Annotated in this window: 210 protein-coding genes and 1 riboswitch (2 of these 211 cut by a window edge); of the genes, 109 read left to right on the forward strand and 101 right to left on the reverse strand. The window is 60.6% G+C overall.

What is annotated here, in order from left to right:
• A protein-coding gene (locus tag IB245_RS10600) for a DUF2059 domain-containing protein (RefSeq protein ID WP_192227517.1) crosses the window boundary here: on the reverse strand, window positions 1-289 show its 5' portion. Its footprint begins 464 nt before the window's first position; the window shows 289 of its 753 coding nt (coding positions 1-289); the start codon lies at window positions 287-289; the stop codon falls past the left edge of the window.
• A gap of 108 nt (window positions 290-397) precedes the next feature.
• Here IB245_RS10600 and IB245_RS10605 point away from each other — a divergent pair, with 108 nt between their 5' ends.
• Both IB245_RS10605 and IB245_RS10610 read left to right on the forward strand, forming a co-directional pair.
• Window positions 398-1,030, forward strand: coding sequence for a 2OG-Fe(II) oxygenase (locus tag IB245_RS10605; RefSeq protein WP_192227518.1), 633 nt, complete (start codon window positions 398-400; stop codon window positions 1,028-1,030).
• Between the two features lie 2 nt (window positions 1,031-1,032).
• Complete coding sequence (locus tag IB245_RS10610; RefSeq protein ID WP_192227519.1) at window positions 1,033-1,512, forward strand: DUF523 domain-containing protein; 480 nt, start codon at window positions 1,033-1,035, stop codon at window positions 1,510-1,512.
• A 138-nt stretch (window positions 1,513-1,650) separates the two neighbouring features.
• On the opposite strand, the gene IB245_RS10615 is transcribed toward IB245_RS10610, so the two are convergent.
• Window positions 1,651-2,235, reverse strand: a complete 585-nt coding sequence (locus IB245_RS10615; protein WP_008040763.1) for a transporter substrate-binding domain-containing protein — start codon at window positions 2,233-2,235, stop codon at window positions 1,651-1,653.
• Window positions 2,236-2,371: 136 nt separating this feature from the next.
• Here IB245_RS10615 and IB245_RS10620 point away from each other — a divergent pair, with 136 nt between their 5' ends.
• Window positions 2,372-2,797: a DUF4399 domain-containing protein gene (locus tag IB245_RS10620; protein ID WP_192227520.1), complete on the forward strand. Its 426-nt coding sequence runs from the start codon at window positions 2,372-2,374 to the stop codon at window positions 2,795-2,797.
• A gap of 62 nt (window positions 2,798-2,859) precedes the next feature.
• Here IB245_RS10620 and serA read toward each other — a convergent pair whose 3' ends face one another.
• Window positions 2,860-4,089 (reverse strand): phosphoglycerate dehydrogenase, encoded by a 1,230-nt coding sequence (serA, locus tag IB245_RS10625; RefSeq protein ID WP_008040764.1) that lies wholly within the window; start codon window positions 4,087-4,089, stop codon window positions 2,860-2,862.
• 203 nt (window positions 4,090-4,292) lie between these two features.
• Between serA and IB245_RS10630 the strand changes: the two genes are divergently transcribed.
• The 4 genes from IB245_RS10630 to IB245_RS10645 all read left to right on the forward strand — a co-directional run bounded on the left by IB245_RS10630 (window position 4,293) and on the right by IB245_RS10645 (window position 8,636).
• Window positions 4,293-5,687: an FAD-binding oxidoreductase gene (locus IB245_RS10630; protein WP_032828611.1), complete on the forward strand. Its 1,395-nt coding sequence runs from the start codon at window positions 4,293-4,295 to the stop codon at window positions 5,685-5,687.
• 37 nt (window positions 5,688-5,724) lie between these two features.
• A complete protein-coding gene (locus IB245_RS10635) occupies window positions 5,725-6,390 on the forward strand; it encodes a fumarylacetoacetate hydrolase family protein (protein ID WP_008026071.1) in 666 nt (221 codons plus the stop codon).
• A gap of 268 nt (window positions 6,391-6,658) precedes the next feature.
• Window positions 6,659-7,588, forward strand: a complete 930-nt coding sequence (locus IB245_RS10640; protein WP_192227521.1) for an SdiA-regulated domain-containing protein — start codon at window positions 6,659-6,661, stop codon at window positions 7,586-7,588.
• 130 nt (window positions 7,589-7,718) lie between these two features.
• Window positions 7,719-8,636, forward strand: a complete 918-nt coding sequence (locus tag IB245_RS10645; RefSeq protein ID WP_192227522.1) for an SdiA-regulated domain-containing protein — start codon at window positions 7,719-7,721, stop codon at window positions 8,634-8,636.
• 127 nt (window positions 8,637-8,763) lie between these two features.
• Here IB245_RS10645 and rpiA read toward each other — a convergent pair whose 3' ends face one another.
• The gene (rpiA, locus tag IB245_RS10650; protein WP_008026076.1) at window positions 8,764-9,438 is read right to left on the reverse strand and encodes a ribose-5-phosphate isomerase RpiA; all 675 of its coding nucleotides are present in this window, start codon (window positions 9,436-9,438) and stop codon (window positions 8,764-8,766) included.
• A 302-nt stretch (window positions 9,439-9,740) separates the two neighbouring features.
• On the opposite strand from rpiA, the gene ilvA reads away from it, so the two are divergent.
• On the forward strand, window positions 9,741-11,255 hold the full coding sequence (gene ilvA / locus IB245_RS10655; protein ID WP_008026079.1) for a threonine ammonia-lyase, biosynthetic: 1,515 nt from the start codon (window positions 9,741-9,743) through the stop codon (window positions 11,253-11,255).
• Window positions 11,256-11,294: 39 nt separating this feature from the next.
• Window positions 11,295-11,720, forward strand: coding sequence for a DUF2269 domain-containing protein (locus IB245_RS10660; protein ID WP_192227523.1), 426 nt, complete (start codon window positions 11,295-11,297; stop codon window positions 11,718-11,720).
• 112 nt (window positions 11,721-11,832) lie between these two features.
• Here IB245_RS10660 and IB245_RS10665 read toward each other — a convergent pair whose 3' ends face one another.
• Entirely contained in the window at window positions 11,833-12,489 is a 657-nt protein-coding gene (locus IB245_RS10665; RefSeq protein WP_008026084.1) for an HAD family hydrolase, read from the reverse strand.
• A gap of 143 nt (window positions 12,490-12,632) precedes the next feature.
• Here IB245_RS10665 and IB245_RS10670 point away from each other — a divergent pair, with 143 nt between their 5' ends.
• On the forward strand, window positions 12,633-13,112 hold the full coding sequence (locus IB245_RS10670; RefSeq protein WP_007897732.1) for an RNA pyrophosphohydrolase: 480 nt from the start codon (window positions 12,633-12,635) through the stop codon (window positions 13,110-13,112).
• Window positions 13,113-13,134: 22 nt separating this feature from the next.
• The gene (gene ptsP / locus IB245_RS10675; protein WP_008026086.1) at window positions 13,135-15,414 is read left to right on the forward strand and encodes a phosphoenolpyruvate--protein phosphotransferase; all 2,280 of its coding nucleotides are present in this window, start codon (window positions 13,135-13,137) and stop codon (window positions 15,412-15,414) included.
• 104 nt (window positions 15,415-15,518) lie between these two features.
• On the opposite strand, the gene IB245_RS10680 is transcribed toward ptsP, so the two are convergent.
• Window positions 15,519-16,265, reverse strand: coding sequence for an NRDE family protein (locus tag IB245_RS10680; RefSeq protein WP_192227524.1), 747 nt, complete (start codon window positions 16,263-16,265; stop codon window positions 15,519-15,521).
• Window positions 16,266-16,385: 120 nt separating this feature from the next.
• On the opposite strand from IB245_RS10680, the gene IB245_RS10685 reads away from it, so the two are divergent.
• From IB245_RS10685 to IB245_RS10695, 3 genes are all read left to right on the forward strand, one after another.
• Window positions 16,386-17,168: a sulfite exporter TauE/SafE family protein gene (locus tag IB245_RS10685; RefSeq protein WP_008026089.1), complete on the forward strand. Its 783-nt coding sequence runs from the start codon at window positions 16,386-16,388 to the stop codon at window positions 17,166-17,168.
• An 83-nt stretch (window positions 17,169-17,251) separates the two neighbouring features.
• Window positions 17,252-18,064 carry a prolipoprotein diacylglyceryl transferase gene (gene lgt, locus IB245_RS10690; protein WP_008026090.1) on the forward strand — a complete coding sequence of 271 codons (813 nt, stop codon included), beginning with the start codon at window positions 17,252-17,254 and terminating at the stop codon, window positions 18,062-18,064.
• Window positions 18,065-18,112: 48 nt separating this feature from the next.
• Window positions 18,113-19,084: a thymidylate synthase gene (locus IB245_RS10695; protein WP_008026091.1), complete on the forward strand. Its 972-nt coding sequence runs from the start codon at window positions 18,113-18,115 to the stop codon at window positions 19,082-19,084.
• A gap of 92 nt (window positions 19,085-19,176) precedes the next feature.
• On the opposite strand, the gene cadR is transcribed toward IB245_RS10695, so the two are convergent.
• The gene (gene cadR, locus IB245_RS10700; protein ID WP_008040770.1) at window positions 19,177-19,626 is read right to left on the reverse strand and encodes a Cd(II)/Pb(II)-responsive transcriptional regulator; all 450 of its coding nucleotides are present in this window, start codon (window positions 19,624-19,626) and stop codon (window positions 19,177-19,179) included.
• Window positions 19,627-19,710: 84 nt separating this feature from the next.
• On the opposite strand from cadR, the gene IB245_RS10705 reads away from it, so the two are divergent.
• Together IB245_RS10705 and IB245_RS10710 are read left to right on the forward strand one after the other, a co-directional pair.
• A complete protein-coding gene (locus IB245_RS10705; protein WP_192227525.1) occupies window positions 19,711-21,966 on the forward strand; it encodes a heavy metal translocating P-type ATPase in 2,256 nt (751 codons plus the stop codon).
• A gap of 16 nt (window positions 21,967-21,982) precedes the next feature.
• Entirely contained in the window at window positions 21,983-22,846 is an 864-nt protein-coding gene (locus IB245_RS10710) for a LysR family transcriptional regulator (protein ID WP_192227526.1), read from the forward strand.
• A gap of 19 nt (window positions 22,847-22,865) precedes the next feature.
• Here IB245_RS10710 and IB245_RS10715 read toward each other — a convergent pair whose 3' ends face one another.
• Complete coding sequence (locus tag IB245_RS10715) at window positions 22,866-23,408, reverse strand: hypothetical protein (protein ID WP_192227527.1); 543 nt, start codon at window positions 23,406-23,408, stop codon at window positions 22,866-22,868.
• A 314-nt stretch (window positions 23,409-23,722) separates the two neighbouring features.
• On the opposite strand from IB245_RS10715, the gene IB245_RS10720 reads away from it, so the two are divergent.
• From IB245_RS10720 to IB245_RS10745, 6 genes are all read left to right on the forward strand, one after another.
• A complete protein-coding gene (locus tag IB245_RS10720) occupies window positions 23,723-24,799 on the forward strand; it encodes a putative 2-aminoethylphosphonate ABC transporter ATP-binding protein (RefSeq protein ID WP_008026095.1) in 1,077 nt (358 codons plus the stop codon).
• Entirely contained in the window at window positions 24,799-26,523 is a 1,725-nt protein-coding gene (locus IB245_RS10725) for a putative 2-aminoethylphosphonate ABC transporter permease subunit (RefSeq protein WP_192227528.1), read from the forward strand. Before IB245_RS10720 ends, IB245_RS10725 begins: the two co-directional genes overlap by 1 nt.
• A gap of 40 nt (window positions 26,524-26,563) precedes the next feature.
• Window positions 26,564-27,589, forward strand: a complete 1,026-nt coding sequence (locus IB245_RS10730; protein WP_008040773.1) for a putative 2-aminoethylphosphonate ABC transporter substrate-binding protein — start codon at window positions 26,564-26,566, stop codon at window positions 27,587-27,589.
• 118 nt (window positions 27,590-27,707) lie between these two features.
• The gene (locus IB245_RS10735; RefSeq protein WP_192227529.1) at window positions 27,708-28,841 is read left to right on the forward strand and encodes a TIGR03364 family FAD-dependent oxidoreductase; all 1,134 of its coding nucleotides are present in this window, start codon (window positions 27,708-27,710) and stop codon (window positions 28,839-28,841) included.
• Entirely contained in the window at window positions 28,841-29,404 is a 564-nt protein-coding gene (locus IB245_RS10740) for a phosphonate degradation HD-domain oxygenase (protein WP_192227530.1), read from the forward strand. The genes IB245_RS10735 and IB245_RS10740 overlap by 1 nt, the downstream gene beginning before the upstream one ends.
• A 108-nt stretch (window positions 29,405-29,512) precedes the next feature.
• Window positions 29,513-30,040, forward strand: coding sequence for a hypothetical protein (locus IB245_RS10745; protein ID WP_192227531.1), 528 nt, complete (start codon window positions 29,513-29,515; stop codon window positions 30,038-30,040).
• A gap of 9 nt (window positions 30,041-30,049) precedes the next feature.
• Here IB245_RS10745 and IB245_RS10750 read toward each other — a convergent pair whose 3' ends face one another.
• A complete protein-coding gene (locus IB245_RS10750) occupies window positions 30,050-31,426 on the reverse strand; it encodes a GTPase/DUF3482 domain-containing protein (protein ID WP_192227532.1) in 1,377 nt (458 codons plus the stop codon).
• Window positions 31,419-32,789 carry a DUF2868 domain-containing protein gene (locus IB245_RS10755; RefSeq protein ID WP_192227533.1) on the reverse strand — a complete coding sequence of 457 codons (1,371 nt, stop codon included), beginning with the start codon at window positions 32,787-32,789 and terminating at the stop codon, window positions 31,419-31,421. The genes IB245_RS10750 and IB245_RS10755 overlap by 8 nt, the downstream gene beginning before the upstream one ends.
• 99 nt (window positions 32,790-32,888) lie before the next feature.
• On the opposite strand from IB245_RS10755, the gene IB245_RS10760 reads away from it, so the two are divergent.
• Window positions 32,889-33,401 (forward strand): dihydrofolate reductase, encoded by a 513-nt coding sequence (locus tag IB245_RS10760; protein WP_192227534.1) that lies wholly within the window; start codon window positions 32,889-32,891, stop codon window positions 33,399-33,401.
• 95 nt (window positions 33,402-33,496) lie between these two features.
• On the opposite strand, the gene IB245_RS10765 is transcribed toward IB245_RS10760, so the two are convergent.
• Entirely contained in the window at window positions 33,497-34,888 is a 1,392-nt protein-coding gene (locus IB245_RS10765; RefSeq protein WP_008040781.1) for an L-cystine transporter, read from the reverse strand.
• Between the two features lie 240 nt (window positions 34,889-35,128).
• Between IB245_RS10765 and IB245_RS10770 the strand changes: the two genes are divergently transcribed.
• Entirely contained in the window at window positions 35,129-36,184 is a 1,056-nt protein-coding gene (locus IB245_RS10770; protein ID WP_008026105.1) for a hypothetical protein, read from the forward strand.
• 172 nt (window positions 36,185-36,356) lie between these two features.
• Here IB245_RS10770 and ilvD read toward each other — a convergent pair whose 3' ends face one another.
• The 3 genes from ilvD to IB245_RS10785 all read right to left on the reverse strand — a co-directional run bounded on the left by ilvD (window position 36,357) and on the right by IB245_RS10785 (window position 41,060).
• Window positions 36,357-38,198, reverse strand: a complete 1,842-nt coding sequence (gene ilvD, locus IB245_RS10775) for a dihydroxy-acid dehydratase (RefSeq protein ID WP_008040782.1) — start codon at window positions 38,196-38,198, stop codon at window positions 36,357-36,359.
• A 258-nt stretch (window positions 38,199-38,456) separates the two neighbouring features.
• Window positions 38,457-39,656 (reverse strand): MFS transporter, encoded by a 1,200-nt coding sequence (locus IB245_RS10780; RefSeq protein ID WP_192227535.1) that lies wholly within the window; start codon window positions 39,654-39,656, stop codon window positions 38,457-38,459.
• A gap of 207 nt (window positions 39,657-39,863) precedes the next feature.
• Window positions 39,864-41,060: a class I SAM-dependent rRNA methyltransferase gene (locus IB245_RS10785; protein ID WP_008026111.1), complete on the reverse strand. Its 1,197-nt coding sequence runs from the start codon at window positions 41,058-41,060 to the stop codon at window positions 39,864-39,866.
• 316 nt (window positions 41,061-41,376) lie between these two features.
• On the opposite strand from IB245_RS10785, the gene IB245_RS10790 reads away from it, so the two are divergent.
• From IB245_RS10790 to IB245_RS10800, 3 genes are read left to right on the forward strand one after another with little or no spacing between them, the layout of a single operon-like run.
• Entirely contained in the window at window positions 41,377-42,192 is an 816-nt protein-coding gene (locus IB245_RS10790; protein ID WP_192227639.1) for an HDOD domain-containing protein, read from the forward strand.
• Window positions 42,193-42,221: 29 nt separating this feature from the next.
• The gene (mutM, locus tag IB245_RS10795; protein WP_008026119.1) at window positions 42,222-43,034 is read left to right on the forward strand and encodes a bifunctional DNA-formamidopyrimidine glycosylase/DNA-(apurinic or apyrimidinic site) lyase; all 813 of its coding nucleotides are present in this window, start codon (window positions 42,222-42,224) and stop codon (window positions 43,032-43,034) included.
• 53 nt (window positions 43,035-43,087) lie between these two features.
• A complete protein-coding gene (locus IB245_RS10800) occupies window positions 43,088-43,411 on the forward strand; it encodes a multidrug transporter (RefSeq protein WP_192227536.1) in 324 nt (107 codons plus the stop codon).
• A gap of 102 nt (window positions 43,412-43,513) precedes the next feature.
• On the opposite strand, the gene IB245_RS10805 is transcribed toward IB245_RS10800, so the two are convergent.
• The 5 genes from IB245_RS10805 to IB245_RS10825 form a co-directional block, all read right to left on the reverse strand.
• On the reverse strand, window positions 43,514-43,765 hold the full coding sequence (locus IB245_RS10805; protein WP_003195146.1) for a YfhL family 4Fe-4S dicluster ferredoxin: 252 nt from the start codon (window positions 43,763-43,765) through the stop codon (window positions 43,514-43,516).
• Between the two features lie 187 nt (window positions 43,766-43,952).
• A complete protein-coding gene (gene coaD / locus IB245_RS10810) occupies window positions 43,953-44,432 on the reverse strand; it encodes a pantetheine-phosphate adenylyltransferase (protein ID WP_003177462.1) in 480 nt (159 codons plus the stop codon).
• Window positions 44,433-44,547: 115 nt separating this feature from the next.
• The gene (locus IB245_RS10815) at window positions 44,548-46,143 is read right to left on the reverse strand and encodes a GMC family oxidoreductase (RefSeq protein ID WP_192227537.1); all 1,596 of its coding nucleotides are present in this window, start codon (window positions 46,141-46,143) and stop codon (window positions 44,548-44,550) included.
• A 133-nt stretch (window positions 46,144-46,276) separates the two neighbouring features.
• On the reverse strand, window positions 46,277-46,822 hold the full coding sequence (locus IB245_RS10820) for a twin-arginine translocation pathway signal protein (protein WP_192227538.1): 546 nt from the start codon (window positions 46,820-46,822) through the stop codon (window positions 46,277-46,279).
• A 28-nt stretch (window positions 46,823-46,850) separates the two neighbouring features.
• Window positions 46,851-48,281, reverse strand: coding sequence for a coniferyl aldehyde dehydrogenase (locus tag IB245_RS10825; RefSeq protein WP_008040788.1), 1,431 nt, complete (start codon window positions 48,279-48,281; stop codon window positions 46,851-46,853).
• A 146-nt stretch (window positions 48,282-48,427) separates the two neighbouring features.
• Here IB245_RS10825 and IB245_RS10830 point away from each other — a divergent pair, with 146 nt between their 5' ends.
• Window positions 48,428-49,099 (forward strand): TetR/AcrR family transcriptional regulator, encoded by a 672-nt coding sequence (locus tag IB245_RS10830; RefSeq protein ID WP_008026133.1) that lies wholly within the window; start codon window positions 48,428-48,430, stop codon window positions 49,097-49,099.
• Between the two features lie 33 nt (window positions 49,100-49,132).
• Window positions 49,133-49,987, forward strand: a complete 855-nt coding sequence (locus IB245_RS10835; protein ID WP_192227539.1) for a sulfurtransferase — start codon at window positions 49,133-49,135, stop codon at window positions 49,985-49,987.
• Window positions 49,988-50,082: 95 nt separating this feature from the next.
• Here IB245_RS10835 and IB245_RS10840 read toward each other — a convergent pair whose 3' ends face one another.
• The 5 genes from IB245_RS10840 to IB245_RS10860 are packed head-to-tail and all read right to left on the reverse strand — an operon-like array spanning window position 50,083 to window position 55,421.
• A complete protein-coding gene (locus IB245_RS10840) occupies window positions 50,083-50,910 on the reverse strand; it encodes an AraC family transcriptional regulator (protein WP_192227540.1) in 828 nt (275 codons plus the stop codon).
• A 4-nt stretch (window positions 50,911-50,914) separates the two neighbouring features.
• Window positions 50,915-51,913, reverse strand: coding sequence for a hydrolase (locus tag IB245_RS10845; RefSeq protein ID WP_008026140.1), 999 nt, complete (start codon window positions 51,911-51,913; stop codon window positions 50,915-50,917).
• Between the two features lie 55 nt (window positions 51,914-51,968).
• On the reverse strand, window positions 51,969-52,583 hold the full coding sequence (gene rsmD, locus IB245_RS10850; protein ID WP_008026142.1) for a 16S rRNA (guanine(966)-N(2))-methyltransferase RsmD: 615 nt from the start codon (window positions 52,581-52,583) through the stop codon (window positions 51,969-51,971).
• Window positions 52,583-54,073, reverse strand: a complete 1,491-nt coding sequence (locus IB245_RS10855; protein ID WP_192227541.1) for a M16 family metallopeptidase — start codon at window positions 54,071-54,073, stop codon at window positions 52,583-52,585. The genes rsmD and IB245_RS10855 overlap by 1 nt, the downstream gene beginning before the upstream one ends.
• A complete protein-coding gene (locus IB245_RS10860) occupies window positions 54,066-55,421 on the reverse strand; it encodes a M16 family metallopeptidase (protein WP_192227542.1) in 1,356 nt (451 codons plus the stop codon). The genes IB245_RS10855 and IB245_RS10860 overlap by 8 nt, the downstream gene beginning before the upstream one ends.
• Window positions 55,422-55,764: 343 nt before the next feature.
• Here IB245_RS10860 and ftsY point away from each other — a divergent pair, with 343 nt between their 5' ends.
• From ftsY to rpoH, 4 genes are all read left to right on the forward strand, one after another.
• Window positions 55,765-57,261, forward strand: a complete 1,497-nt coding sequence (ftsY, locus tag IB245_RS10865; protein WP_192227543.1) for a signal recognition particle-docking protein FtsY — start codon at window positions 55,765-55,767, stop codon at window positions 57,259-57,261.
• Complete coding sequence (gene ftsE / locus IB245_RS10870; protein ID WP_192227544.1) at window positions 57,258-57,929, forward strand: cell division ATP-binding protein FtsE; 672 nt, start codon at window positions 57,258-57,260, stop codon at window positions 57,927-57,929. Before ftsY ends, ftsE begins: the two co-directional genes overlap by 4 nt.
• Window positions 57,926-58,948, forward strand: coding sequence for a permease-like cell division protein FtsX (gene ftsX, locus IB245_RS10875; protein ID WP_008026150.1), 1,023 nt, complete (start codon window positions 57,926-57,928; stop codon window positions 58,946-58,948). Before ftsE ends, ftsX begins: the two co-directional genes overlap by 4 nt.
• A gap of 112 nt (window positions 58,949-59,060) precedes the next feature.
• Window positions 59,061-59,915, forward strand: a complete 855-nt coding sequence (rpoH, locus tag IB245_RS10880) for an RNA polymerase sigma factor RpoH (RefSeq protein WP_007897890.1) — start codon at window positions 59,061-59,063, stop codon at window positions 59,913-59,915.
• A gap of 204 nt (window positions 59,916-60,119) precedes the next feature.
• On the opposite strand, the gene mtgA is transcribed toward rpoH, so the two are convergent.
• Window positions 60,120-60,842: a monofunctional biosynthetic peptidoglycan transglycosylase gene (gene mtgA / locus IB245_RS10885; RefSeq protein WP_008026152.1), complete on the reverse strand. Its 723-nt coding sequence runs from the start codon at window positions 60,840-60,842 to the stop codon at window positions 60,120-60,122.
• 74 nt (window positions 60,843-60,916) lie between these two features.
• On the opposite strand from mtgA, the gene IB245_RS10890 reads away from it, so the two are divergent.
• From IB245_RS10890 to trmB, 4 genes are all read left to right on the forward strand, one after another.
• The gene (locus tag IB245_RS10890) at window positions 60,917-61,285 is read left to right on the forward strand and encodes a DUF423 domain-containing protein (protein ID WP_192227545.1); all 369 of its coding nucleotides are present in this window, start codon (window positions 60,917-60,919) and stop codon (window positions 61,283-61,285) included.
• 172 nt (window positions 61,286-61,457) lie between these two features.
• On the forward strand, window positions 61,458-61,658 hold the full coding sequence (gene thiS, locus IB245_RS10895; protein ID WP_008026157.1) for a sulfur carrier protein ThiS: 201 nt from the start codon (window positions 61,458-61,460) through the stop codon (window positions 61,656-61,658).
• Between the two features lie 60 nt (window positions 61,659-61,718).
• Window positions 61,719-62,513 carry a thiazole synthase gene (locus IB245_RS10900; RefSeq protein WP_008036703.1) on the forward strand — a complete coding sequence of 265 codons (795 nt, stop codon included), beginning with the start codon at window positions 61,719-61,721 and terminating at the stop codon, window positions 62,511-62,513.
• Between the two features lie 9 nt (window positions 62,514-62,522).
• On the forward strand, window positions 62,523-63,248 hold the full coding sequence (gene trmB, locus IB245_RS10905; protein WP_008026161.1) for a tRNA (guanosine(46)-N7)-methyltransferase TrmB: 726 nt from the start codon (window positions 62,523-62,525) through the stop codon (window positions 63,246-63,248).
• A 65-nt stretch (window positions 63,249-63,313) separates the two neighbouring features.
• Here trmB and IB245_RS10910 read toward each other — a convergent pair whose 3' ends face one another.
• From IB245_RS10910 to IB245_RS10950, 9 genes are all read right to left on the reverse strand, one after another.
• Window positions 63,314-63,637: a DUF3392 domain-containing protein gene (locus IB245_RS10910; RefSeq protein ID WP_008026163.1), complete on the reverse strand. Its 324-nt coding sequence runs from the start codon at window positions 63,635-63,637 to the stop codon at window positions 63,314-63,316.
• 22 nt (window positions 63,638-63,659) lie between these two features.
• Window positions 63,660-64,865 carry a radical SAM family heme chaperone HemW gene (hemW, locus tag IB245_RS10915; RefSeq protein ID WP_225609854.1) on the reverse strand — a complete coding sequence of 402 codons (1,206 nt, stop codon included), beginning with the start codon at window positions 64,863-64,865 and terminating at the stop codon, window positions 63,660-63,662.
• Window positions 64,862-65,458, reverse strand: a complete 597-nt coding sequence (gene rdgB, locus IB245_RS10920; RefSeq protein WP_008036695.1) for an RdgB/HAM1 family non-canonical purine NTP pyrophosphatase — start codon at window positions 65,456-65,458, stop codon at window positions 64,862-64,864. Before rdgB ends, hemW begins: the two co-directional genes overlap by 4 nt.
• Window positions 65,455-65,889, reverse strand: coding sequence for a DUF4426 domain-containing protein (locus tag IB245_RS10925; protein WP_192227546.1), 435 nt, complete (start codon window positions 65,887-65,889; stop codon window positions 65,455-65,457). The genes rdgB and IB245_RS10925 overlap by 4 nt, the downstream gene beginning before the upstream one ends.
• A 26-nt stretch (window positions 65,890-65,915) precedes the next feature.
• Window positions 65,916-66,536, reverse strand: a complete 621-nt coding sequence (gene metW / locus IB245_RS10930) for a methionine biosynthesis protein MetW (protein ID WP_008026169.1) — start codon at window positions 66,534-66,536, stop codon at window positions 65,916-65,918.
• A gap of 7 nt (window positions 66,537-66,543) precedes the next feature.
• Window positions 66,544-67,683 carry a homoserine O-succinyltransferase MetX gene (metX, locus tag IB245_RS10935; RefSeq protein WP_008026171.1) on the reverse strand — a complete coding sequence of 380 codons (1,140 nt, stop codon included), beginning with the start codon at window positions 67,681-67,683 and terminating at the stop codon, window positions 66,544-66,546.
• A 210-nt stretch (window positions 67,684-67,893) separates the two neighbouring features.
• Window positions 67,894-68,481 carry a YggT family protein gene (locus tag IB245_RS10940; RefSeq protein WP_192227547.1) on the reverse strand — a complete coding sequence of 196 codons (588 nt, stop codon included), beginning with the start codon at window positions 68,479-68,481 and terminating at the stop codon, window positions 67,894-67,896.
• Between the two features lie 24 nt (window positions 68,482-68,505).
• The gene (gene proC, locus IB245_RS10945; protein WP_192227548.1) at window positions 68,506-69,324 is read right to left on the reverse strand and encodes a pyrroline-5-carboxylate reductase; all 819 of its coding nucleotides are present in this window, start codon (window positions 69,322-69,324) and stop codon (window positions 68,506-68,508) included.
• A gap of 36 nt (window positions 69,325-69,360) precedes the next feature.
• Window positions 69,361-70,047 carry a YggS family pyridoxal phosphate-dependent enzyme gene (locus tag IB245_RS10950; RefSeq protein ID WP_192227549.1) on the reverse strand — a complete coding sequence of 229 codons (687 nt, stop codon included), beginning with the start codon at window positions 70,045-70,047 and terminating at the stop codon, window positions 69,361-69,363.
• 196 nt (window positions 70,048-70,243) lie between these two features.
• Here IB245_RS10950 and IB245_RS10955 point away from each other — a divergent pair, with 196 nt between their 5' ends.
• The gene (locus IB245_RS10955) at window positions 70,244-71,278 is read left to right on the forward strand and encodes a type IV pilus twitching motility protein PilT (RefSeq protein ID WP_192227550.1); all 1,035 of its coding nucleotides are present in this window, start codon (window positions 70,244-70,246) and stop codon (window positions 71,276-71,278) included.
• Window positions 71,279-71,421: 143 nt separating this feature from the next.
• Here IB245_RS10955 and IB245_RS10960 read toward each other — a convergent pair whose 3' ends face one another.
• On the reverse strand, window positions 71,422-72,042 hold the full coding sequence (locus tag IB245_RS10960; RefSeq protein WP_008036675.1) for a C40 family peptidase: 621 nt from the start codon (window positions 72,040-72,042) through the stop codon (window positions 71,422-71,424).
• Window positions 72,043-72,292: 250 nt separating this feature from the next.
• Between IB245_RS10960 and IB245_RS10965 the strand changes: the two genes are divergently transcribed.
• Window positions 72,293-72,724, forward strand: coding sequence for an NINE protein (locus IB245_RS10965; protein ID WP_008026184.1), 432 nt, complete (start codon window positions 72,293-72,295; stop codon window positions 72,722-72,724).
• Between the two features lie 94 nt (window positions 72,725-72,818).
• Here IB245_RS10965 and IB245_RS10970 read toward each other — a convergent pair whose 3' ends face one another.
• The 8 genes from IB245_RS10970 to IB245_RS11005 all read right to left on the reverse strand — a co-directional run bounded on the left by IB245_RS10970 (window position 72,819) and on the right by IB245_RS11005 (window position 79,221).
• The gene (locus tag IB245_RS10970; protein WP_008026186.1) at window positions 72,819-74,090 is read right to left on the reverse strand and encodes a dihydroorotase; all 1,272 of its coding nucleotides are present in this window, start codon (window positions 74,088-74,090) and stop codon (window positions 72,819-72,821) included.
• Window positions 74,087-75,091 carry an aspartate carbamoyltransferase catalytic subunit gene (locus IB245_RS10975; RefSeq protein WP_008026189.1) on the reverse strand — a complete coding sequence of 335 codons (1,005 nt, stop codon included), beginning with the start codon at window positions 75,089-75,091 and terminating at the stop codon, window positions 74,087-74,089. Before IB245_RS10975 ends, IB245_RS10970 begins: the two co-directional genes overlap by 4 nt.
• A 27-nt stretch (window positions 75,092-75,118) precedes the next feature.
• Complete coding sequence (gene pyrR, locus IB245_RS10980; RefSeq protein ID WP_008026190.1) at window positions 75,119-75,622, reverse strand: bifunctional pyr operon transcriptional regulator/uracil phosphoribosyltransferase PyrR; 504 nt, start codon at window positions 75,620-75,622, stop codon at window positions 75,119-75,121.
• A gap of 82 nt (window positions 75,623-75,704) precedes the next feature.
• Window positions 75,705-76,142 carry a Holliday junction resolvase RuvX gene (gene ruvX, locus IB245_RS10985; protein WP_007945492.1) on the reverse strand — a complete coding sequence of 146 codons (438 nt, stop codon included), beginning with the start codon at window positions 76,140-76,142 and terminating at the stop codon, window positions 75,705-75,707.
• Window positions 76,142-76,714, reverse strand: a complete 573-nt coding sequence (locus IB245_RS10990; protein WP_032832312.1) for a YqgE/AlgH family protein — start codon at window positions 76,712-76,714, stop codon at window positions 76,142-76,144. The genes ruvX and IB245_RS10990 overlap by 1 nt, the downstream gene beginning before the upstream one ends.
• A gap of 203 nt (window positions 76,715-76,917) precedes the next feature.
• Entirely contained in the window at window positions 76,918-77,817 is a 900-nt protein-coding gene (locus tag IB245_RS10995; protein WP_008026197.1) for an energy transducer TonB, read from the reverse strand.
• 77 nt (window positions 77,818-77,894) lie between these two features.
• Window positions 77,895-78,848, reverse strand: a complete 954-nt coding sequence (gshB, locus tag IB245_RS11000) for a glutathione synthase (RefSeq protein WP_008026199.1) — start codon at window positions 78,846-78,848, stop codon at window positions 77,895-77,897.
• Between the two features lie 202 nt (window positions 78,849-79,050).
• Entirely contained in the window at window positions 79,051-79,221 is a 171-nt protein-coding gene (locus IB245_RS11005) for a hypothetical protein (protein ID WP_157214348.1), read from the reverse strand.
• On the opposite strand from IB245_RS11005, the gene pilG reads away from it, so the two are divergent.
• The 15 genes from pilG to madM all read left to right on the forward strand — a co-directional run bounded on the left by pilG (window position 79,210) and on the right by madM (window position 96,753).
• A complete protein-coding gene (gene pilG / locus IB245_RS11010; RefSeq protein ID WP_008026200.1) occupies window positions 79,210-79,614 on the forward strand; it encodes a twitching motility response regulator PilG in 405 nt (134 codons plus the stop codon). The two genes, IB245_RS11005 and pilG, sit on opposite strands and share 12 nt — an antisense overlap.
• Before the next feature lie 57 nt (window positions 79,615-79,671).
• Window positions 79,672-80,037 (forward strand): twitching motility response regulator PilH, encoded by a 366-nt coding sequence (pilH, locus tag IB245_RS11015; protein WP_007897961.1) that lies wholly within the window; start codon window positions 79,672-79,674, stop codon window positions 80,035-80,037.
• A gap of 10 nt (window positions 80,038-80,047) precedes the next feature.
• Window positions 80,048-80,581 (forward strand): chemotaxis protein CheW, encoded by a 534-nt coding sequence (locus IB245_RS11020; protein WP_008026202.1) that lies wholly within the window; start codon window positions 80,048-80,050, stop codon window positions 80,579-80,581.
• A gap of 145 nt (window positions 80,582-80,726) precedes the next feature.
• On the forward strand, window positions 80,727-82,784 hold the full coding sequence (locus IB245_RS11025) for a methyl-accepting chemotaxis protein (RefSeq protein ID WP_008026203.1): 2,058 nt from the start codon (window positions 80,727-80,729) through the stop codon (window positions 82,782-82,784).
• 37 nt (window positions 82,785-82,821) lie between these two features.
• Window positions 82,822-88,833 (forward strand): Hpt domain-containing protein, encoded by a 6,012-nt coding sequence (locus IB245_RS11030; protein ID WP_192227551.1) that lies wholly within the window; start codon window positions 82,822-82,824, stop codon window positions 88,831-88,833.
• The gene (locus tag IB245_RS11035; protein WP_008045056.1) at window positions 88,826-89,281 is read left to right on the forward strand and encodes a chemotaxis protein CheW; all 456 of its coding nucleotides are present in this window, start codon (window positions 88,826-88,828) and stop codon (window positions 89,279-89,281) included. Before IB245_RS11030 ends, IB245_RS11035 begins: the two co-directional genes overlap by 8 nt.
• Before the next feature lie 201 nt (window positions 89,282-89,482).
• A complete protein-coding gene (gene mdcA, locus IB245_RS11040; protein ID WP_008026213.1) occupies window positions 89,483-91,153 on the forward strand; it encodes a malonate decarboxylase subunit alpha in 1,671 nt (556 codons plus the stop codon).
• Window positions 91,153-92,028 (forward strand): triphosphoribosyl-dephospho-CoA synthase, encoded by an 876-nt coding sequence (locus tag IB245_RS11045; RefSeq protein WP_192227552.1) that lies wholly within the window; start codon window positions 91,153-91,155, stop codon window positions 92,026-92,028. Before mdcA ends, IB245_RS11045 begins: the two co-directional genes overlap by 1 nt.
• A complete protein-coding gene (locus tag IB245_RS11050) occupies window positions 92,028-92,327 on the forward strand; it encodes a malonate decarboxylase subunit delta (protein WP_154912939.1) in 300 nt (99 codons plus the stop codon). The genes IB245_RS11045 and IB245_RS11050 overlap by 1 nt, the downstream gene beginning before the upstream one ends.
• Window positions 92,320-93,183 carry a biotin-independent malonate decarboxylase subunit beta gene (locus tag IB245_RS11055; RefSeq protein WP_192227553.1) on the forward strand — a complete coding sequence of 288 codons (864 nt, stop codon included), beginning with the start codon at window positions 92,320-92,322 and terminating at the stop codon, window positions 93,181-93,183. The genes IB245_RS11050 and IB245_RS11055 overlap by 8 nt, the downstream gene beginning before the upstream one ends.
• A complete protein-coding gene (gene mdcE / locus IB245_RS11060; protein WP_192227554.1) occupies window positions 93,180-93,983 on the forward strand; it encodes a biotin-independent malonate decarboxylase subunit gamma in 804 nt (267 codons plus the stop codon). Before IB245_RS11055 ends, mdcE begins: the two co-directional genes overlap by 4 nt.
• Entirely contained in the window at window positions 93,977-94,597 is a 621-nt protein-coding gene (locus IB245_RS11065) for a malonate decarboxylase holo-ACP synthase (RefSeq protein ID WP_192227555.1), read from the forward strand. The genes mdcE and IB245_RS11065 overlap by 7 nt, the downstream gene beginning before the upstream one ends.
• Window positions 94,594-95,505, forward strand: coding sequence for a malonate decarboxylase subunit epsilon (mdcH, locus tag IB245_RS11070; protein ID WP_192227556.1), 912 nt, complete (start codon window positions 94,594-94,596; stop codon window positions 95,503-95,505). Before IB245_RS11065 ends, mdcH begins: the two co-directional genes overlap by 4 nt.
• 65 nt (window positions 95,506-95,570) lie before the next feature.
• Window positions 95,571-95,987 (forward strand): malonate transporter subunit MadL, encoded by a 417-nt coding sequence (gene madL, locus IB245_RS11075; RefSeq protein ID WP_192227557.1) that lies wholly within the window; start codon window positions 95,571-95,573, stop codon window positions 95,985-95,987.
• Between the two features lies 1 nt (window position 95,988).
• A complete protein-coding gene (madM, locus tag IB245_RS11080) occupies window positions 95,989-96,753 on the forward strand; it encodes a malonate transporter subunit MadM (protein WP_192227558.1) in 765 nt (254 codons plus the stop codon).
• 112 nt (window positions 96,754-96,865) lie between these two features.
• Here madM and IB245_RS11085 read toward each other — a convergent pair whose 3' ends face one another.
• Window positions 96,866-97,780: a LysR substrate-binding domain-containing protein gene (locus IB245_RS11085; RefSeq protein WP_008033325.1), complete on the reverse strand. Its 915-nt coding sequence runs from the start codon at window positions 97,778-97,780 to the stop codon at window positions 96,866-96,868.
• A 232-nt stretch (window positions 97,781-98,012) separates the two neighbouring features.
• Between IB245_RS11085 and trhA the strand changes: the two genes are divergently transcribed.
• Entirely contained in the window at window positions 98,013-98,630 is a 618-nt protein-coding gene (trhA, locus tag IB245_RS11090; protein ID WP_192227559.1) for a PAQR family membrane homeostasis protein TrhA, read from the forward strand.
• A 113-nt stretch (window positions 98,631-98,743) separates the two neighbouring features.
• On the opposite strand, the gene IB245_RS11095 is transcribed toward trhA, so the two are convergent.
• Window positions 98,744-99,463, reverse strand: a complete 720-nt coding sequence (locus tag IB245_RS11095; protein WP_192227560.1) for a 16S rRNA (uracil(1498)-N(3))-methyltransferase — start codon at window positions 99,461-99,463, stop codon at window positions 98,744-98,746.
• A gap of 151 nt (window positions 99,464-99,614) precedes the next feature.
• Window positions 99,615-101,021, reverse strand: coding sequence for an adenosylmethionine--8-amino-7-oxononanoate transaminase (locus IB245_RS11100; protein ID WP_008045039.1), 1,407 nt, complete (start codon window positions 101,019-101,021; stop codon window positions 99,615-99,617).
• A gap of 223 nt (window positions 101,022-101,244) precedes the next feature.
• Here IB245_RS11100 and IB245_RS11105 point away from each other — a divergent pair, with 223 nt between their 5' ends.
• From IB245_RS11105 to IB245_RS11115, 3 genes are all read left to right on the forward strand, one after another.
• Complete coding sequence (locus IB245_RS11105) at window positions 101,245-103,011, forward strand: flavin monoamine oxidase family protein (protein ID WP_192227561.1); 1,767 nt, start codon at window positions 101,245-101,247, stop codon at window positions 103,009-103,011.
• Between the two features lie 252 nt (window positions 103,012-103,263).
• A complete protein-coding gene (locus IB245_RS11110) occupies window positions 103,264-103,815 on the forward strand; it encodes a cytochrome b (RefSeq protein WP_008033319.1) in 552 nt (183 codons plus the stop codon).
• Between the two features lie 32 nt (window positions 103,816-103,847).
• Window positions 103,848-104,444, forward strand: a complete 597-nt coding sequence (locus tag IB245_RS11115; protein ID WP_008033318.1) for a YceI family protein — start codon at window positions 103,848-103,850, stop codon at window positions 104,442-104,444.
• A gap of 238 nt (window positions 104,445-104,682) precedes the next feature.
• On the opposite strand, the gene IB245_RS11120 is transcribed toward IB245_RS11115, so the two are convergent.
• The 4 genes from IB245_RS11120 to ahcY all read right to left on the reverse strand — a co-directional run bounded on the left by IB245_RS11120 (window position 104,683) and on the right by ahcY (window position 110,238).
• Complete coding sequence (locus tag IB245_RS11120; RefSeq protein ID WP_192227562.1) at window positions 104,683-106,557, reverse strand: DEAD/DEAH box helicase; 1,875 nt, start codon at window positions 106,555-106,557, stop codon at window positions 104,683-104,685.
• A 222-nt stretch (window positions 106,558-106,779) separates the two neighbouring features.
• Complete coding sequence (locus IB245_RS11125; protein ID WP_192227563.1) at window positions 106,780-107,595, reverse strand: substrate-binding periplasmic protein; 816 nt, start codon at window positions 107,593-107,595, stop codon at window positions 106,780-106,782.
• Window positions 107,596-107,791: 196 nt separating this feature from the next.
• On the reverse strand, window positions 107,792-108,637 hold the full coding sequence (metF, locus tag IB245_RS11130; RefSeq protein WP_008045026.1) for a methylenetetrahydrofolate reductase [NAD(P)H]: 846 nt from the start codon (window positions 108,635-108,637) through the stop codon (window positions 107,792-107,794).
• Between the two features lie 191 nt (window positions 108,638-108,828).
• Window positions 108,829-110,238, reverse strand: coding sequence for an adenosylhomocysteinase (gene ahcY / locus IB245_RS11135; protein ID WP_008045025.1), 1,410 nt, complete (start codon window positions 110,236-110,238; stop codon window positions 108,829-108,831).
• Window positions 110,239-110,261: 23 nt separating this feature from the next.
• Window positions 110,262-110,360: riboswitch (S-adenosyl-L-homocysteine riboswitch) on the reverse strand.
• 198 nt (window positions 110,361-110,558) lie between these two features.
• Between ahcY and IB245_RS11140 the strand changes: the two genes are divergently transcribed.
• Together IB245_RS11140 and IB245_RS11145 are read left to right on the forward strand one after the other, a co-directional pair.
• Window positions 110,559-110,951, forward strand: coding sequence for an acyl-CoA thioesterase (locus IB245_RS11140; protein WP_008033312.1), 393 nt, complete (start codon window positions 110,559-110,561; stop codon window positions 110,949-110,951).
• Between the two features lie 182 nt (window positions 110,952-111,133).
• On the forward strand, window positions 111,134-112,012 hold the full coding sequence (locus tag IB245_RS11145) for a formate/nitrite transporter family protein (RefSeq protein ID WP_192227564.1): 879 nt from the start codon (window positions 111,134-111,136) through the stop codon (window positions 112,010-112,012).
• A gap of 57 nt (window positions 112,013-112,069) precedes the next feature.
• On the opposite strand, the gene IB245_RS11150 is transcribed toward IB245_RS11145, so the two are convergent.
• The gene (locus tag IB245_RS11150; protein ID WP_192227565.1) at window positions 112,070-112,789 is read right to left on the reverse strand and encodes a hypothetical protein; all 720 of its coding nucleotides are present in this window, start codon (window positions 112,787-112,789) and stop codon (window positions 112,070-112,072) included.
• Between the two features lie 285 nt (window positions 112,790-113,074).
• Entirely contained in the window at window positions 113,075-114,244 is a 1,170-nt protein-coding gene (locus tag IB245_RS11155) for an MFS transporter (protein ID WP_192227566.1), read from the reverse strand.
• Between the two features lie 283 nt (window positions 114,245-114,527).
• Between IB245_RS11155 and IB245_RS11160 the strand changes: the two genes are divergently transcribed.
• Together IB245_RS11160 and IB245_RS11165 are read left to right on the forward strand one after the other, a co-directional pair.
• Window positions 114,528-115,361, forward strand: coding sequence for an EamA family transporter (locus IB245_RS11160; RefSeq protein ID WP_008033307.1), 834 nt, complete (start codon window positions 114,528-114,530; stop codon window positions 115,359-115,361).
• Window positions 115,362-115,402: 41 nt separating this feature from the next.
• The gene (locus IB245_RS11165) at window positions 115,403-115,786 is read left to right on the forward strand and encodes an MAPEG family protein (RefSeq protein WP_008045013.1); all 384 of its coding nucleotides are present in this window, start codon (window positions 115,403-115,405) and stop codon (window positions 115,784-115,786) included.
• Window positions 115,787-115,959: 173 nt separating this feature from the next.
• Here IB245_RS11165 and IB245_RS11170 read toward each other — a convergent pair whose 3' ends face one another.
• Window positions 115,960-117,144, reverse strand: a complete 1,185-nt coding sequence (locus IB245_RS11170; RefSeq protein WP_192227567.1) for a murein transglycosylase A — start codon at window positions 117,142-117,144, stop codon at window positions 115,960-115,962.
• Window positions 117,145-117,272: 128 nt separating this feature from the next.
• On the opposite strand from IB245_RS11170, the gene IB245_RS11175 reads away from it, so the two are divergent.
• Window positions 117,273-117,722, forward strand: coding sequence for a c-type cytochrome (locus IB245_RS11175; RefSeq protein ID WP_008033302.1), 450 nt, complete (start codon window positions 117,273-117,275; stop codon window positions 117,720-117,722).
• A 128-nt stretch (window positions 117,723-117,850) separates the two neighbouring features.
• Here the strand turns inward: IB245_RS11175 and IB245_RS11180 are convergent, their stop codons facing one another.
• The 4 genes from IB245_RS11180 to IB245_RS11195 form a co-directional block, all read right to left on the reverse strand.
• Window positions 117,851-118,246, reverse strand: a complete 396-nt coding sequence (locus IB245_RS11180) for a DUF1090 domain-containing protein (protein ID WP_008045011.1) — start codon at window positions 118,244-118,246, stop codon at window positions 117,851-117,853.
• A 98-nt stretch (window positions 118,247-118,344) separates the two neighbouring features.
• Window positions 118,345-120,018 (reverse strand): NAD-dependent DNA ligase LigB, encoded by a 1,674-nt coding sequence (gene ligB, locus IB245_RS11185; protein WP_192227568.1) that lies wholly within the window; start codon window positions 120,016-120,018, stop codon window positions 118,345-118,347.
• Between the two features lie 256 nt (window positions 120,019-120,274).
• On the reverse strand, window positions 120,275-121,465 hold the full coding sequence (gene metK / locus IB245_RS11190; protein ID WP_008033298.1) for a methionine adenosyltransferase: 1,191 nt from the start codon (window positions 121,463-121,465) through the stop codon (window positions 120,275-120,277).
• Between the two features lie 18 nt (window positions 121,466-121,483).
• Complete coding sequence (locus tag IB245_RS11195) at window positions 121,484-122,479, reverse strand: ArsR/SmtB family transcription factor (protein WP_008033297.1); 996 nt, start codon at window positions 122,477-122,479, stop codon at window positions 121,484-121,486.
• Between the two features lie 260 nt (window positions 122,480-122,739).
• Between IB245_RS11195 and tkt the strand changes: the two genes are divergently transcribed.
• The 6 genes from tkt (at window position 122,740) to fba (ending at window position 129,094) form a co-directional block, all read left to right on the forward strand.
• On the forward strand, window positions 122,740-124,737 hold the full coding sequence (gene tkt, locus IB245_RS11200) for a transketolase (RefSeq protein ID WP_008033295.1): 1,998 nt from the start codon (window positions 122,740-122,742) through the stop codon (window positions 124,735-124,737).
• 183 nt (window positions 124,738-124,920) lie between these two features.
• Window positions 124,921-125,973, forward strand: coding sequence for an erythrose-4-phosphate dehydrogenase (gene epd, locus IB245_RS11205; RefSeq protein WP_008033294.1), 1,053 nt, complete (start codon window positions 124,921-124,923; stop codon window positions 125,971-125,973).
• Window positions 125,974-125,985: 12 nt separating this feature from the next.
• Window positions 125,986-127,149 carry a phosphoglycerate kinase gene (locus IB245_RS11210; protein WP_008033293.1) on the forward strand — a complete coding sequence of 388 codons (1,164 nt, stop codon included), beginning with the start codon at window positions 125,986-125,988 and terminating at the stop codon, window positions 127,147-127,149.
• A gap of 34 nt (window positions 127,150-127,183) precedes the next feature.
• The gene (locus IB245_RS11215; RefSeq protein WP_008033291.1) at window positions 127,184-127,405 is read left to right on the forward strand and encodes a hypothetical protein; all 222 of its coding nucleotides are present in this window, start codon (window positions 127,184-127,186) and stop codon (window positions 127,403-127,405) included.
• Between the two features lie 56 nt (window positions 127,406-127,461).
• Entirely contained in the window at window positions 127,462-127,794 is a 333-nt protein-coding gene (locus IB245_RS11220; protein ID WP_008045002.1) for an MliC family protein, read from the forward strand.
• A gap of 235 nt (window positions 127,795-128,029) precedes the next feature.
• Window positions 128,030-129,094: a class II fructose-bisphosphate aldolase gene (gene fba, locus IB245_RS11225; protein ID WP_007981624.1), complete on the forward strand. Its 1,065-nt coding sequence runs from the start codon at window positions 128,030-128,032 to the stop codon at window positions 129,092-129,094.
• 193 nt (window positions 129,095-129,287) lie between these two features.
• Here the strand turns inward: fba and IB245_RS11230 are convergent, their stop codons facing one another.
• Window positions 129,288-129,956, reverse strand: a complete 669-nt coding sequence (locus IB245_RS11230) for a polysaccharide lyase family 7 protein (RefSeq protein ID WP_192227569.1) — start codon at window positions 129,954-129,956, stop codon at window positions 129,288-129,290.
• A 321-nt stretch (window positions 129,957-130,277) separates the two neighbouring features.
• Between IB245_RS11230 and IB245_RS11235 the strand changes: the two genes are divergently transcribed.
• From IB245_RS11235 to IB245_RS11245, 3 genes are read left to right on the forward strand one after another with little or no spacing between them, the layout of a single operon-like run.
• The gene (locus IB245_RS11235) at window positions 130,278-132,401 is read left to right on the forward strand and encodes a putative bifunctional diguanylate cyclase/phosphodiesterase (RefSeq protein WP_192227570.1); all 2,124 of its coding nucleotides are present in this window, start codon (window positions 130,278-130,280) and stop codon (window positions 132,399-132,401) included.
• A gap of 46 nt (window positions 132,402-132,447) precedes the next feature.
• On the forward strand, window positions 132,448-132,939 hold the full coding sequence (locus IB245_RS11240; RefSeq protein ID WP_032832888.1) for a YgjP-like metallopeptidase domain-containing protein: 492 nt from the start codon (window positions 132,448-132,450) through the stop codon (window positions 132,937-132,939).
• 15 nt (window positions 132,940-132,954) lie between these two features.
• Window positions 132,955-133,251, forward strand: a complete 297-nt coding sequence (locus IB245_RS11245) for a winged helix-turn-helix domain-containing protein (RefSeq protein ID WP_008033286.1) — start codon at window positions 132,955-132,957, stop codon at window positions 133,249-133,251.
• A 98-nt stretch (window positions 133,252-133,349) separates the two neighbouring features.
• On the opposite strand, the gene IB245_RS11250 is transcribed toward IB245_RS11245, so the two are convergent.
• Window positions 133,350-133,802, reverse strand: a complete 453-nt coding sequence (locus IB245_RS11250; protein WP_192227571.1) for a GNAT family N-acetyltransferase — start codon at window positions 133,800-133,802, stop codon at window positions 133,350-133,352.
• A 256-nt stretch (window positions 133,803-134,058) separates the two neighbouring features.
• Between IB245_RS11250 and IB245_RS11255 the strand changes: the two genes are divergently transcribed.
• Window positions 134,059-134,796: a substrate-binding periplasmic protein gene (locus IB245_RS11255; protein ID WP_192227572.1), complete on the forward strand. Its 738-nt coding sequence runs from the start codon at window positions 134,059-134,061 to the stop codon at window positions 134,794-134,796.
• A 114-nt stretch (window positions 134,797-134,910) separates the two neighbouring features.
• Here the strand turns inward: IB245_RS11255 and yccS are convergent, their stop codons facing one another.
• The 12 genes from yccS to betI form a co-directional block, all read right to left on the reverse strand.
• On the reverse strand, window positions 134,911-137,094 hold the full coding sequence (gene yccS / locus IB245_RS11260; protein WP_192227573.1) for a YccS family putative transporter: 2,184 nt from the start codon (window positions 137,092-137,094) through the stop codon (window positions 134,911-134,913).
• A 226-nt stretch (window positions 137,095-137,320) separates the two neighbouring features.
• A complete protein-coding gene (locus tag IB245_RS11265; RefSeq protein WP_192227574.1) occupies window positions 137,321-138,499 on the reverse strand; it encodes an NAD(P)/FAD-dependent oxidoreductase in 1,179 nt (392 codons plus the stop codon).
• Window positions 138,500-138,658: 159 nt separating this feature from the next.
• Window positions 138,659-139,996 (reverse strand): ATP-dependent RNA helicase DbpA, encoded by a 1,338-nt coding sequence (gene dbpA, locus IB245_RS11270; protein ID WP_263864900.1) that lies wholly within the window; start codon window positions 139,994-139,996, stop codon window positions 138,659-138,661.
• Between the two features lie 105 nt (window positions 139,997-140,101).
• Window positions 140,102-141,529 (reverse strand): multidrug transporter subunit MdtD, encoded by a 1,428-nt coding sequence (gene mdtD / locus IB245_RS11275; RefSeq protein ID WP_008033279.1) that lies wholly within the window; start codon window positions 141,527-141,529, stop codon window positions 140,102-140,104.
• A gap of 112 nt (window positions 141,530-141,641) precedes the next feature.
• Window positions 141,642-142,979 (reverse strand): TldD/PmbA family protein, encoded by a 1,338-nt coding sequence (locus tag IB245_RS11280; protein WP_192227576.1) that lies wholly within the window; start codon window positions 142,977-142,979, stop codon window positions 141,642-141,644.
• Window positions 142,979-144,421, reverse strand: coding sequence for a TldD/PmbA family protein (locus IB245_RS11285; protein ID WP_192227577.1), 1,443 nt, complete (start codon window positions 144,419-144,421; stop codon window positions 142,979-142,981). Before IB245_RS11285 ends, IB245_RS11280 begins: the two co-directional genes overlap by 1 nt.
• A 215-nt stretch (window positions 144,422-144,636) precedes the next feature.
• Entirely contained in the window at window positions 144,637-144,987 is a 351-nt protein-coding gene (locus IB245_RS11290; RefSeq protein WP_192227578.1) for an AzlD domain-containing protein, read from the reverse strand.
• Entirely contained in the window at window positions 144,984-145,706 is a 723-nt protein-coding gene (locus IB245_RS11295; protein WP_192227579.1) for an AzlC family ABC transporter permease, read from the reverse strand. Before IB245_RS11295 ends, IB245_RS11290 begins: the two co-directional genes overlap by 4 nt.
• The gene (locus IB245_RS11300; RefSeq protein WP_192227580.1) at window positions 145,706-146,707 is read right to left on the reverse strand and encodes a hypothetical protein; all 1,002 of its coding nucleotides are present in this window, start codon (window positions 146,705-146,707) and stop codon (window positions 145,706-145,708) included. The genes IB245_RS11295 and IB245_RS11300 overlap by 1 nt, the downstream gene beginning before the upstream one ends.
• A 181-nt stretch (window positions 146,708-146,888) precedes the next feature.
• The gene (betA, locus tag IB245_RS11305; protein WP_192227581.1) at window positions 146,889-148,592 is read right to left on the reverse strand and encodes a choline dehydrogenase; all 1,704 of its coding nucleotides are present in this window, start codon (window positions 148,590-148,592) and stop codon (window positions 146,889-146,891) included.
• 182 nt (window positions 148,593-148,774) lie between these two features.
• Complete coding sequence (gene betB, locus IB245_RS11310; RefSeq protein WP_008033273.1) at window positions 148,775-150,247, reverse strand: betaine-aldehyde dehydrogenase; 1,473 nt, start codon at window positions 150,245-150,247, stop codon at window positions 148,775-148,777.
• A gap of 107 nt (window positions 150,248-150,354) precedes the next feature.
• Complete coding sequence (gene betI / locus IB245_RS11315; protein WP_008033272.1) at window positions 150,355-150,948, reverse strand: transcriptional regulator BetI; 594 nt, start codon at window positions 150,946-150,948, stop codon at window positions 150,355-150,357.
• Window positions 150,949-151,327: 379 nt separating this feature from the next.
• Between betI and IB245_RS11320 the strand changes: the two genes are divergently transcribed.
• Window positions 151,328-153,277 carry a BCCT family transporter gene (locus tag IB245_RS11320; RefSeq protein ID WP_223413660.1) on the forward strand — a complete coding sequence of 650 codons (1,950 nt, stop codon included), beginning with the start codon at window positions 151,328-151,330 and terminating at the stop codon, window positions 153,275-153,277.
• Between the two features lie 202 nt (window positions 153,278-153,479).
• Here IB245_RS11320 and choV read toward each other — a convergent pair whose 3' ends face one another.
• From choV to IB245_RS11335, 3 genes are all read right to left on the reverse strand, one after another.
• A complete protein-coding gene (gene choV / locus IB245_RS11325) occupies window positions 153,480-154,658 on the reverse strand; it encodes a choline ABC transporter ATP-binding protein (protein WP_008044794.1) in 1,179 nt (392 codons plus the stop codon).
• Window positions 154,655-155,500, reverse strand: a complete 846-nt coding sequence (choW, locus tag IB245_RS11330; protein WP_008033268.1) for a choline ABC transporter permease subunit — start codon at window positions 155,498-155,500, stop codon at window positions 154,655-154,657. The genes choV and choW overlap by 4 nt, the downstream gene beginning before the upstream one ends.
• 66 nt (window positions 155,501-155,566) lie before the next feature.
• On the reverse strand, window positions 155,567-156,514 hold the full coding sequence (locus IB245_RS11335) for a choline ABC transporter substrate-binding protein (RefSeq protein WP_008033267.1): 948 nt from the start codon (window positions 156,512-156,514) through the stop codon (window positions 155,567-155,569).
• Between the two features lie 437 nt (window positions 156,515-156,951).
• Here IB245_RS11335 and IB245_RS11340 point away from each other — a divergent pair, with 437 nt between their 5' ends.
• Both IB245_RS11340 and IB245_RS11345 read left to right on the forward strand, forming a co-directional pair.
• Entirely contained in the window at window positions 156,952-158,328 is a 1,377-nt protein-coding gene (locus IB245_RS11340) for an L-serine ammonia-lyase (protein WP_192227582.1), read from the forward strand.
• A gap of 516 nt (window positions 158,329-158,844) precedes the next feature.
• Window positions 158,845-159,948, forward strand: coding sequence for a GlxA family transcriptional regulator (locus IB245_RS11345; RefSeq protein WP_008033265.1), 1,104 nt, complete (start codon window positions 158,845-158,847; stop codon window positions 159,946-159,948).
• On the opposite strand, the gene aac(6') is transcribed toward IB245_RS11345, so the two are convergent.
• The 7 genes from aac(6') to IB245_RS11380 all read right to left on the reverse strand — a co-directional run bounded on the left by aac(6') (window position 159,949) and on the right by IB245_RS11380 (window position 165,894).
• A complete protein-coding gene (aac(6'), locus tag IB245_RS11350; RefSeq protein WP_192227583.1) occupies window positions 159,949-160,395 on the reverse strand; it encodes an aminoglycoside 6'-N-acetyltransferase in 447 nt (148 codons plus the stop codon).
• A gap of 54 nt (window positions 160,396-160,449) precedes the next feature.
• Window positions 160,450-160,713 carry a hypothetical protein gene (locus IB245_RS11355; protein WP_008033263.1) on the reverse strand — a complete coding sequence of 88 codons (264 nt, stop codon included), beginning with the start codon at window positions 160,711-160,713 and terminating at the stop codon, window positions 160,450-160,452.
• A gap of 372 nt (window positions 160,714-161,085) precedes the next feature.
• Entirely contained in the window at window positions 161,086-162,249 is a 1,164-nt protein-coding gene (locus IB245_RS11360; RefSeq protein WP_192227584.1) for a gamma-butyrobetaine dioxygenase, read from the reverse strand.
• Window positions 162,250-162,262: 13 nt separating this feature from the next.
• On the reverse strand, window positions 162,263-162,739 hold the full coding sequence (locus IB245_RS11365) for a thioesterase family protein (RefSeq protein ID WP_192227585.1): 477 nt from the start codon (window positions 162,737-162,739) through the stop codon (window positions 162,263-162,265).
• 137 nt (window positions 162,740-162,876) lie between these two features.
• A complete protein-coding gene (locus IB245_RS11370; RefSeq protein WP_192227586.1) occupies window positions 162,877-163,842 on the reverse strand; it encodes an L-carnitine dehydrogenase in 966 nt (321 codons plus the stop codon).
• A 135-nt stretch (window positions 163,843-163,977) separates the two neighbouring features.
• On the reverse strand, window positions 163,978-164,865 hold the full coding sequence (locus IB245_RS11375; protein WP_008033258.1) for a 3-keto-5-aminohexanoate cleavage protein: 888 nt from the start codon (window positions 164,863-164,865) through the stop codon (window positions 163,978-163,980).
• 84 nt (window positions 164,866-164,949) lie between these two features.
• Window positions 164,950-165,894 carry a choline ABC transporter substrate-binding protein gene (locus IB245_RS11380; RefSeq protein ID WP_008033257.1) on the reverse strand — a complete coding sequence of 315 codons (945 nt, stop codon included), beginning with the start codon at window positions 165,892-165,894 and terminating at the stop codon, window positions 164,950-164,952.
• Window positions 165,895-166,088: 194 nt separating this feature from the next.
• Here IB245_RS11380 and IB245_RS11385 point away from each other — a divergent pair, with 194 nt between their 5' ends.
• On the forward strand, window positions 166,089-167,036 hold the full coding sequence (locus IB245_RS11385; RefSeq protein WP_008033255.1) for a GlxA family transcriptional regulator: 948 nt from the start codon (window positions 166,089-166,091) through the stop codon (window positions 167,034-167,036).
• A gap of 131 nt (window positions 167,037-167,167) precedes the next feature.
• Here IB245_RS11385 and IB245_RS11390 read toward each other — a convergent pair whose 3' ends face one another.
• Both IB245_RS11390 and IB245_RS11395 read right to left on the reverse strand, forming a co-directional pair.
• The gene (locus tag IB245_RS11390; RefSeq protein ID WP_008033254.1) at window positions 167,168-167,584 is read right to left on the reverse strand and encodes a DUF3010 family protein; all 417 of its coding nucleotides are present in this window, start codon (window positions 167,582-167,584) and stop codon (window positions 167,168-167,170) included.
• An 80-nt stretch (window positions 167,585-167,664) separates the two neighbouring features.
• Complete coding sequence (locus tag IB245_RS11395; protein ID WP_192227587.1) at window positions 167,665-168,066, reverse strand: lysozyme inhibitor LprI family protein; 402 nt, start codon at window positions 168,064-168,066, stop codon at window positions 167,665-167,667.
• A gap of 234 nt (window positions 168,067-168,300) precedes the next feature.
• Between IB245_RS11395 and IB245_RS11400 the strand changes: the two genes are divergently transcribed.
• From IB245_RS11400 to IB245_RS11435, 8 genes are all read left to right on the forward strand, one after another.
• Window positions 168,301-169,278: a dipeptidase gene (locus IB245_RS11400; RefSeq protein WP_008033250.1), complete on the forward strand. Its 978-nt coding sequence runs from the start codon at window positions 168,301-168,303 to the stop codon at window positions 169,276-169,278.
• A gap of 78 nt (window positions 169,279-169,356) precedes the next feature.
• Window positions 169,357-169,887 (forward strand): DUF5943 domain-containing protein, encoded by a 531-nt coding sequence (locus IB245_RS11405; protein WP_192227588.1) that lies wholly within the window; start codon window positions 169,357-169,359, stop codon window positions 169,885-169,887.
• 15 nt (window positions 169,888-169,902) lie between these two features.
• Window positions 169,903-171,963, forward strand: coding sequence for a dimethylglycine demethylation protein DgcA (gene dgcA / locus IB245_RS11410; RefSeq protein WP_008033247.1), 2,061 nt, complete (start codon window positions 169,903-169,905; stop codon window positions 171,961-171,963).
• Window positions 171,964-172,136: 173 nt separating this feature from the next.
• On the forward strand, window positions 172,137-174,086 hold the full coding sequence (gene dgcB / locus IB245_RS11415) for a dimethylglycine demethylation protein DgcB (RefSeq protein WP_192227589.1): 1,950 nt from the start codon (window positions 172,137-172,139) through the stop codon (window positions 174,084-174,086).
• On the forward strand, window positions 174,086-175,306 hold the full coding sequence (locus IB245_RS11420; protein ID WP_192227590.1) for an electron transfer flavoprotein subunit alpha/FixB family protein: 1,221 nt from the start codon (window positions 174,086-174,088) through the stop codon (window positions 175,304-175,306). Before dgcB ends, IB245_RS11420 begins: the two co-directional genes overlap by 1 nt.
• Window positions 175,307-175,321: 15 nt before the next feature.
• Window positions 175,322-176,092, forward strand: coding sequence for an electron transfer flavoprotein subunit beta (locus IB245_RS11425; protein WP_192227591.1), 771 nt, complete (start codon window positions 175,322-175,324; stop codon window positions 176,090-176,092).
• A gap of 132 nt (window positions 176,093-176,224) precedes the next feature.
• Window positions 176,225-176,791, forward strand: a complete 567-nt coding sequence (locus IB245_RS11430) for a GNAT family N-acetyltransferase (protein WP_192227592.1) — start codon at window positions 176,225-176,227, stop codon at window positions 176,789-176,791.
• A gap of 79 nt (window positions 176,792-176,870) precedes the next feature.
• A complete protein-coding gene (locus IB245_RS11435; RefSeq protein ID WP_192227593.1) occupies window positions 176,871-178,034 on the forward strand; it encodes a retropepsin-like aspartic protease in 1,164 nt (387 codons plus the stop codon).
• 810 nt (window positions 178,035-178,844) lie between these two features.
• Here the strand turns inward: IB245_RS11435 and gbcA are convergent.
• Complete coding sequence (gene gbcA / locus IB245_RS11440) at window positions 178,845-180,140, reverse strand: glycine-betaine demethylase subunit GbcA (protein ID WP_031319164.1); 1,296 nt, start codon at window positions 180,138-180,140, stop codon at window positions 178,845-178,847.
• 282 nt (window positions 180,141-180,422) lie between these two features.
• Here gbcA and gbcB point away from each other — a divergent pair, with 282 nt between their 5' ends.
• A complete protein-coding gene (gbcB, locus tag IB245_RS11445) occupies window positions 180,423-181,523 on the forward strand; it encodes a glycine-betaine demethylase subunit GbcB (protein ID WP_192227594.1) in 1,101 nt (366 codons plus the stop codon).
• A gap of 126 nt (window positions 181,524-181,649) precedes the next feature.
• On the opposite strand, the gene IB245_RS11450 is transcribed toward gbcB, so the two are convergent.
• Both IB245_RS11450 and IB245_RS11455 read right to left on the reverse strand, forming a co-directional pair.
• Window positions 181,650-182,474 (reverse strand): SDR family oxidoreductase, encoded by an 825-nt coding sequence (locus IB245_RS11450; protein WP_192227595.1) that lies wholly within the window; start codon window positions 182,472-182,474, stop codon window positions 181,650-181,652.
• Between the two features lie 380 nt (window positions 182,475-182,854).
• Window positions 182,855-183,895: a low specificity L-threonine aldolase gene (locus IB245_RS11455; protein WP_008035042.1), complete on the reverse strand. Its 1,041-nt coding sequence runs from the start codon at window positions 183,893-183,895 to the stop codon at window positions 182,855-182,857.
• Window positions 183,896-184,028: 133 nt separating this feature from the next.
• On the opposite strand from IB245_RS11455, the gene IB245_RS11460 reads away from it, so the two are divergent.
• The 9 genes from IB245_RS11460 (at window position 184,029) to IB245_RS11500 (ending at window position 194,783) form a co-directional block, all read left to right on the forward strand.
• Window positions 184,029-184,739, forward strand: a complete 711-nt coding sequence (locus IB245_RS11460; RefSeq protein ID WP_192227641.1) for a TraX family protein — start codon at window positions 184,029-184,031, stop codon at window positions 184,737-184,739.
• 284 nt (window positions 184,740-185,023) lie between these two features.
• Entirely contained in the window at window positions 185,024-186,277 is a 1,254-nt protein-coding gene (gene glyA / locus IB245_RS11465) for a serine hydroxymethyltransferase (protein ID WP_192227596.1), read from the forward strand.
• A gap of 23 nt (window positions 186,278-186,300) precedes the next feature.
• On the forward strand, window positions 186,301-187,551 hold the full coding sequence (locus tag IB245_RS11470; protein ID WP_007947735.1) for a sarcosine oxidase subunit beta: 1,251 nt from the start codon (window positions 186,301-186,303) through the stop codon (window positions 187,549-187,551).
• 14 nt (window positions 187,552-187,565) lie between these two features.
• Window positions 187,566-187,895, forward strand: a complete 330-nt coding sequence (locus tag IB245_RS11475) for a sarcosine oxidase subunit delta (RefSeq protein WP_008035036.1) — start codon at window positions 187,566-187,568, stop codon at window positions 187,893-187,895.
• The gene (locus tag IB245_RS11480; protein ID WP_192227597.1) at window positions 187,892-190,909 is read left to right on the forward strand and encodes a sarcosine oxidase subunit alpha; all 3,018 of its coding nucleotides are present in this window, start codon (window positions 187,892-187,894) and stop codon (window positions 190,907-190,909) included. The genes IB245_RS11475 and IB245_RS11480 overlap by 4 nt, the downstream gene beginning before the upstream one ends.
• Before the next feature lie 136 nt (window positions 190,910-191,045).
• Complete coding sequence (locus IB245_RS11485) at window positions 191,046-191,678, forward strand: sarcosine oxidase subunit gamma (RefSeq protein ID WP_008035033.1); 633 nt, start codon at window positions 191,046-191,048, stop codon at window positions 191,676-191,678.
• 116 nt (window positions 191,679-191,794) lie between these two features.
• Window positions 191,795-192,652 (forward strand): formyltetrahydrofolate deformylase, encoded by an 858-nt coding sequence (gene purU, locus IB245_RS11490; protein ID WP_008035031.1) that lies wholly within the window; start codon window positions 191,795-191,797, stop codon window positions 192,650-192,652.
• 197 nt (window positions 192,653-192,849) lie between these two features.
• On the forward strand, window positions 192,850-194,049 hold the full coding sequence (fdhA, locus tag IB245_RS11495) for a formaldehyde dehydrogenase, glutathione-independent (protein WP_192227598.1): 1,200 nt from the start codon (window positions 192,850-192,852) through the stop codon (window positions 194,047-194,049).
• A 185-nt stretch (window positions 194,050-194,234) separates the two neighbouring features.
• The gene (locus IB245_RS11500; protein ID WP_192227599.1) at window positions 194,235-194,783 is read left to right on the forward strand and encodes a DUF2780 domain-containing protein; all 549 of its coding nucleotides are present in this window, start codon (window positions 194,235-194,237) and stop codon (window positions 194,781-194,783) included.
• Between the two features lies 1 nt (window position 194,784).
• Here the strand turns inward: IB245_RS11500 and IB245_RS11505 are convergent, their stop codons facing one another.
• The gene (locus IB245_RS11505) at window positions 194,785-195,672 is read right to left on the reverse strand and encodes an acyltransferase (RefSeq protein ID WP_192227600.1); all 888 of its coding nucleotides are present in this window, start codon (window positions 195,670-195,672) and stop codon (window positions 194,785-194,787) included.
• 267 nt (window positions 195,673-195,939) lie between these two features.
• Between IB245_RS11505 and IB245_RS11510 the strand changes: the two genes are divergently transcribed.
• From IB245_RS11510 to creD, 4 genes are all read left to right on the forward strand, one after another.
• On the forward strand, window positions 195,940-196,443 hold the full coding sequence (locus IB245_RS11510; protein WP_008045158.1) for an ATP-dependent zinc protease: 504 nt from the start codon (window positions 195,940-195,942) through the stop codon (window positions 196,441-196,443).
• Between the two features lie 74 nt (window positions 196,444-196,517).
• A complete protein-coding gene (gene creB, locus IB245_RS11515) occupies window positions 196,518-197,198 on the forward strand; it encodes a two-component system response regulator CreB (protein WP_192227601.1) in 681 nt (226 codons plus the stop codon).
• Window positions 197,198-198,616 carry a two-component system sensor histidine kinase CreC gene (gene creC, locus IB245_RS11520; protein WP_192227602.1) on the forward strand — a complete coding sequence of 473 codons (1,419 nt, stop codon included), beginning with the start codon at window positions 197,198-197,200 and terminating at the stop codon, window positions 198,614-198,616. Before creB ends, creC begins: the two co-directional genes overlap by 1 nt.
• A 186-nt stretch (window positions 198,617-198,802) precedes the next feature.
• Window positions 198,803-200,173 (forward strand): cell envelope integrity protein CreD, encoded by a 1,371-nt coding sequence (gene creD, locus IB245_RS11525; RefSeq protein ID WP_192227603.1) that lies wholly within the window; start codon window positions 198,803-198,805, stop codon window positions 200,171-200,173.
• 211 nt (window positions 200,174-200,384) lie between these two features.
• Here the strand turns inward: creD and IB245_RS11530 are convergent, their stop codons facing one another.
• The 8 genes from IB245_RS11530 to IB245_RS11565 all read right to left on the reverse strand — a co-directional run bounded on the left by IB245_RS11530 (window position 200,385) and on the right by IB245_RS11565 (window position 209,580).
• Entirely contained in the window at window positions 200,385-201,014 is a 630-nt protein-coding gene (locus IB245_RS11530) for a glutathione S-transferase (RefSeq protein ID WP_008045154.1), read from the reverse strand.
• A gap of 157 nt (window positions 201,015-201,171) precedes the next feature.
• Window positions 201,172-201,351: a hypothetical protein gene (locus IB245_RS11535; protein ID WP_192227604.1), complete on the reverse strand. Its 180-nt coding sequence runs from the start codon at window positions 201,349-201,351 to the stop codon at window positions 201,172-201,174.
• The gene (locus tag IB245_RS11540; protein ID WP_192227605.1) at window positions 201,348-202,478 is read right to left on the reverse strand and encodes a PepSY-associated TM helix domain-containing protein; all 1,131 of its coding nucleotides are present in this window, start codon (window positions 202,476-202,478) and stop codon (window positions 201,348-201,350) included. Before IB245_RS11540 ends, IB245_RS11535 begins: the two co-directional genes overlap by 4 nt.
• Before the next feature lie 69 nt (window positions 202,479-202,547).
• On the reverse strand, window positions 202,548-204,956 hold the full coding sequence (locus tag IB245_RS11545) for a TonB-dependent siderophore receptor (RefSeq protein ID WP_192227606.1): 2,409 nt from the start codon (window positions 204,954-204,956) through the stop codon (window positions 202,548-202,550).
• Between the two features lie 237 nt (window positions 204,957-205,193).
• Window positions 205,194-206,165, reverse strand: a complete 972-nt coding sequence (locus tag IB245_RS11550; RefSeq protein WP_192227607.1) for a FecR domain-containing protein — start codon at window positions 206,163-206,165, stop codon at window positions 205,194-205,196.
• Window positions 206,162-206,680 (reverse strand): RNA polymerase sigma factor, encoded by a 519-nt coding sequence (locus IB245_RS11555; RefSeq protein ID WP_032829214.1) that lies wholly within the window; start codon window positions 206,678-206,680, stop codon window positions 206,162-206,164. Before IB245_RS11555 ends, IB245_RS11550 begins: the two co-directional genes overlap by 4 nt.
• Window positions 206,681-206,917: 237 nt before the next feature.
• On the reverse strand, window positions 206,918-207,643 hold the full coding sequence (locus IB245_RS11560) for a PolC-type DNA polymerase III (protein WP_192227608.1): 726 nt from the start codon (window positions 207,641-207,643) through the stop codon (window positions 206,918-206,920).
• The gene (locus tag IB245_RS11565; RefSeq protein WP_192227609.1) at window positions 207,640-209,580 is read right to left on the reverse strand and encodes a putative nucleotidyltransferase substrate binding domain-containing protein; all 1,941 of its coding nucleotides are present in this window, start codon (window positions 209,578-209,580) and stop codon (window positions 207,640-207,642) included. Before IB245_RS11565 ends, IB245_RS11560 begins: the two co-directional genes overlap by 4 nt.
• Window positions 209,581-209,833: 253 nt before the next feature.
• On the opposite strand from IB245_RS11565, the gene IB245_RS11570 reads away from it, so the two are divergent.
• On the forward strand, window positions 209,834-210,280 hold the full coding sequence (locus IB245_RS11570) for a response regulator (RefSeq protein WP_192227610.1): 447 nt from the start codon (window positions 209,834-209,836) through the stop codon (window positions 210,278-210,280).
• Between the two features lie 195 nt (window positions 210,281-210,475).
• Here IB245_RS11570 and IB245_RS11575 read toward each other — a convergent pair whose 3' ends face one another.
• Window positions 210,476-212,653, reverse strand: coding sequence for a malate synthase G (locus IB245_RS11575; RefSeq protein WP_192227611.1), 2,178 nt, complete (start codon window positions 212,651-212,653; stop codon window positions 210,476-210,478).
• A 539-nt stretch (window positions 212,654-213,192) separates the two neighbouring features.
• Between IB245_RS11575 and IB245_RS11580 the strand changes: the two genes are divergently transcribed.
• A complete protein-coding gene (locus IB245_RS11580) occupies window positions 213,193-213,711 on the forward strand; it encodes a glycine cleavage system protein R (protein ID WP_008045141.1) in 519 nt (172 codons plus the stop codon).
• 215 nt (window positions 213,712-213,926) lie between these two features.
• Here the strand turns inward: IB245_RS11580 and rarD are convergent, their stop codons facing one another.
• From rarD to IB245_RS11605, 5 genes are all read right to left on the reverse strand, one after another.
• A complete protein-coding gene (gene rarD / locus IB245_RS11585; RefSeq protein ID WP_192227612.1) occupies window positions 213,927-214,814 on the reverse strand; it encodes an EamA family transporter RarD in 888 nt (295 codons plus the stop codon).
• Between the two features lie 154 nt (window positions 214,815-214,968).
• Window positions 214,969-215,943 carry a serine/threonine protein kinase gene (locus IB245_RS11590; protein ID WP_008034976.1) on the reverse strand — a complete coding sequence of 325 codons (975 nt, stop codon included), beginning with the start codon at window positions 215,941-215,943 and terminating at the stop codon, window positions 214,969-214,971.
• Window positions 215,944-216,125: 182 nt separating this feature from the next.
• Entirely contained in the window at window positions 216,126-218,027 is a 1,902-nt protein-coding gene (locus tag IB245_RS11595; protein WP_192227613.1) for a PhoX family protein, read from the reverse strand.
• 58 nt (window positions 218,028-218,085) lie between these two features.
• Window positions 218,086-218,850, reverse strand: coding sequence for a TOBE domain-containing protein (locus IB245_RS11600; protein WP_192227614.1), 765 nt, complete (start codon window positions 218,848-218,850; stop codon window positions 218,086-218,088).
• A gap of 171 nt (window positions 218,851-219,021) precedes the next feature.
• On the reverse strand, window positions 219,022-219,762 hold the full coding sequence (locus IB245_RS11605) for a ComF family protein (RefSeq protein WP_192227615.1): 741 nt from the start codon (window positions 219,760-219,762) through the stop codon (window positions 219,022-219,024).
• 92 nt (window positions 219,763-219,854) lie between these two features.
• Here IB245_RS11605 and bioB point away from each other — a divergent pair, with 92 nt between their 5' ends.
• The 8 genes from bioB to IB245_RS11645 all read left to right on the forward strand — a co-directional run.
• Window positions 219,855-220,910, forward strand: a complete 1,056-nt coding sequence (gene bioB / locus IB245_RS11610) for a biotin synthase BioB (protein WP_008024223.1) — start codon at window positions 219,855-219,857, stop codon at window positions 220,908-220,910.
• A gap of 137 nt (window positions 220,911-221,047) precedes the next feature.
• Window positions 221,048-222,226 carry an 8-amino-7-oxononanoate synthase gene (bioF, locus tag IB245_RS11615; RefSeq protein ID WP_192227616.1) on the forward strand — a complete coding sequence of 393 codons (1,179 nt, stop codon included), beginning with the start codon at window positions 221,048-221,050 and terminating at the stop codon, window positions 222,224-222,226.
• Window positions 222,219-222,950, forward strand: coding sequence for an alpha/beta fold hydrolase (locus IB245_RS11620; RefSeq protein ID WP_008035901.1), 732 nt, complete (start codon window positions 222,219-222,221; stop codon window positions 222,948-222,950). The genes bioF and IB245_RS11620 overlap by 8 nt, the downstream gene beginning before the upstream one ends.
• Window positions 222,943-223,755 carry a malonyl-ACP O-methyltransferase BioC gene (bioC, locus tag IB245_RS11625; RefSeq protein ID WP_008024217.1) on the forward strand — a complete coding sequence of 271 codons (813 nt, stop codon included), beginning with the start codon at window positions 222,943-222,945 and terminating at the stop codon, window positions 223,753-223,755. Before IB245_RS11620 ends, bioC begins: the two co-directional genes overlap by 8 nt.
• Window positions 223,752-224,432 (forward strand): dethiobiotin synthase, encoded by a 681-nt coding sequence (bioD, locus tag IB245_RS11630; RefSeq protein ID WP_192227617.1) that lies wholly within the window; start codon window positions 223,752-223,754, stop codon window positions 224,430-224,432. Before bioC ends, bioD begins: the two co-directional genes overlap by 4 nt.
• A 120-nt stretch (window positions 224,433-224,552) precedes the next feature.
• Complete coding sequence (locus IB245_RS11635) at window positions 224,553-224,849, forward strand: hypothetical protein (RefSeq protein WP_008024213.1); 297 nt, start codon at window positions 224,553-224,555, stop codon at window positions 224,847-224,849.
• A 278-nt stretch (window positions 224,850-225,127) separates the two neighbouring features.
• Complete coding sequence (locus tag IB245_RS11640; RefSeq protein ID WP_008024212.1) at window positions 225,128-226,933, forward strand: phenylacyl-CoA dehydrogenase; 1,806 nt, start codon at window positions 225,128-225,130, stop codon at window positions 226,931-226,933.
• 275 nt (window positions 226,934-227,208) lie between these two features.
• Window positions 227,209-228,357 carry the 5' portion of a GGDEF domain-containing protein gene (locus IB245_RS11645; RefSeq protein WP_008035909.1) on the forward strand. The gene runs 138 nt beyond the window's last position, so the window shows 1,149 of its 1,287 coding nt (coding positions 1-1,149); its start codon is at window positions 227,209-227,211; its stop codon lies off the right edge, out of view.

The raw sequence follows: 228,357 nt of genomic DNA on the forward strand, positions 1-228,357 counted from the left end.
ACTGGAAAAAAGCCAGTGCAGGTTTAGGATCGGCCAGGGTTTTGCGCAATTGCGCTTCGGCGCGCTGGTCTACGGCCTGCGGGGCAAAGCGCTGATTGCTGTTGTTCACCAGCGCCTGAAACACGGCGGGCGGCAGGCTGTTCTGGTAACGCTGCTGAGCGGCTGAAAGGGCATCACTGAAATGCGCGCGTTGTTCTGGCCAGCCGGCGACCTTGTACAACTGGTCGTGGCCGTCTGCCCAAGCGGGCAAAACGCAGAACATCATCAGTGAGAAAAGCAAACGGCGCATAGGGACTCCTGTCAGCAGGCGACTATTCTCCGTGTGGCATAGGGACTTGTCGAGAATTCGTATCAAGCCGCCGCGCGGCTCTGTCGGATTTTCCGGCACAGGAATACTATGCGCGCCATGCGAATACCCTCTGATCACCCGCTGCTGTTACGTATCGTCGACGACCTGGCCGAGCGCGGCTGGTCGCAGCAGAATATTTTCCTGCCCTTGGGTCTGACCCAAGAACTGGCGGCTGAGTGCCGTAAACGTGCTGCCGAGGGTGAATTGGCCCCGGCCGCCGTAGGCCGCGGGCCGACATCGGAGATTCGCGAGGGAATTCGCGGCGACCGAATCCAGTGGATCGAGCCGGGTCAGGCGCTGGCTTGCGAGAGTTACCTGCAATTGATGGACAGCCTGCGCGAGGCATTGAATCGCGGGTTGTATCTGGGCCTCGAAGACTTTGAAAGCCATTTCGCGATGTACCCGCCCGGCGCTTTCTACCTCAAGCATGTCGACCGCTTCCGCGACGATGATCGGCGCATGGTCTCGGCAGTGGTCTACCTCAACGACGCCTGGCTGCCGGAGCACGGCGGTCAGTTGCGCATGTACCTCAAGGAAGGCGTCGAATACGATGTGGTGCCCACCGGCGGATGCCTGGTGGTGTTCCTGTCGGGCGAAGTGCCCCACGAAGTCCTGCCCGCGACCCGCGATCGCCTGTCGTTGACCGGCTGGTTCCGGCGTCGTGGCAACGAGCCGTTCTGATCATGCAGAAAATTCTGGTAAGTCGCTGTCTGCTTGGCCACCGCGTGCGTTACGACGGCGGTGCCAGCGGGCCGTTCGATCAGCTTCAACAGTGGGTCGACGAAGGTCGCGTCGTGCCGTTGTGTCCGGAAGTTGCCGGTGGCTTGCCGACGCCACGGGCGGCGGCGGAGATTCCGGGCGGGCAGGGCAGTGAAGTGCTGGAGGGGCAGGCGGCGGTGATTACCACCGAGGGCGAGGATGTCAGCGCGCAGTTTCTGAGCGGTGCTTACCAGGCGCTGGAGCTGGTACAGAAACACAACATCCGCATCGCTGTGCTCAAGGCCAACAGCCCGTCGTGCGGCAACCTGTTGACCTATGACGGCACGTTCAGCGGCGTGAAAGTCAGCGGCGAAGGCGTGACGGCGGCGTTGCTCAAGCGCCATGGCGTGCAGGTCTTCAGCGAACTGGAACTGGCTGAAGCCGCCGCTGCACTGCAACTCTAAACCCAAATCCCTTGTAGGAGCCGGCTTGCTGGCGATAGCGGTGTAACAGTCAGCGCAATTGTTGAATGTTAAACCGCTATCGCCAGCAAGCCGGCTCCTACAGGGGGATCGCGGTGATCAATATGATCGTCCGTGGCCTTAGGGTTTCGGTATCTCGGCGGCATCCGCCCCAAACCATTTCTTCTCCAGTGCCTCCAGTCGCCCATCCGCCTTTATCCGCTGCAACGCGTTCTCCAGGCTGGCATGAAACGCCGGGTTCCCTTTCTGAAACGGAATGGCCAGGTTCTCGGCCGGGGCCGCTTTCGGCTTTTCTTGCGTTAGCGACTGCACCAACAGGATTGAACGCGGCTCTTCTTTCTGCGCGATCAGATGCGCATCGGTGTGAATGTAAGGCTCGCTGAAGTCGAAACGATCCTTGAGCGCTGGAGTCTCTGTTATGTGATTGATGGCGATGTCGTACTTGCCGCTTTCAACACCGGTCAACAGATCGCTGGAATCGGTGACGACGAAGTCAGCCCTTACATCCAGTTCATTGGCCAGCAGTTGGCCCAGTTCGACTTCGAAGCCCGAGAGTTGGCCATCGTCCTTGAAATTGAAAGGTGGTGTATTAGCCTCAAGGGCAATACGCAATTCACCGCGGTCGTTTACATCGTCAATCAGTTCGGCATGAGCCAAAGGGCTCAAAAGGGGTAGCAGGCAGATCAGGCCAGGCAAAAAGCGCATGGTCACTCCTTTGAATACATTTATCGCGATGCGCTGGTTCAGGCTCGCTTTGCTATGGTTGTCGAGTGCCTTCGACAACGAATGGCCATGAAGTTGTCATGGTCACATGGATTTTACGAAAAAACTGGAGAAGAGAATGAAAACCTTTATGTCACGTGCTGCGCTGGCTGGCCTGCTGATGGGTGTTTCGGTGCTGGCCAGTGCGGCTACGCCGGCACCCAAGGGTGCTGAAGTGTCCATCGTTTCTCCTGAAGACGGTGCGACGGTCCCGCAGACTGTCGTCGTGAAGTTCGCTGTCGAGAACGTTGCGCTGGCCCCGGCGGGTGATCCCACCAAGAACACTGGCCATCACCACTTGTTGATTGATGTCGATGAGTTGCCAGCCGCCGGTGCGCCGATCCCCAAAGATGCCAACCACCAGCATTTCGGCAACGCGCAGACTCAGGCTGAAGTAACGCTGACGCCCGGCAAGCACACCTTGCAACTCGAACTTGGCGATAGCAACCACATGCCGTTCGATCCGCCGATCCTCTCCGAGAAAATCACCGTCAACGTTAAGTAACGTTAGTCGCGCCCAAAAAAAAGGAGACCCGGAGGTCTCCTTTTTTGTCGCTCAAGTCGCTATCAGAACAACACGCGGCTACGGATGGTGCCGTTGACGTGTTGCAGCTTCTGTTGCGCCAGGTCCGAGTACTCGGCGTCTACGTCGATCACCACGTAGCCGACTTTCTCGTTGGTCTGCAGGAACTGACCGGAGATGTTGATGCCGTTTTCGGCGAAGACCTTGTTGATCTCGCTCATCACACCCGGAATGTTCTCGTGGATGTGCAGCAGACGGTGCTTGCCAGGGTGAGCCGGCAGGGCCACTTCCGGGAAGTTCACGGACGATACCGACGTACCGTTGTCGCTGTACTTGACCAGTTTCTCGGCCACTTCCAGACCGATGTTGGCTTGCGCTTCAGCGGTGGAACCGCCGATGTGCGGGGTCAGGATCACGTTGTCCAGGCCACGCAGCGGGCTTTCGAACTCTTCGTCGTTGGAGCGTGGCTCCACCGGGAATACGTCGATGGCCGCGCCGATCAGGTGCTTGTCCTTGATCGCGTCCGCCAGGGCTTGCAGTTCGACTACGGTGCCGCGAGCGGCGTTGATCAGGATGCCGCCCTTCTTGATGGCGCGGATTTCCTGCTCGCCGATCATCCACTGGGTCGCAGCGGTTTCCGGAACGTGCAGGGTCACGATATCGGACATGCCCAGCAGCTCGTGCAGGTTGCCGACCTGGGTCGCGTTACCCAGAGGCAGCTTGGTCACGGTGTCGTAGAAGTAAACCTGCATGCCCAGGCCTTCAGCCAGGACCGACAGTTGCGTACCGATCGAGCCATAACCGACGATGCCGAGCTTCTTGCCGCGGATTTCGAAGGAGTTGGCCGCGCTTTTGATCCAGCCGCCACGGTGGCAGGAAGCGTTCTTCTCAGGGATGCCGCGCAGCAACAGGATCGCTTCGGCCAGCACCAGCTCGGCAACGGAGCGAGTGTTGGAGTACGGAGCGTTGAACACTGCGATGCCGCGTTCGCGGGCAGCGTTCAGGTCAACCTGGTTGGTGCCGATGCAGAAACAACCTACAGCGACGAGCTTCTTCGCGTGATCGAAGATCTCTTCGGTCAGTTGAGTGCGGGAGCGAATGCCGATGAAGTGAGCATCAGCGATCTTTTCCTTCAGCTGGGCTTCCGGCAGAGAACCCGTGAGGTACTCGATGCTGGTGTAGCCCGCCGACTTGAGAACGTCGACAGCCGATTGGTGGACGCCTTCGAGAAGAAGGAACTTGATCTTGCTCTTATCGAGAGAAGTCTTGCTCATCTGCGTAAACCTGTATCCCGGAGAAAAATGGCAGGAAATGGTCAACAGACGCTGACCCCGACGGCACGACAGCCGTCGCCGCAGAACAGCCGTTGGGCACTATCCTGCGGGGTCGGTATGCTAGCATAAGCGCCCCGCAAACACTCATTCCTGCGACGTGAAGCGTTCTCAGGATGACCATGAATTGTTCGAGAGTTCTGTCGATGACCAATCCTGCCCTGATTGATGAACTGAAGACCCTGGTCGAGCCTGGCAAGGTACTGACCGATGCCGACTCCCTGAACGCTTATGGCAAGGATTGGACCAAGCATTTCGCCCCGGCCCCGACCGCCATCGTGTTCCCGAAGACCACCGAGCAGGTCCAGGCCATCGTTTTGTGGGCCAATAAACACAAGGTGGCGCTGGTGCCGTCCGGCGGGCGCACCGGGCTTTCTGCCGCTGCGGTGGCCGCCAATGGCGAAGTGGTCGTGTCCTTCGACTATATGAACCAGATCCTCGACGTGAACCTCACCGACCGCACCGCCGTGTGCCAGCCGGGCGTCGTGACCGAGCATTTGCAGAACGTCGCTGAGGAAAAAGGCCTGTACTACCCGGTGGACTTCGCTTCCGCAGGATCGAGCCAGATTGGCGGCAATATCGGCACCAATGCCGGCGGGATCAAGGTGATTCGCTACGGCATGACCCGCAACTGGGTTGCCGGCATGAAAGTGGTCACCGGCAAGGGTGACGTGCTGGAACTGAACCGCGACCTGATCAAGAACGCCACCGGCTACGACATGCGTCAGCTGTTCATCGGCGCTGAAGGCACCCTCGGGTTTGTGGTCGAAGCGACCATGCGTCTGGACCGGGCGCCGAAAAACCTCACCGCGATGGTGCTTGGCACTGCCGATTTCGACTCGATCATGCCGGTATTGCACGCGTTCCAGAGCAAACTTGACCTGACCGCGTTCGAATTCTTCTCCGACAAAGCCCTGGCCAAGGTCATGGGGCGCGGTGACGTGCCGGCGCCGTTTGAAACCGACTGCCCGTTCTACGCGCTGCTGGAATTCGAAGCGACCACTGAAGAAGTGGCCAACCATGCGCTGGAAACCTTCGAGCATTGCGTGGAGCAGGGCTGGGTGCTGGATGGCGTGATGAGCCAGAGCGAAACCCAGCTGCAAAACCTTTGGAAACTGCGCGAATACATTTCCGAAACCATCTCCCACTGGACGCCGTACAAGAACGACATTTCGGTCACTGTGTCGAAAGTCCCGGCGTTCCTGAAGGAAATCGATGCGATCGTCGGCGAACACTACCCGGACTTCGAAATCGTCTGGTTCGGCCACATCGGCGACGGCAACCTGCACTTGAACATCCTCAAGCCGGATGACCTGAGCAAGGACGAGTTTTTCGCCAAGTGCGCGACCGTGAACAAGTGGGTGTTCGAAACCGTCGAGAAGTACAACGGCTCGATTTCCGCCGAACACGGCGTGGGCATGACCAAGCGTGACTACTTGACCTACAGCCGCTCCCCGGTTGAGATCGAGTACATGAAAGCGGTCAAGGCGGTGTTCGATCCGAACGGCATCATGAACCCGGGCAAGATTTTCGCTGTTTGATTTTCGAACTTAAGCGCTACGAACCAGGAGTCGGTCAATGAGCTATCAGCACCAGTATGTCGACGGTACACGCATCCACTTCCCATTGGGCAAAGTGGTTTGCATCGGCCGCAACTATGCCGAACACGCCAAGGAACTGGACAACCCGGTGCCAACGGAGCCCCTGCTGTTTATCAAGCCAGGCAGCTGTGTCGTGCCGCTGGAAGGCGGTTTCAGCATTCCGACCGAGCGCGGTTCAGTGCACTACGAGGCCGAAATCGCGGTGTTGATCGGCAAGCCTTTGTCGACCAAACCAAGCCGTGAAGAAGTCCTTGATGCTATTTCCGGTTTTGCTCCAGCGCTGGACCTGACCCTGCGTGACAAGCAGGCAGAGCTGAAGTCCAAAGGCCTGCCGTGGGAAATCGCCAAGTCCTTCGACGGTGCGGCAGTGATTGCCCCGTTCGTATCCGGCAGCACATTTGCCGACCTGACCGACATCGGCATCCGCCTGACCATCAACGGCGAAGTGCGCCAGGATGGCAACAGCAGCGCGATGCTCAACCCGATCGTGCCAATGATCCAGCACATGGCCGGCTGCTTTTCGCTGCAGGCTGGCGACGTGATCCTGACTGGCACGCCGGTCGGTGTCGGCCCGCTGAATGTGGGTGACGAAATCGTTCTGGAACTGCCAGGCGCAAGCAGCTTCACCAGCAGCGTCCGCTGACACACCGCAAAACCTTGTAGGAGCCGGCTTGCTGGCGATAGCGGTGTAACATTCGATAGAGATGTTGAATGTTAGGCCGCCATCGCCAGCAAGCCGGCTCCTACAGGGGATTGTGTTCCGATCTGAAGAAAGCGGCGCTCATGCAGGGCAATCCCGCCATTTCCCGTTTTTTTCACATCTTGTCTGGATAATTCCCGGGCTTCTGGCGTCTGAGCCGGTCCCAATTGTGCTATTACCCTTAGCCTGAATTTCTGGAACGCATCCCCTGATGGCCATCCAATCGCTGCCCACGCTTAAAACTGCCCGTCGCCCGCGCTTTTTCATGCGTTGGTATGCCTGGCTTTTGCTGGTCGCGGCCGCCGCGTATGGCCTCGCCTTTGCCATGCATTGGGATGACCGCGGTGTGCTCTGGGTGCTGGAGCGTTTCGAAAGCCCGGCTGAACGCCAGGAAAGTATCTGGCTCCCGGATTACCGGGCGGTGATCGATGCCAAGTTGCTGCCAGGGATGGAAAAGGACGAAGCGTCCGACCTGGCCTACAACCCGCAAACCAAAACCCTGTTCTCGGTGATGGGCAAAAACCCGTTTCTGGTCGAGCTGGACCTGCAGGGTGAAGTGCTGCGCAAAATGCCACTGGTGGGCTGGAGCAACCCGGAAGGCGTGACGGTCATGGGCAACGGTCTGCTGGCCATTGTCGATGAGCGTGAGCATTTGCTGAGCATCGTCAAGGTCGACGCCGATACCCGCGAGCTGAACATCGCCAACTTCCCCAAGTACGACCTCGGTCCGTCGAAAGACCAGAACAAAGCGTTCGAAGCGGTCGTCTGGGATGCGCACAATCAACACATGCTGCTGGGTGAGGAGCGTCCACCAGCGCTGTTCACCTGGAAAAGCGCCGACGGCCTGACACTCACCGGCGACAAGCAGAAGCTGGCCAGTGACGCGCTGGACATCCGCAACCTGTCGGCCTTGGCCATCGACCCGCGTACTGGCCATACGCTGGTGTTGTCCGCCGATTCCCACTTGCTGCTGGAGCTGGACGAGAAGGGCGAGCAGGTCAGTTTCATGACCTTGCTGGGTGGTTTCAATGGCCTGAAGAAGACCATTCCCCGCGCCGAAGGCGTGACCATGGACGAGGCGGGCACGCTGTATATGGTGAGCGAGCCGAACCTGTTCTACCGATTCGAAAAGCAGCGCTGATTCGCGACCTTGATCTGCGAATGTGTAGGAAACACGACGCTCAGTTGTAGGGCCAACCCAACGGCCTTTAAGCTTCAATTCAGACTGCCGTGGTATTTCATCCGCCCGTCCTGATTCCGAGCTTGCCTGAATGCGCCGACTTGCCCGCCCCAAACCCCTGATCCTGATTCTCTCGGTGATCGCGCTGACCGTGCTGGTTGCGTTCGGCCAACACCTGCGTCTGTTTGAGCGGGCCTGGTTCAATCTGCATACGCTTTGGCAGGCAGAAAGCGCCCAGTCGATCGGACTGGATCACTATCAGGTTGTCATTGAGGGCCGGGTCATCGAAGGCCTGGACGACGATGTGTCAGCGCTGACCTTCGATCCGGTCCGCAAAAGCCTGTTCACCGTCACCAATAAAAACTCCGAGCTGATCGAGCTGTCGCTGGAAGGCCAGATCCTTCAGCGCATCGCGCTGGTCGGCTTCGGTGATCCGGAAGCGGTGGAATTCATCAGCGCCGACACTTACGTCATCACCGACGAGCGTCAGCAGCGGCTGATCAAGATTCATCTGGAGAAGGACACGACGTTCCTCGACGCGGCGGATGCCGAGCAGATAACCCTCGGCGTGCACATGAGCAGCAACAAGGGTTTTGAAGGCCTGGCCTACGATTCGGTGGGTAAGCGGCTGTTTGTCGCCAAGGAGCGCGACCCGATGCTGATCTATGAAGTGCAGGGCTTTCCGCATTACAACCCGGAAAAATCCTATGCGGTGCACGTGGTCAACAACCCCAAGCGCGATGCCGGGATGTTTGTGCGAGACCTGTCGAGCCTGCAATACGACGAGCGCAGCGGTCACCTGTTGGCGCTGTCCGACGAGTCGCGACTGATTCTGGAACTGGATGTGGACGGGCGTCCGCTGAGCACCATGTCACTGAACAAGGGGCGTCAGGGGTTGCAGAAGACGGTGCCGCAAGCGGAAGGGATCGCCATGGATGACGACGGCACGATGTACCTGGTGAGCGAGCCGAACCTGTTCTACGTCTTCAAGAAACCAGTGCAACCCTAACTAACACCCCGGAACCAATGTGGGAGCGAGCCTGCTCGCGATGAGGTCGTGTCAGTCGATAGAGATGTTGACTGAAAGACCGCTATCGCGAGCAGGCTCGCTCCCACAGGTTTATCGGCGTGTCTGATTATTGGGCGCGCAGGGTTTTGACGCCTTCGCTGGTGCCCAGCAACAGCAGATCCGCAGGACGCGCCGCGAACAAACCGTTGGTCACCACGCCGACGATCGCATTGATCTGCGTCTCCAGCTCGACCGGGTTGGTGATCTGCATGTTGAACACATCCAGAATGATGTTGCCGTTGTCAGTCAACACGCCTTCACGGTAAACCGGGTCGCCGCCCAGCTTCACCAGTTCGCGGGCCACGTGGCTGCGGGCCATCGGGATCACTTCGACCGGCAGCGGGAACGCGCCGAGCACCGGCACCAGTTTGCTGCCATCGGCGATGCAGATGAAGGTCTTGGCCACGGCCGCAACGATCTTCTCGCGGGTCAGGGCTGCGCCGCCGCCCTTGATCAGGTTCAGGTGTTCGTCGCTTTCGTCGGCGCCGTCGACGTAGAACTCCAGGTCGCTGACGGTATTCAGCTCATACACTGGAATACCGTGGCCCTTGAGGCGTGCGGCGGTGGCTTCGGAACTGGCGACTGCGCCGTCGAAGGCGCCTTTGTGTTGCGCCAGTGCATCGATGAAGCAGTTGGCGGTGGAGCCGGTGCCGACCCCGACGATGCTCTTGTCGTCGAGTTTCGGGAGGATGAAGTCGACGGCGGCCTGGGCTACTGCCTGTTTGAGTTGATCCTGGGTCATGCGGGCTCCGAAGTGCCGAAGAGGGGGAACGAAAGCCCGGCATTATAGGCCCCGAGACGGGGAAGGTCATTGCCCGATTGGCAGACCGCCACCTATCTCTGTAGGAGCGAGGCTTGCCCGCGAAGAGGCCGGCACATCCAAAATAAATGTTGGCTGTAAAAGCGCTTTCGCGGGCAAGCCTCGCTCCTACAGGATCATGATCCCTTCCGGGGAGGGTAAAACCACCTGTTTAGTGTGGTCGCACGCCCGAAAGCCGGGTTAGACTCCTTGGCCCTGCCCAACCCGCTCAGTGATGCTTTCCGATGCTCGAACAGTACGTCAAAAAGATCCTCACCTCGCGCGTTTATGACGTTGCCGTAGAAACCCCATTGCAGACTGCCCGCCAGCTCTCCGAGCGGCTGGGCAACAGTATTTTGCTCAAGCGTGAAGACTTGCAGCCGGTGTTCTCGTTCAAGATTCGCGGGGCCTACAACAAGCTCACGCAGTTGAGCGATGAAGAGCGCGCGCGCGGCGTCGTGACGGCTTCGGCCGGTAATCACGCGCAGGGCCTGGCCCTGGCGGCGAAAGTGCTCGGCGTGAAAGCCACCATCGTCATGCCCAAGACCACCCCGGAAATCAAAGTCGAAGGCGTGCGTTCCCGTGGTGGCAAAGTGGTGCTGCACGGGGATTCGTTCCCGGAAGCCCTGGCTTACTCGCTGAAACTGGTCGACGAAAAAGGCTACGTCTACATTCACCCGTACGATGATCCCCACACCATTGCCGGGCAGGGCACGGTGGCCATGGAGATTCTGCGCCAGCACCCTGGGCGTCTGGATGCGATCTTCGTTCCGGTGGGCGGCGGCGGTCTGATCGCCGGTATCGCGGCGTACGTGAAATACCTGCGCCCGGAAATCAAGATCATCGGCGTCGAGCCGGACGACTCCAATTGCCTGCAAGCCGCCATGGCCGCCGGCGAGCGCGTGGTGCTGCCGACCGTGGGCCTTTTCGCTGACGGCGTCGCGGTCGCTCAGATTGGTCAGTACACGTTCGACATCTGCAAAGACTATGTCGATGAAGTGATCACGGTCAGCACCGACGAGATCTGCGCGGCGATCAAGGATATCTACGACGATACCCGCTCGATCACTGAACCTGCCGGCGCCCTGGGCGTGGCCGGGATCAAGAAATACGTCGAGCAGCACGCTGTCACCGGGCACACCTTTGTGGCCATCGATTCCGGCGCCAACGTCAACTTTGATCGCCTGCGCCACGTCGCCGAACGCGCCGAGCTGGGCGAGGGCCGCGAAGCCATCATCGCCGTGACCATCCCCGAGAAGCCGGGCAGCTTCAAGGCGTTCTGCGAAGCCATCGGCAAGCGCCAGATCACCGAATTCAACTACCGCTACAACACCGGCAGCGAAGCGCACATCTTCGTTGGCGTGCAGACGCACCCGGAAAACGATCCGCGCAGTGCGCTGCTTGCCAGTCTGACCGAGCAGGGTTTTCCGGTGCTGGACCTGACCGACAACGAACTGGCCAAGTTGCACATCCGGCACATGGTCGGTGGCCGCGCGGCCCAGGTGGTGGATGAAGTGGTGCTGCGCTTCGAATTTCCGGAGCGACCGGGCGCGCTGTTCAACTTCCTCAGCAAGCTCGGCGGGCGCTGGAACATCTCGATGTTCCACTACCGCAACCACGGCGCGGCGGACGGTCGTGTGGTCGCAGGGCTGCAAGTGCCTCACGAAGAGCGTCATCTGGTGCCGGCGGCGCTGGAAGAAATCGGCTACCCGTACTGGGACGAAAGCGACAATCCGGCCTATCAGCTGTTTCTTGGCTGAGCGGCTACGCTGATGGGCAGGTCATAAGGAAGTCGAACAATGGAAACGTTAACCGCCCTGAAAGTGGCGCACATGGTGGCGACGGTTGTGCTGCTGGTCTGTGCGTTGGGCCTGGGGATCTGGGTCTGGCGAACTCGGCGTAATGGCGACGCGACGGCGGGCAGCCGAACCTTGCAGAGGCCTCGGGTGTTCATCTGGCTGTTGATGGGGCTGGCACTGCTGAGCATGCCGTTTACCGGCTGGTGGATGGTGCATCTGGTGGGCTGGCCGTTGGGGCAGACGTGGTTGCTGGCGTCGAGTGTGCTTTACACCGTTGCGGCGTGGGCGTGGTTCTGGTTGTTGGTGCGACTTAACAAGTTGCGCAAGGCGCCGGCGGGGAACGGCAAGTTTACCTTCGCCCTGGCGTTGTTCAGCTTCGTCTGCTTTATCGCCATTGCCGGGTTGATGGGTGCCAAGCCTGTTTAACGCGTGACACCGAGTTGACCCCTTCGCGGGCGAGCCTCGCTCCTACGGGATTTGCGTCATTTTCATAATTGACGCATGCCTGTAGGAGCGAGGCTTGCCCGCGAAGGCGATTTCAGTCACGCAACGAAATCACCGGCCAGCCACGTTTCTCGGCCTCGGCACGCAAATTCGGGTCCGGATCAACCGCCACCGGATTCGCCACCTGTTCCAGCAACGGAAAATCATTCATCGAGTCGCTGTAGAAGTAACTGTCTTCCAGCGAATGCCCGCTTTCTTCCAGCCAACGATTAAGCCGCGTCACCTTGCCTTCGCGGAAGCACGGCACGTCGGTGCTGCGCCCGGTGTAGCGGCCATCGACCATCTCGCACTCGGTGGCGATCAGGGTTTCAACGCCCAGGCGCTCGGCAATCGGACCTGTGACGAAGCGGTTGGTCGCCGTGATGATCACCAGTTTGTCGCCGGCATCGCGGTGCTTCTTCAGCAACTCAAGTCCCTTGGGCAGCACGATCGGTTCGATGCAGTCGCGCATGTAATCGCTGTGCCACTGGTCCAGCGTGGCCATTTCGGTGCGGCCGAGCACTTCCAGGCAAAAGTTCAGGTAGGCGGCGTTATCCAGCTTGCCGGCCAGGTAATCCTGATAGAACTCGTCGTTGCGTGTCTTGTAGGCGACGGCGTCGAGGAAGCCGCGTTCGCACAGGTAATCACCCCAGGCGTGGTCACTGTCGCCGCCCAAAAGGGTGTTGTCCAAGTCGAATAAAGCCAGGCGCATTGCAGTTACTCGCTGAAAAGTCTGTAGAAAGGCGCCCAGAATACGGACTTTTCACAAGAGTGCACATAAGGTTGGCCGGCTCGTTGCTGCCTTCACAACCTTTGTGGAACAATGCGGCGACATGCGTTTGCGAGGTTGTTGCCGTGATCGACCCCGATGGTTTCCGCCCCAATGTCGGGATCATTCTCACGAATGATGCCGGACAGGTGCTATGGGCTCGCCGTATCAATCAAGATGCCTGGCAGTTTCCACAGGGTGGTATCAACCCCCAGGAGACGCCGGAAGACGCCTTGTACCGCGAGTTGAACGAAGAAGTGGGTCTGGAGCGTGAAGATGTTGAAATTCTCGCCTGCACCCGGGGCTGGTTGCGCTATCGTTTGCCGCAACGTCTGGTCCGTACCCACAGCCAACCGCTGTGCATCGGCCAGAAACAGAAATGGTTTCTCCTGCGCCTGATCTCCAACGAGCAGCGGGTGCGGATGGATTTGACCGGTAAACCGGAATTCGATGGCTGGCGCTGGGTCAGTTATTGGTATCCGTTGGGCCAGGTGGTGACATTCAAGCGCGAGGTGTATCGACGCGCTCTCAAAGAGCTTGCCCCGCGCCTTTTAGCGCGCGACTGACGACGGAGTTCGACCCCGAGCCATGCTCAATACGCTGCGCAAGATCGTCCAGGAAGTTAACTCCGCCAAGGATCTCAAGGCGGCGTTGGGGATTATTGTGTTGCGCGTCAAAGAGGCCATGGGCAGCCAGGTCTGCTCGGTCTACCTGCTTGACCCCGAGACCAACCGCTTCGTGCTGATGGCGACCGAGGGCTTGAACAAGCGCTCGATCGGCAAAGTCAGCATGGCACCCAACGAAGGTCTGGTCGGCCTGGTCGGCACGCGTGAAGAACCCCTGAACCTCGAAAACGCCGCGGATCACCCGCGCTACCGCTACTTCGCCGAGACCGGTGAAGAGCGCTACGCCTCATTCCTCGGGGCACCGATCATCCACCACCGCCGCGTTGTCGGCGTGTTGGTCATTCAGCAGAAAGAACGCCGCCAGTTCGATGAAGGTGAAGAAGCCTTCCTCGTGACCATGAGCGCGCAACTTGCCGGGGTTATCGCCCACGCCGAGGCCACCGGTTCGATCCGAGGCCTGGGCCGTCAGGGCAAAGGCATCCAGGAAGCCAAGTTCATCGGCGTGCCGGGTTCGCCGGGCGCGGCGGTCGGTACGGCGGTGGTCATGCTGCCACCGGCCGATCTGGACGTGGTGCCGGACAAGACCATCAGCGACATCGACGCCGAACTGGCGTTGTTCAAGACCGCCATCGAAGGCGTGCGCGCCGACATGCGTGCGTTGTCGGCCAAACTGGCCTCGCAGTTGCGCCCCGAAGAGCGCGCCCTGTTCGACGTCTACCTGATGATGCTCGCCGACGAGGCGCTCGGCAGCGAAGTGACCACGGTGATCAAGACCGGTCAGTGGGCCCAGGGCGCGCTGCGCCAGGTGGTCACTGAGCACGTCAACCGTTTCGAATTGATGGACGATGCCTACCTGCGTGAGCGCGCATCGGACGTCAAGGACCTTGGTCGCCGTCTGCTCGCCTACTTGCAGGAAGAGCGTCAGCAGAACCTGGTCTACCCGGAAAAAACCATTCTGGTCAGCGAAGAACTGACGCCGGCGATGCTCGGCGAGGTGCCGGAAGGCACGCTGGTCGGTCTGGTTTCGGTCCTCGGTTCAGGTAACTCTCACGTCGCGATCCTCGCCCGGGCGATGGGCATCCCGACGGTGATGGGCCTGGTCGACCTGCCTTATGCCAAGGTCGACGGCATCGAATTGATCGTCGACGGCAACCGCGGCGAGGTCTACACCAACCCCAGCGATGTGCTGCGCAAGCAGTTCGCCGAGGTGGTGGAAGAAGAGAAACAACTGGCGCTCGGTCTCGATTCCCTGCGCGACCTGCCGTGCGTGACCCTCGACGGTCACCGCATGCCGCTGTGGGTCAACACCGGCCTGCTGGCGGACGTGGCGCGGGCGCAAAAGCGCGGCGCCGAAGGTGTCGGTCTGTACCGCACCGAAGTGCCGTTCATGATCAACCAGCGCTTCCCGAGCGAAAAGGAACAACTGGCGATCTATCGCGAACAGCTCGCCGCGTTCCACCCGCAACCGGTGACCATGCGCAGCCTGGACATCGGCGGCGACAAGTCGCTGTCGTACTTCCCGATCAAGGAAGACAACCCGTTCCTCGGCTGGCGCGGCATTCGCGTCACCCTCGACCACCCGGAAATCTTCCTGGTGCAGACCCGCGCCATGCTCAAGGCCAGCGAAGGCTTGAACAACCTGCGGATTCTGCTGCCAATGATCTCCGGCACCCATGAACTGGAAGAAGCCTTGCACCTGATTCACCGGGCGTGGGGCGAAGTCCGCGACGAAGGCACCGACGTACCGATGCCGCCGATTGGCGTGATGATCGAGATTCCGGCGGCTGTTTATCAGACCAAGGAACTGGCGCGGCAAGTGGACTTCCTGTCGGTCGGTTCCAACGACCTGACCCAGTACCTGCTGGCCGTTGACCGCAACAACCCGCGAGTGGCCGACCTCTACGACTACCTGCACCCGGCGGTGCTTCAGGCGTTGCAGACCGTGGTGCGTGACGCCCATGCCGAAGGCAAGCCGGTGAGCATCTGCGGCGAGATGGCGGGTGATCCGGCGGCGGCGGTGCTGCTGATGGCGATGGGCTTCGACAGTTTGTCGATGAACGCCACCAACCTGCCGAAGGTGAAGTGGATGCTGCGTCAGATCAACCTGAGCAAGGCCAAGGAATTGCTCGCAGAGCTGATGACCATCGACAACCCGCAAGTCATCCACAGCTCGCTGCAACTGGCGCTGAAGAACCTTGGGTTGGCGAAGATGGTCAGTCCGGCAGCGGTCAAAGCTCTCTAAAGGCTGCTGGCCTCTTCGCGGGCAAGCCTCGCTCCTACATGGAACGCGTAAATCCTGTAGGAGCGAGGCTTGCCCGCGAAGGCGTCCCCTAGTACGCCGAAAATCTAAACCCTGACCTCAACTTCCCCCAAATGCCCGCCATACGGCCCGAAACTCCGTTCGACCATCAGCCGCGTCCCATCCGCCTGCACAATCAACGCCGTACTCGCCCGCGTCCCATAACTCTGGCTGGCAATAAACACACTCGACAACAACGACTCGGTCGCCAGACCCACCCCGGTATCCGGCAGCTCTGCAAAAGGCGCTGTCTGCGAATCACTGAGCAACGCCAATAACGCCTCAGGCTGCGGATCCTCCAGAACAGCCTCCAGCGCCGCTCGCGCCTTGAGCAACTTCGGCCACGGCGTATCCAGGCCAGCATTCGATAACCCATATACCCCGGCCGGCAGCAGCACGGCTTCAGACTCCCGGGCATTGAAGTGCCACAGTTCATTGGCATTGCCGATCAGCAGGTTAAAACCGGCATATTCGAGCGAACGTCCGACAACGTCGTCCAAATAATCATCTATCGGCATGTCGCCGCTGAGAAATCGCGCAACCAGTTCACCTCGGGATTTTCGAGCGGCCGGTTGATGGGGATCGCGAATATTGGTCAGCGCCGCAAAGCGCCCGTTGGCGCCGACACCGAGCCAGGTGCCGCCGGCTTCCAGATCGCGACCGGCGTAGACGTGCGGTGTTTCGGGCCATTGCGCCAGGGGCAGGCTGGGCCGGGCATAGAATTCGTCGCGGTTGGCGGCGACGATCAGCGGTTGGGCGTGGCCCGGGCGCCAGGCAAAGACAATCAGGCACATAAGGTGGTCCTTGTGTGTTTTTGCCCACTCTACGCAGTCATTGTGCGGGTATCCATCGCCATCCAGTGGAGCCGAAGGCCATGCATCCGTTACCATGCCGCTCTTCTTTGGGGGTCGTACATGGAATTTCTGCTCTATCTGGCGCTCGGCGCCTGTGCAGGCGTGCTGGCCGGCCTGTTTGGCGTCGGCGGCGGAATTATCATCGTGCCGGTGCTGGTGTTCAGTTTCACCTTGCAGGGTTTCGACGCCTCGATCCTGACGCATCTGGCGGTCGGCACATCCCTGGCTACGATCATCTTTACCTCGGTCAATGCTGTGCGCGAGCATCATCGCCGCGGCGCCGTGCGTTGGCCGATTTTTGCCTGGATGACCGTCGGCATCCTGCTCGGCGCCGGGTTCGGCGCGCTGACAGCCGAAGCGATCTCCGGGCCAAACCTGCAGAAAATCATCGGCGTATTTGCCCTGGTCATCGCCGTGCAGTTGATGCTGGACGTCAAACCCAAGGCCAGCCGAACGGTGCCGGGTAAAGTCGGCCTGACCGTGGCCGGCAGTGTGATTGGCTGGGCGTCGGCGATTTTCGGGATTGGCGGCGGTTCGCTGACCGTGCCGTTCCTGACCTGGCGCAGCGTGCCGATGCAGCAAGCGGTGGCCACGTCCTCGGCGTGCGGTCTGCCCATCGCGCTGGCCAGTGCATTAAGTTTCATGATTCTGGGCTGGCACGATCCGTTGCTGCCGGCACATAGTCTCGGTTTTATTTATTTGCCGGCGCTGCTGGGGATCGCCCTGACCAGCATGGTCTTCGCCCGCCTCGGTGCGCGATTGGCCCACAGCCTGTCGCCGAAGTTGCTGAAAAGACTGTTCGCCGCTTTGCTGTTCTGCGTGGGTTTGAATTTTCTGATCTGACGCACCGCACAATCCTGGCTTAATCCTGAGGTGGCAGCGTCGCCCGGGAATTTTGAAGCTTTCAACTCTAACGAGGAGTCGCAATGCTGCCTTACCCGCAGATCGACCCGGTGGCCCTGGCCATCGGTCCGCTGAAAATCCACTGGTACGGCTTGATGTACCTGATCGGCATCGGCGGTGCGTGGCTGCTGGCGTCGCGCCGGCTCAACCGTTTCGACCCGACCTGGACCAAGGAGAAGCTCTCCGACATGGTCTTCTGGATGTCGATGGGCGTTATCGTCGGCGGTCGCCTGGGCTATGTGCTGTTCTACGATCTGCACGCTTACCTGGCCAACCCGACGCTGATTTTCGAAGTGTGGAAGGGTGGCATGTCGTTCCACGGCGGCTTCATCGGCGTGATGCTGGCGGCGTTGTGGTTCGGTAAAAAGAACAACAAGTCGTTCTTCCAGCTGATGGACTTCGTCGCGCCGATGGTGCCGATCGGCCTGGGCGCCGGGCGTATCGGCAACTTCATCAACGCCGAATTGTGGGGCAAGGCGACCGACGTGCCGTGGGCGATGATCTTCCCGCCGTTCAGCGATCCGGCGCAGTTGCCGCGTCACCCGTCGCAGCTGTATCAGTTCGCGCTGGAAGGCGTAGCGCTGTTCCTGATCCTGTGGCTGTTCTCGCGCAAGCCACGGCCGACCATGGCGGTGTCCGGGATGTTCGCGCTGTTCTATGGCATCTTCCGTTTCATCGTCGAATTCGTCCGCGTACCGGACGCGCAACTGGGCTATCTGGCCTGGAACTGGCTGACCATGGGCCAGGTGCTCTGCGTGCCGATGATCGTCGGCGGACTGTTCCTGATCTGGCTGGCGTATCACCGCGCCCCGGCGACTCCAGCGGCAGCCGTATAAATTCGAACCCCGGGGCTTTGGTCCCGGGTTCAAGGACACAGGTAACTCATGAAGCAATATCTCGAACTGGTCGCCCACGTCATCAAGAACGGCACCAAACAGGCCAACCGCACCGGCGTGAACACCATCAGCTTTCCGGGCGCGATGCTGCGTTACGACCTGCAAGAAGGTTTCCCGGCGATCACCACGCGCAAGATGGCCTTCAAATCGGCCATCGGCGAGATGTGCGGTTTTCTGCGTGGGGTGAACAACGCCGCCGAATTCCGTGCGCTGGGCTGCAAGGTCTGGGACCAGAACGCCAACGAAAACGCGCAATGGCTGGCCAACCCGTTCCGCCAGGGCGAAGACGACCTCGGCGAGATCTACGGCGTGCAATGGCGCAAATGGCCGGCGTACAAGCAGATCCCGGTCAGCAATCAGGCCGCCATCGAGCAGACCCTGAAGCAAGGCTACCGCCAGATCGCTGAAGGCGAAGAAGACGGTCAGGCCTACGTGGTGCTGTACAAGGCGATCGACCAGATCCGCCAGTGCGTCGACACCATCATCAAGGACCCGGGCAGCCGCCGCATCCTGTTCCACGGCTGGAACGTCGCGCAGCTTGATGAAATGGCCCTGCCGCCGTGCCACCTGCTGTACCAGTTTCACCCGAATGTCGAGACCAAGGAAATTTCCCTGACCCTCTACATCCGCTCCAACGACCTGGGCCTGGGCACGCCGTTCAACCTCACCGAAGGCGCCGCGCTGCTGAGCCTGATCGGTCGACTGACCGGTTACACGCCGCGCTGGTTCACCTATTTCATCGGTGACGCGCACGTTTACGAAAACCATCTGGACATGCTGAACGAACAGCTCAAGCGCGAGCCGTTCCCGATGCCGAAACTGGTGATCAGTGATCGTGTTCCGGAATTTGCCAAGACGGGCGTGTATCAGCCGGAGTGGCTGGAGTTGATCGAGCCGGGTGATTTCTCGCTTGAGGGTTATCAGCACCATGCGCCGATGACCGCGCCGATGGCTGTCTGAGACGGGCACCGCTTCGCGGTGTTCGCGGGCAAGCCTCGCTCCTACAGGTCAGTGTAAATCTGTAGGAGCGAGGCTTGCCCGCGAAGAGGCCCTCAATGCCCATGACTGCGGCCCACATGCGAATGCTCAACCTCCGTCGCCACAACCCCGCCGCTCACTTCCAACCGCTGCAAAATCCCGCATTGATCGATATCCGGCCCTTCGCCACAGCGTTGGCGCAGGTCGAGCAGTTGTGCCTGTAACGCCAGCAACCCGTCGATCCGCGCTTTCACGTGATGAATGTGCTCGTCGATCAGCGCATTCACGCTTTCACACTGATCTTGCGGACTGTCGCGCAAGGCCAGCAGGCTGCGGATTTCCTCGAGCGTCATGTCGAGGGTACGGCAGTTGCGGATGAAGGTCAGGCGCTCGGCGTGGGCCTGGGTGTAGACGCGGTAGTTGCCGTCGCTGCGGGCCGGTTCCGGCAGCAGGTTTTCGCGCTCGTAGTAGCGAATGGTTTCCACGGCGCAGTCCGTGAGCCTGGCCAGTTCTCCGATCTTCATGACGGCAATCTCCAAAAGGGTGCTTGACCCTATAGTGGCTACAGGGTCTTTACTTGGCAACAGGCACCTTATGGACGCGACCTGATGAGCGATTCCCGACACGATCACACACACGAGGCTGGTCACAGCCACAAACTGCAGCCTGTACAGAAACATGACCATGGCGGTCAGGGGGATTCCTGCTGTTCTTCCAAAGCAGCGGCGCCGTCGCTGATCAAGCTCAGCGAAACGTCCACCGCCAACGCGCGGCTGAGCAGTTTCCGCATCGACGCGATGGACTGCCCGACCGAGCAGACGCTGATCCAGAACAAACTGGGCAAGCTCGCCGGTGTGCAGCAGCTGGAGTTCAACCTGATCAACCGCGTGTTGGGCGTCACTCATGACTTGCCGAGCACCGCGCCGATCATCGACGCGATCAAGTCGCTGGGCATGGTTGCCGAGCCGTTGGAGCAGGGCGTCGAAGCACCCGCCCCGGCACCTGAGAAAAAACCGTGGTGGCCACTGGCGCTGTCCGGCGTGACCGCGCTCGCCGTCGAAGTGATCCACTTCACCGACGCAGCGCCCAACTGGGTCGTGGCGGTTATCGCGCTGGTCTCGATCCTCAGCGGCGGCCTCGGCACCTACAAGAAGGGCTGGATCGCCCTGAAAAACCTCAACCTCAACATCAACGCACTGATGAGCATCGCGGTGACCGGCGCGATCCTGATCGGGCAGTGGCCGGAAGCGGCGATGGTGATGTTCCTGTTCACCGTGGCCGAGTTGATCGAGGCCAAGTCCCTGGACCGTGCGCGCAACGCCATCAGCGGTTTGATGCAGATGACCCCGGAGCAGGCCACGGTATTGCAGGCCGACGGCAGCTGGGTTTTGCAGGACGTCAAAACCATCGAGCTGGGCGCGCGGGTGCGGGTGCGCCCCGGCGAGCGGATTGGCCTGGACGGTGAAGTGGTGGCGGGCAGTTCGACCATCGATCAGGCACCGATCACGGGTGAAAGCCTGCCGGTCGAGAAGACGCTTGGCGACAAGGTTTTCGCCGGGACCATCAATCAGGCGGGTTCTCTGGAGTATTCCGTCACCGCCGCCGCCAACAATTCGACCCTGGCGCGGATCATCCACGCCGTCGAACAGGCCCAAGGCGCACGGGCACCGACTCAGCGTTTCGTTGACCAGTTTTCAAAAATCTACACTCCGGCGGTGTTCGCCCTGGCTCTGGCCGTCGCGGTAATTCCGCCGCTGTTCATGGGCGCGGTCTGGTTCGACTGGATCTATCGCGCGTTGGTATTGCTGGTGGTCGCGTGCCCGTGTGCGCTGGTGATCTCGACGCCGGTGACCATCGTCAGCGGCCTCGCGGCGGCGGCGCGCAAAGGGATTCTGGTCAAGGGCGGCGTTTATCTGGAGGGCGGTTACAAGCTCGATTATCTGGCGCTGGATAAAACCGGCACGATCACCCACGGCAAACCGGTGCAGACCGATTACCTGTCGCTTGACCCAACCGCTGATGCCTCGGCCCCGGGAATTGCGGCGGCATTGGCCGGGCGCTCGGACCACCCGGTGTCGCTGGCCATCGCCAACGCAGCTGTGGATAAAACCTTTGCACCGCTCGTTGTGGATAACTTCGAAGCCCTGGCCGGTCGCGGGGTGCGCGGTGAAATCAACGGTCAGGTCTACCACTTGGGCAACCACCGTTTGGTCGAAGAGCTGAACCTGTGTTCACCCGCCCTGGAAGAAAAGCTTTTTGCACTGGAAAAACAGGGCAAGTCGGTGGTGCTGCTGCTCGACAAATCCGGCCCGCTGGCGCTGTTCGCCGTGGCCGATACGGTCAAGGAATCCAGCCGCGAAGCGATCCAGCAACTGCACGACCTGGGCATCAAAACTCTGATGCTCACTGGCGACAACGTCCACACCGCGCAGGCGATTGCCGCACAGGTCGGCATCGACGAAGCCAAGGGCGATCTGCTACCGACCGATAAACTGCAAGCCATCGAAGCCCTTTATGCACAGGGCCATAGCGTCGGCATGGTCGGTGATGGCATCAACGATGCCCCGGCACTGGCCCGGGCCGAGATCGGTTTTGCGATGGCCGCCGCCGGCACCGATACCGCCATCGAAACCGCCGATGTCGCCCTGATGGACGACGATCTGCGCAAAATCCCCACGTTCATCCGCCTGTCTCGGCAGACGTCGAGCATCCTCAAACAGAACATCGCCCTCGCTTTGGTCATCAAGGCTATCTTTCTTGGGGTAACCTTCGCCGGGATCGCCACCATGTGGATGGCGGTGTTCGCTGACATGGGCGTGAGCCTGTTGGTGGTGTTCAACGGTTTGCGCCTGTTGCGCAAGTAAGTGATGAGGAGCGGGTGTGCTGAGTGCCGAGCTGAAGGCGTTTTACATGGTGGCCCGTCTGGGCAGCATTACCCTGGCGGCGAAAAAGCTCGGCCTGAGCCAGCCCACCGTGACCACGCAAATCCGCAATCTGGAAAGCCAGTACTCGGTTGAACTGTTCTACCGTGGCGGTCGTCGTCTCAGCGTCAGTGATGAAGGTGCGCGGCTGCTGCCGATGGTCAAGACGCTGTTGCAGCAGGAAGCCGACATCGAGTTTTTCCTGCGTAACAGCGGCCAGGTCCAGGGCACTTTGCGCATCGCCGCCACGGCGCCGTATTACATCCTCGATCTGGTGAAGACCTTCCGCGAGCGCTTGCCGCAGGTGGAAGTGTCGGTGGAGATCGGCAACTCGCAGCAGGTGCTGGAGGCGTTGGAGGATTACCGGGTGGATGTCGCCGCGTCCTCGCAACTGCTCGACGATGCGCGACTGATTCGGCGAGTGCTCGGCAGCGATCCGCTGGTGTTGGCGGTGCATCGCAATCATCCGTTGGCGGTGCACGATCATGTGCCGCTCAGCGCGTTGGCCGGGCATACGTTGTTGATGCGTGAGTCAGGCTCGACCACTCGGCGTCTGACCGAAGAATTGCTGGCCAGCGCCGGGGTGAGTTTCGGGCCGTTGCTGGAGATCGGCAGCCGTGAATCGATCCGCGAAGCGGTGCTGCGCAACATTGGGATCAGCATCATTGCCCGGCAGGAAGTGCCGCACGATCCGCAATTGCGCGTGCTGACCATCGAGAATGCGCCACAGATTCCCGAGTATTTGTACTGCCTCAAGGAACGCAAAGGCGCGCGGTTGCCGGCGGCGTTCCTGGGGTTGGCGCAGGAAATGGCTGGTTGTTGAGAACAACCTTGTTGCTAACTTACGGTGCGACGTTTCGATCAACTACGGTTAGCTGAAAATCACCGGCTTCATAGTCGCCATTGTTGTCGGTAAAAGCAGCAGGCGCGCCGGGAATACCGTAGTTGCGGATGGAGCGCCTTCCGCCGGCAAGTATAATAATATCCAGTTGGTCGGTAATTAAATCATCTAATGTGATGTTGTCTCGGCCCCTTCCAAAAAGAGTAACAGCATAGCCTGTCGCATCAGTGCCGGAATAGGCCGACCAGGCTCGATTAGGGCCTTCCATGCTCAGTAAATGGTTTGTGTAGCGGCCAGGGCCGCGTGTGCGGATCAGATAACGATCACCATCTTTTTGAAAATAAAGTAGTTCGGGTTCTACATTGTCAGCTGTTGTTATGTGTTCAGGAATTCGTTCAAGTTGTTTTCTGTATTCTTCACGTTTCGTTGGGGTTGTTTCTTTATTCAGAATTAATTGAGTCAATCTGTTGTAGTTGGTAGTAATGGGTTTGCCGTCGAAGGTTAATGTTCCGGTAAATGAATGAAGTTGCTCGTTTGGACTCATGATGTATCTCGATAAATAGTGTGGTTGGTTGAGGTTGGTTTGAAGTGTATTTGTAGTAATTGAAATTTTGTAGTGATGAAATGCTCGGTATCGTTAGTTTTTATTTCGGTTGAAAGTTGATTGGCTAACGGCTCGCAGAGTGCTGATTGTTTTTATAGTAAGTTTTGTTCGAGTTGAAAAAGCCGTTCTGGCCTTATTTCAGAGGGCAGCTCCAAAATTTACGAATACCACTATCAGCCGTTTTGGCCTCACTGCCACATGACGGACGCATTACATCCCTAGGATGGCCTTCATCTGCTTGATGAGGCCCGTCCATGAACCACTCGATCGCAACTGCCCTGACCAACCCCGGCGCCCCGATGAAGGTGCGCGGCGTGCAGAAACGCTTCGGCGCTTTCACTGCGCTGGATAACGTTTCCCTCGACGTGGCGGCCGGTGAACTGGTGTGCCTGTTGGGGCCGTCGGGCTGTGGCAAGACCACCTTGCTGCGTTGCATCGCCGGTCTGGAGAAACAGGACAGCGGCGAGTTGTACCTCGGTGATCGCGACGTCTCGCACCTGGCACCTCAGGCGCGGGACTACGGCATTCTGTTCCAGTCCTACGCGTTGTTCCCCAATCTCACCGTCGAAGCGAACATTGCCTACGGCCTCGCCGGCAGCGGTCGCGATGAAGTGCGCAAGCGCGTCGGTCAGATGCTGGAACTGGTCGGCCTGACTGGCAGTGAGAAAAAGTACCCCGGCCAATTGTCCGGCGGTCAGCAGCAACGTGTTGCACTGGCCCGCGCCCTGGCGCCGGCGCCTTCGTTGTTGTTGCTGGACGAGCCGATGTCCGCCCTCGATGCCCGGGTCCGCGAGCACCTGTGCACCGAGCTGCGCCAACTGCAGCGCAGCCTCGGCATCACCACGCTGATGGTCACCCACAATCAGGACGAGGCCATGCTGATGGCCGACCGCATCGCCGTGATGAACAACGGCAAGGTCGAGCAGTACGCCACGCCGCAGGAAATCTACGACCGCCCGGCCACGCCGTTCGTGGCGGAGTTTGTCGGCCAGGGCAACTGGCTGCCCTTCCAGCGCAGCAGCGACAGTCATGCCCAGGTCGGCGGGATGAACATGCGCCTGGCGGATGGCAGCGCGAAAACCGCGTCGGGTCGTTTGTTCTGCCGGCCCGAGGCGATCAACGTCAACCCGCTGGTGCATGAAGAAAACCTGTTCCCGGCCAAGGTTCGCGAAATCACCTTCCTCGGCAACCGCTGCCGCATGAGCTTCGAACTCGATCAACTGCCGGGTCACGCACTGCTGGCAGAACTGGCACCAGAAGCCATGCCGCGCCTCGGCGCGCAGCAGATCATGGTCGCCTTGCCGCCGCGCAGCCTGCAGGTGTTTGCCTGATGAGCACGAACATCGCGCTGCCGATACCGCACAAGCAGGTTCGGCAGACCTCCCGTGCCGAGATCGGCGACCGGGTGTTCGTGGTCGGCGGCAAAGTTCTTTTGCTGGTGTTGCTCGGCGTCGCAGTGTTGATGCCGTTGCTGGCGATCTTCTGGCGTGGCTTCAGTTCGGAGGCCGGGCAGGGCGGTGGTCTGGTGGCTGCGCGTGAACTGGTCACCAGTGCGAATTTCCACTGGTTGCTCGGCAATAGCCTGAAAGTGTCCCTCAGCGTCGCGGCGATTGTCGTACCGCTGGCCTACCTGTTTGCCTACGCGCTGCAACGCACCCTTATTCCGGGCAAAGCTATCTGGCGCGGGATGTCGCTGTTGCCACTGATGGCGCCGTCGATGCTGCCGGGCATTGCGCTGGTTTATCTGTTCGGTAACCAAGGCATGTTGCGCGGTTTGCTCTCGGACAATATCTACGGCTTCTGGGGCATTGTTCTGGGCGAGGTCATCTACACCTTCCCACACGCCTTGATGATTCTGCTGTCGGCGCTGTCCCTGGCGGATGCGCGACTCTTCGATGCCGCCTCCAGCATGGGCGCCAGTCCGGCGAAAGCCTTCCGCAGCATCACTTGGCCGGCAACCCGTCAGGCGGTGTTCGCCGCGTTCTGCCTCGTTTTCACCCTGACCATCACTGACTTCGGCGTGCCCGTGGTGGTCGGTGGCGACTATCAGGTGCTGGCGCTGGAAGCCTACAAAGCCGTGGTCGGTCAGCAACAGTTCGGTCGCGGTGCATTGATCGGCATGGTCCTGCTGCTGCCGGCGCTGTTCAGCTTCGGTGTCGATGCGTGGTTACGTCGGCGTCACGGCGATTCCATGAGCGGTCGGGCGCAGGTCTTTCAACCGGCACCGTCGAAACTGCGCGACGGCTGCTACCTGGCCATCGTGTTGCTGATCTGCGCGGTGTTGCTGCTGGTGTTCGGCATGGCGGTGTTCTCGTCGCTGGTGAAATTCTGGCCGTACAACCTGTCGCTGTCGCTTAACCATTACCAGTTCAACGACACGGCGGGCGGCGGTTGGCTGGCCTACGGCAACAGCGTGAAGATGGCCCTGTGCACGGCGTTGATCGGCAGCGTGCTGATCTTCACCGGCGCCTACCTGATGGAAAAAACCAAGGGCCAGCGCGGACTGAACCTGACATTGCGCATGCTCAGTTTCGTACCGATGGCGGTGCCGGGTCTGGTGCTGGGCCTGGGTTATGTCTTCTTCTTCAACCTCAGCGACAACCCGCTGCATGTGCTCTACGGGACCATGACCCTGCTGGTGGTCTGCACCATTGCTCACTATCTGACCACCGCGCAAATGACCGCGACCACGGCGCTGCGCCAACTCGACGCCGAGTTCGAAGCCGCCGCGCTGTCGCTCAAGGCGCCGCTGTACCGGCATTACCTGCGGGTCACCGTGCCGATCTGCCTGCCGGCGCTGCTGGACATCGTGCGCTACCTGTTCGTCTCGGCCATGACCACCGTTTCGGCGGCGATCTTCCTCTACAGCCCCGACACCATCCTCGCAGCGGTGGCGGTACTGAACATGGACGACGCCGGCAACGTCGGCGGCGCGGCGGCGATGTCGACCCTGATTCTGTTCACCTCGGCGGGCGTGTCCCTGCTGCTGGCCTGGGCCTCGCGCGGTTTGCTGCGCCGCTCCCAAGCCTGGCGGCAGACCGCGCCCGGTCACTGATTTCCACTCCCGCAACCTCAACTCAAAACAGGAAAAGATCATGTTCAAGCCCCTGGCCCTGGCCGCTGCTGTCCTCACCGCTTTCAGCCTGAACGCCTTCGCGGCGAAAACCGAGTTGACGGTGTACACCGCCCTCGAAGCCGAACAACTGAAGACCTACAAAGAAGCCTTCGAAAAAGCCAACCCGGACGTCGAGATCAAGTGGGTGCGCGATTCCACCGGCATCATCACCGCGAAACTGCTGGCCGAAAAAGCCCGCCCGCAGGCTGATGCCGTCTGGGGCCTGGCGGCGTCGAGCCTGGCGATTCTCGATCAGCAAGGCATGCTGCAAAGCTACGCGCCGAAGGACCTCGGCAAAATCGGCGGCAACTACCGCGACGCCGCCAACCCTCCGGCCTGGGTCGGCATGGACGTGTGGGCCGCGACCATTTGCTTCAACACCGTCGAAGCCGAGAAGCAGGGTTTGACCAAACCCGTGAGCTGGCAGGACCTGACCAAGCCTGAGTACAAAGGCAAGATCGTGATGCCGAACCCGGCCTCGTCCGGCACCGGTTTCCTCGACGTCAGCGCCTGGCTGCAAACCTTCGGCGAGAAGCAGGGCTGGCAGTACATGGACGACCTGCACCAGAACATCGGCCAGTACGTTCACTCCGGTTCCAAGCCTTGCAAACTGGCAGCGGCGGGTGAGTTCCCGATTGGTATTTCCTTTGAATACCCGGCCGTTCAGTTGAAGCGCCAGGGCGCACCGCTGGACATCATCCTGCCGAAAGAAGGCCTGGGTTGGGAGATCGAAGCGACGGCGGTGATCAAGGGCACACCGCATGAAGACGCGGCGAAGAAACTGGCAGACTTCTCGGCCAGCCCTGCAGCGATGGAGCTGTACAAAGAGAACTTCGCCGTCCTCGCTCAGCCGGGTATCGCCAAGCCGCAGACTGAATTGCCAGCGGATTACGAGCAGCGCCTGATCAAGAACGACTTCGCCTGGGCGTCGAAGAATCGCGACGAAATCCTGACCGAGTGGCGCAAGCGCTATGACGGCAAGTCCGAGAAAGTGGCTGCCAAGTAAGATTTTCATCGGCTGACGGGCCCCTTCGCGGGCAAGCCTCGCTCCTACAGAGAAATGCGTACCCCTGTAGGAGCGAGGCTTGCCCGCGAAGGCGGCTTCGAACTTTGGACAAAACTCCATGACACACCCCAACGACCTGCTGATCGTAGGCGCCGGCATCCTCGGCCTGTCCCACGCCTACGCCGCCGCCAGGCGCGGCCTGAAAGTCACGGTTTTCGAACGCAGCGAAACGCCCTTGGGCGCCTCGGTGCGCAACTTTGGCCAGGCCCTCGTCACCGGCCAACCACCAGGCCCGATGCTCGAACTGGCCAAGGCCAGCCGCGAGATCTGGGGCCAATGGGCGCAACTGGCTGGCCTGCAACTCAAGCGCAACGGCTCATACCTGTTTGCCCGCACCGAAGCCGAAGAACACCTGCTGGAAGTATTTTGCGCCGGCCGCGCCGTGGAACACGATTACCGCGTCGAGCTGTTGCGCGGCGCCGCATTGCGCGACCTGTACGGCGGCCAGTTCCGCCATCACCGCGCTGCGCTGCACGGCATGGACGATCAGCAACTGTATTCCCGCGAAGCGATCCCGGCGTTGATCGATTACCTGCGCCGCGAAATGAACGTCGAGTTTCACTTCTCCACCCTCGTGCGCGACATCGAACCGGGCCGTCTGCACAGCACTGCCGGCACCTTCAGCGCCGAGCACATCATCGTCTGCTCCGGTCACGATTATCAGACCTTGCTGGCCGAGCCGATTGCCACGCTCAACCCGCAGATCTGCCGCCTGCAAATGCTCCGCGCCCGCCCGCAGATCAACCTCAACCTGCAACACGCGCTGCTCACCGGTTTGAGTTGCGTGCATTACGGCGCCTTCGCCGATCTGCCGGAAGCAGCGGCAGTGCAGGCGCAAATCCTGCGCGAGCAACCGCACCTGCACGAAAACGGCATTCACCTGCTGATCAGCCCGACACCTCACGGCGAGCTGATCATCGGCGATTCCCACCACTACGGCAGTGATCCGTCACCGTTCAATACCGAGCAAGTGGATGACTGGATGATCGAACTGGCCGAGCAGACGCTGGGCTGCAAAGTGCAAGTGGTCGAGCGCTGGCAGGGGGGCTATGGTTCCCGAGGGCCAGGGCCGTTTTCGTTCCTGCGGCCGATGCCGGGTGTGAGCGTTGCACTGATGCACACCGGCGTCGGCATGAGTGTCGGGCCGGCGATGGCAGAACGTAATGTCGCGACGTTATTGGGAGAGCGTTGATGGACCGCAAGGCGCAAGTGATCGACGAGGTGTTTGGGCTGTATGAGCGCTTTGGCGACAGCGATTACATCGGCGAGCCGGTGTCGCAGATCGAGCACATGTCCCAAGCCGCACAACTGGCCATGGCGGAAGGCTTCGATGATGAAGTGGTGCTGGCGGCATTCTTCCACGACATCGGGCACATCTGTGCTGACAGCGCCGAAAACATGGGCGGCTTCGGCGTGGTCAGCCACGAGCGGCTGGGCGCCGATTACCTGCGTCGCGCAGGTTTCAGTGAACGCATGGCGCGGCTGGTGGAATATCACGTTCAGGCCAAGCGCTACCTGACACTCAAGGAGCCCGGGTATTACGAACGATTGAGCGAGGCCAGCCGTCGGACCCTGGCGTATCAGGGCGGGGTGATGACCCCGGCCGAGGCTGAAGCCTTCGAGCAGGACCCGTTGTGCGCGGTGAGTTTGCGCATGCGCCAGTGGGATGAGTTGGCCAAGGAGATGAACGTGCCTCTTCTGGATCTCGACGTTCTGAAGCGCAAGGCTTTGGGCCTTCTGCCCAGGGCGGCTTGAACCACAACTACTGGTGAGACCTCCTACAGGATGAAGAGATTGTTCGCGCAGAGCGTTTTACGAGGATGGGATAGCTTGATCGACCCTAAATTGATTTGAGCTATCCACATGCGTTATTTGAAAGTTACAGCCCAGGACCGAAGTGCTTACGGCAGGGCTGACAACCTGATCCTGCATTTTTTCGAAGAGATTGACGGTGCCGAAGATCGGCTCGTTCACGAAGCCTATGCACTGGATATCACTGCCGATGGCAAAGTTGATTTTCAGTATGGCGACGTGAACAACGACGGTAAGGAAAACATTAAGGACGAGGAGCTACTCAACTTGTTTGCAGAAGCGTTCCTGCAGCTTGATTGGTTCAACAATGGAGATGCCTGGGACCGCTATGTCAAGATATTTGTAGAGGATATTGCGCACAACGGTAGTCGAGACCCCGTGCATCTGCACTTTCATGATAGTTCCTACAGACCAGGCCGAAGCCTCGTTTCCACCGCCACTGTTTTAGACTCCCCTGAGGGCTACACGGTTGACATGGTGTTCGGTCACGATCTGGATGGTGATGGCGATTTGGATAAAGTGGACAAACAGCTTGCCTGGGCATTGAGATCCACTTATCTGAGGTTCAACTGGCGCTGATCAACCGTATCAAAGCTGCTGCGCCAACACCTCGATCTGCTCCTGCCGCTCCGCCTGATTCAACTTCGCGTGCGGATTCAGCGACGACCACTGCGGATGTGCCCGAGCCTTGTTCAAGGCTTCGGGCAGTTTGCCTTCGCGCCAGCTCTTGTCCTGTGGCGTGGCGACCTGGATGCTGTCCATCGCCGCATGTCCACGCGCATTCAGCGCCTGAAGCAACTGCCGCTGCCGCAATGCCAACAACCGCAACACGCTGTCATCGACCGTCAATTCACGCTGACCTTTGATCTTGCCCAGCAACCGGCTGCCGTAGCTACGCGCGGTTTGCAGGGCGCCGCCGGCAATCGCGCCGGCCAGCGCCGCTGCGCCGAGGGTCAAGCCGCCGACCAGCAAATCCACCCCGGCCCCGGCGGCCGCACCCGCCGCGATGCCGCCGCCGACGCGCACGCCCAGTTGCTTGAGGGTTTCCGGGTTGAACAGGTCATCACCCCAGCGGCCGTCGAGCAACGGCAGATCACTGGCCGCCGCGTCTTGCGGGCGGAAGGCGTAGAGCGTGAGCAGCGCTTCGACACAACGCTGTTCCCGTTGGCGAACGGCTTTGCGCAGTTCGCTGATCGCCTGTTGTTCCTGCTCGGCATCGCTGACCACGCTGCGCCGACACGCCGCACAATCGATCAACAATTCGGCAATCAACCGCGCCGCGCTTTGTTGCCGGGCCAGACGCTGGGCCTGCTGATCGGCGATCAAACGTTCCAGTTGCTCGCGAGAATTTTCCAGCAGCAGCGCGAGGCTTTCATACAGGCGCCGCTCGCCATCTTCCGGCGGCGCCACGCTGTCGAAACGCACCAGGGCATGCAAACCCAGACGCGCCAACGCTTCACGCCAATCCGGTTCGCGGTGGTTGGCGCTGCTGACGAAATTCAGCACCGGCAGCAGCGGTTTGCCGCAGCTGGCCAGCACTTCCAGTTCGTCGCGGTACTTGGAAAGCACCGGTTCGCGGGCGTCGATCACATAGAGGCCGGCGTCGCAGGTGAGCAGTTGCCGCAGCACCTTGGCTTCCTGTTCGAACCGCTGCCGCGCCTCGCTGCCTTCAAGAAAGCGCGCCAGTCGCGCCGGACCGTCGAGGCGTTCGCCGGGGCGTTCCAGGCGTTCGAGGTAGTCGAGCAGGGCGATGGCGTCTTCCAGGCCCGGCGTGTCGAACAGGTCGAGCAAGGGCTCGCCGTCCACCGACAACCGCGCGCCTTCGACGTGCCGCGTGGTGCTGGGGCGATGGGAGACTTCGCCGAAACCGACATCACGGGTCAACGTGCGCAGCAACGAGGTTTTGCCGACGTTGGTGTGACCGACCACGGCGAGCTTCAACGGCGCTTTCCACGGATTAGTCATGACCGGTCTCCAGCCAGTTCAGCGGCGCGCAATCGGCGAAGGGCAGTTCCAACTGTTGCAGCGCCACGTGCCAGTCGCCGAGGCGCTCGGCATCCAGCGCTTCGCCGGGCGGCGCTTGCAGCAACCAGACGCGGGTGGCGCTGGCGTTGCGGGCCAGTTCGGCGATCAGCGCGAGGCTGCCGCGGTCCGGCGAACGCCGTGGATCGCAGGCGATGAGCAGACGGGCCGGGGGGAAACGGCTGAGTTGTTCCAAGAGTTTGTGGCGCGATTCGCGACTGTCGAGGATGCCTGCGTCGTTCACGGTTTTCGGCAGCGGTGGTGGCCATGGCCGTTGATCGTCCAGCTCGATGGCCACCAGCAACGCGCCGTCGCTTTGCAGTTCGCTGACGCCGCTTTCCACGTGATGAAGTTGCGCAGGTGCCGCATCGCTGATGCCCAGGCGTTCGCTGGTCGGCATCAGGCGTTCGCGCAGTTGCGCGTAACCGGGCAGGTTCAGGTCCAGACGCAACCTGGCGCGACCACTTTTCCAGCGCCACAGGCACAACAGCGCCAATAACATCCGCGGCAAAACCCCGTAGACCAGCAGCACACCCACCAGCCACGCGGCCCAGGCCTGACGAGCGCTTTCAATGTTCAGTGCGGCATCGCCACTGGCGCGGATCATTTCCACGGTGGGCACGCTGAAACCCAACAGAGCCGGCAGGGCGCCCAGGGCCTGGGTCATGGCGACGAACGTGTCGCCGCCAAGGATGGTGGTTTCCCAGACGAAGCCGTAGCGCCGCGTCGCCATCAGCATCAGCAGAATCACCAACGCGCTGAGCATCGCCAACAACCACAAGCCATTGACCAGCACACCGAGCGCCCAGCGATTGAGTTTCTGTCGTTGCAGCAGCAACAGCAGGGCGGGCGCCAGTTGCGCGGCTTTGGCGTCGCGGGCGAGTTTTTCGCTGAGCCACAACCACAAGCGTCCCAGCGTCGCGCCGTGCTCACCGGCAAACACCAGGCCCAGCGCCCAGCTCAACAGCAGAATCAGGTTCAGCCCGAGCAAGCTGCCCAAGGCCCAGAACACATTGACCGGCGTTTGTCCGTCGCCCAGCGCGGCAAACGCCAGACCGGCGCCGCTGACCACGGCCAGCACGGCCAACACCAGCAGCGCCAGTCGCGCACCTTGCAGCCAATGCCTGAGGGCCTCGGTCAGCCTATCGCGCTCGGCCAGCCATAAGGCGCGGCGCGAAATCCGTGTCGGCAGATCGCCGCCCGCCGTGCGAGCCAGTCGGTTGGCTTCCAGATCATCCAGAGGGCCGGCGTGTTCTTCGCGCAGGCGAATGGTTTCCGTCAACCAGAGGGTATTCAGTTCAGTCACGCGGCATCCCGTCGCTCAATTGAGTTGTGAGCATAACCGCTGTCGCGCTTGTCGGGGGGCTACGTTGCGAGAAGCCGAGCCTCTGGTATCCTCGCCGGCATGACTAAATCACTCCCCCTCAGCCTGATCGCAGCCCTCGGTGAAAACCGTGTGATCGGCGTCGACAACAGCATGCCCTGGCACTTGCCGGGGGACTTCAAATACTTCAAGGCCACCACCTTGGGCAAGCCGATCATCATGGGTCGCAAGACCTGGGATTCCCTCGGTCGCCCGCTGCCGGGCCGGTTGAACATCGTGGTCAGCCGTCAGGCGGATCTGGTGCTCGAAGGCGCGGAGGTTTATCCGTCGCTGGAGGCTGCCGTGATTCGCGCAGAGGAATGGGCGAAAGAGCAGGGCGTCGATGAGTTGATGCTGATTGGCGGGGCGCAGTTGTATGCGCAGGGGTTGGCGCAGGCTGATCGGTTGTATTTGACGCGCGTGGCGCTGAGCCCGGAAGGGGATGCGTGGTTTCCGGAGTTTGATTTGAAGCAGTGGAAGCTGGTGTCGAATGTGCCGAATCCGGCCGAAGGTGACAAGCCAGCGTACAGCTTCGAGGTGTGGGAAAAAGTCTAAAAGCTTCGCGGGCAAGCCTCGCTCCTACAGGTTATGCGTAAATCCTGTAGGAGCGAGGCTTGCCCGCGAAGAGGCCCGCTCAGTCACTGAAATTCTTAAGCGTGAGCCAACTCCGCATGCTCATCCGCATCCAGCAAATCTTTATCGGTCTGCTGCATGATCTGACTGGTAATCGCCCCGGCCGTGATCGAACCACTCACGTTCAACGCGGTACGCCCCATATCAATCAGCGGCTCAACCGAAATCAGCAACGCCACCAGTGACACCGGCAAACCCATCGCCGGCAGCACGATCAGCGCCGCGAACGTCGCACCACCGCCCACGCCGGCCACACCGGCCGAACTCAAGGTCACAATCGCCACCAGCGTCGCGATCCACAACGGGTCGAGCGGGTTGATGCCCACGGTCGGCGCAACCATCACTGCCAACATCGCCGGATACAAACCCGCGCAGCCGTTCTGCCCAATGGTCGCGCCGAACGAAGCGGCGAAACTGGCGATGGATTGCGGAATGCCCAGACGGCTGGTCTGCGCTTCGATGCTCAGCGGAATCGTCGCCGCGCTGGAGCGGCTGGTGAACGCAAACGTCAGCACCGGCCAGATCTTGCGGAAGAACCGCAGCGGGTTGATCCCGGCCACTGACACCAGCACGCCGTGGACCACAAACATCAGGCCCAGGCCGATGTAGGACACCACGACAAAACTGCCGAGCTTGATGATGTCTTGCAGGTTGGAACCGGCGACCACTTTGGTCATCAGCGCCAGCACGCCGTACGGAGTCAACTTCATCACCAGGCGCACCAGACGCATCACCCAGGCTTGCAGGGTGTCGATGGCGTTGATCACTTTCTGACCTTTTTCGACGTCATCCTTCAGCAGTTGCAGCGCGGCGACCCCGAGGAACGCGGCGAATATCACCACGCTGATGATCGATGTCGGCTTGGCGCGCGCCAGATCAGCGAACGGGTTTTGCGGGATGAACGACAGCAGCAGCTGCGGCACATTCAGGTCCGCGACCTTGCCTGCGTAGTCGGTCTGAATGGTTTGCAGGCGGGCCATTTCCTGTGTGCCGGCGACCAGGCCTTCAGCGGTCAGGCCGAACAGGTTGGTCAAACCGATACCGATCAGCGCCGCGATGGCGGTGGTGAACAGCAGCGTGCCGATGGTCAGGAAACTGATTTTGCCCAGCGACGAAGCGTTGTGCAGACGGGCCACGGCGCTGAGGATCGAGGCGAACACCAGCGGGATCACGATCATTTGCAGCAACTGCACGTAACCGTTGCCCACCAGATCGAACCAGCCGATCGAGGCTTTCAGCACCGGGTTTCCGGCACCGTAAACGGTGTGCAAGGCGACACCGAACACCACGCCCAACACCAGGGCGAGCAGGACTTTTTTCGCCAGACTAAATGTGGTGTGGCGGGTTTGCGCCAGTGCGACGAGCAGGGCGAGGAACACCAGCAGATTGAGAATCAGCGGCAGATTCATTGGAACTCCCATTAGACATGTGCCAACTGCCTTCCGGGGCAGCTGCGAACCGGCAAGCCTAACAGCTTGATTTTCAATGAATTAATATCAAAAAAGTCTGATGACTGTCGTTTTTGGAATAGGCGGGTGTCGCTTACAGGAATGCAGCTGGCGCGATAGGTGCGTTGGCCGTCGCTGACAGACGGGGACTGTCACACTTATTTGTTAGCGTCGATGTCTTTAATTCAGGGAGATCTATCGATGAAGTTCGCACCGAAATTTCTGCTCGCTGCACTGTGCATTGGCCTCGCCGGCCAGGCTTTCGCTACGGATTTGAAGCACTGGCCAGCCGATCAGGCCAAGGCACTGGATGCGATGATCGCGGCCAACGCCAACAAAGGTAACTACGCGGTGTTCGACATGGACAACACCAGTTACCGCTATGACCTCGAAGAATCGCTGCTGCCGTTCATGGAAAACAAGGGCCTGATCACCCGCGAGAAACTCGATCCCTCCCTGAAACTGATTCCGTTCAAGGACACCGCCGACCATAAGGAAAGCCTGTTCAGCTACTACTACCGCCTCTGCGAACTCGACGACATGGTTTGCTACCCATGGGTCGCCCAGGTGTTCTCCGGTTTCACCCTGCAAGAGCTCAAAGGTTATGTCGACGAGTTGATGGCGTCCGGCAAACCGGTGCCGGCCACCTATTACGAAGGCGACGTGGTCAAGAAGCTCGACGTCAACCCGCCGAAAGTCTTCACCGGTCAAACCGAGCTGTACAACAAGCTGATGGAGAACGGCATCGAGGTCTACGTGATGACCGCCGCTTCTGAAGAGCTGGTGCGCATGGTCGCCTCCGATCCGAAGTACGGCTACAACGTCAAACCGCAAAACGTGATCGGTGTGAGCCTGCTGCTCAAGGATCAAAAGTCCGGTGAGTTGACCACGGCCCGCAAGCAGATCACCGCTGGCAAGTATGACGAGAAGGCCAACCTCGGCCTGGAACTGACCCCGTACCTGTGGACCCCGGCAACCTGGATGGCCGGTAAACACGCGGCGATCCTGACCTACATCGATGAATGGAAAAAACCGGTACTGGTCGGCGGCGACACCCCGAGCAGCGACGGTTACATGCTGTTCCACGATGTTGACGTGGCCAAGGGCGGCATCCACTTGTGGGTCAACCGCAAGGACAAATACATGACCCAGATTAACGGCATGATGGCCAAGCACGCTGCGGCCCAGGCCAAGGAAGGGTTGCCGGTGACGGCGGACAAGAACTGGGTGATCGTCACACCAGCAGAAATCCAGTAAGGCGACACAGAACTAATGTGGGAGCGGGCTTGCTCGCGAAAGCGGTGAGTCAGTCGATTCAAATTTTGAATGAAAAGCCGCATTCGCGAGCAAGCCCGCTCCCACATTTAACCGAGTTGGCCAAAAAAATGCCTCGCACTTGGCGGGGCATTTTTATTTCTGCGACTGACGCTTACAACCCGTCAAGCATCGCCTTGTTACGCACAGCACCCTTGTCGGCGCTGGTCGCCAGCAGGGCGTAGGCTTTCAGTGCGGTGGTCACTTTACGTGGACGTTTCTCCACCGGCTTCCAGCCTTTCTGATCCTGCTCGGCACGGCGGCCGGCCAGTTCTTCATCGCTGACCAACAGGTTGATCGAGCGGTTCGGAATGTCGATCAGCACTTTGTCGCCGTCCTGCACCAGACCAATCGCGCCACCGGCAGCGGCTTCCGGCGAAGCGTGGCCGATGGACAGGCCCGAAGTGCCGCCGGAGAAACGGCCGTCGGTGAGCAGGGCGCAGGCTTTGCCCAGGCCTTTGGATTTCAGGTACGACGTCGGGTACAGCATTTCCTGCATGCCCGGGCCGCCTTTCGGGCCTTCGTAACGGATGATCACGATGTCGCCGGCCTTCACTTCGTCCGCGAGGATGCCGCGTACGGCGCTGTCCTGGCTTTCGAAGATTTTTGCGTTGCCTTCGAACACGTGGATCGACTCGTCGACGCCAGCGGTTTTCACCACGCAGCCGTCCAGCGCGATGTTGCCGTAGAGAACGGCCAGGCCGCCTTCTTTCGAGTAAGCGTGTTCGACACTGCGGATGCAGCCGTTTTCACGGTCGTCGTCCAGGGTTTCCCAACGGGTCGACTGGCTGAATGCGGTTTGCGTCGGGATGCCCGCCGGGCCGGCCTTGAAGAAGTGATGCACCGCTTCGTCGTCGGTCTGGGTGATGTCCCACTTGGCGATGCCTTCGGCCAGGGTCTTGCTGTGCACGGTCGGCAGGTCGGTGTGCAGCAGGCCGCCACGGGCCAGCGAACCGAGGATGCTGAAGATCCCGCCGGCGCGGTGCACGTCTTCCATGTGGTACTTCTGGATGTTCGGCGCGACTTTGCACAGTTGCGGCACGTGACGGGAAAGACGGTCGATGTCGCGCAGGTCGAAATCGATCTCGGCTTCCTGGGCGGCGGCCAGCAAGTGCAGGATGGTGTTGGTGGAACCGCCCATGGCGATGTCCAGGGTCATGGCGTTTTCGAACGCCTTGAAGTTGGCGATGTTGCGCGGCAATACCGACTCGTCGTTCTCGCCGTAGTAACGCTTGCACAGCTCGACGATGGTGCGGCCGGCCTGCAGGAACAGCTGCTCGCGGTCGCTGTGGGTGGCGAGGGTCGAACCGTTGCCCGGCAAGGCCAGGCCCAGGGCTTCAACCAGGCAGTTCATCGAGTTGGCGGTGAACATGCCGGAGCACGAACCGCAAGTCGGGCAGGCACTGCGCTCGTACTCGGCAACCTTCTCGTCAGAAGCGCTGGAGTCGGCGGCGATCACCATGGCGTCGACGAGGTCGAGACCGTGGCTGGCCAGTTTGGTCTTGCCGGCTTCCATCGGGCCGCCGGAGACGAAGATCACCGGGATGTTCAGGCGCAGGGCGGCCATCAGCATGCCTGGGGTGATCTTGTCGCAGTTCGAGATGCAGACGATGGCGTCGGCGCAGTGGGCGTTGACCATGTACTCGACGGAGTCGGCGATGATCTCGCGGCTCGGCAGCGAATACAGCATGCCGTCGTGGCCCATGGCGATGCCGTCATCCACGGCGATGGTGTTGAATTCTTTCGCAACACCGCCGGCGCGTTCGATTTCGCGGGCGACCAGTTGGCCCAGGTCCTTGAGGTGGACGTGGCCCGGTACGAACTGGGTGAACGAGTTGGCAATGGCGATGATCGGCTTTTTGAAGTCGTCATCTTTCATCCCCGTGGCGCGCCACAGTGCGCGGGCACCGGCCATGTTGCGGCCGTGGGTGGATGTTTTCGAGCGGTAATCAGGCATGAAGCACTCCGGGCGGCTAATCAGGTATCAAAAGGGAAGTGAGCTTCTATTGACGTCTGGAACACTCAGAAATGGCCGTGTGTCCGGAAGTTGCCGATAACTTTGCGGGATCGCCGCGCGCTTCAGCTTGAGCTCATAAACCCGCCGGGGGATGACTGGCGATGAATGTCGCGATTCTACACGGCTGGCGGCTGGAGGGAATGCCGGGAAGCGCTGATCCGGCGCCGGTGGCGTGCGCCGGATGACGACCGGCGTAAATCAACTCGCGTTCAGTGCCAGATTGCGCTGCATGATCAGCGCGTTCAAACCCAGGCCCGCGACGCTAAGGATCAGGAAACACAAGGCGAGCGCCGTGGTGAGGTCTTCGGACGCGAGATTGATCATCACGCTGATCACGCCGCCGCACATGAAGATCATCACGCCGCCGACCGAGGAGGACGTACCGGCATCCTGTGGATAGAGGGTCATGGCTTTGGAATTGGCGATAGGCCGGGCAATGGTGGTGCCGGCCGTGCAGATGAGCATGGGGATCAGCACCGCAGCGGCCGTCAGCCCGAACTGATTTGCCAGCCACAGCATGGCCAACCCCGACAGTGCGATCAGGCCGAGGCCGATCACTATCTGTGAATTGGCCGGCAGACGCCGATGCAATGCGCTGGCGACTATCCCGCCGAACACATACGCCACGCCATACAGCAACAATGTCCAGGCGAATTCGTAGGGCGTGAGTGCCAGGCGCTCCATGAAAATGATCGGTGACATGACGATGAATGAAAAATGGCAGGCGAAGTCCAGGGCCGAGATCAGCCAGTAACCCATGAAGCGAAAATCCGCGCATAGCCGCCAATAGGCACTGAAAAAGCGAGCGGGCGCCGCATTGCGACTGCGCGGAGATTCCTTGAGGAGCACGCCAGCCCTTATCCAGACGAAGACTGCCAGCGCAATAAAGACATAGAAGCTGCCCTGCCAGTCCAGATGCATCTGCAACCAGGTTCCAAGCAGCGGCGATATGGAAATGAACACGCCGGCGGCGGTGGTCATCCAGATCCTCATTCGTTCCTGTTCCTTGCCGACGAACAAATCCTGAATCAGCGCTTGCGACAGCACAAAGGACCCGCAACCCACGGCCTGAATGACGCGAAATACCAGAAACCAGCTGTATTCGCTGGAAAGCAGACAACCCGTTGCACCGACGATCGAGATGGCGATGCCAGTCAGCAAAAGGGTTTTGCGCCCCCACAAGTCCGACAGCGGTCCGACCAGCACCACGGATAGCCCAAGACCAATGGCGAACAGGCTGACGGATAACGCTATGTCGGAGGCTGAGGTCAGGAAGTAATCAGAGAGCGCGGGAAAGGACGGGAGTACCACGTCCAGCGGGAAAACACCCAGTAGCGTCATCGTCATCAATAGCAGGATGAGCGACGATTTTTTCGCGGTATGCGGGGAAGGGTTCATCAACAACGCTCTCGATCCGTGAGGGGTAGCCGAGAGTCGACTTGATGAATAGGGAAGTCAATGCAGGAGGTGTGGGACTGTTCTCAGACCGTTGTAGGAGCGAGCCTGCTCGCGAAAAACGAACAGGCTACGCGGGGTGTCAGGCAGCCAGCGTTATCGTTGACGACCATCGCGAGCAGGGCTCGCTCCTACAGTCGTTCCGAGTGGTTAGCTGTTTGGCAGCAACCGGCAGGTGATGCTCTTGATGTAGCGGGTTTCAGCAATCGCCGGGTGTACCGGATGATCCGGACCCTGACCGCCACGTTCCAGCATCTGGATGTTGCGATCCAGGTGGCGGGCGCTGGTCAGCAGGATGTTCTGCAGGTCATCTTCCGGCAGGTGCATCGAGCACGAAGCGCTGACCAGGATGCCGTCCTTGCTGAGCAGGCGCATGGCTTGCTCGTTCAGGCGACGGTAAGCGCCTTCACCGTTTTTCATGTCTTTCTTGCGTTTGATGAACGCCGGCGGGTCGGCCACGATCACGTCGAAGCGTTCTTCGCTGGCTTTCAGTTCTTTCAGCGCTTCGAAGACGTCGCCTTCGAGGCAGGTTATTTTTTCAGCGAAACCGTTCAGCGCGGCGTTGCGCTCGACGCCGTCGAGGGCGAAGGCCGAGGCATCGACGCAGAACACTTCACTGGCGCCGAATGCTGCGGCTTGCACGCCCCAGCCGCCGATGTAGCTGTACAGGTCGAGGACGCGTTTGCCTTTGGCGTACGGGGCCAGGCGTGCGCGGTTCATGCGGTGGTCGTAGAACCAGCCGGTTTTCTGGCCTTGAATGACCGGGGCTTCGAATTTCACGCCGTTTTCTTCCAGCGCGACCCACTCCGGCACCAGGCCGAATACGGTTTCGACGTAGCGGTTGAGGCCTTCGGCGTCGCGGGCGGCGGAGTCGTTCTTGAACAGAATGCCGCTTGGCTTGAGCACTTGGGTCAGCGCCGCGATCACGTCGTCTTTATGCGCTTCCATGGTCGCCGAAGCGATCTGCACCACCAGGATGTCGCCGAAACGGTCGACCACCAGGCCTGGCAGCAGGTCGGAATCGCCGTAGACCAGGCGATAGAACGGCTTGTCGAACAGGCGATCACGCAGGGACAGAGCGACGTTCAGGCGGTGCACCAGCAGCGATTTGTCCAGCGGCAACTTGACGTCGCGCGACAGCAGGCGGGCGCAGATCAGGTTGTTCGGGCTCATGGCAACGATGCCCAGCAGCTTGCCGCCGGCAGCTTCGAGAATCGCCTGATCGCCGGCCTTGAAGCCGTGCAACGGGGTGGCGGCCACGTCGATTTCGTTGCTGTAGACCCACAGGTGGCCGTTTCGCAGGCGACGGTCGGCGTTGGCTTTGAGGCGCAGGCTAGGCAGGGACATGACGTCGCTCCGGAAAAAAGAGCGGGAGTATAGCGTGTTGAGGGTGGTGGCGGGCCGGGTGGGCGATGAAACGCTGATGACGCCTTCGCGGGCAAGCCTCGCTCCTACAGGGGGACGCATTCCAAATGTAGGAGCGAGGCTTGCCCGCGAAGGCGATCTCAAATGCTCCACGGAAATGAAACTTTGGCCGATGTTGCCCGCCAGTGTGTCGGATCCAACTTTATAAAGGTTAGAATCGGCGCCTGTCCCAGAGTGTGTACTTATGTCCCAAGAGCTGACCACCGAACAGATCCAACAGTCCCTGCAAGGCATCAGCGTGCCGGCCCAGCCGCAGATCATGGTGGATCTGCAGATGGAGCAGTACATGCCCGACCCGGATCTGGAAGTGATCGCCAAGCTGATCTCCCAGGACCCGGGCCTCTCTGGTGCCCTGCTGAAAATCGTCAACTCGCCGTATTACGGCTTGAGCAACAAGATCGCCTCGATCCAGCGTGCAGTGAATCTGCTGGGCAGCCGTTCGATCATCAACCTGATCAACGCGCAGTCGATCAAGGGTGAAATGAACGATGACACCATCGTTACCCTGAATCGTTTCTGGGACACCGCTCAAGACGTGGCGATGACCTGCCTGACACTGGCCAAGCGCATTGGCGTCCAGGCCGGCGATGAGGCATACGCCTTGGGCCTGTTCCACGACTGCGGCGTGCCGCTGATGCTGCAGCGCTTCCCCGACTACATGACCACGCTGGAAGAAGCCTACGCCAGCGCCAGTGCCGAATGCCGCGTGGTGGACACAGAAAATCGGGTGTTCAATACCAACCATGCGGTGGTCGGTTATTACACGGCCAAATCCTGGCGCCTGCCGGAGCATGTGAGCACGGCGATCGCCAATCACCACAATGCGCTGGCGATTTTCAGCGATGAGTCTTCGCGCAACAGCCAGCTGAAAAACCTGTTGGCGATCCTGAAAATGGCCGAGCACATTTGTGCGTCTTACCGGGTACTGGGCAACCAGAACGAGGACCATGAATGGAACACCATCGCGCCGCTGGTACTCGATTACGTGGGCCTCTCGGACTACGATTTCGAAACCCTCAAACAAACGATTCGCGACCTCGGCACTCACCGCTGAGTGCCGTCAGAGCCTGACTCGAGAGCACCATGCCTGAACTGCCGGAAGTCGAAACCACCCGCCGCGGTATTGCGCCGTACCTGGAAGGCCAGCGCGTCAGCCGGGTGATCGTGCGTGACCGTCGCCTGCGCTGGCCGATCCCTGAAGACCTGGATGTGCGGCTCTCCGGCCAGCGTATCGTGCTGGTGGAACGGCGCGCCAAGTACCTGCTGATCAACGCCGAAGTCGGCACGCTGATCAGCCACTTGGGCATGTCGGGCAATCTGCGCCTGGTGGAAGTCGGCCTGCCGGCCGCCAAGCATGAGCATGTAGATATCGAGCTGGAATCGGGCCTGGCCCTGCGTTACACGGACCCGCGACGGTTCGGCGCGATGCTCTGGAGCCTCGATCCGCTCAACCATGAATTGCTGATTCGCCTGGGGCCGGAACCGTTGACCGACCTGTTCGACGGCGAGCGCTTGTTCCAGCAGTCTCGCGGACGTTCGATGGCGGTCAAACCGTTCATCATGGACAACGCCGTGGTGGTCGGCGTGGGCAATATCTATGCGACCGAAGCGCTGTTTGCGGCCGGTATCGACCCGCGCCGCGAGGCCAAGAGCATTTCCCGGGCGCGCTATTTGAAATTGGCGATCGAGATCAAACGCATCCTGGCCGCTGCCATCGAGCGCGGCGGTACGACGTTGCGCGACTTTATCGGCGGTGACGGTCAGCCCGGTTATTTCCAGCAGGAATTGTTCGTGTACGGCCGTGGCAGTCAGCCGTGCAAGGTCTGCGGAACAGAGCTGCGGGAAGTCAAACTCGGGCAGCGCGCCAGCGTCTTTTGCCCGCGCTGCCAGAGCTGATATTCCTGCGGTCTATAGTCAGTGTTCTCACTGCCTAGTCGAAGGACCGTGCCATGAACCTGTTCCGAACCCTTGCCGTCGTATGGCTGCTGAGTGCCGGTGCACCAGCGCTGGCAGCCAATACCGGCAGCGGCGACCCGCGCTACACCATCCAGAATCCCCCGGCGTACGCCATGCTCGGCGACTTGCTGATTGCCCGACCCTTGCTGGTCGTGGCAACGGTGATTGGCGCGGGGGCGTTTGTGGTGTCGTTGCCGTTTACCGCGCTGGGCGGCAATGTCGGCGACGCGGGACAGGCGTTGGTGGTCGCCCCGGCGAAAGCGGCGTTCGTGAGGTGTCTGGGATGTATTGGGGAAGGGTTTGAGCAGCGGGAGTGAAGCCTAAAAGCTTCGCGGGCAAGCCTCGCTTCTACAGGATCTACACGACCCCTGTAGGAGCGAGGCTTGCCCGCGAAGGCGCCCTCACAGGCGCCGAATGAATCAAGCCTTACCGGTAATCTTCCGGTACTTCTCCATCAACTGCTCTTCAGTCTCCGGATGCGCTTCGTCCAGTGGAATGCAATCCACCGGGCACACCTGCTGGCACTGAGGTTCGTCGTAGTGGCCGACACACTGGGTGCACAGGTTCGGGTCGATCACGTAGATCTCTTCGCCTTGGGAAATGGCGGCGTTCGGGCACTCGGGTTCGCAGACGTCGCAGTTGATGCAATCGTCGGTGATGATCAGGGACATGCTAACTCCAGCCGGGGCGGCAGGCCCGGGCGCTAAAAACCAATGCGCAATTGTGCCGCATTGGAGAGCGCAGTGCACGCGGGCGCGACGTTCTGTAGGAGCCGGCTTGCTGGCGATAGCAACACCGCGGTCAGTCTGAGACATCGCAGCGGTCCTATCGCCAGCAAGCCGGCTCCTACAGTCGGCGTTATTTTTTAAATCGAAGTGTCAGGGCATCCGCCACCGCAGGGTGGACGAACTTGGTGATATCGCCGCCCAACGCCGCGATTTCACGGACCAGCGTCGAGGAAATGAACGAATAGCGCTCGGACGGTGTAAGAAATAGGCTTTCCACGTCCGGTGCCAACTGACGGTTCATGTTGGCCAGCTGAAATTCGTATTCGAAGTCCGAGACCGCGCGCAAACCGCGCAGGAACACGTTGGCATTCTTCTCTTTGGCGAAGTGCGCCAACAGCGTCGAAAAGCCGACGACTTCAACGTTCGGCAGATGTTTAGTGACCTCGCGGGCCAGCTCCACACGCTGTTCCAGGGGAAACAACGGGTTTTTCTTCGGGCTGGCGGCGACGGCGATGATCACATGATCGAACAGGCGCGCGGCGCGTTCGACCAGATCGCCATGGCCCTTGGTAATAGGGTCGAAGGTACCTGGGTACAACACTCGGTTCATCGCGTCGTCCTGGCGGGAGTCCGTTGGGGAGTCGGATGGTATCGCAGCCTTCCCGGTCGGCCAAGTCGCCTGTTGGGTAAGAAAGCACTATAGACGATAGGAATATTCGCTCTTTTCATGGGTTTTTCAAACGTTCGGCCAACGAAGTCGCCAGTTGCGCCGTCAGCCCGTAGACCGACAATTGCGGGTTTGCACCAATGCTGGTGGGGAACAGCGAGCCGTCATGGATCGACAGGTTGCTGAGCTGATGGTGCCGACCGAGGCTGTCGGTCACGGCGTTTTTCGGGTCTTCGCCCATGGCGCAACCGCCCATCACATGGGCACTGCCCAAGCGTGTGCGATACAACTCAAGGCTCAGGCCGTCGATCAGCGTGCGCGCCTCGGCCAGGGTTTTCACATAGCGCGCATCGGCGTGCATCGGCATCACGGCGTTGGCGCCGCCGGCGAACTGGATCTCGGCCATGCTGTGGAAGGCGCGGCGCAAGCCGTCCCAGGCGTAGGGTGAAACCTGATAATCGAGCACGGGCGTGTTGTCGCCGCGCAATTCGACGCTGCCACCGGGGCTGTCCGGGTGAAAGCCATCGCGCAGCAACGCCAGCATGGCGTGGGTATGCGGCAGGTTTTCCATGTGTCGGGCGCTTTCCTGGCCAAAACCGCCGAGCAATGTGGCCGCCAGCGCCGGGTGCAGGGGAGGGACTTCGAGTTTGTAGGCCATCGGGCCGGTGGTGCCGTTCTGCCATTGAAAATGGTCGGAATAGATCGACTGCGGCGCGCCGTAGAACGGGTTGATCACCTCGTCGAACAGCCCGGCGGACATGTTCACCAGATGCAAGAAGGTGCGCTTGCCCAGACGTTTGTGCGGATCGGGCGCGTCGGAACGCAACAGCAACGCGGGACTGTTGATGCCGCCGCCGGCCAGCACGTAATGCCGCGCCTTGACCGTAATCGTCTTGCCCGTGGGCGCAACGCAACGATCATCCATCGCCACGCATTGCAGGCCGGTGACCTTGCCGTCCTTGATCATCAGTTTCTCGGCGCGGGCCAGGTAAAGCAGTTCGCCACCCTTTTCCAGGGTCGCCGGGATCGTCGTGACCATCATCGATTGCTTGGCGTTGGTCGGGCAGCCCATGCCGCAGTAGCCAAGGTTCCAGCAGCCGCGCACGTTGCGCGGGATCACGTGCCAACTGTAGCCGAGCTGCTCGCAGCCTTTGCGAATCACATCGTTGTTGGCGTTCGGCGGGACCATCCAGGGTGCGACGCCCAGACGTTGCTCCATTTTCTCGAACCAAGGCGCCATCTCGGCCGGGCTGTGGCCTTTGACGTTATGCTCCCGGGCCCAGTGTTCGAGCGTCGGCTCCGGCGTGCGGAAACTCGAGGTCCAGTTGATCAGCGTGGTGCCGCCCACCGCACGGCCTTGAAGGATGGTGATTGCGCCGTCCTTGCTCATGCGGCCGATGCCTTCTTGATAGAGGCTGGTGTAGGCCTGGTCTTCAAGCATCTTGAAGTCGCTGCTGGTCTTGAGCGGGCCTTCTTCGATCAACAGCACCTTGTAGCCGGCGGCGCTGAGGATTTCAGCGGTGGTGCCGCCGCCCGCGCCGCTGCCGATGATCGCCACGTCCGCTTCGAGGGTCAGGTCCTGGGTCAGTTGCGAGCCGTTGTGGGTTTTCCAGCCACGGGCCATGCCTTCGCGGAACGGATCGGGTACGGGCATATTCGGGTTCTCTTGTTTTTATATTGAGAAATGTGTCGTTCATCAGGCCGCCTTCGCGGGCAAGCCTCGCTCCTACAGGGGGCGCGCGATCCCTGTAGGAGCGAGGCTTGCCCGCGAAGGGGCCAACTCGGTCTTAAACGGTTGGCGGCCCGGGATACCCACAATGCGCCCACGACTCAGCCCGGCTGTACCACGCCATCATCACCAGTTGCAGCAACGAGCTATGCCCCATGCGCAACAGACTCAACGAGCTGTTTTCCCAGCGATCAAGAAAGTGCCGGATCTCATCGGCGCTGGCGTTTTCCCAACTGCCCCAGATCCCGGTCAACGGCCCGCGAGTCACGGCCATCCCCAGCACATCGAACAATTGCTGAGTGAGCTTGAGCATTTCCGGCGACAGGTGATTGAGGCCGTTATCCAGGCAGTGCAGGGTCTGGTCGAGTGCCATCGGCATTTTCCCGGCGACCACGGCGCCATCGAGCATCACCGGAATCAGCGCCCGTAAAAACAATAGATCGCCGCTGCGCAGGATCGCGAAACCGCTGGCCGGGATGCTCGACGAGCACCCGCTGAGGCTCGCGCCGAGTCCGGCCGTGGCCAGAAACGCGCTTGCGCCAAGGCTGAATTTAAGCAGGCCACGCCGTGACAGCGCGGGTGTATCGGACAGGCTTGGGCTCATTATTGTTATTACCCGGCGGTGAAGGTCGTTAGCGGATAAACAGCTTCTGGATCAGTTTCTGAATGGTTTTTCCGTACGGCGGGTAGATCAGTTTCGCCGCGTTGAAACGCTGTTTGATCAGCACACCTTTGGCCTTGCTGAACGTCAGGAAGCCTTCGTGGCCGTGGTAATGGCCCATGCCCGAGGGGCCGATGCCGCCGAAGGGCATGTCGTCCTGCGCGACGTGCAGCAACGTGTCGTTCAGGCACACGCCTCCGGAATGGGTTTCATGCAGGACACGGTTTTGTTCGCGCTTGTCGTAGCCGAAGTAATACAGCGCCAACGGACGAGGTCGCTGGTTGATGTAGGCAAACGCTTCATCCAGATCCTTGTACGGAACGATCGGCAGCAGCGGACCGAAGATTTCGTCCTGCATCACCATCATCTCGTCGGTGACGTTCAGCAGCAGGCTGTGGCTCATGCGCCGGCCCTGGCCCTGGTCGAACAGCGGAATCAGCAGCGCGCCCTTGCTGGTGGCGTCGCTGATGTAGCCGTTGAGCCGGGCCAGTTGTCGGTCATTGATGATCGCGGTGTAGTCCGGGTTGTCAGCCAGTGTCGGATAAAACCCGCGAACCGCCTGACGGTAGGCTTCGACGAAAGAACCCACGCGGTCTTCCGGCACCATTACGTAGTCCGGGGCGACGCAGGTTTGCCCGGCATTGAGCGTCTTGCCGAATGCAATACGTTCGGCGGCGTCCTTCAACGGCACATCACGAGAGACAATGGCCGGGGACTTGCCGCCCAGTTCCAGCGTTACCGGTGTCAGGTTCTCGGCCGCCGCGCGCATCACGTGTTTGCCGATGCTGGTGGCGCCGGTGAACAGCAAGTGATCGAAACGCAGGCGGGAGAACGCCACGCCGATATCGGCCTCGCCGAGCACCACGCAAACCAGGTCTTCGGGGAAGATCCGGCCCAGCAATTCCTTGAGCAGCAGACCGGTGGCGGGGGTCGATTCGCTGAGTTTGAGCATCACCCGATTGCCCGCCGACAACGCGCCAACCAAAGGGCCTATGGCCAGAAACAGCGGGTAGTTCCACGGCACGATCACCCCGACCACGCCCAGCGGCTGATAAACGACTTTCGCCGAGGCCGGCTGAAAGGCCACGCCGACCTTGCGTCGCGAGGGTTTCATCCAGCCTTTGAGGTGCTGACTGGCATAGTGAATGCCGTGCAGGCTGGGCATCAGTTCGGCGAGCAGGGTTTCATCGGCGCTGCGGTGGCTGAAGTCCTGGCTGATCGCATCGATCAGTGCCTGACGTTCATTGCTCAACAAATCGCGCAGGGCTTTGAGCCATTGAAGTCGCTGGGCGGCGGGCGGCATCGGGTTGGCGGCATAGGCTGCGCGCTGATCGTCGAAGCGGTTTTGAAGTTCCTCCAGGGGCTGCTGCAGCTTCTGCAGGTAGGCGATGTCAGCAGTCATGGTCGGCTCCGGATTTATTGTAGTGAAGAACTTTTTAGAGTCTATGCTCTATAAAGTCAAATGAGATCCTGACATCGCGTTGTTTTATCCGCTCGCGGTTAGGTCGTAAGATGCCCCTCAACGCACTCTGAATTAAAGCTCAAGCCATGGCCCCTCGGATCAAAACCAGCGAGCGCATCGTGCAGAACAGCCTGGAGCTGTTCAACCAGCAGGGTGAGCGCAGCATCAGCACCAACCACATTGCTGCCCACATGGACATTTCTCCGGGCAACCTCTACTACCACTTCCCCAACAAGCAGGCGATCATCGCCGTGCTGTTCAGTGAGTACGAAAGCCTGGTGGACAGCTTCCTGCGCCCGCCCCAAGGGCGCGCCGCGACAGTTGAAGACAAGCGTTTCTACCTTCAGGAGTTGCTGGCGGCGATGTGGCGCTACCGGTTTCTGCATCGTGATCTCGAGCACTTGCTCGACAGCGATCCGGAACTGGCTGCCCGTTATCGGCGCTTTTCCCAGCGTTGCCTGATCTATGGCACGCACATCTACGCGGGATTCGTCGAGGCCGGCATCCTGTCCATGGATAAGGTGCAGATTGAATCCCTGACGCTCAATGCGTGGATCATCCTCACGTCCTGGGTGCGTTTCCTGTGCACCACGCGGGAAAATTCCAATCACCTGAGCGAACAGGCGATCAAACGCGGCGTGTATCAGGTGCTGGTGCTGGAGGCCGGTTTTGTCACCGATCAGTCTCGCGATGCGGTGAACGCGCTGTACGAGGAGTTTTACGTGCCGCTGGCCCAGGCGCTGGAAGAAGTGCAGTAGGATTCAAAATCGACCATCTCACAGGAGCCCGTTATGCCCATTGCGCAACTGATCAGCCCGCAAGCACTGGACCTGAAAAAGGACCAGCCGGGGTTGGTGATTCTTGATTGTCGTTTTGCCCTCGAAGACCCGGACTACGGCCAGCGCAGCTATGCCGAAGGGCACATCGCCGGGTCGAGCTTCGCCGATCTTGAGCGTGATTTGAGCGGAGCGGTGGTCAAGGGCGTGACCGGGCGTCATCCGTTACCGCAACCTGCGGACTTGATCGAACGCCTGCAAGCCTGGGGCATCAATGCCGACAGCGATGTGGTTTTGTATGACGACGGCCCCGGTGCCTACGCGGCGCGGGCGTGGTGGTTGCTGGCCTGGCTGGGCAAGCGTGACGGCGTGTTTATCCTCGATGGCGGGCTCAAGGCCTGGCACGCGGCGGGTTTGCCCTTGAGCCTTGATGCGCCCGGTATTGAACGTGGCACCTTCGCGGGAACGCCGGACAATACGCTGCTGTTGAACGCCGAACAGCTTCAGCACCGTCTCGGCCAGCCCGATTTGACCTTGCTCGATGCCCGCGCCTTGCCGCGCTTCAAGGGTGAAGTGGAGCCGATCGACCCGATTGCCGGGCACATTCCCGGCGCGCAATGTGCGGCGTTCACCGACAACCTGAGCAGCGACGGGCGTTTTCTGCCGGCCGATCAGCTCAAGCAGCGCTTTGCCGCGAAACTCGGTCAACGTTCGCCGACCGATCTGGTGGCGTATTGCGGTTCCGGCGTGACGGCGTGCCATAACCTGTTCGCCTTGTGCCTCGCGGGATATCCGTTGGGTTCGTTGTATGCCGGCTCGTGGAGCGAATGGATCAACGACCCCGCGCGTGGAATCGCCACCGGCGAATAAACACAAATCCCCTGTAGGAGCCGGCTTGCCGGCGATGAACGATGACGCGGTCTGCCTGAAATACCGCGGCGCTTCTATCGCCAGCAAGCCGGCTCCTACAGAAGTGCTCTGCGATACGCCCCCGGCCCCACCCCGTAAACCTGCTTGAACTGTCGACTCAGATGACTCTGGTCGGCAAACCCCAGTTGCGTCGCCACTTCCAACGGCAAACAGCCGCCCTGCAACAACGCCCGCGCCCGAGCGATGCGCTGCTGCATCAGCCAGGTGTGCGGTGGCATGCCGGTGGCGCTGCGGAATACCCGGGCGAAATGAAAGGGCGACAGATTGACCGTTGCCGCGAGTTCTTCCAGCGACGGCGGCGCCGCCAATTGCGCTTGCAGCAGTTCCTTGGCCTGCGTCACCGCCCGGTGTTCCTTGCCGGGTTTGCCGGCGTCCGGAACGGCGGCGTGACGTTGCAGCAGCGACAACATCAACTCTCGCCAGGCGGTCTGCTGTTGCAGGGCGGTGGAGGGCGTTTCGAGCAGGCGATGCAGTTGGCAGAAGCCCTTCACCAGGTCCGGATCGCGATACAGCGTGGCGCCAAATGTCGGCAAGTTGTGGGTCGGCAGTTCCAGCTCATCGAGCAGTGACAGAATCTGCCCGCTGTCGGGATAAAACGCCCGGTACAACCAACCGTCTTCCGTGCCTTTGTGGCCGGTGTGCAACTCGTCGGGGTTGATCAAAACGAGCGTGCCGCTGCCCGCCAGGTGTTCGGCGCCGCGATAGCGGTAACGCTGGGCGCCGGCCATGATCATGCCGATCACGTAACCGTCATGCACGTGCGGGGCAAAACGGTGTTCGATGTAGCGTGCGGACAACAACTCGACCCCGGCCAAAGGCGCCGTTTGCCAGAAACGGATCGACTCGCCCTGATCGATGTCCATCGGTTTACCCGCGACCTGCAGCGGCCAGCCACTGCGGGATGCGCCGTTCCAGGTAGTAACCCGGCTGCCGGAACGAGCCATCGACGAAGCCGACATGCCCACCCTTGGCTTGCAGTTCGAATTGAGTGCTGGCGGACAGTTCCTCGGCCTGCGGCAGGCTGTGAGGAAATACGAACGGGTCGTCGGCGGCCTGAATGATCAGCGTCGGCGTGCGGATTTCGCCCAGAAAGTAGCGGCTAGAGGCGCGGCGATAGTAATCCTGCGCATCGGTGAAGCCGTGCAGCGGCGCGGTCACCCGGCCATCGAAATCCCAGAACGTGCGCATGTTTTCCAGCGAACCCAGCGCGGCCAATTCCGCCAGGCCATCCTCGCGCCCGTCATGCTGGAACTGCCGCTGCTTGTTCTTGATGTAGGCGACCATCTCGCGCATGAAGTGCGCCTGATACACCTTCGAAAAACCCTGGCCGATACGATCTGCGCACTGATCGAGCCGAAACGGCACCGACACCGCCACGGCACCGAGCACGCCGCTGTCGCTGCCGGTTTCACCCAAGTGTTTGAGCAAAACGTTGCCGCCGAGGGAATAACCGACTGCATACAGCGGCGCGAGTGGCCGTTTGGCCCGCAAGTGCTTGATGGTTTCGGCCAAATCTTCGCTGGCGCCGGAATGGTAGCTGCGCGGCAACAGATTCGGTTCACCCGAGCAGCCGCGCCAGTTCAGCGCGACGCTGGCCCAGCCTTGGTCGCCCAAGGCTTTTTGCACGCCGGCCACGTAAGGCGAATTGGAAGACCCGGTCAGGCCATGCAACACCAGCACCAGCGGTGCATCGGCGCTGTGTGGGCCGTGCCAGTCCAGGTCAAGAAAGTCGCCATCTTCGAGCCACAAGCGTTCGCGTTCGCGCTCGATGTGCGTGGTTTTGCGCCAAAGCGGTCCCCACAAGGTCTGCAAGTGCGGGTTGCCCAGGCCGAAGGCAGGGGTGAAGCGTTCTGACGGAAAAGACACGATTGTTCTCGATGCAGCGGTGCGCAACCTGTGCGCACCTTTTCAGGCCGGTCGGTTAACCGGCGATCTCTGCCATACGTTGCCACAACGAATAGTAGACGCGCCCGGATTTCTGCTCACGGTGCAGGCGCCAGTTGGCCGGCAGGCCAAGCGTCGAGGGGGCGGTTTCGCTTTCGGTGTACACCCACGCGTCGTCCGCCAGCCATTGGCGCTCTTCGAGCAGGGTGCATACGGTCGGCAACAGGTTCTGGTTGAACGGCGGGTCGAGGAACACCAGGTCGTAAGCCACTGCTGGCTGGGTTTCCAGATAACGCAAGGCGTCTGCAGTCTGAACCTGGCCGGTGGTGCAACGCAGCGTGCCCAGGTGTTCCTTCAGGCTGGACACCGCGATATTGCTCGCATCCAGCGCCTGGCCCATGGCCGCGCCACGGGACAAGGCTTCGAGAAACAGCGCGCCGCTGCCGGCGAACGGGTCGAGCACCTTGGCCCCGGCCACGTAAGGCGCGAGCCAGTTGAACAGGGTTTCACGCACCCGGTCCGGGGTCGGGCGCAGGCCCGGCGCGTCAGGGAAGCTCAGCTTTCGGCTGCGCCATTCACCGCCGATGATGCGCAGTTGGTTCACGCCGTTGTGCACGTTATGAACAGGTTTTTTTGGACGGGAAGTGGCCATTAATGCTCCGGAACCCCGAGCGGCTGCTCGGCAGGTTTATCAGTAGGGGCCGGTAACGGCTTTTGCGGCACGGTCGGGCCAGCGCTGACGATGACCATTTTGTCCGTGCTCAAGTGTTTGTTCAGTGCGGTTTTGACTTGTTCCACAGTCAGGCTCTGGGACTGCTGCATGAAGTCCTCCAGATAGCTCAACGGCAGATTGTAGAAACCCATCGCGCCGAGTTGGCCGACGATGTCGGCGTTGCTGGCGGTGGACAGCGGGAAGCTGCCGGCCAGTTCACGCTTGGCGTCGTCGAGTTCTTTTTCGGTCGGGCCGGTCTTAAGGTAGTCGGCGAGCACGTCCTGCACCAGTTTCAGCGTGCCTTCGCTCATCTCTGCGCGGGTTTGCAGGTTGATCATGAACGGGCCGCGCGCCTGCATCGGGGTGAAACCCGAATATACGCCGTACGTCAGGCCGCGCTTCTCGCGCACTTCACTCATCAAGCGGGTGCCGAAGCCACCGCCGCCGAGGATCTGGTTGCCCATGGACAGTGCGGCGTAATCCGGATCGTCACGGTCGATGCCCAGTTGCGCGAGCATCAGGTTGGTCTGCTTGGACGGAAACTCGATGTGGCCGATGCTGGCTTTCGGTTCTTCAGGCTGCGGCAGTTTCGCCAGCGCCGGGCCTTTTGGCAGCGCACTGGAGACTTGCGCAGCAATCGCCTCGGCTTCGGCGCGGGACAGATCGCCCACCAGCGCTATCACCACGTTGCCGGCGGCGTAGGCTTTTTCATGGAACGCCTTCAACTGAGCCAGGGTGATGGCTGGTACGGTTTTCGCCGTGCCATCGCTGGAATGCGCGTACGGGTGATCGCCGTACAAGCGGTTCATCAGCTCGATACTGGCCAGTTTGCCGGGGTTCTGTTTCTGGTATTCGAAGCCGGCGAGCATCTGGTTCTTGATGCGCGCAAACGAATCGGCGGGGAAGGTCGGTTTGCCGACAACTTCGGAGAACAACTTCAACGCAGGCTCGCGTTTGTCGGTGGCACTGAGGCTGCGCAGCGACGCCAGCGCCATGTCCTTGAACGCACCGTTGCCAAAGTCAGCGCCCAGGCCTTCGAAGCCTTGAGCGATAGCGCCGACATCTTTGCCGGCCACACCTTCGTTGAGCATCGCATTGGTCAGTACCGCCAGGCCCGGCGCATCGCCGTCCTGGCTGCTGCCGGCGGCGAAGATCAGACGCATGTCGAACATCGGCAACTCGCGGGCTTCAACGAACAGCACCTTGGCGCCTTCGGCGGTGTTCCAGGTTTGCACGTTGAGCGAGCGGCGGCTCGGTGCCTTGCCGTCGAGTTCGGCCAGCGATTGCAGTTTCTGGCTGGACTTGGCCTTGTCGAGGGCTTCGCTGGCGTTGGAGTGGTCGGTCTTCAGGAAATAGAAGGCAGCGGAGCCAATCAATGCGACAGCGACCAGGCCGATCAGGGCCAGACGTGGTTTTTTACGCTCACTCATGAGTCGTCTCCAGTGGCAGGACATGGGCGACGCTGAGACGTTCGCGGGTGAAATACAGCTTGGCGGCTTTCTGGATGTCCTCCGGCGTGACGCTTTCCAGTTCGGCCAGTTCGGTGTCCATCAGTTTCCAGGACAGGCCGACGGTTTCCAGTTGGCCGATAGCGGTGGCCTGGCTGGTGATCGAATCGCGCTCGTAAACCAGTCCGGCAATCACTTGAGCCCGCACGCGCTCCAGCTCTTCGGCGGACGGTGCGGTGGTTTTCAGCTGTTCGAGCAGCTTCCACAAACCGGCTTCGGCCTGGGCCATGGTTTTGTTTTTCTGGGTGTTCGGCGATGCCGACAGGGTGAACAGGCTGTCGCCGCGGGTGTAGGCGTCGTAGCTCGACGAACCGCCGGACACCAGCTCTTCGCCGCGCTCCAGTTGCGTCGGGATGCGTCCGCTGTAGCCGCCGTCGAGCAGGGCCGAGATCAGGCGCAAGGCGTTGACCGAACGTTTGTCTTCGGCAGTGGCGATGCTTGGCACGTTGAAGCCCAGCATCAGGCTCGGCAGTTGGGTCTGCACGTGCAGCGTAATCTGCCGTTCGCCGGGCTCGGCCAGTTCGACCGGTTTTTTCGCCGGTGGCACGTCGCGTTTGGTGATCGGGCCGAAGTAGCGCTGGGCCAGGGTTTTCACTTCGTCCGGCGTCACGTCGCCGACCACCACCAGCGTGGCGTTGTTCGGCACGTACCAGGATTGGTACCAGTGGCGCAGCTCTTCGACTTTCATGCGGTCCAGGTCAGCCATCCAGCCGATGGTCGGCGTGTGGTAACCGCTGGCCGGGTAGGCCATGGCCTTGAAGCGTTCGTAGGCCTTGGACATCGGCTTGTCGTCGGTGCGCAGGCGACGTTCTTCTTTAATGACTTCGATCTCGCGGGCGAACTCGTCGGCCGGCAGGCGCAGGCTGGCCATGCGGTCGGCTTCGAGTTCGAAGGCCACGCCCAGGCGGTCGCGGGCCAGCACCTGGTAATAAGCGGTGAAGTCGTCGCTGGTGAACGCATTCTCTTCGGCACCGAGGTCCCGCAGGATCAGCGAGGCTTCGCCGGGACCGACTTTCTCGCTGCCCTTGAACATCATGTGTTCCAGAGCGTGGGACAAACCGGTCTGCCCCGGCGTCTCGTAGCTGGACCCGACCTTGTACCAGACCTGGGAAACCACCACCGGCGCGCGATGGTCTTCGCGCACGATGACCTTCAGGCCATTGTCGAGGGTGAATTCGTGGGTGGGTTGCGGATCGGCAGCAAAGACTGAAAGTGGCAGACAAACTGTGCTGAGCAGCAGGCCTGCAGCGCGGCGGGCTAGAGCATTCATTCGTTTTTAAACCTGTTGAGCTGCCCGCTTGGTCTTAGCGTCGGCGGGCGAGAGGGTGCTAGGATACTGATCCGTTTTACTGGCGGCCACGCCTATCAGGCCTTTGCGTTTGATCAGGTTGTATGGGTTTGCGGCAGAAGGTTGGAATTTATCAACTAAACTCTGCTTTTTCGCCGATTTTGCCGCGTTAGTCCTTCGTGAAATCGTTTCCGTGAGGTGCCACTTGCACCTCTACAAAATGTTGCGCGTGAACAAGCTGGGTCAATCGCAGTCTGTTCTGCATCGAATATTTATTTGCCGAGGCGCCCTTTGGCGCGTCGCTACCGTGAGATAGCCGTCCTCCATGTTTGGTTCCAACGACGACAAGAAAGCCCCAGCTGCGGCTGGCGAGAAGAAAAGCCTGTTCGGATGGCTGCGCAAAAAGCCGCAGGAAACCGTCGTCGAACAGCCACAGCCCATTCCTGAGCCAGTACCTGCGCCGGTAATAGAAGAAGCGCCGGCGCCGGTTGTCCTGCCGATCTCCGAGCCGGTGCCGCAAACGCTGGTTGAGGCCGCGCCTGACGTCGTGGCTGAACAGCCGCTGACGCCTGCCGCCGAGCCATGGCTGACCTTGCCGGTAGCGGAAGAGCCGGTATCGTTGGTCGAAGACGAACTGGCGCCGCACATTACGCCGCCGATTCCTGCGCCGAGTGCGTTTTCTCCTGCGCCCGTTCAGGTGCCAGTGATTGAGCCAGTTGTTGTGGCCGAACCTGCGCCGGTTATTCCTGAGCCTGTGATTCCAGCCTTTGTTGCGCCGGCTGCTCCAGTTGTTCAAGCACCAGTGCCTGCGCCGGTCGTTGCTCCCGTTGCCGCCGCGCCCGTCGTGCCGGTCGAAACACCCGCCGAGCCTGTGCGTACCGAAGAAACCAAAGCCGGTTTCTTCGCCCGTCTCAAGCAAGGCCTGTCCAAGACCAGCGCCAGCATCGGCGAAGGCATGGCGAGCCTGTTCCTTGGCAAGAAAATCATCGATGACGAGCTGCTCGAAGACATCGAAACCCGTTTGCTGACCGCCGACGTGGGCGTTGAAGCGACTTCGGTGATCATCCAGCGCCTGACCCAAAAGGTTGCCCGCAAAGAGCTGGCCGACGCCGACGCGCTGTACAAGTCCCTGCAGGCGGAACTGGCGGCGATGCTCAAGCCGGTCGAGCAACCCCTGAAAATCACCTCGCAGAACAAGCCGTTCGTGATCCTGGTTGTTGGCGTCAACGGCGCCGGCAAGACCACCACCATCGGCAAGCTGGCGAAGAAACTGCAACTCGAAGGCAAGAAAGTCATGCTGGCGGCGGGCGACACCTTCCGCGCTGCGGCGGTCGAGCAATTGCAGGTCTGGGGCGAGCGCAACAAGATTCCAGTGATCGCCCAGCACACCGGCGCCGACTCGGCTTCGGTGATCTTCGACGCCGTGCAAGCCGCCAAGGCCCGTGGCATTGACGTGTTGATCGCCGACACCGCCGGTCGCCTGCACACCAAAGACAATTTGATGGAAGAGTTGAAGAAGGTTCGCCGGGTCATCGGCAAGCTCGACGCCGACGCGCCGCACGAAGTGCTGCTGGTGCTCGACGCCGGCACCGGGCAGAACGCGATCAACCAGGCCAAGCAATTCAACCAGACCGTCGAACTGACCGGCCTGGCGCTTACCAAGCTCGACGGCACCGCCAAGGGCGGGGTGATTTTCGCCCTGGCCAAGCAGTTCGGCCTGCCGATTCGCTACATCGGCGTCGGTGAAGGCATCGATGACTTGCGTACCTTTGAAGCAGAACCCTTTGTCCAGGCACTGTTTGCCGAGCGGGAGCGTTCATGATTCGTTTCGAACAGGTCGGTAAACGCTATCCGAACGGGCACGTCGGCTTGCATGAGCTGAGCTTTCGAGTCCGTCGGGGCGAATTCTTGTTTGTAACCGGCCATTCCGGCGCCGGTAAAAGCACCTTGTTGCGCCTGCTGCTGGCCATGGAGCGTCCGACCACCGGCAAATTGCTGCTGGCCGGTCAGGACCTCGCCACCATCAGCAACGCGCAGATTCCTTACCTGCGTCGGCAGATCGGCGTGGTGTTCCAGAACCACCAGTTGCTGTTCGATCGCACGGTGTTCAACAACGTGGCCCTGCCGTTGCAGATTCTTGGTTTGTCCAAGGCCGAAATCGCCAAGCGTGTGGATTCGGCACTGGAACGCGTGGCGCTGTCGGACAAGACCGATCTGTACCCCGGCGACCTGTCCACCGGCCAGCAACAGCGCGTCGGTATCGCCCGCGCCATCGTTCACCGCCCGGCCTTGCTGCTGGCGGATGAGCCGACCGGTAACCTCGACCCGCGCCTGGCGGCCGAGATCATGGGCGTGTTCGAAGACATCAACCGTCTGGGCACCAGCGTGCTGATCGCCAGTCACGACCTGGCCCTGATCGCGCGTATGCGTCACCGCATGCTGACTCTGCAACGCGGCCGATTGATCGGTGATGGGGAGGCTGGGGAATGAGTGCAACACGCAGCCCTAAAGTCTCCGAACGCGTGGCGCCGAAAGCCGCCGATCCGCAACCGCAGAAGAAAAAACACGACGATGACGACGGTCCGGACTTCGCCACGCTGTTCCGCGCCTGGATAGAAAGCCATCGCGCCAGTCTGCTGGACAGTCTGCGGCGCCTGGGCAAGCATCCTATCGGCAGTTTCTTCACCTGCATGGTGATGGCGGTTGCCCTGAGCTTGCCGATGGGTCTGTCACTTTTGCTAAGTAACGTCGAGCGGCTCGGCGGTTCCTGGCAGCGCGCGGCGCAGATTTCCCTGTACCTGCAACTTGAGGTCAGCCCGGCTGAAGGCGAATCGTTGCGCGATCAGATCAAAGGCATTCGAGGTGTAGCTGATGCCGAATATGTCGGTCGTGATCAGGCGCTGGAAGAGTTTCAGCAGCAGTCCGGCCTGGGCGAAGCGTTGAAGGAACTGCCGGAAAACCCGCTGCCAGGCGTGGTGCTGGTGACCCCGAACGAAGTCGACAAGCCCGCGCTTGAAGCATTACGACAAAAACTTTCCGAGCTGCCGAAGGTACAACAGGCGCAACTTGATCTAGTCTGGGTCGAGCGTCTGGCAGCCATCCTCAAGCTGGGTGACCGTTTTGTCTTCGGTCTGACCGTGCTTCTGATTTCTGCATTACTTTTGGTGATAGGCAATACCATTCGTCTTCATATTGAAAACCGCCGCACAGAGATAGAAGTGATTAAACTCGTCGGCGGCACTGACAGCTATGTGCGCAGGCCCTTTCTATATATGGGCGCGTTGTATGGCTTCGGTGCGGGGATACTTTCCTGGGGCGTATTGGCGTTTGGCCTGAACTGGCTGAACGAGGCAGTGGTTGGACTGGCCGGTTTGTATGGCAGTAATTTTGCGCTGGCCGGAGTGCCAGTTGCCGACGGTCTGTCTCTCTTGCTTGGCGCGGTGCTGTTAGGGTATATCGGTGCATGGATTGCAGTCGCACGCCACCTGAGGGAGCTTGCGCCTAAGTAGTATCATTTTGCTCGTATTGACCTTTCAGCGTTTATGGGAACTTGTCTTTTGGTTTCCGGTCAATTTTCGCAGTGCTGAACTGCACGAGTTTGTAAGACGGAGGTTTTTTCGTATGACCAATTCTTTGCAACCTGCATATGCTCTGGTCCCGGGTGCGAACCTGGAGGCCTACGTGCACACCGTGAACAGCATTCCATTGCTGACGCCGGAGCAGGAGCGTGAACTGGCCGAGAGTCTCTACTATGAGCAGGATTTGGGGGCGGCTCGGCAGATGGTGCTCGCCCACCTGCGTTTTGTCGTACATATCGCCCGTAGCTATTCCGGCTACGGTCTGGCTCAGGCTGACCTGATCCAGGAAGGTAACGTCGGCCTGATGAAGGCCGTGAAGCGCTTCAACCCGGAAATGGGTGTGCGTCTGGTTTCGTTCGCTGTGCACTGGATCAAGGCGGAAATTCACGAGTTCATCCTGCGCAACTGGCGCATTGTGAAAGTCGCGACCACCAAGGCCCAGCGCAAGCTGTTCTTCAACCTGCGCAGCCAGAAGAAACGTCTGGCGTGGCTGAACAACGAGGAAGTCCATCGCGTGGCGGAAAGCCTCGGCGTAGAGCCGCGGGAAGTGCGCGAGATGGAAAGTCGACTGACTGGCCATGACATGGCCTTCGACCCGGCCGCAGAAGCGGACGACGACAGCGCTTTCCAGTCGCCGGCCAACTATCTGGAAGACCACCGGTACGACCCGGCCCGTCAACTGGAAGACGCCGACTGGAGCGACAACTCCAATCACAACCTGCACGAAGCGCTGGAAGTGCTGGACGACCGCAGCCGTGACATCCTTTATCAGCGCTGGTTGGCTGAAGAGAAAGCCACGCTGCACGACCTGGCGCAGAAGTACAACGTGTCGGCCGAGCGTATTCGTCAGCTCGAGAAGAGCGCGATGAACAAGCTCAAGTTGTCGATCGCCGCCTAAGCTGCGCGAAGGCAATAAAAAACGCCCCGATCATTGATCGGGGCGTTTTTGTTTGTGCTCACTATTCCCCTCCACACACCAAGCCACTGTGGGAGCGAGCCTGCTCGCGATTGCGGTGTATCAGCCAACATCAATGTTGAATGACAAACCGCAATCGCGAGCAGGCTCGCTCCCACAGTGGATCTTCATGGTTAAGGCGAGTGGTTATTGGGCCCAAGGCGCCCGGCGCGAATCGTTGAGCCCCAGCAGATAGCTGTCGCCACCCAGCTGGCTCATCTGCTGCCGAATCCACCCGGCGCGACGTGCGACGTAATTCGTCGGGTGACTCGCGCTCCACACCCGTGGGTTAGGCAATACAGCCGCCAGATAACTGGCCTGCTGCCGGGACAGCGACTTGGCGCTCACGCCAAAGTGATGCCGAGCCGCCGCTTCCGCGCCAAACACCCCGTCATCCCACTCGACGCTGTTCAGGTACACCTCAAGAATCCGCTGCTTGGGCCAGAACACTTCGATCAGCCCGGTAAACCAGGCTTCCAGACCTTTGCGCAGCCAACTACGGCCGGACCACAAAAACAGGTTTTTCGACACTTGCTGGCTCAAGGTGCTGGCGCCGCGAACCGAACCCCCCAGCTCGTTGTGCGCCAGGGCTGCGCGGATCGCGCCGAGGTCAAAACCCCAGTGCTCCGGGAATTTCTGATCTTCACCGGCAATCACCGCGACTTTAAGGTCGTCGGAGATTTCATCCCAGGGTTTCCAGGTGCGTTGCAGGTCGATGGGCTCGCCGTCGAACCAGGATTCGATCTTGCGCTCGACCATCAGCGTCGTGCCCGGTGGCGGTACCACGCGGAAAATCAGCACCAGCAATACGCTGCCGCCCGCGAACCAGAGCACGGCCTTTGTAAATCGTCGTAAAAATAAACGCAGCATAGAGATGGCTTGGCCGAACCCATTGAGCGGGCCATTATACAGACCCTGTTGATCGAGTCTGACTGGAGTTCTTCATGCTGCGTGGCTTTCTGATGCTGGCCGCTTTCTTCGGCTTCACCGGCGTTGCCCTTGGCGCATTCGCCGCCCACGGCTTGAAAAGCCGCCTGACGCCTGAATACCTGACGATTTTCCACACTGGCGTCACCTACCAATTGGTGCACACCTTGGCATTGCTGGGTGTGGCGCTGCTTGCCACGCAGATTCCGGGTCGTTTGATCACGTGGGCCGGCGCCTCCTTTGCCATTGGCATCCTGCTGTTTTCCGGCAGTTTGTACCTGTTGACCCTGACCGGTATCAGCAAGCTCGGAATCATTACCCCCTTCGGCGGCCTGGCATTCCTGATCGGTTGGCTCTGTCTGGGCCTTGCCGCCTGGCGGTTGTAGGAGCGAGGCTTGCCCGCGAAGGCGTACTGTCAGTCAAAGAAGATGGTGGCTGAGACGACGTCTTCGCGGGCAAGCCTCGCTCCTACAAGGCCCACGACATGACGAATGGCTTGGGTCGCCAAGACTGATCGGGCTAGAATGCCAGCCCCTAAAAATGATGGCGGCATCCGGCATGCGCATTCAGTTGAACGGCGAATCCCTTGAACTGCCCGACGGTGAAACCGTTGCGGCCCTGCTGACCCGTCTGGAATTGACCGGACGCCGGGTAGCGGTCGAACTCAATCTGGATATCGTCCCGCGCAGCCAGCATGCGGACACCACATTGAACGACGGCGATTCCGTCGAAGTGGTACACGCCATCGGCGGCGGCTAGTCGCCCGGCCCGCAAGGGCACAGAATTCTGCAAGAACCTCACCCCTACAGAGGATTTCCCATGAGCATCGTTCGTAGCGACAAGCCCTTCGTCCTGGCCGGTCGTACTTACCAGTCGCGTTTGCTGGTAGGCACCGGCAAGTACCGCGACATGGAAGAAACCCGCCTGGCCATCGAGGCCTCGGGTGCCGAGATCGTCACCTTCGCCGTGCGCCGCACCAACCTCGGCCAGACCCCGGGCGAACCGAACCTGCTCGAAGTCCTGTCGCCGGATCGCTACACCTTCCTGCCTAACACCGCCGGTTGTTTCGACGCTACCGAGGCTGTGCGCACTTGCCGCCTGGCCCGTGAGCTGCTCGGTGGCCACAACCTGGTGAAGCTGGAAGTGCTGGCGGACCAGAAAACCCTGTTCCCCAACGTGATCGAAACCCTCAAGGCCGCCGAAGTGCTGGTCAAGGAAGGCTTCGACGTGATGGTCTACACCAGCGATGACCCGATCATTGCCCGTCAACTGGCGGAAATCGGCTGCATCGCGGTCATGCCGCTGGCCGGTCTGATCGGCACGGGCCTGGGGATCTGCAACCCGTACAACCTGCAGATCATCCTCGAAGAGGCCAAGATTCCCGTGCTGGTGGATGCCGGTGTCGGTACCGCTTCCGACGCCACCATCGCCATGGAGCTGGGTTGCGAGGCGGTGCTGATGAACTCGGCCATCGCCCATGCCCAGCAGCCGATTATGATGGCTGAAGCCATGAAACACGCCATCGTTGCAGGCCGCCTGGCCTACCTCGCCGGCCGCATGCCGAAAAAACTCTATGCCAGCGCCTCTTCGCCGCTGGATGGTCTGATCAAGTAAGAGCCATTGATGACTGAATCAAACGACACGCCAATCCAGACGGAAGAAGGCGACGAGCGCCAACACCGCCGCATCAAGAGTTTCGTGATGCGCGCCGGGCGCATGACCGAAGGCCAGCAAAAAGGTCTGGAACAGGGCACGCCGCTGTTCGTGCTGCCATTGGCCGACGCGCCGGTGGACTTCGACCAGGTATTCGGTCGCTCGGCACCGCGTTCGCTGGAAATCGGTTTCGGCATGGGCCATTCGCTGCTGGAAATGGCCGCTGCTTCGCCGGAACAGGATTTCATTGGCGTGGAAGTGCACCGTCCGGGTGTGGGCGCGCTGCTCAATGGCGTGCTGACTCAGGGCCTGACCAACCTGCGTGTCTACGATTGCGACGCGATCGAAGTGCTCAACCGTTGCGTGGCCGACAACAGCCTAGATCGCCTGATGCTGTTTTTCCCGGACCCATGGCACAAGAGCCGCCACCACAAGCGTCGTATCGTTCAGGCGTCGTTCGCTGAATTGGTGCGCAGCAAGTTGAAGGTCGGCGGTATTCTGCACATGGCCACCGACTGGGAACCGTACGCCGAGTACATGCTGGAAGTGATGAACGTTGCGCCGGGTTACCGCAACCTGGCCGAAGACGGCAAGTGCGTACCGCGTCCGGCCGAGCGCCCGATCACCAAGTTCGAACGCCGTGGCGAACGTCTTGGGCATGGCGTGTGGGACCTGAAGTTCGAAAAGCAGTCCTAAGCCCTACGCAATAAACCTGTAGGAGCCAGCAAGCCGGCTCCTACAGGTTTTTTTGTGTTCGGAAATCAGCGGCGGTCGGCGACTACGCCGATGAGCACCAGGACCACCAACAACACCGGCGCCAGGCTGTAGTTGTTGAACTGGCTCAAACCACGAACGATCCACGGTGTGGCGTAGATCAGCGCGGCACCGCTGCCGATCATGCACACCAGCGCGAGCAACGGGACGCGCAAAGCGCCGGCGATGCTACCCAGGCGTTGATCGATCCAGGCTTTGATGTCCGCGCCGAACAGCACCAGCAAACAGCCCACCAGCGCCAGAGAGATTTCCGACAGGTTACTGCGGCTCCAGCGGGAGACGGTGGCGAGCAGGTCGAGTATCAAATCCATTCGTTTTCCCTTACGGCTGAAATCAGCTCAGAAATGTTTGCAGCAAGTCATTGAGGAACAATTGCCCGCGCTCGGTGGCCGCCAGGCGTGACGGTTCGACCTGCAACAGGCCGCTTTGTTCGGCTTCGCGGCGGCCTTCGGCGAGGCTTTCCAGGCTCAGCCCGGTGCGCTCCGGATACAGCCGCGATTCCACGCCATCAGTCAGGCGCAAAGCGTTCATCAGGAAATCGAACGGCAGTTCATCGTTGGTCAGCGCTTTCTCGCCAGCCTTGAAGCTTTTCGCCGGGTTCAGGTAATCCTTCGGCAGGCGCGTCTTCCAGGTGCGTACGATGCGCCCGTCCGGATGACTGAGCTTGCCGTGGGCGCCGGCACCGATGCCGATGAAGTCGCCGAAGCTCCAGTAATTGAGGTTATGCCGCGCCGGACGACCGGGCAGGGCATACGCCGAGACTTCGTATTGTGCGTAACCGTGCTCGGCGAGCAGCGCCTGGCCGGCCTCTTGAATGTCCCACAGCGTGTCGTCTTCCGGCAGCAGAGGCGGCTGGTTCCAGAACACCGTGTTCGGCTCCAGCGTCAGCTGATACCAGGACAAGTGGGTCGGCTTCAGGGCGATGGCCTGGCGCAGATCGCTCAAGGCGTCGTCCAGCGACTGATCGGGCAAACCGTGCATCAAGTCCAGGTTGAAGTTATCGAACCCGGCCTGGCGCGCCATGCCGGCGGCACGCACCGCTTCATCGCCGTTGTGAATCCGCCCCAGAGCCTTGAGTTTCTCTTCCTGAAAGCTCTGGATGCCGATCGATAGCCGATTGATGCCCAGCGCGCGGTAGGCGACGAACTTCTCTTGCTCGAACGTGCCTGGATTGGCCTCCAGGGTGATTTCAATGTCACTGGCAAACGGAATCCGTTGCTCGACGCCTTTGAGCAAACGGCCCAAGGCTTCGGCGCTGAACAGGCTCGGCGTGCCACCACCAAAGAAGATCGAACTCAACTCGCGGCCGTAGACCGCGTGCAGATCCTGATCGAGGTCCGCCAGCAAGGCGTCGACGTACTCTTCTTCCGGCAGCACCGGGCTTGCGGTGTGGGAGTTGAAGTCGCAATAAGGGCATTTGCGCACACACCACGGGATGTGGATGTACAGCGCCAAGGGCGGCAGCACGGGGAGCGCAGCCCGAGGCGATTGTGCGCCGCCGCCGAAGATCAGCGGTGACGCGGATGATTCACGGGTCATTTCAAGCCCAGACGCTGGCGCAGCAGATCCATTGCACGGGCGCGGTGGCTGATGAGGTTCTTGTCGCTCGGGCTCAGCTCGGCGCTGGAGCAATCGCGCTCTGGCACCCAGAACAGCGGATCGTAACCGAAACCGTGTTCGCCACTGGCTTGGGTCAGGATGCGCCCATGCCACAGCCCTTCGCAGAGGATCGGCAGCGGATCATCAGCGTGACGCACCAGCGCCAGCACGCAGACGAACTGCGCGCCGCGTTCTGCTTGCGGCACGTCTTTCAAGGCGTCGAGCAGTTTGGCGTTGTTCGCCGCATCGCCTTTGCCGTCAGCGTAACGAGCCGAGTAGATACCCGGCGCGCCGCCAAGGAAATCCACCGCCAGCCCGGAATCGTCGGCCAGCGCCGGCAGGCCGGAAATGCGCGCGGCATTGCGGGCCTTGAGAATGGCGTTCTCGACGAACGACAGACCGGTTTCTTCAGGCTCGACGCTGCTGAACTCGCCGATCGAGCGCAGATGCACCGAGTCGCCGAGCATGGCCTGGAGTTCCTTGAGTTTGCCGGCGTTGTGGCTGGCCAGTACGAGTTGCGTGAAATTCATCATTGGCCGGGGAAAAGCTCTTGTTGGAAACTGATGGTGTTGGTTTTGTCGCCGGTCTGCACTTTGATATCGAAGGTGCGGACTTCCTGCTGCTCCACAGGGTATTGCGCAATGTAGTAGATCGCGCCTTGTTCGGTGATCTGCTTGAATTTCAACGGCACACTTTGGCTGGTGAGGTCTTTGACCGTGCCGCTGACGTTAGAGACCAGCGGTTTGCCATCCTTGATCACCGAGACGTTGATCACGCCCTGGTTCTTGCTGCGGATCAGCTCGGCCGATTTGGCGATGTCCGGTGTCAGGAACGTGGAGTTGAAGGTGTTGTAATGCACCGTCACGTCACCGAAGGTTTCCTTGCGCTCGCCCTTGATGACGTCGGCGGCCATGGCGGTAACGCTCAGGCAGGCAGTGAGTAGAAATAACGCTAGACGACCCATGATCGTTCTCCTTGAAATAGGGTGGTTCAGACCGCGACCTTGTGATCCTGCAGTCCTGGACTGCTGACGCGGTAAATACCGATCTCACCTAACAGATTAGGCCATAGCTTACTGGCCCACCCGTGCCGATGCTGTTGATCCACGGCAAGCCGATCAATGACCTTGGCTTCACGTTCGCGGCAAAGTGCTTCAAAGTCTTCGAAAGTGCAAAAGTGGATGTTCGGCGTGTTGTACCAGGTGTACGGCAGAAACTCGGACACCGGCATCCGGCCCTTGCTCGCCAGGTACCAGCGGCAGCGCCAGTGACCGAAGTTGGGGAAGGTGATGATGCATTGGCGACCGACCCGCAGCATTTCGTCGAGGATCTTGTCCGGGTAGTGCACGGCTTGCAGCGCCTGGGTCATGACCACGACGTCGAAACTGTTGCTGGCAAAGTTGCCCAGGCCCTTGTCCAGGTCCTGCTCGATCACGTTGATGCCCTTGGCCACGCACTCGGCGATGTTGTCCGGGTCGTTTTCCAGGCCGTAGCCGGTGACTTGCTTGTTGTCGCGCAGCCACGTCAGCAGCTCGCCGTCACCGCAACCGAGGTCGAGCACGCGGCTGCCGGCGGGGATCCATTCCTGGATGATTTCCAGATCAGCTCTCATGGCTTTCTCACAACGTAATGCGGTTCATGTAATTGCTGAACGCCTGCAAGTAACGCGGGATCGGAATCAGGAAGGCGTCGTGGCCTTGCGGAGCGTCGATCTCGAGGTAGCAGACGTCTTTCTTGGCTGCCATCAGCGCGTCCACCAGTTCCCGCGAGCGGGCCGGGGAGAAGCGCCAGTCGGTGGTGAAGGACATCACGCAGAACTTGGCCGAAGCGCCGGCGAAGGTTTTCGCCAGGTCATCGTCGAAGTTTGCCGCCGGGTCGAAGTAGTCCAGCGCCTTGGTCATCAGCAGGTAGGTGTTGGCATCGAAACGCCCGGAGAACTCTTCGCCCTGATAACGCAGGTAGCTTTCAACCTGGAACTCGACGCTGTGGAAGTCGTAGTTGAGCTTTTCGCTCTTCAGGCCGCGGCCGAATTTTTCGCCCATCGAGTCATCGGACAGATAAGTGATGTGCCCGACCATCCGCGCCAGCATCAAGCCGCGCTTGGGGATCACGCCCGCTTCCTGGAACGAACCGCCGTGGAATTCGGGGTCGGTGAGGATTGCCTGGCGTGCGACTTCGTTGAAGGCGATGTTCTGTGCCGACAGCTTCGGTGCCGAGGCAATGGCCAGGCAGTGACGAATGCGATCGGGGTAGGTGATGCTCCATTGCATCGCCTGCATGCCGCCGAGGCTGCCACCAATCACGGCGGCCCATTGGCTGATGCCGATCCGGTCGGCCAGGCGCGCCTGGCTGTGCACCCAGTCTTCCACGGTCAGCACCGGGAAGTCGGCGCCGAACGGCTTGCCGGTTTCCGGGTTGACGCTGCTCGGGCCCGTGGAGCCGTTGCAACCGCCGAGGTTGTTGAGGCTGACCACGAAGAACTTGTTGGTGTCGATCGGCTTGCCGGGGCCGATGCAGCTGTCCCACCAACCGGGTTTGCGGTCGTCGGGGCTGTGGAAGCCGGCGGCGTGATGGTGCCCGGACAAGGCGTGACAGATCAGCACGGCGTTGCTCGCCGTGGCGTTCAGCGTGCCGTAGGTTTCGTAAATCAGGTCATACGCTGGGAGTGAACGGCCACAGGCCAGGGCCAGGGGTTCACTGAAGTGCGCCACTTGCGGCGTCACCAGACCAACAGAATCGGCGGGAAAGGCAGTTGGCATCGACCCTGCTCTCGTTGAAATGAGGCGTAAGTCTAAAGACCGGTGGGGTTAGCGGCAAGCAAAGGCCGGGCCTGATTTCATTCAGTTGAATCGAGGCGCTACATTCGCGGGCAAGCCTCGCTCCTACAGGTAATGTGTCGTTCGCCAATATCGCGATCGACTCTAAATCTGTAGGAGCGAGGCTTGCCCGCGAAGAACGATGACGCGGTATCAGATCAAGCCAAGCAGCCCCTGCGGCATCAGGGCAAAGTACGCCAGCCGCGGAATCAGCCAGCTTTGCAGCAACTGGATCACGATAAACGCAAAGATCGGCGAGATATCGAGGCCGCCCAGGTTTGGAATGATCCGGCGGAACGGGGCCAGTACCGGTTCAGTAATCTGCGCGACCAGCTCGGCGCCCGGATTGTGGCTACCCGGCGCGACCCAGGACAGAATCACGCTGATGATCATCGCCCAGAAAATAATATTCAAAAACAGCGAGAACAGCGCAATCAGCGCCCACGGCACCAGCAGCACCCAGTCGACCATGAAGCCTTTGAGCGACACGATGACCGCGATCAGCAGCATCTGCACGATCAGCGCCAGCACCAGCGAGGACATGTCCAGCCCGAACATGCTCGGGATGACCCGGCGCAGCGGCTTGAGCAGCGGCTGGGTGGCCTTGACGATGAACTGGCAGAGCGGGTTGTAGAAGTTCGCCCGGACCAGTTGCAGGATGAAGCGCAACAGCACAATCAGCAGATACAGGCTGCCCAGGGTCTTGATGATGAAAATGGCAGCGTCGTTGAGTCCTAGCATCATTTATTCCTTTGTAAGGGCTGATTAGCGACCGAGCTGCTCAGCCATCTCGGCCGAGCGGTGCGCAGCGGCGCCGAGTGCTTTTTCTACCAGCGCTTCGAAGCCGCCAGCCTGGAACGATTTGATTGCAGCTTCTGTGGTGCCCGCCGGCGATGTCACGCGGCGACGCAGTTCAGCCGCGTCGACATCGCTGGCAACCGCCATGTGTGCGGCGCCCAAGGCAGTTTGCAGGGTCAGTTGGGCAGCGATGTCCGCCGGCAGGCCGAGCTTCACGCCGGCGGCGGTCATGGCTTCGATCAACAGGAAGAAATACGCCGGGCCCGAGCCGGAGACGGCGGTGACGGCGTCCAGTTGCTGCTCTTCATTCAGCCACAAGGCGATGCCCACGGCCGACAGCAGTTCTTGCGCCTGTTGGCGCTGTTTTGCGGTGACTTCGGCGGTGGCGAACAAACCGCTCACACCCTGACGCAGCAGCGCCGGGGTATTGGGCATGCAGCGCACGATCGGTTGCGCGCCGAGCCAATTGTTCATGCTGGCGCAGGTGATGCCGGCGGCGATGGATACCACCAGTTGATCCGGTTTCAAGCTCGGGCGAATCGCTTCGCACACGGCTTTCATCGCTTGCGGTTTGACCGCCAGAACGACCACATCGGCGCCTTGAATGGCCTCGGCGTTGTCAGCGAATACTACGATGCCGTGCTCGGCGTTCACTTTGGCACGGGTTTCAGCGCCCGGATCGCTGGCGCGGATCTGCGCGGCGTCCAGACCTTTGGCGCGCAGGCCGCCGATCAGGCTGGCTGCCATGTTGCCGGCACCGATAAAGGCAATACGAGTCTTGCTCATGTCAGGTCCTTATAAATAGAAGAGTCGGCCATGGGTTCAAGGCTGACCGTAGTCGCGGGCGCCAAACAGGGCCGTACCGATGCGGACCCAAGTGGCGCCTTGGGCGATGGCCGACTCAAGGTCGTGGCTCATGCCCATGGAAAGTGTGTCGAGCGGCAGGTTCAGGCTGGCTTGCAGGCTTTGCACGGCAGCAAAAGCGGCGTCCTGGGCGGCGCGATCTTCCGTCGGCTCGGGAATCGCCATCAGCCCGCGCAGCTTGATGCGCGGCAGTTCGCTGATGGCGTTGGCCAAGGCCGGCAGGTCGGCCGGGGTGCAGCCGGATTTGCTGGCCTCACCGCTGACGTTAACCTGGATGCAGATGTTCAGTGGCGGCAGATCGGCAGGACGTTGTTCGGACAGGCGTTGTGCGATTTTCAAGCGATCCACGGAATGCACCCAAGCGAAGTGCTCGGCGATAGCGCGAGTCTTATTCGATTGAATGGGGCCGATGAAGTGCCAGATCAAGGGCAGGTCGGCCAATTCGAGCTGTTTGCCCAGGGCTTCCTGCAGGTAGTTCTCGCCAAAGTCGCGCAGGCCGGCGGCATGCGCTTCGCGCAGGGCCTCGGCGGGCTTGGTCTTGCTCACGGCCAGGAGGTGAACGCTGTGTTCGTCACGGTGGGCGGCGAGGGCTGCAGCCCGGATGCGTGAACTAACCAGGGCTATGTTGTCTGCTATCGTGGACATTCGATCCTGCCTGAAAAGTGCCTGCACTCGATCATGCGGCGTTAAAACTCGACTCAGAATGCTCATTGACTGACGTCAACTCCGCTTCTTCGCCGACTTTTGCCTTGCCTGATCATCGCTCGGCGACTTTTCAGACTAGGATCAAGACGCCAGCGGGTCTGAGGTTGGCGGCATTCTACTGGAATTGAGGAGTGCTATGGATATCACTGAACTGCTGGCGTTCAGCGCCAAACAAGGAGCGTCCGACTTGCACCTGTCGGCAGGCCTGCCACCGATGATTCGCGTCGACGGCGATGTGCGGCGCATCAATCTGCCAGCCCTGGATCACAAGGAAGTTCAGGAGCTGGTCTACGACATCATGAACGACACCCAGCGTGTGGATTTCGAGAAACACCTGGAAACCGACTTTTCCTTTGAGGTGCCCGGCGTTGCGCGTTTCCGGGTCAATGCGTTCAACCAGAGCCGTGGCGCCGGCGCGGTGTTCCGGACCATTCCGTCGAAGGTCCTGAGCATGGACGACCTCGGGATGGGGGAAGTGTTTCGCAAGATTACCGACTCCCCCCGTGGCCTGGTGCTGGTCACCGGCCCGACCGGTTCCGGCAAGTCCACCACCCTGGCGGCGATGATCGACTACCTGAACAACCATCGTCATCACCACATCCTGACCATTGAAGACCCGATCGAATTCGTCCACGAATCACGCAAATGCCTGATCAATCAGCGCGAAGTCCATCGCGATACCCGCAGCTTCGCTACAGCCTTGCGCTCGGCGTTGCGGGAAGACCCGGATGTGATTCTGGTGGGCGAGATGCGTGATCTGGAGACTATTCGCTTGGCGCTGACGGCTGCCGAGACTGGCCATCTGGTGTTTGGCACGTTGCACACCACGTCGGCGGCGAAAACCATCGACCGGATCGTGGATGTGTTTCCGGGGGATGAGAAGTCGATGGTGCGTTCGATGCTGTCCGAGTCGCTGCTGGCGGTGGTGTCGCAGACGCTGGTGAAGAAAATCGGCGGCGGGAGGATCGCGGCGCACGAAATCATGCTGGGAACGTCGGCGATCCGTAACCTGATCCGCGAGGACAAGGTGGCGCAGATGTACTCGTCGATTCAGACCGGCGGGAATCTGGGGATGCAGACGCTGGATATGTGCTTGAAGGAGTTGGTGACCAAGGGCTTGATCAGCCGCGAGCATGCGCGGGATAAGGCGCGGTCGCCGGATAATTTCTGAGGGGGATTTGTAGTGTTCTCTCTGGCCCTTTCGCGAGCAAGCCCGCTCCCACATTGAAATGCGTTCCAATGTGGGAGCGGGCTTGCTCGCGAAGGGGCCGGCAGGTTCAAATCAAAATCCCGGGTTGGGCCCGGGATTTGGAATCAGCGCTGAACAACCTGCAGCGTGTTCTTCTCTTTAGGCAGAACCCGCTTGGCAACCACGTAGTGGCTTTCCCAGTACGGTTTCTTCAAGGTGTCGATGGTCACCGACTTGCCACGGCGTGGTGCGTGGATGAAGCGGTCGTTGCCCAGGTAAATGGCAACGTGATTGACCCGACGGCTCTTGATGTTGAAGAAAATCAGGTCGCCCGGCTTCAGGTCGCCGCGTTCGACTTTCTCGCCATGACCGCTGGCCATGGCGTTCGAGGTGCGCGGCAGGTCAAACGTGGCGTCGTTGAACGCGTATTTCACCAGGCCGCTGCAATCGAACCCTTTACTTGGGCTGCTGCCGCCCCAACGGTAAGGTGTACCGAGGACGTTGACGGCACGGCTCAGCACATTGCTGCTTTCCTTGGTCGCCATCGGCGGGACAAGCTTGCTGTTGGCTTTGCTCAGCGAAGTCGGTTGCTTGGCAGTTTGTTTGTTTTTGCTCGAAGGAGCAGAAACATGGGATTTTGGGGTGTAACCATTAACGTTAGGAAGACGTTGCTCACGATTGGTGGCGTGGGCGGCCAGTGGCATCAAAAGGCAAATGGTTAGCCATGTCTTGAAAAATGGACGCATTAGGCAAGGCTCGTGTTGGTTAGCGCGAAACTTTATAACAGCTTTTTTTGTCATTCCGAGGCCGTTGGTCGATTCAACCTGGCGGTCAACGGAGCCCAATACGCGGCAAATAGACGCAATTGTCGGACAGAAGTCAGGTGCTATAAGGGTTTGACGGGAGACACGGTAGCATTTGCCATACGTCGGCCACCTGTAAAAAAGTCACAAAGAATTCAAGAATATTTATCTATCGTGTGATTCGAGGCCATTCATGAACACCTATCGACACCCCGTTCCACATCAAGATACCCACAGCAAAGTGATCGGTTACCTGCTGTGGATTTTCGGTTTTACCGGCGCTCACCGCTTTTATTACGGCAAACCGGTGACCGGGACGATCTGGTTTTTCACCCTGGGTTTACTGGGTATCGGCTGGCTGATCGACGTGTTCCTGATCCCGGCCATGGACCGTGAAGCGGACCTGCGTTTCACCGCCGGGCCTATCGAATACAACGTTGCGTGGATTCTGCTGACGTTTCTGGGAGTGTTCGGCGTGCACCGGATGTATCAGGGGAAGTGGATCAGCGGGTTGCTGTACCTGGTGACGGGCGGGTTGTTCTTTCTGGGGGTTTTGTATGACTTCTGGACGCTGAATGACCAGGTTTCCGTGCGTAACGCGCAGAATCGCGGCACTTTCCAGTAAGTCATCGCTAGCAGGCTAGCTCCCACACAGGATCTGTGAACGACACAAATCCCCTGTGGGAGCTAGCCCTGCTAGCGATTGGGACAACGCGGTCTTACGCCTGGTGGCTAATCCGTCCATCCACCAGCGTATAACGCACCACACCCGGCAAGCTATGCCCAATGAACGGGCAGTTCTCACCCTTGGACAGCCAGGTTTCACCAGCCACGGTCGAAGCCGCCGGATCGAACAGCACGATATCCGCCGCACCACCCACCGCCAGTTTCCCCGCCGGCAAGCGCAAGGCTTGCGCAGGCCCGGCACTCAGGCGTGCCAGCAACGTCGGCAGATCGAGCAAACCGTCTTCCACCAGCGTCATCGCCAGCGGCAGCAACAGTTCAACGCTGCTGATCCCCGGCTCAGTCGCACCAAACGGCGCCAGTTTGGCGTCCCGTTCATGTGGCTGGTGATGACTGGAAATCGCCGAAACCACGCCGGATTTCACCGCCTCACGCAAGCCATCGCGGTCAGCGCGGGTGCGCAGCGGTGGCTGGACGTGATAGAGGCTGCTGAAGTCGATCAGCGCTTCATCGGTCAGGATCAGCTGATACAGGGCGACATCCGCCGTCACCGGCAATCCGCGCGCCTGGGCCTGAGCAATCAGGGCCACGCCACGGGCGCTGGTCAACTGGCTGAAGTGCGCGCGCACGCCACTTTGCTCGACCAGCAGCAGATCACGGGCGAGCGCTACGGTTTCTGCGGTTTCCGGAATACCCGGCAAGCCGAGGAAGCTGGCGGTCGGACCTTCATGCGCCAAGCCACCTTCGGCCAGATCATGGTCCTGCGAGTTGAAAATCACCGTCAGGTCAAAGGTCGCCGCGTACTCCAGCGCCCGGCACAGGGTGCGGGTGTTGCGGAAGCTTTCCAGACCGTTGCCGAAGGCCACGCAACCGGCATCGCGCAAAGCCACGAGCTCGGCCAGTTGCTCGCCGTCCAGGCCTTTGCTCAGGGCGCCAATCGGGAACACCTTGGTGTTGCCGGCCTCGCGGGCGCGGTCGAGGATCAGCTCGGCCACGGCCGAGGTGTCCAGCACCGGTTTGGTCTTTGGCGGGCAGCACAGGCTGGTCACGCCACCGGCAGCGGCGGCGCGGGTTTCGCTGACGATCGAACCTTTGCGGCTGTAGCCTGGCTCGCGCAGGGCGACGTTCAGGTCAACCAGCCCCGGTGCGGCCACCAGGCCTTGGGCGTCGATGGTATCGACGGCAACAAAACCGGCGGGTGCGGCGCCAAGGGCGACGATCTTGCAGGCTTCGATGTGGATGTCAGTCACTTGATCCAGCCCGCTGACTGGATCGATCACGCGGGCGCCGAGAATGCTGAGCTTCACTGAACGTTCTCCTGCTCGAATTGGCGCTGGGCAGTCTGCCCGCTCATGGCCATGGACAGCACGGCCATACGAATCGCGATGCCGTAGGTTACCTGGTTGAGAATCACAGAATGCGGACCGTCGGCCACCGCCGACTCAATCTCAACCCCGCGGTTGATCGGCCCTGGGTGCATGACGATGCAGTCCGGTTTGGCCCCGGCCAGGCGCGCGGTGGTCAGGCCGAACAGGCGATAGAACTCGCCTTCGCTCGGCAGCAGGCCGCCGGTCATGCGTTCGCGTTGCAGGCGCAACATGATCACCACGTCAACGTCTTTCAGGCCTTCGGTCATGTCGGTGTAGACCTTCACGCCGTATTGCTCGATGCCGATCGGCAGCAGGGTTTTCGGCGCGATCACGCGGATGTCCGGGCAGCCGAGGGTTTTCAGCGCCAGCATGTTCGAGCGCGCCACCCGCGAGTGCAGGATGTCGCCGACGATGGCCACGGAAAGGTTTTCGAAGCTGCCCTTGTGCCGACGGATCGTCAGCATGTCGAGCATGCCCTGGGTCGGGTGCGCGTGACGGCCGTCGCCGCCGTTGATGATCGCCACTTGCGGGCACACGTGTTCGGCGATGAAGTGCGCGGCGCCGGAATCACCGTGGCGCACGACGAACATGTCGGCGGCCATGGCTTCCAGGTTGCGCAGGGTGTCGAGCAGGGTTTCGCCCTTGCTCGCCGACGATGTCGAGACGTTGAGGGTGATCACGTCCGCCGACAAGCGCTGGGCCGCCAGTTCGAAGGTGGTGCGGGTGCGGGTGGAGTTCTCGAAGAACACGTTGCACACGGTCTTGCCGCGCAGCAACGGGACTTTCTTCACTGCCCGGGCGCCGACTTCGAGGAACGAGTCGGCGGTGTCGAGGATTTCCGTCAGCAGCTCGCGGCGCAAACCGTCGAGCGAGAGGAAGTGGCGCAGCTGGCCCTGATCATTGAGCTGCAGCGGGCGCTTGGTTTCTAGAGGCGTCATCGCGAGGGGGACTCTCAATAGGGCGAATTAAAGGGCGAGGTCTTGCAGTTCGAGCTTGAGTTCCGGACCGGACAGCTTCACGCGCTCGTGGGCGGCCAGCGACAAAGTCGCGCCGACCACGTTCGGGCGGATCGGCAGTTCGCCGGCGTCCAGGTCCAGCAGGCACACCAGCGTCACGCTGGCCGGGCGGCCGTAGTCGAAGAGTTCGTTCATCGCGGCGCGGATGGTGCGGCCGCTCATGAGTACGTCGTCGATCAGCACCAGGTCCTGGCCTTCGATCTCGAACGGCAGCGCCGAAGGGCGCACCTGCGGGTGCAGGCCGTTCTGGCTGAAATCGTCACGGTAGAAAGACACGTCCAGTGTGCCGAGCGGCGCGTCGCTGCCCAGTTCTTCGAGCAACGCCTGGGCAACCCAGACGCCGCCGGTACGAATACCGATGTAGCGCGGTTCGCTGATGCCACGGTGTTCCAGATGTGCCTTGAGACGGATCGCCATCTGGCTGATCAGTTCGGCGGGATTGGGCAGGCTCATGGTTGCTCCTTCTTGGGCCCGGGCCGGGTGCTGCTGGCGGTGGCTCGGGTTGTCGCTATAGAGAGTCGCTTGTTACGGCTCTTCAGGATTCGAACAGTGCGCTGTTTTCATCGAGCCAGCCTTGCAGCAGCAGGGCGGCGGCGATGGCGTCGACCGGGTTGTCGCGGTAACTGCCCTTTTGCCCGCCGCGATCACGTCGTTCGCCCTTGGCTTCAAACGTGGTCAGGCGTTCATCGTGGGTATAGAAGGGCAGGTTGTAGCGGCCGTTGAGTCGGCGGGCGAACTTCTCGGCGCGCAGGCACATGTCGCTGGGCGTGCCGTCCATATTCAACGGCAGGCCGACCACCACGGCATCGGGTTTCCACTCTTTGATCAGCGCTTCGACCTGATTCCAGTCGGGCACGCCGTTTTGTGCCTTCAAGGTGCACAGCTCGCGGGCCTGGCCGGTAATCACCTGGCCGACCGCCACGCCGATCTGTTTGGTGCCGTAGTCGAAACCCAGAATCAGCCGCAGGGCCATCAGGCGTGTCCTGCCTGGCTGGTGAGCAGGCTGAGGTTGACGCCCAGGTGCTTGGCCGCTGCTTCGAGGCGCAGTTCGCTGCTGGTGTTGAACAGGATGTCGGCATCGAACGGGCAGGTCAGCCAGGCGTTCTGCGCCAGCTCGGCCTCAAGCTGCCCGGCTTCCCAGCCTGCGTAACCGAGGGCGATCAGGCTTTTTGCCGGGCCGACGCCATCGGCGATGGCGAACAATACGTCCTGGGAGGTGGACAACGACAGGTCGCCTTCCAGATCAACGGTCGCCTGAAATTGCTTGCCCGACGGGTGCAGGACAAAACCGCGATCGGTCTGCACCGGGCCGCCGATGAAGATCGGCACATGCTGGCAGAGCAGCGGCGGCTCGATATTGGGGCGCAATTGCTCGAGGATATCGGCCAGATTCAGGTCTTGCGGACGGTTGACCACCAGCCCCATGGCACCATTGGCCGTGTGCTCGACGATGTAGGTCAAGGTGTGGGCAAAGTTCGGGTCGGCCATGTGAGGCATGGCGATCAGGAAGTGATGCTTGAGGTAGCTTGGGCTGACGTTCTTCATGAGCGCTAGTGTGGCGTTGGAGGGGCGAACTGACAAGCTGGGGATGCACAGGAAATGCCTGCGTGGGTGTCTTTTTGATGTCTGTTTGCTTGAGGGCCTCTTCGCGGGCAAGCCTCGCTCCTACAGGTTTTGCATGTTCCGCAAACCTGTAGGAGCGAGGCTTGCCCGCGAAGGCGTCGGTCAAAACAACCGCAATCCTTCGGTCAGTTGCTGGAGAGGCGATCGCCGCGCGCAAATTTCCAGGTGCGGATGATTTCCAGTCGGTCGATGTCCGACAAATCCCCGGTAAACGGCGAAAACGGCGCAGCCAGCCGCACAATTCGCTGTGCCGCCTGATCCAGCAGCGGTTGCCCGGATGACTCCAGTACCAATACTTCAAAAAGCGAGCCGTCGCGGTTGATCGAGACCATCAAGCGCAAATTGCCGTAAATCTGTTTGCGCCGCGCTTCATCCGGATAATTGAGGTTGCCGATGCGCTCGACCTTTTTGCGCCATTCATCCTTGTACCAGGCGCCTTTGTCGCGCATGGTCGAGGCCGCGCTCAGGCGGTGGATGCGTGGGCGCTTGGCGTACAGCTGTTGTTCGTTGGCCAGTTCCGCTTCGAGGCTGGCGATGTCGCTGGACAGCTGTTCACTGTCGAACGTCGGCGCGGCGATGGCGGGTTTGGTGGCAGGTTTGGGTTCTTCAGTCTTGGCCGCAGCTTTCTTCGGCTTCGGTGCGACGGTGGTCACGGCAGCCTTGGGCGCTGCTTCCTGGACTTCAGGCTTGGCGGCCGGCGGTGGCGTGACTTTTTGCACCTTGTTGTCCTGGAACGGCGCGACCTCGGTGGTCTTGGGAATCGCCTTTTTATCCAGGGTGCCGCTGCCTTCCTGATTTTCCTGCGCGAGGAAGTCGGCCTTCGCCGGTTTCTTTTCGCTCTTGAAGGTGGCGAGGGTGATTTCCAGGGTTTTGCTGATTTGTTTGGGTTCGACCATCGTAAAGCCGACGCCCAACAGCAAGGCCAGGTGAATCAACGCCGCGAGAAACAGGGTAAATCCGAGGCGATCAGCCGGGCGCACGCCACGATGGGCGAGTTCAGCGGGCAGATCGGACGGAAGTGTCATGACAAGAAAACCAACATCGCGTTTTTCAGAGGCCGCGCATGATAGCGCAATGTTGGTTTCATCTTGGGTGTTCTATATCAACGGGCCTTGAGCTTCTGATCGATGGCATCCATCAACAGGCCGCCGATGTCGGTGCCGAACGCGTTATCAATCTCGCGAATGCAGGTCGGGCTGGTGACGTTGATTTCCGTCAGGTGCTCGCCGATCACGTCGAGACCCACGAACAGCAGGCCTTTCTCGCGCAGGGTCGGGCCGACCTGGGCAGCGATCCAGCGATCCTTGTCGCTCAACGGACGGGCTTCGCCACGACCACCGGCGGCGAGGTTGCCGCGGGTTTCGCCGGCCGCCGGAATCCGCGCCAGGCAATAATCCACCGGCTCGCCGTCGATCATCAGGATGCGTTTGTCGCCATCCTTGATCGCCGGCAGGTACGCCTGGCCCATGATCTGCTGGGTGCCCAGCGCGGTCAGGGTTTCCAGGATCACCGACAGGTTCGGGTCACCTGCGCGATGACGGAAGATCGAGGTGCCGCCCATGCCGTCCAGCGGCTTGAGGATCACATCGCCATGTTTGGCGGCGAATTCACGCAGCACGTCGGCGCGGCGGCTGACCACGGTCGGCGGCGTGCACTGCGGGAACAGGGTGGCGAACAGTTTTTCATTGCAGTCACGCAGGCTCTGCGGCTTGTTGACCACCAGCACGCCCGCGCGCTCGGCTTGCTCGAGCAGGTAAGTGGAGTAGACGAACTCCATGTCGAACGGCGGATCCTTGCGCATCAGGATCACGTCCAGATCGCTCAGCAGCGCGTCGGTCTCGTCTTCCAGCTCGAACCATTTTTCCGGGTTGGCGAAAACTTTCAGCGGCCGCATCCGCGCCCGGGCTTCACCTTCGCCTTGATACAAGTCGCGCTGTTCCATATAGAACAGTTCCCAGCCACGCTTCTGTGCGGCCAGCAGCATGGCCAGCGAGCTATCCTTTTTATAGGAGATGCTGGCAATGGGATCCATGACAATCCCGACGCGAACGCTCATGGGTTTTTCCTCTGAAGTGGGGGAGGCCTATGTAAGTCCCCTGTAGGAGCGAGCCTGCTCGCGATGGACTTCAGGACACCGCGCTTATCCTGTTGGCACGCGTCATCGTTGACGACCATCGCGAGCAGGCTCGCTCCCACAAAAGATCAATCCAAAGGACCGTATAAAAGTGGCGTCAGAGTGGCGCTGAGTGTGTTCCCGGTCAAGGAAAAACCACTTCAAAGGACGCCCGATAGATTGCATTTGGAGACTGTGCTAAAAAGGCTGCCATGTCGTGCTGGCCCTTGAGTATCAAGGGTTTCAAGCCGCCGGTAACCGGAAAACGGACAATTTGATTCGCAAAGGCGACGGTAGAGCATTTATGGGCCAGCATTCCAGCGCCTTGAAGGTCATGGTGATCGACGATTCGAAGACGATTCGTCGCACCGCCGAAACGCTGTTGAAGAATGTGGGTTGTGAAGTCATTACGGCCATCGATGGTTTCGATGCGCTGGCAAAGATTGCCGATCATCATCCCGGCATCATCTTTGTCGACATCATGATGCCGCGTCTGGATGGCTATCAGACCTGCGCTTTAATCAAGAACAACAGTGCGTTCAAGTCCACGCCAGTGATCATGCTGTCGTCCAAGGACGGGTTGTTCGACAAGGCCAAGGGGCGCATCGTCGGCTCCGACCAGTTTTTGACCAAGCCTTTCAGCAAGGAAGAACTGCTTAACGCGATCCAGGCCCATGTACCGGGCTTCGCCGCCGTTTTGCCGCAGTAGGACACGCACAGTGACGCTCGGCCAGCGGGCCCGGCGTCGACAAGAATGGGGAAAACCATGGCACGTATTCTGATCGTCGATGATTCGCCGACCGAAATGTACAAACTGACCGGCATGCTGGAAAAGCACGGTCATGAAGTGTTGAAAGCCGAAAACGGCGCCGACGGCGTGGCCCTGGCCCGTCAGGAAAAACCCGACGCCGTGCTGATGGACATCGTCATGCCCGGCCTCAACGGTTTCCAGGCGACCCGTCAATTGACCAAAGACCCGGAAACCGGGCACATCCCGGTGATCATCATCACCACCAAGGATCAGGAAACCGACAAGGTCTGGGGCACGCGCCAGGGCGCCAAGGATTACCTGACCAAACCGGTCGACGAAGACACCCTGATCAAAACCCTGAACAACGTGCTGGCCGGTTGATCACCCGACCATGACCGAGTCGTTGACCGCCTTCGAACTGCTGCTGCAGATCGACCAGCGCTGTCGTCTGCTGGCGGCGGATCTGCCGTCGCAGCCAACCCGACAGGACAGTTGGAGCGGCATCGGTTTTCGTTTGGGCGAGGCGTGGTACGTCGCGCCGATGGGTGAAGTCAGCGAAGTCCTGCATGAACCGCGCTTCACCCAGTTGCCGGGGGTCAAGCCTTGGGTCAAGGGCGTGGCCAACCTGCGTGGGCGTTTGCTGCCGATGATGGATTTGAGTGCCTTCTTCGGGCATGAATTATCGGCGGTGCGCAAGCAGCGGCGGGTGCTGGTGGTGGAGCATAACGAGGTGTTTGCCGGGTTGATGGTCGATGAGGTGTTCGGCCTTCAGCACTTTGCCCAGGACAGCCTGGAGCCGGTGGATAACTTGAGTGGCCCGATTGCACCGTTCATCAAGGGCCGGTTTCAGCGTGAGCAGAATTGGCAGGTGTTCAGCCCGTTTGCGCTGGTGCGGTCGCAAAGCTTCATGCATGTAGCGCTGTAAACGCGGCAACGCCGATCCTGTAGGAGCGAGGCTTGCCCGCGAAGAACGATAACGCGGTATTCCTGCAAGACCGCTTCGCCTGCTTCGCGGGCAAGCCTCGCTCCTACAGGGGCTTGGGTGAATTGGGTAGTACAGGCGAGGACCGATGATAAAAGCTAAAACAGGCAAGCCAGAAGGATCGCGCAGCCGCTCGCAGATCATCGCGCTGTTCATCGCGCTGATTGTCTTCATCATGCTGCTGTTCGCCAACTTCGCTTACCTCAACACCCAGGCCTCGTACGATAAACAGTACATCGGCCACGCCGGTGAGCTGCGCGTGCTGTCCCAGCGCATCGCCAAAAACGCCACTGAAGCCGCCGCCGGCAAGGCTGCGGCCTTCAAGTTGCTCAGCGATGCGCGCAACGATTTTGCCCAGCGCTGGGGTTATCTGAAGAAGGGCGACCCTTCCACCGGGCTACCGCCGGCACCGTCCGCCGTGCGCCCGGAAATGCGCGCCGTGCAGCTGGATTGGGAGCGCGTGCTGAAAAACACCGACGCGATCCTCTCCAGCGAACAGACGGTTTTGTCGCTGCATCAAGTCGCCGCCACCCTCGCTGAAACCGTGCCGCAGTTGCAGGTCGAGTACGAAAAAGTCGTCGAAATACTCCTGCAACGCGGCGCGCCCGCCGCTCAGGTGGCGATGGCCCAGCGTCAGTCGTTGTTGGCCGAACGTATCCTCGGTGCGGTAAACACTGTGCTGTCCGGCGACGAAAATTCGCAACAGGCCGCCGACGCGTTTGGCCGCGACGCTGCGCGTTTCGGCCTGGTGCTCACGGGTATGCTCCAGGGCAATCCGGCACTGAAAGTCAGCCAGGTCGAAGACCACGATGCCCGTGCCCGGTTGATCGAGATTTCCGAACTGTTCGAATTCGTCTCCGGTTCGGTGGATGAAATCCTCGAAACCTCGCCGGAACTGTTCAAGGTCCGCGAATCGGCGACCAACATATTCAGCCTGTCGCAAACCCTGCTCGACGAAGCCTCGCACCTGGCCTCCGGGTTCGAAAACCTCGCCAGCGGGCGCAATACAGACACCATTGGCGGCTACGTGCTGGGTCTGGCGGCGCTGATGTCGATCATCCTTATCGGGATGGTGATGGTGCGCGAAACCAATCGTCAGTTGCGCGAAACCGCCGAGAAGAACGAGCGCAACCAGAACGCGATCATGCGCCTGCTCGACGAAATCGAAGACCTGGCCGACGGCGACCTGACCGTGACCGCTTCGGTGACCGAAGATTTCACCGGGACCATCGCCGATTCGATCAACTATTCCGTGGACCAGCTGCGCGATCTGGTGGCGACGATCAACCTCACCGCCGGCCAGGTCGCCGCCGCTGTGCAGGAAACCCAGGCCACGGCCATGCACCTGGCGCAGGCCTCGGAGCATCAGGCGCAACAAATCAGCGAAGCCTCCACCGCGATCAACGACATGGCGCAGTCCATCGATCAGGTGTCGGCCAACGCCGCGGAATCCTCGGCGGTGGCCGAGCGCTCGGTGGAAATCGCCAACAAGGGCAACGAGGTGGTGCACAACACCATCCACGGCATGGACAACATTCGCGAGCAGATCCAGGACACCGCCAAGCGCATCAAGCGCCTGGGCGAGTCTTCGCAAGAGATCGGCGACATTGTCAGCCTGATCGATGACATTGCCGACCAGACCAACATTCTTGCACTCAACGCCGCGATCCAGGCCTCCATGGCCGGTGATGCCGGGCGCGGTTTTGCGGTGGTGGCCGACGAGGTGCAACGGTTGGCCGAGCGCTCGTCCGCCGCGACGCGGCAGATCGAAACCCTGGTGCGGGCGATCCAGGCCGACACCAACGAAGCGGTGATTTCCATGGAGCAGACCACCACCGAAGTGGTGCGTGGCGCGCGTCTGGCGCAGGATGCCGGTGTGGCTCTGGAAGAAATCGAAGGCGTATCGAAAACCCTCGCGGCGTTGATCCAGAGTATTTCCAACGCGGCACAACAGCAGACGTCTTCGGCCGGGCAGATTTCCCTGACGATGAACGTGATCCAGCAGATCACCACGCAGACCTCGTCCGGTTCCACCGCTACGGCCGAGAGCATCGGCAACCTGGCGAAAATGGCCAGCCAGCTGCGACGTTCGGTGTCCGGTTTCACCTTGCCGGCCGCCAAGGCGCAGACTGTGGATAAAGTGTGAGGCGCCCGAGGGCGTTCGAACGATGAACGGAGTGGTTATGGGTGATCGGCACGACTATGTGGCCCTCGAATGGGTCAAAGGCGAGATTGCCGAAACACTGAAAGTGGCTCACCAGGCGATTGAAACGTTGCTTGATGACCCTCAGGCGACGCACGCCCTCAGTGAATGCCTGGCGTGCATCCATCAGGTTCACGGCAGCTTGCAGATGGTCGAGTTCTACGGCGCGGCCCTGCTCGCCGAAGAAATGGAACAACTGACCGCCGCCTTGCAGCAGAACCGCGTCATTCATCGCGACGAGGCGATCCACTTGTTGCTGCAAGCGATCGGTCAGCTGCCGATCTATCTCGACCGCGTACAAGGCGCGCGCCGCGACCTGCCGCTGGTGGTGTTGCCGTTGATCAACGACCTGCGCAGTGCCCGTGGCGAAAGCCTGTTATCGGAAACCAGCCTGTTCACCCCGCAATTACCGGACTTGCCGCCACTGGATGACGAGGCGCTGGCGCTGCTGGAGCCGGCGGACCTGCCGAACGTGCTGCGCAAATTGCGCCAGATGTTGCAGATGGCCCTGGTCGGGTTGCTGCGCGAGCAGGATGACGACACCCATCTCGGTTACCTGAGCACCGTATTTTCACGCCTTGAAGGGCTGTGCGGGAATGCGCCGCTGAGCCCGTTGTGGCACGTTGCCTCGGCACTGGTCGAAGGCATGCGCGGCGGCTCGATCGCCAACAGCCCGGCCCTGCGCAGCCTGTTCAAGGACGCCGACAAAGAACTCAAGCGCCTGCTTGAACAGGGCATGTCCGCGATCAATCAGCCGGCGCCGCCGGAGTTGCTCAAGAGTTTGCTGTTTTACATCGCCAAAGCCGAACACCCCACCGGGCAGATGCTGACCATGAAAGATCGCTATGGACTGGACGATGCGCTGCCTGACAGCGCGATGGTCGACGAAGAACGGGCGCGGCTGGCCGGCCCAGATCGTGATGCCATGCGCTCGGTGCTGGCCGCGCTGTGCGAAGAACTGGTGCGGGTCAAAGAACGCCTCGACCTGTTCGTGCGCAGCGACCGCCAGCATGCCTCGGACCTCGATAGCTTGCTGGCGCCCTTGCGGCAAATCGCCGACACCCTGGCGGTGCTCGGTTTCGGCCAGCCGCGCAAGGTCATCATCGATCAGCTTGCGGTGGTGTTGAGCCTCGCTCAGGGGCAACGCGAACCCAACGACGCGATCCTGATGGATGTCGCCGGCGCCTTGCTCTACGTCGAGGCGACGCTCGCGGGGATGGTCGGCACGGTCGAACCGGAGAGCCAGGAAGACAGCCGCCTGCCGACCACCGACCTGACGCAGATCCACCAGATCGTGATCAAGGAAGCACGCATCTGCCTGCAGCAGGCCAAGGACATGATCGTCGACTACATCGACGCCGACTGGGACCGCCAGCATTTGCAACCGTTGCCGGCCTTGCTCACCCAGGTGCGCGGCGCGCTGGCGATGATCCCGCTGAGCCGTGCGGCGAGCCTGATCGACGCCTGCAACCATTTTATCCGCGAGCATCTGCTGCTGGACCCGGACCAGCCTGGCTGGCAGGCGCTGGACAGCCTGGCCGACGTCATCACCAGCATCGAGTATTACCTTGAACGCCTGAGCGACGACGCTGAAGCGTCCGGTGAACAATTGCTCGACGTTGCGGAAAAGAGCCTGGCAGCGCTCGGCTTTTTCCCCAGCGAACACAATGTCCCTGTGCTGGATGAAGTGCTCAGCCCGAGTGAGGCGCAGGTGATGCAGGACCAGCAGGAACTGGACGATCCCGACGTCGTCCAGACCCTGGCCGATGTCCTCGCCAACCCGGTGTCGGCGGTCAATCCACCCGCCCTGAATACGCCGGGCAGCCTGTTGCCACCGCCTCCGGGTGAAGAACCGGTGGACGATGAACTGCGCGAAGTCTTCCTCGAAGAAACTGACGAGGTCCTGGAAATCCTCCGGGAATACTTGCCGCGCTGGGCGGCCAACCCCGAGAGCGAATCGACCCTGGGCGAACTGCGCCGAGCTTTCCACACCCTCAAAGGCAGTGGCCGGATGGTGCGCGCGCTGGTGCTGGGTGAGCTGGCGTGGGCCGTGGAAAACCTGCTCAACCGCGTGCTGGAGCGCAGCGTTGAGCCGGGGCAGGCGGTGCAGCAACTGCTCGGCGATGTGCTGAACCTGCTGCCGGAACTGGTGGCTGAATTTGCCGGCAATGCTCAGCGACAGCGCAACGACGTCGACCAATTGGCCGCCCGTGCCCACGCGCTCGCCAAGGGTGACAAGCCGTTGGCCGATGAGGACGTGCAGGATGTCGCCGCCCTCGATCCGTTGCTGCTGGAGATCTTCCGCAACGAAGCCGAAACCCATCTGGCCAGCCTCAACCGCTTCCTCGATCAGGCCGCCGAACATGTGCCGTTGCAGGCCAGCGACGAACTGCAACGTGCCTTGCACACGCTCAAAGGCAGCGCCTCGATGGCCGGCGTGTTGCCGATTGCCGAGCTGGCGACGCCGCTGGACAAGCTGGCCCGTGAATACAAGGCGCACCTGATCGCGCTGGACCTCGACGAAGTCGAACTGCTGCTGGAAGCCGAAGGCGTGTTCCGCGTCGGGCTGCGACAGCTCAAGGTCGATCCGTTGGCCGAGATTCCCGGGGCCCGTTCGTTGATCGAAAGAACCCAGGCGCTGCTGGCTGAACGCCTGGAAGCCCTGTTGAGCACGCCGAGCATGGCGCTCAGAACCAAGCGCGATCCGCAGTTGATCAACAATTTCCTGGCCCAGGGCATGGACATCCTGCTGGACGCCGAAAGCCTGTTGCAGCGTTGGCAGCAGCACCCCGGTGAACGTCAGGAACTCAGTGCGCTGTTGGATGAATTGACTACCCTCGGCGAAGGCGCGCACTTGGCCGATCTGCATCCGGTGGATGAGCTTTGTGAAGCCTTGCTCGATCTCTACGGCGCCGTGGAAGAAAGCAGCCTGGCGGTCAGCGAGGCGTTTTTCCATGAGGCGCAAAGTGCCCACGAAGCGCTGATCAACATGCTCGACGAACTCGCGGCCGGTCAGGAAGTCAGCCCGCAACCGGAGCGCATCCGGGCCTTGCGCGGCTTGCTCGATGAGAGCCTCGACCCATCGGCCATGGGCCTGATCCGCAGCGACGGCAGCCGCACCCTGAGCATTCGCGAACTGGGCGACGCCACCGCCGAACTTGAGCGCGCGCTACCCCCTGTAGGAGCCGGCTTGCTGGCGATGGATTCACAGACTCCGCGTTTATCCGATGAAAACGCGTCATCGTTAACGACCATCGCCAGCAAGCCGGCTCCTACAGAGAGCAGCGCTGTTGATCTGGACGACGAGATCGTTTCGATCTTCCTCGAAGAGGCGGTGGACATCCTCGAAAGCGCCGGTCAGGCCTTGCAGCGCTGGTTGAAAGACCCGGACAACGCCGCGCCGTTGTTGTCGTTGCAGCGGGATCTGCACACGCTCAAGGGCGGTGCGCGGATGGCCGAAGTCGAGCCGGTCGCAGGCCTCGCCCATGAGCTGGAAAGCCTTTACGAAGGGCTTGTCGATCGCCGTTACAGCCACAACGAAACTCTGGCGCAGCTGTTGCAACAGAGCCATGACCGACTGGCGCAACTGCTTGAGCAATTGCAGCACCACAAGCCGCTGGGTGATCCGGGTGAGCTGATCGAAGCCATTCGCCAGTTCCGCCAAGGCAACGCCAGTGCGCCAGACGTCGCCGAGCCTGTGCGGGCCGAGGACTCGCCGGGGCATGATCCGGAATTGCTGGAGATCTTCCTCGAGGAAGGTTTCGACATCATCGAAAACTCCGGCGCTGCGCTGGTTCGCTGGCAGGCCGAACCTGCCAATCGTCAGGAAATGGAAACCCTGCTGCGCGATCTGCACACCCTCAAGGGCGGTGCGCGGATGGTGGAAATCGGCCCGATCGGCGACCTCGCCCATGAGCTGGAATTTCTCTACGAAGGCTTGTCCGCCGGTGTGTTGAAACCGACCGCCGCGCTGTTCGGCCTGCTGCAAAGCAGCCATGACCGACTGGCGCAGATGCTCGACGCGACCCGCGCCGGTCAGCCGTTGCCACCAGCGGATCGGCTGATCGACGCGATCAGGAATTTCAGCCATCCGGAAGTGCTGGAAACATCCATTGCCGCACCGGTTGCACCCAAGGTCGAGCCGCTTGCGCCACAAGCCGATACCGGTGCCGACATGGTCAAGGTCTCGGCGGAACTGCTCGACGATCTGGTTAACCTGGCCGGGGAAACTTCGATCTTCCGTGGCCGCATCGAACAGCAGGTCAACGATGCGCGCGTGGCGCTGAACGAAATGGAAACCACCATCGAGCGCATGCGCGATCAATTGCGCCGGCTCGATACCGAAACCCAGGGCAGGATTCTCAGTCGCCAGCAAGTCGACGCCGAACGCTCGGGCTACGAAGAATTCGATCCGCTGGAAATGGACCGTCACTCGCAGTTGCAGCAGCTGTCGCGGGCGCTGTTCGAATCCGCTTCCGACCTGCTCGACCTCAAGGAAACCCTCGACCGGCGCAATCAGGACGCGGAGAACCTGCTGCAACAGCAAGGCCGCATCAACACCGAATTGCAGGAAGGTCTGATGCGCTCGCGCATGGTGCCGTTCGAGCGGATGTTGCCGCGCTTGAAGCGCATCGTCCGCCAGGTCTCCAGCGAGTTGGGCAAGGAGGTGGAATTCGTGGTCGGCAACGCCGAAGGCGAGATGGACCGCAACGTCCTCGAACGCATGGCCGCGCCGCTGGAACACATGCTGCGCAACGCCGTCGACCATGGCCTCGAATCCGCCGAAGTGCGCATCGCGGCCGGGAAACCGGCGCAAGGGCGGATCACCCTCGACCTGTCCCGCGAGGGCGGCGACATCATTTTCGACATCCGCGACGACGGCGCCGGCGTGCCGCTGGACGCGGTGCGGCGCAAGGCAGTCAAGCGCGGGTTGCTCGCCGCTGACAGCGACATCAGCGACCGCGACGTGCTGCAGTTCATCCTGCAACCGGGGTTCTCCACGGCCGAGAAAATCACCCAGATTTCCGGGCGCGGCGTGGGCATGGACGTGGTTCATGAAGAAGTCCGGCAACTCGGCGGCACGATGAGCATCGACTCTGTGGCGGGGCAGGGCGTGCATTTCCGCATTCGCCTGCCGTTCACCGTGTCGGTCAACCGGGCGCTGATGGTGCAGTGCGGTGAGGATCAATATGCGATCCCGCTGAACACCATCGACGGCATCGTGCGCGTGCTACCCAATGAACTCGAAGGGCATTACCGGCTCGATCCGCCGACTTACAAATACGCCGGGCAGCACTATGAACTGTGCTACCTCGGTGAACTGCTGAAAACCAGCACACGCCCGAAACTGTTGGGCCAGAGCCTGCCGTTGCCGGTGTTGCTGGTGCAATGCAACGAGCGCCACATCGCCGTGCAAGTCGATGCCATGGCCGGCACCCGCGAAATTGTGGTGAAAAGCCTCGGCCCACAATTTGCGGCGGTGCAGGGTTTGTCCGGGGCGACGATTCTGGGCGATGGCCGCGTGGTGCTGATTCTCGATCTGCTGGCGCCGATCCGTGCGATGCAGGCGCAGGTGCCGCAGCGACGGCTGCTTCAAGACCCTGAACCCGAGCCGCACAAGCCCTTGCTGGTCATGGTGGTCGACGACTCGGTCACCGTGCGCAAGGTCACCAGTCGTTTACTCGAACGCCACGGCATGAACGTACTGACGGCCAAGGACGGCGTTGATGCCATGCTGCTGCTCGAAGACCACATGCCGGACCTGATGCTGCTGGACATCGAAATGCCGCGCATGGACGGTTTCGAAGTCGCCACCCAGGTGCGCGCCGACGAGCGACTGCAACACCTGCCGATCATCATGATCACCTCACGCACCGGCCAGAAACACCGCGACCGCGCCATGACCATCGGCGTCAACGACTACCTCGGCAAGCCGTATCAGGAATCGGTGCTGCTCGAAAGCATCGCCCTGTGGAGCAAAACCCATGCTTGAGCATCGCACCAGCAACCTCACCGGGCTGCTGCTACCCCTGGCCGACCGCAACCTGATTTTGCCCAACGTCGCGGTAGCGGAGTTGATCGACTATCAGCCGGGGGCTTTCGATCTCGATACTCCGCCGTGGTACCTGGGGCGGGTGAGTTGGCGGGAGCGGCAGATTCCGTTGCTCAGTTTTGAGTCGGCGTGCGGCGATAAAATCGTCATTGGCGAGCGCGCGCGGATCGTGATTCTCAATGCCCTGGGCGGGCGGCCTGAGCTGAAATTTATCGCGTTGCTGGTGCAGGGGATTCCTCGTTCCTACAAGCTCGACAGTCAGCTCAGCTATGTGGATGTGCCGTTATGTGCGCTGGAACAGGCGGCGGTGCAGGTGGGCGATCAAGTGGCCAAGGTGCCTGACTTGCTGGCGCTGGAGGAGTTGCTTGTGAGTGCCGGGTTGACCTGACTGGCCCCTTCGCGGGCAAGCCTCGCTCCTACAATGGATCGGGGCGCACACAATACCCCTGTAGGAGCGAGGCTTGCCCGCGAAGGCGTCTGTCCTGCCAACCATTACCCTGACCGTAACGATCCGTCTCTCTGCTTGATTGATGCCCCCCACCCAACCCTCCTAAGGTGACTCCCACGACAGCGAACCCGTGGAGTGGTCATGACAACAACAATATCCCCCGACTCGCGATGGACGCGGCGGCGCAGCGAAAAGCAGCGGCGTCTGGCGTTGGTCAAAGGCCTGGCTGACGGTGTGGTGCTGCCCACCGACAACATCGTGGCAGCGCTGGAGGCACTGATCCTGCCCGGCGACCGCGTGGTGCTGGAGGGCAACAACCAGAAGCAGGCGGATTTCCTTTCGCGCTCCCTGGCCAAGGCCGATCCTGCCAGGCTCCACGACCTGCACATGATCATGCCCAGCGTCGGGCGCTCCGAGCACCTGGACCTGTTCGAACGCGGCATCGCCCGCAAGCTCGATTTCTCTTTCGCCGGCACCCAAAGCCTGCGCATCAGCCAATTGCTGGAAGACGGCCTGCTGGAAATCGGTGCGATCCACACCTACATCGAGCTCTACGCACGATTGGTAGTCGACCTGATTCCCAACGTCGTGCTCTCGGCCGGTTTCATGGCCGACCGCGCCGGCAACATCTACACCGGCCCCAGCACCGAAGACACGCCCGCATTGATCGAACCAGCGGCCTTCAGCGACGGCATCGTCATCGTTCAGGTGAACCAGCTTGTCGATGACGTTACTGACCTGCCGCGTGTCGACATCCCGGCCTCTTGGGTCGATTTCGTGGTGGTGGCCGACAAGCCGTTCTATATCGAGCCGCTGTTCACCCGCGACCCACGGCACATCAAGCCTGTGCACGTGTTGATGGCGATGATGGCGATCCGCGGGATCTACGAAAAACACAACGTGCAGTCGCTGAACCACGGCATCGGTTTCAACACTGCCGCCATCGAATTGATCCTGCCGACCTACGGCGAATCCCTAGGCCTCAAAGGCAAGATCTGCCGCAACTGGACGCTCAATCCACACCCGACCTTGATCCCGGCCATCGAAAGCGGCTGGGTCGAAAGCGTGCATTGCTTCGGCACCGAACTGGGCATGGAAAACTACATTGCTGCGCGGCCGGACGTGTTCTTCACCGGGCGCGACGGGTCGCTGCGTTCCAACCGGATGTTCAGCCAACTGGCGGGGCAATACGCGGTGGACCTGTTCATCGGCGCGACCCTGCAAGTCGATGGCGACGGCCATTCTTCCACCGTGACTCGCGGGCGCCTGGCCGGTTTCGGCGGGGCACCGAACATGGGGCACGACCCGCGTGGGCGGCGTCACGGCACGCCGGCCTGGCTCGACATGCGCCACGGCGATGCGCCGGAACCCTTGCTCGAACGCGGCAAAAAACTCGTGGTGCAAATGGTCGAGACGTTCCAGGAGGGCGGCAAACCGACCTTCGTCGAAACCCTCGACGCGATTGAAGTGGCGAAGAAAAGCGGCATGCCGCTGGCGCCGATCATGATTTACGGCGACGACGTCACCCACCTGCTGACCGAAGAAGGCATTGCCTATTTGTACAAGGCGCGCTCGCTGGAAGAGCGTCAGGCAATGATCGCCGCCGTCGCTGGCGTGACTGCCATCGGCCTGCGTCACAACCCGAAAGACACCGCCCGGATGCGTCGCGAAGGCTTGATCGCCTTGCCTGAAGACCTCGGCATCCGTCGCACCGACGCCACCCGCGAATTGCTCGCCGCCAAAAGCGTGGCCGATCTGGTCGAGTGGTCCGGTGGTCTCTACAACCCGCCCGCCAAGTTCAGGAGCTGGTAATGCACGCATTCAACCTGCAACCCAAACCTCTGTCGCTGGCCGAACGGCTGGCGGACCTGGCAGTGGACGCGCTGATCGACGAAGCGGACCTGTCGCCGAAACCGGCGCTGGTGGATCGTCGCGGCAATGGCGCACACACCGATTTGCACCTCGGGCTGATGCACGCTTCGGCGTTGTCGCTGTGGCCGGCATTCAAGGAAATGGCGGAATCGGCCATCGCGTTTGGCGAAGTCGGTGTACCGCTGCGCGAAGCGATTGGACGGATTGGCCGGGAAGGCGAGCAAACCATGCTCGCCACCACTAACGGTGTGAACACACATCGGGGAGCGATCTGGGCGTTGGGCCTGCTGGTCACTGCCGCCGCGCTGGACTGCTCGAATACCCACGCAAGCACGGTGACGTTGCGCGCCGCCCGACTGGCGATACTCGACGACCGTTTCGCCCCGCGTCCTCTGAGCCACGGCGCCCAAGTCGCCCAACGTTACGGCGCGCGTGGTGCCCGTGAAGAAGCCCAACTCGGTTTCCCTTCGGTGATTCAACGCGCACTGCCGCAACTCAAACGCAGCCGCGCCGCCGGCCATGGCGAACAGAACGCCCGGCTCGATGCCTTGCTGGCGATCATGACTCAACTGAGTGACACCTGCGTGCTCTACCGCGCCGGCGAACAAGGCCTGCACACCATGCAACTCGGTGCCCAGGCGGTGCTCGACGCGGGTGGCAGCGCCAGCCTCGCCGGTCGCCGTCGCTTGCATGAACTGGACGAACAATTAATTGCGTTGAATGCCTCGCCCGGCGGCGCTGCGGACTTGCTCGCAGCCAGCCTGTTTATCGACCGCATTGCGTCGGCTGACGGCATCAACCAGGGAGCGTTTTGATGGAAACCTTATCCTTTGAATTCCCCGCCGGGCAGCCGCCACGCGGTCGTACGCTGGTGGGTTGTGTCGGCTCGGGCGATCTGGAAGTGCTGATCGAACCGGGTCAGACCGGCAAGCTGACCATCAAGGTGCAGACCTCGGTCAATGGCGCCGAACAACGCTGGCAGCATCTGTTCGCACGGATGTTCGACGGCCAGACACCACCGGCAATGGCCATCGATATCCACGATTTCGGCGCGACCCCCGGTGTGGTGCGCTTGCGTCTGGAACAAGGCTTTGAGGAGATCGGCCATGACTGACAGTGCAGTGCTCCCCCAGCCATACCTACAAAGACGCAGCTTCATCGAACTCGGCGCCCGACACCGGGCGAAAGCCTTGCTCGACGCCGGCACCTTCCGCGAATTGCTCGACCCGTTTCAACGCGTCATGTCGCCGTGGCTGGCGCGCCAGGGCGTGGTGCCGCAAGCCGATGACGGCGTGGTGATTGCCAAGGGCAGCCTCGGCGGATTGCCGGTGGTGATCGCCGCCATCGAAGGTGCGTTCCAGGGCGGCAGCCTCGGCGAAGTCGGCGGGGCGAAGATTGCCGGTGCGCTGGAGCTCGCCGCTGAAGACAACCGCAACGGCATTCCAACCCGCGCCGTGTTGCTGCTGGAAACCGGCGGCGTGCGCTTGCAGGAAGCCAACCTCGGGTTGGCGGCAATTGCCGACATTCATGCGGCGATTGTCGATCTGCGCCAGTACCAACCGGTGATCGGCGTGGTGGCGGGCAGCGTCGGCTGCTTTGGCGGGATGTCGATTGCCGCCGGGTTGTGCAGCTATTTGTTGGTGACACAGGAAGCACGGCTTGGTTTGAACGGCCCGCAGGTGATCGAACAGGAAGCCGGGCTTGAAGAATACGACTCCCGCGACCGTCCGTTCATCTGGAGCCTGACCGGGGGCGAGCAACGCTTTGCCAGCGGTCTGGTGGATTGCTTTGTCGCTGATGACGTAGCGCAGGTCCGGCAGCAGGTCAGTGAATTGCTGCAACAAGGCTTGCCGGAACAACAACGCAGTCGTCAGGCCGATCTGTTCCTGCAACGGCTGGCCCGCCTGGACGCCGAGCCGCAAATCGATGCGGCGACGGTTCGCGATCTGTATCAAGGAGAGCGCTCATGAGTTCGTATTCCCTGCGAGGTTTGAACTGGTTCAACGCCTTGAGTGCAGGCGCGAAACCGGTGGAGGGTTTGCCTGCATCACTGAAAGCCGCTGATGGTGTGGTGGGCGAACAACCGGTCCGGTTTATCGCAGTGGTGGCAGATCCCGACAACCGTTTCGTCCGCGCTCGCAACGGTGAAGTGGGTTTGCTGGAAGGTTGGGGCTTGGCCAAGGCTGTGGATGAAATCATCGTGGCTGACGCTGATAAATCGCATAAGCGCGCCGTGATCGCGATCATCGATGTGCCGAGTCAGGCTTACGGTCGGCGCGAAGAAGCGCTGGGCATTCATCAGGCACTGGCCGCTGCGGCGGACAGTTATGCCCGCGCCCGGTTGGCTGGCCACGCTGTGATTGGTTTGCTGGTGGGCAAGGCGATGTCCGGAGCGTTTTTGGCTCATGGCTACCAGGCTAACCGGCTGATCGCCCTGCGTGATCCGGGCGTGATGGTGCATGCGATGGGCAAGGCGTCAGCGGCGCGGGTGACCTTGCGCAGTGTCGAAGAATTGGAAGCACTGGCCGCCAGCGTGCCGCCGATGGCGTATGACATCGACAGCTACGCCAGTCTCGGTTTGCTGTGGGAAACCTTGTCGGTGGACCAGATTGAGCAGCCAACATCAGCGGATCTGGCGCGAGTGACGGAATGCCTGAATCTGGCGATTGGCGATGTTGCCGCAAGCGGTCGCGATTTGAGCAGCCGTTTGGGCGCGAGCAACCGCGCCGCGTCGAGCACGGTTCGCCAACTGCTGAGAGCGCAGTGGTGAACACGTTTCTGGCTCACGACCTGCTGTGGGGGATGACCCCGGAGCAGTTGCCTGCGCAGGCGCCTGCGTGGGTGATCGAGTCGATCAGCGCGGGTCAGCCGGTGGTGGTTCGGCGTGCGTTGAGTACGCCGGGTTTCATCGCGGTCGGGGTTCGTGGACGGTTGCGTGAGCAGCGGTATGCGACGGTGATGGCGGTCGATGCGGTTCAGCGTCGGGTCACACCGGAAGCGCTGTGTCATGTCTCGATCGATCGGGATTTGCCCGCCGTGCAGGCCCTCAACCAATTGCGGCCGTTGCTCGATGGTTGCGGTTGGGTGTGGGGTGTCAGCGGCAGTGCCGGATTTGAATTGGCCAGTGGTGGTGTTGCTTTGCATGAGGGCAGCGATCTGGATTTGATCCTGCGTACGCCGCAGGTTCTGGAACGGTTAAAGGCGCAGGAACTGCTGAAGATTCTGGACAGCGCCGCGTGCCAGGTGGACATGCAATTGCAGACGCCATTTGGCGCCGTCGCCCTGCGTGAATGGGCCGGTCCTGCGCGTCGGGTGTTGCTGAAAAACGCCAGCGGAGCCTGTCTTGTGATTGATCCGTGGAACCCGCTGGAGCAAGCAGCGTGAGCAGTTTGTTGGTGTTCCCCGGCCAGGGCGCGCAGCAGCCGGGCATGCTCCATCGTTTGCCTCGCGAGACGGTGATCGAGGCGAGCGAAGTGCTTGGCGAAGACGCATTGCAGCTGGATTGCGCTGAAGCATTGAAATCGACACGGGCGGTTCAGCTGTGCCTGTTGATTGCCGGTGTCGCGGCTTCGCGCCAGTTATCGATGACGCCGGATTACGTGGCGGGCTTGTCCATTGGTGCATATCCGGCCGCCGTGGTTTCGGGTGCCTTGAGCTTCAGCGATGCGCTGCATCTGGTCAGCCTGCGCGGTGAATTGATGCAGCAGGCTTATCCACACGGCTACGGCATGACCGCGATCATCGGTCTCGATTTATCCACAGTGGAAGGCTTGCTGGCGCAGGTTCACAGCGTCGATACGCCGGTTTACCTGGCCAATATCAATGCCGATAACCAGGTGGTGATTGCCGGCAGCGACGGCGCGATGAAGGCCGTCGCCGAGTTGGCGAAAGGGCGCGGCGCAGGCCTGGCCAAGCGACTTGCCGCCAGCGTGCCGTCGCACTGCCCGCTGCTGGATGCGCCGGCGAAAACCCTGGCCGAAGCCTTCGCCAATGTGAAATTGAAAGCGCCGACGCTGGGCTACCTGAGCGGCAGTCGCGCGCGGCCAATCATCAACATCGAAGCCCTGCGCGAAGACCTGGCTTACAACATGTGCCGCATCGTCGATTGGCGCGGCACGGTACAAAGCGCCTACGAGCGCGGCGTACGGCTACAGATCGAACTGCCGCCCGGTGCGGTGCTGACCGGGCTGGCGCGCCGGGTGTTCGAGCAGGGCACCGTGATTGCCTTCGACGGTGCGCGGCTCGACACCTTGCAGGCGCTGTTGCGTGAGGAGGGAAGCCGCCAACTCTAGACCTCCAACTCAGGCCTTCGAACAACAAAAACAACATTCGACGATGCACTTTGAGGACTACAACAATGATTATTTACGGTGTGGCGCTGTTGGCGATCTGTACGCTGGCAGGGGTGATTCTGGGCGATGCGCTGGGCGTAATGCTGGGCGTCAAATCCAATGTGGGCGGGGTCGGGATCGCGATGATCCTGTTGATCTGCGCGCGGTTGTGGATGCAAAAGCGCGGCGGCATGACCAAGGATTGCGAGATGGGCGTCGGCTTCTGGGGCGCCATGTACATTCCGGTGGTGGTGGCGATGGCGGCGCAACAGAACGTCGTGACCGCATTGCACGGCGGCCCGGTCGCGGTGCTCGCGGCCATCGGTTCGGTGGTGCTCTGCGGTTGCACCATTGCCCTGATCAGCCGGACCCACAAAGGCGAACCGTTGCCTGATGAACCTGCGGAACTCACGCCCCTCGGCACGCCAGTAGGAGGCCGCTGATATGTTGGAAGTCATCGAGAAAGGCTTGGCAACTAACGGTCTGGTCACGGCGTTCGCGTTCGTTGGCGTGATCATGTGGGTGTCGGTGGTGTTGTCCAAACGCCTGACGTTCGGGCGGATTCATGGCTCGGCGATTGCCATTGTCATCGGCCTGGTCCTGGCGTGGGTCGGCGGCACCATGACCGGCGGGCAAAAAGGCCTGGCGGACCTGACACTGTTCTCGGGTATCGGTTTGATGGGCGGCGCGATGCTGCGTGACTTTGCCATCGTCGCCACGGCGTTCGAAGTGCAGGCCACCGAAGCGAAAAAGGCCGGGATGATCGGCGTGATTGCGCTGTTGCTGGGCACGGTGTTGCCGTTCATTGTCGGGGCGAGCATTGCCTGGGTGTTTGGTTATCGCGAAGCAATAAGCATGACCACCATCGGTGCGGGCGCGGTGACGTACATCGTCGGCCCGGTGACTGGCGCGGCGATTGGCGCGAGTTCCGATGTGGTCGCATTGTCGATTGCCACCGGGTTGATCAAGGCGATTCTGGTGATGGTCGGCACGCCGATGGCAGCGCGCTGGATGGGGTTGGATAACCCGCGCTCGGCGATGGTGTTTGGCGGGTTGGCCGGCACGGTCAGCGGTGTGACCGCCGGGTTGGCGGCGACGGATCGGCGGTTGGTGCCTTATGGCGCGTTGACGGCGACGTTCCACACCGGGCTTGGGTGCTTGCTTGGGCCATCGTTGTTGTACTTCATTGTTCGCGGGATTGTTGGTTAGGCCGATGATTCATCGCTGATTGTTCTGACGTCTTCGCGGGCAAGCCTCGCTCCTACAGAGACTGCATATCCCTGTAGGAGCGAGGCTTGCCCGCGAAGGGTGCGACGCGGTCTTAAGCCTGGCGATTGGCATACATCCGACACTCCGCCAGCAGCGCGAGCAAATTGGGGTCGCGCTCCTTGGCCTTCAAAAACACCACGCCAATGTGCTGCTGCAACCGATACTTTTCCTGCAACGGAATCAGCTTCACCCGGTTTTCATACACCGCTGCAATCCTTCCTGGCAGCAACGCATAACCCACCCCCGAACTGACCATGCTCAGCAGGGTGAAGATGTCGTTGACCTGCATCGCCACCTTCGGCTCGAACCCCGCCTGTTTGAACACCCGATTGCCATCCTGGTGCGTGGCGAAGCCTTGGGTCAGGGTAATGAACGTCTCGTCGCGGACTTCGGCCAGATCGACTTCCGTGCGTTGGGCAAACTTCGAGTCCGCCGGGGTGGCCAGGAAAATGTCATCGGAAAACAGCGGGATCTGCTCGCAATCCGGGTCGTTCACGCTCTCGTCCAAAGACACCAGGATCGCGTCGACTTCCATGTTCTTGAGCTTGTACAACAGGTCGAAATTCGAGCCGAGGATCAGGTCGATGTTGAGTTCGCTGCGGCGGATTTTCAGGCCCATGATCAGTTGCGGAACGGTCTTCACCGTCAGCGAATACAACGAACCCAACTTGAAGCGCTCAGCCGAGAACCCGGCGGCTTCGCGGGTCAGACGCACGGTTTCGACCACGTCCTGAATCAGCTTTTGCGCCCGTTCTTCCAGCACGTAAGCACTTTCAAGCGGCGTCAGGTTACGACCTTCGTGCTTGAACAGCGGGCAGCGCAGGGCACTTTCCAGTGAGTGGATCGCCCGGTGCACACTGACGTTGCTGGTCTGCAACTCGGCAGCGGCGCGAGCCAGATTGCCGGTGCGCATGAAGGCGAGGAACACCTCGAGTTTTTTCAGGGTCAACTCTTCATCGATCAGCATGGGCGTGACTCTTATTCGAATGGCTCGATTGTGCCCAATTCCTGAAGCGCACGCAGACCTTTGTAGGAGCCAGCTTGCTGGCGATGGCGGCCTTGAAATTATCGTAACGCTTGAGGGCCAATCGCCGGCAAGCCGGCTCCTACAGGGTGCGAGGGTGTATGAAGAGTTGCGCTTTTACGCTTGAGGCCTGAGCCTTGCGCAACGCTGCATTGGATTGTGAGGTGAGCAACACATGTACCACGGGGAAAGATTGAACGCCTGGACGCATCTGGTCGGGGCGGTGGCGGCGACGGTCGGGGTGGTGTGGATGCTGGTGATCGCCGGCATGGATGGCAGCCCTTGGAAAATCGTCAGCGTGGCGATTTACGGATTCACCTTGATGGTGCTCTACAGCGCCTCGACCGTTTACCACAGCGTGCGGGGGCGCAAGAAAGCGATCATGCAGAAGGTCGATCACTTTTCGATCTACCTGTTGATTGCCGGCAGCTACACACCATTTTGCCTGGTGACCCTGCGCGGGCCGTGGGGCTGGACGTTGTTCGGGATTGTCTGGGGGCTGGCGTTGATCGGCATCCTTCAGGAGATCAAGCCGCGTTCGGAAGCGCGGATCCTGTCGATCGTGATTTACGCGGTGATGGGCTGGATCGTGCTGGTGGCGGTCAAGCCGCTATTGGCGGCGCTGGGGGCGGCCGGGTTTGCCTGGCTGGCGTCGGGCGGGATTTTGTACACCGTGGGGATTATCTTTTTTGCCCTGGATCATCGGTTGCGGCATGCGCACGGGATCTGGCATTTGTTCGTGATCGCGGGGAGTTTGCTGCACTTTGTGGCGATTATGTTTTACGTCCTGTAAACCGCGTCGCGGCCAATCGCTAGCAGGCTAGCTCCCACAGAAATCTCCAGTGAACATGAAACTGGTGAACACCCAAAATTCAATGTGGGAGCTAGCCTGCTAGCGATGGCGGCCTAGAAATCACCCCAAAGTTGCTGGGCAACCGCCAGTGCAACCACTGGCGCAGTCTCGGTGCGCAACACCCGCGGGCCGAGGCGGGCGGCCTGGAAGCCGCTGGCCTTGGCCTGATCGACTTCGGCATCGGACAAACCTCCCTCCGGACCGATCAGGAATGCCAGACTTGAAGGTTTGGCATGACTCACCAACGGCTCAGCCACCGGATGCAGCACCAGCTTCAACTCCGCCTCGGTCTGCTTCAACCAGTCCGCCAACAACACCGGCGGGTGAATCACCGGCACCCGTGAACGCCCGCATTGCTCGCACGCGCTGATTGCCACCTGGCGCCAGTGCATCAGGCGTTTGTCGGCGCGCTCGTCCTTCAAGCGGACTTCACAGCGGTCGCTGAAGATCGGGGTGATTTCGGTCACGCCCAGTTCGGTGGCTTTCTGAATCGCCCAGTCCATCCGCTCGCCACGGGACAGGCCCTGGCCGAGATGGATCTGCAGCGGCGATTCGATTTGCCCGGCGAAGCTTTCGTCGATCTGCACCACGACGCGCTTCTTGCCGACCTCGACCAGCGTCGCGCGAAACTCATGACCCGAACCGTCGAACAGTTGCAACGCATCACCCTCGGCCATGCGCAGCACGCGGCTGATGTAATGGGCCTGGGCCTCGGGCAACTCGTGCTCGCCAGTGCTCAGGGGGGCGTCGATGAAAAAGCGGGACAGTCTCATGCGGGTTCTCTGGAAAGTGTTAAATCATCTGAATCGGTGGCGACTTCATTCGCGAGCAAGCCCGCTCCCACATTGAAATGCATTCCCCTTGTGGGAGCGGGCTTGCTCGCGAAAGCGGCAGCCCAGACACCCACAAGCTCAAGCCAATCAATCAACCCGGATCGCGGAAACCGGGGTGGAAATCCTGCGGCACCGACACGCTCACACTGTTGCGCGTCGCAATGTCGATCCCTTCACTGGCCACTTCCGCCAGAAAGTCGATCTGCTCCGGGGTGATCACGTACGGCGGCAGGAAATACACCACGCTGCCCAGCGGTCGAAGTAAAGCACCGCGTTCCAGCGCGTGCTGGAACACCTTCAAGCCACGACGTTCCTGCCACGGATAAGCTTCCTTGGTCGCCTTGTCCTTGACCATCTCGATGGCCAGCACCATGCCGGTCTGACGCACTTCCGAGACGTTCGGATGATCGGCCAGGTGCGCGGTGGAGGAGGCCATGCGCTGGGCCAGCGCCTTGTTGTTCTCGATCACGTTGTCTTCTTCGAAGATATCCAGCGTCGCCAACGCCGCCGCGCACGCCAGCGGATTGCCGGTGTAACTGTGCGAATGCAGGAACGCACGCAAGGTCGGGTAGTCGTCGTAGAACGCGCTGTAGACATCTTCCGTCGTCACGCACGCCGCCAGCGGCAGGTAACCGCCGGTCAGGGCCTTGGACAGGCAGAGGAAATCCGGGCGGATGCCGGCCTGTTCGCAGGCGAACATCGTTCCGGTGCGGCCGAAGCCGACGGCGATTTCGTCGTGGATCAGGTGCACGCCATAACGGTCGCAGGCTTCGCGCAGCAATTTCAGGTAAACCGGGTGATACATGCGCATGCCGCCGGCGCCCTGGATCAGCGGCTCGACGATCACCGCCGCAACGGTGTCGTGGTTTTCGGCCAGGGTCTGTTCCATCGCGGCGAACATGTTGCGCGAGTGCTCTTCCCAGCCCATGCCTTCAGGGCGCAGGTAACAATCGGGGCTCGGCACCTTGATGGTGTCCAGCAGCAACGCCTTGTAGGTTTCGGTGAACAGCGGCACGTCGCCCACCGACATCGCCGCCATGGTTTCGCCGTGGTAGCTGTTGGTCAGGGTGACGAAGCGCTTCTTGTTCGGCTGGCCGCGGTTCAGCCAGTAGTGAAAGCTCATTTTCAGCGCGACTTCGATGCAGGACGAACCGTTATCGGCGTAGAAGCATCGGGTCAGGCCTTCCGGCGTCATCTTCACCAGACGCTCGGACAACTCGATCACCGGCTGATGGCTGAAACCGGCGAGGATCACGTGTTCCAGCTGATCGACCTGATCCTTGATGCGCTGGTTGATGCGCGGGTTGGCGTGGCCGAACACGTTGACCCACCAGGAGCTGACGGCGTCGAGGTAGCGTTTGCCTTCGAAGTCTTCCAGCCACACGCCTTCACCGCGCTTGATCGGGATCAGCGGCAGCTGTTCGTGGTCTTTCATCTGGGTGCAGGGATGCCACAACACGGCGAGATCGCGTTGCATCCACTGATTATTCAGGCCCATTTCCAGTCTCCTCGAGGCGGTCCGCGACAGGCGCGGACATACAATCGCGCAAGCCTATGCAATGCGTGGCATCGGGACAACCCATTGTGTCGAATGAGCTACTTTGTATAGGGCGATAGACGTCGCTGGCGGGCCTTTGATGGCTGACGTATTCTTCGCGGTTCTTTGAGTCGTCTGACTCGCAAAACCGCTTTTTTCTACGTGTATTTCCGGAGTTCGCTGAATGTCTGCTGGTTGGCTGCGCGCCTGTGCGCTGGTGATGTTGGGGCTGTTCAGCGTGTCTGCGCTGGCCAAGGATAAAACGGCGATCGTGATCGGCGGCGGGCTCTCGGGCCTGACGGCGGCGTACGAACTGCAGAACAAAGGCTGGCAGGTCACCCTGCTGGAAGCCAAGCCGACCCTGGGCGGTCGTTCCGGCATGGCCACCAGCGAATGGATCGGCAACGACAAGACTCAGCCGGTGTTGAACAAGTACGTATCGACCTTCAAGCTGAGCACCACGCCGGCCCCTGAATTCGTGCGCACGCCGAGCTACCTGATCGACGGCGTGTATTACACCGCCGCTGACCTGGCCACCAAAGAGCCGGCCACCGCTGACGCGCTCAAGCGTTACGAGAAGACCCTGGACGACCTGGCACGCTCGATCGAAGACCCGCTGAACCCTGCCGCGACCAGCGCGCTGCATGCCCTGGACCAGATCAACGTCTCCAACTGGCTCGACCGTTTGACGTTGCCAGCCACGGCTCGCCAATTGATCAATCAGCAAATCCGTACCCGTTATGACGAACCTTCGCGCCTGTCGTTGCTGTACTACGCACAACAGAGCCGGGTTTACCGTGGCGTGTCCGACCGTGACCTGCGCGCTTCGCGCCTGCTGGGCGGCAGCCCGGTGCTGGCACAAGCCTTCGTCAAACAGCTGAAAACCATCAAGACCAGTTCCCCGGTCTCGTCCATCACCCAGGACAAGGACGGCGTGACCGTCAAGGTCGGCAGCGTCGGCTATCAGGCTGACTACGTCGTGGTCGCGGTGCCGTTGCGCGCCCTCAACAAAATCGTGATGACCCCGGCGCTGGATGCCCAGCACATGGGCGCGATCAAAGGCACCAACTACGGTTGGCGCGACCAGATAATGCTGAAGTTCAAGACGCCGGTCTGGGAAAGCAAGGCGCGCATGTCCGGCGAGATCTACAGCAACACCGGCCTGGGCATGTTGTGGGTCGAGCCGGCGCTGAAGGGTGGCGCCAACGTGGTGATCAACCTGTCCGGCGACAACGCACGAGTGATGCAGGCCTTCGGCGACAAGCAGATGGCCGATCAGGTGCTGATTCGCTTGCACACGTTTTATCCACAGGCGCGCGGTTCGTTCACCGGTTATGAAATCCGTCGCTACAGCACCGACCCGTCGATGGGCGGCGCTTACCTGGCCTTCGGTCCGGGCCAGATCAGCAAGTTCTGGCGCCTGTGGGAACGTCCGCTGCAACGCGTAGCGTTCGCTGGCGAACACACCGACACCTTGTACCCGGGCACTCTGGAAGGTGCGTTGCGCACTGGTCAGCGTGCAGCCGGTCAGGTTGAAGACCTGGCAGCCGGCAAGTCGTTTGAACCGGCGAAGGTTGTACCGGCAGCGACTGCTGCTGCAGCCGGCGCAGTGGCGGCGAAGAAAGGCAACTTCTTCAGCAACCTGTTCGGTGGTTCCTCGGACGACGACAAGAAGCCGGAACCTGTGAAAGCGCCAGAGCCCGTCACACCGCCAGCCCCGGCACCGGCTCCAGTAGCAGCCCCGGCCCCGGCGCCAGTGGAAGCGCCGAAACCTGCCGCCCCGGTGAAAGCCGAGCCGGCCAAGAAGGCTGCGGCCAAGGCACCGGCGAAAAAGCCTGCGGCCGAAACCAAAAAGGCCCCGGCGAAACCGGCGGCAAAGAAAGCTGAAGCGGCGAAGAAACCAGCAGCCAAACCTGCTGCGACCCCGGTAGCCGATACCAAAGCGCAGTAACCGTCTGGATTAAAGAAACGCGGCGTAAATGCCGCGTTTTTTTATGCCTGAAGAAAAGAATTGAATAAATCTCATGGCATTGGTGTTCTTGATCTGGACGTCATTTTTTTTCACACATTGGTCGTTAATCTTTCCTTAACTCACCGATTTCAGACTCTTGATCGTATTTCTCGATATTTCAAAGCGAAATTTTCCGCTTTAATTCGATAGATAACTCGATAGTCTTGGTCGCAATTCTCACAGGATTTGGGCATGCAGCTACGTAACTCTTCTTCCCGCTACGGTTGGGTCAGCATCTTCATGCACTGGGGCGTGGCGCTGGCGGTCTTCGGTCTGTTTGCGTTGGGCCTGTGGATGGTCGATCTCGACTACTACAGCACCTGGCGCAAAGATGCGCCGGAGCTGCACAAGAGCATTGGCCTGGTGTTGCTGGCCGTGATGGTGCTTCGGGTGCTGTGGCGCTTTATCAGCCCACCACCGCCAACGCTGGAAAGCTATGGCCGGCTGACGCGCATGGGCGCGAAGTTTGGCCATTCGTTCCTGTACCTGGGTCTGTTTGCTGTGATGATTGCCGGTTACCTGATTTCCACCGCAGATGGTGTCGGGATTCCGGTGTTTGGCCTGTTCGAAGTTCCTGCACTGGTTTCCGGACTACCGGACCAGGCAGACACCGCCGGTGAGATTCATCTGTATCTGGCATGGGTGCTGGTAATTTTTTCCGGTCTCCATGCGTTGGCAGCATTGAAGCACCACTTTATCGATCGTGATGCGACCCTTACTCGAATGCTGGGTCGCAAAGCCTGAAGTTCAACCTCGACTCCAAAGGAATAGAAAGCATGTTGAAAAAGACCCTCGCCGCTTTGGCAATCGGTTCCGCTCTGCTGTCCGCCGGTAACGTAATGGCAGCTGATTATGTCGTCGACAAGGAAGGCCAGCACGCCTTCGTTGACTTCAAGATCAGCCACCTGGGCTACAGCTTCATCACCGGTACCTTCAAGGATATCGACGGCAAGTTCAGCTTCGACGCTGCCAAGCCTGAAGACGCCAAGATCGAGTTCAATGTGAACACTGCCAGCGTCTTCACCAACAACGCCGAACGTGACAAGCACATCGCCAGCGGTGATTTCCTGAACGCGAGCAAATTCGCTAAAGCCACCTTCGTTTCCACCAGCGTCAAATCCACCGGCAAAAACGCCGCTGGCAAAGACACTGCGGACGTGGCGGGTGATCTGACCATCGCTGGCGTGACCAAGCCAGTCGTGGTCAAGGCGACTTTCCTGGGTGAAGGCAAGGATCCATGGGGCGGCTACCGTGCCGGCTTCGAAGGCACCACCAACCTCAAGCGTTCCGATTTCGGCAAGCAGAAAGACCTGGGCCCAGCGTCCGACGCGGTTGAACTGTACGTGACGTTTGAAGGTGTCAAAGCGAAGTAATTTTCGCGCCTGACACAAAAACGCCCCCGATCTCACGATCGGGGGCGTTTTTTATTGCCAAGCGTAATCTGCGTCGCACCACGAATCCTGTAGGAGCGAGGCTTGCCCGCGAAAGCGCCAGCGGCCTCACCACAGAAATCCGGTTGACCCCTTCGCGGGCAAGCCTCGCTCCTACGAAGAGCAGAAAAAAATGCCCCGGATCGTGAGATCAGGGGCATTTTTCATGGCTGGGTAAAACTCAGCGGTTGCGAGTCAGCAACGCTGGTTTCTCACCGCGCGGACGGCCTGGCAATTGATCAAGCTGTTCAGGTGTCGGGAAACGATCGGTTTTCGACTCCTTGTGAATGATCTTCGGAGCCGGGCCACGCGGGTTTTGCACGGCTGGTTCCGAACGTGACTGATCGTCACGTGCCGGGCGACGGTTGCGGCCTTCTTCGCGACGGGCCTGACCGTCACGAGGTGCACCGTTGCGTGGACCGCTGCGCTTGGCTGGCGGCGTGCCAGTGGAGGCGCCGTCGCTGCTGCGTGGACCGCTTTGGCGACCCTGAGGCTTGCCGCCGGTGCGTGGAGCACCTGCGCCAGCGGCCGTGCCTTGTGCCGGAGCACCCGGACGGCGGCCACGGCCCTGGGCCGGTTTGGCTTGAGGCACGTAGTCGACGCGGTTACCGAAGTTATCGATATCGTCGTCCAGGAACTCGTCCGGAGCGCGATCAGCGGCAGCGCGTGGCGCCGGGCGTTGTTGCTCGCGGGCAGGCGTGCCTTCGCGTGGCTTCTGCTCACGTGCCGGGCGCTCGCCACGGCCGCTGGCCGCCGGTTTTTCCTTGCCGCCCTTGTCCTTGCCCTTGTCTTTACGACCGCCGCCACCGCCGCTGCCGTTCGGACCGTCGCCGCGCGGGCCACGTGGGTTGCGCGGGTTACGCACGTCCGGACGCTCGCGCACTTCCGGTTTCTCGGCTTCCACGGCGCTGGAATCGAAGCCCATCAGGTCGCCGTCGGCGATTTTCTGCTTGGTCATGCGTTCGATGCTTTTCAGCAGTTTTTCTTCGTCCGGAGCCACCAGCGAGATCGCCTCGCCCGAACGACCGGCACGGCCAGTACGGCCGATACGGTGCACGTAATCTTCGTCGACGTTCGGCAGTTCGAAGTTGACCACGTGTGGCAACTGGTCGATGTCGAGGCCGCGCGCGGCGATGTCGGTAGCGACCAGGATGCGCACTTCGCCGGCCTTGAAGTCGGCCAGGGCTTTGGTGCGCGCGTTCTGGCTCTTGTTACCGTGGATGGCGACAGCGCTGAGGCCATGTTTATCCAGGTATTCGGCCAGGCGGTTGGCGCCGTGCTTGGTGCGAGTGAACACCAGCACCTGTTCCCAGGCGCCCGCGGTGATCAGATGCGCCAGCAGCGAACGCTTGTGGTTGGCTGGCAGGCGGAAAACCCGTTGTTCGATACGCTCGACCGTGGTGTTCGGCGGCGTCACTTCGATGCGTTCCGGGTTGTGCAGCAGCTTGCCGGCGAGGTCGGTGATGTCCTTGGAGAACGTCGCCGAGAACAGCAGGTTCTGACGCTTGGCCGGGAGGCGGGCCAGGACCTTCTTCACGTCATGGACAAAGCCCATGTCGAGCATGCGGTCGGCTTCGTCCAGCACGAGGATTTCCACGTGGGACAAATCGACGCTGCCTTGGCCGGCGAGGTCGAGCAGGCGGCCAGGGCAGGCCACCAGCACGTCAACGCCACGGGACATGGCCTGAACCTGTGGGTTCATGCCGACGCCGCCGAAGATGCAGGCGCTGACGAACTTCAGGTCACGGGCATAGACCTTGAAGCTCTCGTGTACCTGAGCCGCGAGTTCGCGGGTAGGGGTCAGGACCAGTACGCGCGGTTGGCGCGGGCCGTGACGCTGGGATTTGTCCGGGTGACCGTTAGGGAACAACCGCTCCAGGATCGGAAGGGCGAAGCCACCGGTTTTGCCAGTACCTGTCTGAGCCGCAACCATCAGGTCGCGACCTTGCAACACGGCGGGAATGGCCCGCTGTTGCACCGGAGTAGGCTCGGTATAGCCCGCTGCCTCGATGGCGCGGACTAAAGCCTCGGAGAGACCGAGGGAAGCAAAGGACATGAGTAATCCTGTTTTAGTTAGGGCTTGGCCCAATGGGAGTCTTGCCTGGCGCGAATGGCGTTTAAGAGGACGCAATCCCGTCCGGTCCTGCTGGGCCTCGAAGGCTCGTCTGGAGCGCTCGCGCGGGCTGAAAAGCTGCGCTGTAGCGGGGTCGAGATGCCTTGAACAAGTCCGAGCGTCCGGGCGTGAGCCTGGCGGGAAGGCCGGAGTATAACAGAGCAATCACTGCGCGCCGCTTTCCTGCTGCTCAACGGTTTTTTCGCGGGCAGCGGTGGCCCCGGCAGTTTTCGTGCTGGTAGCCGGATCGGCGCCATAACGGGCGCTCAGTTCGGCGTACGCGGGTTCGCGCTTGAATCGTTTGAGCTCGGCGCCGAAACGCTGCACCAGCAAATCCATGCCCGCGTTGCGGCGCACTGCCAGGAACTGGCTCTGCTGGCTGATGACGGTCGGGTTTTCGCTGATCTGGTTGCGGATATTCAATTCGTCGAGCAAATGCTGGCCCACCCGGCGGTCGGTGATCAGCAGGTCGATCCTGCCGCGCACCAGTTTGCCGAAGTTGGCTTCATGGGTGGGCGCCGGTTCGCGCGTGAACAGCGTCGATTCACGGAAGTCCGGGCTGTACAGATAGCCCGGCGAGGTGCCTATCGTCAGGCCTTTCAGATCGTCGAGGGTGCGAAACGGATGCGGGCGTTCGTTGGCGTAGAACAGCACGAACTGGACTTCCGAGAGTGGTTCGCTGGGGTAGAGCAGGGTCGCCTCGCGCTCGTCGCTGTGAAAAATGTCCAGCGCGCCATCGGCCTGGCCGGTTTCAAGCATCGACAGGCAGCGTTTCCACGGCAGGAACTGCCACTCGACTTCGATCCCCAGGCGCTTGAAGACGATGGCCGTGGTTTCGTAGTCCAGGCCCAGTGATTTGCCGTTTTCCTCGTAGACATAAGGCGCCCACGGTTCAGTGACAATGCGTAGCTTCTCGCCCCGAGCGGCGAAGCTCAGGCAAGTGAAAACCAGCACGGCAATTAACTGTGGGATCAAAGGCATGGGCTTGAGATTACGACGAGAAACGGGAAAGAGCCAGAAACCGACTGCAGATGCTCTATCTCCGTGTGTTGCATCACAATAAAAGTACGTAGAAAGCAAAAAATCGCAGCCTTCGACCGCTCCTACAGGGATTAAACATGCCCGAATGTAGGAGTGGCCGAAGGCTGCGATCTTTTGATCTTGCTTTAAACGTTTATCAGCGCGGCAACTTCAGGTTGTTCCACACCGCCAGACTCGCTTCAGCCTGGTTCAGTGTGTAGAAGTGCAGCCCTGGCGCACCACCTTGCAGCAGGCGTTCGCACATTTCGGTGATGACTTGTTCACCAAAGCCTTGAATGCTCTGGGTGTCGTCGCCGTAGGCTTCCAGTTGCTTGCGGATCCAGCGCGGGATTTCCGCACCGCAGGCATCGGAGAAGCGCGCCAGCTTGCTGTAGTTGGTGATCGGCATGATGCCCGGCACGATCGGGATGTTCACGCCCATCGCCCGTACACGCTCGACGAAGTAGAAATAGCTGTCGGCGTTGAAGAAGTACTGGGTGATCGCGCTGTCGGCGCCAGCGTTGGCTTTGCGCACGAAATTGGTCAGATCGTCTTCGAAGTTGCGCGCTTGCGGATGCATTTCCGGGTAGGCGGCGACTTCGATGTGGAAATGATCACCGGTCTCTTCACGAATGAATTGGACCAGGTCGTTGGCGTGGCGCATTTCGCCGCTGGCCATGCCCATGCCCGAAGGCAGGTCACCGCGCAGGGCAACGATACGCTTGATGCCGGCAGCCTTGTATTGCGCCAGCAGGCCGCGCAAGTCGTCCTTGCTGTCGCCCACGCAGGACAGATGCGGTGCGGCAGGGACTTTGACTTCGCTTTCGAGCTGCAACACGGTGTTGAGGGTTCGATCACGGGTCGAACCGCCAGCGCCATAGGTGCAGGAGAAGAAATCGGGGTTGTACGTGGCCAGCTGACGAGCAGTGGCGAGCAGCTTTTCATGCCCAGCGTCGGTCTTCGTAGGGAAGAACTCGAAGCTGTAGCGACGGTCTTGGGACATGGTCATATCCTTGGAAACGCGTAAGCCTTGCAGTCGCCACGTTTACTGTAGGAGCGAAGCTTGCTCGCGAAAGCAACAACACGGTGCTTCAGAAACAACGCGGTGATGCTTTCGCGAGCAAGCTTCGCTCCTACAGGGGAGCGTGGTTTCTGCTTAAGTCCGCTCCCATGGGGAGCGGACAGCAGGTCGAATCAGTAGCGGTAAGCGTGCGGCTTGAACGGACCTTCGACAGTCACGCCGATGTAGTCGGCCTGGGTCTTGGTCAGTTGAGTCACGACGCCGCCGAAACCGCGGACCATTTCCAGGGCCACTTCTTCGTCGAGCTTCTTCGGCAGTACTTCAACAGTCAGGCGCTCGGCTTTCTGGGCTGGCGACAGGTCGGCGTACTTCTGGCCGAACAGGAAGATCTGCGCCAGAACCTGGTTGGCGAACGAACCGTCCATGATGCGGCTTGGGTGACCGGTGGCGTTACCCAGGTTAACCAGACGGCCTTCGGCCAGCAGGATCAGGTAGTCGTCGTTCTGGGCATCGAATGCGCCAGGACCGGTACGGTGGATTTTGTGAACCTGTGGCTTCACTTCTTCCCATGCCCAGTTCTTGCGCATGAAAGCGGTGTCGATTTCGTTGTCGAAGTGGCCGATGTTGCAGACAACAGCGCGCTTCTTCAGGGCTTTGAGCATGTTCGCGTCGCAAACATTGACGTTGCCGGTGGTGGTCACGATCAGGTCGATCTTGCCCAGCAGCGCTTTGTCGATGCTTGCTTCGGTACCGGTGTTGATACCGTCGATGAACGGCGAAACCAGTTCGAAACCGTCCATGCAGGCTTGCATGGCGCAGATCGGGTCGACTTCGGAGACTTTAACGATCATGCCTTCCTGACGCAGGGACTGAGCGGAGCCCTTGCCCACGTCGCCGTAACCGATGACCAGCGCTTGCTTGCCGGACAGCAGGTGGTCGGTGCCACGCTTGATCGCATCGTTCAGGCTGTGACGGCAGCCGTACTTGTTGTCGTTCTTGGACTTGGTCACCGAGTCGTTGACGTTGATGGCCGGGATTTTCAGCTCGCCCTTGGCCAGCATGTCCAGCAGGCGGTGAACGCCAGTGGTGGTTTCTTCGGTCACGCCGTGAACGCGATCCAGAACCTGTGGGTACTTGTCGTGCAGCAGCTGGGTCAGGTCGCCGCCGTCGTCGAGGATCATGTTGGCATCCCATGGCGCGCCATCTTTCAGGATGGTTTGCTCCAGGCACCACTCGTACTCTTCTTCAGTCTCGCCTTTCCAGGCGAAAACCGGGATGCCAGCAGCGGCGATAGCAGCAGCGGCCTGATCCTGAGTCGAGAAAATGTTGCAGGACGACCAGCGAACTTCGGCACCCAGGGCAACCAGGGTTTCGATCAGCACGGCAGTCTGAATGGTCATGTGGATGCAGCCGAGAATCTTGGCGCCTTTGAGCGGCTGCTCACCGACGTACTTGCGGCGCAGACCCATCAGGGCTGGCATTTCGGATTCAGCGATGATGGTTTCGCGACGGCCCCAGGCAGCCAGGGACATGTCGGCGACTTTGTAATCGTTAAAATCTGCAGGCGTGATAACAGCGCTCATGAAGAGCCTCCATTCGTAATGTATGCGAATGGGCGCCGTTGTGCGTTTAGTGTCTGGCCGTGGCCAGTCAACGCCCCATCCGAGCCTGACAGGTTGAACCTGCTGCAGCGCCCCTCGGACAGGTGGCGGGAAAACGGTATCAATGGAACGTTACCGTTTTGAAACGGGGGCGATTATAGCGGGCTATGCTGATCTTCCAAAGCGTTTCTGTCGGTCAATGTCCGAACGGTAATCGTGACCATAGACGATGCTTAATAGAGCTCTAGTCCGGGCTCTGCCATGATGGCACCCATCATTCGGCAAGACGCTCAGGAGTGAATATGAATTTCCACACCCGCAAATGGGTAAAACCCGAAGACCTCAACCCCAACGGCACGCTGTTCGGCGGCAGTCTGTTGCGCTGGATCGACGAAGAAGCGGCGATCTACGCCATCGTCCAGTTGGGCAATCAGCGCGTGGTGACCAAGTACATTTCCGAAATCAATTTCGTCAGCGCCTCGCGCCAGGGCGACATCATCGAACTGGGCATCACCGCCACCGAGTTCGGCCGCACCTCGATCACCCTGACCTGCGAAGTGCGCAACAAGATCACCCGCAAAAGCATCCTGACGGTGGAGAAGATGGTCTTCGTCAACCTCGGTGAAGACGGCCTGCCCGCCCCTCACGGCCGAACCGAGATCAAATACGTCAAAGACCAGTTCAAGGACGAGTAATGCGAGTTCCGTAGGAGCCGGCTTGCTGGCGATAGCGTAATCAGCGACAGCGCAGAAACCGAGTCGACCCCATCGCCAGCAAGCTGGCTCCTACAGAATGCGGTTTCATTTGTGGGGCCACTGAACAAGCGCCGAACCCCGCGTGTCGTACCTACATGACACGCCACCGGTTCCGGAGCTCTATGGACGCGCAAAAAGACGGCAAGACCCCGAACCTCTCGGCTGAAGAACGGCACGACGTCGAAAAAAGCCAGCCGCCACGTGCGGCTGTATTGCACGAAATCATCCGCACCCAGGGCGATCAGGAACTCGAACGCAGCGTCGCCGCGCTATGGTGGTCGGCGCTCGCCGCCGGCCTGACCATGGGCCTGTCGCTGATGGCCATGGGGTTGCTCAACTCGCGCCTGCCGGATGGCGAACACTTCAAGGTGATTGCCAGTTTCGGTTACTGCGCCGGGTTCCTTGCGGTCATCCTCGCCCGCCAGCAATTGTTCACCGAGAACACCCTGACGGCGGTGCTGCCGGTCATGACCAAACCCACTCTGAACAATTTCGGCCGGTTGTTGCGGCTGTGGTCGGTGGTGCTGGTGGGCAACCTTTGCGGCACCTTGCTGGTCGCGTATGTGATGTTGCACCTGCCGATTTTCGACACCAGGACCGACCTGGCCTTCCTCGATATCGGGCGCAAGGTCATGGAGAACGATGCGAGCAAGATGTTCGCCAAAGGCATTGTTTCGGGCTGGATGATCGCGACCATGGTCTGGATGATCCCGTCCATGGAGAGCGCCAAGATGTGGATCATCATCCTCATCACCTACCTCATGGCGCTGGGGGATTTCACCCACATCGTCGTCGGTTCGGCCGAGGTCTCGTATCTGGTGTTTGCCGGCGAGTTGCCGTGGAAGGATTTCTGGCTGGTGTTCGCAGGTCCCACGCTGGTGGGGAACATTATCGGTGGCAGCTTTATCTTTGCGCTGTTGAGCCATGCGCAGATTCGCAGCGAAAGCGGGCCGCCGAAAGATAAGGGAGGCGAGGCTGAATCAACATCCGAGGAACGCTAGGCAATGGGCCGGGCGAGTTCTCAGTGCTCGTCCGGCCTTTACGGTCCAGTGCAGCTATCAGTCAGATTCTCGGATGCCCATTTGCGTGATTGCCTCGGTCAAAACCACAGACTTCGGTCCCGTAGTTTCGGCATGCAGGCGTTTGACGGCTTGAAGCAGCTCCCGGTAGTCCGGGGCGCTTCGATGGTTGAGCTTCATCGCCAGCCACGCGGTTTTTCCGGGTGTATCGCCAACTTGATCTAAATAATGCATCGCTTCATGCATCTCTCTAGAGAGTTCCAGTCTGTCCCTCGATGTGGAAAAGGCATCAATCACTGCTTGTTTCAAGTCGTCCAAGGCGTGTTGAGCTTGCTGTCGGAAGGCGATGACTGCTTCGCAGGCTTGATCGTTCTTCAGCTCCAGCATCGCCGCTTCGAACATTTGGTCATCGAGGGCCAAGAGTGCGCCACCCATGGAATTGAAAGTGTATGTTTCGCTGGGTTCATGACCAGAGAAGGCGAGGCCTCCGGCGTTTCCACCGGTGTGCACCAGGCGCTCGATTTGGGGGCGTTTGAGGTGTATTTCGACCACGCCGTTTTCATAGCGACGGATCGACACCCCTTGATCGCTCAATGAATGCACCAGAGTTTCAGGCTGGCCCTGACCGACTTGCGTCGACCCGGTCATGAAATCACTCCAATCATTGTCAATCGGACCTGCAGATAAGCCACGGGTGGCATTGTCCGCGCTGGTCGATGGAAGCGGTGAGAGCGTTGAGGTATGTGTGAGGTTGTTCATGAGTGCCTCTTCCTTTGAGGGCGGTTCGGAAGTTGCACTTTAGGAGAGTGGCGGGGGCTCGGGAGCACGATGTATTAACTTGGAACACATGCCTCAAGTTGATTGACAAAGCCCCTCTGTATGACGCGAAAGGCTCTGTCCCGGGGCTTCCAGGTGGGCATCAGGATACCGGTCCAAGGGCCTGAAGAAACGTCACACAACGTGCGTCCAGATTGCCTTGACGCTGGCGCTCCGTTTTCTGACCGTCACAAAGGGGGCTGCCGGATGTCTCTATGACCTGTCAGGTCAGCCGGCCGGGTCCAGCGCAACGGCACCGCGACGTTGCAGATAAATGAAGAAAAGCGCTGTCAGCACCGTCAAGCCACTGACCAGCGCGCCGGTCCACGGCAAGTCCGCCAGATCCGCGCCGCTGGCGACCACCAGCCCGCCAATCCACGCGCCGGCCGCATTACCGAGATTGAAAGCGCTCTGGTTCAACGTCGAACCCAGATTGGGTGCTTCGTGCGCCTGATCAATGATCAGCAGTTGCAGAATCGGGCACAGGGCGAAGGCGAAGATCCCCCACAACACCAGCGTGATCGCCGCCGGAATCACCGAGTGACTGGTCTGCGTGAACGCGGCCAGCACGACCACCACCGCCAACGCCATGCCCACCAGTGAAGGCAGCAAGCGACTGTCGGCCAGGCGGCCGCCGAGCATGCTGCCCGCCGTCAAACCGACGCCGAACAACAGCAACATAATGGTCACGCCGTGCGGGCTGACCCCGGTGATGTCCTGCAGGATCGGCGCGATGTAGGTGAACACGCTGAACAGGCTGGTCGACGCCAGCACGCTCATGCCCAGGGCCAGCAGCACATTGACCTTGCCCAGCACCTTGAACTCGCTGGCGAGGTTGGCCTTGTCCATGGCGATGTCTTTCGGCAGCCAGACCCATTGCGCAATCGCGGCGATCACACCGATCACCGACACCGCCCAGAACGTCGAACGCCAACCGGCGTATTGGCCGAGCGCGGTGCCCAATGGCACGCCGAGCACATTGGCCAGGGTCAGGCCGGTGAACATCATGGCAATCGCCTGCGCCCGTTTGTTCGGCGCGACCAGGCCGGCCGCGACCACCGAACCGATGCCGAAGAACGCCCCGTGGCACAACGCGGTAACCACTCGGGCGGCCATCAGCGTGGCGTAGTTTGGCGCCAACGCGCACAGCACGTTGCCGAGGATGAACATCAGTGTCATGCCCAGCAGGGTGGCTTTGCGCGGCATATTGGCGGTGCCGACCGCGAGGATCGGCGCGCCGAACACCACGCCCAGGGCGTAACCGGTGATCAACAGACCGGCGTGGGGAATGCTCACGGCGAGGTCGCGAGCGACGTCGGGCAGCAAGCCCATGATGACGAATTCAGTGGTGCCGATGCCGAACGCGGCAACAGCGAGGGCAAGCAAGGCGAGTGGCATGCGCAAGGTCTCTGTCGGTAGTCTTGACGCTGTGATCAGGCATACGCAGGCCGACGACCGTTCTCGAAGAGAGCGGGTCATGGCAGAAATTATTGGAATTAGTCTGTGCGCAACTGAGTGCGGCGTGGTCGCTTGCAGTATAAACAGCTGCTGACATATGGCGAATCAATTATCTCCCCGCCCTTGTAGGAGCACGGCTTGCCGGCGAAAGCGGTCTCAAGTACGCCTTCGCTGGCAAGCCGTGCTCCTACAGGGTGAGGATGATGAACAAAAGGAGTGTGCCGTGCTTGCGACGGCGTTGGTGTTGGTGGCGGCGCTGTTGCACGCGGCGTGGAACACCCTGATTAAATTCAGTGCGGAACGGTTGTTGGTCGTGGCCTGCATGGACAGCGTGGCGATGCTTTTTGTCGCGCTGATGCTGCCGTTCGTGGCGCTGCCACCGATTGAAATCTGGCCATGGATTCTCGCATCGGCCGCATTCGAATTGCTTTATCGCTATCTGCTGATTCAGGCCTATCGAGTGGGTGATCTCGGTTTGGTGTACCCGCTGATGCGTGGCTTGTCGCCGTTAGTGGTGCTGGCCTTGACGCTGATCTTTGCCGGGGAGGTGCTGACGAATCAGCAGATCTTCGGAATTCTGCTCATCCCGTTGGGCATGCTGTGCCTGCTGTGGCAGGGCGGTGGCGGTACGCGTTTGCCGTGGTCGATGCTGCCGGTGGTGGCGCTGATTGGCCTGTGCATTGGCTGCTACACCTTTATCGATGGCCAGGCGTTGCGGCGCTGGTCGCATCCGCTGGACTACCTGGTCTGGGTGACGTTGCTCAGCGCCTGGCCGTTTCCGCTGCTGGCGTTGGTGCGCAAGCGGCCGGCGTTCATGCTGTTCTGGCGTGAACAATGGCGCTTGGGATTGGCGGTCGGGTTCTGCGTGTTGTTCAGCTACGCTCTGGTGCTGTGGGCGATGCAGCTGGGGTCGATTGCAGAAGCGGCGGCATTGCGCGAGATCAGCGTGATTCTGGTGGTGCTGTTTGGCATGCGCTATCTGAAAGAACCTTTCGGTCGGCCGCGGCTCTTGGCCTGTGGGCTGGTGCTGATCGGCATGTTGGTGATGAAGTTTTGACCGGAATCCGGATTTTATAACTCGAAGAAAGGGACTGCGATATGACGGTTGCTCTGTGGTGCATTTTGATTGCGTTCTTCCTGCCCTATCTCTGCGTGGGTATTGCCAAGATCAGTGGCCGTTTTGGATTGAAAGACAATCATGACCCCCGGGATTTTCTCGAGTCGCTGAATGGTTTGGGCCGGCGCGCCTATGCAGCGCAATTGAACAGTTTCGAAGTGACCCCGGCGTTCGCGGCGGCGGTGATCGTGGCCCACCTGGCCGGCAACGCCGAGCTGGTGACGATCAATGTGCTGTCGGTGTTGTTCATCACCAGCCGCCTGCTGTACATCATTTGCTACCTGGCGGACTGGGCGATTCTGCGGTCGCTGGTGTGGTTTGTGGGGATGGGGTTGATCGTGAGTTTCTTTGTGATTTCGGTCTGACATATCTGCGGTGTTTATTTTGGCCCCTTCGCGGGCAAGTCGGATCGCCGCCCGCTCGCTCCTACAGAGATCTGCGGCGAGCACACAATGTGTGATCGACAGCAATCCTTGTAGGAGCGAGCGGGCGGCGATCCGACTTGCCCGCGAAAGCTATCTATCTGCCGCCACAGTAATTAAGGGTTGGCTTTAACCGCATCAGCCACCTGAGGCACTTGCGGCAAGGCAGCGCCTTTGGGCCAGAGCATCCAGATTTGCCCCTGCTGTTTCATGTCGCCAGCCAGTTGCCCGGCTGCTTCGCCGGTGCCCCAGAACAAATCCGCACGGACTTCGCCGGCAATCGCGCCGCCAGTGTCTTGAGCCGCCACCGGGCGAACCAGCGCGGAGCCGTCCGGCCGCGTTGTGGATAGCCACAACAGGCTGCCCAGCGGAATCACTTTGCGATCCACCGCCGCGCTGTAACCCGCCGTCAGCGGTACGTTCAGCGAGCCGCGAGGGCCTTCATTGCTGTCCGGGTTGCGGGTGAAGAACACATAGCTCGGGTTGCTGCCGAGCAGTTCCGGAATGCGCGCCGGATTGGCCTTGGCCCAGTCGCTGATTGCGCCCATGGTCACGTCTTCTTTCTTCAGTTCGCCTTGCTCTACCAGCCAGCGGCCGATGGGGCGATACGGATGACCGTTCTGGTCGGCATACGCAATGCGCAACTGGCGACCATCGTCGAGCTGAATGCGACCGGAACCCTGGATTTGCAGGAATTGCAGGTTCATCGGGTCGGTCAGCCACGCCACGACCGGCGCCTTGACCCCTTTGGTTTCGATGGTTGCTGCATCGTCGTAAGGCTTGAGCACGCGACCTTCGAGCCGTCCGCGCAGGCGTTTGCCTTTGAGCTCCGGGTAGATGCTGTCCAGAGAGACGATGATCATGTCCTCTGGAACCCCGTATACCGGGATGTTCGCCACGTCAGTTTGGGTCAGGCTGCCGGGGTAGACCGGTTCGTAGTAACCGGTGATCAAGCCGTTGGGATTGTCGTTGGCGGCGCGCAGGCCGTAGACGTCGAGGTTCTGTTTGAGGAAGCCGCGAATGTCATTGGCGGTTTGCGGCACGTTGGTGGCAGCGGCACAGGTCGAGCCCCAGATCGGGTCGGCCTTGAGTCGGGTGCAGGCGCTGCGCCATGAACCGAAGCCGGCGACCAGGTCGTTATCGGACACCGTCGGCAGGGCTTCCCAGGTGGCGCTGGAGTAAGTCGCCAGCGCGTGGGTCTTGGGTTTGTTGTTGTCACCGCCGGTGCAGCCTGCGAGCACGGCCACCATCGGGAGGGTCCAGGCGAGGCGGTGACGCCATGCCTTGAAACGGCTGTTCATGGAGTAATTCCTTTGTCGGTTGCCTGAGTGCTCCATGCGCTCAAACAACCCGTATTGATAATAGGGCTATTGGTCTTTGCCGATGACGCGAGGATACTGGCCGCCGTTTCCCGTGACCTGAAGCCACCATGACTCTTAAAAGACTTTCCGTTGTATTGCTGGCCTGCCTGACCTTGTCCGCGTGCGGCGGTGTCGATCCGAATTCGCCACTGGGCCAGCGCAAGGCAATCTTCAAACAAATGCTCAAGACCGGCGAAGACCTGGGTGGCATGTTGCGCGGCCGCATTCCATTCGACGGCCCGAAATTCGCTGACGGCGCGGTGAAACTCGATGCGCTGTCCCAGGAACCGTGGAAGCATTTTCCACAGGTGCGCGAAGAAGATCACACCAGCGCCAAGGGCGATGTGTGGCAGAAACAGGCACGCTTTCAGGAAATGGCCCGCACCCTTGAAGCCGCCACCGGTGAATTGGTGATTGCCAGCAAGGTTCAGCCTTACAAGGCCAGCAACCTGGGGCCGGCGGTGCAGAAGGTCGAAGATGCCTGCAGTGCGTGCCATAAAGAGTTTCGGGATCATTGATTTGCAGCGCTCTTGCTGACGCTTTCGCGAGCAGGCTCGCTCCCACATTGGAATGCATTCACCTGTGGGAGCGAGCCTGCTCGCGAAGCTCCCTGAAGAACGCTACAAATTCCTGACTTTACCTTTTCTTATTTATCCAGCTCGTCGAGCGCGTCCTGCAGTTCCTTGCGCGACTCGGCCAGTTTGTCTTTGCGCTTGTTGATCTTCTCGGGGTCGCCTTTCTTCATGGCTTTGTCGAGGTCGGCCTGGCGCTGGCTGACGTCATGCTTGGCGTCGAGGACCTTGTTTTCCCGCTCCTTCTTCAGCGAAGCGTCGGTGCAATGCGCAGTGACTTCGCTCAGTGCCGTTTCCAGGCCTGCCTGCTGTTCGGCGTTGCCATGGGATTTGGCCAGTTCGATCTGGTTGATGATGCCCTGTTTCTTGGCGGCACAACCGGTCAGCCCCGGGGCCTCTTCGACGGCCATCAGTGGCGCGGCCATCACGCTGCAAAGGGTCAGCAGGGCGAGCGGTGAAAGAAATTTCATAAAAGCTCCATGTGCAGGTGCAATCGGGTCGATAGGGCGATGGGCGTTTGAGCTCGTCGGCCTCTTTGGGTTCCCGGGCGGGCGAGAATCTGCGGTTGCTAAAAACCGTCGATCCCCGCCGCACGTAATGTGTCGCTCAAGGCCAGGACCTGCGGGTCGCGGAAAAATGCGCTCAATTGCGCCGCGCGTCCCGGGCCTATGCCGGCTTCGGCCTGCCATTGTTCGGTATTTCGTTGTGCCAGTTCCTGCCAGGAGTCGGCGAGGTTTGCCTGGCCGGTTGGTGGTAAACCCAGAGCTTTGAGCCAGCGAGCAAAAGGGCGTTGGCGGGCACTGTTGAAACTGTTTAGAAGACGAGTACTGCTGCGCTCGCCGAAGCCGTTAATGTTAGCAAGCTCTTGAGCATCGAGGGTCAACCAATCCAGCAGGCCGTTCAGGTGGCCTGTTTCGAAAAGTTTCTCCCATGTTCCTGGGCCGACATGAGGCATGGCCAACCCTTGCTTGCCGCTGAGCCAGGTCAGTCGCGCGAGAAACTGGCTTTCACAGCCCGGCGTCGGTTGCCAGCAACTCAAATGATGAAAGTCCGCTGCCAGCGGCGCGTTCAAGGCTGGGCGTTCGGCGGCGCGTAATACGACGCCGTCGAGCCGGGGAATGGTCAGTCCCGCGAGGCTGATGGACACCTGATCGCCGGGGCGGATGTCCAGCTCCTCCCAGCGCCGCAGTGAGCTGACGCTGACACGCTTGATCTGCCGGTCATCGAGCGTCACCGGTTTCAAGTCCAGCACGGGGGTGATCCGTCCGGTGCGGCCGACCTTGAAGTCGACTTTGCGTACTTCGGCCAACGCCTGGGCAAAGGGGTATTTCCAGGCGACGGCCCAGTACGGTGTTTTTGCCTGCCAGCGCTCGGCCGAAGGCCGTTGGCTCTGGCGCAGGACCACACCGTCACTGGCAAAGGGCAGGGGCGAGTGGTACCAGTAATCGCGCCAGTGTTCAGCATCGGCAACTGTCTGTACCGGCTGACTGTAAGGCGCGATGCTCGGCAAACCCAGCTCATCCAGAGCAGCGATGCGAGCAGGCAGACCGGCCGGGCCTTGTGGCCAGTCCCAGATAAACAGGCCGATGCCGGTGGCCTGCTCAGGGCTGAGTTCCTTGCGCGCCATCAAGCCGGCCACGGTGGTGCGGGCATTGAGGCTTCCGGCTTTGACTTGCACATGGTCGACCAGTCGCCAATAGAGTTCGCCTTGCACCAGCAAGTCCAGCGGGCGCGACAGTTGTCGGGGGATGGCGGGGATCAGTCGCGCCGAGGCCGTCCAGTCTTGCCCGTTTAATCCGTCGCCGCGACTGATTGCCTGGTGCAGTACGCCCTTGCGGTAGATCAGCGTCACCGCCACACCATCGACTTTGGGTTGTACCCAGATGTCCTCGCGGCTGCGCAACCAGTTTTCGACCGCATGACTGTCCCGCGCTTTTTCCAGGCCCGTGTGGGCAATGGGGTGGGTAATTTTGCCGCCAGCCGTGCGTAATGGTTCGGGCGTCAGGCCCAAGTCAAAGCAACTGCGCCATTCGGTGAGGCGAGCGAGGGCTTGATCGTAAAGTTCGTCGGCGACCAACGAGCGGCCATGGCGGTGATAACTGTCATCCCAGGTGTCGATCTGTTTTTGCAGGGTGGTGATTTCGTCCAGAGCCCTGACGGGCGGCCAGTCGGGACAGTCGGCTGCGGTTGTAGTGAGGCAAAAAAAGCTCAGAGAAAAAACAGAAAACAGGCGCAGAAGCATCGTGAGCGTCCTTGCTCAGGGGGATGCTTGAAGGCTAGTCAGTATTTTCTGGCGGGGACGGTGGGTGTTTTGCCTGGTGTTTCCGGGTGACTGGGCTGGCCTCTTCGCGAGCAGGCTCGCTCCTACAGGGAAATGCATTCCAATGTAGGAGCGAGACCGGCTTGCCGGCGATGGGGGCGACTCGGTCTCAAAGGCAAGACAATAAAAAGCCCCGCACGGCGAACCGTGCAGGGCTTTTGGTACCGCCGGGGAGGTCTTACAGGCCGGCAGCCGAACGCAGGTCGTCGGCGCGGTCGGTTTTTTCCCAGGTGAACGTGGTGAAGGTGTCTTCGCCCACGGTCTTGGTCGCCGGGGTGCGACCGAAGTGGCCGTACGCTGCGGTTTCCTGGTACATCGGGTGCAGCAGGTCAAGCATGGTGGTGATTGCGTACGGACGCAGGTCGAACACTTCGCGAACCAGTTTGACGATTTTGTCGTCGCTGATTTTGCCAGTGCCGAAGGTGTTCAACGAGATCGAAGTCGGCTGGGCAACACCGATCGCGTAGGAAACCTGAATCTCGCAACGCTCGGCCAGGCCGGCAGCGACGATGTTCTTCGCCACGTAACGACCGGCGTAGGCCGCGGAACGGTCAACCTTCGATGGATCTTTACCGGAGAACGCGCCGCCGCCGTGACGGGCCATGCCGCCGTAGCTGTCGACGATGATCTTGCGACCGGTCAGACCGCAGTCACCCACTGGGCCGCCAATGATGAACTGGCCAGTCGGGTTGATGTGGAACTGGGTGTCTTTGGTCAGCAGTTCGGCAGGCAGCACGTGCTTGACGATCAGCTCCATCACGCCTTCGCGCAGGTCTTTGTACGACACTTCAGGGTTGTGCTGGGTCGACAGTACAACGGCGTCGATACCGACAACCTTGCCGCCTTCGTAACGGCAAGTCACTTGCGACTTGGCGTCCGGGCGCAGCCAAGGCAGCAGGCCGGATTTACGGGCTTCGGCCTGGCGCTGAACCAGTTGGTGCGAGAACGTGATCGGTGCTGGCATCAGCACGTCGGTTTCGTTGCTGGCGTAGCCGAACATCAGGCCCTGGTCGCCGGCGCCCTGATCTTCAGGCTTGGCACGGTCAACACCCTGGTTGATGTCAGGGGACTGCTTGCCGATGATGTTCATCACACCGCAAGTGGCGCCGTCGAAGCCGACATCGGAGCTGTTGTAGCCGATGTCCAGAATGACGTTACGCACGATTTCTTCCAGGTCGACCCAGGCCGACGTGGTGACTTCACCTGCGATGATTGCCACGCCGGTTTTTACCAGCGTTTCGCACGCCACACGGGCGAACTTGTCTTCAGCAATGATGGCGTCCAGCACCGCATCGGAAATCTGGTCGGCGATTTTGTCCGGATGCCCTTCGGACACGGACTCGGAGGTGAAGAGGGAGTATTCGCTCATCTCGATTTTTTCCTGAATTTACCGATGGTGAGTGTCGCCAGTTGGCCGCTGAAAGTGGCGGACCTGAATCTGGAAACCATTACGTAAGCCTACATAGAGGCTTTCCCCGGGAACGAGTCCCGCAGCGGTGGCCCAACGGGCCAGATCGTCCTGTTCAAACCCCAACCAGAGATCACCGCAGGCCTCCCTGGCCCAACTCTGGTTGTGGCTACATAACTCTGTCACAAGCAGGCTACCGCCCGGTTGCAGCAATTTGGCCATGTGCTTGAGCGCATCGGCCGGCGCGGCAAAGTGGTGCAGCACCATGTTCAGTACAACGCAATCGGCCTTGAGGCTTACGCCATTCAATGCATCGGCCAGTTGCAGGCTGACGTTAGCCAGCGTTTCACGTTCGCAGACCTGCCGCGCCAATTCGAGCATCGCCTGGCTGTTGTCCAGCGCGGTGACGTGAGTGAAGCGGCGCGCCAGTTCCGGCAGAAAAGCACCGTCGCCAGGGCCGACTTCGATGGCCGTGGCGCCTTCGCTGAAGCTCAGTTTATCGAGCAAGGCCACCACGCTTTCGCGGTACTGCGGCAGGCCGGCAATCAGGTCTTGCTGGGCGCGAAACTTCTCCGCGACCCGTGAGAAAAAATCCTGGCTGGCCGCTGCACGTTGCCCGTGGACCTGGCCGATCCGCGACTGCACATCGGCAGGCAGGGTCAGGTTGTCCACTTCTTCGAGCAGCGCGGCGTGCAACTTGCCGCCGAGCAGGTCGGTGTGGGGCAGGGCGCGACGGTAGAAAATCGCGTTGCCTTCACGGCGCGTTGCCACCAGGTCGGCCTGGGCCAGCACCTTGAGGTGATGACTCATGCCCGACTGGCCGATACCGAAGATCTGCGCCAGTTCGAGTACGCCAAACGAGTCGTTGGCCAGCGCGCGCAATACATTCAGCCGCAGAGGATCGCCACCGGCCTTGCACAGGGCCGCCAGCTCATCGCACTCGTCATGTTGAATGGAAGGCACGCGTAAATTCATAGGGCCAGCAGTCTAGTGACGGTCAGAAAGTACCGCAAGAGCAATATCAAAAAGTTTTGATATTGCTCGATGGGTGGCACTTCTGATGACTTGTTCCACTCTACAAACGAATAGCAGAAAGGTTTCACCAGCCGAAACCGTCTTTATCCATTGGAAAAACGCCTTCAGATGACTATCTGTCATTGCCGCGAGGCATGCCTGTGAGGGAAAATGCTCGCCTTTTTTCCGTTTCGTTTTATTCAAACCCTAGGAGATCAGCGATGCCCAGCCGTCGTGAGCGTGCCAACGCCATTCGTGCCCTCAGCATGGATGCCGTGCAAAAAGCCAACAGCGGCCATCCCGGTGCCCCGATGGGTATGGCGGATATCGCCGAAGTACTTTGGCGTGACTACCTGAAGCACAACCCGAGCAATCCATCGTTCGCCGACCGTGACCGCTTCGTGCTGTCCAACGGCCACGGCTCGATGCTGATCTACTCGCTGCTGCACCTGACCGGCTACGACCTGTCGATCGATGACCTGAAGCAATTCCGTCAACTGCACAGCCGCACCCCGGGTCACCCGGAGCTCGGCTACACCCCGGGCGTTGAAACCACCACCGGTCCACTGGGCCAGGGTCTGGCCAACGCCGTGGGTTTTGCCCTGGCTGAAAAAGTCCTGGCGGCGCAGTTCAACCGTCCGGGCCACAACATCGTTGACCACCACACCTACGTGTTCCTGGGTGATGGCTGCATGATGGAAGGCATTTCCCACGAAGTCGGCTCGCTCGCCGGTACTTTGGGCCTGGGCAAGCTGATCGCCTTCTACGATGACAACGGCATCTCCATCGACGGCGAAGTCGAAGGCTGGTTCACCGATGACACGCCGAAGCGTTTCGAAGCCTACAACTGGCAGGTGATCCGCAACGTCGACGGTCATGATCCTGAAGAGATCAAAATCGCCATCGAGACCGCTCGCAAAAGCGCGCAGCCGACCCTGATCTGCTGCAAGACCACCATCGGTTTCGGTTCGCCGAACAAGCAAGGTAAAGAAGACTGCCACGGCGCCCCATTGGGTGACGCGGAAATCGCACTGACCCGTACTGCTTTGAAGTGGAATCATGGTCCGTTCGAAATCCCGGCCGACATCTACGCCGAGTGGGACGCCAAGGAAGCCGGCCGCGCTGCCGAAGCCGAGTGGGACCAGCGTTTCGCTGCCTACTCCGCCGCTTTCCCGACCGAAGCGAACGAACTGATTCGTCGTCTGAGCGGTGATCTGCCGGCCGACTTCACCGAGAAAGCCGATGCTTATATCGCTGAAGTCGCTGCCAAAGGCGAAACCATCGCCAGCCGTAAAGCCAGCCAGAACGCTCTCAACGCATTCGGCCCGCTGTTGCCTGAGTTCCTCGGCGGCTCCGCTGACCTGGCCGGTTCCAACCTGACCCTGTGGAAAGGCTGCAAAGGCGTCACGGCTGAAGACGCCAGCGGCAACTACATGTACTACGGCGTACGCGAGTTCGGCATGACCGCCATCATGAACGGCGTTGCCTTGCACGGCGGCCTGGTGCCTTACGGCGCGACCTTCCTGATGTTCATGGAATACGCCCGCAACGCTGTGCGCATGTCGGCCTTGATGAAGCAGCGCGTGATCCACGTCTACACCCACGACTCCATCGGTCTGGGCGAAGACGGCCCGACTCACCAGCCTATCGAGCAACTGGCCAGCCTGCGCTGCACGCCAAACCTCGACACCTGGCGTCCAGCCGACGCCGTGGAATCGGCGGTGAGCTGGAAGTGCGCACTGGAGCGCAAGGACGGTCCTTCGGCCTTGATCTTCTCGCGTCAGAACCTGCAGCACCAAACCCGCAACGCGATTCAGATCGAAGAGATCTCCCGTGGCGGTTACGTGTTGAAGGACTGTGCAGGCGAGCCTGATCTGATCCTGATCGCCACCGGTTCCGAAGTCGGCCTGGCGGTTCAGGCTTATGACAAGCTGACCGAGCAGGGTCGTAAAGTACGCGTCGTTTCGATGCCGTGCACCAGCGTGTTCGATGCCCAGGACGCCGACTACAAGCAATCGGTCCTGCCGTTGCAAGTCAGCGCCCGTATCGCCATCGAAGCCTCTCACGCGGACTACTGGTACAAGTACGTGGGCCTGGAAGGTCGCGTCATCGGCATGACCACCTACGGCGAGTCGGCGCCTGCGCCAGCCTTGTTCGAAGAGTTCGGCTTCACCCTGGAAAACATCCTGGGTCAGGCTGAAGAGCTGCTGGAAGACTGATCCAGAAGTTGCGTTATCGGGGCTGACGCCTTCGCGGGCAAGCCTCGCTCCTACAAGGGATAGCGTTGTTGGCGGAATTGGGGTCATCCCGATCCTCAACAATCGCAAACCTGTAGGAGCGAGGCTTGCCCGCGAAGACGGCAGGCCTGGCGACCACATTCCCAAGCGTCATCGAGAACCCCCATGCCTCAACCGCGTCCCTACAAAGTTGCACTCAACGGCTACGGCCGGATTGGTCGTTGCGTCTTGCGTGCGTTGTTTGAGCGAGGCTCGGCGGCCGGGTTTGAAATTGTCGCGATCAACGATCTGGCGGACATGGCCAGCATCGAATACCTGACACGCTTCGACTCCACGCACGGGCGTTTTCCCGGCGAGGTGAAGGTCGACGGCGATTGTCTGCATATTAATGGCGACTGCGTGAAGGTCCTGCGCAGTGCCACCCCCGAAGGCATCGATTGGGCGTCCCTGGGCGTCGATCTGGTGCTGGAGTGCTCCGGCGCTTACCACACCCGTGAAGACGGTCAGCGTTTCCTCGACGCCGGCGCGCCACGCGTGCTGTTTTCCCAGCCGATGGCCAGCGAGGCGGATGTCGACGCCACCATCGTCTACGGCGTGAACCAGGATTGCCTGACCGGCGACGAGCTGCTGGTGTCCAACGCATCCTGCACCACCAACTGTGGCGTACCGTTGTTGCGCCTGCTGGATCAGGCCATCGGCCTGGAATACGTGTCGATCACCACCATCCACTCGGCGATGAACGATCAGCCTGTGATCGACGCCTATCACCACGAAGACCTGCGCCGTACGCGTTCGGCGTTTCAGTCGGTGATTCCGGTGTCCACTGGTCTGGCGCGCGGCATCGAACGCCTGTTGCCGGAACTTGCCGGGCGAATTCAGGCCAAAGCCGTGCGGGTGCCGACGGTGAACGTGTCTTGCCTCGACATTACGATGCAGACCGTGAGCGATACCGACGCCACCGAGGTCAACCGGATTCTGCGCGAGGCTGCCACCAGCGGCCCGCTCAAAGGCCTGCTGGCCTACACCGAGCTGCCCCACGCAAGCTGTGATTTCAACCATGACCCACATTCGGCGATCGTCGATGCCAGTCAGACCCGAGTTTCCGGCCCACGGCTGGTGAACATCCTGGCCTGGTTCGACAACGAATGGGGTTTTGCCAACCGAATGCTGGACGTTGCAGAACACTATCTGCAAACAGCAACTTCAAAAAAACCGTAGGAAGTGCGACCCATGACCGTGTTGAAGATGTCCGACCTCGATCTGCAAGGTAAGCGCGTATTGATCCGCGAAGACCTCAACGTCCCAGTCAAGGACGGTGTTGTCACCAGCGATGCGCGAATCCTGGCCTCGCTGCCGACCATCAAGCTGGCCCTGGAAAAAGGCGCGGCCGTGATGGTCTGCTCGCACCTTGGCCGTCCGACTGAAGGCGAGTTCTCGGCCGAGAACAGCCTCAAGCCTGTCGCTGACTACCTGAGCAAGGCCCTGGGCCGCGAAGTGCCGCTGGTTGCCGATTACCTGGGCGGCGTTGACGTCAAGGCCGGCGACATCGTGCTGTTCGAAAACGTGCGCTTCAACAAGGGCGAGAAAAAGAACGCTGACGAACTGGCCCAGCAATACGCCGCCCTGTGCGACGTGTTCGTGATGGACGCCTTCGGCACCGCTCACCGCGCCGAGGGTTCGACCCACGGCGTGGCCAAGTTCGCCAAAGTTGCGGCCGCGGGCCCGTTGCTGGCCGCCGAACTGGACGCACTGGGCAAAGCCCTGGGCGCTCCGGCTCAACCAATGGCAGCCATCGTTGCCGGTTCCAAGGTATCGACCAAACTCGACGTGCTGAACAGCCTGAGCCAGATCTGCAACCAGCTGATCGTCGGCGGCGGCATTGCCAACACCTTCCTGGCCGCAGCCGGTCACCCGGTCGGCAAGTCGCTGTACGAACCGGACCTGCTGGACACCGCTCGCGCCATCGCCGCCAAAGTCAGCGTGCCGCTGCCGGTCGACGTAGTGGTCGCCAAGGAATTCGCTGAAAGCGCCACCGCCACCGTCAAGCTGATCGCCGACGTTGCGGCAGACGACATGATCCTGGACATCGGCCCACAGACCGCGGCGAATTTCGCCGAGCTGCTGAAGTCGTCCAAGACCATCCTGTGGAACGGCCCGGTCGGCGTGTTCGAATTCGACCAGTTCGGTAACGGCACCAAAGTCTTGGCCCAGGCCATCGCCGAAAGCTCGGCGTTCTCCATCGCGGGCGGCGGCGACACCCTGGCGGCCATTGATAAATATGGCGTAGCGGATCAGATCTCCTACATTTCTACCGGCGGCGGCGCATTCCTCGAATTCGTCGAAGGCAAAGTGTTGCCGGCCGTAGAAGTCCTGGAAAGTCGGGCCAAGGCCTGAGGTCGCTGATTTGACCAGGCAAAGGAGTGTTCAGATGGTCAAGACGCTAGCGCTGTTGATCGTCGCCGGTTCACTGGCGGCTTGCGGGAGTAACCCGAAGGCCGCACCGGAACCTGCGCCGCAATCGGTACAAAAAAGCTGCTACCAGGCTGACTGGCAAGCGGAAACCAACCCGGTGCTCAACAAGCGTTCCGGGCCTGATGGCCTGGACAAATACGAAACACAGACCCCCGCCAAGGAACATGGTTGTCCTTGACGGGTCTGACTCCTTACTCAGGGCTGGCAGCGTGCGCCGTCAGTCGAGGAACACGGATGAAAGGTTTTATCGCCATTACGGCGCTGGTGCTGCTGGCAGGTTGCTCGAATTTTGACCTGTTCAAGCCGGCCCAATCGACGGACAGCTGGGCCACCTGGACCTGCGACAGCCAGGCCAAAGTGGTCTGGCGCTACACTGACGACAGCCATAAGGCCGTCGACGTGCGCCTCGGCGGGGCCGATCAGGTCTATCGCCTGAAGCTTGAGCCAGGCGCCGAAGGTTCGCTGTACAGCAACGACATGCTGGCGTTTCACATAAAAGGTGAGGAAGGCCTGGTTTACTGGGTCGCCACCAACGATTTGATCGGCCGCGGTTGTAAAGCCGAGTAATTGAAGGCTTGTGCCAAGCCTGTAGGAGCGAAGCTCGCTCGCGAAGAGGGCGCCACATTCCACGCATGTGGTGTCAGTTAAACCGCTTTCGCGAGCAAGCTTCGCTCCTACAGGGTTTCTGCGTAATACCGAATGAGCGGACTGGATTAACCCCCGATCTGCAATAACTTGAATAGCCGCCGCCGCTCCGGCAGGCTGGCACGATTAACGACCCAAACCGGGAGAGACACACACAATGGCACTTATCAGCATGCGCCAGATGCTGGACCACGCAGCCGAGTTCGGCTACGGCGTTCCAGCCTTCAACGTCAACAACCTTGAGCAGATGCGCGCCATCATGGAAGCCGCTGACAAGACTGACTCCCCGGTGATCGTCCAGGCGTCGGCCGGTGCTCGCAAATACGCCGGCGCACCGTTCCTGCGTCACCTGATCCTGGCGGCAATCGAAGAATTCCCGCACATCCCGGTGTGCATGCACCAGGACCACGGCACCAGCCCTGACGTCTGCCAGCGCTCCATTCAGCTGGGCTTCAGCTCGGTGATGATGGACGGCTCCCTGGGCGAAGACGGCAAGACGCCGACCGACTACGACTACAACGTCCGTGTTACCCAACAAACCGTCGCCATGGCTCACGCCTGCGGCGTATCGGTAGAAGGCGAGCTGGGCTGCCTGGGTTCGCTGGAAACCGGCATGGCCGGTGAAGAAGACGGCATCGGCGCTGAAGGCGTTCTGGATCACAGCCAGATGCTGACCGACCCGGAAGAAGCTGCCGACTTCGTCAAACGCACTCAAGTCGACGCCCTGGCCATCGCCATCGGCACCAGCCACGGCGCGTACAAGTTCACCAAGCCGCCTACCGGCGACGTGCTGGCCATCGACCGCATCAAAGAAATCCACAAACGCATCCCGAACACCCACCTGGTAATGCACGGTTCGTCTTCGGTTCCGCAAGAGTGGCTGGCGATCATCAACCAGTACGGCGGCGACATCAAAGAAACCTACGGCGTACCGGTTGAAGAAATCGTCGAAGGCATCAAGCACGGCGTGCGCAAGGTCAACATCGACACCGACTTGCGCCTGGCATCCACCGGCGCGATGCGTCGCCTGATGGCCACCAACCCGAGCGAATTCGACCCGCGTAAGTTCTTCGGCGCGACCGTGACTGCGATGCGTGATGTGTGTATCGCTCGCTACGAAGCCTTCGGTACTGCCGGCAACGCTTCGAAGATCAAAGCGATTTCGCTGGAAGGGATGTATCAGCGTTATCTGAAAGGTGAGTTGAACGCCAAGGTTAACTAAGCCTCCAGCGTTTGAGTTGCACAAAAAAACCCGCCGAGAGGCGGGTTTTTTTATGGGCGATGATTAATGGTCAATGCGATCCCCTGTGGGAGCGGGCTTGCTCGCGAAAGCGGTGTGTCATTCAAAATTGATGTCGTCTGACACTACGCTTTCGCGAGCAAGCCTGCTCCCACAGGTTCTGCCGTGATTCACATCACTTATCGTGATCAATATCCAGTTTGCTAAATGTCACTTTACCGCCTTCACTGGTGTACCCGGTGTTGTCCTGCACATACACCCCGGCCTTGAAGTACAGGGGTTTGACCCGCCACGTGGCGCTGATGTTGGTGTCCCACTGATAACCCGCGGCACTGATGCCCAACGCACCACCAGGGCTGAGGTGGATGAGGTAGGAGAACTCCTGATCCAGCTTCACGCCAGTGGCGATGGTGATTACCCGGCCTACGTCGTCATCGGGGTGCATGCGCACTTTGGCGACGATGTTGCCGGTCTTGGTGGTGGTCTTGTACTGATACTCGACCTTCACCATGGGTTTCTGGCTTTCGTAGGCGTGGATCTGGCCGATGACGATTTTGCCGGAGCTCGGCACCTGGTTCACCGCCAGGGTGGCGCGCAGGGAATTGTCAGCGTCCGGGTAGTACCAGTTTTTCAGGGTGCCGTTGCTGTAGGTTTCCCGTAGTTCGGTGCGGGGGTATTTGGCATTTTCGGTGCGGGTGCCGGTCACCGGCGACCAGAAAAACAGTGTGCCGGTGTCGGAGTGGAAGTATTGATCCTTGAACCCACTCACCAGTTTGGCCGTTTCAACGGTGTACGGCGGGTTACCGACGGGAACGCTGAGGTTCCAGGATGCGAGATCGATCATAGGCAAAGCTTCCACGAATTTTGCGGCACGGACGTACCAGAAGCTCTAGCACGCGCCTTTGGGGGCGGTCTTTATAAGCGTAGAAGGCTATTTTGTTAACGTCTGTCTGACAAATGGATGACGTCAAAATCCTGTTAAAAGGCCATCTTTCCCGGTTTTAGCGGGCTGTAGAGGCGACCGTTAGTCGGGCAATGAACCCTTTAGTTAAATGATGGCGTACTGATATCTTCTGCTTTCGCGAATCCCGGTCTAGAGTGAAGACGTAATATTTGTCCGGTTTTCACGAGAAACCGGCCTGACGCCCCGACATAGAGAAGCAGCATGGAATGCGCGCAACCCACGCCAGCCGAAGGCAGCTCAACCCTTTTAATCGTCGATGATTACCCTGAAAACCTGATCAGCATGCGCGCGTTGCTGCAGCGCCAGGACTGGCAGGTCATTACTGCTGCGTCCGGTTTCGAAGCCCTCGGCCTTTTGCTCGAACACGATATCGACCTGGTGCTGCTGGATGTGCAGATGCCGGGCATGGATGGCTTTGAAGTGGCGCGCCTGATGCGCGGCAGTCAGCGCACCCGTCTCACGCCGATCATTTTCCTCACCGCCAACGAACAGTCCCAGGATGCCGTGATCAAGGGCTACGCCAGTGGTGCGGTGGATTACCTGTTCAAACCGTTCGACCCGCAGATTCTCAAGCCCAAAGTCCAGGCGCTGCTGGAGCATCAGCGCAATCGCCGGGCGTTGCAGCGCCTGAGCCACGATCTGGAGGTCGCACGCGCCTTCAACGCCTCGGTGCTGGATAACGCCGCCGAAGGCATCCTGGTGGTCGGCGAGGACGGCCTGATCCGCTTTGCCAACCCGGCGATGTCGCGACTGCTCAACGCCACGGTGCAAGACCTGCAAGGCAAAGAGTTTCTGGATTACCTGCAAAAGCCACATATTCCGGTCTGGGCCGATTCAGAACTGCTGGCCGGTTACAAACGCGGCGAAACCCTGCGCCTGCACGATGCGCTATTGCGTACAGCGCCGGGCCAGCAGGTGCCTGTCGCACTTTCATGCGCGCCATTGCCAACCGAGCAACACGCGATGGTGGTGACGGTGCTCGACATGTCGGTGGTGCGTCATCTGCATCAGCAGCTGGAATTCCAGGCGGTGACCGACCCGTTGACCGGCCTGCTCAATCGCCGTGGTTTCTATCAGACCGTGGAAAACCTGCTGCTGCGCGGTGAGCGTAACGACAGCGCCTGGGTGTTGCTGTACCTCGACCTCGACGGTTTTAAACGGGTCAACGATTCCCTTGGTCACGATGCCGGTGACCGCGTGTTGCGCTGGGTGTCCGAACAGCTGAAGGCTTGCTTGCGACCCTTCGACATTCTGGCGCGCATGGGCGGCGATGAATTCACGGCGCTGCTCGATCTGGAGTTCCCCGAGCAAGCGGCCAAGATTGCCGAGAAGCTGATTGAGCGGGTGTCGATCTGTCAGCAGATCGATGGGCTGGATATCGCCCTCGGCGCCAGCATCGGCATCGCCACGTATCCGGATTGCGGGGCCAATCTCGATGGTTTGCTGCGAGCGTCCGACATCGCCATGTACGAAGCCAAGCGTGCCGGGCGTCAGCAATATCGCTTCTATGACCATGACATGAACGGTCGGGCGCGCTCACGGTTGATGCTCGAAGAAAGTGTGCGCACCGCCATCGAAAACCGCGATTTCAATCTGGTGTATCAACCGCAGGTGGCCATTGCCGGAGGGCAGATTCGCGGGTTCGAAGCCCTGCTGCGCTGGCAGCATCCGAGCGTCGGCGACGTGCCGCCAGGGCTGTTTTTGCCGTTGCTGGAAGAGGCGCGGTTGATCAGTCGCCTGGGCAGCTGGATTTATCATCGCGGCGCCGGGCAACGCAAAGCCTGGGAAACCTTGTTTGCCGAAGATTTGGTGCTGGGCGTCAGCTTGAGCAGTACACAGTTCGGCATGCCCAACCTGGTCACCGAGTTGCGTCAGGTGCTGGAGCGCCATGGCTTGCAGGCGCGGCATCTGGAGGTCGAGGTCACGGAAGAGGCCTTGATGCACAACCCCGATGAAACCCGCAAACAACTGCGCTTGCTGCGCAATCTGGGGGTGCGGGTGGCGCTGGATGATTTTGGCTCCGGGCCGTGCTCGTTGTCGCATCTGCGGGATCTGGAACTGGACACGCTCAAGCTTGACCGGCATGTGATCGCCCGGTTGCCGGACTCCTCGCGGGATGCGGCGTTGGTGCGCAATGTGATCGACCTGTGCAAGCAGTACGGGATGCTGGTGATCGCCGAAGGCGTGGAAACCATCGCGCAATATGAATGGCTGCAAGCCAATGGTTGCGAGTACGTGCAAGGTTTTCTGGTGGCGCGGCCGATGATGGCCGAGGACGTCGGCGACTTTGTGCGGCCGTTCGACTGGAGCACGTTGGTCGACTGAATTCGCTACACTGGCGGCCTTTCAGTAATTGATGTTGCCTATCCCGATGACCGCGTTGAAATACCTTCAGGCCTATCCCGTAGAGTTGCAGGACCAGGTGCGCTGGCTGATCACCGAAGGTCGGCTGGGCGATTACCTGGACAAGCGCTACCCGCAAAAGCACGACGTGCAGAGTGACAAGGCGCTGTATGCCTATGCCCTGGACCTCAAGCAGGAATACCTGCGTAACGCCCCGGCCATCGATAAAGTGTTGTTCGACAACCGTCTGGACCTGACCCATCGCGCCCTCGGCCTGCACACCACGATCTCGCGGGTGCAGGGCGGAAAACTCAAGGCCAAGAAAGAAATTCGCGTGGCCTCGCTATTCAAGGAAGCGCCTTGCGAGTTTCTGAAGATGATCGTGGTGCATGAGCTGGCGCACTTCAAGGAATCGGATCACAACAAGGCGTTCTACAAGCTGTGCGAACACATGTTGCCGGGGTATCACCAGGTCGAATTCGATTTGCGGGTGTACCTGACGTGGCGGGAAATGCAGTAGCCAAGGAGTGTGTGGATGGACGTGAGCAAGACCAAGAGCAGCTTCTATCGCCGTTTATACGTGGCGTACCTGATCGACAGTGGGCTGGCCAGCAGCGTCCCGGCATTGACCGACGTGACCGGCATGCCCCGGCGCACGGCGCAGGACACCATTGCGGCGTTGGCGGATCTGGATATCGTTTGCGAGTTCGAGCAGGAAGAGGGCGCGCGCAACCATGCCGGTCGCTATCGGATTCGCGAGTGGGGAGCGATTGATCGGGGATGGATCGAGCGGAATCTGCGGCAGATTAAAGCGGTGTTGGAGTATCCCTAGCTCCTGCGGTGTTGCGGCTGATGCCTTCGCGGGCAAGCCTCGCTCCTACAGAAACAATGAAGTCCATGTAGGAGCGAGGCTTGCCCGCGAAGAGGCCCTCAAGAACGACGCATCCCGATATGCGGAATACCATCTTCCACGTATTCCTCACCCGCCACGACAAACCCGTACCGCCCGTAATACCCCTGCAAATGCGCCTGCGCCGACAGATAAACCGGCACATCAGGCCAACGCTTCGCAGCCTGCTTCAACGCCAGGGCGATCAGCTCATGACCCAACCCTTTGCCGCGCGCCTGCGGGGCGGTAAGCACCCGGCCGATCACCACGTCGCCGCCCTGTAGTTCCGGGTCGAGCAAGCGCAGGTACGCCACCAGCCGATCGCCTTCCCAGGCCATCAAGTGGCAGGTGTCACCCTCCAGATCCTGGCCGTCCACGTCCTGATAGACGCATTTCTGCTCCACTACGAAAACCTCTGAGCGCAGCTGCAGAATGGCGTACAGCTGCTCTTTGCCCAGATCACTGTGGTGCTTGCAGATCCAATCGATTGTCATCTTCACATCCCGTTGACCTAGTCGCTCCGATACTAATCGCCTGGGCGAAAGATGTCTTTATGGCAGAGAAATCTGTGACAAAGGCCAAAATGCCATCATTCAATTCGCGCGGCGTTGTCTTCTTTGTGTAATCTGGGCTGAAGCGCTGTGCAGTGGCTTCGATGAGCTAATGTTGGTACCTGGGTTTCGCCGTTACGGGGCCTTGGAGTTTTGGCTGAAAACACGTCGGGCAGCCGCCCGCTAAGGATTTTCGAGCATGCCGCGATTGCATCGAGCTTTGGCCTTGATCGGATTGCTGTTGCTGACTCAGAGCGAGGCAGCGGAAAAGCTGCGACTGGTAGCCGATGCCTGGCCACCCTTTACTGATGCGACGCTGCTCAATGGCGGCCTGGCGACGGACATTGTCAGCACCGCGCTGGCGCGAGCCGGCTATGCCAGTGACTTTGAACAGGTGCCCTGGGCACGCGCCCTGATGGGTGTGGGCGAAGGCCGTTACGATGTGCTGGTGAACGCCTGGTATACCGAAGAGCGCACCAGGCTCGGCCGGTTTTCCGGCGAGTACCTGCTCAACCGCGTGCGCTTTCTCAAGCGCAAGGACGCACCGATCGAATACAACAACCTGCAGCAGCTGCACACCTACCCGATTGCAGTGGTACGCGGTTACGCCTATTCACCGGCGTTCGATGAGGACGCCTTGCTGCAGAAGGTCCCGGTGCACAGCTTCGCCATGGCCGTGCGCATGGTCGCTGCCGATAGGGTCAAGCTGACGCTGGAAGACGAATACGTCGCGCGTTATTACCTGGCCCGGGAGTCCGCCAAGGTGCGCAATGCCGTGGAGTTCCTGCCCAAGCCGTTGAGCGAGAACAGCCTGCACATTCTGGTCAGCCTGAAAAATCCGCACCACGAAGAGATCGTGGCCAGTTTCGACCGTGAGATTGCGGAGATGAAAGCGGATGGCAGTTATGAGCAGTTGATGAAGCAGCACGGGATGTAGTTTTTGCGGGATGGCTGATGACCCCTTCGCGGGCAAGCCTCGCTCCTACAGGTATCGCGAACCCTGTAGGAGCGAGGCTTGCCCGCGAAGAGGCCGGCCCACTCACCACACATCTCAATCCTCGCCGGTGTCCTTGATCAAATGCGCCGCCAATGTCCGCAGCGGTCCCAGTTGCCGGCAGATCAACGCCAACTGCGTCTGCACCAGCCGCTGCCCTTCATCGATTTCATCCGGCATCTGCTCCAGCTCATTGGCCAGTGCCTCTTCCTCATCACTCTGAATCGCAATCGGCAGTTTGCTCGCCAACCCTTGAGCGATTTCATCGATGCTCGCCGCCAGTTTCACGCCGGCCCCTTCGATCAATTGTTCGCGCACGTCTGCCGGCAGTTGGGTTTCACGGTGTGCACCCAGTCCTGACAAATAGCTGAGCAAGGTGTGCGACAACACCAGGAAGCGGAACCCGACATCCGCCTCCTTACGGAAATGCCCCGGCTCCATCAGCATGTTGGCGAGCGTCGTCGAGAGCGCCGCATCGGCGTTGTGCGCGTTGCGCCGGGCCAGGCGATAAGCCAGGTCGTCGCTCTTGCCGGCGGCGTATTGCTGCATGATCTGGCGCAGGTAAATGCTGTTGCAGGTGAGGGTGTTGGCCAGCACTTTGTTCAAGCGTCGGCCCTGCCAGTCCGGCAGGAACAGGAACACCGCCAGGCCGGCAATCAGGCTGCCGAGCAAGGTATCGAACAGTCGCGGCAGGAACAGGCCGTAACCGTCGCCGACCTGGTTGAAGCAGAACAGCACCATCAGCGTGATCGCGGCTGTGGCCAGGGTGTAGCGGGTGGTACGGTTGATAAAGAACACTACGCCGGCGGCGATGGCGAAGCACGACTGGATCAGCGGATTCGGGAACAGATCGAACAGCGCCCACGCCACGGTCAGGCCGATGGCGGTGCCGATGATCCGCTGACCGAGCTTGCGGCGGGTCGCGCCGTAGTTCGGTTGGCAGACGAACAGCGTGGTGAGGATGATCCAGTAACCCTGCGACGGGTGAATCAAATGCACCATGCCGTAGCCGATGCTCAACGCCAGGGGCAAACGCAGGGCATGGCGGAACAGCAGCGAGGTCGGCGTCAGCTGCGTGCGCAAGCGAATCCACACATCCTTGAGGCTGCGTGGCGAACGGTCGAGCAGGCTGCTGTCGGTGGCGTCGGCGAGGGCGTCGGGGTTGCTCGCATCGCTGAGCAAACGGTCGAGGGTGCCGAGGTTGGCGGCCAGGGCGCGCAAGGAGCGCAGCAGTCCGCGCCAGGCCGGGTTGCTCTGGATGCGCAGGTGTTCGAGGGACGCGTGCAGGTCGCTGAGGGCTTCGGCAAAGCTGGCGTCATAGATGAATGGCTGGCGCATCTGGATCGATTCCGCCAGCGCTCGGCAAGCCTTGCCCTGTTGGCGCAGCAGGCGCTGACAGCGGAACAGCACGTCGCTGTGGAAAAAGGCGTCGGCCAGCGCGTTGTACGGATAGTGCGAGGAGCTGGCGCGCTCGTGGATGTCCTGAGCGAGGAAGTAGAGCTTCAGGTAACGGCTGACTTTCGAGCCCGGTCGACCGTTGCCGACCCGGTGCAGAATGATTTCCTTGGCAGCGTTCAGGGCTGCCACGACCCGACCGTTCTGCTGGGCCAGTTCCAGTCGGCGCGCTTCCACGTCCATCTGCCGGATCGGCTCGAACAGCGACGATTTCAGCTTCAGGTAAAAGCCCAGTTCGCGGAACAACCGCGCCAGACTCTGTTGCACCGGCTGGTTGGAAAACATCGCCTGCCACAACACCGAAAGCAAACCATACCAGGCCGCGCCGGCCACCAGCAGCACCGGTTCGTGCCAGAAATCGGTCACTGCGCCGCCGCGCTGGTCCACGCCGATCATGGTGTAGACCGACAGAATCAACGTCGCCGAGGCAATCGCGCCATAACGTTCGCCGAGCGCACCGAGCATGGTCAGGCAAAAAGCTGCCAATGCGAAAGCGATGATGAACAGGACGGGGTAGGGGAACAGCAGTTCGACGGACAGGGCCGCGACGATGAAGCAGACCAGCGTCACGGCCAGCGAATTGAGGCGGCCCTGCCAGCTGTCGTCGGTTTCGGCCAGGGCGCTGGCGATGATCCCCAGGAACAACGGGATCAGCAGCCCCATTTCATCCTGATACCAACACAGCGCCATGCTGCCGGTCAGGGCGATGAACACCCGCACGCTGTAACTGAATTTATCCAGCGCCCAGAGGCGACGCAGGGACTGACGAAAAGGGGTCGATGGCATGAAGTGCGAGGGCCTTCCGAGGCAATGACGCTAAATTGAGCCAGTAATGACGCCGACGCAATGGCGCCGATCACATCTGACAGCAAAATCTGTTCCTTAAGTTCTATGTCGTCTGTCAGGACGCCTTCGCGGGCAAGCCTCGCTCCTACAGGTTTTGCGCCACCTGAAAACTGGCATATCACCTGTAGGAGCGAGGCTTGCCCGCGAAGAACGATAACGCGGTACGTCAGACGAATTGCGCGGCGGCGTACCCGGAGGCCCACGCCCACTGGAAGTTGAAACCGCCCAGATGCCCGGTCACGTCGAGCACTTCGCCGATGAAATACAGCCCGGGGCTTTTCAGCGATTCCATGGTCTTGGACGAGACTTCGTTGGTGTCGACACCGCCCAAGGTCACTTCGGCGGTGCGGTAGCCTTCGGTCCCGGCCGGCACCACTTTCCAGCTCGCCAGCTTCTCGGCGATGTCGGCAATTTCCGCGTGGGTGTATTGCTTCATCGGTTTGGAGACGAACCAGTTGTCCGCCAGCAGGTTGGCCATCTTCTTGGTGAAGATTTCGCCGAGCAGGGTTTTCAACTCGCTGTTCGGCCGTTCGGCCTGCTGCTGTTGCAGCCAGCTCGGCACATCGTGATCCGGCATCAGGTTGATCTCTACCGGGTCGCCGGATTCCCAGAACGAGGAAATCTGCAAAATCGCCGGACCGCTGAGGCCGCGATGGGTAAACAGGATGTTCTCGCGAAAGCTCTGATCGTTGCAGCTCACCAGGCAATCCACCGACGTACCGGACAGTTCGGTGCAAAGCTCTTTGAGCTGATCAGTGATGGTGAAGGGCACCAGGCCGGCGCGGGTCGGCAGCAGCTCGTGGCCAAACTGCTTCGCGACCTGGTAACCGAAACCGGTGGCGCCGAGCGTCGGGATCGACAGGCCGCCCGTGGCGATCACCAACGATTCACAGGTGATCTGGCCCAGTGTGGTGTCCAGCAGATAGCCGCTTTCCAGCTTCTCGATGGTCTGGATCGACGTGTCCAGGTGCAAGTTGACGCCAACCTGATCGCACTCGTTGAGCAGCATTTCGAGGATGTCGCTGGATTTGTTATCGCAGAACAACTGGCCGAGTTTCTTCTCGTGGTACGGCACGCCGTGCTTGGCGACCATGCCGATGAAATCCCACTGCGTGTAGCGCGCCAGTGCGGATTTGCAGAAGTGTTCGTTCTGCGAGAGAAAATTACCCGGTTCGGTGTACATGTTGGTGAAATTGCAGCGGCCACCGCCCGACATCAGGATTTTCTTGCCGGCCTTGTTCGCGTGGTCGAGCAACATCACCTTGCGCCCGCGCCCGGCGGCGGTCAGCGCACACATCAACCCTGCGGCGCCAGCGCCAATGATCACGACTTCGGTAGAGCGCAAAACGGTGTCCTCACATAAATATTAAATTCACCGGGAAACCAATGTGGGAGCGGGCTTGCTCGCGAAAGCGGAGTGTCAGTCAGCTTACAAGTCGACTGACACACCGCTTTCGCGAGCAAGCCCGCTCCCACAGGGGATCTCCGTTGGGGCGAAGGTCTCTTACAAGATACGAACGCGCAGCGAGCGGCCCTTGATCTTGCCGTCGTTCAGGCGTTGCACTGCCTGCTTGGCAACTGCGCGTTCCACGGCCACGAACGCCTGGAAGTCGAAAATCGCGATCTTGCCAACCTGCGCGCCCGGAATCCCGGCATCGCCAGTCAACGCACCCAGAATATCGCCCGGACGCACTTTGTCTTTACGGCCAGCGCCGATGACCAGCGTGCTCATTTGCGGCAGCAACGGACCACCGCCCTGGGACTTGAGGTTGTCCAGCTGATCCCAGCTCAACGGCGACTTCTGCAGTTGCTCGATGGCCTGGGCGCGGTGCGCTTCGGACGGGGCGACCAGGCTGATCGCGATGCCTTTTTCACCGGCGCGGCCAGTACGGCCAACGCGGTGAATGTGGATTTCCGAATCACGCGCCAGTTCGACGTTGATCACCATGTCCAGCGCATCGATGTCCAGACCACGCGCGGCGACGTCGGTGGCAACCAGTACCGAAGTACTGCGGTTGGCAAACATCGTCAGCACCTGGTCACGATCACGTTGTTCCAGATCGCCGTGCAGGCCGACGGCGGAGATGCCTTTGGCGGTCAGGTGATCGACGGTTTCCTGAACCTGCTGCTTGGTGAAGCAGAAGGCCACGCAAGAGGCCGGGCGGTGATGCGCGAGGACTTTGACCACGGCGTCCATGCGCTCTTCCGGAGAGATCTCGTAGAAGCGCTGCTCGATCTGCGTGTCGTCGTGGAACGCCTCGGCCTTCACTTGCTGCGGGTTGCGCATGAACTTGGAGGCCAATTGCTTGATGCCCACCGGGTACGTGGCGGAGAACAGCAGGGTCTGACGGCGCTCCGGGCACTGGGCGATGATTTCTTCGATGGAGTCGTAGAAACCCATGTCGAGCATGCGGTCGGCTTCATCGAGGATCAGCGTGTTCAGGCCATGAAGCACCAGCGAACCTTTGCGCAGGTGCTGCTGGAGGCGGCCCGGAGTGCCGACGATGATGTGCGCGCCGTGCTCCAGCGAGCCGATCTGCGGACCGAACGACACGCCGCCGCACAAGGTCAGGACCTTGATGTTGTCTTCGGCGCGGGCCAGACGACGGATTTCCTTGGCGACCTGGTCAGCCAGTTCACGCGTTGGGCAAATGACCAGCGCCTGGCAGCCGAAGAAGCGCGGATTGATCGGGTTCAGCAGGCCGATGCCGAAGGCCGCGGTCTTGCCGCTGCCGGTCTTGGCCTGGGCGATCAGGTCCATCCCCTTGAGGATCACCGGCAAGCTTTGCGCCTGGATCGGCGTCATCTGGGCATAACCGAGGGAGTCGAGGTTAGCCAGCATGGCGGCGGACAGCGGCAAAGTATTAAAAGCGGTGGCGATGGTGGTCACGGGACTGGCCTGCAAAACAAAATGTCGCGCAGTGTACCAGCCCAGTGGCCATTCGCCCTAAGGCTCTATGTGCTCTTCCGGACGCTTGACGCGCCGTCCGTCTTCCTTTGACAGCTGCGAGAAGATCGTCGCGGCCAGCATCGCCATGATTCCGACGGTCACAAACGTGAGTTGGAACGCGCCCAGCACCGTGTCCACGCCGTCGTTTCCGATCTCTGCCGTGAACCCGCCGAGCAGCGCACCGGCGCATGCAACGCCCAGGCTCAGGGACAATTGCGCGACCACCGACAGCAGGCTGTTGCCGCTGCTGGCGCTGGCGTCGTCGAGGTCGATCAGGGTCACGGTGTTCATCGCGGTGAACTGCAACGAGTTGATCGCGCCGAGAATCGCCAGCATGCCCAGCAGCAGCCAGTACGGCGTCTGCTCGCTGACCAGGCCCATGCTTGCCAGCATCAGCCCCAGCGCCAAGGTGTTGCCGGTCAGCACAATGCGATAACCCAGGCGCTCGATCAGCGGCCGGGCCACCGACTTGGCAACCATCGCCGCCGCTGCCAGCGGCAGCATGCTCATCCCCGCCTGCGACGGCGAGTAGCCCAGCGCCACTTGCAGCAACAACGGCACGAGGAACGGCAGTGCGCCGCTGCCGAGACGGGCGAACAGGTTGCCGAGGATGCCGACGGCGAACGTGCGGGTCTTGAACAGCGACGGCGCGAACAGCGGATTGTCGATGTGCCCGGCCCGCAGCCAGTACGCCGCCAGGCACGCCATGCCGCCGAACAGCAGCAACATCACGCGCAGGTGCGGCAGGTGCAGTTCGCCGAGGCCTTCCATGGCAATGGTGATCAGCACCATCGCTGCGCCAAACAGCAAAAAGCCCAGGCTGTCGAACCGTGTGCGCTCAGTGCCGCGCAGGTCGGGGATGAATTTCCATACGGCGTAGCAACCGACGACGCCGACCGGCAGGTTGATCAGGAAGATCCAGTGCCACGTCAGGTATTCCACCATCCAGCCGCCCATGGTCGGGCCGATCAACGGGCCGAGCAGGCCGGGAATGGTGATGAAACCCATGATCCGCACCAGTTCCGAGCGCGGGTAGGCCCGCAGCACCACCAGCCGCCCGACCGGCAGCATCAGCGCACCGCCCAGGCCCTGAATCACCCGGGCGCCGATCAGCATGCTCAGGCTGCTCGACAAGGCGCAGAGCAACGAGCCGAAGCTGAACAGCAGGATCGCGCCGAAGAAGATTTTCTTGGTGCCGAAGCGGTCGGCGATCCAGCCCGAGGCGGGGATCAGCAACGCGACGGTGAGCATGTAGGCGATGATCACGCCCTGCATGCGCAGCGGGTCTTCCGCCAGATCGCGGGCCATGGCCGGCAGGGCGGTGTTGAGGATGGTCCCGTCGAGGGACTGCATGAAGAAGGCAATGGCGACGACCCACGGCAACCAGCGGGCGGTGACAGCGTCGAGAGGCGGGCGGTTGGGCATGGGACCTCTTGTCAGTGTGAATCTGATTAACCGTGGCGGCTTCTTCGCGGGCAAGCCTCGCTCCTACAGGGTTTCGCTGTTCTTGTAGGAGCGAGGCTTGCCCGCGAAGCTTTTAGAGGGTCAACGTCAGGCGGCTGATCAGCGCGCCCGGCAACAGCGCCGATGCCGTGGCCCGCTGGCTGTAAGTGCTCGCCGACAGCAACAACTCGCGCTCTTCGGTCAACGCTTCCAGCTGCGAACCCAGCAAACTGTAAGCACTGTCATCAAAACGCATGGTGCTGACCGGTGCCTGGATCTCGCCATTCTCGACCCAGAACGTCGCAAACCGCGTCATGCCGGTCATGCGTGCCATCGGTTGGTCCGAGTAATTCAGGTACCAGAGGTTGCTGATGTACAAACCCGTGCCCAGTTGCTTGAGGATCTCGGTATCGGCAAGCGCGCCTGGCGCCATGTTCAGCGCGGTCGGCGATTCACCGCCGCTGGCGCCGTTGGCCGTCAGGCCGTATTCGGCGGCGCTGCGTGAGCCGACCAATTGCGCACCGGCCTTGCCTTCGACGATCAGCTTCAGGTCGCTGCGTGGATAGCCTTCGCCAGAAAATGCCGGGCTCAACGAACCGCTGACTTGCTCGTCAAGGGACACCAGCGGACTGAACGAATGGTCGCCCGCATAGAGTTTCTGCAACGGACTGCTCTTGCTGGCAATCGACTGCGCCGAAAAGCCACCCCAGGACAACATGCCCATGATTTCTTCCAGCGCGGCCGGCGCCAGGTAAGCGCGATACTGACCCGGTGCCAACGTACGCAATGGTCGACCGAGAAACTCAAGCTGCTCACGCGCCTGCTGGAAGCGCCGGGCAAACCCTTCGCTGTTCCAGTCATGGCCCGCGTAGCTGGCTTTCACCGCCTGGCCGTTTGCATGAAACAGGCTGAAGTCGAAGTTGAAGCTGTTGGCCTGATGCCAGCCGAACGCGCCTGAAGAACTGGCGAAGCCGCGACTGATCGGGCCGGCGGCGTAGAAACCCACCAGATCCAGCCCTTCGGCGGCCCGGGTGATTTCGGCGACCACCTGCTCGGTGTCCGGCAGCGGATGCTCCTGCACATTCTTGCTTTGCCAGCCGGTGTAGTTGAGCAGCAAGTACGGATCCTGCGGCAGCAGCGGCAGGGTGTCGCGCAACTGTTGCAGGCCTTCGGCCAAACGCTGGGCGTCAACGTGAGCATCGCCCGACAGCGTGATGTCGAGGTCGGCGTGGCGACCGTCGTTGATCAGTTTGAGACCGACGCTCGCCTGTTGCACCTGCCCGGCCTGCCGCACCTTGGCATGATTGAAACGCACGAAGGCCGACGACTCGGCGGCGTAGCTGAGGGTGAATTGCTCCGGTTCGCGAATCGCCTCGCGCAACCCGTTGACCAAGGCCTTGAACGAATCAGCCTGACTTTTTGAAGTGCTCATCAGGCGTCTCCCCCAAATACATCCACGTTGCTGAACACGCAGGCCGGTGAAGCATGGCCGACACGGATCACCTGATTCGGTTCGCCCTTGCCGCAGTTCGGCGTGCCCAGAACCTTGAAGGTGCTGGAGTCGCCAACGGCGCTGAGGCTCTTCCAGAACTGCGCGGAAATCGCCCGGTAGTTCGGGTTTTTCACCACGCCTTTGAGTTCGCCGTTTTCGATCAACTGGCCCCATTCGCAGCCAAACTGGAACTTGTTGCGCGCATCGTCGATGGACCAGGAACGGTTGGTGCTCATCAAAATACCGTGCTCGATGTTGCCGATCAGTTGTTCCAGCGGCTGATCGCCGGGCTCGATATTGAGGTTGGCCATGCGGTCGATCGGTGGGCGGTTCCAGCCGCAGGCACGGCTGTTGGCAACGCCGTCCATGCCGGCGCGGAACTGCGAAAGTGCGCCGCCCAATGGACGCAGGAGCAAGCCCTGCTTGATCAGGAATTGCTTGCTCGCGGCAGTGCCGTCGTCGTCATGACCGTAGCTGGCGAGCTGCTCGGGAATGTCCGGGTCGAAGGTGACGTTCAGCAGTTTCGAACCGTACTGCAAATGGCCGAAGTCTTCGGCCTTGACGAAACTGGTGCCGGCGTAATTGCGCTCGTCACCGAGGATGCGATCGAGTTCCAGCGGGTGACCGATGGATTCGTGGATCTGCAGCATCATCTGATCAGGCATCAGCAGCAGGTCGCGCGGGCCTTGTGGCGTGTTCGGCGCGAGCAGCAATTGCAATGCTTGATCGGCAACTTTTGGACCGGCGCCGATCAGGCCGCAACGGCTGATGACATCAGCGCTGCCCTGCTGGCCGAAGTTCTCGCGGCCGAGGCTGCGGGTCTGGCTGTCGTTGCCGTCGTAGGCCGTGACATCGAGGCCCGGATAGACGAAACGCTGGGCCTGGCGCAGTTCGGCGCCGGCGCTGTTGAGGTAGATCTGCTCGACATGGGTGATGCCGATGCTGACCTGCCAGTTCACCAGTCGCTCGTCCTTGGGCACCGCCGCGGATTCGGCGCCGAGCAGTTGGTAGCAATCGCTCAGGGACGGGAAGGGCTGGTCGAGGTTCGGCGAAAAATAGTCGGCGCGGTCGCTGGAAACGGCTTGCTCACGCAGGTCGAGCAGCGCGTGAGGCTTAAGCAGGCGAGCTTGTTGCTCGGCTCGGTCCAGCGCCGATTGCAGGCCTTGCGGCGACAGGTCGTTGGTCGCGGCGTAGGCTTCAACGCCGTTGACACGAACGGTCAGCATCGCGCCTTCGTCACGGCTCAGGCTCGGAGGTTCGGCAACGTTCTTGCGTACCGACAGGTACTGGCCGGACTCGCGCACGTATCGCAGAGAAAAGAATTCAGCGCCCGTGCGCAAGGCAGCAAAGCGCTGCTTGAGCTGGGGGTGGAAATCGAACATTCGGGAACCTCCTTGGTCTGGAGTGGCGATGCAGCGGTGTTGCGAAGGGGGGGTGAAACGTTTGCGTGGCGCTAGATTAGGCCTGCGTGGGGGTAGGATCAAGCGCAGAGCTGCGTAGGAAATATTTAATCAGCGTGAAGGCCGAGGCTCGCGGGCAGACCGTGTCGTGATCTGCTCGCGAAGGCATTGGTTACGGTGGTGAGAGGGAGCGGGGCTTACTGCCCGCCATAGAGATAGACGACCGCCGTCAGATAAATCATCAGGCTGGCCAGGAAAGCGGGAAGTATTTTTCTGGTTTTGGCGACCACAACGAAGGTCCCCAGCAGCAGGATCAGCTTCAGTGCATCCAGGCTTTCAAACTGTTGCATCAGGCTCGGCGCATCCTGTTTGTTGAAGGCCGTGTCATAAATGATTACTCCCAGCATGGCTTGTGCGCTGTAGTTGATAAACCGATAAAACGAACCGTGGGTGCGAGTCAGCGCCGTAGTGTTTTTAAAGGCAAAGGGCAGGGCGCGAAACGCCAGTGCGCTGACGGCGGCAAAGCCGATCAAAAACCAAACTGTCATTGGCTGCGCGCTCCTTGTTTGGTCCAGGCGTTTTCAATCAACACGGTCACGCCACCGATCAAAAACGGTGTGATGAGCAAGCTGTAATCCTTGAAGAACAGCACCAGCACCGGCGCGCCGATGAAGCCCAGCCAGTAGCTGGACACTTCGGCGTAATGCGGCCAGTGTTTGCCGGCCAGTGCCGTGAACTGAAGCGGCAACAGCATCATCATCACGGCCGTGGTCACCGGCGACGCCAACCCGGCACCGGCGATGAAGCCGATGCAGGTACACACAATCGACACGGCAAATATCGGCAAGCCCACGCCGAGCATGTAAGTGAAGGGGTGATCGGTTCGTTGTTTGAAGCGGGTCATGCAGGCCGTGAATATCGACGGCGTTATCAGGATCAGCGAGGGCAGTATGTTGCTTGTCGAGACGTGCTTCAGGTACGGCGCCAGCGCGGCCGAGAGCAGCAGAAATCGCACGTTGAGCGCCAGAATGACCGGAATCAACAGCCAGCCATCGTTGTAGTTTTGCAGAAGCAAAAACTGGAGCGGCGTAGAAAATATCAACAAGGTTGTTGCCAGGGTCTGCCCCAGGGTTAACGACTGTGCGGCGCCTACCATCCCGATCGACAAATACAGAAACAGGAAGGCGACACCGAAGCTGATCGCATCCCGTGCGCCTTCCTGGAAGACCTTGGCTGACGAATGACAAGGCGGTTTTCCAGCAACCATCAGCAGGTTTCCCGCGGACAGTCGGATGCATTCAGCGCGTAATACTGCTTCCTGGGGCCTTTGCTGCGAAACAGCAGGCGAGGTGTGGTGGCCAGTGTTGAAGTGGCGGCTTGGGTGCGCACTGCATCTTCACTCATGTTCAGCATGGGGCGTGCGTGCAGAATCTTGTGGTTGGCCACGATCAGGAAGGTTCCGGTCTCGGCTGTCGAGACACTGTGCCTGGCGGTGGGCAACTGGGCTCTGATCTTGTCGAGGACATGTTGGCCGCCGTTGACCGCTCGCATCCGCTCACCGTTGTGCGGGTCGATCCGGAAGTCCAGAGAGAACCGGTAGCCGTAGTGGTCGTCGTATTCGACGACATTGCGAATTCGCTCTTTCGAACCCTTGACGTTTTTGCCGGAAATAAACCTGGCTTGCATGCCAAGCAGTGTTTCAATGTCTTCGTTATCAAGGTCGCAGAGCAAGTCCGCGGGAAAATAATAAGCCGTCGGCGTATGAGTAGTGTCTCGGCAAACTGTTAATGCCAGGAAGTCCACGCTGAGGTTTTCATACAAGTCGTCGGAATGCGGTGTGATATCTCCATAGCCATTTCCCCATTCCCGATATTTTTCTGCTGCCGGTTTAAGATATAAGGCTTTGTGTTCTTCATAGTCGTATTTGATGTCAACCAGATGGAACAAATCGGCGAGCGCTTCATGCACCGTCAGGGCCAGCCTGGGTGAATCGAGGTGGAAGATGTTCTTGATGCACACGGCGGCCACGCCGTCGTGCGCTTGCCCTAATTTATCGAAATAGTAGGCATCTTCCGGGTGGAGGTAAGTTGCAAAGATATTGATCAGCTGGATTTTCAGCTCATGAATACTCAGGTCGTGATTTTTCATCCACCACGCTTCGATCATGCCGCTGAGATAGTTGAAGTTCAGAGTGATTGTTGTTTCTTTTGCTATTGTTTGTCGGAATAAGCTGGCTGATACAGTTGGGTTTGCATAGTGGGTATTCATTATCATCCTTGATAATCAGGTTTTTGTTTGGCGCTGATCTTAATGCAACTATTAAGTTTGAAGTCCCCTATAAGTGTTGCGAGTTTTGTTGCGGGCTGGACAGGGTGGGTGGATTATTCAAGGCAATAAAAAACCGCCAGCCTCCGAAGAGGTGGCGGTTTGCGGTTTTGCAGAGCGGCTATCAGCGTGCTGTCGCGCTCACATCACGCACAGGCTTGCCTTTCACCGGTGCATCACCGGCCACGTAGTAGCTGGCAGTGCTGCGCGGCAATGGCTTGCGACCACGGATCTTGTCGGCGATTTTCTCGGCGATCATGATCGTCGGTGCGTTCAGGTTGCCGGTGGTGATGATCGGCATGATCGAGGCATCGACCACGCGCAGACCTTGCATGCCGTGCACACGGCCTTCGCCATCGACCACAGCCATCTCGTCGGTGCCCATCTTGCACGAGCAGGACGGGTGGAACGCGGTTTCGGCGTGTTCGCGGATGAACTTGTCGAGCTGCTCATCGGTTTGCACTTCAATGCCCGGGCTGATTTCGCGGCCACGGAAAGCGTCCAGTGCAGGCTGTTGCATGATTTCACGGGTCAGGCGGATGCCGTCGCGGAATTCCTGCCAGTCCTGCTCGGTGGCCATGTAGTTGAACAGGATGCTCGGGTACTCGCGCGGATCCTTGGACTTGGCCTGGATGCGACCACGGCTCGGCGAACGCATGGAACCCATGTGCGCCTGGAAACCATGCTCTTTCACACCGTTGCTGCCGTTGTAGTTAATCGCGACCGGCAGGAAGTGGTACTGGATGTTCGGCCATTCGAATTCCGGACGGGTGCGGATGAAACCGCCGGCTTCGAACTGGTTGCTGGCGCCGATGCCGGTGCCGTTGAACAGCCACTCGGCGCCGATGGCCGGCTGGTTGTGCAAGAGCAGCGACGGGTACAGCGAAACCGGCTGGGTGCAGGCGTATTGCAGGTACAGCTCGAGGTGATCCTGCAGGTTTTCGCCGACGCCTGGCAGGTCGTGGACCACCGGGATGTCGAGCTTGTTCAGCAGTTCGGCCGGGCCGACGCCGGAACGTTGCAGAATCTGCGGCGAAGCGATGGCGCCGGAGCACAGCAGCACTTCTTTGCGGGCGCGGACTTCAACGCGCTCTTCAGCGGCGCCGATCAGGTAACGCACGCCGACGGCACGCTTGCCTTCGAACAGGATCTTGTCGGTCAGGGCGTGAGTGACGATAGTCAGGGTCGAGCGCTTCTTGGCGACGTCCAGGTAACCGCGAGCGGTGCTGGCGCGACGGCCCTTCGGCGTCACGGTGCGGTCCATCGGGCCGAAGCCTTCTTGCTGGTAACCGTTCAGGTCTTCGGTGCGCGGGTAACCGGCTTGCACGCCGGCTTCAACCATGGCGTGGAACAGCGGGTTGTTGCCGGCTTTCGGCGTGGTCACGCTGACCGGGCCTTCGCCACCGTGGTAGTCGTTCGGGCCGATGTCGCGGGTTTCGGCCTTGCGGAAGTACGGCAGGCAGTTCAGGTAGTCCCAGTCTTCCAGACCTGGCAGTTTGGCCCAGTTGTCGTAGTCCATCGCGTTGCCGCGGATGTAGCACATGCCGTTGATCAGCGAAGAACCACCCAGGCCCTTGCCGCGACCGCATTCCATCCGGCGACCGTCCATGTGTGGCTCTGGATCGGTTTCGTACGCCCAGTTGTAGCGACGACCTTGCAGCGGGAACGCCAAGGCCGCTGGCATTTGCGTGCGGAAATCCATCCGGTAATCCGGGCCGCCTGCTTCGAGCAGCAGGACGGTGACGCCTTCGTCTTCAGTCAGACGGGTCGCCAGGGTGTTACCGGCCGAGCCGGCACCGATGATGATGTAATCGAATTCTTGGGACATTGAATGCACCCTCTTTGAAGTTGGTCAGGTCAGGCCTGGGCGAGTGCTGCGCACTCGATTCGCGGGCAAGCCTCGCTCCTACAGGTTTTGCGTCGAGCGCAAAATCTGCGGCAAACCTCGATCCTGTAGGAGCGAGGCTTGCCCGCGAAGGCGTCTTCGCGGGCAACACATGACTCGGGGGCTTAGAACACCGAGGCGTAATCGCCCAGCTCAACCTGTACCGATTTGATGCGTGTGAAGTTGTTCAGCGAGCTGATGCCGTTTTCACGACCCACACCGGATTGCTTGTAGCCGCCAACCGGCATCTTCGCGTCGGACTCGCCCCAGGCGTTGATCCAGCAGATACCGGCTTCCAGCTGATGAATCACGCGGTGAGCGCGGTTCAGGTCCTTGGTGACGACGCCTGCGGCCAGGCCGAAGTCGGTGTCGTTGGCACGACGGATCACTTCTTCTTCGGTTTCGTAAGTCAGGATCGCCATCACCGGGCCGAAGATTTCTTCGCGAACGATGGTCATCTCGTCGGTGCAATCGGTGAACACGGTCGGTGCGACGAACGCGCCTTTGGCGAATTCGCCGTCGGTCAGACGGCCGCCGCCGCACAGCACGCGAGCGCCTTCTTCTTTGCCTTTGGCGATGTAGCCCAGCACGCTTTCCATGTGGGCGAAGCTGACCAGCGGGCCGAAGTTGGTGTTTTCGTCTTCCGGATTGCCGACGCGGATGCGCGCAACGCGCTCAGCGATCTTGGCTTCGAAAGCGGCTTTCAGGTGGCTCGGTACGAACACGCGAGTGCCGTTGGTGCAGACCTGGCCGGAGCTGTAGAAGTTGGCCATCATCGCGGTATCGGCGGCGCGATCGAGGTCGGCGTCGTCGAAAATGATCAGCGGGGATTTGCCGCCCAGTTCCATGGTCACGTCTTTCAACGACGAAGCGGAAGCGCTGGCCATGACCTTCTTGCCGGTGTCGGTGCCGCCGGTGAAGGAGATTTTTTCGATGCGCGGGTGCTCGGTCAACCAGGTGCCGACTTCACGGCCGCTGCCGGTCAATACGTTGAACACGCCGGCTGGCAGGCCTGCCTCGGTGTAGATCTCGGCCAGTTTCAGCGTGGTCAGGGAAGTGACTTCGCTTGGCTTGAAGATCATCGCGTTACCGGCCGCCAGGGCAGGAGCGGATTTCCACAGGGCGATCTGGATCGGGTAGTTCCACGCGCCGATACCGGCCACGACGCCCAGCGGCTCGCGACGGGTGTAAACGAACGAAGTGGTGCGCAGCGGGATCTGCTCGCCTTCGATGGCTGGGACCAGGCCAGCGTAGTATTCCAGCACGTCGGCGCCGGTAACGATGTCGACATACTTGGTTTCGGAGAACGACTTGCCGGTGTCCAGGGTTTCCAGGGCGGCCAGTTCATCGTTGCGCTCGCGCAGGATGTCAACGGCGCGACGCAGGATGCGCGAACGCTCCATGGCAGTCATTGCAGCCCAGATTTTCTGGCCCTTTTCGGCGCTGACTACAGCGCGCTCAACGTCTTCCTTGGTCGCACGCTGTACTTTTGCGAGGACTTCACCGTTAGCCGGGTTGATGGCTTCGAAAGTGGCGTCGCTGCTGGCGTCGGAGTAACCGCCATCGATGTAGAGTTTTTGCAGTTCGAAACGGGCCATAGTGTCCTCGCAAGTGCATAAGTGGTTGGCGTTGACCACTGGGCGTGCCGTGTAGCGCTGGCACGCTGGTCAGTGGCGGTTCAGGGGTTGAGCGTTTTATGTGTGCTCTAACTCACCTGCTTGGCCAGTTGGAAATCCATGTATTCGTAAGCGATCCGGTGCGCCTGTTCCGTGTCGAAAGCATCTCCCGACAGCGCGCCGCGCAACCACAAACCGTCAATCAACGCCGCCAGGCCCCGGGCTGCACTGCGCGCGTCATCGAGCGGCAATACGCGGCGGAACTGGCAGCACAGGTTGGAATACAGACGGTGATCGTTGATCCGCTGCAACCTGTGCAAAGACGGGTGGTGCATGCTGGTGGCCCAGAAGGCCAGCCAGGTTTTCATTGCCGGGCCATTGACCTGGCTGGCGTCGAAGTTGCCTTCGATGATCACCTGCAGATGCGCCCGCGGGCTGGCATCTGTCAGCGCCTGACGGCGCGCGGTGACGTTCTCGCTGAGGACACTCATCAGGTACTGCGCCGTGGCAGCGATCAGGCCGTTCTTGTCCTGAAAATAGTGACTGATGATGCCGTTCGAGACACCGGCCAAACGGGCGATCAGCGCAATGCTGGCGTCCCCCATTCCGACCTGATCGACGGCCAGCAAGGTGGCTTCGATCAATTGCTGGCGGCGGATGGGTTGCATACCGACCTTGGGCATCTTGCACATCTCCTTAGGCCTTCCGGCAGACGCAAAACGTCTATCGGATTGAGGGCCAGTCTATTTTGTTTTGATTGAACGTTCAATCAACAAAGAATAAGATCTGCGACAAATCGTCGCTGCTTACAGGTTTTTCCTACGTGTAAATGGCGATAACCCGACATCCAAAACGGCTCGAAACCCCTACGCACTGGTGCTTAAGGGTTTCGGGCTTTTTTCGGGTTGTCTTTATATCACCCGCCGGTCGGCTGCCAACTAACCGATTGGTCGGGTAACGCGCTGCCTTGTGTTCTTCTCTCGCACTGCCTGGAGCATCTGTGCCATGAGTTCTGCCTCTCTAATAAAGACCCCGCCCGAGAAGGTGACGGTCAACGGTTGGGTGTTCTACACCTCTACCGCGCTGATTCTGCTGTTGACCGCCATTCTGATCATCGCCCCGCAAGAGGCTGGCAGATTGCTCGGTATCGCCCAGGCCTGGCTGTCCCGCAGCTTTGGCTGGTACTACATGGTGGTGATCGCCGCTTACCTGGTATTTGTGGTCGGCCTGGCGTTTTCGTCCTACGGCAAGCTCAAACTGGGCAGCAAGGACGACACCCCGGACTTCAGCTACGGCGCCTGGGCGGGGATGCTGTTCTCCTCGGGTATCGGCATCTCGCTGTTGTACTTCGGTGCGTCCGAGCCGCTGGACCACTACTTCAACCCGCCGGAAGGCGTTTCGGCCAGCAACCTGGCCGCACGTCAGGCGGTACAGCTGACCTTCCTGCACTGGGGCCTGCACGGCTGGGCGATCTACGCATTGGTCGGTCTGGCCGTGGCGTACTTTGCCTACCGTCATAACCAGCCGCTGGCGTTGCGTTCGGCGCTGTATCCGCTGGTCGGTGAGCGTTGGGTCAAAGGCGCGGCCGGTCACGCGGTGGACGGCTTCGGCATGTTCGTGACCCTGTTGGGTCTGGTGACAAACCTGGGGATCGGTTCGTTGCAAGTGTCGTCGGGCCTTGAAAACCTGTTCGGCATGGAACACAGCAACACCAACCTGCTGATCGTGATCATCGTGATGAGCACCGTGGCGACCATCGCTGCCGTGTCCGGCGTGGAAAACGGCATCCGTCGTCTGTCCAACCTGAACATCGTGCTGTTCAGCGGCCTGCTGATTTTCGTGCTGCTGTTCGGCCCGACCTTGCACCTGCTCAACGGCTTCGTGCAAAACGTCGGTGACTACCTGAACGGCGTGGTGCTGAAGACCTTCGACCTCTATGTGTACGAAGGCGACAGTGAGAAGTCCGACCGCTGGTTGGGCCTGTGGACTCTGTTCTACTGGGCCTGGTGGATTTCCTGGGCCCCATTCGTAGGCATGTTCATCGCGCGTATTTCCCGTGGTCGTACCGTGCGTGAACTGGTGGCCGGCGTGCTGCTGATTCCGCTGGGTTTCACCCTGGCGTGGCTGTCGATCTTCGGTAACTCGGCCCTGGACCTGGTGATGAACCACGGGGCGGTGGAGCTCGGGAAGACGGCGCTGCAACAGCCGTCCATGGCGATCTACCAGTTGCTTGAGCATTACCCGGCGTCGAAAGTGGTGATCGGCGTGTCGATTTTCGTCGGTTTCGTGCTGTTCCTGACCCCGGCGGATTCCGGCGCGGTGATGATGGCCAACCTTTCGTGCAAGGGCGGCAACGTCGACGAAGATGCGCCGCACTGGCTGCGGATCTTCTGGTCCGTTGTGATCACCCTGGTGACCATCGGCCTGCTGTTCGCCGGTAACTTCGAAGCCATGCAAACCATGGTGGTGCTGGCCGGTCTGCCGTTCTCGGTGGTGCTGGTGTTCTTCATGTTCGGCTTGCACAAGGCCATGCGCCAGGACGTGCAGATCGAACAGGAGCAAGCGGAACTGGCGGCGCGCGGTCGTCGTGGTTTCAGCGAGCGTCTGACTCAGTTGGACCTGCAACCGAACCAGTCGATTGTTCAGCGTTTCATGGACAAGCAAGTCAGCCCGGCGCTGGAAGAGGCCGTGGTGCAATTGCGTGGTAAAGGCCTGGACGTGCAAACGTTGCTGGGCAAGTCCAAGCGTTGCATGGGCGTGCGCATCGAGATGGAAGAGGGCAACCCTTTTGTCTACGAAGTGAGCCTGGATGGCTATCTGGCAGCGGCGAGCGACACGGTGTCGGCTGAAAGTGCCGATGAACCTCGCGCCCGTTACTACCGCGCCGAGGTGTACCTGCACAATGGCAGCCAGGACTACGACCTGATGGGCTTCACTCAGGATCAGATCACTCGTGACGTGCTCGATCAGTTTGAAAGCCATCGGCAGCTCCTTGGCCGGGTTTATAGCTAATAAGTTGTAAGTGACGCGGTGTTTCAGTCTGAAGCACCGCGTCGTGTTCTTCGCGGGCAAGCCTCGCTCCTACAGGTTTACGCTGGCCTTGTAGGAGCGAGGCTTGCCCGCGAAGGGGCCCGATGGGGCAATACACATCTCCCTCGATATCCCACAAACAAAAACGCCGCGATCCTGTCGCGGCGTTTTTGTGTGTGTTGCCTTACCCCAGGTTCTTGCCGAGCAGTGCGTGATACAGCTCGCTGTCGCCGAGAATCCCGACCACTTTGTTGTTGTCGTGCAGCACCAGTTTGTTGCCGGTGTGATAACGAATCTGCAGCGCATCGCGCATGCCGATGTTGGAGTCCACCAGCGTTGGACGACGGCCCAGGCCTTCGACGGCTTGCCCCGGGATCCAGTTCTGCAGGTCCAGGCTCGCACCGTTCTGGCGTGCGCCTTTGATGGTGTTGCCTTCCGCCAGGTCCAGCCACGAATCGCCACCCGGATCCAGGCAGACCGACCCGTTGATGCGCTTGCAGTTGTCCAGGGTGCGCATCAGGCTGCGACCGCACAAAACGTTCAGCGGATTGGTGTGGGCGACAAAGGTCCGCACATAGTCGTCCGCCGGGTTGAGAACGATTTCTTCCGGCTTGCTGTACTGGACGATCCGACCGTCTTTCATGATCGCGATACGGCTGCCCAGCTTCAGCGCTTCATCGAGGTCGTGGCTCACGAAGACGATGGTTTTGTTCAGCTTGCTTTGCAGCTCCAGCAGTTCGTCCTGCAGGCCTTGGCGGATCAATGGGTCGAGGGCCGAGAACGGTTCGTCCATCAGCAGAATGTCGGCGTCCATCGCCAGCGCTCGGGCCAGGCCCACACGTTGTTGCATACCGCCGGAAAGCTCGTTGGGTTTCTTGTTGCGCCATTGGGTCAGGCCCACCAGCTCAAGTTTTTCATCGACCAGTCGTTTGCGTTCCTTCTCCGGCCGACCCTGCATTTCCAGACCGAAACTGATGTTCTCGCGCACCGTCAGCCATGGCATCAGGGCGAACTTCTGGAACACCATCGCAATGCGCTTGGTGCGCATCATTTTCAGTTCCGCCGGGGTGCAGGAAGCGATGTCGATCTGCTTGCCTTCATGCTCGACGAACAGCTTGCCACGGCTCACGGTGTTGAGGCCGTTGATGCAACGCAGCAGGCTGGATTTGCCGGAGCCGGACAGGCCCATCAGCACGCAGATTTCGCCTTTCTCGATATCCAGGCTGGCCTTTTCGACGCCGACGATCTGCCCGGTCTTTTTCAGGATCTCGTTACGGGTCATGCCCTGGTCGAGAAGTTTCAAGGCTTCGCGCGGATCTTTGGTGAAGATCACGTCGACGTCTTCGAAGCGAATAATGCTCATGCGTCACCCCCTACTTTAGCGTCGGGTTGTTTGCAGATACGGTCGAGCATGATCGCCAGCAATACGATCGCCAGGCCTGCTTCGAAGCCCAGGGCGATATCAGCAGTGTTCAGTGCGTTGACCACGGGTTTGCCCAGGCCGTCGGCGCCCACCAGTGCCGCAATCACCACCATCGACAACGACAGCATGATGCACTGGGTGATACCGGCCGCGATGCTTGGCATGGCGTGGGGCAATTCAATCCGTGAGAGCAGCTGACGTCGCGAGCAGCCAAAGGCTTTGCCTGCGTCCATCAATTCTTCCGGGACATCGCGAATACCCAGGTAAGTCAGGCGGATAGGCGCGGCAATCGCGAACACCACCGTGGAGATCAGACCCGGGACCACACCCAGACCGAAGAGGGTCAGGGTAGGAATGAGGTAAACGAAGGTCGGTACGGTCTGCATCAGATCGAGCACCGGACGCATCAGGGTGTAGAACATCGGTTTGTGCGCGGCGACGATGCCCAGCGGCACGCCGATGACCACGCAGACCAGGGTGGCGAACAACACCTGGGCGAGGGTTTCCATGGTTTCCTGCCAGTACCCCAGATTGAGGATCAGCAGGAAGGAAGCGATGACGAAAGCAGTCAGCCCCCATTTTCGTTGAATAAAGTGTGCCAGTAGCGCGATGAGGCCGATCAATGCCAGCGGGTTGAACCAGGTCAGCGCAAAAGTCACGCCGTGGATCATCGTTTCCAGTGACACGGCGATTGCGTCGAAGGTGTTGGCGCCGTGTTGCGTCAACCATTCAACGAAGCCCGCGATGTACTGGCCTAGAGGTATTTTCTGATCAATCAGCATGGTAGTGAACGTCCGCATGCAAGGAAATAAACAGCCCGGGCGGGCGAGCCCGCCCGGCGTAAGCGATTACTGCGCGAGCTTGGCTTTAACGGCCTCCAGGCCTGGTTTACCGTCAATGGTGGTCACGCCAGCGAGCCAGGTATCGAGCACCTGTGGATTCTTCTTCAGCCAGGCCTTGGCGGCCGCGTCAGGCTTCATTTTGTCGTCCAGGACGTTGCCCATCAGCGTGCTTTCCATGTCGAGGGTGAACACCAGGTTTTTCAGCAACTGTCCAACGTTGCTGCATTCCTGGGCATAACCCTTGCGGGTATTGGTGAAGATGGTCGCCTGACCAAAGTTGGGGCCGAAGAACTCGTCGCCGCCAGTCAGGTACTTCATCTTGAATCGTGTGTTCATCGGGTGCGGTTCCCAGCCCAGGAACACCACGGCGGTGTTGCGGCGCTGGGCGCGATCGACTTGCGAGAGCATGCCGGCTTCGCTGGATTCGACCACCTTGAAACCGGCGGCTTTCAAGCCGAAGGCGTCTTTGTCGATCATGCTCTGGATCAGACGGTTGCCGTCGTTACCCGGTTCGATGCCATAGATCTTGCCGTCGAGTTCTTTCTTGAACTTGGCGATGTCGGCGAAATCTTTCAGACCTTTGTTATACAACTCTTCCGGGACGGCGAGTGTGTATTTTGCGTTTTCGAGGTTGGCACGCAGGGTGTCCACGGTGCCGGCGTCGCGGTAGGCCTTGATGTCGTTTTCCATGGTCGGCATCCAGTTACCCAGGAATACGTCCATGTTCTTGCCGTCGGCCAGCGACTTGTAGGTCACCGGCACGGAAATCATTGTGGTTTTGGTTTTGTAGCCCAGGGCATCGAGCACGACGCTGGTGGTGGCGGTGGTGACAGTAATGTCAGTCCAGCCGACATCGGAGAAGTTTACGGTACTGCACTGAGCGGGTTCTGCGGCTTGAGCCAGTAACGGCAGACTCAGCATGGCGGCCAACAACAACGACGGGGAACCTTTCATGGATGGACTCCTTGGTGTTTTTTTTGGCAGTGTTCCGACTGTGGACCACCGCACTTATAGGTTGCGGTTGGATGGCGTTTTGGAGACAGCTCTACCACGGCGCCTTGCAATCGAGTCGATACGATCATGTACCAGTGAAAATCTGACGCCTACAGGGTGCGTCGTATCCAGTACAGGGATGGTCGCATCCAGTGTCGGTGACGTCGTTTACAGATTTTTTCAGCCCCGTTTGCCCACCTGAGCCGCAAAAAAACGGCGAAAAAGCAGCGTAAAACGCACACGGCGCTGGTGGACAAGAGTGCGTCGGTACTGGACGTCGAGCGACACGGTAAAAGCCTGATGATGCAGCCATACCGGCGGATTGCAGCTTGAGCGTAGCAGCTCCGTCACCGGGCGCTTTTGCGCCTGGAGTTGGCATATCCAGGAGTTCGGCAGTAATGGCTATCAGCGTTTTCGACCTGTTCAAAATCGGCATCGGCCCTTCCAGTTCGCACACCGTGGGGCCGATGCGCGCCGCGGCGCTGTTCGTGCAAGGTTTGCGTGAACAGGGGCTTTTGGAGCAAGTGCGGCGTGTCGAGGTCCAGCTTTATGGTTCGTTGTCGGCCACCGGCATTGGGCACGGCAGCGACAACGCGGTGATCATGGGCCTGATGGGCGAATGGCCGGACGCGATCGACCCGTCGCAAATCGGCATCCGCATTGAAACCCTGCGCGAAACCCACACCCTGCTGCTGGACGGCCGCTTGCCGGTGCCGTTCATCTGGGCGCGGGACATGCGCCTGATCGACGAAAACCTGCCGTTCCATCCGAACGCGATGACCCTGGTCGCCGAAGGCGATGACGGCGAGTTGTATCGCGACACCTACTATTCCGTCGGCGGCGGCTTTGTCGTCGATGAAGCACAAGCTTCCAGCGGTGTGGTGGATCTGGATCGCACGGTGTTGCCATACGATTTCTCCAGTGCCGCCGAACTGCTCAGCCTCTGCCAGAAGCACAATCTGCGCGTGGCCGAATTGATGATGGCCAACGAGAAGGTCTGGCGCAGCGAAGACGAAATCCGCGCCGGCCTGATGAAACTCTGGCGGGCCATGCAGGATTGCGTCGAGCAAGGCCTCAAGCACGAAGGCATCCTGCCGGGTGGCCTGAACGTGCGCCGTCGCGCGGCCAAATTGCACCGCAGCCTGCAGGAGCTGAACAAACCCAACGTCATCGGCTCGACCCTGAGCGCGATGGAATGGGTCAACCTGTTCGCCCTCGCGGTCAACGAAGAAAACGCGGCCGGCGGGCGCATGGTCACGGCGCCTACCAATGGCGCGGCGGGGATCATTCCGGCGGTGTTGCACTACTTCATGAAGTTCAGCGAGGTGGTGACGGACGCCAACGTGGTCGACTATTTCCTCGGTGCCGCAGCGGTGGGGATTCTGTGCAAGAAGAACGCCTCCATCTCCGGCGCGGAAGTCGGTTGCCAGGGCGAAGTCGGATCGGCTTGCGCGATGGCGGCGGCCGGGTTGGCGGAGATTCTCGGCGCCACGCCGGAGCAGCTGTGCAACGCGGCGGAAATCGGCCTGGAACACAACCTCGGCCTGACCTGCGACCCGGTCGGCGGGTTGGTGCAGGTGCCGTGCATCGAACGCAACGCGATTGCCGCGGTGAAAGCGATCAACGCGGCGCAGATGGCGTTGCGTGGCGACGGCCAGCACTTTATTTCGCTGGACCGGGTGATCCGCACCATGCGAGATACCGGTGCGGATATGCATGACAAATATAAAGAGACATCGCGGGGCGGGTTGGCGGTTAGCGCGGTTGAGTGCTGAGACCGAGTCGATCCCATCGCGAGCAGGCTCGCTCCCACAGGGATCGTGCGGTGCTCTTGTAGGAGCGAGGCTTGCCCGCGAAGACGTCAGACCAGTCAAAACTGCGCGCTAAGTGAACACCGGATTGAAAACGCGCCACGTTTTGGCGCGTCGCTTACAGATAAGCGCATTGCAACACGTCGGGGATCCAAACCGGCCCTGACCGTCCGTCCCCTGTGCCTGCGGTGACACTCTTTCCGAAGTCGTCGCAGGCCTGTTCCCACAAGTGCTACCGATTTGCTCACACGCAACGCGGCAGAGCGCTTACCCCTGTGAATGCCACTTATAACCCCTACTCGTGACGCGGCTTATATAGACAGGCTGCGACGTCGTTTTCAGGAGTTATTGAACGCGTATTCAATTTTAGGCATGGCAATTGCTCTGTCATTACAAAGCCCGTCTCCCACGCGAGAACGATGGCAATAACAAGAGCCTCCGCCTGAGGCCATCACCTGCTTTGTGTGAGGAGATACCGCGATGACGACGTTCAACTCCGGGGCTCAACCCCAGAACCGTGCGCCTCAATCCATCGGCTTTCTGCTGCTGGACAATTTCACGCTTATTTCTCTGGCCTCCGCCGTAGAACCCCTGCGCATGGCCAACCAATTGTCCGGTCGCGAGCTGTATCGCTGGACCACGCTCACCGTCGATGGTGGTCAGGTCTGGGCCAGTGACGGTCTGCAGATCACCCCCGACGCCTCCATGCACAAAGCACCTTCCATGGACACCATCATTGTCTGCGGCGGTATCGGTATTCAGCGCACGGTAACTCGCGAACACGTCTCGTGGCTGCAAAGCCAGGCGCGTCAATCCAAGCGTCTGGGTGCGGTCTGCACCGGTAGCTGGGCCCTGGCGTGCGCCGGCCTGCTGGACGGTTTTGATTGCAGCGTGCACTGGGAATGTCTGGCCTCGATGCAGGAAGCTTTCCCGCGCGTGGCGATGAGTACCCGCCTGTTCACCCTCGACCGTAACCGTTTCACCAGCTCCGGCGGCACCGCGCCGCTGGACATGATGCTGCACCTGATCAGCCGTGATCACGGGCGTGAACTGTCCGCCGCGATTTCGGAGATGTTCGTCTACGAGCGCATCCGCAACGAACAGGATCACCAGCGCGTGCCGCTCAAGCACATGCTCGGCACCAACCAGCCGAAGTTGCAGGAAATCGTCGCGCTGATGGAAGCCAACCTCGAAGAGCCGATCGATCTCGACGAACTGGCGGTGTACGTCGCCGTGTCACGTCGGCAACTCGAGCGGTTGTTCCAGAAATACCTGCATTGCTCGCCGTCGCGTTACTACCTGAAACTGCGCCTGATCCGTGCCCGGCAGTTGCTCAAGCAAACGCCGATGTCGATCATCGAAGTGGCGTCGGTGTGCGGTTTCGTGTCCACGCCGCACTTCTCCAAGTGCTACCGCGAATACTTCGGCATTCCGCCGCGTGACGAACGCGTAGGCTCCAACACCACGCAACAGGTGGCGATGATGCCGCTGCCGCAAGCATTGGTGCTGTCGCCGTTGTCCGGGCCGTTGTCGGCATTGAGTCAGGCGCGCAACGAGTCGACCTTCGCCAGCGTAAGGCTCTGATCAGAGCTGGCGCCTGAAAAACACGACGCGCTCGGTTTCCTCGAAACCGAGCGCCTTGTGCGTCTCCTGGCTCGGCAGGTTGTCGACGTCGGTGTCCGAGGCCATTTCCACGCAACCGCGTTCCCGTCCCCATTGCGCCACGTGTTCGATCAGGCGTGCGGCCACTCCATGGCGGCGTTGCTGCGGCACCACGTAGATACCTTCCAGGAACACCACCGGCGAGCTGTCGGTGCCATTGACGTAATCGTGGCGCAATGAGGCTTCGGCCAGGCCGACGGGTTGCTCCCCAGCGTCGTAAGCGACGAAGTTGATATAGCGTTGCGGCTGGCGCAGCTGTTCGGCGATTTCGTCCCGATGCTCCTGTTCCGAAGCATCAGGCCAGAGTGCCTGGCGCAAAGGCAGCCAGCCCGCTTGTTCGCCGGACTGGCAGTGTTGGATTCGGAACATCGGCGATCGCTCGTGGTGGTCAGGAAGCCACCACTCTAGCAAACCGCCGAAGTGTCAGGCGCGGTGGCTTTGTTGGTATTCAGCCAATGCCGGCAGCAGCTGCTTGTCGATAGCCTGACGCACTGCCGGCAGGATGGTCGCGCTGCTGGTGTACATCTGCTTGACCATGGTGCGCAGCACGGTCGCCCGTTCGTTGTTCAATCCTCTCACCGCGCACTCGCAAGCCTGCTCGGCGGTGGAGCCGTTCGGTACTTGAAAGCCCAACGATTTCAGCTGGCCCAACAGGTCTTCCTGGTCAATCAAATCGGCGTGCATCATGACGCAATCCTTCTTCAGGGAACGGTGTCGTGGTTCGATTCTCGTAGGGGCCGTTGGCGTCGGCAAGGACGATTTGTCGCAATGGCCGCAATACCTATGAACAGGTCGTTTTCGGCTAACTCGCGAAGGATAGGAGTGGGCACACTGGATTCAGCTGGCTTCACGAAGGTTTGGTCACCCTCGCGCAACGGCTCCTCAACAGTACCCACCTCTGCCCCGATCCTGTCACGGCTTGATCGGGGTTTTTTTTGCCTGTGCATCCGGGGAATAGGGGGTGTCTGTGCTGGCGCCTTCGCGGGCAAGCCTCGCTCCTACAGAAGCCACGCTAATCTTGTAGGAGCGAGGCTTGCCCGCGAAAAACGATGACGCGGTCTAGCGTTGCAAAACCAGGATCCGCGACAACAACTCATCCCGATCGACATAGCAGCCCTGGAAATGCCGGGCACCACTGGCGGGATCAAACGCATTGCGCGCATGCAGCGTGCGGCGATTGTCGAAGCACCACAGCTCCCCGGGGTTGAGCCGTTGCATCAGCCTGAACCGCCCCTCGCGAGTCATCGCAATAAACCGTCGATAAGCGCGGTACAACCTGGGCATGTCCTCGATCGAGGCATCGAACGGCCCGCGCAAAAAGTTTGCCATACGAATTTCAGACACCTGCCCCAGTGCATCCAGGGCGATGATCGGCGCGAGGCAGCGATAGTCGCTGTGACGGTCCTTGTTGCGAAACTCCACGGGGATTTCGCACAGGGCCTTGAACGATTCGGGATCTTCCTCGCGCAGCGCTTGGGCGATGGCAAAACCGTCGACGAAAATACTCTCGCCACCGTCGGCGTCATTGACCAGGCAATGCAGAAATTGCAGCCCCGGTTGCAACTCGCGCGTCGGCAAGTCGCTGTGCAGCGGCAGGTTGAAAGCGGTGTAGGCGTTGCTGTCGGCATCGGCCTTGGATTGCACGTTGAACAGCACACCGAAATTGCTCTCGCGGATGAAGGAAATCCGCTGGGCGATCAGCTTCAACGAACCGGGTTCGGTGGGCACGCCGCGCACTTGCGTCAGGCCGATATCGCGTACCGCCAACAGCCATTGCAACAAGGCGTCGTTGTCGTCCATCAGCGCTTGATAATCGAACACCGGCAGCGACAAGTCGCTTTTCCACAGGCGGGATTTTGGCTTGCCGGCGCGGCGTTCGGCGCGGGACTCGTCGTCATAGGCGTGGGCCCGCAACCAGCCTGGATCGAAGCGGCTGAGGTGACCATCCTGCCACTGGATGCAGAGGCAACCTTCAGGGTCGACACTTGTCTCTGCGGGCATCAGGTCATGCGCAACGTCGACGATTTCCAGCACTTGCTCACGGGTCACCGTGTAGACGCACTGCGGGCAAGGGCAGTTGTCACGCAACCACTGGTGATGGAAGGGGCTGACACGGTCATCGGCCCATTTCACGAGAACGCGATCCGCCAGGGCCTGCACGCCACTGAGCGCGCTGATCAACGGATAAGTACGGAAGTCAGCAAAAGCGGCGGCGGTGTTCATGGCGATCTCCTTGTTATTTTTTTGGGGGTAAAGCGATCACTCGGCCAATGTACTCAGGGGTGGGCAGGTCGGTTTGTTGCGCAACGATGGCTTGCAGCTTGCCCAGCGTTTCTTCGCTGAACGGCGCGGAGCGGGGACCGGCGAGGTCGACGTGCAGCAACATCTGCTCGTTGCCCGCCAGCTCTTTGTCGTCACCGACCAGGTGCAGGCTGTGATAGAGGTGCAGGCGTTTACTGTCATGAGCGATGATCTGGGTGTGCACTTCAACGTCGGCGTCGAGCTTCACTTCATGAAGGTAATTGAGGTGCAGTTCGAGGGTGAACAGCGAATTGCCGCTGGCTTCGCGGTTGTTGCTGTCCATGCCCAGCCGGTCCATCAGCGCGTCGGTGGCGTAGCTGAAAATCAGCAGGTAAAACGCGTCGCGCAGGTGGCCGTTGTAGTCGACCCAGTCGGGGATGATTTTGGTGCTGTAAGTCGTAAGAGCAGGCATGCGATCAGTTCCTGAGATAACAGAGAACCTGTAGGAGCGAGGCTTGCCCGCGAAGGCGGTATTCCTGCCACAAGAGATCCGTCGGATGTACCGGCCTCTTCGCGGGCAAGCCTCGCTCCTACAAGTGGCGGTGGGGGTTAGTCGGCGAACGCCATCCCGTGCTTCTCTTTAGTGGTCTTCACCGCCTCCAGCACCGCCAGCAGGCAGTCATCACGATAGCGCTCCAGCGCCGAAATGCTGTGTTTGCCCAACTGATCGCTGGTGCCATCCACCACATCATCGATCAGCTTGTCGGTCAGCTCCGGAGCCGGCAGATACGTCCACGGCAACTGCAACGCCGGCCCGAACTGTGCCATGAAATGGCGCATGCCTGCGTCGCCGCCCGCCAGGGTGTAGGTCAAAAATGTGCCCATGAACGACCAGCGCAGACCCGCACCAAAGCGAATCGCATCGTCGATTTCACCGGTGGTCGCCACACCGTCGTTGACCAGGTGCAGGGCCTCACGCCACAGCGCTTCGAGCAAACGGTCGGCGATGAATCCTGGCACTTCCTTGCGCACGTGCAGCGGGCGCATGCCCAAGGATTCGTAGACTTTCATGGCCGCTTGTACTGCTTCCGGCGCAGTGTTCTTGCCGCCGACCACTTCCACCAATGGCAGCAGGTAAACCGGGTTGAACGGGTGACCGACGACGCAGCGTTCCGGGTGGGTCGAGCTCTCGTAGAACTCGCTCGGCAACAGGCCCGAGGTGCTGGAACCGATCAGTGCATTTGGTTTGGCTGCGGCGCTGATTTTGCTGTGAAGTTCCAGCTTCAGCTCCAGGCGTTCCGGGGCGCTTTCCTGGATGAAATCGGCGTCGCGAACACACTCTTCGATGGTTGCGACGAAGCGCAGCCGATCCTGTGATGCACCGGGTGCCAGGCCTTGTTTCTCCAGTGCGCCCCAGGCATTGGCGACGCGTTTGCGCAGTGCGGCTTCAGCGCCGGGCGCCGGGTCCCAGGCCACAACATCAAGGCCGTGGGCGAGGGCGCGGGACACCCAGCCGCTGCCGATGACACCGCTGCCCAGGGCGGCGAAGGTTTTGATTTCGGTGATAAAGCTCATGGCAACTTCCTAAAAAATTCGGTGATCTTTGTAGGAGCGAAGCTTGCTCGCGAAGGCGGTGTCTCAGCCGCAGACAGTGTGGCGGATGTACCGGCCTCTTCGCGGGCAAGCCTCGCTCCTACAAGTGAGGTGTGGTTAGCCGCGCTTGGTCAGGCCCATTTTTGCCCGGCCCTCAGCCGGTGTCAGAACCCGGGCGCCGAGGCGGCTGAGGATTTCCGAGGCGCGTTCGACCAGTTGGCCGTTGGTCGCCAACACGCCCTTGTCCAGCCAGATGTTGTCTTCCAGGCCAACCCGCACGTTGCCGCCCAGCAGCACCGCTTGCGCCGCCATCGGCATTTGCATGCGACCGATGCCGAACCCTGCCCACACGGCGTTTGCCGGCAGGTTGTCGACCATGGCTTTCATGGTGGTGGTGTCAGCCGGTGCGCCCCACGGGATGCCCAGGCACAGCTGGAACAGCGGGTCGTCGAGCAGGCCTTCCTTGATCATCTGCTTGGCGAACCACAGGTGACCGGTGTCGAAAATTTCCAGCTCGGCTTTTACGCCCAGCTCTTGAATGCGTTTGGCGCCTGCACGCAGCTGCGCCGGGGTGGAGACGTAAATGGTGTCGCCGTCGCCGAAGTTCAGGGTGCCGCAATCGAGGGTGCAGATTTCCGGCAGCAGTTCTTCGACGTGGGCCAGACGGGTCAGCGGGCCGACCAGATCGGTGTTCGGGCCGAATTCCATCGGGTTCTCGCCCGCACCGATTTCCAGGTCGCCGCCCATGCCGGCAGTGAGGTTGACGATGATGTCGACGTCAGCTTCGCGGATGCGCTCCATGACTTCGCGGTACAGCGCCACGTCACGGCTGAATTTGCCGGTTTGCGGGTTGCGAACATGGCAGTGGACCACGGTGGCGCCGGCCTTGGCGGCTTCCACGGCGGCAGCGGCGATTTGTTTCGGGGTGACCGGCACGTGTGGGCTTTTGCTGGTCGTGTCGCCAGCACCGGTAAGTGCGCAGGTGATGATGACGTCGTGGTTCATGTGGTGGTTCCTTGCAGGCGTGGTGGTCCCGTTCGCAGCCCGGTCGGGCTGCGAATCGGTGGTTCGGGTCTGTTTGCTGAAGAGTTACTTGCTGGTGAGTTGCAGGTTTTCAGCCGCTGGTTTGCCATCGAAAGTGGTTACACCTTCCAGCCAGCGCTGCTTGTCTTGCGGGTGATCTTTCAGCCATTGCTTGGCCGATTCGAAGGCGTCCTTGTGATCCAGCAGCGGCTGCATCATCCGGCTCTCGTCTTCGGCGGTGTAGGTCAGGTTGCTCAGCAAGCGGCCGATGTTCGGGCATTGCTCGGCGTAGGTCGGCGAAGTGACGGTCCAGACAGTCGCCATGCCTTCGTTCGGGCCCAGGGCGTCGTCGCTACCGGTGAGGTAAGTCATCTTCACGTTGACGTTCATCGGGTGCGGCGCCCAGCCGAAGAACACGATGGCTTCGTTGCGTTTGGTCGCCCGGGTCACCGCCGACAGCATTCCGGCTTCGCTGGACTCGACCAGCTGGAATTTACCGAGACCAAACTGGTTCTTGGCGATCATCTCTTTGATCTGCGTGTTGGCGCCCGAGCCTGGCTCGATGCCGTAGATCTTGCCGCCCAGCTCTTTCTCGAATTTGGCGATGTCGGCGAAGGTTTTCAGGCCCTTGTCAGCGAGGTAAGTCGGAACCGCAAGGGTGGCGCGGGCGTCTTTCAGGCTGGGCGCCTCAAGCACTTTGACCTGCTTGCCATCGACGAACGGCGTGATGGTTTGAGTCATCAGCGGGTTCCAGTAGCCCAGGAACAGGTCCAGGCGCTGGTCGCGGATCCCGGCGAAAATGATTTGCTGGGAGGCGCTGGTTTGTTTGGTGTTGTAGCCGAGGCCGTCGAGCAAGACCTGGGTCATGGCGCTGGTGGCAATCACGTCGGTCCAGTTCACGACGCCCATGCGTACGTTCTGGCACGATGCAGGTTCGGCGGCCATGACGCTGGCGCTCAGGAAAGCGGTACCGCTGAGTGCAAGAACACAGCTGCTGATCAGTCGTTTCATCTCAGGTTTCCTCGGCAGTTCGTTATTGTGGGTCCGGTCGTCTTTGTGCGCCGGTGATGCCAAGTTACGCAGCTAAAGCCCGGTGAAAACGCACTGCGGCGACCAGCTCTTGCACTGCAGCGACCTGTCCACTTGAATGCCGCTCGCAAGTGGCGTATCAACAGCACACGCTACCCGCGAATCGAGTGCGCTCCATGTCCCAGGATTTCTACTTCATGTTGATGCCGGGTTTCTCGGCCATCGGTTTCATCTCGGCCATCGAGCCGCTGCGGGTCGCCAATCGCTTTCGCGGCGAGCTGTATCGCTGGCATGTGCTGAGTGCGGATGGCGGGGCAGTGCTGGCCAGTAACGGCATGTCGGTCAACGCCGATGCAGCACTGGAACCGCTGAAGAAAGGCGCGACGTTGTTGGTGGTCGCCGGTTTTGAACCGCTGAAATTCGCGACCCCGGCGCTGGAGCACTGGCTGCGCCGACTGGACAACGAAGGCGTGACCCTCGGCGCTATCGACACCGGCAGCTTCGTCCTCGCCGAAGCCGGCTTACTTGATGGGCACCGCCTGACACTGCATTGGGAAGCCATCGACGCGTTCAAGGAGTCTTATCCACAGCTCAGCGTCACTCAGGAGCTGTTCGAAATTGACCGCCGGCGCATTACCTCGGCTGGCGGCACCGCCTCCATCGACCTGATGCTCGACCTCATCGCCCAGGCCCACGGCCCGGAACTGGCGATCCAGGTCAGCGAACAATTCGTACTCGGCCGCATCCGCCCGCGCAAAGACCACCAGCGCATGGAAGTCGCCACGCGCTATGGCATCAGCAACAAGAAGCTCGTTCACGTGATCGGCGAGATGGAACAACACAGCGAACCGCCGCTGACCACGCTGGAGCTGGCGGAGTCGATCAAGGTGACGCGGCGGCAGTTGGAGCGATTGTTTCGGTTGCACTTGAACGACACACCGAGCAATTTCTACCTGCGGCTAAGGCTGGAGAAGGCGCGGCAGTTGTTGCGGCAGACCGATATGAGTGTGCTGGAAGTGAGTATTGCGTGCGGGTTTGAGTCGCCGTCGTACTTCACCCGAAGTTATCGGGCGAAGTTTGAGCGGTGTCCACGAGAAGACCGGCGACAAACCCAAAAGGCCTGACACTATCAACGGAAAAAACCGAATCCTGTAGGAGCGAGGCTTGCCCGCGAAGAGGCCGCCTCAATCGAAATCACCGTCGTTTGACACTCCGCCTTCGCGGGCAAGCCTCGCTCCTACAGGTCGTGTCGCGTTTACTTTTTCATCAGTGCCGAACAGGCGGCTTTGTAAGCCTCATGCTGATACTTGTTCAGCGTCCCCGGCAGCTCAAAATCAAACTTCTTGTTCTGCGCATTGATCGTCTGCGGTGACAGCAGAATCACCTCGCAACTCTCCAGCAACTGAAAAACGCCCTCGATCTTGAACGTGGTCGGCCCGCCGGCGAATTCGCCTTTCTTGCTGCGCTTCTTGATCGCGATCCGGTCGATAGAGTTCTCACGGACAAACGACGCCACCTGAGCGGCAAAGACTTTGACGTTGGCGGCTTCGTCGTCATCGTCGAGGGCGATTTTCTTGGTGTTCAGCGCGACGTGGCTCAGTACCTGATCGTCGAGGGAGGCCACGGCGATGATCGCTTCGCTGCCTTTGATTTCGATGCCGCAGATTTTCATTTGAATCCCTCTACCAAATTATGGTGTGCAGCTTACCGCTCGCGTTGGCAGGGTGTAGAAACAATAAGCTCAGCTCTTAATCACTCCTGCCCAATCGACTCCAAAAACTCCGACCGCTCATCACTCATCCGCGCCACGCAATCGTTCTGCGCAATAGTGAACGCCTTGCTGCCGCTGGTCGCCGGAAACGCTTCAACTGTGCAATCCGCATCCCGGGTTTTCAGCCATTGCTGCTGGGCGGTTTTGAGTTTGGCGGTGATGTCGGCCAGTTGTGTCGGGTTTTTGCCGTAGAGCGTTTGCATGCGCTCGGTCAGGCTCTGGTAGTTGTCTTTGAGCAGGTCTTCGGCGGTGGTTCGGCTGTAGACCGAGCATTCCAGGGTCTGGACTTCGTTTTCGACCGCATCGCAGGGGTTGATGTCGGACTCTTCAGCCGCCTGTACGCCGGTCGCTATCAGTGCCATTGCCAGTAAGATCGATTTCATTGCGCCTCAGCCCCTTTTTTGGCCCAAATTCCGTAATGCGGCGAATTCTGGCCCATGCGCAAGCCCTTGAACAGGTGGCCCGCGACGTTCAACGACGACCCTTTGTCGCAGATTGACGCTTTCGGCAAACCCCCTGTCGTTTTTGCACCCGGCTGCACCGGTACTCAGGCATATGCTGGCCCCAAAGCGCCGGCACACGATTCGGCGCATGAATCGCTAATAGGGGACAGCCTGATGAGCCCAGCCGAATTGCACGCCGACAGCATCGTTATCGACGGGCTGATTATTGCCAAGTGGAACCGCGAGCTGTTTGAAGACATGCGCAAGGGCGGTCTGACCGCGGCCAACTGCACCGTGTCGGTGTGGGAGGGCTTTCAGGCCACCGTCAACAACATCGCCGCCAGCCAGAAGCTGATCCGCGAGAACAGCGACCTGGTGATTCCGGTTCGCACCACCGCCGACATCCGTAAAGCCAAGGAGCAGGGCAAGACCGGCATCCTGTTCGGCTTCCAGAATGCTCACGCCTTCGAAGACCAGATCGGCTATGTCGAGGTGTTCAAGCAGCTCGGCGTCGGTATCGTGCAGATGTGCTACAACACCCAGAACCTGGTCGGTACCGGTTGCTACGAGCGTGATGGCGGCCTGTCGGGCTTCGGTCGCGAAATCGTTGCCGAGATGAACCGCGTCGGGGTCATGTGCGACCTGTCCCACGTCGGTTCCAAGACTTCCGAAGAAGTCATCCTCGAATCGAAGAAACCGGTCTGCTACTCCCATTGCCTGCCGTCGGGACTGAAAATTCACCCGCGCAACAAATCCGATGAAGAACTGAAGTTCATCGCCGACCACGGCGGTTTCGTCGGCGTGACCATGTTCGCGCCGTTCCTCGCCAAGGGCATCGATTCGACCATCGACGACTACGCCGAAGCCATCGAATACACCATGAACATCGTCGGCGAAGACGCCATCGGCATCGGCACCGACTTCACCCAGGGCCATGGCCAGGACTTCTTCGAATACCTGACCCATGACAAGGGCTACGCCCGCCGTCTGACCAGCTTCGGCAAGATCATCAACCCGCTGGGCATCCGCACCGTCGGCGAGTTCCCGAACCTGACCGAAACCCTGCTCAAGCGCGGCCATTCCGAGCGCGTGGTCCGCAAGATCATGGGCGAGAACTGGGTCAACGTCTTGAAAGATGTCTGGGGCGAATAAGCCGCCGCACCTCTGAATTCTTTCCCCCGGCCATCCGTGCCGGGGGCAACACCAAAATTTTTCTGGAGTTAAGTTTCCATGGCCAAGATCGCCCCGCAATTGCCTATCGAAGTCGACAGCGAAACCGGTGTCTGGACCTCCGACGCCCTGCCGATGCTGTACGTGCCGCGTCATTTTTTCGTCAACAACCACATGGGCATCGAGGAAGTGCTGGGCGCCGACGCCTACGCCGAAATTCTCTACAAGGCCGGCTACAAGTCCGCCTGGCACTGGTGTGAAAAAGAAGCTGAATGCCACGGCCTGGAAGGCGTCGCGGTGTTCGAGCACTACATGAAGCGCCTGTCGCAACGCGGCTGGGGCCTGTTCAAGATCCAGGACATCGACCTCGACAAAGGCACCGCCAGCGTCAAGCTTGAACACTCCGCTTTCGTCTACGTGTACGGCAAGGTCGGGCGCAAGGTCGACTACATGTTCACTGGCTGGTTTGCCGGTGCAATGGACCAGATTCTGCAAGCCCGCGGCAGCAAGATTTGCACCGTTGCCGAACAAGTCTACGGTGGCTCCGAAGAAGGCCACGACGACGGTTTGTTCACCGTCAAGCCGTTGTAAGTCGAGGAACCCGCCATGGCTTTCGAAGCAATGTTCCAGCCGATCCAGATCGGCAAACTGACCATCCGTAACCGCGTGCTCAGCACCGCGCATGCCGAGGTCTACGCGACCGACGGCGGCATGACCACCGATCGGTACGTCAAGTATTACGAAGAGAAAGCCAAGGGCGGGATCGGCCTGGCGATTTGCGGCGGTTCGTCCGTGGTGGCTATCGATAGCCCGCAGGAGTGGTGGAGTTCGGTGAACCTGTCCACCGACCGCATTATTCCGCACTTCCAGAATCTGGCCGACGCCATGCACAAGCACGGCGCCAAGATCATGATTCAGATTACCCACATGGGCCGGCGCTCGCGCTGGGACGGTTTCAACTGGCCGACGCTGATGTCGCCGTCCGGTATCCGTGAACCGGTGCACCGCGCCACCTGCAAAACCATCGAGCCGGAAGAGATCTGGCGGGTGATCGGCAACTACGCCCAAGCGGCCCGTCGTGCCAAGGCCGGTGGCCTGGACGGCGTTGAACTGTCGGCCGTGCACCAGCACATGATCGACCAGTTCTGGAGCCCGCGGGTCAACAAACGTACCGACGAATGGGGCGGCAGCTTCGAAGGCCGCATGAAGTTCGGTCTGGAAGTGTTGAAAGCCGTGCGCGCCGAGGTCGGTGACGATTTCTGCGTGGGCATGCGTATCTGTGGTGACGAATTCCACCCGGACGGCCTGTCCCACGAGGACATGAAGCAGATTGCCAAGTATTACGACGACACCGGCATGCTCGATTTCCTCGGCGTCGTGGGTTCGGGTTGCGACACCCACAACACCCTGGCCAACGTGATTCCGAACATGAGTTATCCGCCAGAGCCGTTCCTGCACCTGGCGGCCGGCATCAAGGAAGTGGTCAAGGTTCCGGTGCTGCACGCACAGAACATCAAGGACCCGAACCAGGCGACCCGTATTCTGGAGGGCGGTTACGTCGACATGGTCGGCATGACCCGCGCACACATCGCTGACCCGCACCTGATCGCCAAGATCAAGATGGGCCAGATCGACCAGATCAAACAATGCGTCGGCGCGAACTACTGCATCGACCGTCAGTATCAAGGCCTGGATGTGTTGTGCATCCAGAACGCGGCGACCTCCCGTGAATACATGGGCCTGCCGCACATCATCGAAAAAACCACCGGCGTGAAACGCAAGGTGGTGGTGGTCGGTGCCGGTCCTGCCGGGATGGAAGCCGCCCGAGTGGCCGCCGAACGTGGCCACGACGTGACCCTGTTCGAGAAAAAGGAATTCATTGGCGGGCAGATCACCACGGCGTCGAAAGCGCCGCAGCGTGACCAGATCGCCGGTATCACCCGCTGGTATCAGCTGGAACTGGCACGGTTGAAAGTTGACCTGCGCCTGGGCACTGCGGCTGATGCACCGACCATCATGGACCTGCGTCCGGATGTGGTGGTGCTGGCTGTCGGCGGCCATCCGTTCCTGGAGCAGAACGAACACTGGGGCGCGGCTGAAGGCCTGGTGGTCAGCAGCTGGGACGTGCTCGACGGCAAGGTCGCGCCGGGCAAGAACGTGCTGGTCTACGACACTATTTGCGAGTTCACCGGGATGTCGACCGCCGACTTCCTCGCCGACAAGGGCAGCCAGGTCGAGATCGTCACCGACGATATCAAGCCGGGCGTCGCGATTGGCGGTACGTCGTTCCCGACTTACTACCGCAGCATGTACCCGAAAGAAGTGATCATGACCGGGGACATGATGCTGGAGAAGGTCTACCGCGAAGGCGACAAGCTGGTGGCGGTGCTGGAAAACGAATACACCGGCGCCAAAGAGGAGCGGGTGGTCGACCAGGTGGTCGTGGAAAACGGCGTGCGCCCGGACGAAGAAATCTACTACGCGCTGAAGGACGGCTCGCGTAACAAAGGCCAGATCGACGTCGAAGCCTTGTTCGCGATCAAGCCGCAGCCATGCCTTGAGCAGAGCGGTGACGGCTACCTGCTGTTCCGCATCGGCGATTGCGTGGCCCAGCGTAACGTGCACGCGGCGATCTACGACGCGCTGCGGCTGTGCAAGGATTTCTAAGAGCTTGTGGATAACCCTGTAGGAGCGAGGCTTGCCCGCGAAGGCGTCCTGACATTCAACATTGTTGTCGGCTGACCCATCGCATTCGCGGGCAAGCCTCGCTCCTACAGGAATCGGGCAAGGCATCCAGGTAGTTTGGCCTGCAAGACCCTGCGGTCTTTGGGAGCTCCACCATGTTGAACACCCTTCTTCCAATCCTGTTGTTCGCTGCCCTGGGCCTTGCTGTCCTCGGCGCGTTGCGGCGGGTGGCTATGTGGCGCCGGGGCCGAGCCTCCAAGGTCGACCTGATCGGTGGCCTGTTCGCCATGCCCAAGCGCTACATGGTCGATTTGCACCATGTTGTCGCGCGGGACAAATACATCGCCAACACCCACGTGGCCACGGCCGGTGGTGCGGTGGCGTCCATCGTGCTGGCGATTCTGGTGCACGGTTTCGGCCTGCATAACCGCATCCTCGGTTACGCGCTGTTGTTGATGACAGTGGTGATGTTCGTCGGTGCGATCTTTGTGTACCTGCGTCGTCGCAACCCGCCGGCTCGCCTGTCCAAAGGGCCGTGGATGCGCCTGCCGAAAAGCTTGTTGGCGTTCTCGGCGAGCTTCTTCCTGTTGACTCTGCCGGTCGCCGGCATCCTTCCGGAGAATTTTGGCGGTTGGGTGGTGGCAGCGATCCTCGGGATCGGCGTGCTGTGGGGCGTTTCGGAATTGTTCTTCGGCATGACCTGGGGCGGGCCGATGAAGCACGCCTTCGCCGGTGCCCTGCACCTGGCCTGGCACCGTCGCGCCGAACGTTTTGGCGGTGGTCGTTCCACCGGTTTGAAACCGCTCGACCTGAACGATCCAAGCGCACCGCTGGGCGTGGAAAAACCCAAGGATTTCACCTGGAACCAACTGCTCGGTTTCGACGCCTGCGTGCAATGCGGTAAATGTGAAGCCGCGTGCCCGGCGTTCGCCGCCGGCCAGCCGCTGAACCCGAAAAAGCTGATTCAGGACATGGTCGTCGGCCTTGCCGGCGGCACCGATGCCAAGTTCGCCGGCAGCCCCTATCCGGGCAAAGCCATCGGCGAACACGCGGGCAACCCGCATCAACCGATCGTCAACGGTCTGGTGGACGCCGAAACGCTGTGGTCCTGCACCACCTGCCGTGCCTGCGTCGAGGAATGTCCGATGATGATCGAGCACGTCGATGCCATCGTCGACATGCGTCGCCATCTGACCCTGGAAAAAGGCGCGACCCCGAACAAGGGCGCCGAAGTCCTGGAAAACCTGATTGCCACCGACAACCCTGGCGGTTTCGCACCGGGTGGCCGGATGAACTGGGCAGCGGATTTGAACCTCAATCTGCTCAGCGAGAAGAAATCCACCGACGTGCTGTTCTGGGTCGGCGACGGCGCCTTCGACATGCGCAACCAGCGCACCCTGCGTGCCTTCGTCAAAGTGCTGAAAGCGGCCAAGGTCGACTTCGCGGTACTCGGCCTCGAAGAACGCGACAGCGGTGACGTAGCCCGACGTCTGGGCGATGAAGCGACCTTCCAGTTGCTGGCCAAACGCAACATCCAGACCTTGGCCAAGTACAGTTTCAACCGCATCGTCACCTGCGACCCGCACAGCTTCCACGTGCTGAAAAACGAATACGGCGCCTTCGATGGCAACTACCTGGTGCAGCACCACAGCACCTACATGGCCGAAATCATCGACGCCGGCGCGCTCAATCTCGGCCAGCACAAAGGCAGCAGCGTGACCTATCACGACCCGTGCTACCTCGGTCGCTACAACGGCGAATACGAGGCGCCGCGAGAAGTGCTGCGCGCCCTCGGGATTGAAGTGAAAGAGATGCAACGCTCCGGTTTCCGTTCACGCTGCTGCGGCGGCGGTGGCGGCGCGCCGATCACCGACATTCCGGGCAAGCAGCGGATCCCCGACATGCGCATGGAAGACATCCGCGAAACCGGCGCCGAACTGGTGGCCGTGGGTTGTCCACAATGCACCGCGATGCTCGAAGGCGTGGTCGAACCACGGCCGTTGATCAAGGACATCGCCGAGCTGGTGGCGGACGCACTGCTTGAAGACGCAGCGCCAAGCAAACCGTCCACACCGGCCCAACGTGAACCTGCGGAGGCCCACTGATGAGCGACATTATCCGCCGCGACCCCCGCGCCGAATGGATTGCCCGTAACCGTCTGCACCCGCTGCACGCGGCCATGCAGCCGGCGCAACACAGCTGGATGGGGCCGAACGGCATCATCCGCAAGAACCCGCATGGCATCGGTTTTATCGGTCCCAATGGCATCAAGCGCATCGACCGCAGCGGCGCGCAGCAAGGCGGGGCAACCAAACGCTCGGCCGCTGTTGAAGTGCAATTGCCGCTGCATCAAGTGCCAGCACCTGCGTATTACATCAGCGTGGTGCCGGACATGGTCGGCGGCCGCTTGAGCAGCCACGACAAGGACTTGCTCGGCCTGGCGCACCAGTTGGCGGGCAAGGACGGCGCGGTGTTGGCCGTGGTCTTCGGCGAACACAAGGAAAACGCCTTTGCCACCGCCGGCGTCGATCGCTTGCTGGTGCTCGAAGGCGACGAATTCAACGGTTATGCACCGGAGCAACGTGTCCAGGGCCTGCGGGCTGTGGATAACCAGTTCAGCCCGCGTCACTGGCTGCTGCCGGACAGCCGCAGCGGTGGCGGCGAACTCGGTCGGCGCTTTGCCGCTGCACTGGGCGAACGCCCGGCCACGCGGGTCTGGCAGGTCAAGGATCAGGAATGCATCGGCCGCGCTGGCGCCGGGTTGCAAGACCTCGCGCGTCCGGTCGCACGCTTGATTCTGGCCGCCGCCGAATGCGCCGAGCCGGTCAGCGAAACCCGTCATGAAGCCTTGCCGGTGGAGTTATCCACAACCGTGGCGCGCAGTCTGTCGCGGATCGAGGATCTGGGCGCTGTGGCCGTGGACCCGGCAGCCATTCCGATGGCCGAAGCCGAGTTCATCTTCTCCGGCGGCAACGGCGTCAAGGACTGGGGACTTTTCCACAGGACTGCCGAAGCGCTCGGCGCCACCGAAGGCGCATCCCGTGTGGCGGTGGACGATGGCTTCATGGCCCGTGACCGTCAGGTCGGCGCGTCCGGTACGTGGGTCACCGCGAGGGTCTACGTGGCGGTGGGGATTTCCGGGGCGATCCAGCACCTGCAAGGCATCGGTGCCTGCGACAAGGTGGTGGCGATCAACCTTGACCCAGGTTGCGACATGATCAAACGGGCCGACCTGTCGGTGATCGGCGAGAGCGCCGAGATTCTTCAAGCCTTGATCGATGCGATAGCGGCTTATCGCGACGACGCCAAGCGCGATGCGGCTTAAGGGAAGGAAAGGGTTATGAGCACGAAAATCATCAGCCTGGTGTCCATCGGCGCCCACCCGACCTCCGGCCGGCCACGTCGCGCGGAGCAGGATGCGCGGGCTGTGGAACTGGGTCTGCAACTGGCTGGGGATAACCTGCAAGTGCTGCATGCCGGCGACGTCGCGGAGCCTGCGCTGCGCGCCTATCTGGGCATGGGCCTGGAACAACTGCACGTGCTGGAGCAACCAGCTGGCGCCGATGCCTTGCCGGCGTTGACCGCCTATTTGCGCGATGCCGGAGCACAAGTCGTGCTGACTGGCAGCCAGGCAGAAACCGGCGAAGGCTCGGGCATGCTGCCGTTCCTGCTGGCGGAAAACCTCGGCTGGCCGCTGGTGGTCGGGCTGGCTCAGGTGGAGTCCATCGATGGCAGTTCGGCGCTTGTCCTTCAAGCGTTGCCCCGTGGTCAGCGCCGTCGTTTGAAGGTGCGGCTGCCGTTCCTGGCGACTGTGGATAACGCGGCGCCGAAGCCTCGTCAGAGCGCGTACGGCCCGGCCCGGCGTGGTGTGTTGCAGGCGGATGAAGTCGAAGTGATCGATGATGAGTTGCTGGCCGTATCGACGCTGCAACCGGCCAAACCTCGGCCTAAACGCTTGAAAGTGATCAAAGCCAAAAGCGGCGCGGACCGGATGAAAGCGGCGACGGCCAAAGCCAGTGGCGGCGGCGGGCAGGTGCTCAAAGGCGTCACGGCGCAAGCGGGTGCCGAAGCGATTCTCAAATTGCTGATCGAAGAAGGCGTGGTCCGCTAACCAACACTCAGCACAGATCTAAAATGTGGGAGCGAGACCGGCTTGCCGGCGATAGCGGTGGGTCAGTCAACATCATCGGCGACTGATCCACCGCTATCGCGAGCAGGCTCGCTCCCACAAGGGAAAAAAGTAATGACCGTTGAATTTCGTTCGGCCTTGCGCAGCGACGCGCGGGAAATTGCCCGTTTGTTCCAGATTTCCTCAGAGGGCGCTTCGGATTACATCTGGAGCCAACTCGCCGAACCCGGCCAGGATCTGTTGGACGTCGGCGCCCTGCGTTACGCCCGTGACGACGTGGATTTCTCCTACCAGAACTGCCTCATCGCCGAGGCCGACGGCCACGTCATCGGCATGATGCACAGCTACGTGATGCGCCACGATCCGCTGGCCGAACCCACCACCGACCCGGTGCTGGCGCCGTATGCCGACATGGAAATCCCCGACACGCTCTACATCTCCAGCCTCGCGCTACATCAAGGCTGGCGCAACCTGGGCCTTGGCAAGCAGTTCCTGGCCCACGCTCACGAACGTGCCAGCCAGTTGGGGCTCAAGGGCTTGAGCCTGATCGACTACGCCGTCAACACCGGCGCCCGTCGTTTCTATGAGCGGCATGGTTTCCGCATCGTCGATACCTGCCAGATCACGCCACACCCGATGATTCGGGTGACCGGCGACGCTTACCTCATGCAGTGGCCCTAGTGAGCTACATTTCTTAATGAGCGGCCCGAGGCGGCAGCAGCGCTGATTCATAAAACTCGTTTTCAGGAATGGGTTGCCGATGAGCACGGTCAGTCGGCGTGAGACATGTCTGATCTGTGGCGTGATGCTGGTTGTGATGGCTGCGGCCGCTGAAACCCGCCAGGGCGATCCGGATTTCTATCAATGGATCGACTCTGCGCAGGGGCGGCATGCCTCCCTGGCGCAAATGAAGCGACATTGCGATCATGTGTTGGCGCCTGATAAAAACCTCAATTGTTCAGTCACCGTTCTCGCCAGAATGTTCGAGACCAAGGCCGCCAATCAGCTGCCCGATTACTACCTGGCAATCAAGCGGCGCCATGCTCAAGCCATCGCCAATGACCCTGAACTCCAACAGTTGTTCTCCATGTTCGGCAGCGAATCGATCGCGACCTTGCGGCAGGTCGCCGATTTCTCACTGACAAGATCACCGCGACGCGAAGTGCTGCCGATTCATCCTTCCCCGAATGATGGCCACGAGACGAATGAGGTGCTGCCGTACCTCGATGTCAAAGCCGCCAACGGAGTTTCGGCGCGGTTCATTCTTGATACGGGCGCCCCGCAAACCCGGGTCAACAGCGAAACCGCGAAGCAGATGGGCATCAAGCTGCTGACCGACTCTGATTACGGCTACAGCACCTTCTACGGCGAGCGGGACCTGGCGGCCAAACTCGGAATCCTTGAATCCCTGAAGATCGGTGCAAGCGAGTTCAGGAACGTCCTGGTGTTTGTCAGTGATCGGGATAACTTATTGGGGCTCGACCTGATCGGTAAGCTGGGACGATTGAACATTACGAAAAAGACGCTGGAGATCAACGCTGCGGCGCCCACACGATGTGATTCGCCGGTCACCTTCGTCCGTATCGACATCAATCAACGATTGACCCTTGCTGCGCGGCTGGATCGGCGTGCGACCGTGGCAATTATCGACACCGGCAATGTGGATTACCTGACATCCGCCTCGCCCGGCGCTTCACCTGTTCATGTCATCGATAAGCCGCACCACCAGATCTTCAAGGGCGAGTTGAGCTTGTCCGGGCGTACCCGTCTGATCGCCTACAAGTACTACCCGGACTTTACGATCCCGCCGTCGATGCTGCTTGGGCAGTACGTGCCGTCGATTTTGCTCGGATGGCGTGCATTCAATGATTACGAGTTGAATCTGGATATTGCTTCGGGCTTGTCCTGTTTCAACAGGGTTTGATCACGGTTACCCACAATCCCTGTTAGCGCTTCTGTGGATAACGTGTTCGCCCATCGCTACACGCCATACAAATCAAGCCCTGCAAGCCTTCGTACAAAAAACAACCAGCCTAAGTTGCGGTTTTTTAGGGCTTTTTCCAGAGGATAAGTCTGTTCGTTCGCCAATACTTGCCCCCAATCTCTGTTGGCGCTTCTGTGGATAAGATGTTCGCTGTCCGCTACAGGCCATATAAACCGGACCTGTTCGCTGTGTGATTGAAAAATGATCAATTTGTCGATCTGGAGCGGAGAACCTCGCGTAAACCCTGATTTATCGTAGCTTTCGGCGGTTTTCCACAGAGGCTGCGGAGTTGCCCCCAAAGTCTGTTGGCGCTTCTGTGGATAAGGTGTTCGCCATCCGCTACAGGCCACGTACTGCGTGGCTTTCAGGTGTCAGGTCAAAAAACAATCAATCGCTGTTCAAAACCCTGCTTCTGGATAAGTCACGGATTTTCTTCGGTTTCTGTGGAGAAAGTTTGGGGGCATCGCACACTTGTCCCCATTAGCTGTGGGTGGAGGTGTGGATAACTTGTTTGCGGAAGGCTGGAAGCCACGAACGGCATAGCGCTGAACGCAATAGATCATATTTCGTACAGATCTATGGAGGGGAGGGTATGGGAGAAAGAAAGGCGGTGACCATTAGGACGCCTTCGCGAGCAAGCCCGCTCCCACATTGGATCTGCGTAGTGCACAAGTCTTGTGGACAACACGGTCAAGTGTGGGAGCGGGCTTGCTCCGGGCGGCGTTCCGACGAAGCTTTTGCTTTTGATCTTTAACCCTGAACCGGAACCCCTTTGAGGTAAGGCGCAGGCTCAGCACCAAGGTTGTTCAGCAGACGCTCGCTGTACCAATCCACAAAGTTCACCACACCAAACTCATAGGTCTTGGAGTAAGGCCCAGGCTGGTACGCGGTTGAGTTGATGCCGCGCTGGTTTTCTTCAGCCAGGCGACGGTCCTGGTCGTTGGTGGCATCCCAGACCTGGCGCATGCGCTCCACGTCGTAGTCGACACCTTCGACCGCGTCCTTGTGCACGATCCACTTGGTGGTGACCATGGTTTCCTGCGCGCTGATCGGCCACACGGTGAAGACGATGATGTGGTCGCCCATGCAGTGGTTCCACGAGTGCGGCAGGTGCAGGATGCGCATCGAGCCCAGGTCCGGGTTCTTGATGCGGCCCATGAGTTTGGCGCAGCCCTGTTTGCCGTCCATGGTCATCGACACGGTGCCCTTGAGCAGCGGCATGCGCACGATGCGGTTACGCAGGCCGAAGCTGGCGTGGGCGTAAGGAATCTTCTCGGCTTCCCAGGCAGCGGCGGAAGCGGCGACGTGGTCCTTGAACGCCTGGTCGGCGCGCGGGTCGGTGACGTCGTCCCATTCCAGCAGGGTTTTCAGCAGTTCCGGGTGCGACGCGTTGCAGTGGTAGCACTCGCGGTTGTTTTCCAGCACCAGTTTCCAGTTGGCCTTTTCCATCAAGGTGGTTTGCACCGCCACCTTGGTGTTTTCCATGTCGTACGGTTCCATGTAATGGTTCAGCGTCGACAGGAAGTCATCGATGGCCGGCGGATTCTCCGACAGGCTGATGAAGATATAGCCGCCGGCGGTCTTCACGTTCACCGGTTTGAGGCCGTACTGCTTCATGTCGAAATCGGCGCCCATCTCGGTGCCGGCGAACAGCAGGCGGCCGTCCAGCTCGTAGGTCCACTGGTGGTAGTGGCAGACCAGCTTGGCGACTTTGCCTTTTTCACTGGTGCACAGCCGCGAACCGCGGTGACGGCAGACGTTGTGGAAGGCGTGAACCACGCCTTCGGCGCCGCGAATCACGATGATCGGGTTCTTGCCGACTTGCAGGGTCAGGTAGTTGCCCTTGGTCGGGATTTCGCAGGTCATGCCGGCGATCAACCACTCTTTCTGGAAGATCTCCTGCATGTCGATATCAAACAGCCGCTCGTCAGAGTAAAACGGCTGCGGCAGCGAGAAGGTGCGCTCGCGTTCTTGCAGCATCTGCGCGGTGGCCTTGCGTGCGGGTTCCAGTGGATCGCCCAGGCTCAGGGTAGTAGTGACGTCCATCATTTAATCCTCAAGGCCATTCTGTGTGGCCGGCGAAAGTGGCTAATCAGGTTTGCTACGCAAGGTGTAAAGGTTATGTCTTGGTATGGGGCGAGTGTGGGGCCGGCGTTGCCCGGAACCTTATCCATGGGCGACATGGCCCAATCTGTTCCCGACGCGTAACCCCCGGCAGTTGGGGGCTGGTCGCGATAAGTATGTGAATGTCGCAGATAGGTAAATGGGTGATCTGCGCTATACGCAGAATCGTCAACATAAGGCCGACCATCGGCGGTGGAGAACAGCATGTCCAACAGCTTCCTGAATCCGGTAACCACCCAGACCTGGGCCAATGGCCGACACATCGTCCGTTGCGTCAAAGTCATCCAGGAAACCTGGGATGTGCGCACCTTCTGCTTTATGGCCGACCAGCCGATCATGTTCTTCTTCAAGCCGGGGCAATTCGTCACCCTGGAGCTGGAAATCGATGGCCAGCAGATCATGCGTTCGTACACCATTTCCAGCTCGCCGTCGGTGCCGTACAGCTTTTCGGTCACGATCAAGCGCGTGCCGGGCGGCAAGGTCTCGAACTGGCTGCACGACACCCTGCATGAGGGCTACGAACTGGCGGTGCACGGCCCGGTCGGGCTGTTTAACGCGATCGACTTCCCGAACCCGAAAGTGCTGTACCTCAGTGGCGGCGTGGGTATCACGCCGTGCATGTCCATGGCCCGCTGGTTCTTCGATACCAACGGCAATGTCGACATGGCGTTTATCCACAGCGCCCGCTCGCCGAAAGACATCATTTATCACCGCGAGCTGGAACACATGGCGGCGCGGATCGAAAATTTCAGCCTGCACCTGATCTGTGAAAAACATGGTTTCGGTGAGCCATGGGCCGGTTATCGCGGTTATCTGAACCACAAGATGCTGGAACTGATGGTCCCGGACTTCCTTGAGCGCGAAGTGTTCTGCTGCGGCCCGACGCCTTACATGAACGCGGTCAAGCGCCTGCTGGAAAACGCCGGCTTCAATATGAAGCACTACCACGAGGAATCATTCGGCGCCACGCCGCCAGAGGCGATCGCCGATGCCGTGGAGAATGCTGAGCAGGCCGCTGACGCGCCGGAAATCGATGCGGCTGATTTGCATGAGGTGGAATTCACCGCCTCGGGCAAGAGCATCCGCGTGGCACCGGGCGAGACCGTGCATGCGGCGGCCGCCAAGGTCGGCCTGATGATTCCGAAAGCATGCGGCATGGGCATTTGCGGCACCTGCAAGGTGCTCAAGCTTGGCGGCGAAGTGGAGATGGACCACAACGGCGGGATCACCGAGGAAGACGAAGCCGAAGGGTTCATCCTGTCGTGCTGCAGCGTGCCGAAGGGCGACGTTCGCATCGAGTATTGATGGTCGCACGATAAACCTGTAGGAGCTGTCGAGTGAAACGAGGCGGCGATCTTTTGACCTTGATTTTTGAAGTCAAAAGATCACCGCCTCGTTTCACTCGACAGCTCCTACAAGGTTGTGGATATCTCAGTCGACGAATAGGTCTGGCATCAGCTTGTCGTTGGTGCCGGGCTCAAAGCGGTAATGATCGAATTCGGTCACGCCGGTTTCCCGCAGTATTTCCTCATCAATCAACAACCGCCCGGTCAGGCTTCGTCCGGTGCTGCTCAAGATAACGTGAGCGGCATCCGCCATGATTTCCGGTGTGCGCGCATGTTTGAACGACTCGCGTGAGCCCAATTGAAATTCGATGGCGGCGGTGGCGATCATCGTCTGCGGCCACAGCGAGTTGACACTGATCCCGTAATTCTTGAATTCCTCGCTCATGCCCAGCGTGAGCATGCTCATGCCGTATTTGGTCACGGTGTACGGGCTGTATTGGGCGAACCACTTGGTTGCCAGGTTCAGTGGCGGTGACAGGTTGAGGATATGACCGCTGCTTTTCTTCAGGTAAGGCAGGGCTGCCTGGCTGCACAGCAATACGGCGCGGGTGTTGATCTGGTGCATCAGGTCAAAGCGCTTGAGCTCGATGTGCTGAACCCCGGTCAGCTTGATCGCGCCGGCGTTGTTGACCAGCGCATCGATGCCGCCGAAATGCTCGTTGGCCTGGGCCAGTGCCTCACGCACCGCGACTTCATCTCGAACGTCCACCTGCAGGGCCAGTGCCTTGCCGCCGGCTGCTTCGACTTCCTTTGCGACGCTGAAAATCGTGCCCGGCAATTTGGCGTGCGGCTCGGCACTTTTGGCTGCAATCACGATGTTGGCCCCATCGCGCGCGGCCCGCAGCGCGATCTCACGACCAATCCCGCGGCTGGCGCCGGTGATGAACAGGGTTTTGCCTTGAAGGGACATGCGTGCGCTCCTGATTATTGTTATCTGAGCGCTTCAATGTAGACCAACATGCGTGGTGCATCTTGCTGGCGATGGCGGTGTGTCAGGCACACCGCGTCGTCTGGATCGCCAGCAGGCTGGCTCCTACAGGTTTTGTGTCGTACACAGAATGGGAGGCGGGGCGGGGATTTGTAGGAGCTGACTTGCTGGCGATGGCGGTGTGTCGGGTGTACCGCGTTGCGGCGATCGCCAGCAAGCCGGCTCCTACAGGGTTTGTGTCGTACGCGGGATGGGAGGCGGGGCGCGAGTGTGTAGGAGCTGGCTTGCTAGCGATGGCGGTGTGTCAGGCACGGCGCGTTGCAGCGATCGCCAGCAAGCTGGCTCCTACGGGGTTTGTGTTGTTAGCGGGACATCACTTCGCGAATATCCGCTGCCAATTCACGTACGCGCTCTTCCTCGGTGTCCCAGGAGCACATGAAACGTGCGCCGCCGTTGCCGATGAAGGTGTAGAAGCGCCAGCCCTTGGCGGTCAGTGCGGCGATGGCCGGTTCCGAGAGTTGCAGGAACACGCCGTTGGCCTGCACCGGGAACATCAGCTCCACGCCCTGGATATCGCTGACCAGTTCCGCCAGCAGTTGCGCACAATGGTTGGCGTGACGGGCATATTTGAGCCAGGCATCGTTTTCCAGAATCCCGACCCACGGCGCCGAGAGGAAGCGCATTTTCGAGGCCAGTTGCCCGGCCTGTTTGCAGCGGTAGTCGAAGTCTTCGGCCAGTTTGTGGTTGAAGAACAGAATCGCTTCACCCACTGCCATGCCGTTTTTCGTGCCGCCGAAGCACAGCACGTCAACGCCGGCCTTCCAGGTCAGGTCGGCCGGCGTGCAGCCGAGGAATGCGCAGGCGTTGGAGAAGCGCGCGCCGTCCATGTGCAGGTTCAGGCCGAGTTCTTTGCAGGTGGCGCTGATGGCGCGGATTTCTTCCGGGGTGTAGACGCTGCCGACTTCGGTGGCCTGGGTCAGGGTCACGACGCGCGGTTTCGGGTAGTGAATGTCCTGGCGCTTGAGGGCCACTTCGCGGATCGATTCCGGGGTCAGCTTGCCGTTCTCGGTGCGGGCGACCAGCAGCTTGGAGCCGTTGGAAAAGAATTCCGGCGCGCCGCATTCGTCGGTTTCGACGTGGGCGGTTTCCGAGCAGATCACGCTGTGGTAACTCTGGCACAGCGACGACAAGGCCAGGGAGTTGGCGGCGGTGCCGTTGAAGGCGAAGAATACTTCGCAGTCGGTTTCGAACAGTTTGCGGAAATCATCGGACGCGCGAGCGGTCCATTCATCGTCGCCGTAGGCGCGCTGGTGGCCGTGGTTGGCCTGTTCCATCGCCGCCCAGGCTTCAGGGCAGATACCGGAATAGTTGTCGCTGGCGAATTGTTGGCTCTTATCGGTCATGGCCCTGCTTTCCGTGGTCGGGACGCTTATGGTGAAGCGTCTCGTGGTCAATGATGGTGCGCACTTTACCGAAGATCATCCGGCGAGCACACAGGATGCGTCTGACAGAAAAATACAAAGACGACGGGCGATTATGCACATGACTCAACGGGATGGGGCACTGGATCTGCTCAAGTGGCTGGCGCTGTTGAGCATGGTGCTCGATCACCTGCGATATGTCGGTTATTCCCTCGATCTGCTGTATGTGCCCGGACGACTGGCGTTTCCGTGGTTTTGTCTGGCAATGGCGGCGAACCTGTCGCGTTCACGACAAGTCACACATCAATGGCGGTATCTGGGCTGGTTGATTCTGTTTAGTGCTATCAGCGAAATCCCTTACAGGATGTTCATCCCCGATCCCGACACCTTGAACGTGCTGCCTACGCTGACGCTTGGGCTGTTGGTCGCGCGTGGCTGGCAACAAAAGACGCTGCCATCGCGCCTGCTTGCGGTTGCTGCCTTATTGCTGGCAGCGGTGTTCACGGAATACCTGATGTTCGGCGTTTTTGGTGTGTTGTTGCCGCTGGCGATGTTGCTGGTGGTCAAGCGGCCCTGGTATTTCAGCCTGTTGCCGGGGTTGATCTGTCTGGCCGCCAATCAGTGGGAGGTGCTGTATTACTCCGCCCGGTTGGGTAACAGTGCGGCGATCCCAGGCATTGCCACTTGTCTGATCGCGCCATGGCTCGGGTTGTTCTTGTTGCGACATGCGCGACGCATCAATCCTCCACCCATGCGGCGCTGGGCGTATGCGCTCTATCCGCTGCATTTCCTGCTTCTGTTACTCGTCCGCCAGATCGCCGCATAACCCCTGTGGGAGCGGGCTTGCTCGCGAAGGCGGTGTATCAGCAGACATAGATGCTGCCTGACACACCGCCTTCGCGAGCAAGCCCGCTCCCACAGGGGATTCCCGCTGGTTCGGGGGGCGTGTTCGGCATGCCATTTCCCGCCATGTCGTAAACGCACCTTTGCGTGGCGTCCGTAGGCATTTGACCTGTCTGCGCCGGTCATACCATCGCTATCAAAGGGCACTGCCGAAACGCCGTGCCTTACCGAGACGAATGGCGCACAGATGCCGCTGGGAGAGACGCGATGTTCAGCAAGCAAGACCAGATCAAAGGTTACGACGATGCACTGCTGGCGGCGATGAATGCCGAGGAGCAACGCCAGGAAGATCACATCGAGCTGATCGCGTCCGAAAACTACACCAGCAAACGCGTCATGGAAGCGCAGGGCAGCGGCCTGACCAACAAATACGCCGAAGGCTATCCGGGCAAGCGCTACTACGGTGGCTGCGAGCACGTCGACAAGGTTGAAGCGCTGGCCATCGAACGCGCCAAGCAACTGTTCGGCGCCGATTACGCCAACGTGCAGCCGCACTCCGGTTCTTCGGCCAACAGCGCCGTTTACCTGGCCCTGCTGCAAGCCGGCGACACCATTCTGGGCATGAGCCTGGCCCACGGCGGTCACTTGACCCACGGCGCCAAGGTTTCATCCTCGGGCAAGCTGTACAACGCCGTGCAGTACGGCATCGACACCAAGACCGGTCTGATCGACTACGACGAAGTCGAGCGCCTGGCCGTCGAGAGCAAGCCGAAAATGATCGTTGCCGGTTTCTCGGCTTACTCCAAGACCCTCGACTTCCCACGCTTCCGTCAGATCGCCGACAAGGTCGGTGCGCTGCTGTTCGTCGACATGGCCCACGTTGCCGGTCTGGTCGCTGCCGGCCTGTACCCGAACCCGCTGCCGTACGCCGACGTGGTGACCACCACCACCCACAAGACCCTGCGCGGTCCGCGTGGCGGCCTGATCCTGGCCAAGGCCAACGAAGAAATCGAGAAGAAGCTCAACGCAGCCGTATTCCCGGGTGCCCAGGGCGGCCCGCTGATGCACGTCATCGCCGGTAAAGCGGTGTGCTTCAAGGAAGCGCTGGAGCCAGGTTTCAAGGCTTACCAGCAACAAGTGATCGATAACGCCCAGGCCATGGCCGGCGTATTTATCAAACGCGGCTACGATGTAGTGTCCGGCGGCACCGATAACCACCTGTTCCTGGTCAGCCTGATTCGTCAGGGCCTCACCGGCAAAGAGGCGGATGCAGCACTCGGTCGCGCCCACATCACTGTGAACAAGAACGCTGTCCCGAACGATCCACAGTCGCCGTTCGTCACTTCCGGCCTGCGCATCGGCACCCCTGCGGTGACCACACGCGGCTTCAAGGTGACCCAGTGCGTCACGCTGGCCGGCTGGATCTGCGACATCCTCGACAACCTCGGCGACGCCGATGTCGAAGCGAACGTCGCGCAGCAAGTGTCGGCCCTGTGCGCGGACTTCCCGGTTTATCGCTGAGCGCGGTTTTGGAGTAAATGACTATGCAACGCTACTCGGGCTTCGGCCTCTTCAAACACTCCCTCAGCCATCATGAAAACTGGCAGAAAATGTGGCGCACGCCGACCCCTAAAAAGGTCTACGACGTGGTCATCGTCGGCGGTGGCGGGCATGGTCTCGCCACGGCTTACTACCTGGCCAAGGAGCACGGCATCACCAACGTGGCCGTGGTCGAAAAAGGCTGGCTGGGCGGCGGTAACACCGCGCGCAACACCACCATCGTTCGCTCCAACTACCTGTGGGACGAGTCGGCGCACCTGTACGAACACGCGATGAAACTGTGGGAAGGCCTGTCCCAGGACCTGAACTACAACGTGATGTTCTCCCAGCGCGGCGTCTACAACCTGTGCCACACCCTGCAGGACATTCGTGATTCCGAGCGTCGGGTCAGCGCCAACCGCCTCAACGGCGTGGACGGCGAACTGCTCGATGCCAAGCAAGTAGCGGACGAGATTCCGTACCTCGACTGCTCCAAGAACACTCGCTACCCGGTGATGGGCGCTACCGTCCAGCGCCGCGGCGGCGTCGCCCGTCACGATGCCGTGGCATGGGGCTTTGCCCGTGCCGCTGACGCACTCGGCGTGGACCTGATCCAGCAGACCGAAGTGATCGGTTTCCGCAAGGAAAACGGCGTGTGCATCGGCGTTGAAACCAACAAGGGCTTCATCGGCGCCAAGCGCGTCGGCGTGGTCACGGCCGGTAATTCCGGGCACATGGCCAAACTGGCCGGTTTCCGTCTGCCGATCGAATCCCACCCGCTGCAAGCGTTGGTGTCGGAGCCGATCAAGCCGATTATCGACAGCGTGATCATGTCCAACGCCGTACACGGTTACATCAGTCAGTCCGACAAGGGCGACCTGGTGATCGGCGCCGGTATCGACGGCTACAACGGCTACGGCCAGCGTGGTTCGTACCCGGTGATCGAGCACACCATCCAGGCCATCGTCGAGATGTTCCCGGTGTTGTCCCGCGTACGCATGAACCGCCAGTGGGGCGGCATCGTCGACACCACGCCGGATGCCTGCCCGATCATCTCGAAAACCCCGGTACCAAACATGTTCTTCAACTGCGGTTGGGGCACCGGTGGCTTCAAGGCAACACCTGGTTCGGGCAACGTGTTTGCCGCGAGCCTGGCCAAGGGTGAAATGCACCCATTGGCCGCACCTTTCTCCATCGACCGTTTCCACAACGGTGCGTTGATCGATGAACACGGCGCTGCTGCGGTTGCCCACTAACAGGAGAAATCCCCATGTTGCATATCTTCTGTCCTCACTGCGGCGAGCTGCGCTCTGAAGAGGAATTCCACGCATCCGGCCAGGCGCACATCCCGCGTCCACTGGATCCGAACACCTGCACCGACGAGGAGTGGGGCGACTACATGTTCTTCCGCGATAACCCTCGCGGCCTGCACCACGAGCTGTGGGATCACGTTGCCGGTTGCCGTCAGTACTTCAACGTCACCCGCGACACCGTGACCTACGAGATTCTCGAGACTTACAAGATCGGCACCAAGCCACAATTCACCGACAAGACCGATAGCTCGAAAGCGGCTACGACGGCTCTGGGAGAGAAGGTATGAGCCAGATCAATCGCCTGTCCAACGGCGGACGGATCGACCGCAACAAAGTGCTGAGCTTCACCTTCAACGGCCAGACCTACAAAGGCTTTGAAGGCGATTCCCTGGCCGCTGCACTGCTGGCCAACGGCGTCGACATCATCGGTCGCAGCTTCAAGTATTCCCGTCCTCGCGGCATCTTCGCCGCCGGTGCCGAAGAGCCGAACGCCGTGCTGCAGATCGGCGCGACCGAAGCTACGCAGATCCCGAACGTACGCGCCACGCAACAAGCGCTGTACCAGGGCCTGGTCGCCACCAGCACCAACGGCTGGCCGAGCGTGAACAACGACATGATGGGGATTCTCGGCAAGGTCGGCGGCAAGCTGATGCCACCGGGCTTCTACTACAAAACCTTCATGTACCCGCAATCGTTCTGGATGACTTACGAGAAGTACATTCGTAAGGCTGCCGGTCTTGGCCGCTCGCCGACCGAGAACGATCCGGACACCTACGACTACATGAACCAGCACTGCGACGTGCTGATCGTCGGCGGTGGCCCGGCTGGCCTGGCCGCTGCTTTGGCAGCTGCTCGCAGCGGTGCTCGCGTCATTCTGGCCGATGAGCAGGAAGAGTTCGGCGGTAGCCTGCTCGACTCCCGCGAAAGCCTCGACGGCAAGCCTGCCGTGGAATGGGTCGCCAGCGTCCTCGACGAACTGAAGAACACCCCGGACGTGCTGCTGTTGCCGCGCGCCACGGTCAACGGCTACCACGACCATAACTTCCTGACCATTCACGAGCGCCTGACCGATCACCTCGGCGACCGCGCCCCGATTGGCCAGGTGCGTCAACGCATCCACCGGGTTCGCGCCAAGCGTGTGGTGCTGGCGACCGGCGCTCACGAGCGTCCATTGGTCTACGGCAACAACGACGTGCCGGGCAACATGCTCGCCGGCGCTGTGTCGACTTACGTCCGTCGCTACGGCGTGGCACCGGGTAAAAAACTGGTGCTGTCGACCAACAACGATCACGCCTACCGCGTTGCACTGGATTGGCTCGACGCCAGCCTGCAAGTGGTGGCCATCGCCGACGCCCGCAGCAATCCGCGTGGTGCACTGGTTGAAGAAGCCCGTGCCAAAGGCATTCGCATCCTGACCGGCAGCGCCGTGATCGAGGCCCGTGGCAGCAAGCACGTGACCGCCGCTCGCGTTGCAGCGATCGACGTCAAAGCCCACGCCGTGACCAGTCCTGGCGAGTGGCTCGAATGCGACCTGGTTGCCAGTTCCGGCGGTTACAGCCCGGTGGTTCACCTGGCTTCGCACTTGGGTGGCAAGCCAATCTGGCGTGAAGACATCCTCGGTTTTGTACCGGGCGAAGCACCGCAGAAACGCGTGTGCGTCGGTGGCATCAACGGCGTCTACGGCCTCGGCGATTCGCTGGCCGACGGTTTTGAAGGCGGCGCTCGCGCAGCCAGCGAAGCCGGGTTCAGCGTGGTCGAAGGCACCTTGCCGAAAGCCCTGAGCCGTCTGGAAGAGCCTACGTTGGCGCTGTTCCAGGTGCCGCATGAAAAGAACACCGCACGTGCGCCGAAGCAATTCGTCGACCTGCAAAACGACGTCACCGCCGCTGCCATCGAACTGGCGACCCGCGAAGGCTTCGAGTCGGTCGAGCACGTCAAACGCTACACCGCACTGGGCTTCGGCACTGACCAGGGCAAGCTCGGCAACGTCAACGGCCTGGCCATTGCCGCCCGTTCGCTGAACGTGACCATTCCGCAGATGGGCACCACCATGTTCCGTCCGAACTACACGCCGGTGACTTTCGGCGCCGTGGCCGGCCGTCACTGTGGGCACATCTTCGAACCTGTACGCTTCACTGCGCTGCATCACTGGCACGTGAAGAATGGCGCCGAATTCGAAGACGTCGGTCAGTGGAAACGTCCTTGGTACTTCCCGAAAAACGGTGAAGACATTCACGCCGCCGTGAAACGCGAATGCAAAGCCGTGCGCGACAGCGTCGGCCTGCTGGATGCGTCGACCCTCGGCAAGATCGACATTCAAGGCCCGGATGCGCGTGAGTTCCTCAACCGCGTCTACACCAACGCGTGGACCAAGCTCGACGTGGGCAAGGCGCGTTATGGCCTGATGTGCAAAGAAGACGGCATGGTCTTCGACGACGGCGTCACCGCTTGCCTCGCCGACAACCATTTCGTGATGACCACCACCACCGGCGGCGCTGCGCGCGTGCTGCAATGGCTGGAAATCTACTCACAGACCGAATGGCCAGAGTTGAAGGTGTACTTCACTTCCGTGACGGATCACTGGGCAACCATGACCTTGTCCGGGCCGAACAGCCGCAAGCTGCTCAGCGAAGTCACCGACATCGACCTGAGCAACGAAGCCTTCCCGTTCATGACCTGGAAAGAAGGTCTGGTCGGCGGTGTACCGGCGCGGGTGTTCCGGATCTCGTTTACCGGTGAGCTGTCGTACGAAGTCAACGTGCAAGCCGACTACGCCATGGGCGTGCTCGAAAAAATCGCCGAGGCCGGCAAGCAGTACAACCTGACGCCGTACGGCACCGAAACCATGCACATCCTGCGTGCGGAGAAGGGCTTCATCATCGTCGGTCAGGACACTGACAGCTCGATGACCCCGGACGACCTGAACATGGGCTGGTGTGTCGGTCGCACCAAACCGTTCTCGTGGATCGGCTGGCGTGGCATGAATCGCGAAGACTGCGTGCGTGATCAACGTAAACAACTGGTGGGCCTGAAGCCGATCGATCCGACCAAATGGCTGCCGGAAGGTGCGCAACTGGTGTTCAACACCAAGCAGACGATCCCGATGACGATGGTCGGTCACGTCACCTCCAGCTACCTGCACAACTCCCTCGGCTATTCGTTTGCCATGGGCGTGGTCAAGGGCGGCTTGAAGCGAATCGGCGAGCGCGTATTCGCACCGCTGGCCGACGGCAGCGTGATCGAGGCGGAAATCGTTTCTTCGGTGTTCTTCGATCCGAAAGGCGATCGCCAGAACATCTGACACCACAGCCCCTGTAGGAGCGAGGCTTGCCCGCGAAGAACGATGACGCGGTGCCTCAGTAAAACCGAGTCGATGCCTTCGCGGGCAAGCCTCGCTCCCACAGGTGAGATGCAAGAACTTCAGGAACAGGTGCTTTATGACCGCAGCCAATGTTTACCAACAACGCCCAACCACCGGGGCCAAGGCCGAGTCGTCGCTGCATCATGCCGACCTCGCCAGCCTGGTCGGCAAGGGCCGCAAAAACGCCGGCGTGATCGTGCGTGAGAAAAAACTCCTCGGCCACCTGACCATCCGTGGCGATGGCCACGATGCCGCGTTTGCCGCTGGCGTGCACAAGGCCCTGGGCATCGAATTGCCGAGCGCGCTGACTGTGATCGTCAAGGGCGAAACCAGCCTGCAATGGATGGGGCCGGATGAGTATTTGCTGATCGTGCCGACCGGTGAAGAATTCGCCGCCGAGAAAAAGCTCCGTGAAGCGCTGGGCGACCTGCACATCCAGATCGTCAACGTCAGCGGTGGCCAGCAGATCCTCGAACTGAGCGGTCCGAACGTGCGCCAAGTGCTGATGAAGTCCACCAGCTACGACGTACACCCCAACAGCTTCCCGGTCGGCAAGGCTGTCGGCACCGTGTTTGCCAAGTCGCAACTGGTGATCCGCCACACCGCCGAAGACACCTGGGAACTGCTGATCCGTCGCAGCTTCTCGGATTACTGGTGGTTGTGGTTGCAGGATGCGGCGGCCGAGTACGGGCTTAGCGTTCAGGCCTGAGATTGCCTTCGCGGGCAAGCCTCGCTCCTACAGGGAGATGCATTCCAAATGTAGGAGCCGGCTTGCTGGCGATCAACCGCGCAGCGGTTGCCCATAACAACAGGAGTCACCGCACTATGAGCCGCGCCCCAGACACATGGATTCTGACCGCCGACTGCCCAAGCGTCCTCGGCACCGTGGACGCGGTGACCCGCTTTCTGTTCGAGCAGGGCTGCTACGTCACCGAGCACCATTCGTTCGATGACCGGCTCTCGGGTCGTTTCTTCATTCGCGTGGAATTCCGTCAGCCTGACGGCTTCGACGAACAAGCCTTCCGCGCCGGGCTGGAAGAGCGTGGCCAGGCGTTCGGCATGATCTTCGAGCTGACCCCGCCGCATCACCGTCCGAAAGTGGTGATCATGGTCTCCAAGGCCGATCACTGCCTCAACGATTTGCTCTACCGCCAACGCATCGGCCAGTTGTCGATGGACGTCGCCGCCGTGGTTTCCAACCACCCGGACCTCAAGCCGTTGGCCGACTGGCACCAGATTCCGTACTACCACTTCCCGCTCGACCCGAACGACAAACCGTCGCAAGAGCGCCAGGTGTTGCAGGTGATCGAAGAATCCGGTGCCGAGCTGGTGATTCTTGCGCGCTACATGCAGGTGTTGTCGCCGGAGCTGTGCCGCAAACTCGATGGCAAGGCGATCAATATCCACCACTCCCTGCTGCCCGGTTTCAAAGGCGCCAAGCCGTATCACCAGGCCTATAACAAGGGCGTGAAACTGGTCGGCGCCACGGCGCATTACATCAACAACGACCTGGACGAAGGCCCGATCATCGCCCAGGGCGTGGAGGTGGTGGACCACAGTCATTACCCGGAAGATTTGATCGCCAAAGGGCGGGATATCGAGGGGCTGACGTTGGCCAGAGCGGTTGGGTATCACATCGAAAGAAGGGTGTTTTTGAACGCCAATCGCACCGTCGTTCTTTAGATCGCCTTCGCGGGCAAGCCTCGCTCCTACAGGTGAGCGAGTTGCCCTTGTAGGAGCGAGTGGTGCGGCATCCCGACTTGCCCGCGAAGGGGCCATAACAAACAACACAAGACACACAGGCAATAACCCGAGCAATCAACGCGCCGCCGATCCTGGGCGACGCGGCTATTACATAAAAACAACAGCGAGGTGAAAGCATGTCTGGCAATCGTGGTGTGGTGTATCTCGGCGCTGGCAAGGTCGAAGTACAGAAAATCGACTATCCGAAAATGCAGGACCCGCGTGGCAGGAAGATCAACCACGCCGTGATCCTGCGCGTGGTTTCCACCAACATCTGTGGTTCCGACCAGCACATGGTGCGCGGTCGTACCACTGCTCAAACCGGTCTGGTACTGGGTCACGAAATCACCGGTGAAGTGATCGAGAAGGGCAGCGACGTCGAGAACCTGCAAATCGGCGACCTGGTGTCCGTTCCGTTCAACGTGGCTTGCGGGCGCTGCCGTTCCTGCAAGGAAATGCACACCGGCGTCTGCCTCAGCGTTAACCCGGCACGTCCGGGCGGTGCTTACGGTTACGTCGACATGGGCGACTGGACCGGCGGCCAGGCTGAGTACGCGATGGTGCCGTACGCTGACTTCAACCTGCTGAAACTGCCTGACCGCGATCGCGCGATGGAAAAAATCCGCGACCTGACCTGCCTCTCCGACATCCTGCCGACCGGCTACCACGGCGCAGTGACTGCTGGCGTTGGCCCGGGCAGCACGGTGTACATCGCCGGTGCCGGTCCGGTTGGTCTGGCGGCTGCCGCTTCCGCTCGCCTGCTGGGTGCGGCAGTGGTCATCGTCGGTGACGTCAACACCGTTCGCCTGGCGCACGCCAAGGCGCAGGGCTTTGAAATTGCCGACCTGTCCCTGGACACCCCACTGCACGAACAAATCGCCGCATTGCTGGGCGAGCCAGAAGTGGATTGCGCCATCGACGCCGTGGGCTTCGAAGCGCGCGGTCATGGCCATGACGGCGTGAAGCACGAGGCTCCGGCCACTGTGCTCAACTCGTTGATGGGCGTGGTTCGGGTTGCCGGCAAAATCGGTATCCCAGGCCTGTACGTCACCGAAGATCCGGGTGCCGTGGACGCGGCCGCGAAAATGGGCAGCCTGAGCATTCGCTTCGGTCTGGGCTGGGCCAAATCCCACAGCTTCCACACCGGCCAGACCCCGGTGATGAAGTACAACCGCGCGCTCATGCAGGCGATCATGTGGGACCGCATCAACATCGCCGAAGTGGTGGGCGTTCAGGTGATCAGCCTGGATCAAGCACCTCAGGGCTACGGTGAGTTCGATGCAGGCGTGCCGAAGAAGTTTGTGATCGATCCACACAAACTGTTCAGCGCGGCATAAGGCTTCACGCAATGCAAAACGGCGACCCTCGGGTCGCCGTTTTTGTTTGAGTCATCCATCTGTCCAGTGACGAACGGGCTCAAAATGGGCGTAGCGCTGAGGAACATGCCGGCAGAAGCCGAGTCAAACCGGCAGGTTTTTCCGCCCATTGCCGGGCGGTTTTCATGGCGCAAGAGGATGTCTGGATGAAGTTTTCACGTGGTTTTGTACTGGCATCGCTCATGACTCTGGCGGCCAGTCCGGTCTTCGCGCAGTTCAGCTTGAGCGATGCAGCCAGTGCCATTTCCGGCATGAAGGACGATAACGCCACCACAGCGGCAGCGCCGACTGCTGAAACAGCCGATCTGCTGGGTGCGCTCAGCGAGTTGAACCTGACGCCACAACAATTGCTTGGCGGCACCGGAGCGATGCTCGGCCTGGCGAAGAATCAATTGAGTTCAACCGACTATTCGGAACTGGCCCAAAGCGTACCGGGCATCGACATGCTGTCCGGCGGCGGTGAACTGGGGGCCATCGCCGGTTTGCTCGGTTCGTCCGGCAAGGTGGCCGGGCTGGACAATGTCTTGGGCAACGTCAAGGACACCAATGACCTGAACAATGCGTTCAGCGCATTGGGCATGGAAAGCGGCATGATCGGTCAGTTTGCCCCGCTGATTCTGCAATACCTCGGTCAGCAGGGCGTCGCCGGCTCGCTGCTGCAGAACCTGGGCGGGATCTGGGGCGCCGGCACCTGATTCAGCGGCGCTCGGCGCGCAAGGCGTCGATGCGCCGGTCCTTCTCGATCCAGAGTTGGTTGACCCAGTTCTGGACCGCTTCGCGAAACACCGGATCGTTCTCGTAATCGCCCTGCCACAGCGCGGGGTCGAGTTCGCGGGTCTTGATGTCAATGATGACCCTCGGCACGTTGCCGCTGATCAAATCCCAAAACCCCGGAATCGTCTGCTGCGGATACACCACCGTCACATCGAGAATGGCGTCCAGCTGTTCACCCATTGCCGCCAGCACAAACGCCACGCCGCCAGCCTTGGGCTTGAGCAAATGGGTGAACGGTGACTGCTGCTGAGTGCTTTTCGCCGCCGTGAACCGGGTGCCTTCCAGGTAATTGACCACCGTTACGGGCTGGCGCTTGTACAGTTCGCACGCCGCTTTGGTGATCTCCAGGTCCTTGCCGGCAAGCGTCGGGTTCTTCGCCAGAAATGCCTTGGTGTAACGCTTCATGAACGGGTAATCCAGCGCCCACCACGCCAGGCCCAGGAATGGCACCCAGATCAGTTCTTTCTTGAGGAAGAACTTGAAGAACGGCGTGCGCCGGTTGAGCGTCTGGATCAGTGCCGGAATGTCCACCCAGGATTGGTGGTTGCTGATCACCAGGTACGACGTGTCGACCCGCAGGTCATCGCCGCCTCGCACGTCCCATTGCGTGGGGATGCACAGACGGAAGATCAGCTTGTCGATCTCGGCCCAGGTCTCGGCGATCCACATCACTGCAGCTGATGCGTAATCACGCAAGCGGCCGGGCAGGACCAGTTTGAGCAGGGCAAACACCATCAGCGGCCCGAACAGGACCAGGGTGTTGAGCAACAGCAGCAGGGTAACGAAACAGCCGGTGAGCAGGCGGCGCATAAGTAACTCTTGAAAGCGTTTGGGCGCGCCATGATAAGCAGCTTCGGGCGACAGGCCAAATCGGAGGGGAACGAATGTTTCACGGTTGCTTGAGTATGCTGGGGCTGTGGTGATCATTCCGGCCTCTTCGCGGGCAAGCCTCGCTCCTACAGGTTTCCCGCTATCCCTGTAGGAGCGAGGCTTGCCCGCGAAGCGATCCCAAGAACGAACGAATTGCTCACCGACGGTCTAAAATTCCGCTGCCCACTTTCCCAGGATGCCTCTTACGTGAAATCCCTCCTCGCATTGCTTTCCCTCGTGGCCCTGCCGGTCCTGGCCGCCGAGCCGACCCTGTACGGGCGCTACGAATACATTGCGCTGCCGGAAATCGGCGGTGAAGTGCTCAAGGCCAAAATGGACACTGGCGCCCTGACCGCCTCGCTGTCGGCCAAGGACATCGAAACCTTCACCCGCGACGGCGAAGAATGGGTGCGCTTCCGTCTCGCCACCAAGGACGCGAGCAACAAGGTCTACGAACACAAGGTCGCGCGGATCAGCAAGATCAAGACCCGCTCCGAAGAGGACGAGGATGAAGATGTCGCGGCGCCCACCAAGCGCCCGGTGGTCGATCTGGAACTGTGCCTGGGCAACGTCAAGCGCACGGTCGAGGTCAACCTCACCGACCGCAGCAGCTTCAACTATCCGCTGCTGATCGGCGCCAAAGCCCTGCGTGAATTCGGCGCGGCCGTGAACCCGGCGCGACGTTTTACGGCGGACAAGCCCGACTGCTGATTTCGAGTGGTCTCATTGACGTGACGTGAGGCATGGGGCACCGTTCGCCCACTCAACTGCCGGGCTCGGACGCCATGCCTCATATCCTGATTGTCGAAGACGAAGCGGCGATTGCCGACACCCTGATTTTCGCCCTGCAGGGCGAAGGGTTCACCACGACGTGGCTGAGCCTTGGCGCCGCCGCGCTGGAGCATCAGCGGCAGACGCCGGCCGATCTGATCATTCTCGACATCGGCCTGCCGGATATCAGCGGCTTCGAAACCTGCAAGCAACTACGTCGTTTCAGTGAAGTGCCAGTGATTTTCCTCAGCGCGCGTGATGCGGAAATCGACCGTGTCGTGGGCCTGGAAATCGGTGCCGACGACTATGTGGTCAAGCCGTTCAGCCCACGGGAAGTGGCCGCGCGCGTGCGAGCCATCCTCAAGCGCATGGCGCCGCGTGCAGTGGCCGACCCAGTATCTGCGCTGTTTCGCATCGACAACGAGCGGGTTCAGATCTGCTATCGCGGCCAGTTGCTGAGCCTCACCCGCCACGAATTCCGTCTGCTGCAATGCCTGTTGGAACAACCCGAACGCGTGTTCAGCCGCGAGCAGTTGCTCGATGCGCTGGGCGTCGCCGCCGACGCCGGGTATGAGCGCAGCATCGACAGCCACATCAAGAGCGTGCGCGCCAAATTGCGTCTGGTGAAGGCTGATGCCGAACCGATCCAGACCCATCGCGGCCTCGGTTACAGCTACAGTCCGGGGCACAGCTGATGCCCTTGGGGATCCGGATATTCCTGGTCTATGTGCTGTTCATCGGCCTGACCGGTTACTTCGTGCTCAGCACCGTGATGGAGGAAATCCGCCCCGGTGTGCGTCAGTCCACCGAAGAAACCCTGGTCGATACCGCCAACCTGATGGCCGAAATCCTGCGCGATGATTTCAAGGCCGGCACGCTCAATCAGAACCGCTGGCCCGAATTGCTCAAGGCCTATGGCGAGCGGCAACCGAAGGCGAGCATCTGGGGGTTGCCGAAAAATCAGGTCAACCACCGCATCTACGTCACTGACGCCAAGGGCATCGTGGTGCTGGATTCCAGCGGTGTGGCGGTGGGTCAGGATTACTCGCGCTGGAACGATGTTCTGCTGACTTTGCGTGGTGAATATGGTGCCCGCTCCAGTCGCAGCGATCCGAATGATGCCAGCTCTTCGGTGATGCACGTTGGCGCGCCGATCCGCGACAACGGCCGGATCATCGGCGTGGTCACCGTGGCCAAACCCAATAGTTCGTTGCAGCCTTACGTCGATCGCACCGAGCGCCGATTGCTCGCGTATGGCGCCGGGCTGATCGGCCTCGGCTTGCTGTTTGGCGCGTTGCTGTCGTGGTGGCTGAGCGCGGCATTGCGGCGCTTGACCGCTTATGCGAAAGCCGTGAGTGAAGGCCGGCGAGTCGAGGTTCCACACTATCGCGGCGGCGAGCTGGAGCAACTGGCGACTGCTGTGGAACAGATGCGCACGCAGCTCGAAGGCAAGGCCTACGTCGAGCGTTACGTGCACACGTTGACCCATGAATTGAAAAGCCCGCTGGCGGCGATTCGTGGTGCGGCGGAGTTGCTGCAAGGGGAGATGCCGTTGGCGCAACGGCAGCGTTTTGTCAGCAACATCGACAGCGAAAGCGTGCGGATGCAGCAGTTGATCGAACGGTTGCTGAACCTGGCGCAGGTTGAGCAGCGCCAAGGCTTGGAAGAGCGGGTGGTCGTGCCGTTGGCGGGTTTGGTCGATGAGCTGCTGAGTGCTCAGGCCGGGCGCATCGAAGGCAAGCGGTTACGCGTGGAGCAGGCGATTCCAGGGGATCTGGCGCTGACCGGTGAACCGTTTTTGTTGTGTCAGGCGCTGGGTAATCTGCTGGAAAATGCGCTGGATTTCACGCCGGTGAATGGCGTGCTGCGATTCAGCGCGGAGCGGATTGGCGAACAGATTGAGTTCAAACTGTTCAATCAGGCCGAAGCGATTCCCGAATACGCGTTGCCGCGATTGAGTGAGCGCTTTTATTCGTTGCCGCGTCCGGACAGTGGGCGCAAGAGCACAGGGTTGGGGCTCAATTTTGTAGAGGAAGTGGTGAAGCTGCATGGCGGGACATTGAGCATTGGCAATGTCGAGGGCGGGGTTGAAGTGACTTTGCGCCTGGCTTAGAACCGAGTCGCGGCCAATCGCCGGCAAGCCGGTCTCGCTCCCACATGGACTTGCGTTGAACCTGTGGGAACGAGACCGGCTTGCCGGCGATGGGGCCGGCCCAGTCTCCACATAATCTCCATACTTCCCCCACAAAACCCCCACACACCCATCCCAGACTCTCCCCATCCAAACAGGGAGAGTCCCATGAACCGAAATCTGACCATAAAACTCGGGGCCATTGCCCTGCTGATTCTGTTGTTGCTGATCCCGTTGCTGATGATCAACGGCGTGATCCAGGAGCGCCAGGAACTGCGCGACGGTGTGCTCGAAGACATTGCGCGCAGTTCCAGCTACAGCCAGCGCCTGAGCGGGCCGTTGATGGTGGTGCCTTATCGCAAAGTGGTGCGCACCTGGAAGCTCAACGAAAAAACCAACGAACGTTACCAGGACATTGGCGAAGAGCGCGGCCGTTTGTACTTCCTGCCGGAGCGTTTCGAACTCGACGGGCAGGTTCAGACCGAGCTGCGTTCCCGGGGCATCTACGAGGCACGGCTGTTCCACGCCGACAACCGCATCAGCGGACACTTCTCGGTGCCGGCGCAACTGGGCATCAAGGAAGATTTCGCCGACTACCAGTTCGATCAGCCATTTCTCGCTGTCGGGATCAGCGACATTCGCGGCATCGAGAATGCATTGAAACTGGAACTCAATGACCAGCGCCTGGACTTCATCCCCGGCAGTCAGGTGGGCTGGTTGGGCGAAGGTGTGCACGTGACGCTGCCAGCGCTTGACCCACGTCAGGCCACGGAGCTGGTCTTCGGTTTTGACCTGCGTTTGCAAGGCACCGGCCAGTTGCAGGTTCTCCCGGTGGGCAAGACCAGCAAAGTCTCGCTGGCCGCCAACTGGCCGCATCCGAGCTTCATCGGCAACTACCTGCCGACCCAGCGCGAAGTCTCCGACCAGGGTTTTACCGCGAATTGGCAGACCTCGTTTTTCTCCACCAACCTGCAAGAAGCGCTGAGCAGTTGCGTGTCCGGCGGCGACTGTGACGCGTTCAGCGGCCGCAGCTTCGGCGTGAGCTTCATCGACCCGGTGGACCAGTACCTGAAAAGCGACCGGGCGATCAAATACGCACTGCTGTTCATCGTCCTGACCTTCGCCGGTTTCTTCCTCTTCGAAGTATTGAAGAGCCTGGCGGTGCACCCGGTGCAATACGCGTTGGTGGGCGTGGCGCTGGCGTTCTTTTATCTGCTGTTGCTGTCGTTGTCCGAGCACATCGGTTTTGCCCTGGCGTATCTGTTGTCGGCCAGCGGCTGCGTGTTGTTGATCGGTTTCTATGTCTGCCACGTGCTGCGCAGCGTGCACCACGGCTTGAGTTTTTCGGCAGGATTGGCGGCGTTGTATGGCCTGCTCTATGGCTTGTTGAGCGCCGAGGATTACGCGCTGTTGATGGGGTCGTTGCTGCTGTTCGGGTTGCTGGGTGTGTTCATGGTGCTGACCCGCAAACTGGACTGGTACGGGATCGGACAGAAGGCGGCCAAGCCGCTGGAGTTCGATATCGGGGTGGTGGAATGAGCCGGTCGTTGGGGTTGCGTGAGGATCAGCGGGAAGGGGAAGTTTTGGCGACGCTGATTTTTGGGTTGTTTCCGGTAGATCCGGTGTGGTGCATTCGCGAGCAAGCCCGCTCCCACAGTGGATCTCCAGTGTGCACAGAATTTATATACACCACAGATCAAAATGTGGGAGCGGGCTTGCTCGCGAAGAGGCCGGAACAGTCAGCGAAAATCTAGCCCTTCGGCATCGTCGCCACCATCGAAGGTCGCTGGCTCACTTCAAAATACCAGTCCGCCAGCTTCGGATTCACCTCGCGCCATCCCAGGTCCGGATGGCGCAAATCCACGTAACCCAACGCACACGCCACACTGATCGCTGCCACATCGAAATGGCTGGTCAGCTCGGCAATCGCGTCTTTTTCCAGCAGCGCCAAGGCGCGGCGGATCTTGTCGCGCTGGCCATCGAGCCATTCGTCCCAGTGTTTTTCCGGGGCGCGCAGAGCGACTTCGTAACGCACCAGCACCGCAGCGTCCATGATCCCGTCGGCCAGGGAGGCCAGGGTCAGGCGACGCCAGCGGGCCGAGCCTTCGCGGGGAATCAGCGGGTTGCCGACGTGTTGGTGGTCGAGGTAGTCGAGAATCACCCGGCTGTCATGGATGACGTTGCCGTCGGCCAGGCGCAGGGCCGGGATTTTGCTCAGCGGGTTGTCATCGATCAGGGGCAGGTCCGGGGCGACCGGGGTCAGCACACAGTTTTGCAGTGCGACGCGGTCTTGCTGACCGGTCTCGTGCAGCAGCACCATGACTTTGCGAACGAAGGGCGACAACGGGTTGTGGTAGAGGGTCATGCTCGGTGCGGACATGGCAGCATCTCGGTCGGTTTGCAGTGTCGGGAGCATAGCGCGTGGATCACGTAACTTGTAGGAGCGAAGCTTGCTCGCGAAGGGATCGCCTCGGTTCTTCAGTCAGATCGAGGCGATCCCTTCGCGAGCAAGCTTCGCTCCTACAGGTTTGGTGTTGTTATCGGCGTTGCAGGAGGCCGCGCAGGGCCAGGATTGCGGGAATGCCCAAGCCGAGCCAGCTCAAACCATCCCACACGCCATCACCCAGTAACGCGGCGAACAACCCGGCAGCGCTAAGCAGCGCAATGACAATGGGCGTGGAGAAGACCTTCCAGAAATTCGACTGCCGCGGCTTCATGCGTTGGCCTCCACTGGTTCCAGCACGGGCCTTGCCGCTTTGCGCCGCACCACCCACAGGTAAACCCCGCTGCCGAGCACGATGATGGTCAGCACATCGAGGGTCGCCCAGAGGATTTTCATCGGCATGCCGCCGTAGTCGCCGAAGTGCAACGGCTGCGACATGCCCATGGCGTCCATGTACCACGGCCGTTCGGCCACGGCGGTGACTTGCAGGGTGCTGGCGTCGATCAGCACCGGTGTCAGCAGATGCGAGGTCAGGTGCGTGCTGCCCTTCATGAACACCGCGTAATGGTGCTCACTGGAAAACCGCGTGCCGGGGAAGGCGATGAAGTCTGGCTGCATACCGGGCGCGACTTCTTTGGCGATGTCGAGCAAGCGGGTCGCAGGCGCGAGTTGCGTCAGCGCCGGCGCATCGCGATACGGTGCGACCATCGCGCTCAGGCTGTCATTGCGCCACGCGGCGATCAGCAGGTCGGCGCAGGCACTGATGACGCCGGTGACGCCGACCACCAGCGCCCAGGTCAGAGTGACGACGCCGATCAGGTTATGCAGGTCGAGCCAGCGCAGGCGCGTGGATTTGTCCTGGCGTACGGTGGCGAATTTCAACCGGCGCATGAACGGCAGGTACAGCACCGTCCCGGACACGATAGCCACTACAAACAGAATCCCCATGAACGCCAGCAGCAGCTTGCCCGGCAGGCCGGCGAACATGTCCACGTGCAGGCGCAGCATGACCATCATGAAGCCGCCGTTGGCCGATGGCATCTCCAGCGCTTCACCGGTGCGGGCGTCGAGCATGAACGTGTGCGACGAATTCGGTTCGGTGCCGGCTGTGGCCGCCATGATCGCGATGGCGGCGTTCGGTTCGTCTTCGTCGAAGCCGAAATACTGCATGACCTCGCCGGGGCGATGTTTTTGGGCGGCCTGCACCAACTGCTGCAGATTCAGCTGCGGGGTGTCGGCCGGCAGTTGCTGCAACTCGGCGGCATCGCCCAGCAAGTGGTCGATTTCGTGGTGGAAGATCAACGGCAGGCCAGTCAGTGCCAGCATCAGCAGGAAGACCGTGCAGATCAGGCTGGTCCAGGTGTGGACGAAGGACCAGCGGCGAATGGTTTTGCTTTTCATGACCCATCCAAATGCAAAAGGGCCACGGCTGTACCGTGACCCTTGTGTGGCTGTAAACCGTTCAGCGGATTACCACTTGTAGTTGACTGCCGCCACGACATTGCGCTCGTCGCCGTAGTAGCACCAGGTGCCATCACAGGTCGACAGGTAGTCCTTGTTGAAGAGGTTCTTCGCGGTGACGTCAACCGAAACGCCCGCCAGTACCGGGTTGATGCGGCTCAGGTCGTAATGCACAGCGGCGTCGTACACGGTGTACGAACCCACGTGACCATTGTTGGTGTTGGCCGTGTTGCCGTAGGTATCGCCGACATAACGCACGCCCGCGCCCACGCCAAAACCGTCGAGCACACCGGTGTGCCACGTGTAATCGGACCACAGGGAGGCCTGATTGCGCGGGACCAGTTTCATCCGGTTGCCCTTGTCGTCGCCCTTGAGGATCTCGGTATCGGTGTAGGTGTAGGAGCCCACCAGTTTCAGGTTGTCGGTGACATCGGAGACGGCTTCCAGCTCGATACCGCGCACTTTCAATTCACCGATCTGGCTGGTGACGTTGTTCTGCGACACCGACACGTTCTGCTGGCGAAGGTCGAACGCGGCGGCGGTCAGCAAGGTGCGGCTGCCCGGTGGCTGGTACTTCACGCCGACTTCGGTCTGCTTGCCTTCGGTGGGTTTGAACGACTTGGTCGAACTGGCATCGGCGCCCATCGAAGGCTGGAACGACTCGGTGTAGGAGATGTACGGCGTGATCCCGGAGTCGAACACGTAACTCAGGCCTGCGTTACCGCTGAAAGCCTTGTCGCGCTGGGTGTTGGTGGCATCGCCCTGGTTATTGAACTGCGTCGAGCTGTGAATCCAGTCTTCGCGGCCGCCGAGGGTCAGGCGCCATTTGTCCAGGGAGATCTGGTCCTGGGCGTAGAGGCCGGTCTGGTTGGTTTTCTGGTTGTAGTCGTAAAAGGTGTTGTACGCGACGTTGGAGAAGTCCGCACCACGGATTGGCTTGATCACATTGCTGTCGGGCGCGTTGCCTTCCAGCCATTTGTAATTGGTGTTGGTCCGCTGGTGGTCCAGGCCCAACAGCACGACATGGCTCAGCGCGCCGGTCTGGAAGTCGGCCTGGAAGTTGTTGTCCACGGCGAACTGGCTGATGTCCTCATCAACCTGATCGACCAGACGGCGCAGCGTGCCATCCGCCGCCACGACGTCACCGAACGACGCATAGGCTTGCTGGAACGACAGGTCGCTTTTGGTGTAACGCAGGTTTTGCTTGAACTGCCAGACATCGTTCAGGCGATGGTCGAAGGCGTAACCCAGTGCGTAATAGGTGCGGTCGTAGTAATCGGAGTCCGGATCGCCAAGGTTTTTATGGTGCGAAATTTTCGCCCCGGCCGGAGAAGCCAGTTTGGTGCCTTGCAGAGGCAGGAACTGACCGCTGACCCCGGTATCGTCGCGGGTGAACTGCGAGAGGAAGGTCAGGTGTGTATCGTCATCGATGTTCCAGGTCAGGCTCGGTGCGAGGTTGTAGCGCTTGTCATCAATGTGGTCGACCGGCATGCCGCTGTCACGCACCACACCGTCGACGCGGTACAGGAACTGACCCTCGTCATCGATTTTTCCGGTGCTGTCGAAGCTGATTTGCTTGCGATTGTTGCTGCCGACTTCGGCCCGCACTTCGTGGCTGGCGATGGCATCGGGACGGCGGCTGACCATGTCGAGCATGCCGCCCGGTGGCGTCTGGCCGTATACCGAAGAGGCCGGGCCGCGCAGGAGCGTGATGCGTTCCAGGTTCCAGGTTTCAGCCTTTGGGTTGGCGTAGGAACCTTTTGGCAACGGCAGGCCGTCGAGGAACTGGGTTGGCTCGAAGCCGCGTACGCGCAGCCAGTCGGCGCGGGAGTCGCTGCCATAGCTGCTGGCGATCACGCCTGGCATGTAACGCACGGCGTCATCGAGATTCTGTACGCCGCGATCTTCCATCTGGGCGCGGGTGATCACCGACATCGAGCGTGGTGCTTCGACAATCGGCGTATCGGTCTTGGTGCCGGCAGCTGTGCGAGTGGCGACGTAACCGTCTACCGGGCCCCAGGCGTTTTCAGTGTTTTCTACGCCGATCACGCTGGTTTCCGGCAGGGCCACCACGCCCTCAGGCATGGCCACCAGGCTGTAGGTGCCAGTGCTGCTCTGTTCCAGTTGCAGACCGGTGCCACGCAAAGCCGCCTGCAAGGCGCCAACCGCGTCGAACTGGCCATTGACCGGTGCCGACGTCTTGCCCGCCGCCAGCGACGGATTCAGCGACAGCGCCAGGCCCGACTGGCTGGCGATCTGGTTCAACGTTGTGGCCAATGGCGCGGCCGGCAGGTTGTAGGCACGAACGCTGGACGCTTGTTCGGCGGCGATCAGTTGGCTACTGGCCAGAGGGGCGCAAAGGGCAATGGCGACCGCCAGCAAACTGGGGCGCAACAAGGTGTTTAGCGAACGGGACATGCAACGGCTCCTGAAAGGGAATACTTCTCAATTGCCTAGGTGCCGGACGAGAATCAAAAAGTGATAGGGCTGGATGAAAATAATTTCGATTCAGCAATTTTGGTGAGGCTGATGGCCTCTTCGCGGGCAAGCCTCGCTCCTACAGGGTTTTGTGTCATACACAGAATTACCGTTCGACACAAAACCCTGTAGGAGCGAGGCTTGCCCGCGAAGGCGTCCGCTCAGACGACAACTTTCTCAGGGCTTGGCATCAGCCTTCGCCACCGTCACCCACCACGGTGTGTGCTGTTCGATCTGCACCGGCAGCGTCGGCAACAGTGCGCTCAGCGCCAGGTCGGTGTCGTGCAACGGGAAACTGCCGGTGATGCGCAGGTCGGCGATCTCGGGCGCTACGCCCAGATGCCCACGCCGATAACGACCGAGCTCGTGAACCAGGTCTTCCAGCCGTGCGTTGTCCACCACCAGCATGCCGCGGGTCCAGGCGTCGGCACCGAGGTTGAGCGCGATGATCGGCCCCAGGCCATTGTTGCGCATCAGCACTTGCTGGCCTTCGTGCAGGATCTGTTCTTCAGTGCTCGACTCAGGGTGGGCGGCCACGGCGGACTGCAACACGCTCAGGCGCGTGCCTTCTTCCTCGCGCTTGACCAGGAACCGCGTGCCCAGTGCGCGCATGCTGCCTTCGCGGGTTTCGACGATAAACGGCCGGGCGTCGCCATGGCCGGTTTCGACGAGGATTTCCCCTTCCTGAAGAATCACCCGGCGCTGCGTCTCATCAAAACGCACATCCACGGCGCTGTGAGTGTTGAGGTTGATCAGCGTGCCGTCGCTCAGGCGCAGGGTGCGTTGCTCGCCGGTGGCGGTGCGCTGATCCGCCAGCCAATAGTCGACCGGCAGATAACGATCACCGGCAAACAGCGCCAGGCCAAGCACCGCAACGATGCTGGCCACGCCGCTGCCGAGTTTGCGCACCCGTCGGCGAATGCTTTCGCGCGATTGCAGCAACGCAGTGCGGGCTGGGCCGCTGGCCACGCTGAAACGCTGGTCGAGCATGCCCAACTGGCGCCAGGCGCGGGCGTGCTCTTCGTGGGCGGCGTGCCATTTGGCAAACTCTTCGCGCTCCACCGGGGTGCCGGAATCCAGCGACAATTGCCAGGCAATCGCGGCGTCCAGCACCTGTGCCGAGACTGGTTTGGAACTGACCGGGTTCACACCGGCTCACCGTACAGTGCGATGTAGCACTGACGAATGCCCTGAGCCAGGTACTGACGCACCCGCGGCACCGACACGCCCAGGCGCTGGGCGATTTCCGCGTGACCGAGGCCGTCCAGACGGTTGTAGAGAAACGCCGCCCGCGCCTTGCTCGACAGCTTGCCGAGCAGGCGGTCGATGTTTTTCAGGTCTTCGAGGATCATTTGCTGTTCTTCCACCGACGGTTGCTCGCCTTCAGGGATCAGCATCAGTTCGGTGAGGTAAGCCTGTTCCAGCGCAGCGCGGCGGAAATAGTCGAACAGCAGGCCCTTGGCAATCGCCACCAGAAACGCCCGCGGTTCGCGAGGTTCGTTCAGTTGATCACGGCCCAGCAAGCGCACGAAGGTGTCCTGACTCAGGTCTTCGGCCCGTTGCGGGCAGGCGACATTGCGTCGAAGCCAGGCCAATAGCCAACTGCGGTGGTCGCGATATAACGCACCGACGAGCTCACTGTGGGGGCTTTGGACTGACGACACGCAGCATCACCGATTGGGAAGTGTTAACTAACGAGAATTGTTCGCGATTGTGGCAGAGGCGGGGGAGGTAAGCAATTGGCCACTGGTCAGGTGGTTTTGATGGGGGGGCAGTTGGACCGTGTCATCGTTCTTCGCGGGCAAGCCTCGCTCCTACAGGATGGTGCGTTGCTCACGAACAACGTAAACCCTGTAGGAGCGAGGCTTGCCCGCGAAGGCGCCAGATCAGACGCCGCGAATTCAGAACGAAGGCACCCGCTGCCTGCGCTTCCACTGACTCAACCGCTGTTGCAGATTCAACGGGCTATGAATCTGCTGCTGCCGCGCGCGGCTGAACAGGATCAGCGCCAGTTCGGCGGTCGCCAGCGCATCGGCACTGGCGTTGTGGCGTTCGAACACCTCGAGCTTGAACCAGTCGATCCACTCATCCAGCCCCGCCTCGCGAATGTGCGCCTGAGGGCAGAGCAGGGGGGCGATATCCGCCACATCCAGAAACGGATGCTGCAACTTGTAGCCCAGATGATCTTTCAGTGCGCGGCCGAGCATGTGCTGATCAAACGGCGCATGAAACGCCAGCACCGGGCTGTCGCCGACAAACTCCATGAACTCGACCAACGCCTGCGCCGGATCGCTGCCGGCGGCAATCGCGCTCGGGCCCAAACCGTGAATCAACACGCTCGGCGCCACTTTCATGTCCGCGCATTGCAGGGTGCGTTCGAACTGCTGACTGAAGTCGATCGCCCCGTCCTCAATCACCACGGCACCGATGGACAACACCCGATCCTTGTTCAGGTTCAACCCCGTGGTTTCCAGATCCAGCACCACCCAGCGCTGCTCGCGCAGGCTGCATTCTCTGAGCTCGGCCCGCGCCGGCAAACGTTGCAGACGTTGCAGACGTTGCAGACGTTGCTGCAAGTCCCCGGACAGCATCGGCCCTGCCGGGCGCAGCCATGAAAACAGGCTCATAGCTGATACCGCAGGGTCAGGCTGCTTTGCAGGCGTTGGGCCTGGCGCAGGGATTCACGCAGGATGCGTCGGTCCAGATGATTGAGGCTGTCGGGATCGACCCGGTTGGAGTAGGGCAAATTCTCCCGGGTCTGTAGCTGATGTTGCTGCATGCGGGTTTGCTGAATGAAGTGATACGCCTCTTCGTACGCCGCACCGTCCTGTCGATCAATGACTTCTTTATCGACCAACTGGCGAAAGCGCTCCAGCGTATTGTTCGCCTCGATGCCATGGGCCAAGGCCAACAGTCGGGCGCCGTAGACAAACGGGGTCAGGCCCTGGACTTTCAGGTCCAGCGTGGCTTTCTCACCATTCTTGCGCGCCAGCACAAACTCGCGGAAACGCCCTACGGGTGGACGGTTGCGCAGGGCGTTCTCGGCCATCATTCGCTGGAACAATCGGTTGTCGGCAACCTGATCGAGAATCCCCCGACGCAACTGCTCGCAGCTTTGCTCGTCGCCCCAGACCACGCGCAGGTCGAAATAGATGCTCGAACCCAGCAGGTTTTCCGGCGTCGCCTCGCGAATAAACGCCGCAAAACGCCGCGCCCATTCGGCCCGGGACAAACACAGCTCGGGGTTGCCGGCCATGATGTTGCCTTTGCACAGGGTAAAACCGCAGAGCGCCAGGCTCTGGTTGATCTGCTGAGCGATGGGCAGCAACTTGCCGCGAATCTCGGCAGCGTGCGCGGCGTCCCGCGCTTCGAACAGAATGCCGTTGTCCTGGTCAGTGTGCAGCGTCTGCTCGCGGCGGCCTTCGCTGCCGAAACACAACCAACTGAACGGCACGCCCGGGTCGCCTTTCTCGGCGAGGGTCAGTTCGATCACCCGGCACACGGTGTGATCGTTGAGCAGGGTGATGATGTGGGTGATCTGGGTCGAGGACGCACCGTGGGCCAGCATGCGCTCGACCAATTGACCGATCTCGCCGCGCAGCGCCACCAGGTTTTCCACGCGTTGGGCGCTGCGGATGGTTCGCGCCAGATGCACCAGGTCGACCCGTTGCAGGGAAAACAGGTCGCGCTCCGAGACCACGCCACACAGACGCTGGTCCTTGACCAGGCAGACGTGGGCGATGTGCCGCTCGGTCATGGCAATCGCGGCATCGAAGGCGCTGTGGTCCGGCGTCAGGAAAAACGGCGCCTGGGTCATGTGCCGTTCGATGGATTCGTTGAAGTCGTTGATGCCTTCGGCCACCACGTGGCGCAGGTCGCGCAGGGTGAAAATACCCAACGGCGCCTTGTGTTCATCGACCACCACAATGCTGCCGACCTGCTGCTCGTGCATCAGGGTGACCGCTTCCCGCAGCGGCGTGGTCGGGCTGCACGTCACCGGGTGACGCATGGCCAGTTCGCCCAGACGGGTATTCAGCGAGTATTGGGTGCCGAGGGTTTCCACGGCTTTTTGCTGGACTTGCTGGTTGACCTGGTCCAGCAAACTGCTCACGCCGCGTAGGGCAAAGTCGCGAAACGCGTTGGAAAGTGCGAACAGTTTGATGAACGCCAGCTTGTTCAGCTGTAGGCAAAAGGTGTCTTCGGCGGCCAGATGTTCGGTGCGTGTCGCACGCTCACCCAGCAGCGCGGCGAGGGGGAAACATTCGCCGGTGGTGATTTCGAAGGTGGTTTCCGTGCCGCCCTTGGCCGTGTGGGGACGTTCACCCACGACCCGGCCCTGTTTGACGACGTAGAAATGCTCAACCGGGCCATCGGCGGGCTTGATGATGCTCTCGCCGGGGGCATAAAAACGTAGCTGACATTGTTCAACCAGGTACGCCAGGTGAGCGTGTTCCATTTGATTGAAGGGCGGGAAGCGCTGAAGGAATTGCAAAGTGCCCTGGATGTTCTGCAATACCGCGGTTTTCCCTGCCTGTGTGAAGGCGTCCGCTTTACTCATAACCATTACCGCAGTCTTTTATGAATTGTTGTTGTCGGGTGACTCAGTCATGGTCGGCCCCTGCGCGCAGGGTGCCCATTGGACGTAAGTCTAGGTCGGGCCTTGCGGCGATGAAATTTCGGAAATGCCTTACACAATCTTGGGAAGAACCTATCCTTCCCCCTATAGGAAATAAATCCGACGAAGTGCACATTGACGGCCCGCTTAGCGATGTCTCACCACTGTGCTAGGGAATGATATTGGAAACTTAGAGAAAACCATGTCCGACCACGATATTTTGAGTGACGCCGAGCGCGAGGCGCTGAGTGCCGTCATGCTGGAACCCGACTTGCCGCCGCAACGGGTGCTGATCGTCGATGACGATAAAGATGCGCGCGAGCTGTTGTCGGAGATTCTTGGTCTGGATGGTATTCGTTGCATGACCGCAGCCAGCGGTGAAACCGCGCTCAAGATGCTGGCGGAGAAACCCTCGATAGGCCTGGTGATTACTGATCTGCGGATGGGGCATATGGATGGCCTGGATTTGATCCGCCAGGTGCGCGAATCGGTCCGCGCGGCGATGCCGATCATCATCGTTTCCGGCGATGCCGACGTGAAGGACGCGATTGCCGCCATGCATTTGAGCGTGGTGGATTTTTTGCTTAAACCGATCGATACCGGCAAGTTGCTGGGGTTGGTCAAGCATGAACTCGGGATGGCGCCCTGATCCAGGCTATCTGTTGCCCATTTGATCGCCTTCGCGGGCAAGCCTCGCTCCTACAGGATAGTGCGTTACTCACGAACAACGTAAACCCTGTAGGAGCGAGGCTTGCCCGCGAAGGCAGCACCACTGATCTCAAGCAAACAAAAAAGGCCCTGATCCGAAAATCAGGGCCTTTTTTTGTCCAGCGCAAACGCTCAGTTACAGGCCATTGGCAGCCTTGAACTCGCGACGACGACGGTGCAGAACCGGCTCGGTGTAGCCGTTCGGCTGTTTGGTGCCTTCAACCACCAGTTCGACCGCCGCCTGGAAGGCGATGTTGCTGTCGAAGTTCGGTGCCAGCGGACGGTACAGCGCGTCGTTGGCGTTCTGACGGTCAACCACCGGCGCCATGCGCTTGAGGCTTTCCATCACTTGCGCTTCGGTGACGATGCCATGACGCAACCAGTTGGCGATGTGCTGGCTGGAGATACGCAGCGTGGCACGGTCTTCCATCAGGCCGATGTCATTGATGTCCGGCACTTTCGAGCAACCAACACCCTGGTCGATCCAGCGCACCACGTAACCGAGAATGCCCTGGGCGTTGTTGTCCAGTTCGTTCTTGATCTGTTCCGCGGTCCACTGCGGGTTGACCGCCAGCGGGATGGTCAGGATGTCATCCACCGAAGCGCGTGCACGTTTGGCCAGTTCGGCCTGACGGGCGAACACGTCGACCTTGTGGTAGTGCAGCGCGTGGAGCGCGGCAGCCGTTGGCGATGGCACCCAAGCGGTGTTGGCACCGGCCAATGGGTGAGCGATTTTCTGTTCAAGCATCGCCGCCATCAGGTCGGGCATCGCCCACATACCTTTACCGATTTGCGCGCGACCTTGCAGGCCGGTGCTCAAACCGATATCGACGTTCCAGTTCTCGTAGGCGCCGATCCACTTCTCGGCCTTCATGTCGGCCTTGCGCACCATCGGGCCGGCTTCCATGGAGGTGTGGATTTCATCGCCCGTACGGTCGAGGAAACCGGTGTTGATGAACACCACGCGCTCGCTGGCGGCCTTGATGCAGGCCTTGAGGTTGACCGTGGTGCGGCGCTCCTCGTCCATGATCCCGACTTTCAGGGTGTTGCGCGGCAAGCCGAGCACGTCTTCGATGCGACCGAACAGCTCGTTGGTGAACGCAGCTTCTTCCGGACCGTGCATCTTCGGCTTCACGATGTAGACCGAACCGGTGCGGCTGTTCTTGCGCGAGCTGTTGCCGTTGAGGCTGTGGATCGCCGCCAGGCAGGTCACCAGACCGTCGAGAATGCCTTCCGGCACTTCGTTGCCGTCTTTATCGAGGATCGCGTCGATGGTCATCAGGTGACCGACGTTGCGCACGAACAACAGCGAACGACCGTGCAGGCTCAGTTCCTTGCCATCAACGCCGGTGTAGGTGCGGTCGGCGTTCATGGTGCGGGTAAAGGTTTTGCCACCCTTGGAGACTTCTTCCGACAGGTCGCCCTTCATCAGGCCGAGCCAGTTGCGGTAGATCACCACTTTGTCATCGGCATCGACAGCGGCGACGGAGTCTTCGCAGTCCATGATGGTGGTGAGTGCGGCTTCCATCAGGATGTCTTTGACGCCGGCAGCGTCGGTCTGGCCGACCGGAGTGCTGGCATCGACCTGGATTTCGAAATGCAGGCCGTTGTTTTTCAGCAGGATCGCGGTCGGTGCAGCGGCATCGCCGTGGAAACCGATCAACTGAGCGTCGTTGCGCAGGCCGCTGTTGCTGCCGCCTTTAAGGGCGACCACCAGTTTGCCGTCAACGATCTTGTAGCCGATGGAGTCGACGTGGGAGCCGGCAGCCAATGGCGCCGCTTCGTCGAGGAAGGCGCGGGCGAAGGCGATCACCTTGTCGCCGCGAACCTTGTTGTAGCCTTTGCCTTTTTCCGCGCCGTCAGCTTCGCTGATGGCGTCGGTGCCATAGAGCGCGTCATACAACGAACCCCAGCGGGCGTTCGAAGCATTGAGCGCGAAACGCGCATTCATCACCGGCACCACGAGCTGCGGGCCGGCCATGCGGGCGATTTCGTCATCGACGTTTTGCGTCGTTGCCTGGAAATCGGCCGCTTCTGGCAGCAGATAACCGATGTCTTGCAAGAAGGCCTTATAAGCCACGGCGTCGTGCGCCTGACCGGCACGGGATTGGTGCCAGCCGTCGATACGAGCCTGGAAATCATCGCGTTTGGCGAGTAGGGCTTTGTTCTTCGGCGCCAGGTCGTGAATGACCTTGTCGGCACCGGCCCAGAATTTATCGGCGGTGAGGCCGGTTCCGGGAATGGCTTCGTTGTTCACGAAGTCGAACAGGACTTTGGCGACCTGCAGGCCACCGACTTGAACGTGTTCAGTCATTGCTTGCCTCACTCTGCTCAGCTATTTCGCTTTTCAGCTCTTCAAATTAACAATGAAGCCTCTGGCTATTTAAACCACAAACCCCTTCCACCAGTACATGCCATTTCGGGCGGCTGGGATGGAACCGATCAACGGCGTTGAGGCCTTGCTGATAGGGCTTTCAGGGCTGCGACCGCGCCTGTGGCAGACATCGATCCAACGTTATGTAGTGCGCGCTGCGGCATACTACATGATGAATTGCGGTTGTGAAAATTAGACTAATTACGTCGTTCTGCGACCCCGTGACGCATTGCAGTCACGTCGGGGATAGGGATGTTCTCAAAAAAGTATGAGATTGTTCCAGTTAAATATAAGAAGTTGTACACGATTTGTTTTTTGGCAGGTTCATCGGTGGTGATCCATTCGCGGGCAAGCCTCGCTCCTACAGGGATGGCGCAGGTCTTGTAGGAGCGAGGCTTGCCCGCGAAGGCGTCGGCCGATTCAGCGCAGCAACATCCCTTGCCTATACTTCTCTTTCTACAACAAAAGAGGGCTGCGCCATGGACCACCTCGTACTCACTGTTTTCGCACCGGACAAACCTGGGCAGGTCGAGCGCATCGCCCAGTGCATTGCCGAGCACGGCGGCAACTGGCTGGAAAGCCGCATGTCACGCATGGCCGGGCAGTTTGCCGGGATTCTTCGGGTGGGCGTGCCGGCCGAGGCCTACGACGAATTGGTCGATGCCTTACAGGCGTTGTCCGTCCATGGCATTCGCGTGCTGATCGCCGAAAGCGGCATCGAACAATCCTGCACCTGGAAACCGATTGCCATGGAACTGGTCGGCAATGATCGTCCGGGGATCGTGCGCGACATCACGCGTTTGTTGAGTGAGCAAGGGGTCAACCTGGAGCGGCTGGTGACGGAAGTGCGTCCGGCGCCTATGAGCAGCGAGCCGTTGTTCCACGCCGAAGCGATTCTTGCGGTGCCGCTGACCTTGTCGCTGGACGTGTTGCAGTCGCGCCTGGAAACCCTGGCGGACGATTTGATGGTGGAGTTGGTATTGCGCAGCGACCCCTGACAGGGTTATCCAAGTTATACGTGCACCTGCCTGTGGATAACCTGTAGAGACAGCCCGCCAGCCCACGCCGGCCGGGCTTCTTCAAGATCTGATCAAAAAACCATCAGTTTCAACAAGTTGCGCACAAACGCCGGGGATCACGCTGTGGATAACCTTGGGAAGGATCGATGCAGGCCACGAGAAGCGTGGCCTGCAGAGGTTTGTACGATTTTTGATCAGCTGCGGCGGCGCAGACTTATCCACGCATCGATGCTGTAAACCGCCAGGCCTGCCCAGATAAAGATGAAGGCGACCAATGTGCTGGACGACAGATGCTCGCCAAACAGCAGCACGGCTTGCAACAGCACCAATGTCGGCGCCAGGTACTGGAGAAATCCGAGTGTCGTGTAGGGCAAATGCCGTGCGGCGGCGTTGAAACACACCAGCGGCACCAGCGTTACCGGACCCGCGGCGACCAGCCACCAGGCTTCGGACGTGGTCCAGAATTCGGGTTGGGCGCTGACAGCCGTCTGATTGAACAGCAGCCAGGCGATGGCAATCGGCACCAGCATCCAGGTTTCCACCACCAGGCCCGGTAGCGCCTTGACCGGCGCCTGCTTGCGTATCAATCCGTAGAAGCCGAACGTCAACGCCAGCACCAGCGACACCCACGGCAAACTGCCGACTTGCCACACCTGTTGCGCGACGCCGACCGCCGCCAGTCCCACGGCGATCCACTGCATACGCCGCAACCGTTCGCCGAGGATCAACATCCCCAGCAACACGTTCACCAGCGGGTTGATGTAGTAACCGAGACTGGCCTCAAGCATGCGCCCGTTGTTCACCGACCAGACGTACGTCAGCCAGTTGGCCGCGATCAGCGTGCCGCTCAAGGCCAGGATCGCCAGCCGTTTCGGGTTGTCACGCAACTCGCGCCACCAGCCTGGATGCTTCCACACCATCAGCAGCAACGCGCCGAACAGCGCCGACCAGAGCACGCGATGGATGATGATCTCCACGGCGGGCACGTTGGCAATGGCCTTGAAGTAGAGCGGGAAAAGTCCCCAGATGATGTAGGCACTCAGGCCCAGGATGTACCCGCGACGGGGGTTGGCGGCTTGCATGCAGAATCCTTGCTTAGGCAGCTAACAAAGAGAGGATTGTATAGACATGTGTTTTTTTTTGTAGGAGCGAGGCTTGCCCGCGAAGAACGATTACGCGGTGTATCTGGCTAACCGCGTTATCGTTCTTCGCGGGCAAGCCTCGCTCCTACAGGGGTTAGAACAGTTTCAGGGGTTCTTCGTTGAGGGCGGCGAGTTGCTCGCGCAACGCCAACACCTGATCACCCCAATACCGCTCCGTCCCGAACCACGGAAAACTGTGCGGGAACGCCGGGTCATCCCAGCGGCGTGCCAGCCACGCGCTGTAATGCATCAGGCGCAGCGCGCGCAGTGGTTCGATCAGCGCCAGTTCCCGCGGGTCGAAATCGTGAAACTCGTTGTAGCCGTCCATCAATTCCGACAACTGCCCCAGACATTCCTGACGGTCACCGGCGAGCATCATCCAGATGTCCTGCACCGCCGGGCCCATGCGGCAGTCGTCCAGGTCGACGATGTGGAACATCTCGTCGCGGCACATCATGTTGCCGGGGTGGCAATCGCCGTGCATGCGGATGTTCTGGTGCGGCGTGGCGTTGTAGACCTCTTCCACACGCTTGAGCAGGTCGCGGGCGACAGATTCGTAGGCCGGCAGCAGGCTTTTGGGGATGAAATTGCCTTCGAGCAAGGTTGTCAGCGAGGCATGACCGAAGTTCTTCACGCCCAGGGCTTCACGGTGTTCGAACGGTTTGGTCGAGCCGACGGCGTGCAGGCGACCGAGCAGTTGGCCCAGCCGATACAGCTGATCGAGATTGCCCGGCTCCGGTGCGCGGCCACCACGGCGGGGGAACAGGGTGAAACGGAAACCGTTGTGTTCGTGCAGGCTGGCACCGTTGTGAATCATTGGCGCCACCACGGGCACGTCGCACTCGGCGAGTTCGAAGGTGAACTGGTGTTCTTCGAGAATCGCTTCGTTGGTCCAGCGCTGCGGGCGGTAGAACTTGGCGATCAGCGGTTCGGAGTCTTCGATGCCGACCTGATAGACACGGTTCTCGTAGCTGTTGAGCGCCAGAACGCGCGCGTCGCTGAGAAAGCCGATGCTTTCGACGGCATCGAGCACGAGGTCTGGGGTGAGGGTTGCAAACGGGTGGGCCATGCTGACTCCTGCGCGCAGCAGGCTGCCGCGTCCGGCCAAGCATGGTAGCGCAGACGGGCTGTCTTTAGTGGTTGGGGTTGAGATGAGTGTTGTTTGGGCTGACGCCTTCGCGGGCAAGCCTCGCTCCTACATTTGGAATGCATTTCCCTGTAGGAGCGAGGCTTGCCCGCGAAGAGGCCCGATCAGGCGCCGACGATCCCGCCGTCTTCGCGGGAAATCGCCATCACCGAAGACCGCGGCTTGCCGTTCGGCAAATGCTCAGGGAACGTCGAGCCACCGTTTTCACCCGGATGCTGAATCCCGACAAACAGCGTCTTCTGGTCCGGAGAGAAGCTGATCCCCGTCACCTCGCAACCCACCGGCCCGACCATGAAGCGGCGGATCTCACCGGTCACCGGGTCGGCACAGAGCATCTGGTTGTTGCCCATGCCGGCAAAATCACCGGCGTTGCTCGAATCGCCATCGGTCAGGATCCACAACCGTCCGGCCTTGTCGAAACCCAGACCGTCGGGGCTGTTGAACATGTTCTGCGGCGTGATGTTCGACGAACCACCCTTCGGCGTGCCGGCATGGACACCCGGATTGCCGGCGACCACAAACAGATCCCAGGCAAAGCTTTTCGAGCCGTGATCATCACGGTCGGTGCGCCAGCGCAGAATCTGCCCGTAGACGTTCTTCTCGCGCGGGTTCGGCCCGCCCACCGGCTGACCGTCTTCACCGCGCTTGGCGTTGTTGGTCAGCGTGCAATAGACCTGGCCGTCCTTGGGGCTGACGACGATCCATTCCGGACGGTCCATGCGCGTGGCTTTCACCACCGTGGCGGCGAGGCGTGCATGAATCAGCACTTCGGCCTGATCGGCAAAACCGCTGCTGGCGTCGATGCCGTTTTTGCCGTGGGTCAACTCGATCCACTCGCCCTGGCCTTTCGGGTGATCGGCATTGCCGTCGCCCGCGTCGAAACGCGCTACGTACAAGGTGCCGTGGTCCAGCAGGTCGCGGTTGGCTTTCGGGTTCTTGTGGTTGATCTTGTCGCGGCTGACGAACTTGTAGATGAACTCGCCGCGTTCGTCGTCGCCCATGTACACCACGGCGTGGCCGTCATGGGTTTCGGCCAGGGCCGCGTTTTCATGTTTGAAGCGGCCCAGCGCGGTGCGCTTGACCGGTGTCGATGTCGGATCGAACGGGTCGATTTCCACCACCCAGCCATGACGGTTAAGTTCGTTGGGGTTCTTCGCCAGGTCGAAGCGCTCGTCGTGTTGATGCCAGTTGATCTCTTTACTGGTCGCCACTGCACCGTAGCGTTTCTGCGCCGCGTCGAATTTCTGCTCGGCGTTGCTGCTGCCGAAACAGTCGGTGAAGTTCTCTTCACAGGTCAGGTAGGTGCCCCACGGCGTCTTGCCGTTGGCGCAGTTCTGGAAGGTGCCGAGCACGTTCTTGCCGTGCGGGTCGGCGCTGGTTTTCACCAGCGCGTGGCCGGCGGCCGGGCCGCTGAGGCTGATCGGTGCGTTGCCGTGAATGCGGCGGTTGTAGCGCGAGCCCTGAACGAATTGCCATTGGCCGTTCTTGCGCTGCACCTCGATCACCGACACGCCTTCGCAAGCCAGCGCCTTGCGCACTTCTTCGGCCGATTGCGGCATGCCGCCGTGCGGGTAGAGGTAGCGGTAGTTGGTGTATTCGTTGTTGATCGCCATCAGCGCCCGGTCTTTCTCACCCGGAAATTCGAACAGGCTCATGCCGTCGTTGTTGTCGCCGAACTGGACTTCCTGTTGCTCGGCGCTGCCGTTCCCGCTTGGATCAAATGCCGGACCGTTCTTTTGCAGCGGCTGGCCCCAGCTGATCAGCACCGAAGACTTGTAGCCCGGTGGCAGGGTGATTGCGTCGCTGGTGGCGGCGGGAATGCTGTCGAAACCCAACAGTTTGCTGGTGCCTGCGCTGACACTGGCCGCGAGCACGCTGCGGCTCAGCAGGTTGCCGCCGAGGAACATCGCGGCACCGCACAGGGCGCCCGCGCTGATGAAACCACGACGGCTGAGGCCGACCATTTGCTCGAGGTCAGTGGATTGGTTGTCTTCTAATAGGCTCACATCAGGCTCCCTGCTGGTTTTTGCAGTCACCTTAAAGCGCGTTAATGACGCTTGTGTTTCAGAGCGGTGTACCGAGCAGCACATTGGAGGGGGAAAATTGCACCCGCAGCGCTTTGCCGGTGGCCAGAGCGTGGGTTCGCAAGTGCAGCGGTTCGGCCAGCGCGCACAGCGTCTGGCCATTGGGCAGGCCGATGCGCACTTCACTCGGGCCGTCTTCGGCGTCGAGGATTTCTTCAAGGGTGCCGGTCAGGCAATTGTGTCCAGGCGTTGCCTCGTCATCGATACCCAACAGGTCGAGCCAGCCGGCCTTGATCAGGGCAACGACTTCGGTGCCGATTTGCAGTTCCAGGCGCAGGGTGCTGTCGTGAGTGATCTGCGCCACGAGGATCAAGCCTTCAGCCAGTTCCAGGCGGATCAGGTCGTTGCGTCCCTGAGCTTCGATTTCCACGACTTTGCCGTGCAATTGATTGCGCGCGCTGGTTCTGAGCATCAGGCGGCCGAGCAGGTTGAGGTCGCTGGCGTCTTCGGCGGCCTCCAACACCTGCGCCTGCAACGTTTGCAGCTTTTGATACAGACGCAAAACGCGCTCGCCTTCGCTGGACAGCTTGGCGCCACCGCCGCCCTTGCCGCCGACGCTGCGCTCCACCAGCGGTTTCTGCGCGAGGTTGTTCAGCTCGTCGATGGCATCCCATGCAGCTTTGTAACTCAGGCCCGCGCTTTTCGCGGCGCGAGTGATCGAGCCCTGTTCGGCGATGTGTTGCAGCAAGGCGATGCGCTGCGGGCGACGGACAATGTGCTGGGACAACAACGTAGGCAAGGACATGGCGAGACGCTTTGGCGGGTGATGATGGTGAGGACGTTGGCGGCTGGAAGCCCGGGAGTCAAGTCGGGCCACGTTCCTTGTGGGAGCGGGCTTGCTCGCGAAAGCGTCCGTTCAGTCGACATCTCTGTTGAATGACAGTCCGTCTTCGCGAGCAAGCCCGCTCCCACAGGGTCAGGCGGTGTCGCCGGGTTTTGGGGTACGGGCCAGGCAGTAGACGTCGACTCGCGCGGCACCGGCGTCCATTAACAGTCGAGCCAATGCCTGGGCCGTGGCGCCGGTGGTCAGTACGTCGTCAACCAGCGCCAGGTGACGGCCCTTGATCAGTGCTCCGGGCATCAGCGCGAAAGCATTACGCAGGTTCTTCCTGCGCGCATCGGCCTTCAGCTCCTGTTGCGCGCTGGTGTCCTGAATCCGTTTGAGCAGCTGTTCGTCACAGGGGATATCCAGGCTGGCGCTCAACCAGCGGGCCAGCATCGCGGCCTGGTTGAAACCCCGTTGGCGCAGACGTTTAGCGGCGAGCGGAACGGGGACCAACGCATCTGGCCGTTCCAACCCTTCATCGAAGCGATGTTGCAGGTATTGAGCAAGAAGTTCGGCGAGTAGGCGACCATACGGCCACTTCGCGTTGTGCTTGAATCGGGTGATCAGGCTGTCGACCGGAAAACCATAGGTCCACGGGGCAATGACTTGCTCGAAAGGCGGCGGTTGCTGCAAGCACTGGCCGCACGTCAGGCCCGCCGCGGGTAACGGCAGGGCGCAGGTCTGGCAGTGATCGCCGAGCCAGGGCAGCTCGGTTTCGCAGGCCATGCAGATCGGCGTGGCTTCTTCGGCTGTCTCGTCGCAGAGTAAACAGAGTTGATTGTTTTTTAACCAGATGTAAACCGGCCTTTCGTATCGTGGTTGACAGCGCATCGCTCTTCCTTAAATATGCCGAACATCCGTGTCGCGTCTGTGGGTATTCCGTCCCCCGACCGCTTGCCCAGCATAAAACAAAGGAAACGCCCATGAGCGCCAGCACCTCTGCAACCCTGCGTCATGACTGGTCTTTGGCCGAAGTCAAAGCACTCTTCGTTCAGCCATTCAATGACCTGCTGTTTCAGGCGCAGACCGTGCACCGCGCGCATTTCGACGCCAACCGCGTCCAGGTTTCCACGCTGCTCTCGATCAAGACCGGCGCCTGCCCGGAAGATTGCAAATATTGTCCGCAGTCCGGTCACTACAACACCGGCCTGGAAAAAGAAAAACTGATGGAAGTGCAGAAGGTCCTCGAAGAGGCCGCTCGCGCCAAGGCCATCGGTTCGACCCGTTTCTGCATGGGCGCGGCGTGGAAACACCCGTCGGCCAAAGACATGCCCTACGTGCTGAAGATGGTCGAAGGCGTGAAGGCCATGGGCCTGGAAACCTGCATGACCCTCGGTCGTCTGGACCAGGAGCAGACCGAAGCGCTGGCCAAGGCCGGCCTCGATTACTACAACCACAACCTCGACACTTCGCCGGATTTCTACACCAGCATCATCACCACCCGCACCTACAGCGAGCGCCTGCAAACCCTGGCCTACGTGCGTGATTCGGGGATGAAGATCTGCTCCGGCGGCATCCTCGGCATGGGCGAGTCCCTTGATGACCGCGCCAACCTGCTGATCCAGCTGGCCAACCTGCCGGAGCATCCGGAATCGGTACCGATCAACATGCTGGTGAAAGTCGCCGGTACGCCACTGGAAAACGCCGAAGACATCGACCCGTTCGACTTCATCCGCATGCTCGCCGTGGCGCGCATCCTGATGCCGAAGTCCCACGTGCGCCTGTCCGCCGGCCGTGAAGCGATGAACGAGCAGATGCAGGCCCTGGCGTTCTTCGCCGGCGCGAACTCGATTTTCTACGGCGACAAACTGCTGACCACCGCCAACCCGCAGGCCGACAAGGACATGCAACTGTTCTCGCGCCTCGGCATCCTGCCGGAAGCGCGCGAAGAGCACGCCGACGAGGTGCATCAGGCCGCCATCGAACAGGCGCTGGTGGAGCAGAAGAGCAGCGAGCAGTTCTATAACGCCGCCGTCTAACCAACGCGAAACCCTGTAGGAGCGAGGCTTGCCCGCGAAAGAGTCACTGCGGTCGCTCAGTCAGGCCGCGGCGTTCCCTTCGCGGGCAAGCCTCGCTCCTACAGGTTATGTGTGTTTTCCTTACTTGCGAGGCCTGCATGTCTTTCGATCTCGCCGCACGCCTTGCTGCCCGTCGTGCCGAAAATCTCTATCGCCAACGCCCCTTGCTTGAAAGCCCCCAGGGCCCGGAAGTGGTGGTCGATGGCCAGCCGTTGCTGGCGTTCTGTAACAACGATTACCTGGGCCTGGCCAATCATCCGCAAGTGATCGAGGCCTGGCGCGCCGGGGCTTCTCGATGGGGTGTCGGCGGCGGCGCTTCGCATTTGGTCATCGGCCACAGCACGCCACATCACGAGCTGGAAGAAGCGCTGGCTGACTTGACCGGCCGCCCGCGCGCGTTGCTGTTCACCACCGGCTACATGGCCAACCTCGGTGCGGTCACCGCGTTGGTCGGGCAGGGCGATACAGTGCTCGAAGACCGCCTCAATCACGCCTCGTTGCTCGATGCCGGTTTGTTGTCCGGCGCGCGTTTCAATCGTTATCTGCACAACGATGCAGCGAGCCTGGCCAATCGTCTCGAGAAAGCCACCGGCAATACGCTGGTGGTCACCGACGGTGTGTTCAGCATGGATGGCGATATCGCCGACCTGCCAGCGCTGGCCCGAGAAGCCAAGGCCAAAGGTGCGTGGCTGATGGTGGATGACGCGCACGGTTTTGGTCCGCTGGGTGCCAATGGCGGCGGGATTGTCGAGCATTTCGGCCTGAGCCAGGAAGACGTGCCCGTGCTGGTCGGCACCCTCGGCAAGGCGTTCGGGACGGCGGGCGCGTTCGTCGCCGGCAGCGAAGAGCTGATCGAGAGCCTGATCCAGTTCGCCCGTCCCTACATTTACACCACCAGCCAACCGCCGGCCCTGGCCTGTGCGACGCTGAAAAGCCTGGAATTGCTGCGCAGCGAACACTGGCGGCGTGAGCATCTGAAAACGCTGATCCGTCAGTTCCGCGACGGCGCCGAGCAGATCGGCCTGGAGTTGATGGACAGCTTCACGCCCATTCAACCGATCATGATCGGCGACGCCGGGCGCGCGGTGCGACTGTCGCAGATGCTGCGCGAACGCGGCTTGATGGTCACGGCGATTCGTCCGCCGACCGTGCCCGCCGGCAGTGCCCGGCTGCGGGTAACCCTGACCGCCGCGCACAGCGAGGCGCAGGTGCAGCTATTGTTAAATGGACTGGCCGATTGTTTTCAACAACTGGGACCGGAGCCAAGCCATGCGTAATCGCCTGATTCTGCTGCCCGGCTGGGGCCTCGGGATTTCTCCGCTGGAACCCTTGGCGGCTGCGTTGCAGGGGCTGGACGAACACCTGCGCGTTGAGATCGAGCCGTTGCCGGATTTGGAATCCAGCGACCTTGAAGAATGGCTCGACGAACTCGACTCGGCCGTGCCTCAGGATGCGTGGCTTGGCGGCTGGTCCCTCGGCGGCATGCTTGCCTCCGAGTTGGCGGCGCGACGCGGTGATCGTTGCTGCGGCTTGCTGACCCTGGCGAGCAATCCTTCTTTTGTTGCCCATGAACAGTGGCCGAGCGCGATGCCCGGCGAGACGTTTGATGCGTTTCTGGCAGGCTGCAATGCCGATCCGCGCATGACCTTGAAACGCTTTTCGCTGCTGTGCGCGCAAGGCGCCGAAGACCCGCGCGGGCTGTCGCGGCTGCTGCTCGGTGGTGCGCCAAACGCCTCTGCTGCGGTGTTGATGAGCGGCCTGGAGCTGCTTGCACAACTGGATACCCGTCAGGCGTTGCAGGCGTTCCGCGGCCCGCAGTTGCACCTGTTCGCCGGCCTTGACGGACTGGTTCCGGCCGAAGCGGCGGGGGACTTGCTGGCGTTGCTGCCGGATGTCGAAATCGGTCTGATTGAACAGGCCAGCCACGCGTTTCTTCTGGAAGACCCTCACGGTGTGGCGGGGGCGATCCAGGCCTTTTTGCATGAGTCCGGTGATGACTGATTTATCCCTTCCCAGCCTGCCCGGCGGCCTGCCGGACAAACGCCAGGTGGCGGCGTCCTTTTCCCGCGCGGCGGCCAGCTACGACAGCGTGGCCGAATTGCAGCGTGACGTCGGCAGCCAGTTGTTGAGCCGTTTGCCGGGCGATTTCGTGCCCGGTCGCTGGCTGGACCTGGGCTGTGGCACCGGGCATTTCAGTCGTGTGCTGGGTGAGCGTTTTCCTGGCGGTCACGGCGTGGCGCTGGACATCGCCGAAGGCATGCTCAATCACGCGCGGCCATTGGGCGGGGCCATGCACTTCATCGCCGGGGATGCAGAGCGGTTGCCATTGCAGGATTCGACCTGTGATCTGATCTTCTCCAGCCTGGCGGTGCAGTGGTGCGCGGACTTCGCGTCGGTGCTCAGTGAAGCCCATCGTGTGCTGAAACCCGGCGGAATGTTTGCGTTTGCTAGTCTGTGCGTGGGCACACTGTTTGAGCTGCGAGACAGTTGGCGTCAGGTGGATGGCATGGTGCACGTCAACCGCTTCCGCGAGTTCGGGGTTTATCAACACCTGTGTGCGGCCAGCGGTTTGAAGGTCGCGAGTCTGCAAACCCGTCCTCACGTGCTGCATTACCCGGATGTGCGCAGCCTGACTCATGAACTCAAGGCGCTGGGCGCGCACAATCTGAACCCCGGTCGGCCGGGTGGTTTGACCGGCAGGGCGCGGATCCTCGGTCTGGTCGAGGCGTATGAGCAGTTTCGTCAGGCCCAAGGCCTGCCGGCGACTTATCAAGTGGTGTACGCCGTTTTGGAGAAACCCTTATGAGCGCAGCGTATTTCATCACCGGGACTGACACCGATGTCGGCAAGACCACCGTGGCTGCGGGTTTGCTGCATGCTGCGCGGTTGGCCGGCCTGAGTACGGCGGCGGGAAAACCGGTGGCCTCCGGTTGCGACGTGACGCCCAAGGGCTTGCGCAACGCCGATGCGTTGGCGCTGCTGGCGGAATGTTCGGTGCCGCTGACGTATGCACAAGTCAACCCGGTGGCCTTCGAACCGGCCATCGCTCCGCATCTGGCGGCGCGCGAGGCCGGCGTCGCGTTGACGGTGCAATCGTTGCTGACGCCAATGCAGCAGATTCTGGAGATGCAGGCAGATTTCACTCTCATCGAAGGCGCTGGCGGCTGGCGTGTGCCGCTGGCGGATCAGGACAACCTGTCGGACCTGGCCATGGCGCTGGGTTTGCCGGTGATTCTGGTGGTCGGCGTACGGCTGGGCTGCATCAACCATGCGCTGCTGACGGCCGAGGCGATTGCCCGTGACGGTTTGCAATTGGCGGGTTGGGTGGCCAACATCATCGATGCCAAGACCGCGCGCCTTGAAGAAAACCTGGCCACGTTGGCCGAGCGGATCCCGGCGCCGTGCCTAGGGCGCGTGCCGAAACTCAAGGTGGTGACGGCAGAGGCGGTGGCGGAACACCTTCAGCTGGATTTGCTGGACTGAGGTTTCAAGCACTGGTTTTACCTATGACAAGGCACTGTGCCATTAGTGTTTTTGTCGGGCCTTTTGCAGGCGGGTCTGGTTCAATGGCCGCTGTTGATCCTTTGTAGGACGAGTTCTCCCATGGAAATCTCAGGAAGTACCGCTTTTTATGCTGGTCTGAGCACTATTCAGACGGGGCAGAACCGTGTCGATCAAGCCTCCGGCCAGATTGCCAACAATTCGGTCGAGCGTTCGGTGACCAGCCAGTCCTCCGATGCTCAGGTCAATCGCCTGCGCTCGGTCGATCGCAGCCAGCAGTCGGACCTCGCCAGCAACATGGTCGAGATGGCTCAGGGCAAGTTTCAGGTCGAGGCCGGTGTCAAAGTTGCCAAAGCTTCCGATGAAATGCTCGGTACGCTGATCGACACATTCGCTTGATCATCTGCTGAAACCGCTCTGCCAACGCCGCGACCCTTCGCGGCGTTTTTGTGTGTAAGTCCTTCTCTCCCAACTAAACTTTTCTGCAGGACGTGTTGCTCAGTCAACGGCGTTGCGTTGTCGCGTGTGCAGCTTTGCGCGGGGAGTGAAGACGAACGGCAAAAGATCGGCGCTTGACAAGATTTGGGCGTAAACGTATGTTTCAAACAACTGTTTGACCGTCACAACAAATCAACGCGGTCGTTCATTCCCGGTTACATCAGCAGAGGTTTATCGCTATGCCTGACTACAAGGCCCCCTTGCGTGATATTCGCTTCGTTCGTGACGAACTGCTCGGCTACGAAGCGCACTATCAGAGCCTTCCGGCTTGCTCGGACGCAACTCCGGACATGGTTGACGCCATTCTCGAAGAAGGCGCCAAGTTTTGTGAGCAGGTACTGGCTCCGCTGAACCGCGTGGGTGACACCGAAGGCTGCACCTGGAGCGAGTCCGGCGTTAAAACCCCGACCGGCTTCAAAGAAGCCTACAAGCAATTCGTTGAAGGCGGCTGGCCAAGCCTGGCCCACGACGTAGAGCACGGCGGCCAGGGCCTGCCGGAGTCTCTGGGTCTGGCAGTCAGCGAAATGGTTGGCGAGGCCAACTGGTCGTGGGGCATGTACCCGGGCCTGTCGCACGGCGCGATGAACACCATTTCCGAGCACGGCACGCCTGAGCAGCAACACGCCTACCTGACCAAACTGGTTTCCGGCGAGTGGACCGGCACCATGTGTCTGACCGAACCGCACTGCGGCACCGACTTGGGCATGCTGCGTACCAAGGCCGAACCTCAGGCCGACGGTTCCTACAAAGTCTCCGGCACCAAGATCTTCATCTCGGCCGGTGAACACGACATGGCCGACAACATCGTCCACATCGTGCTGGCTCGCCTGCCGGATGCACCGGCTGGCACCAAAGGCATCTCGCTGTTCATCGTTCCGAAATTCATGCCGAACGAAGACGGTTCGATCGGTGCGCGCAACGCCGTGTCCTGTGGCTCCCTGGAACATAAAATGGGCATCCACGGCAACGCCACCTGCGTGATGAACTTCGACGCGGCCACCGGTTTCCTGATCGGCCCGGCGAACAAAGGCCTGAACTGCATGTTCACCTTCATGAACACCGCACGTCTGGGCACTGCGCTGCAAGGCCTGGCCCACGCCGAAATCGGTTTCCAGGGCGGCCTGAAATACGCTCGCGATCGTCTGCAAATGCGCTCCCTGACTGGCCCGAAAGCGCCGGAAAAAGCCGCCGACCCGATCATCGTGCACCCTGACGTCCGTCGCATGCTGTTGACCATGAAAGCGTTCGCCGAAGGCAACCGCGCAATGGTTTACTTCACCGCCAAGCAAGTCGACATCGTCAAGTACGGCGTGGACGAAGAAGAGAAGAAGAAAGCCGACGCACTGCTGGCGTTCATGACGCCAATCGCCAAAGCCTTCATGACCGAAGTCGGTTTCGAATCCGCCAACCACGGCGTGCAAATCTACGGCGGCCACGGCTTCATCGCCGAGTGGGGCATGGAGCAGAACGTTCGCGACAGCCGCATTTCGATGCTGTACGAAGGCACCACCGGCATCCAGGCACTCGACCTGCTGGGCCGCAAAGTGTTGATGACTCAAGGCGAGGCCCTGAAAGGCTTCACCAAGATCGTCCACAAGTTCTGCCAGACCAACGAAGGCAACGAAGCCGTTCAGGAATTCGTCGCACCGCTGGCTGCAATCAACAAAGAATGGGGCGAGCTGACCATGAAGGTCGGTATGGCAGCCATGAAAGACCGCGAAGAAGTCGGCGCGGCTTCCGTGGACTACCTGATGTACTCCGGTTACGCCTGCCTGGCCTACTTCTGGGCTGACATGGCACGTCTGGCGGCCGAGAAACTGGCAGCCGGCACCACCGAAACGGCGTTCTACACCGCCAAGCTGCAGACTGCGCGCTTCTACTTCCAGCGCATCCTGCCGCGTACCCGCACTCACGTTGCAACCATGCTGTCGGGCGCCAACAACCTGATGGACATGAAAGAAGAAGACTTCGCACTGGGCTACTAAGCCTTAACGCAGCCTTCTGAAAAAACCGCTGCTCCTTCGGGAGTGGCGGTTTTTTTTCAACTCGACTTTGGTGAAAAAAACCACGGTCGGGGGCAGTTCTCCCGTCTTTTGTAACGACCTTTGATGGGGGAACCGTGCATTGCTGGTTGGCCGGATAGTAGTCAGTAATGCGGCGTCAAAAAAACCTTAGCAAATCACTCAGAAAATCAGGGTCACTGCCGTTAAAGTAGTGGGCACAATGCCATCTATAGACATGACGGGTCGGAGCTTTACCCTTGCCGCGTTCTTCCGCTGTACGTTTCAGTCATTTCCTACCCTCACTTCTGCTTTTGCTTGCGGGGCTGGCGGCTGCGTACGTCAAGGACCTGAACGTCTTCTTCACTTCGCTGTTCAACGTGCTGCCTACGTTGGTGCTGTTGCTCGGCGGCGCTTATTGCGCGGTTTACCGACGTCAGCGTGAACTGTTTCTGATGGTCACGGTATACATCGCCTACTACCTGCTCGACACCCAGACCGACTATTACCGCGACAACGGCAGAGTGCGTGAAGACGCCGCCGTGGTCTTTCATCTGTGCTGTCTGTTGCTGCCGCTGATGTTTGGCATATTCGCCGCGTGGCAGGAACGCACCCATCTGTTCCAGGACATGATTGCGCGTTTCGCGGTGTTGCTGGCCGTCGGCAGCGTGGCGTTGGGCCTGGAGCAAAGTTACCCACAGGCGCTGTTGATGTGGCTGTCGGAAATCCGCTGGCCAGCCTTGCATGGCGCGTGGATGAGCCTGATTCAGCTGTCCTACCCCGTGTTTATCGCCTCGTTCCTGCTGCTGAGCTGGCAATACTGGCGCAACCCCAGGCCTTTGCACGCCGCCCAACTGGTGGGTTTGCTCGGGTTGTTCTGGGCGTTGCCGAAGACGTTCATCCTGCCGTTCACCCTGAACATCATGTGCAGCCAGGTGATGTTAATGATTGCCGCGGCGGTTGCCCATGAAGCCTATCAAATGGCCTTCCGCGATGAGCTCACCGGTTTGCCTGGCCGCCGCGCGTTGAACGAACGCATGCAGCGCCTGGGGCGCAATTACGTGCTGGCCATGAGCGACGTCGACCACTTCAAAAAATTCAACGACACCCACGGCCACGATGTCGGCGATCAGGTGCTGCGGCTGGTAGCCAGCAAACTGTCGAAAATCGGCGGCGGCGGTAGGGCGTATCGCTACGGTGGTGAGGAATTTGCGCTGGTGTTCGCGGGCAAGACGCTTGAAGAGTGCATGCCGCACCTGGAAGTCATCCGCGAATCCATAGCCACCTACAACATTCAACTGCGTAACCAGGACAACCGTCCTCAGGATGACCAGCAAGGTCGTCAGCGTCGTGCCGGATCAGGGGCTTCGAGTGTGTCGGTCACCGTCAGTATCGGCGTCGCCGAACGC

The organism is Pseudomonas sp. PDM02, from assembly GCF_014852285.1.
GTDB lineage: Bacteria > Pseudomonadota > Gammaproteobacteria > Pseudomonadales > Pseudomonadaceae > Aquipseudomonas > Aquipseudomonas migulae.

Bases quoted from the DNA above. Each gene is read 5' to 3' on its own strand.
- IB245_RS10605 (WP_192227518.1), top strand. From the start codon at position 398: ATGCGCGCCATGCGAATACCCTCTGATCACCCGCTGCTGTTACGTATC.
- IB245_RS10610 (WP_192227519.1), top strand. From the start codon at position 1,033: ATGCAGAAAATTCTGGTAAGTCGCTGTCTGCTTGGCCACCGCGTGCGT.
- IB245_RS10615 (WP_008040763.1), bottom strand. From the start codon at position 2,235: ATGCGCTTTTTGCCTGGCCTGATCTGCCTGCTACCCCTTTTGAGCCCT.
- IB245_RS10620 (WP_192227520.1), top strand. From the start codon at position 2,372: ATGAAAACCTTTATGTCACGTGCTGCGCTGGCTGGCCTGCTGATGGGT.
- serA (WP_008040764.1), bottom strand. From the start codon at position 4,089: ATGAGCAAGACTTCTCTCGATAAGAGCAAGATCAAGTTCCTTCTTCTC.
- IB245_RS10630 (WP_032828611.1), top strand. From the start codon at position 4,293: ATGACCAATCCTGCCCTGATTGATGAACTGAAGACCCTGGTCGAGCCT.
- IB245_RS10635 (WP_008026071.1), top strand. From the start codon at position 5,725: ATGAGCTATCAGCACCAGTATGTCGACGGTACACGCATCCACTTCCCA.
- IB245_RS10640 (WP_192227521.1), top strand. From the start codon at position 6,659: ATGGCCATCCAATCGCTGCCCACGCTTAAAACTGCCCGTCGCCCGCGC.
- IB245_RS10645 (WP_192227522.1), top strand. From the start codon at position 7,719: ATGCGCCGACTTGCCCGCCCCAAACCCCTGATCCTGATTCTCTCGGTG.
- rpiA (WP_008026076.1), bottom strand. From the start codon at position 9,438: ATGACCCAGGATCAACTCAAACAGGCAGTAGCCCAGGCCGCCGTCGAC.
- ilvA (WP_008026079.1), top strand. From the start codon at position 9,741: ATGCTCGAACAGTACGTCAAAAAGATCCTCACCTCGCGCGTTTATGAC.
- IB245_RS10660 (WP_192227523.1), top strand. From the start codon at position 11,295: ATGGAAACGTTAACCGCCCTGAAAGTGGCGCACATGGTGGCGACGGTT.
- IB245_RS10665 (WP_008026084.1), bottom strand. From the start codon at position 12,489: ATGCGCCTGGCTTTATTCGACTTGGACAACACCCTTTTGGGCGGCGAC.
- ptsP (WP_008026086.1), top strand. From the start codon at position 13,135: ATGCTCAATACGCTGCGCAAGATCGTCCAGGAAGTTAACTCCGCCAAG.
- IB245_RS10680 (WP_192227524.1), bottom strand. From the start codon at position 16,265: ATGTGCCTGATTGTCTTTGCCTGGCGCCCGGGCCACGCCCAACCGCTG.
- IB245_RS10685 (WP_008026089.1), top strand. From the start codon at position 16,386: ATGGAATTTCTGCTCTATCTGGCGCTCGGCGCCTGTGCAGGCGTGCTG.
- lgt (WP_008026090.1), top strand. From the start codon at position 17,252: ATGCTGCCTTACCCGCAGATCGACCCGGTGGCCCTGGCCATCGGTCCG.
- IB245_RS10695 (WP_008026091.1), top strand. From the start codon at position 18,113: ATGAAGCAATATCTCGAACTGGTCGCCCACGTCATCAAGAACGGCACC.
- cadR (WP_008040770.1), bottom strand. From the start codon at position 19,626: ATGAAGATCGGAGAACTGGCCAGGCTCACGGACTGCGCCGTGGAAACC.
- IB245_RS10705 (WP_192227525.1), top strand. From the start codon at position 19,711: ATGAGCGATTCCCGACACGATCACACACACGAGGCTGGTCACAGCCAC.
- IB245_RS10715 (WP_192227527.1), bottom strand. From the start codon at position 23,408: ATGAGTCCAAACGAGCAACTTCATTCATTTACCGGAACATTAACCTTC.
- IB245_RS10720 (WP_008026095.1), top strand. From the start codon at position 23,723: ATGAACCACTCGATCGCAACTGCCCTGACCAACCCCGGCGCCCCGATG.
- IB245_RS10725 (WP_192227528.1), top strand. From the start codon at position 24,799: ATGAGCACGAACATCGCGCTGCCGATACCGCACAAGCAGGTTCGGCAG.
- IB245_RS10730 (WP_008040773.1), top strand. From the start codon at position 26,564: ATGTTCAAGCCCCTGGCCCTGGCCGCTGCTGTCCTCACCGCTTTCAGC.
- IB245_RS10735 (WP_192227529.1), top strand. From the start codon at position 27,708: ATGACACACCCCAACGACCTGCTGATCGTAGGCGCCGGCATCCTCGGC.
- IB245_RS10740 (WP_192227530.1), top strand. From the start codon at position 28,841: ATGGACCGCAAGGCGCAAGTGATCGACGAGGTGTTTGGGCTGTATGAG.
- IB245_RS10745 (WP_192227531.1), top strand. From the start codon at position 29,513: ATGCGTTATTTGAAAGTTACAGCCCAGGACCGAAGTGCTTACGGCAGG.
- IB245_RS10750 (WP_192227532.1), bottom strand. From the start codon at position 31,426: ATGACTAATCCGTGGAAAGCGCCGTTGAAGCTCGCCGTGGTCGGTCAC.
- IB245_RS10760 (WP_192227534.1), top strand. From the start codon at position 32,889: ATGACTAAATCACTCCCCCTCAGCCTGATCGCAGCCCTCGGTGAAAAC.
- IB245_RS10765 (WP_008040781.1), bottom strand. From the start codon at position 34,888: ATGAATCTGCCGCTGATTCTCAATCTGCTGGTGTTCCTCGCCCTGCTC.
- IB245_RS10770 (WP_008026105.1), top strand. From the start codon at position 35,129: ATGAAGTTCGCACCGAAATTTCTGCTCGCTGCACTGTGCATTGGCCTC.
- ilvD (WP_008040782.1), bottom strand. From the start codon at position 38,198: ATGCCTGATTACCGCTCGAAAACATCCACCCACGGCCGCAACATGGCC.
- IB245_RS10780 (WP_192227535.1), bottom strand. From the start codon at position 39,656: ATGAACCCTTCCCCGCATACCGCGAAAAAATCGTCGCTCATCCTGCTA.
- IB245_RS10785 (WP_008026111.1), bottom strand. From the start codon at position 41,060: ATGTCCCTGCCTAGCCTGCGCCTCAAAGCCAACGCCGACCGTCGCCTG.
- mutM (WP_008026119.1), top strand. From the start codon at position 42,222: ATGCCTGAACTGCCGGAAGTCGAAACCACCCGCCGCGGTATTGCGCCG.
- IB245_RS10800 (WP_192227536.1), top strand. From the start codon at position 43,088: ATGAACCTGTTCCGAACCCTTGCCGTCGTATGGCTGCTGAGTGCCGGT.
- IB245_RS10805 (WP_003195146.1), bottom strand. From the start codon at position 43,765: ATGTCCCTGATCATCACCGACGATTGCATCAACTGCGACGTCTGCGAA.
- coaD (WP_003177462.1), bottom strand. From the start codon at position 44,432: ATGAACCGAGTGTTGTACCCAGGTACCTTCGACCCTATTACCAAGGGC.
- IB245_RS10815 (WP_192227537.1), bottom strand. From the start codon at position 46,143: ATGCCCGTACCCGATCCGTTCCGCGAAGGCATGGCCCGTGGCTGGAAA.
- IB245_RS10820 (WP_192227538.1), bottom strand. From the start codon at position 46,822: ATGAGCCCAAGCCTGTCCGATACACCCGCGCTGTCACGGCGTGGCCTG.
- IB245_RS10825 (WP_008040788.1), bottom strand. From the start codon at position 48,281: ATGACTGCTGACATCGCCTACCTGCAGAAGCTGCAGCAGCCCCTGGAG.
- IB245_RS10830 (WP_008026133.1), top strand. From the start codon at position 48,428: ATGGCCCCTCGGATCAAAACCAGCGAGCGCATCGTGCAGAACAGCCTG.
- IB245_RS10835 (WP_192227539.1), top strand. From the start codon at position 49,133: ATGCCCATTGCGCAACTGATCAGCCCGCAAGCACTGGACCTGAAAAAG.
- IB245_RS10840 (WP_192227540.1), bottom strand. From the start codon at position 50,910: ATGGACATCGATCAGGGCGAGTCGATCCGTTTCTGGCAAACGGCGCCT.
- rsmD (WP_008026142.1), bottom strand. From the start codon at position 52,583: ATGGCCACTTCCCGTCCAAAAAAACCTGTTCATAACGTGCACAACGGC.
- IB245_RS10855 (WP_192227541.1), bottom strand. From the start codon at position 54,073: ATGAGTGAGCGTAAAAAACCACGTCTGGCCCTGATCGGCCTGGTCGCT.
- IB245_RS10860 (WP_192227542.1), bottom strand. From the start codon at position 55,421: ATGAATGCTCTAGCCCGCCGCGCTGCAGGCCTGCTGCTCAGCACAGTT.
- ftsY (WP_192227543.1), top strand. From the start codon at position 55,765: ATGTTTGGTTCCAACGACGACAAGAAAGCCCCAGCTGCGGCTGGCGAG.
- ftsE (WP_192227544.1), top strand. From the start codon at position 57,258: ATGATTCGTTTCGAACAGGTCGGTAAACGCTATCCGAACGGGCACGTC.
- ftsX (WP_008026150.1), top strand. From the start codon at position 57,926: ATGAGTGCAACACGCAGCCCTAAAGTCTCCGAACGCGTGGCGCCGAAA.
- rpoH (WP_007897890.1), top strand. From the start codon at position 59,061: ATGACCAATTCTTTGCAACCTGCATATGCTCTGGTCCCGGGTGCGAAC.
- mtgA (WP_008026152.1), bottom strand. From the start codon at position 60,842: ATGCTGCGTTTATTTTTACGACGATTTACAAAGGCCGTGCTCTGGTTC.
- IB245_RS10890 (WP_192227545.1), top strand. From the start codon at position 60,917: ATGCTGCGTGGCTTTCTGATGCTGGCCGCTTTCTTCGGCTTCACCGGC.
- thiS (WP_008026157.1), top strand. From the start codon at position 61,458: ATGCGCATTCAGTTGAACGGCGAATCCCTTGAACTGCCCGACGGTGAA.
- IB245_RS10900 (WP_008036703.1), top strand. From the start codon at position 61,719: ATGAGCATCGTTCGTAGCGACAAGCCCTTCGTCCTGGCCGGTCGTACT.
- trmB (WP_008026161.1), top strand. From the start codon at position 62,523: ATGACTGAATCAAACGACACGCCAATCCAGACGGAAGAAGGCGACGAG.
- IB245_RS10910 (WP_008026163.1), bottom strand. From the start codon at position 63,637: ATGGATTTGATACTCGACCTGCTCGCCACCGTCTCCCGCTGGAGCCGC.
- hemW (WP_225609854.1), bottom strand. From the start codon at position 64,865: ATGACCCGTGAATCATCCGCGTCACCGCTGATCTTCGGCGGCGGCGCA.
- rdgB (WP_008036695.1), bottom strand. From the start codon at position 65,458: ATGATGAATTTCACGCAACTCGTACTGGCCAGCCACAACGCCGGCAAA.
- IB245_RS10925 (WP_192227546.1), bottom strand. From the start codon at position 65,889: ATGGGTCGTCTAGCGTTATTTCTACTCACTGCCTGCCTGAGCGTTACC.
- metW (WP_008026169.1), bottom strand. From the start codon at position 66,536: ATGAGAGCTGATCTGGAAATCATCCAGGAATGGATCCCCGCCGGCAGC.
- metX (WP_008026171.1), bottom strand. From the start codon at position 67,683: ATGCCAACTGCCTTTCCCGCCGATTCTGTTGGTCTGGTGACGCCGCAA.
- IB245_RS10940 (WP_192227547.1), bottom strand. From the start codon at position 68,481: ATGCTAGGACTCAACGACGCTGCCATTTTCATCATCAAGACCCTGGGC.
- proC (WP_192227548.1), bottom strand. From the start codon at position 69,324: ATGAGCAAGACTCGTATTGCCTTTATCGGTGCCGGCAACATGGCAGCC.
- IB245_RS10950 (WP_192227549.1), bottom strand. From the start codon at position 70,047: ATGTCCACGATAGCAGACAACATAGCCCTGGTTAGTTCACGCATCCGG.
- IB245_RS10955 (WP_192227550.1), top strand. From the start codon at position 70,244: ATGGATATCACTGAACTGCTGGCGTTCAGCGCCAAACAAGGAGCGTCC.
- IB245_RS10960 (WP_008036675.1), bottom strand. From the start codon at position 72,042: ATGCGTCCATTTTTCAAGACATGGCTAACCATTTGCCTTTTGATGCCA.
- IB245_RS10965 (WP_008026184.1), top strand. From the start codon at position 72,293: ATGAACACCTATCGACACCCCGTTCCACATCAAGATACCCACAGCAAA.
- IB245_RS10975 (WP_008026189.1), bottom strand. From the start codon at position 75,091: ATGACGCCTCTAGAAACCAAGCGCCCGCTGCAGCTCAATGATCAGGGC.
- pyrR (WP_008026190.1), bottom strand. From the start codon at position 75,622: ATGAGCCTGCCCAATCCCGCCGAACTGATCAGCCAGATGGCGATCCGT.
- ruvX (WP_007945492.1), bottom strand. From the start codon at position 76,142: ATGGCCCTGCGGCTGATTCTGGGTTTCGACTACGGCACCAAACAGATC.
- IB245_RS10990 (WP_032832312.1), bottom strand. From the start codon at position 76,714: ATGAAGAACGTCAGCCCAAGCTACCTCAAGCATCACTTCCTGATCGCC.
- IB245_RS10995 (WP_008026197.1), bottom strand. From the start codon at position 77,817: ATGACACTTCCGTCCGATCTGCCCGCTGAACTCGCCCATCGTGGCGTG.
- gshB (WP_008026199.1), bottom strand. From the start codon at position 78,848: ATGAGCGTTCGCGTCGGGATTGTCATGGATCCCATTGCCAGCATCTCC.
- pilG (WP_008026200.1), top strand. From the start codon at position 79,210: ATGGGCCAGCATTCCAGCGCCTTGAAGGTCATGGTGATCGACGATTCG.
- IB245_RS11005 (WP_157214348.1), bottom strand. From the start codon at position 79,221: ATGCTGGCCCATAAATGCTCTACCGTCGCCTTTGCGAATCAAATTGTC.
- pilH (WP_007897961.1), top strand. From the start codon at position 79,672: ATGGCACGTATTCTGATCGTCGATGATTCGCCGACCGAAATGTACAAA.
- IB245_RS11020 (WP_008026202.1), top strand. From the start codon at position 80,048: ATGACCGAGTCGTTGACCGCCTTCGAACTGCTGCTGCAGATCGACCAG.
- IB245_RS11025 (WP_008026203.1), top strand. From the start codon at position 80,727: ATGATAAAAGCTAAAACAGGCAAGCCAGAAGGATCGCGCAGCCGCTCG.
- IB245_RS11030 (WP_192227551.1), top strand. From the start codon at position 82,822: ATGGGTGATCGGCACGACTATGTGGCCCTCGAATGGGTCAAAGGCGAG.
- IB245_RS11035 (WP_008045056.1), top strand. From the start codon at position 88,826: ATGCTTGAGCATCGCACCAGCAACCTCACCGGGCTGCTGCTACCCCTG.
- mdcA (WP_008026213.1), top strand. From the start codon at position 89,483: ATGACAACAACAATATCCCCCGACTCGCGATGGACGCGGCGGCGCAGC.
- IB245_RS11045 (WP_192227552.1), top strand. From the start codon at position 91,153: ATGCACGCATTCAACCTGCAACCCAAACCTCTGTCGCTGGCCGAACGG.
- IB245_RS11050 (WP_154912939.1), top strand. From the start codon at position 92,028: ATGGAAACCTTATCCTTTGAATTCCCCGCCGGGCAGCCGCCACGCGGT.
- IB245_RS11055 (WP_192227553.1), top strand. From the start codon at position 92,320: ATGACTGACAGTGCAGTGCTCCCCCAGCCATACCTACAAAGACGCAGC.
- mdcE (WP_192227554.1), top strand. From the start codon at position 93,180: ATGAGTTCGTATTCCCTGCGAGGTTTGAACTGGTTCAACGCCTTGAGT.
- madL (WP_192227557.1), top strand. From the start codon at position 95,571: ATGATTATTTACGGTGTGGCGCTGTTGGCGATCTGTACGCTGGCAGGG.
- madM (WP_192227558.1), top strand. From the start codon at position 95,989: ATGTTGGAAGTCATCGAGAAAGGCTTGGCAACTAACGGTCTGGTCACG.
- IB245_RS11085 (WP_008033325.1), bottom strand. From the start codon at position 97,780: ATGCTGATCGATGAAGAGTTGACCCTGAAAAAACTCGAGGTGTTCCTC.
- trhA (WP_192227559.1), top strand. From the start codon at position 98,013: ATGTACCACGGGGAAAGATTGAACGCCTGGACGCATCTGGTCGGGGCG.
- IB245_RS11095 (WP_192227560.1), bottom strand. From the start codon at position 99,463: ATGAGACTGTCCCGCTTTTTCATCGACGCCCCCCTGAGCACTGGCGAG.
- IB245_RS11100 (WP_008045039.1), bottom strand. From the start codon at position 101,021: ATGGGCCTGAATAATCAGTGGATGCAACGCGATCTCGCCGTGTTGTGG.
- IB245_RS11105 (WP_192227561.1), top strand. From the start codon at position 101,245: ATGTCTGCTGGTTGGCTGCGCGCCTGTGCGCTGGTGATGTTGGGGCTG.
- IB245_RS11110 (WP_008033319.1), top strand. From the start codon at position 103,264: ATGCAGCTACGTAACTCTTCTTCCCGCTACGGTTGGGTCAGCATCTTC.
- IB245_RS11115 (WP_008033318.1), top strand. From the start codon at position 103,848: ATGTTGAAAAAGACCCTCGCCGCTTTGGCAATCGGTTCCGCTCTGCTG.
- IB245_RS11120 (WP_192227562.1), bottom strand. From the start codon at position 106,557: ATGTCCTTTGCTTCCCTCGGTCTCTCCGAGGCTTTAGTCCGCGCCATC.
- IB245_RS11125 (WP_192227563.1), bottom strand. From the start codon at position 107,595: ATGCCTTTGATCCCACAGTTAATTGCCGTGCTGGTTTTCACTTGCCTG.
- metF (WP_008045026.1), bottom strand. From the start codon at position 108,637: ATGTCCCAAGACCGTCGCTACAGCTTCGAGTTCTTCCCTACGAAGACC.
- ahcY (WP_008045025.1), bottom strand. From the start codon at position 110,238: ATGAGCGCTGTTATCACGCCTGCAGATTTTAACGATTACAAAGTCGCC.
- IB245_RS11140 (WP_008033312.1), top strand. From the start codon at position 110,559: ATGAATTTCCACACCCGCAAATGGGTAAAACCCGAAGACCTCAACCCC.
- IB245_RS11145 (WP_192227564.1), top strand. From the start codon at position 111,134: ATGGACGCGCAAAAAGACGGCAAGACCCCGAACCTCTCGGCTGAAGAA.
- IB245_RS11150 (WP_192227565.1), bottom strand. From the start codon at position 112,789: ATGAACAACCTCACACATACCTCAACGCTCTCACCGCTTCCATCGACC.
- IB245_RS11155 (WP_192227566.1), bottom strand. From the start codon at position 114,244: ATGCCACTCGCCTTGCTTGCCCTCGCTGTTGCCGCGTTCGGCATCGGC.
- IB245_RS11165 (WP_008045013.1), top strand. From the start codon at position 115,403: ATGACGGTTGCTCTGTGGTGCATTTTGATTGCGTTCTTCCTGCCCTAT.
- IB245_RS11170 (WP_192227567.1), bottom strand. From the start codon at position 117,144: ATGAACAGCCGTTTCAAGGCATGGCGTCACCGCCTCGCCTGGACCCTC.
- IB245_RS11175 (WP_008033302.1), top strand. From the start codon at position 117,273: ATGACTCTTAAAAGACTTTCCGTTGTATTGCTGGCCTGCCTGACCTTG.
- IB245_RS11180 (WP_008045011.1), bottom strand. From the start codon at position 118,246: ATGAAATTTCTTTCACCGCTCGCCCTGCTGACCCTTTGCAGCGTGATG.
- ligB (WP_192227568.1), bottom strand. From the start codon at position 120,018: ATGCTTCTGCGCCTGTTTTCTGTTTTTTCTCTGAGCTTTTTTTGCCTC.
- metK (WP_008033298.1), bottom strand. From the start codon at position 121,465: ATGAGCGAATACTCCCTCTTCACCTCCGAGTCCGTGTCCGAAGGGCAT.
- IB245_RS11195 (WP_008033297.1), bottom strand. From the start codon at position 122,479: ATGAATTTACGCGTGCCTTCCATTCAACATGACGAGTGCGATGAGCTG.
- tkt (WP_008033295.1), top strand. From the start codon at position 122,740: ATGCCCAGCCGTCGTGAGCGTGCCAACGCCATTCGTGCCCTCAGCATG.
- epd (WP_008033294.1), top strand. From the start codon at position 124,921: ATGCCTCAACCGCGTCCCTACAAAGTTGCACTCAACGGCTACGGCCGG.
- IB245_RS11210 (WP_008033293.1), top strand. From the start codon at position 125,986: ATGACCGTGTTGAAGATGTCCGACCTCGATCTGCAAGGTAAGCGCGTA.
- IB245_RS11215 (WP_008033291.1), top strand. From the start codon at position 127,184: ATGGTCAAGACGCTAGCGCTGTTGATCGTCGCCGGTTCACTGGCGGCT.
- IB245_RS11220 (WP_008045002.1), top strand. From the start codon at position 127,462: ATGAAAGGTTTTATCGCCATTACGGCGCTGGTGCTGCTGGCAGGTTGC.
- fba (WP_007981624.1), top strand. From the start codon at position 128,030: ATGGCACTTATCAGCATGCGCCAGATGCTGGACCACGCAGCCGAGTTC.
- IB245_RS11230 (WP_192227569.1), bottom strand. From the start codon at position 129,956: ATGATCGATCTCGCATCCTGGAACCTCAGCGTTCCCGTCGGTAACCCG.
- IB245_RS11235 (WP_192227570.1), top strand. From the start codon at position 130,278: ATGGAATGCGCGCAACCCACGCCAGCCGAAGGCAGCTCAACCCTTTTA.
- IB245_RS11240 (WP_032832888.1), top strand. From the start codon at position 132,448: ATGACCGCGTTGAAATACCTTCAGGCCTATCCCGTAGAGTTGCAGGAC.
- IB245_RS11245 (WP_008033286.1), top strand. From the start codon at position 132,955: ATGGACGTGAGCAAGACCAAGAGCAGCTTCTATCGCCGTTTATACGTG.
- IB245_RS11250 (WP_192227571.1), bottom strand. From the start codon at position 133,802: ATGACAATCGATTGGATCTGCAAGCACCACAGTGATCTGGGCAAAGAG.
- IB245_RS11255 (WP_192227572.1), top strand. From the start codon at position 134,059: ATGCCGCGATTGCATCGAGCTTTGGCCTTGATCGGATTGCTGTTGCTG.
- yccS (WP_192227573.1), bottom strand. From the start codon at position 137,094: ATGCCATCGACCCCTTTTCGTCAGTCCCTGCGTCGCCTCTGGGCGCTG.
- dbpA (WP_263864900.1), bottom strand. From the start codon at position 139,996: ATGCTGGCTAACCTCGACTCCCTCGGTTATGCCCAGATGACGCCGATC.
- mdtD (WP_008033279.1), bottom strand. From the start codon at position 141,529: ATGCCCAACCGCCCGCCTCTCGACGCTGTCACCGCCCGCTGGTTGCCG.
- IB245_RS11280 (WP_192227576.1), bottom strand. From the start codon at position 142,979: ATGAGCACTTCAAAAAGTCAGGCTGATTCGTTCAAGGCCTTGGTCAAC.
- IB245_RS11285 (WP_192227577.1), bottom strand. From the start codon at position 144,421: ATGTTCGATTTCCACCCCCAGCTCAAGCAGCGCTTTGCTGCCTTGCGC.
- IB245_RS11290 (WP_192227578.1), bottom strand. From the start codon at position 144,987: ATGACAGTTTGGTTTTTGATCGGCTTTGCCGCCGTCAGCGCACTGGCG.
- IB245_RS11295 (WP_192227579.1), bottom strand. From the start codon at position 145,706: ATGGTTGCTGGAAAACCGCCTTGTCATTCGTCAGCCAAGGTCTTCCAG.
- IB245_RS11300 (WP_192227580.1), bottom strand. From the start codon at position 146,707: ATGAATACCCACTATGCAAACCCAACTGTATCAGCCAGCTTATTCCGA.
- betA (WP_192227581.1), bottom strand. From the start codon at position 148,592: ATGTCCCAAGAATTCGATTACATCATCATCGGTGCCGGCTCGGCCGGT.
- betB (WP_008033273.1), bottom strand. From the start codon at position 150,247: ATGGCCCGTTTCGAACTGCAAAAACTCTACATCGATGGCGGTTACTCC.
- betI (WP_008033272.1), bottom strand. From the start codon at position 150,948: ATGCCCAAGGTCGGTATGCAACCCATCCGCCGCCAGCAATTGATCGAA.
- choV (WP_008044794.1), bottom strand. From the start codon at position 154,658: ATGAGCATTATTCGCTTCGAAGACGTCGACGTGATCTTCACCAAAGAT.
- choW (WP_008033268.1), bottom strand. From the start codon at position 155,500: ATGCTGATTGATCAGAAAATACCTCTAGGCCAGTACATCGCGGGCTTC.
- IB245_RS11335 (WP_008033267.1), bottom strand. From the start codon at position 156,514: ATGAAAGGTTCCCCGTCGTTGTTGTTGGCCGCCATGCTGAGTCTGCCG.
- IB245_RS11340 (WP_192227582.1), top strand. From the start codon at position 156,952: ATGGCTATCAGCGTTTTCGACCTGTTCAAAATCGGCATCGGCCCTTCC.
- IB245_RS11345 (WP_008033265.1), top strand. From the start codon at position 158,845: ATGACGACGTTCAACTCCGGGGCTCAACCCCAGAACCGTGCGCCTCAA.
- IB245_RS11355 (WP_008033263.1), bottom strand. From the start codon at position 160,713: ATGATGCACGCCGATTTGATTGACCAGGAAGACCTGTTGGGCCAGCTG.
- IB245_RS11360 (WP_192227584.1), bottom strand. From the start codon at position 162,249: ATGAACACCGCCGCCGCTTTTGCTGACTTCCGTACTTATCCGTTGATC.
- IB245_RS11365 (WP_192227585.1), bottom strand. From the start codon at position 162,739: ATGCCTGCTCTTACGACTTACAGCACCAAAATCATCCCCGACTGGGTC.
- IB245_RS11370 (WP_192227586.1), bottom strand. From the start codon at position 163,842: ATGAGCTTTATCACCGAAATCAAAACCTTCGCCGCCCTGGGCAGCGGT.
- IB245_RS11375 (WP_008033258.1), bottom strand. From the start codon at position 164,865: ATGAACCACGACGTCATCATCACCTGCGCACTTACCGGTGCTGGCGAC.
- IB245_RS11380 (WP_008033257.1), bottom strand. From the start codon at position 165,894: ATGAAACGACTGATCAGCAGCTGTGTTCTTGCACTCAGCGGTACCGCT.
- IB245_RS11385 (WP_008033255.1), top strand. From the start codon at position 166,089: ATGTCCCAGGATTTCTACTTCATGTTGATGCCGGGTTTCTCGGCCATC.
- IB245_RS11390 (WP_008033254.1), bottom strand. From the start codon at position 167,584: ATGAAAATCTGCGGCATCGAAATCAAAGGCAGCGAAGCGATCATCGCC.
- IB245_RS11395 (WP_192227587.1), bottom strand. From the start codon at position 168,066: ATGAAATCGATCTTACTGGCAATGGCACTGATAGCGACCGGCGTACAG.
- IB245_RS11400 (WP_008033250.1), top strand. From the start codon at position 168,301: ATGAGCCCAGCCGAATTGCACGCCGACAGCATCGTTATCGACGGGCTG.
- IB245_RS11405 (WP_192227588.1), top strand. From the start codon at position 169,357: ATGGCCAAGATCGCCCCGCAATTGCCTATCGAAGTCGACAGCGAAACC.
- dgcA (WP_008033247.1), top strand. From the start codon at position 169,903: ATGGCTTTCGAAGCAATGTTCCAGCCGATCCAGATCGGCAAACTGACC.
- dgcB (WP_192227589.1), top strand. From the start codon at position 172,137: ATGTTGAACACCCTTCTTCCAATCCTGTTGTTCGCTGCCCTGGGCCTT.
- IB245_RS11420 (WP_192227590.1), top strand. From the start codon at position 174,086: ATGAGCGACATTATCCGCCGCGACCCCCGCGCCGAATGGATTGCCCGT.
- IB245_RS11425 (WP_192227591.1), top strand. From the start codon at position 175,322: ATGAGCACGAAAATCATCAGCCTGGTGTCCATCGGCGCCCACCCGACC.
- IB245_RS11430 (WP_192227592.1), top strand. From the start codon at position 176,225: ATGACCGTTGAATTTCGTTCGGCCTTGCGCAGCGACGCGCGGGAAATT.
- IB245_RS11435 (WP_192227593.1), top strand. From the start codon at position 176,871: ATGAGCACGGTCAGTCGGCGTGAGACATGTCTGATCTGTGGCGTGATG.
- gbcA (WP_031319164.1), bottom strand. From the start codon at position 180,140: ATGGACGTCACTACTACCCTGAGCCTGGGCGATCCACTGGAACCCGCA.
- gbcB (WP_192227594.1), top strand. From the start codon at position 180,423: ATGTCCAACAGCTTCCTGAATCCGGTAACCACCCAGACCTGGGCCAAT.
- IB245_RS11450 (WP_192227595.1), bottom strand. From the start codon at position 182,474: ATGTCCCTTCAAGGCAAAACCCTGTTCATCACCGGCGCCAGCCGCGGG.
- IB245_RS11455 (WP_008035042.1), bottom strand. From the start codon at position 183,895: ATGACCGATAAGAGCCAACAATTCGCCAGCGACAACTATTCCGGTATC.
- IB245_RS11460 (WP_192227641.1), top strand. From the start codon at position 184,029: ATGCACATGACTCAACGGGATGGGGCACTGGATCTGCTCAAGTGGCTG.
- glyA (WP_192227596.1), top strand. From the start codon at position 185,024: ATGTTCAGCAAGCAAGACCAGATCAAAGGTTACGACGATGCACTGCTG.
- IB245_RS11470 (WP_007947735.1), top strand. From the start codon at position 186,301: ATGCAACGCTACTCGGGCTTCGGCCTCTTCAAACACTCCCTCAGCCAT.
- IB245_RS11475 (WP_008035036.1), top strand. From the start codon at position 187,566: ATGTTGCATATCTTCTGTCCTCACTGCGGCGAGCTGCGCTCTGAAGAG.
- IB245_RS11480 (WP_192227597.1), top strand. From the start codon at position 187,892: ATGAGCCAGATCAATCGCCTGTCCAACGGCGGACGGATCGACCGCAAC.
- IB245_RS11485 (WP_008035033.1), top strand. From the start codon at position 191,046: ATGACCGCAGCCAATGTTTACCAACAACGCCCAACCACCGGGGCCAAG.
- purU (WP_008035031.1), top strand. From the start codon at position 191,795: ATGAGCCGCGCCCCAGACACATGGATTCTGACCGCCGACTGCCCAAGC.
- fdhA (WP_192227598.1), top strand. From the start codon at position 192,850: ATGTCTGGCAATCGTGGTGTGGTGTATCTCGGCGCTGGCAAGGTCGAA.
- IB245_RS11500 (WP_192227599.1), top strand. From the start codon at position 194,235: ATGAAGTTTTCACGTGGTTTTGTACTGGCATCGCTCATGACTCTGGCG.
- IB245_RS11505 (WP_192227600.1), bottom strand. From the start codon at position 195,672: ATGCGCCGCCTGCTCACCGGCTGTTTCGTTACCCTGCTGCTGTTGCTC.
- creB (WP_192227601.1), top strand. From the start codon at position 196,518: ATGCCTCATATCCTGATTGTCGAAGACGAAGCGGCGATTGCCGACACC.
- creC (WP_192227602.1), top strand. From the start codon at position 197,198: ATGCCCTTGGGGATCCGGATATTCCTGGTCTATGTGCTGTTCATCGGC.
- creD (WP_192227603.1), top strand. From the start codon at position 198,803: ATGAACCGAAATCTGACCATAAAACTCGGGGCCATTGCCCTGCTGATT.
- IB245_RS11530 (WP_008045154.1), bottom strand. From the start codon at position 201,014: ATGTCCGCACCGAGCATGACCCTCTACCACAACCCGTTGTCGCCCTTC.
- IB245_RS11535 (WP_192227604.1), bottom strand. From the start codon at position 201,351: ATGAAGCCGCGGCAGTCGAATTTCTGGAAGGTCTTCTCCACGCCCATT.
- IB245_RS11540 (WP_192227605.1), bottom strand. From the start codon at position 202,478: ATGAAAAGCAAAACCATTCGCCGCTGGTCCTTCGTCCACACCTGGACC.
- IB245_RS11545 (WP_192227606.1), bottom strand. From the start codon at position 204,956: ATGTCCCGTTCGCTAAACACCTTGTTGCGCCCCAGTTTGCTGGCGGTC.
- IB245_RS11560 (WP_192227608.1), bottom strand. From the start codon at position 207,643: ATGAGCCTGTTTTCATGGCTGCGCCCGGCAGGGCCGATGCTGTCCGGG.
- IB245_RS11565 (WP_192227609.1), bottom strand. From the start codon at position 209,580: ATGGTTATGAGTAAAGCGGACGCCTTCACACAGGCAGGGAAAACCGCG.
- IB245_RS11570 (WP_192227610.1), top strand. From the start codon at position 209,834: ATGTCCGACCACGATATTTTGAGTGACGCCGAGCGCGAGGCGCTGAGT.
- IB245_RS11575 (WP_192227611.1), bottom strand. From the start codon at position 212,653: ATGACTGAACACGTTCAAGTCGGTGGCCTGCAGGTCGCCAAAGTCCTG.
- IB245_RS11580 (WP_008045141.1), top strand. From the start codon at position 213,193: ATGGACCACCTCGTACTCACTGTTTTCGCACCGGACAAACCTGGGCAG.
- rarD (WP_192227612.1), bottom strand. From the start codon at position 214,814: ATGCAAGCCGCCAACCCCCGTCGCGGGTACATCCTGGGCCTGAGTGCC.
- IB245_RS11590 (WP_008034976.1), bottom strand. From the start codon at position 215,943: ATGGCCCACCCGTTTGCAACCCTCACCCCAGACCTCGTGCTCGATGCC.
- IB245_RS11600 (WP_192227614.1), bottom strand. From the start codon at position 218,850: ATGTCCTTGCCTACGTTGTTGTCCCAGCACATTGTCCGTCGCCCGCAG.
- IB245_RS11605 (WP_192227615.1), bottom strand. From the start codon at position 219,762: ATGCGCTGTCAACCACGATACGAAAGGCCGGTTTACATCTGGTTAAAA.
- bioB (WP_008024223.1), top strand. From the start codon at position 219,855: ATGAGCGCCAGCACCTCTGCAACCCTGCGTCATGACTGGTCTTTGGCC.
- bioF (WP_192227616.1), top strand. From the start codon at position 221,048: ATGTCTTTCGATCTCGCCGCACGCCTTGCTGCCCGTCGTGCCGAAAAT.
- IB245_RS11620 (WP_008035901.1), top strand. From the start codon at position 222,219: ATGCGTAATCGCCTGATTCTGCTGCCCGGCTGGGGCCTCGGGATTTCT.
- bioC (WP_008024217.1), top strand. From the start codon at position 222,943: ATGACTGATTTATCCCTTCCCAGCCTGCCCGGCGGCCTGCCGGACAAA.
- bioD (WP_192227617.1), top strand. From the start codon at position 223,752: ATGAGCGCAGCGTATTTCATCACCGGGACTGACACCGATGTCGGCAAG.
- IB245_RS11635 (WP_008024213.1), top strand. From the start codon at position 224,553: ATGGAAATCTCAGGAAGTACCGCTTTTTATGCTGGTCTGAGCACTATT.
- IB245_RS11640 (WP_008024212.1), top strand. From the start codon at position 225,128: ATGCCTGACTACAAGGCCCCCTTGCGTGATATTCGCTTCGTTCGTGAC.